The sequence below is a fragment of the Lacinutrix sp. MEBiC02595 genome, from assembly GCF_053601555.1.
Genome location: NZ_JBSHNU010000217.1, coordinates 288,357 through 451,372, shown reverse-complemented (window position 1 = coordinate 451,372; position 163,016 = coordinate 288,357). Strand labels below are relative to the sequence as shown.

Annotated in this window: 147 protein-coding genes (1 of these 147 only partly in view); 42 read left to right on the top strand and 105 right to left on the bottom strand. The window is 32.7% G+C overall.

Going from position 1 to position 163,016, the window contains the following annotated elements:
* Positions 1–374 precede the first annotated feature (374 nt).
* Positions 375–2,666, bottom strand: a complete 2,292-nt coding sequence (locus ACVCZW_RS09795; protein ID WP_452232311.1) for a DNA topoisomerase 3 — start codon at positions 2,664–2,666, stop codon at positions 375–377.
* A gap of 296 nt (positions 2,667–2,962) precedes the next feature.
* Here ACVCZW_RS09795 and ACVCZW_RS09790 point away from each other — a divergent pair, with 296 nt between their 5' ends.
* Complete coding sequence (locus ACVCZW_RS09790; protein WP_452232310.1) at positions 2,963–3,901, top strand: pyridoxal-phosphate dependent enzyme; 939 nt, start codon at positions 2,963–2,965, stop codon at positions 3,899–3,901.
* Between the two features lie 110 nt (positions 3,902–4,011).
* The gene (locus ACVCZW_RS09785; protein ID WP_452230027.1) at positions 4,012–4,473 is read left to right on the top strand and encodes a cold-shock protein; all 462 of its coding nucleotides are present in this window, start codon (positions 4,012–4,014) and stop codon (positions 4,471–4,473) included.
* Positions 4,474–4,612: 139 nt separating this feature from the next.
* Here the strand turns inward: ACVCZW_RS09785 and ACVCZW_RS09780 are convergent, their stop codons facing one another.
* The 6 genes from ACVCZW_RS09780 to ACVCZW_RS09755 form a co-directional block, all read right to left on the bottom strand.
* Positions 4,613–5,872 (bottom strand): mechanosensitive ion channel family protein, encoded by a 1,260-nt coding sequence (locus ACVCZW_RS09780; RefSeq protein WP_452230026.1) that lies wholly within the window; start codon positions 5,870–5,872, stop codon positions 4,613–4,615.
* 153 nt (positions 5,873–6,025) lie between these two features.
* Complete coding sequence (locus ACVCZW_RS09775) at positions 6,026–6,646, bottom strand: YqaA family protein (RefSeq protein WP_452230025.1); 621 nt, start codon at positions 6,644–6,646, stop codon at positions 6,026–6,028.
* A 1,184-nt stretch (positions 6,647–7,830) separates the two neighbouring features.
* Positions 7,831–8,892: a hypothetical protein gene (locus tag ACVCZW_RS09770; RefSeq protein ID WP_452232309.1), complete on the bottom strand. Its 1,062-nt coding sequence runs from the start codon at positions 8,890–8,892 to the stop codon at positions 7,831–7,833.
* Between the two features lie 4 nt (positions 8,893–8,896).
* On the bottom strand, positions 8,897–10,639 hold the full coding sequence (locus ACVCZW_RS09765) for a restriction system-associated AAA family ATPase (protein ID WP_452232308.1): 1,743 nt from the start codon (positions 10,637–10,639) through the stop codon (positions 8,897–8,899).
* Positions 10,636–12,108 (bottom strand): restriction endonuclease subunit S, encoded by a 1,473-nt coding sequence (locus tag ACVCZW_RS09760; protein ID WP_452232307.1) that lies wholly within the window; start codon positions 12,106–12,108, stop codon positions 10,636–10,638. Before ACVCZW_RS09760 ends, ACVCZW_RS09765 begins: the two co-directional genes overlap by 4 nt.
* Complete coding sequence (locus ACVCZW_RS09755; RefSeq protein WP_452232306.1) at positions 12,108–13,715, bottom strand: N-6 DNA methylase; 1,608 nt, start codon at positions 13,713–13,715, stop codon at positions 12,108–12,110. Before ACVCZW_RS09755 ends, ACVCZW_RS09760 begins: the two co-directional genes overlap by 1 nt.
* 1,123 nt (positions 13,716–14,838) lie before the next feature.
* Between ACVCZW_RS09755 and ACVCZW_RS09750 the strand changes: the two genes are divergently transcribed.
* Positions 14,839–16,746 (top strand): hypothetical protein, encoded by a 1,908-nt coding sequence (locus ACVCZW_RS09750; RefSeq protein WP_452232305.1) that lies wholly within the window; start codon positions 14,839–14,841, stop codon positions 16,744–16,746.
* A 79-nt stretch (positions 16,747–16,825) separates the two neighbouring features.
* Positions 16,826–19,762, top strand: a complete 2,937-nt coding sequence (locus ACVCZW_RS09745) for a hypothetical protein (RefSeq protein ID WP_452232304.1) — start codon at positions 16,826–16,828, stop codon at positions 19,760–19,762.
* Positions 19,763–20,416: 654 nt separating this feature from the next.
* Here ACVCZW_RS09745 and ACVCZW_RS09740 read toward each other — a convergent pair.
* From ACVCZW_RS09740 to ACVCZW_RS09725, 4 genes are all read right to left on the bottom strand, one after another.
* Complete coding sequence (locus ACVCZW_RS09740) at positions 20,417–22,981, bottom strand: DUF7619 domain-containing protein (RefSeq protein ID WP_452232303.1); 2,565 nt, start codon at positions 22,979–22,981, stop codon at positions 20,417–20,419.
* A 505-nt stretch (positions 22,982–23,486) separates the two neighbouring features.
* Positions 23,487–26,021 (bottom strand): DUF7619 domain-containing protein, encoded by a 2,535-nt coding sequence (locus tag ACVCZW_RS09735; protein ID WP_452232302.1) that lies wholly within the window; start codon positions 26,019–26,021, stop codon positions 23,487–23,489.
* 481 nt (positions 26,022–26,502) lie between these two features.
* The gene (locus ACVCZW_RS09730) at positions 26,503–27,495 is read right to left on the bottom strand and encodes a hypothetical protein (RefSeq protein ID WP_452232301.1); all 993 of its coding nucleotides are present in this window, start codon (positions 27,493–27,495) and stop codon (positions 26,503–26,505) included.
* A 152-nt stretch (positions 27,496–27,647) separates the two neighbouring features.
* Positions 27,648–27,875: a T9SS type A sorting domain-containing protein gene (locus ACVCZW_RS09725; protein ID WP_452232315.1), complete on the bottom strand. Its 228-nt coding sequence runs from the start codon at positions 27,873–27,875 to the stop codon at positions 27,648–27,650.
* A 134-nt stretch (positions 27,876–28,009) separates the two neighbouring features.
* Between ACVCZW_RS09725 and ACVCZW_RS09720 the strand changes: the two genes are divergently transcribed.
* The 3 genes from ACVCZW_RS09720 to ACVCZW_RS09710 are packed head-to-tail and all read left to right on the top strand — an operon-like array spanning position 28,010 to position 30,639.
* Positions 28,010–28,831, top strand: coding sequence for an SDR family oxidoreductase (locus tag ACVCZW_RS09720; RefSeq protein ID WP_452232300.1), 822 nt, complete (start codon positions 28,010–28,012; stop codon positions 28,829–28,831).
* 15 nt (positions 28,832–28,846) lie between these two features.
* Entirely contained in the window at positions 28,847–29,701 is an 855-nt protein-coding gene (locus ACVCZW_RS09715) for an SDR family NAD(P)-dependent oxidoreductase (protein ID WP_452232299.1), read from the top strand.
* A 26-nt stretch (positions 29,702–29,727) separates the two neighbouring features.
* Positions 29,728–30,639 carry a helix-turn-helix domain-containing protein gene (locus ACVCZW_RS09710; protein ID WP_452232298.1) on the top strand — a complete coding sequence of 304 codons (912 nt, stop codon included), beginning with the start codon at positions 29,728–29,730 and terminating at the stop codon, positions 30,637–30,639.
* Between the two features lie 221 nt (positions 30,640–30,860).
* Here the strand turns inward: ACVCZW_RS09710 and ACVCZW_RS09705 are convergent, their stop codons facing one another.
* From ACVCZW_RS09705 to ACVCZW_RS09655, 11 genes are all read right to left on the bottom strand, one after another.
* Positions 30,861–31,907, bottom strand: coding sequence for an ArsO family NAD(P)H-dependent flavin-containing monooxygenase (locus ACVCZW_RS09705; protein ID WP_452232297.1), 1,047 nt, complete (start codon positions 31,905–31,907; stop codon positions 30,861–30,863).
* A gap of 140 nt (positions 31,908–32,047) precedes the next feature.
* Positions 32,048–33,304, bottom strand: a complete 1,257-nt coding sequence (locus ACVCZW_RS09700; protein ID WP_452232296.1) for a MalY/PatB family protein — start codon at positions 33,302–33,304, stop codon at positions 32,048–32,050.
* A complete protein-coding gene (locus tag ACVCZW_RS09695; protein WP_452232295.1) occupies positions 33,295–34,194 on the bottom strand; it encodes a phosphatase PAP2 family protein in 900 nt (299 codons plus the stop codon). The genes ACVCZW_RS09700 and ACVCZW_RS09695 overlap by 10 nt, the downstream gene beginning before the upstream one ends.
* A 114-nt stretch (positions 34,195–34,308) precedes the next feature.
* Positions 34,309–35,100, bottom strand: coding sequence for an arsenite methyltransferase (gene arsM, locus ACVCZW_RS09690; RefSeq protein ID WP_452232294.1), 792 nt, complete (start codon positions 35,098–35,100; stop codon positions 34,309–34,311).
* Positions 35,101–35,177: 77 nt separating this feature from the next.
* Entirely contained in the window at positions 35,178–35,723 is a 546-nt protein-coding gene (gene sigZ, locus ACVCZW_RS09685; protein WP_452232293.1) for an RNA polymerase sigma factor SigZ, read from the bottom strand.
* Positions 35,724–35,936: 213 nt separating this feature from the next.
* Complete coding sequence (locus tag ACVCZW_RS09680; protein ID WP_203458898.1) at positions 35,937–36,536, bottom strand: DUF6642 family protein; 600 nt, start codon at positions 36,534–36,536, stop codon at positions 35,937–35,939.
* Between the two features lie 415 nt (positions 36,537–36,951).
* Positions 36,952–37,689, bottom strand: a complete 738-nt coding sequence (locus tag ACVCZW_RS09675; protein WP_203458896.1) for a LytR/AlgR family response regulator transcription factor — start codon at positions 37,687–37,689, stop codon at positions 36,952–36,954.
* Entirely contained in the window at positions 37,689–39,875 is a 2,187-nt protein-coding gene (locus ACVCZW_RS09670; RefSeq protein WP_452230001.1) for a tetratricopeptide repeat protein, read from the bottom strand. Before ACVCZW_RS09670 ends, ACVCZW_RS09675 begins: the two co-directional genes overlap by 1 nt.
* Positions 39,876–40,075: 200 nt before the next feature.
* Positions 40,076–40,948 (bottom strand): leucine-rich repeat domain-containing protein, encoded by an 873-nt coding sequence (locus ACVCZW_RS09665; protein ID WP_452232292.1) that lies wholly within the window; start codon positions 40,946–40,948, stop codon positions 40,076–40,078.
* A gap of 272 nt (positions 40,949–41,220) precedes the next feature.
* A complete protein-coding gene (locus ACVCZW_RS09660) occupies positions 41,221–41,625 on the bottom strand; it encodes a ferric reductase-like transmembrane domain-containing protein (protein WP_452232314.1) in 405 nt (134 codons plus the stop codon).
* Between the two features lie 292 nt (positions 41,626–41,917).
* Positions 41,918–42,358, bottom strand: a complete 441-nt coding sequence (locus ACVCZW_RS09655; RefSeq protein WP_452232291.1) for a hypothetical protein — start codon at positions 42,356–42,358, stop codon at positions 41,918–41,920.
* 410 nt (positions 42,359–42,768) lie between these two features.
* Between ACVCZW_RS09655 and ACVCZW_RS09650 the strand changes: the two genes are divergently transcribed.
* The gene (locus ACVCZW_RS09650; RefSeq protein ID WP_452232290.1) at positions 42,769–44,523 is read left to right on the top strand and encodes a T9SS type A sorting domain-containing protein; all 1,755 of its coding nucleotides are present in this window, start codon (positions 42,769–42,771) and stop codon (positions 44,521–44,523) included.
* Positions 44,524–44,742: 219 nt separating this feature from the next.
* Here ACVCZW_RS09650 and ACVCZW_RS09645 read toward each other — a convergent pair whose 3' ends face one another.
* The 5 genes from ACVCZW_RS09645 to ACVCZW_RS09625 all read right to left on the bottom strand — a co-directional run bounded on the left by ACVCZW_RS09645 (position 44,743) and on the right by ACVCZW_RS09625 (position 50,489).
* Entirely contained in the window at positions 44,743–45,186 is a 444-nt protein-coding gene (locus tag ACVCZW_RS09645) for a hypothetical protein (protein ID WP_452229996.1), read from the bottom strand.
* A 66-nt stretch (positions 45,187–45,252) separates the two neighbouring features.
* Positions 45,253–46,431 carry a winged helix-turn-helix domain-containing protein gene (locus ACVCZW_RS09640; protein ID WP_452232289.1) on the bottom strand — a complete coding sequence of 393 codons (1,179 nt, stop codon included), beginning with the start codon at positions 46,429–46,431 and terminating at the stop codon, positions 45,253–45,255.
* Positions 46,428–46,937: a Crp/Fnr family transcriptional regulator gene (locus ACVCZW_RS09635; protein WP_452232313.1), complete on the bottom strand. Its 510-nt coding sequence runs from the start codon at positions 46,935–46,937 to the stop codon at positions 46,428–46,430. The genes ACVCZW_RS09640 and ACVCZW_RS09635 overlap by 4 nt, the downstream gene beginning before the upstream one ends.
* Before the next feature lie 322 nt (positions 46,938–47,259).
* Positions 47,260–49,755 (bottom strand): ABC transporter permease, encoded by a 2,496-nt coding sequence (locus ACVCZW_RS09630; protein WP_452232312.1) that lies wholly within the window; start codon positions 49,753–49,755, stop codon positions 47,260–47,262.
* Between the two features lie 44 nt (positions 49,756–49,799).
* Positions 49,800–50,489 carry an ABC transporter ATP-binding protein gene (locus ACVCZW_RS09625; protein WP_452232288.1) on the bottom strand — a complete coding sequence of 230 codons (690 nt, stop codon included), beginning with the start codon at positions 50,487–50,489 and terminating at the stop codon, positions 49,800–49,802.
* 25 nt (positions 50,490–50,514) lie between these two features.
* On the opposite strand from ACVCZW_RS09625, the gene ACVCZW_RS09620 reads away from it, so the two are divergent.
* Entirely contained in the window at positions 50,515–51,255 is a 741-nt protein-coding gene (locus ACVCZW_RS09620) for an arylesterase (protein WP_452232287.1), read from the top strand.
* 119 nt (positions 51,256–51,374) lie between these two features.
* On the opposite strand, the gene ACVCZW_RS09615 is transcribed toward ACVCZW_RS09620, so the two are convergent.
* Both ACVCZW_RS09615 and ACVCZW_RS09610 read right to left on the bottom strand, forming a co-directional pair.
* Complete coding sequence (locus ACVCZW_RS09615) at positions 51,375–52,610, bottom strand: hypothetical protein (protein WP_452232286.1); 1,236 nt, start codon at positions 52,608–52,610, stop codon at positions 51,375–51,377.
* On the bottom strand, positions 52,603–53,910 hold the full coding sequence (locus ACVCZW_RS09610; protein ID WP_452232285.1) for a DUF4270 family protein: 1,308 nt from the start codon (positions 53,908–53,910) through the stop codon (positions 52,603–52,605). Before ACVCZW_RS09610 ends, ACVCZW_RS09615 begins: the two co-directional genes overlap by 8 nt.
* Before the next feature lie 238 nt (positions 53,911–54,148).
* Here ACVCZW_RS09610 and ACVCZW_RS09605 point away from each other — a divergent pair, with 238 nt between their 5' ends.
* The 15 genes from ACVCZW_RS09605 to ACVCZW_RS09535 all read left to right on the top strand — a co-directional run bounded on the left by ACVCZW_RS09605 (position 54,149) and on the right by ACVCZW_RS09535 (position 73,030).
* Complete coding sequence (locus ACVCZW_RS09605) at positions 54,149–55,054, top strand: hypothetical protein (protein WP_452229989.1); 906 nt, start codon at positions 54,149–54,151, stop codon at positions 55,052–55,054.
* Positions 55,051–56,070: a Kelch repeat-containing protein gene (locus ACVCZW_RS09600; protein WP_452232284.1), complete on the top strand. Its 1,020-nt coding sequence runs from the start codon at positions 55,051–55,053 to the stop codon at positions 56,068–56,070. The genes ACVCZW_RS09605 and ACVCZW_RS09600 overlap by 4 nt, the downstream gene beginning before the upstream one ends.
* Before the next feature lie 74 nt (positions 56,071–56,144).
* Positions 56,145–56,495 carry a DUF4907 domain-containing protein gene (locus ACVCZW_RS09595; RefSeq protein ID WP_452232283.1) on the top strand — a complete coding sequence of 117 codons (351 nt, stop codon included), beginning with the start codon at positions 56,145–56,147 and terminating at the stop codon, positions 56,493–56,495.
* A 108-nt stretch (positions 56,496–56,603) separates the two neighbouring features.
* On the top strand, positions 56,604–57,572 hold the full coding sequence (locus tag ACVCZW_RS09590; RefSeq protein ID WP_452229986.1) for a sensor histidine kinase: 969 nt from the start codon (positions 56,604–56,606) through the stop codon (positions 57,570–57,572).
* Entirely contained in the window at positions 57,553–58,281 is a 729-nt protein-coding gene (locus ACVCZW_RS09585; protein WP_452229985.1) for a LytR/AlgR family response regulator transcription factor, read from the top strand. The genes ACVCZW_RS09590 and ACVCZW_RS09585 overlap by 20 nt, the downstream gene beginning before the upstream one ends.
* A 233-nt stretch (positions 58,282–58,514) precedes the next feature.
* Complete coding sequence (locus ACVCZW_RS09580; protein ID WP_452232282.1) at positions 58,515–60,542, top strand: oxidoreductase; 2,028 nt, start codon at positions 58,515–58,517, stop codon at positions 60,540–60,542.
* Between the two features lie 465 nt (positions 60,543–61,007).
* A complete protein-coding gene (locus tag ACVCZW_RS09575; RefSeq protein ID WP_452232281.1) occupies positions 61,008–61,772 on the top strand; it encodes a hypothetical protein in 765 nt (254 codons plus the stop codon).
* 308 nt (positions 61,773–62,080) lie between these two features.
* Positions 62,081–62,494, top strand: coding sequence for an HYC_CC_PP family protein (locus ACVCZW_RS09570; protein WP_452232280.1), 414 nt, complete (start codon positions 62,081–62,083; stop codon positions 62,492–62,494).
* 116 nt (positions 62,495–62,610) lie between these two features.
* Positions 62,611–66,447, top strand: coding sequence for an efflux RND transporter permease subunit (locus ACVCZW_RS09565; protein ID WP_452232279.1), 3,837 nt, complete (start codon positions 62,611–62,613; stop codon positions 66,445–66,447).
* Positions 66,448–66,474: 27 nt separating this feature from the next.
* On the top strand, positions 66,475–66,828 hold the full coding sequence (locus ACVCZW_RS09560) for a four helix bundle protein (protein WP_452232278.1): 354 nt from the start codon (positions 66,475–66,477) through the stop codon (positions 66,826–66,828).
* Positions 66,828–68,105 carry a TolC family protein gene (locus ACVCZW_RS09555; protein ID WP_452232277.1) on the top strand — a complete coding sequence of 426 codons (1,278 nt, stop codon included), beginning with the start codon at positions 66,828–66,830 and terminating at the stop codon, positions 68,103–68,105. Before ACVCZW_RS09560 ends, ACVCZW_RS09555 begins: the two co-directional genes overlap by 1 nt.
* Positions 68,105–70,606 carry a heavy metal translocating P-type ATPase gene (locus ACVCZW_RS09550; protein WP_452232276.1) on the top strand — a complete coding sequence of 834 codons (2,502 nt, stop codon included), beginning with the start codon at positions 68,105–68,107 and terminating at the stop codon, positions 70,604–70,606. Before ACVCZW_RS09555 ends, ACVCZW_RS09550 begins: the two co-directional genes overlap by 1 nt.
* Before the next feature lie 86 nt (positions 70,607–70,692).
* Complete coding sequence (locus tag ACVCZW_RS09545; protein ID WP_452232275.1) at positions 70,693–72,405, top strand: efflux RND transporter periplasmic adaptor subunit; 1,713 nt, start codon at positions 70,693–70,695, stop codon at positions 72,403–72,405.
* Between the two features lie 26 nt (positions 72,406–72,431).
* The gene (locus ACVCZW_RS09540; protein WP_452229976.1) at positions 72,432–72,587 is read left to right on the top strand and encodes a hypothetical protein; all 156 of its coding nucleotides are present in this window, start codon (positions 72,432–72,434) and stop codon (positions 72,585–72,587) included.
* A gap of 26 nt (positions 72,588–72,613) precedes the next feature.
* The gene (locus ACVCZW_RS09535) at positions 72,614–73,030 is read left to right on the top strand and encodes a heavy-metal-associated domain-containing protein (protein WP_452229975.1); all 417 of its coding nucleotides are present in this window, start codon (positions 72,614–72,616) and stop codon (positions 73,028–73,030) included.
* 167 nt (positions 73,031–73,197) lie between these two features.
* Here ACVCZW_RS09535 and ACVCZW_RS09530 read toward each other — a convergent pair whose 3' ends face one another.
* The gene (locus ACVCZW_RS09530; RefSeq protein WP_452232274.1) at positions 73,198–74,700 is read right to left on the bottom strand and encodes a GMC family oxidoreductase; all 1,503 of its coding nucleotides are present in this window, start codon (positions 74,698–74,700) and stop codon (positions 73,198–73,200) included.
* Positions 74,701–75,402: 702 nt separating this feature from the next.
* Between ACVCZW_RS09530 and ACVCZW_RS09525 the strand changes: the two genes are divergently transcribed.
* Entirely contained in the window at positions 75,403–76,293 is an 891-nt protein-coding gene (locus tag ACVCZW_RS09525) for a DUF6268 family outer membrane beta-barrel protein (protein ID WP_452232273.1), read from the top strand.
* Positions 76,294–76,537: 244 nt separating this feature from the next.
* The gene (locus tag ACVCZW_RS09520; protein WP_452232272.1) at positions 76,538–77,401 is read left to right on the top strand and encodes an outer membrane beta-barrel protein; all 864 of its coding nucleotides are present in this window, start codon (positions 76,538–76,540) and stop codon (positions 77,399–77,401) included.
* A 46-nt stretch (positions 77,402–77,447) separates the two neighbouring features.
* On the opposite strand, the gene ACVCZW_RS09515 is transcribed toward ACVCZW_RS09520, so the two are convergent.
* The 7 genes from ACVCZW_RS09515 to ACVCZW_RS09485 form a co-directional block, all read right to left on the bottom strand.
* Positions 77,448–78,335, bottom strand: a complete 888-nt coding sequence (locus ACVCZW_RS09515) for a pirin family protein (protein ID WP_452232271.1) — start codon at positions 78,333–78,335, stop codon at positions 77,448–77,450.
* Between the two features lie 4 nt (positions 78,336–78,339).
* The gene (locus tag ACVCZW_RS09510; protein ID WP_452232270.1) at positions 78,340–78,657 is read right to left on the bottom strand and encodes a GNAT family N-acetyltransferase; all 318 of its coding nucleotides are present in this window, start codon (positions 78,655–78,657) and stop codon (positions 78,340–78,342) included.
* A gap of 51 nt (positions 78,658–78,708) precedes the next feature.
* Positions 78,709–79,581, bottom strand: coding sequence for a pirin family protein (locus ACVCZW_RS09505; protein WP_452232269.1), 873 nt, complete (start codon positions 79,579–79,581; stop codon positions 78,709–78,711).
* 104 nt (positions 79,582–79,685) lie between these two features.
* Positions 79,686–80,285 (bottom strand): Crp/Fnr family transcriptional regulator, encoded by a 600-nt coding sequence (locus ACVCZW_RS09500; RefSeq protein ID WP_452229968.1) that lies wholly within the window; start codon positions 80,283–80,285, stop codon positions 79,686–79,688.
* Positions 80,286–80,325: 40 nt separating this feature from the next.
* Complete coding sequence (locus ACVCZW_RS09495; protein ID WP_452232268.1) at positions 80,326–81,435, bottom strand: NAD(P)/FAD-dependent oxidoreductase; 1,110 nt, start codon at positions 81,433–81,435, stop codon at positions 80,326–80,328.
* Positions 81,422–83,389, bottom strand: a complete 1,968-nt coding sequence (locus ACVCZW_RS09490) for a LodA/GoxA family CTQ-dependent oxidase (protein ID WP_452232267.1) — start codon at positions 83,387–83,389, stop codon at positions 81,422–81,424. Before ACVCZW_RS09490 ends, ACVCZW_RS09495 begins: the two co-directional genes overlap by 14 nt.
* Positions 83,390–83,589: 200 nt before the next feature.
* Positions 83,590–84,156, bottom strand: coding sequence for a porin family protein (locus tag ACVCZW_RS09485; protein WP_452229965.1), 567 nt, complete (start codon positions 84,154–84,156; stop codon positions 83,590–83,592).
* 328 nt (positions 84,157–84,484) lie between these two features.
* On the opposite strand from ACVCZW_RS09485, the gene ACVCZW_RS09480 reads away from it, so the two are divergent.
* Entirely contained in the window at positions 84,485–85,072 is a 588-nt protein-coding gene (locus ACVCZW_RS09480) for a thiamine phosphate synthase (protein WP_452232266.1), read from the top strand.
* A 157-nt stretch (positions 85,073–85,229) separates the two neighbouring features.
* On the opposite strand, the gene ACVCZW_RS09475 is transcribed toward ACVCZW_RS09480, so the two are convergent.
* The 3 genes from ACVCZW_RS09475 to ACVCZW_RS09465 all read right to left on the bottom strand — a co-directional run bounded on the left by ACVCZW_RS09475 (position 85,230) and on the right by ACVCZW_RS09465 (position 87,270).
* The gene (locus ACVCZW_RS09475; protein WP_452229963.1) at positions 85,230–85,739 is read right to left on the bottom strand and encodes a redoxin domain-containing protein; all 510 of its coding nucleotides are present in this window, start codon (positions 85,737–85,739) and stop codon (positions 85,230–85,232) included.
* Positions 85,740–85,841: 102 nt separating this feature from the next.
* On the bottom strand, positions 85,842–86,144 hold the full coding sequence (locus tag ACVCZW_RS09470; RefSeq protein ID WP_452229962.1) for an HPF/RaiA family ribosome-associated protein: 303 nt from the start codon (positions 86,142–86,144) through the stop codon (positions 85,842–85,844).
* A 121-nt stretch (positions 86,145–86,265) separates the two neighbouring features.
* On the bottom strand, positions 86,266–87,270 hold the full coding sequence (locus ACVCZW_RS09465; protein WP_452232265.1) for an LLM class flavin-dependent oxidoreductase: 1,005 nt from the start codon (positions 87,268–87,270) through the stop codon (positions 86,266–86,268).
* Between the two features lie 245 nt (positions 87,271–87,515).
* Between ACVCZW_RS09465 and ACVCZW_RS09460 the strand changes: the two genes are divergently transcribed.
* The 5 genes from ACVCZW_RS09460 to ACVCZW_RS09440 all read left to right on the top strand — a co-directional run bounded on the left by ACVCZW_RS09460 (position 87,516) and on the right by ACVCZW_RS09440 (position 92,470).
* Complete coding sequence (locus ACVCZW_RS09460) at positions 87,516–88,160, top strand: thiamine phosphate synthase (RefSeq protein WP_452232264.1); 645 nt, start codon at positions 87,516–87,518, stop codon at positions 88,158–88,160.
* On the top strand, positions 88,161–88,613 hold the full coding sequence (locus ACVCZW_RS09455; RefSeq protein ID WP_452232263.1) for a TlpA family protein disulfide reductase: 453 nt from the start codon (positions 88,161–88,163) through the stop codon (positions 88,611–88,613).
* 310 nt (positions 88,614–88,923) lie between these two features.
* A complete protein-coding gene (locus ACVCZW_RS09450) occupies positions 88,924–90,681 on the top strand; it encodes a hypothetical protein (protein WP_452232262.1) in 1,758 nt (585 codons plus the stop codon).
* 197 nt (positions 90,682–90,878) lie between these two features.
* Positions 90,879–91,409: a hypothetical protein gene (locus tag ACVCZW_RS09445; protein ID WP_452232261.1), complete on the top strand. Its 531-nt coding sequence runs from the start codon at positions 90,879–90,881 to the stop codon at positions 91,407–91,409.
* A 158-nt stretch (positions 91,410–91,567) separates the two neighbouring features.
* Complete coding sequence (locus ACVCZW_RS09440; RefSeq protein ID WP_452229956.1) at positions 91,568–92,470, top strand: EamA family transporter; 903 nt, start codon at positions 91,568–91,570, stop codon at positions 92,468–92,470.
* A gap of 60 nt (positions 92,471–92,530) precedes the next feature.
* On the opposite strand, the gene ACVCZW_RS09435 is transcribed toward ACVCZW_RS09440, so the two are convergent.
* The 5 genes from ACVCZW_RS09435 to ACVCZW_RS09415 form a co-directional block, all read right to left on the bottom strand.
* Complete coding sequence (locus ACVCZW_RS09435) at positions 92,531–92,722, bottom strand: cold-shock protein (RefSeq protein ID WP_028282170.1); 192 nt, start codon at positions 92,720–92,722, stop codon at positions 92,531–92,533.
* Positions 92,723–92,928: 206 nt separating this feature from the next.
* Entirely contained in the window at positions 92,929–94,464 is a 1,536-nt protein-coding gene (locus ACVCZW_RS09430) for an SDR family NAD(P)-dependent oxidoreductase (RefSeq protein ID WP_452232260.1), read from the bottom strand.
* 119 nt (positions 94,465–94,583) lie between these two features.
* Positions 94,584–94,775, bottom strand: coding sequence for a cold-shock protein (locus tag ACVCZW_RS09425; protein ID WP_452229953.1), 192 nt, complete (start codon positions 94,773–94,775; stop codon positions 94,584–94,586).
* A gap of 623 nt (positions 94,776–95,398) precedes the next feature.
* Positions 95,399–95,752 carry a hypothetical protein gene (locus ACVCZW_RS09420; protein ID WP_452232259.1) on the bottom strand — a complete coding sequence of 118 codons (354 nt, stop codon included), beginning with the start codon at positions 95,750–95,752 and terminating at the stop codon, positions 95,399–95,401.
* Between the two features lie 6 nt (positions 95,753–95,758).
* On the bottom strand, positions 95,759–97,459 hold the full coding sequence (locus tag ACVCZW_RS09415) for a patatin-like phospholipase family protein (protein WP_452232258.1): 1,701 nt from the start codon (positions 97,457–97,459) through the stop codon (positions 95,759–95,761).
* Between the two features lie 348 nt (positions 97,460–97,807).
* Here ACVCZW_RS09415 and ACVCZW_RS09410 point away from each other — a divergent pair, with 348 nt between their 5' ends.
* Entirely contained in the window at positions 97,808–98,446 is a 639-nt protein-coding gene (locus ACVCZW_RS09410) for a hypothetical protein (RefSeq protein WP_452229950.1), read from the top strand.
* Positions 98,447–98,505: 59 nt separating this feature from the next.
* Here ACVCZW_RS09410 and ACVCZW_RS09405 read toward each other — a convergent pair whose 3' ends face one another.
* The 11 genes from ACVCZW_RS09405 to ACVCZW_RS09355 all read right to left on the bottom strand — a co-directional run bounded on the left by ACVCZW_RS09405 (position 98,506) and on the right by ACVCZW_RS09355 (position 108,512).
* On the bottom strand, positions 98,506–99,114 hold the full coding sequence (locus tag ACVCZW_RS09405; RefSeq protein ID WP_452232257.1) for a DUF6515 family protein: 609 nt from the start codon (positions 99,112–99,114) through the stop codon (positions 98,506–98,508).
* A 227-nt stretch (positions 99,115–99,341) separates the two neighbouring features.
* Positions 99,342–99,641: a hypothetical protein gene (locus ACVCZW_RS09400; RefSeq protein ID WP_203458870.1), complete on the bottom strand. Its 300-nt coding sequence runs from the start codon at positions 99,639–99,641 to the stop codon at positions 99,342–99,344.
* A gap of 129 nt (positions 99,642–99,770) precedes the next feature.
* Positions 99,771–100,499, bottom strand: coding sequence for a LytR/AlgR family response regulator transcription factor (locus tag ACVCZW_RS09395; protein WP_452229948.1), 729 nt, complete (start codon positions 100,497–100,499; stop codon positions 99,771–99,773).
* A gap of 4 nt (positions 100,500–100,503) precedes the next feature.
* Entirely contained in the window at positions 100,504–101,541 is a 1,038-nt protein-coding gene (locus ACVCZW_RS09390) for a sensor histidine kinase (RefSeq protein ID WP_452229947.1), read from the bottom strand.
* A gap of 6 nt (positions 101,542–101,547) precedes the next feature.
* The gene (locus ACVCZW_RS09385; protein ID WP_452229946.1) at positions 101,548–102,768 is read right to left on the bottom strand and encodes an ABC transporter permease; all 1,221 of its coding nucleotides are present in this window, start codon (positions 102,766–102,768) and stop codon (positions 101,548–101,550) included.
* 2 nt (positions 102,769–102,770) lie between these two features.
* Positions 102,771–103,514 carry an ABC transporter ATP-binding protein gene (locus tag ACVCZW_RS09380; protein ID WP_452229945.1) on the bottom strand — a complete coding sequence of 248 codons (744 nt, stop codon included), beginning with the start codon at positions 103,512–103,514 and terminating at the stop codon, positions 102,771–102,773.
* 4 nt (positions 103,515–103,518) lie between these two features.
* Positions 103,519–104,721, bottom strand: coding sequence for an efflux RND transporter periplasmic adaptor subunit (locus ACVCZW_RS09375; RefSeq protein WP_452229944.1), 1,203 nt, complete (start codon positions 104,719–104,721; stop codon positions 103,519–103,521).
* 11 nt (positions 104,722–104,732) lie between these two features.
* The gene (locus tag ACVCZW_RS09370; protein WP_452232256.1) at positions 104,733–106,064 is read right to left on the bottom strand and encodes a TolC family protein; all 1,332 of its coding nucleotides are present in this window, start codon (positions 106,062–106,064) and stop codon (positions 104,733–104,735) included.
* Positions 106,065–106,306: 242 nt separating this feature from the next.
* Positions 106,307–106,735 carry an OsmC family protein gene (locus tag ACVCZW_RS09365; RefSeq protein ID WP_452232255.1) on the bottom strand — a complete coding sequence of 143 codons (429 nt, stop codon included), beginning with the start codon at positions 106,733–106,735 and terminating at the stop codon, positions 106,307–106,309.
* A 29-nt stretch (positions 106,736–106,764) separates the two neighbouring features.
* Entirely contained in the window at positions 106,765–107,859 is a 1,095-nt protein-coding gene (locus ACVCZW_RS09360; protein WP_452232254.1) for an alkene reductase, read from the bottom strand.
* Between the two features lie 71 nt (positions 107,860–107,930).
* Positions 107,931–108,512 carry a Crp/Fnr family transcriptional regulator gene (locus tag ACVCZW_RS09355; protein ID WP_452229940.1) on the bottom strand — a complete coding sequence of 194 codons (582 nt, stop codon included), beginning with the start codon at positions 108,510–108,512 and terminating at the stop codon, positions 107,931–107,933.
* A 152-nt stretch (positions 108,513–108,664) separates the two neighbouring features.
* Here ACVCZW_RS09355 and ACVCZW_RS09350 point away from each other — a divergent pair, with 152 nt between their 5' ends.
* From ACVCZW_RS09350 to ACVCZW_RS09320, 7 genes are read left to right on the top strand one after another with little or no spacing between them, the layout of a single operon-like run.
* Positions 108,665–109,033: a DoxX family protein gene (locus ACVCZW_RS09350; protein ID WP_452229939.1), complete on the top strand. Its 369-nt coding sequence runs from the start codon at positions 108,665–108,667 to the stop codon at positions 109,031–109,033.
* Positions 109,033–109,617, top strand: coding sequence for a TetR/AcrR family transcriptional regulator (locus tag ACVCZW_RS09345; protein ID WP_452229938.1), 585 nt, complete (start codon positions 109,033–109,035; stop codon positions 109,615–109,617). Before ACVCZW_RS09350 ends, ACVCZW_RS09345 begins: the two co-directional genes overlap by 1 nt.
* Before the next feature lies 1 nt (position 109,618).
* Positions 109,619–110,284: a nucleoside-diphosphate sugar epimerase gene (locus ACVCZW_RS09340; RefSeq protein WP_452232253.1), complete on the top strand. Its 666-nt coding sequence runs from the start codon at positions 109,619–109,621 to the stop codon at positions 110,282–110,284.
* A gap of 17 nt (positions 110,285–110,301) precedes the next feature.
* On the top strand, positions 110,302–110,934 hold the full coding sequence (locus ACVCZW_RS09335) for an NAD(P)H-dependent oxidoreductase (RefSeq protein ID WP_452229936.1): 633 nt from the start codon (positions 110,302–110,304) through the stop codon (positions 110,932–110,934).
* Positions 110,935–110,944: 10 nt separating this feature from the next.
* The gene (locus ACVCZW_RS09330) at positions 110,945–111,943 is read left to right on the top strand and encodes an NADP-dependent oxidoreductase (protein WP_452230182.1); all 999 of its coding nucleotides are present in this window, start codon (positions 110,945–110,947) and stop codon (positions 111,941–111,943) included.
* 19 nt (positions 111,944–111,962) lie between these two features.
* A complete protein-coding gene (locus tag ACVCZW_RS09325) occupies positions 111,963–113,120 on the top strand; it encodes an iron-containing alcohol dehydrogenase (RefSeq protein WP_452232252.1) in 1,158 nt (385 codons plus the stop codon).
* Between the two features lie 8 nt (positions 113,121–113,128).
* On the top strand, positions 113,129–113,935 hold the full coding sequence (locus tag ACVCZW_RS09320) for a type 1 glutamine amidotransferase domain-containing protein (protein ID WP_452232251.1): 807 nt from the start codon (positions 113,129–113,131) through the stop codon (positions 113,933–113,935).
* Between the two features lie 156 nt (positions 113,936–114,091).
* Here ACVCZW_RS09320 and ACVCZW_RS09315 read toward each other — a convergent pair whose 3' ends face one another.
* From ACVCZW_RS09315 to ACVCZW_RS09250, 14 genes are all read right to left on the bottom strand, one after another.
* Positions 114,092–114,283 (bottom strand): cold-shock protein, encoded by a 192-nt coding sequence (locus tag ACVCZW_RS09315; RefSeq protein ID WP_028282170.1) that lies wholly within the window; start codon positions 114,281–114,283, stop codon positions 114,092–114,094.
* A gap of 122 nt (positions 114,284–114,405) precedes the next feature.
* Positions 114,406–115,668 (bottom strand): DUF2130 domain-containing protein, encoded by a 1,263-nt coding sequence (locus ACVCZW_RS09310; RefSeq protein WP_452232250.1) that lies wholly within the window; start codon positions 115,666–115,668, stop codon positions 114,406–114,408.
* A gap of 36 nt (positions 115,669–115,704) precedes the next feature.
* A complete protein-coding gene (locus tag ACVCZW_RS09305; protein WP_452232249.1) occupies positions 115,705–117,906 on the bottom strand; it encodes an AAA family ATPase in 2,202 nt (733 codons plus the stop codon).
* 70 nt (positions 117,907–117,976) lie between these two features.
* On the bottom strand, positions 117,977–118,114 hold the full coding sequence (locus ACVCZW_RS09300) for a hypothetical protein (protein ID WP_452232248.1): 138 nt from the start codon (positions 118,112–118,114) through the stop codon (positions 117,977–117,979).
* Positions 118,115–118,299: 185 nt separating this feature from the next.
* Positions 118,300–119,610, bottom strand: a complete 1,311-nt coding sequence (locus ACVCZW_RS09295; RefSeq protein WP_452232247.1) for a DEAD/DEAH box helicase — start codon at positions 119,608–119,610, stop codon at positions 118,300–118,302.
* A 3-nt stretch (positions 119,611–119,613) separates the two neighbouring features.
* Positions 119,614–120,954, bottom strand: a complete 1,341-nt coding sequence (locus tag ACVCZW_RS09290) for a DEAD/DEAH box helicase (RefSeq protein WP_452232246.1) — start codon at positions 120,952–120,954, stop codon at positions 119,614–119,616.
* Between the two features lie 119 nt (positions 120,955–121,073).
* Positions 121,074–121,559 (bottom strand): Mpo1 family 2-hydroxy fatty acid dioxygenase, encoded by a 486-nt coding sequence (locus ACVCZW_RS09285; RefSeq protein WP_452232245.1) that lies wholly within the window; start codon positions 121,557–121,559, stop codon positions 121,074–121,076.
* A 5-nt stretch (positions 121,560–121,564) separates the two neighbouring features.
* Positions 121,565–122,197: a TetR/AcrR family transcriptional regulator gene (locus ACVCZW_RS09280; protein ID WP_452232244.1), complete on the bottom strand. Its 633-nt coding sequence runs from the start codon at positions 122,195–122,197 to the stop codon at positions 121,565–121,567.
* Between the two features lie 146 nt (positions 122,198–122,343).
* A complete protein-coding gene (locus ACVCZW_RS09275) occupies positions 122,344–123,225 on the bottom strand; it encodes a carbohydrate kinase family protein (RefSeq protein WP_452232243.1) in 882 nt (293 codons plus the stop codon).
* Positions 123,226–124,722, bottom strand: coding sequence for a mannitol dehydrogenase family protein (locus ACVCZW_RS09270; protein WP_452232242.1), 1,497 nt, complete (start codon positions 124,720–124,722; stop codon positions 123,226–123,228).
* A 6-nt stretch (positions 124,723–124,728) separates the two neighbouring features.
* On the bottom strand, positions 124,729–125,697 hold the full coding sequence (locus tag ACVCZW_RS09265; protein ID WP_452232241.1) for an ABC transporter permease: 969 nt from the start codon (positions 125,695–125,697) through the stop codon (positions 124,729–124,731).
* A gap of 18 nt (positions 125,698–125,715) precedes the next feature.
* Entirely contained in the window at positions 125,716–127,239 is a 1,524-nt protein-coding gene (locus ACVCZW_RS09260) for a sugar ABC transporter ATP-binding protein (RefSeq protein ID WP_452232240.1), read from the bottom strand.
* Between the two features lie 18 nt (positions 127,240–127,257).
* Positions 127,258–128,322: a substrate-binding domain-containing protein gene (locus ACVCZW_RS09255; RefSeq protein ID WP_452229924.1), complete on the bottom strand. Its 1,065-nt coding sequence runs from the start codon at positions 128,320–128,322 to the stop codon at positions 127,258–127,260.
* Between the two features lie 37 nt (positions 128,323–128,359).
* Positions 128,360–129,226, bottom strand: coding sequence for a hypothetical protein (locus tag ACVCZW_RS09250; RefSeq protein ID WP_452229923.1), 867 nt, complete (start codon positions 129,224–129,226; stop codon positions 128,360–128,362).
* A gap of 263 nt (positions 129,227–129,489) precedes the next feature.
* On the opposite strand from ACVCZW_RS09250, the gene ACVCZW_RS09245 reads away from it, so the two are divergent.
* Entirely contained in the window at positions 129,490–130,227 is a 738-nt protein-coding gene (locus ACVCZW_RS09245) for an NUDIX hydrolase (protein ID WP_452232239.1), read from the top strand.
* Between the two features lie 90 nt (positions 130,228–130,317).
* Here ACVCZW_RS09245 and ACVCZW_RS09240 read toward each other — a convergent pair whose 3' ends face one another.
* The 23 genes from ACVCZW_RS09240 to nfsB (ACVCZW_RS09130) all read right to left on the bottom strand — a co-directional run bounded on the left by ACVCZW_RS09240 (position 130,318) and on the right by nfsB (ACVCZW_RS09130) (position 149,856).
* Positions 130,318–131,196 carry a nuclear transport factor 2 family protein gene (locus ACVCZW_RS09240; RefSeq protein WP_452232238.1) on the bottom strand — a complete coding sequence of 293 codons (879 nt, stop codon included), beginning with the start codon at positions 131,194–131,196 and terminating at the stop codon, positions 130,318–130,320.
* Positions 131,197–131,340: 144 nt separating this feature from the next.
* Positions 131,341–132,195 (bottom strand): SDR family oxidoreductase, encoded by an 855-nt coding sequence (locus tag ACVCZW_RS09235; RefSeq protein WP_452232237.1) that lies wholly within the window; start codon positions 132,193–132,195, stop codon positions 131,341–131,343.
* A gap of 94 nt (positions 132,196–132,289) precedes the next feature.
* The gene (locus tag ACVCZW_RS09230) at positions 132,290–132,958 is read right to left on the bottom strand and encodes an aspartate/glutamate racemase family protein (RefSeq protein ID WP_452232236.1); all 669 of its coding nucleotides are present in this window, start codon (positions 132,956–132,958) and stop codon (positions 132,290–132,292) included.
* 2 nt (positions 132,959–132,960) lie between these two features.
* Positions 132,961–133,908 carry an L-histidine N(alpha)-methyltransferase gene (locus ACVCZW_RS09225; protein WP_452232235.1) on the bottom strand — a complete coding sequence of 316 codons (948 nt, stop codon included), beginning with the start codon at positions 133,906–133,908 and terminating at the stop codon, positions 132,961–132,963.
* On the bottom strand, positions 133,909–135,057 hold the full coding sequence (gene egtB / locus ACVCZW_RS09220) for an ergothioneine biosynthesis protein EgtB (RefSeq protein WP_452232234.1): 1,149 nt from the start codon (positions 135,055–135,057) through the stop codon (positions 133,909–133,911).
* Between the two features lie 155 nt (positions 135,058–135,212).
* Positions 135,213–135,947: a flavodoxin family protein gene (locus tag ACVCZW_RS09215; RefSeq protein ID WP_452232233.1), complete on the bottom strand. Its 735-nt coding sequence runs from the start codon at positions 135,945–135,947 to the stop codon at positions 135,213–135,215.
* A 117-nt stretch (positions 135,948–136,064) separates the two neighbouring features.
* Complete coding sequence (locus tag ACVCZW_RS09210) at positions 136,065–136,514, bottom strand: ferric reductase-like transmembrane domain-containing protein (RefSeq protein ID WP_452232232.1); 450 nt, start codon at positions 136,512–136,514, stop codon at positions 136,065–136,067.
* A gap of 18 nt (positions 136,515–136,532) precedes the next feature.
* On the bottom strand, positions 136,533–136,673 hold the full coding sequence (locus ACVCZW_RS09205) for a hypothetical protein (protein ID WP_452232231.1): 141 nt from the start codon (positions 136,671–136,673) through the stop codon (positions 136,533–136,535).
* Between the two features lie 8 nt (positions 136,674–136,681).
* Positions 136,682–137,059, bottom strand: coding sequence for a nuclear transport factor 2 family protein (locus ACVCZW_RS09200; protein ID WP_452232230.1), 378 nt, complete (start codon positions 137,057–137,059; stop codon positions 136,682–136,684).
* Between the two features lie 8 nt (positions 137,060–137,067).
* Complete coding sequence (locus ACVCZW_RS09195; RefSeq protein ID WP_452232229.1) at positions 137,068–137,262, bottom strand: hypothetical protein; 195 nt, start codon at positions 137,260–137,262, stop codon at positions 137,068–137,070.
* Between the two features lie 91 nt (positions 137,263–137,353).
* The gene (locus ACVCZW_RS09190; protein ID WP_452232228.1) at positions 137,354–138,235 is read right to left on the bottom strand and encodes a helix-turn-helix domain-containing protein; all 882 of its coding nucleotides are present in this window, start codon (positions 138,233–138,235) and stop codon (positions 137,354–137,356) included.
* Positions 138,235–140,127 carry a monovalent cation:proton antiporter-2 (CPA2) family protein gene (locus ACVCZW_RS09185; RefSeq protein ID WP_452232227.1) on the bottom strand — a complete coding sequence of 631 codons (1,893 nt, stop codon included), beginning with the start codon at positions 140,125–140,127 and terminating at the stop codon, positions 138,235–138,237. Before ACVCZW_RS09185 ends, ACVCZW_RS09190 begins: the two co-directional genes overlap by 1 nt.
* A 3-nt stretch (positions 140,128–140,130) precedes the next feature.
* Entirely contained in the window at positions 140,131–140,727 is a 597-nt protein-coding gene (locus ACVCZW_RS09180) for an NAD(P)H-dependent oxidoreductase (RefSeq protein WP_452232226.1), read from the bottom strand.
* 97 nt (positions 140,728–140,824) lie between these two features.
* On the bottom strand, positions 140,825–141,445 hold the full coding sequence (locus ACVCZW_RS09175; protein WP_452229910.1) for a MarC family protein: 621 nt from the start codon (positions 141,443–141,445) through the stop codon (positions 140,825–140,827).
* 185 nt (positions 141,446–141,630) lie between these two features.
* A complete protein-coding gene (locus ACVCZW_RS09170; RefSeq protein ID WP_452232225.1) occupies positions 141,631–143,121 on the bottom strand; it encodes an aldehyde dehydrogenase family protein in 1,491 nt (496 codons plus the stop codon).
* 44 nt (positions 143,122–143,165) lie between these two features.
* On the bottom strand, positions 143,166–143,792 hold the full coding sequence (locus ACVCZW_RS09165) for a putative quinol monooxygenase (protein ID WP_452229908.1): 627 nt from the start codon (positions 143,790–143,792) through the stop codon (positions 143,166–143,168).
* Between the two features lie 29 nt (positions 143,793–143,821).
* Positions 143,822–144,763, bottom strand: coding sequence for an NADP-dependent oxidoreductase (locus tag ACVCZW_RS09160; RefSeq protein ID WP_452229907.1), 942 nt, complete (start codon positions 144,761–144,763; stop codon positions 143,822–143,824).
* Positions 144,764–144,802: 39 nt separating this feature from the next.
* Positions 144,803–145,321 carry a nuclear transport factor 2 family protein gene (locus ACVCZW_RS09155; protein WP_165749685.1) on the bottom strand — a complete coding sequence of 173 codons (519 nt, stop codon included), beginning with the start codon at positions 145,319–145,321 and terminating at the stop codon, positions 144,803–144,805.
* A 154-nt stretch (positions 145,322–145,475) separates the two neighbouring features.
* Positions 145,476–146,741: a carboxymuconolactone decarboxylase family protein gene (locus tag ACVCZW_RS09150; protein ID WP_452232224.1), complete on the bottom strand. Its 1,266-nt coding sequence runs from the start codon at positions 146,739–146,741 to the stop codon at positions 145,476–145,478.
* Between the two features lie 7 nt (positions 146,742–146,748).
* The gene (gene budA, locus ACVCZW_RS09145) at positions 146,749–147,603 is read right to left on the bottom strand and encodes an acetolactate decarboxylase (protein WP_452232223.1); all 855 of its coding nucleotides are present in this window, start codon (positions 147,601–147,603) and stop codon (positions 146,749–146,751) included.
* Positions 147,604–147,631: 28 nt separating this feature from the next.
* On the bottom strand, positions 147,632–148,534 hold the full coding sequence (locus tag ACVCZW_RS09140; protein WP_452232222.1) for a hypothetical protein: 903 nt from the start codon (positions 148,532–148,534) through the stop codon (positions 147,632–147,634).
* Between the two features lie 12 nt (positions 148,535–148,546).
* Positions 148,547–149,170 carry a putative quinol monooxygenase gene (locus ACVCZW_RS09135; protein WP_452229903.1) on the bottom strand — a complete coding sequence of 208 codons (624 nt, stop codon included), beginning with the start codon at positions 149,168–149,170 and terminating at the stop codon, positions 148,547–148,549.
* Between the two features lie 32 nt (positions 149,171–149,202).
* Entirely contained in the window at positions 149,203–149,856 is a 654-nt protein-coding gene (gene nfsB / locus ACVCZW_RS09130) for an oxygen-insensitive NAD(P)H nitroreductase (protein WP_452229902.1), read from the bottom strand.
* A 259-nt stretch (positions 149,857–150,115) separates the two neighbouring features.
* Here nfsB (ACVCZW_RS09130) and ACVCZW_RS09125 point away from each other — a divergent pair, with 259 nt between their 5' ends.
* Complete coding sequence (locus tag ACVCZW_RS09125; RefSeq protein WP_452229901.1) at positions 150,116–150,505, top strand: winged helix-turn-helix transcriptional regulator; 390 nt, start codon at positions 150,116–150,118, stop codon at positions 150,503–150,505.
* A 57-nt stretch (positions 150,506–150,562) separates the two neighbouring features.
* Here the strand turns inward: ACVCZW_RS09125 and ACVCZW_RS09120 are convergent, their stop codons facing one another.
* The 12 genes from ACVCZW_RS09120 to ACVCZW_RS09065 all read right to left on the bottom strand — a co-directional run.
* Positions 150,563–151,369 carry an SDR family NAD(P)-dependent oxidoreductase gene (locus ACVCZW_RS09120; protein WP_452232221.1) on the bottom strand — a complete coding sequence of 269 codons (807 nt, stop codon included), beginning with the start codon at positions 151,367–151,369 and terminating at the stop codon, positions 150,563–150,565.
* Positions 151,370–151,542: 173 nt separating this feature from the next.
* A complete protein-coding gene (locus ACVCZW_RS09115) occupies positions 151,543–152,496 on the bottom strand; it encodes a 2OG-Fe(II) oxygenase (protein ID WP_452232220.1) in 954 nt (317 codons plus the stop codon).
* 241 nt (positions 152,497–152,737) lie between these two features.
* Positions 152,738–153,142: a nuclear transport factor 2 family protein gene (locus ACVCZW_RS09110; protein ID WP_452232219.1), complete on the bottom strand. Its 405-nt coding sequence runs from the start codon at positions 153,140–153,142 to the stop codon at positions 152,738–152,740.
* Positions 153,143–153,154: 12 nt separating this feature from the next.
* Positions 153,155–154,000, bottom strand: a complete 846-nt coding sequence (locus ACVCZW_RS09105) for an enoyl-CoA hydratase/isomerase family protein (protein ID WP_452229897.1) — start codon at positions 153,998–154,000, stop codon at positions 153,155–153,157.
* A 124-nt stretch (positions 154,001–154,124) separates the two neighbouring features.
* Positions 154,125–154,988: an AraC family transcriptional regulator gene (locus tag ACVCZW_RS09100; RefSeq protein WP_452232218.1), complete on the bottom strand. Its 864-nt coding sequence runs from the start codon at positions 154,986–154,988 to the stop codon at positions 154,125–154,127.
* A 112-nt stretch (positions 154,989–155,100) separates the two neighbouring features.
* The gene (locus ACVCZW_RS09095; protein ID WP_452232217.1) at positions 155,101–156,207 is read right to left on the bottom strand and encodes an L-dopachrome tautomerase-related protein; all 1,107 of its coding nucleotides are present in this window, start codon (positions 156,205–156,207) and stop codon (positions 155,101–155,103) included.
* A 138-nt stretch (positions 156,208–156,345) separates the two neighbouring features.
* The gene (locus tag ACVCZW_RS09090; RefSeq protein ID WP_452229894.1) at positions 156,346–156,819 is read right to left on the bottom strand and encodes a cupin domain-containing protein; all 474 of its coding nucleotides are present in this window, start codon (positions 156,817–156,819) and stop codon (positions 156,346–156,348) included.
* A gap of 298 nt (positions 156,820–157,117) precedes the next feature.
* The gene (locus ACVCZW_RS09085) at positions 157,118–158,125 is read right to left on the bottom strand and encodes a zinc-binding alcohol dehydrogenase family protein (protein ID WP_452232216.1); all 1,008 of its coding nucleotides are present in this window, start codon (positions 158,123–158,125) and stop codon (positions 157,118–157,120) included.
* A gap of 20 nt (positions 158,126–158,145) precedes the next feature.
* Positions 158,146–158,811, bottom strand: a complete 666-nt coding sequence (nfsB, locus tag ACVCZW_RS09080) for an oxygen-insensitive NAD(P)H nitroreductase (RefSeq protein WP_452232215.1) — start codon at positions 158,809–158,811, stop codon at positions 158,146–158,148.
* 256 nt (positions 158,812–159,067) lie between these two features.
* Positions 159,068–159,697 (bottom strand): alpha-ketoglutarate-dependent dioxygenase AlkB family protein, encoded by a 630-nt coding sequence (locus tag ACVCZW_RS09075; protein ID WP_452232214.1) that lies wholly within the window; start codon positions 159,695–159,697, stop codon positions 159,068–159,070.
* A 9-nt stretch (positions 159,698–159,706) separates the two neighbouring features.
* Positions 159,707–161,212, bottom strand: a complete 1,506-nt coding sequence (locus tag ACVCZW_RS09070) for a BCCT family transporter (protein WP_452232213.1) — start codon at positions 161,210–161,212, stop codon at positions 159,707–159,709.
* Positions 161,213–161,553: 341 nt separating this feature from the next.
* Positions 161,554–163,016 carry the end of a metallophosphoesterase gene (locus ACVCZW_RS09065; RefSeq protein WP_452232212.1) on the bottom strand. The gene runs 2,227 nt beyond the window's last position, so the window shows 1,463 of its 3,690 coding nt (coding positions 2,228–3,690); the start codon falls outside the window, past its right edge; its stop codon occupies positions 161,554–161,556.

The window sequence follows — 163,016 nt, the reverse complement described above, 5'->3', positions numbered from 1 at the left end:
GGATATATTAACTGCTCAATATTTTAAAAACTAACTCTTTAGTTAGTTTTTCATTTCCCGATTTCCTGCGAAGGCAGGAATCTAATAAAAGAATATTGTTAATTGCGTAGAATAAAAGATGCTTTGACAGCAAAAACCATCCAGGTATTTTTTTTATAATCCTGCAAGGTTTTAAAAACCTTGCAGGATATATTAACTGCTCAATATTTTAAAAACTAACTCTTTAGTTAGTTTTTCATTTCCCGATTTCCTGCGAAGGCAGGAATCTTATAAAAAAACTTTGATTTTGTAGCATAGAAGATCCTTTGCCAGCAAAAACCATCCAGGTATTTTTTTTATAATCCTGCAAGGTTTTAAAAACCTGGTAGGATATATTAATTGCTTAATATTTCAAAAACCAATTCTTTCGTGAGCTTTTCATTTCCAGCTTTCTTTCTTAAATCATCAAAAGTAAATATAAAATCACAACCAGATTTGTAAGCAGAACATCCATAAGCCGTTTTTCCTTTTATGACGGTTCCTTGTTTACATTTCGGACAAGTCAATGTATCTGGAATGGTAGCTTTAGCAGCTTTTTTTGGTTCTAATACCAATTGGAAACTTTCATTAAAGCGCAGTAAACCTTCCACAGTTCCACTAGCTGTTTTAAATCCTTTTAAGTTTACTGTAGATCCTTTTTGAAATAATCGAATATATTGTTTTTCGGAAATGGTTTTACCTTCAAATTTAAACGGGATTACAAAGTCGCAAGTTTTCTTGAATTCGGAACAACCATAAGCCGATTTTCCTTTAATAATACTACCATTTTTGCATTTGGGACATTTCTCAGAAGTTAATCCTGATGCCTTTTTAACCGTTTTTTTCTTCGCTACAGTTCCAGCAGGTTTATTATTAACGGAAGATATATTGGCTATCTTCGTTTCACTTCGAACTTCGTATACCAAACGATCTACCATTTGTTTCATTTGTTTAATAAAACTTCCAGCACTAAAGGTTCCTTTTTCAATATCTTTTAACTGTTTTTCCCATTTCCCGGTAAGTTCGGCAGATTTCAGCATTTCATTTTGAATGGTATCAATCAGCTGAATTCCTGTAATTGTAGGAATCACTTGTTTTTTATTTCGCTTTATATATTTCCTTCTAAATAACGTTTCAATAATATTCGCACGTGTAGAAGGACGACCAATACCATTCTCTTTCATAATCTCACGTAACTCATCGTCATCTACTTGTTTTCCTGCGGTTTCCATAGCGCGTAGGAGGGAAGCTTCCGTATATTGGTTTGGTGGTTTGGTTTGTTTTTCTAAAAAAGAAGGCTCATGCGGCCCTTTTTCACCTTTCACAAAAGTAGGTAGCATTCCTGTTTCTTTAGAAGTAGCATTAGGTGTTTCAAAAACAATGCGCCACCCTTTTTCTAGAATTTCTTTTCCTGTAGTTTTAAACTTTACTTTTTCCGCTTTACCAACAACAATAGTATTAGATACTTTACAATCTGGATAAAACACAGCAATAAAACGACGGACAATAATATCATACACTTGTTGCTGATTGTATTGCAAGTTCATTTGCTGTCCGGTAGGAATAATAGCGTGGTGATCGGTAACTTTACTATCGTCAAAAACCTTTTTTGTTTTCTTTAATTTCTTAACATGAAGCGGTTCTGTTAACGCTGCATATTTTGTTAGATGTTTTAAGATACCTGGTACTTTAGGGTACACATCATTTGGTAAAAAGGTAGTATCTACTCTTGGATAAGTCACTACTTTTTGTTCGTATAATTTCTGAACAATCTTTAACGTTTCGTCTGCACTAAATCCGAATTTCGTATTACAATATACTTGTAAACCGGTTAAATCAAATAGTTTTGGTGCATATTCATTTCCAGCTTTTTTAGTCGTGGAAACAATTTCAAAATCATGTTCCTTAACAATAGATGCTAGTTTTTCTCCGTCTTCCATTTTAAGAAAACGTCCTTCTTCATAACTAAACAAAGTATCGCGATACATGGTTTGCAATTCCCAGTAGGGTTGTGGTTTAAAGTTTTCAATTTCTTTAAAGCGATTCACCAACATAGCAAGCGTAGGTGTTTGCACTCTCCCAACAGAAAGTACTTGCTTGTAACCACCATGTTTTACGGTGTACAAACGTGTTGCATTCATGCCTAAAAGCCAATCCCCAATCGCACGAGAAAATCCTGCGTAGTATAAATTATCGTAATCTTCGGATGGTTTTAAGTTGTTAAAACCCTCTTTTATCGCCTCGGTGGTTAAAGAGGAAATCCATAGTCTTTCAACTTTACCTTTATAACCTGCCTGATTTAAAACCCAACGTTGTATAAGTTCTCCTTCTTGTCCTGCATCCCCACAGTTTATTACAACATCTGCTTTATCAAATAAACTCTTTACAATTTTAAACTGCTTTTTTATACCAGCATCTTTAGAAACCTTCGTTTCAAAACGCTCTGGAAGCATGGGTAGATTGTTTAAATCCCAACTTTTCCAATACGGTTTGTAATCTTTTGGTTCTTTTAATGTACAAAGGTGTCCAAATGTATACGTTACTGCATAGCCATTGCCTTCATAGTAACCATCACGCTTCGTATTTGCTCCTAAAACAGAAGCAATTTCTCTAGCAACACTGGGTTTTTCGGCAATACAGACTTTCATTTAGATATTATTAATTTTTTATTAAAGGACACATATTGTATTCCTTTAAACCGTTTATTAAACTATTATAATCAGGTATGAATGGTTCCTTTTAATAATTTTTAGAAGTTGCAAAATACATAAATTTAAATAGTATTTAAAGTGAAAAGACGTATCCGTTTTATGGAGTTATAAACAATATATTAGAAGGGATAAAATAGAATATATGGGATATTAACACTTTAATAATTTCATGGAATAATTATTTGTGGTTATATTTCGTTGCTACTGAATTTTGCAGTACTAATATCCTTTTTATGCAACACAAAGAAGCTATACTAGCTAGCCACCAACGTATTTTACCATATATACATCAAACTCCTGTATTGACTTCGGAAGGAATTAATGCTATTTGTGGCGCCAATTTATTTTTTAAATGTGAGAACTTTCAGAAAATGGGCGCTTTTAAAATGCGCGGAGCAACCAACGCTATTCTGCAGTTAACCGAAGCACAAAGAAGTAGCGGAGTAGTAACCCATTCTTCCGGAAACTTTGCACAAGCATTATCTTTAGCAGCAAAAAACTTAGGTGTTCCTGCCTATATTGTGATACCAGAAAACGCGCCTCAAGTAAAAAAGGATGCGGTTTTAAGTTATCAAGGGAAAATTACAACATGTGCCTCTACTTTAGAAGCTAGGGAAAGCACTTCCGATAAAATAGCGAAAGAAACAGGAGCCACTTTTGTACATCCTTCCAATGATATGGATGTAATTCATGGTAATGCAACTGCTTGTTTAGAATTACTTCAAGCATATCCAGATTTAGAAATGGTACTTGCACCTGTTGGAGGTGGTGGGCTACTCGCAGGAACAGCGTTGGCAACCCATTATTTTAGTAAAAACTGTTTGGCAATTGGTGGAGAACCAACGGAAGCGAATGATGCTTTTAGATCGCTTAAAAGCGGAAAAATAGAAGTAAATATAACCACAAATACGATTGCAGATGGCTTAAGAACCCATTTGGGAGCCATAAATTTTCCTATTTTACAGAAACATGTACATAAAATTATTTGCGTCGAGGAGCAAGCTATTTTAGAAGCCATGCAGCTCATTTATCAACGACTTAAAATAGTAGTAGAACCGTCTAGTGCTGTGGCTTTGGCAGTCGTTTTAAAGAATAAGAATGTTTTCAGAAATAAAACGATAGGGATACTACTTTCTGGTGGAAATGTAGATTTACAAAAATTACCCTTTTAAAAAAAAATGCATATACATGTATAAAAGTAAGCCGTAATTTTTGCTTACAAGTAAGGAAATCAATATCTTTGGGACTTATTAATGAGTAAAAACATATTTTAGGTAAATTAATGGCAAAATCACAACAGACATTTAACAAAAGCGAGAAGGAAAAAAAACGTTTAAAGAAACGTGAGGATAAACGTAAGAAGATGGAAGCTCGTAAATCGGACAGAGAAGAAAATGGAACAGAAGGAATTCAGTTTGCATACGTAGATCACAACGGTAATTTAACAGATACGCCTCCAGATCCTGCTTTAAAAGTTAAAGTAAAAGCTGCCAATATTGAAGTAAGTATTCCTAAAACTTTAGAAGGAGATAAAGAAGCATTCGATCCAGTTAGATCTGGTAACGTTTCGTTTTTTGATACCTCAAAAGGTTTCGGATTTATTATTGATTCTGAAAACAACGAAAAATACTTTTGCCATGTAAGTGGTTTAATAGACCAAATTACAGAAGGTAATAGAGTTTCTTTTGAACTTGAAAAAGGACAACGTGGTATGAATGCAGTAAAAGTTAAAATACTTAAATAATCTATATTGCGACAATATTAAAAAAGCCTCTTATGCATTAAGAGGCTTTTTTAGTTTATATAACAATCGATGTATTTCTAATTGGAGTTGGCAAAGGAGCGGAGCAGAGCATATTTTCTCATGAACCGAAACGATTATTTTAGGCCTTTGTAATTCCGGTAGTAAATTCGAATATTTCTAAATCAAAATACGGAACAGCTGCTAAGCTGTGGTCAAAGATATCAGAAATGATATATTCATAATTTGCCCAGCGTTTATCACTACTAAAAGCATAAATTTCCAGCGGTAAACCTTGAGCTGTTGGTGCTAATTGCCTTGTCATAATAGTCATGTCTTTATTAATAGCAGAATGGTTTTCAATATAGGACTGTATATATTTTCTAAAAACACCAAGATTGGTAAGGTTACGACCATTTATTAATACCGATTTATCTATATTATGTTCTGTATTATAGGTGTCAATCACATTTTTTCTGTCTTTCAGATAATCGGAAATAAGTGCAATTTTTTTAAGCTTTTCAACGCCTTCATCCGTTAAATAGTGCACACTTGTTGCTTTTAAAAGAATAGATCTTTTAATTCGTCTACCACCAGAATCACTCATTCCTCGCCAGTTTTTGAACGAATCGGAAATAAGCGCATAGGTTGGAATGGTAGTAATGGTCATATCGAAATTCTGCACTTTTACGGTAGAAAGATTAATTTCTATAACATCACCATCTGCGCCATAGTTATCAAAGGAAATCCAATCACCAATACGAACCATATCATTAATGGATACTTGAATACTAGCTACAAAACCAAGAATAGTATCTTTAAAAACTAATATAATAATAGCAGAAGCGGCACCAATGGTGGTTACAAATTTCCAAAAAGAAATACCAGAAATAATGGCAAAAATGGAGAAAAGACCAACCATCCAGGCAAAAATCATAATTACTTGAATGTAGCTATCAATAGGTTTATCTTTAAAACGAGGAAGTGTTTTAAGATAATCTTTAATGGATTTTAAAACACTTCGCACAATCCAAAGTGTTAATATAATACCGAAGATTTGCAGCCCTTTTTCTATAATATTCTCTAGGAAAGGAAAATCGTCAAATACAACAGGAATGAACTCTAAAGCGATGATAAGCGGAATAATGTGCGCAATATTACGAGGTACTTTATTTTTAATAAGAATATTATCAAATTTTGATTTCGATTTTATTGCAAAAACATTAAAGGCATTAATCAGTATTTTTCTAATAAGAAAATCGATCACAAAAACCACAAGAAACAATGCGATTAATAAACCAAGCATATTAAGGTATTTGGCAGTGTTTTCCGATAAACCTAAATTAATGAGGTAATCGTATAATAGATGTTTGAATGATAAAAGATTTTTATAAGAATTCATATCCTGAAATTAGACTGCAAAAATACTTTATGTTTAACGACTATACGATAGATTAATTTTTTATTAACGTTTAAAATTAGAGTAGATAAAGTGCGAACTTTAAAAATCTATAGGAGATAGAATTCTAGGTTCCAAAAGGCGAGGAGTAGCTATTTACAGTAAATTAAAAACAACGATTCCATAGGCAAAAATACGTACGATTCTTAGCGAACCATAAAGGATTACTTTTTTAAAAGGAAATTTTATAATTCCGGCAGTCATACAAGAAACTGCGAATGGTACAGGTAATAATGCACCTATAATAATTAGAAATCCGCCCCATTTTTTAGAATTGGCAAGCTGTTTTTCCATTTTCACTTCTAAATACCTATGAAAAGTTGGGTTTTTAGTACACAGTTGCCCTAAGCCATACGCTAATAAACCACCAAAATAAGACAGAATGGATAAGATAGAAAGAAATAGCCATGGCGTTCCCATTTTTCCTGCCCAAGCAATAAACATTTCTGGAGGTATAATACCAAGTATCGTTTCGGAAATGAAAAAGAAACCTAATACGCCATAAACGGGTAATACTTGTGTGAGATGGACTAAGGAAGCATTAATATCTATAAAGTGATTGAGCGTAATAAGGATACCGATTAGCAGCATTAAAACGGGTATTGCTTTTTTTAGGACCTTTAGAATGAAACGATACAATCCGGAATATATGTTGTATTCATGTACTATTTGTAGACGCGTTTTATCCACTTTAGAAGGATTTCTTGTAGGTTTCATTAGGTTAAGGTTTAGGTATTATTGGGATTAACAAGATACAAATATTCTATATAAATCGGATTAAAAGCGTAATTAATCGATTAAAAAACCGTTTTTTTAACATTAAAAGTATGGTTTAAAAGGAATTTCTTACGGTTTATTAATGTTTTGCTAGTTTATTTGTAATTAAGGATTTGTCATAATGTGGTATGAAATAGTAAAGATTAAATACTGAATATAGATTAAATATCTATGTTTTTAATACCAATGAAATCTATAGAGTAGTTCTTAAAAAGTCCATTTTACATACTATTAAAAATATAGATTAAGTATCTATGTTTTTAATACGAATTGGAACTAGATAGTGGTTCTTATAAATTCTATTTTACATAATATTAATTATAGTACAAATTGCATTTCATATAATTGGTAAGCTATAATTAAATATTATGTAAAATATCCCAGAAAGTCTTGTTTTCATAAGAAACGTTTGTAGTCGGGTCTTTAAACATTCGTTACAAGTCTATTTAAGCTTTTCCATAACTTTCATATTCTGTACAATTGCTCAACATTTTTTAAATAAACGAATTACGAGGATGTTCTAAACTACTAAGTTGTCCTATAATTAGTCGTTATGTAAAATTGCCTCTGCCAATGCGCTCGATTGCTTTTTTAAAATAATTATGCTATCGCATTAATTTTTTAAAACACAATTTCCAACCGCATTGCCAGCGCCAAAAAAAAGCTAGTTTTTAGATGTTATCATAATTCTCGTAATTGGGTATTTATAGGTAATATTTTTTTCTACGCGATTCTCGTAAGCTTGCCATAAGAGCTTAAATTTTATGAAGGATAAAATTCTAAGCACTTATTCTATTCTTGTTACTATTTAAACTTTTTTGATTGTAACTATTAATATTATGTAAAATAGAAATTAAGCATTCGAACTTTTTAAGTTTTGATTAATTCTTTTTTTCTTGATAAAAAAAGAAACAAAAAAATCATGACTGCATAAACTTTTGGAAACAATTACGGCTCGTTACGCTATATTTTAGGAAACATTGTAACGTATTTAGATTACTCTGAAATCCCTTGCTTACTTAAAACTCTTAAGAAACAGTATTACTAGACCCCTAAAATATTACGCTCCTCTCTCCTATTGTTTTACCAAAATTTTCTGAGGTCGTTTTTAACACCGAATCATATTATCTGATTATATAGTCACCAGTAACTTCTTCATATGCTTCTATTAAAGAGGTAAATGATTTCATTTTATTTAAAAAAGGTGTCTTTAAAAATCCTAATTCCTTATTTGAGTCTAATTCTATTACCATATCAAATGCTTCAACATAATTGGCTGTCTTAATTTTTTTATTACGAAAAACCTGCTTTACATCATTTAACCAATTTTCCCTATTGTTAGCAATTTGTCCAAAATATCTTTTTTTAATTTTGAATATTTCGTCCCAAGATGTAATTTCCTCACTTTTATCACTAAAATCAACAGCTACATCATTCTTGTCTAGCTCATCTGATTTATTGATTTTTACGATGATTCTTTTAAATATTTTTGTTTCTACTTCTACTTTAATTCCAATCTCCTTATGTTTCTTATTTAATGGAAAGAAAACTTTTTTGTTCTTTTTTAGGATGTCTTTTTCTCCCTTATTATCGGAATTACAAATAGTACATAAAGGGATTAAATTATTAAAATTAACTACAGAAAACGGATAATGCTTTAATGGTAAATAATGATCAAATGGAGAATGGCCATCATCATAAATTGTTTTGATCTGTCCGAAACCACAACAAGGACAAAACTTGAACTTATTAAAAGTAATTAAATCATTATAATATTCTTTTTTTGAACCATATTTAGCTGATATATCCACCCATTTTAGGAAATTAGAATAAAGTTCTTTAAAAAAAGGTAATATCACTTTTAATAAATCTTTATTTAGAGTATTAATAGGTATTCTAGTAGTTGGGTTAGAGCATAAAGCTTCTATATTGTTATTTATTTGAAATGCATTTTGAAAAGCATCTTTTTCTGCAACACTCAAAGTTTTTGATATTTTATATATCTCATTCAATGATTCTTTAAACCATATTAAACGAGTATTGTCATATAAAATTTTTAATTCATCATTCAATTTAGTTCTACACCTTTGGTTATCAGCTTTACACCAAACTTCTATGACTAAATACTCAATCAACTTATGAGCGTCAAATATTGAATTCTTTATTGGTTTATATGCTTTTAACAAAATGTTACTTTTTCTTTAATTCGTTTAATTGTGCGAATAATAAAACTTTTTCCATAGAATCTCCTAAATGGATAGTCTTATTTTTATAGTCTATTACTTCCTCTTCAGTTAGGCTTTCTAAGCCATTAATTTCTTCTTCAATATCTTCTATTTCACCTCTAGATAAGTCTCCAATTGTGTTGTTTTTTTTGAAAATATTTTCCATTATAATATCAATTGAAGTTCCATAAGTTCTAAAATTGATATCTCTTGCATTTTTAGGTTGTTCCCCTTTTTCAAATACAATTACTTTATCGGGATAACAATCAGATATTATAAAAGGAGAATGAGAAGTAATTAAAATGTCTCGCATTAAATTATTACTACTACTAGCTTCTAAACACACTTTCAAAGTACTAATAAATTTAGACCTCCAATCTGGATTAAAGTGAGTTTCAGGTTCATCTAAAAGTAATAATGCACTTTTTCCTTTAAGCATTAAACAAATTCCTAAAGAATGTAGAAACTGTTGTTCTCCATCGGATAGGTTTTTAAGTAGTAAAGGTTTTTCTACACCTTCTTTTTTTATATAGAAATTTTCAAAATAAAAAACTTTATCTTTTGGAGCTGGTTTTGGAATTTTCCAATCTGTATAAACACCTTCCGATTGATAGACTTCGTTTTTTGTCTCAGTACTTACAACCAAGTAATTAAGTGTATATAAAACTTGAAATGTTTGGAATAAATCAGAAATATCTTTAAAGTTCTTTTTATTTCTAAAGGCTTCTTTTGTTGCTTTATTAATGTAAAAATCTAATGTTAAGCTCGTATTACCTTCATAAAAAGTAGTTGAACAACGTTTTAAAGCATCTATTTTTGATTGGTACTGATCTAATATTTTATATTCTTTATTATCTTTTTCAATATGGAGAGTATTTAATGTCATTCTAAAACTAACAATTTCTTGAATACCCAAATCACCTTCCCGTAATGGTTTTAAAACTTCATTGTTTTGAAATATATAATTGACTAGCAGAACAGCCTGACTCATTTCATAGTCAATATACACCAAGTTATTTTCAGGAGAATAATATTTTATATCAGGGAATGTATCATAATACTCATCATAATTAAGTAAACGAGATTTTAAAAACGGAATACTCAACACTTCATTTTCTCCAGATGAATATCCAATAATTAAATCAGGTAAATAGGGCTTTAATGTTTTAATATTGTATACGGGTTTTCCTTTGCTATCTATGGATAAAGAAGATATAATGATTTCATCTGTATGAATATTTTTTCCTTCAAAATGTAGTTTTTTGCCTTTTTCTTTGGTAATTTCCACTTTTACCATGTTTTCTAAAGCATAGTTACTTTTCTCTATACCTGTGATAGCTTTTCCTAAACCTTTCTGACCAGTCCTTAAAGTTTCTTCTACAAAGTCTGTTTTATCATTTGGTACGATATAGTATTCCAATTCAAAAGCATCTGGCGATGACTTAGTTTCATTAAACTGTTCTAAAAAGTTTTGAGGTTGTTTAGTATTAGCACAATTTTCTAAATGATAAAAAATATTAGCAAGAGCTTCCAAAACATTTGATTTACCACTTCCATTTAAACCAGCAAAGCAAAACGGATGAAATGATTCCCAACTTGCGTTTTCACTTTCATAAAAGGGTTCTCTAAAATTTAATTCAAAATTCTTTTGCACTTTATTCCTAAGACTATTAAAAGGAGAGTTTATTTTGAGACGTAATAATTTCATAAACTCTTTTTTAATTTTATATTTCCTCTTTCTAAATATTGTTCGATACTTCCATCTTCTATTAAGAGTAACAGTTTTTCTAAAGCAAGATTATAGTTTGCGAAATTTGAAAAGTTTTCTTTCTTTTTGTCTTTTTTTAACAGATTTAGTAGGTATTCTATTCGTTTTCCTTTTTTTAAATCATTTACTGTTAAATTTTGTAAAATATCTTCAAATATAATTTCTTCATCTACTTCTAAATCCAAATCAAAAGCATTTTGCAGAGTAGTTTGAAATAAGGTCTCTAATAAATCTAACGATTCTCTATATTTTTGTTTTTGAATTTGAACTTTTTCAAAAACACCTACAAATTTGTTTTGCAAACTTAATTTAGGAAATAAAATTTCAATCTTCTTAATTTTTGAAGCACTTAAGTTTTTCTGGCGCACTCCTGTCCTTTGCTTTAAATAATAATCTCTACTTAAATGTATAGAATAATAAATGAATTCTGTCCTGCATAAATTTTTGTCTAATTTTGAAAAAACTATATTCTGATTACAAGAAGCTTTTTCTATAGTGATTCCGAGTTTTAAAGATGCAGTATCTACCATTCCAACTAATAAACTTCCTTTTTCAATATACTTGGCGCTTGAATTTTTAATTGCTTCTTTGGTGATTTTTTCTTTACTAGATTTTAAAAAAATAGAATTTAATTCTCCTGAGGTAAACCATGGAATATTACCTTGAAAGTATTTTTTTTCTTTTCTCGTTGGAGTTCCTCCACTACCCCATTCTCCAAAAAATGATAATGGTTTTTTTCCTATTTTCTTAGTGTCAAGTACTGTGTCTCCAAATATTTCAAAAAAAACAGAACGAATATACTCATCAAGTAAATCAATAGTTTTCGTTCTAATATTAATGAGTTCTTGAATTTTAGTTAACTGAGCAACTATAATAGATTGCTCAGAAATTGAAGGTAAATTAATCTCTACATTTAAGTATTTATCAATTTTAAGGTTATATAAACCAGTAGTTTGATTTTGATACTTCTTAACTATATTTATTTGGTATAAATATTTAAATTGATATAATAAAAATTCTGGTATTACTATATCTTGTTTAGGCCTTAAGACCGATAAGAAATTACTACATAAATAAGTTTTATTCTTTTCTGCTTCAAAAATAACAACTCTTCCAACTGGTGTTTTAGGTCCTCCACCAGATTTTTCAATAATTAAATCTTTATTTTCTAATTGTTTACTTTCAATTTTATTAACATCTGCAACCCAAACTTCTCCATTCTCTATCTTTTTCTTTTTAAGAATTGCTCTTTGGGTTATGTTGGAGTAATCGAGTTGTCCTGTAGATAAGAAATTTGCAGTCCTAATTAAATTAACAACACCATCTCTTAAAGGATTTTCTGACTCTTCCTTTCCCCATTCTCCTGTAATAGGTTTATAAACTAAATCTTTAAGTTTTACTATACTCATTAGCCTAATTCTTTTATTCCAGAGTTAATAGCTTTCTCTAATAATTTTATTTCTTTTAAAATATCTGAGGATGGTTTAAATTTTTGTTTTTCATAAATAAACTCTTTATAAAGATTAAAATTGAGCTCATAACCATTTTCCTCTATTTCCTTATAAGGAATTTTAAAATAGTCTAATTTCCTGTTATCCTGAGGTTTACTATCTTTTTCTTCCCATTTTTTTAAAACAACAGGCAATGGTTTTTCCTTTAATTCTTTTCTATTATTATCCAAAGAATAACCATCTGATTCCATCCCATAAAACCAAATATCTATATTTTGAGGTTTAGTAAAACCATTTCTGAATTTTCTTTTCTCAAATATTAAAATAGAAGTTTTGACCGCTGTATATGGAAGAAAAATACCGCTTGGTAAAGAAATTACACCTTCTAAGTTACAATCTGTCATTAAAATTTGTCTGGTGGTTTTATGAGCTCCTCCAGAATTGAACAATACACCTTCAGGCACAATAACACAAGCTTTCCCTCCTTCTTCCAGCATATAAACCATACGCTCTAAAAATAATAGTTCTGACTGTACTGTACGTTTTATTCGTTTGCCATCTTTATTTGTCTTAGGAGGATAAACTCTATCTAAATTAATAGAAACAGTTTCACTATTAATTTTACCTGTAAATGGTGGATTTGCTAATATATATTTAAATTGTCCTTGAAGTTTTTTATTTTGAATTGATTTTTCACTTTCAACATCAAGTTTCAATTTAAGTTTATCTGCAACTAATTTTTCATAACCTAAAGAAAGTGTATCACAGTCTTCAATATTAGGATGTGTGATTCCATGCATCATAAGGTTCATCATACCTATTCGCACCATAGTTTGGTCAATATCAAAACCGTAAAAAGTAGTTGTTTTTAGCTTTTCAAGCTTACCCTTATTTTCTTTTTCATCAAAAAGTTTTCCGTCGGTTCCTATCGGTAACCCGTCAATAGGATCGATACTGATTTTTTTTGAGTATTTAGTTAGAATATGCTGATAAGCACCAACTAAAAAGCCTGCTGAACCACTTGCTAAATCACATATTTTACCATCAACATCTGGATCCAAAATGGATGCCATTAACTGTATTATATGTCTTGGTGTTCTAAACTGACCATTTTTACCAGCCTCACTTGTTTGCTTTAATAAATATTCATATAAATCACCTTGTATATCTTGAAAATGCTGATTGTTTTCCTCTATTTCATTATCTATTTCTAAATATATTTCATCAATATACTTAATTGCATCCTTTGCTAATGAAGCAGGTTTATCTGTAAGTGTAAATCTTGCTTGTTTCATAGCTGTTGCAAAAGGCTCGTCTTCTTCAGCTAAACTATTTTGTATATAATCAAACACTTTATTTAGTTTTGTAACAAGAGCTTGACCAGAAAGATGATGATATTTACTCCATTTGTATTCATCTAAAAGACCTTCTTTAAAAATCTCTAAACGTTTCATAAAAAGAAGATATGATATATTTTCAATAGCAGTAATTGGATTAGATAATCCTCCTGACCAGAGTCTATCCCAAAGTGCTTGAACTTTACTTTTTATAATTGGATTTTGCATTTTTATAAATAAATTTTTGACTTCGAAATTTACAATATTAAAACTGCTCCATGAAATTGTTAATTAGGAAATTTTGAATATTAATTCATTTAAATCCATTCCACACACATTCCACTACTCTCCTATCGTCGTTTCGTGAAAAGAGTGTTCCATTAACATCGTAGAGAAACATTTTAGAAGAAAAAAATAAGAAAAAGCAGTAATTTAACTTCGCTTTTGCCAAAGCAAAGTTACATAACGCAGCACATTATAGTACAAATGTTGTCATTGGTATTTTAAGTCAGTAGTACATTTGATAGCTATAATGCTATTATGTAAAATATCCCAGAGACATTGTATTTCATTACAATAATAATTACTTGGGTCATTAAACTAGAAACGGTGTGCTGCGCACCATTTTATTTATTTGTATCTATAATTAGTCGTTATGTCAAATTGCCGCATGCCAATGCGCTCGATTGCTTTTTAAAAATTTAAATGCCTTATATGGCATTTATTTTTAAACACAATTTCCAACCGCTTTGCCAGCGCCAAAAAAAAGCTAGCTTTTAGATGTTATCATAATTCTCGTAATTGGGTATTTATAGGTAATATTTTTTTCTACGCGATTCTCGTGGATTGCCATAAGAGCTTAAATTTTATGAAATCGACTTTTTAGGAGATTCACGAACACATTTGAAGTTTCTGCAAATAATTAAATATGTGAGTAAGAATAAAATTCTAAGCACTTATTCTATTCTCGTTACTATTTGAACTTTCTTGATTGTAACTATTAATATTATGTAAAATAGAAATTAAGCAATTGTACTTCTTAAGTTTTATTAATTCTTTTTTTCTTGATAAAAAAAGAAACAAAAATTCAAGACTTCATAAACTTTTGGAAACAATTACGGTTCGTTACGCTATATTTTAGGAAACATTGTAACTAGTTTACATTGCTTTGAAATCCCTTGTAAAATTGAAACTCTTAAGAAGCTGTATTACTAGACCCCTAAAATATCACGCTCCACTCTCCTATTGTTTTACCAAAATTTTCTGAGGTCGTTTTGCCAACGCTCCATCAAGGTTTCCTGAAATTAGTTTAGTATATTAGACTAGAGAATCAATAAGACCTATATAGTTTATGACAACCCCTCCAAAACTTAATTCAACTTTTTTTTGTATTGCACATAGAGAAGAAAATCTATTAACTGCTGTCGTTTCATCTCACATAAATGTTTCAGGCGAGTATTCTCTAGTATTCGGGTTTTCTGAAGTGACGAATGCAAAAGATGATAAAGGGTTAAATTTTAATGATGAAAATCAAATTTCTAGAATTAATGCTACTACATTAAATATTGACTTAAATAATACTTTAAAAAGAATTAATGGATGCGAATATTTAATACTCATTGGGTTAAGCGCAAACCAACAATCATATTTATCTTTTTTGGGAGATTATAATGTTATTGAAATTAACTCTTTAGAGGATATTAACATTTTTATACAACCAATTAGTGATAAAAAAACTATATCCTGTAGAGCAAAGCAAGTTTGTGAAGGATTACAATTAGCTTCAGCTCAAGGAAAAGCTCTTACCATTAATGAAAATGCAGAGATTATTGAGTTAGAAAAAAGAAACAGTGGTGGATTAATTGTAACTGAAAATGATAATTCAGTTTCAATTATTGTTGCAACAAACTATGCTATTTCAATTGATGTAGATATCGAATTTATAGAACCTTTTGAATTCCATGAAAAGAAATTTCTGGTACTAATTGAATCATGGAGAGAGCAAGTGAAAAATGGAATAGAAGAAAAATCCTTAATTGAATTACATACTCTCATTTATGATAAAATAAATCATATTAGTTTTATTAATCACGATTTTGTAACATTTTTCACAATTGGAGCACCATATTCATTAATCATCGAAAATATAATTCCTTGCACATATGTAGGTTTAAAACTCAAACCAGATTTTTTCATATTCAATAACATTTATTTTCAAGATAATTTTAATATTGAATCAGCAATTGTTTTTTCTCCAAGGTTTTTTTCAATTGAAGAAACAGATTTTGTTATAAATAAACTTAAAGAGAATTATTATCATGTTAGCGGATTAATTAAAGAAGAGGCTACTTCACATAACTTAGATTATTTTGTAAAGGAGTTGCCCTTTAATATTTTACATCTTTGTAGCCATGGTAATCAATCAGAAGGTTCACTCATAGAGGAAAGATTTGTCGATCAATTTGGTAACGAACATATATTTGAATACTTCTTAACATTAAGTATAGCACCAGATCCAGGCAAAAAATCTAAAAGTGGTGAGCCTCTTATTAAAGTTTCTAAAAAAATATTTCCAAGAAAACTAAATGGGTTTTCTTTTAGAACTAAAGAGTTCAAGGAACAAAATTATCCATCATCAATTTTCCCAAAAATGATTAAGGCTGTGCCAGTTAGGGCAAATGAAATTAGCTCAAAATGGGTTACTCTTGAAAACTCACATGAAATTGCTTGTTATAAATTTAGTCATTTAGGAATGTTTAGTCATTTAGCGGCTGGACATTCTCCATTAATTTTTAATAATACATGTTGGTCAGCTTATGATATCAAGAATCATTTTATAGGTGTAAGAGCTAGATCTTATATAGGGACACTATGGAATATTGATAATTCTATAGCCTATAAAACTGCAGAATCATTTTATAATTCGCTTTTTGATAAAACAATATTAGAAGTTCTACAAGAATCTCTTGTTCATTCAAAAAAAACTGAAGATCGAAATATTTATGTTTTTTATGGCCTTCACTTTACAAAACTAGAAAAAGGAACTTCTATAGAAAAAAGTAAAAAAAATATAACTATTCGCTTACTTAAATCTTTAAGTACTTGGAAAAGTAATTTTGATCAAACAAATGACCCAAATATTAAAGAAAATATTCAAGATTTAATGAAATGGAATAGAAATACAATTGTTAAAAACTATTTTAAAGAACTTATAACTATTATTGGAAAAGAAAAAATTAATGAGTTTTTTAGAAAATGATATTGGATTTAAAAATTAAAAATACGAAAAACGGATTTTCTGTATTAAAAAAAACTATAATTTAGGTATAATAAACTCAATGAACAAGGTAGAATTAATAAGACAGATTAGATTTGGTTTCGAACAATTGAAAAGCGATAATGGAACTTCAGATTTTGAACACATATGCAGATTCTTTGCAAGAAGTAGAATTGTTCAAAATGTAATTCCAGCAACAGGACCAGTTCAGTCTGGTGGAGATCAAGGTAGAGATTTCGAAACTTTTCATTCTTATTTATCAGAAAAAAATATTAATAGTTCATATTCTTTAGCTTATTCAAAATCTCCAATTGTATTTGCATGCTCTCTTGAAAAAAATCCCTTAAAGAAAAATGGTAAAGTTGACAAGGATGTACAAACAATAATGACCCCAAGTATTAATATTGAACGCATTTATTTCTTTAGCGGTATTGATATTCCAGTTGGACAACGACATAAAAAAGAGAAAGAGATTAAGGATAATCACAATGTTGATTTAGAAATAATTGACGCACAAGCTCTATCAGAGCATTTATCTGATGCAGACTTATTTTGGGTTGCTAATCAGTATTTAAAAATATCTAATGACTTTTTTCCAAGAATAACAGAAAAAAATTGGTATGAAAATATATATGAGGAATATACAGAAAGAAATGTAAACATAACTTTTGAAGAATTTTCAGATATAAAATCAGCCATTAGGCATATTTATAAAGATGATGTTTTAAAAGTTGATTTAAATTTTTGGCTAAATAAACTTGATCTTTTTATAACCGAGTCTTGTCCAAGAACTTTAAAAAGGAAGGCTATTTACGAGAAGTTCGTAACAAAATTGATGGGGCAAAATGATATTAATAATTTAGAAGATATTGTTAGAGATTATTTTAGTGATATAAATGATTACAATGACCCTGCTTCTTTGGAAGATGCTCAAGTTTTACTTTCTTTTATTAAAAGTTCTAAATTAATTATCGGAAATGAATTTAGTAATGACGAAATCGTTAAATATAGTAATGTATTAAATAATTTATTGGAAAGTGGGTTTATAAATACGACCAGTAAAAATAAAAAATGTTCTATAATTGAGATTCAAGCAAATATTATTTTACATGATTTCTTAAATGATTTTGATGTTGCAATTCAAAAATATATAAAAAAATTAGAAGATATTTTCCTATTCTTGGAAGAAGCTCCATTTTACCCTCTAGAAAGACTTTCTGATAGAATATTAAACTCAATAAAGCTTAGTTTGGAGCTGGATAAGGAAACTAGTCAGCTAGAAAAGTTCTCTGAAAAAATTGATGTTTTATTGGCTAATAGATATGGTGCATATAAAGCAGGTGAAAACATTAGAGATAGAGTTCAAGAATATCTTAATGCAAATAAAACTATTATTTCGATAACTCTTTTACATAAACTTAAAATAAAATGGTTTTCAAATGAAACTTTAAGAGGTTCAATCCTAACTTCTTTATTATTGTCTGACTGTTATTCAAAATTAGACATGGAATATGCAAGTAAGTATTATAGCATGATAGCAGCAAATATGTGTATAGTGTATAAAGAATCTGCAGATGTTTTTGATTTACTTCCTAATGCATTAAAAAGAACAGCAAATTCATGCTATCACACTGGTTCTTGGGTTAATTATTTAGATTTAATCGATATTACAATAAATTCATACCACTTAATAGAAAAAGATTTCGATATATATAAAGATGAAGAAACTTCAACACTAATATATTATCCTTCATTAATTAAACTTTTTTCAAATGAATTTAATCTCTCAATTGAAAATTATTTAGATTTCAAACTGAAGAAGTTGGGTTATATATATAATGAAATTATTGAGCTCTCAGAAAAAATTAAAATTGAAGGAAAAGATAATTTTAAAAAAAGTAACATAACCGCTATGCTATCTGAACAAATTATAGGTTTGCCTTTCAATGATTTAGGAGAATCTAGAAAAATTATATTTGAAGCATTCGGTATCAAATGGAATATTGAATTTCAAAATGATTATATAACAAACTCGATGGCAGAACAATTTGTTGCTATGCTACAAATATTTCTAGTCGAACTAATAGAAGAAGAATTATTTATTATAAAGTCTGATGTTACAGTAAGGTTTAGAAAATCTAAAAATAGTCAACCTTTATTCACTGAAAAACCATCCAATGAACAAATTATATGGGAAGCAGAAATTCCGTTTTATGAAGGAACAGATTTGAAAATAATTGATGAATTTCAATATTTTTATTCTGCATTAATAGGTGCGATTTTACGACAAGTAAGTTTATTGCCCAATAAAGGTTTTAAAAAGATTATAGAAGATAAATTTGGTGATGGTTTATATAACAAAGTTACTTTTGGAAATACATATAACTATCTCTATCGAGAATTTATAAATGAAAAAGATTTTAATGAATCTAAAAGATCTAATTTCAGTAATGATAATATAGCTATAGAATATAGTCTTCCAGAAAATCTAAAAGTTCCATGGAGAACTAGTCTATCTAAAACATATTCAGAGAAAGAGAACTTAACGTATATAAGAAAAAGACTAGCTTTTACTGCACCTTTAGAAATAACTTTAAAAAAATTAAAAAATAATAATGATTTTATGATACTCATTAATGAGTTTAGAGAAAATTGGTCAGATTGGCATATTTATTTAGCGATAGTGAACCTCGTAATAAATTATAAACTTCAAAAGATTGGTTTAACACCTGATAATCTAGATAATGCACAAGAATTCCAAAAAAAATATTTTGAATATTCAAAGAAAAAAGAAAGTGAATGGATGATTGAATTACCAATGAATATTTTCTCAAAAGATAACATTGAAAATTATATGTTAAGAACTGGTATTATTAGTGTTCTTCCTTCTTATGGTCTTCAAAATTTTTCATCCACACCTAATTTAAAGGCTATTAAAGATTTATTAATCAAACGCTTTAAATTTTTAGAAGACGGAAAAGAACTTACTATTTTTTAAGTTATTATTCCATTCCACACACATTCCACTACTCTCCTATCGTCGCTCCGTGAAAAGAGTGTTACATTAAAATTGTAGAGATACATTTTAGAATATTTTTTTTCAGAAACAATTGAAATACTTTCGCTTTTAACCAAAGCTCAAGTTGCATAACGCGGACCATTATAGTACAAATTACATGTTATAGAATTTGATAGCTATAATTCAATATTATGTAAAATATCCCACAAAGTCTTTGTTTTCATAAGTAGCATTTGTAGTCGGGTCTTTAAACATTCGTTACAAGTACAATTAAGCCTTTGTCATAACTTTCATATTCTGTATAATCCCATACATGTTTTTTTAAATACACGATTCTCAAGAAACTTCACGTTTACAGATTTGTAGCTATAATTAGTCGTTATGTAAAATTGCCTCTTGCCAAAAACGCTCGATTGCTTTTTAAAAATAATTATGCTACGCAGTAATTTTTCTAAACACAATTTTCCAACGCTTGCAGCCGCACAAAAGCTAATTTTTAGATTTCTTCATAATTTGTAAATCCAATGTAATTCTCGTTGTATTTTTTTCTAATAACATATAAATATTTAATAAAGCGAATTTTCATAAAGTTCTCTTAAAAAACATGAGGTGTTTAAGTCTTGAAATAACACTTTATCGCTTCATAAATTTCTGAACCTGTTTTTCGTTACCTGATTGAATTTCAATAAAATACATGCCACTCGACAAACCTTCAACATCTAATTCAAACTCTAAACTTGGAACACTTAGAGCCTTCGTTTTTAATGGTCTCCCATGTAGATCATAAATAACTATGGCATCAAAACCTGCTTTACTTTGTATGTTCAGATGATGAGATACAGGATTTGGAAAAATCTTAAAACCTTTAGCATTAAACGTTTCTACAGATAAGGCACTAACAATTTCAGTTGTTGCTGTATTGGTTATAATGGCAGGGTTAAAATCGAAATAGATATCGGCCGTGTTGTAAAAAACATCACCTAAAACCACATTGGCTTTTGGTTTTATTCTATAAGCAATATAGCCATGAGAGTTGGGTTCATCAGTCGTGCTATCTGCTAGATTGATATTATCGAATACAAAGGCTACGTTATTTCCGTCTGTAATTTCTACGCGACCGTTATGACTTAAGCTCTCTAATTGCATGGTATCCCAATCTAATTTGTTTTCTAATATATTTTCAACGCGCACATTGATAGCACTTGCGTTTCCTGTATTTTGAAATCTTATCAAGTAATGTAAGTATTTATCTGCCTGTTCTATGGTAATTTCTTCTCCTTCTAAAACCGTGATATCATTTGGATCGTAAGAACCAATAACCCTTTGGCTTAAGGTGAATGTATTATCTGCTTCGTTATCATCTCCAGTTATGGGGTTGATAGTGACTGTAGATTGCAACACATTACCAATAGTTGTTGTGGGAGGAGGAAATACATTCATTTGTATCTCTATGGTTCTAGATTCAAATGGGTTTAAATTGGCATAATCGAAGGTTAACGTATTACTGGTTTGCGAGCTAGTTGTTTCACTAGCTGTTAAAAACTGTATTTTGGCTTCATTATATTCAAACGTTAAGGTTCCACTAGCTTGCGTGCTACCAAAATTGCGATACACTATTTGGTAATTTGTATTAAAACCAGGTCTAGGGTTGCCTGAAGTTGGTAGAACTGCAATGCTTAAATCATTATAGGTACCAACCGGTTCGATGCAAAAATTGGCTGTATCCGTATTATTAGAGCCCACAAAGGTTGAATTGTGTTCCTCGGGTGTCATGGTAAAATAACTTGGTAACGTGTTAGGTACCGTGGTTGTAAAATCGCCAGCATTGGTAAATAGTTGATAGCTTCCATCGCTTTGGGTAAATGTTTCAAAACGATTAGGTCCATTATTTGTTTTTACTCTATAATTCTGAACTGGAACATCCATGGCATCACAGCCATTAGCATCTACATCCAATAGAATGGTGCCCGAAATTTCATTGCTTAAATCGACCACATTTTCATAGATGCGTACGTGACCAGAACCCGAGCCATTAGTAGCATTATATCTTGCACCAATAGCAACCTTAGAGCCATCTGCACTTAAACTCAAAGACCATCCTGATCCATCATAAGGAGCCTCTCCGTCCATATTTTCTCCTACTTGTAGCCAGGTATCCCCTGAATATTTATATACACGCACTTGACCAGAATTAATACCATTATCGTCATTGCGAGTAGCTCCTATAGCAACTATACTACCATTAGAACTTAAACTCACGGAATACCCTAAATAATCACCTTGGGCTTCTCCGGCTATTCCGGAGCCCATTTGTGTCCATACGCCACCTACATTTTGATATACATATACTTTACCAGTCGTATCATTTTGTCCAAACGCACCAATAGCAATAATACTACCATCTGCACTTAAGCTTACGGAGTATCCAAAAGCTGAAGCCACTCCTTCTCCATTGATATTGGTACCTATTTGTGTCCAAACACCATCTACATTTTCATAGATACTTACGAATCCAGGGTCATCACCATCGGAGTTATTTAAAGGAGAGCTAAAAGCTACTATATTTCCATCGGCACTTAGGATTACATCGCTTCCAATATAATTATCTGCTCCAACGAGGTCTGCCCCTATTTGTTCCCAGGAATTCCCTACTTGTTGATAGACACGTATTAAACTAAAAAGAGTTGCGGGATTACTATTATACTTTTGGGGGGATTGTATGGCTACGATGTTTCCAGCATCATTTAAACTTACAGTAGCATTTTTAGACAGAATACTATCTATAACATCATCCCCAAGAATATCTGACCCTATCTGCGACCAATCGCCTCCAGAAAATTCATATATACGTGCATAAATAGGGTAATTCCTGTTCTTAGCAAGAATAGCTAGTTTATTACCAGCCGCATTAAAACTGACGGAAATTCCAAAATCATCATTATATTCTTCACCTACTATATCTGTACCTTTTTGTGTCCACATGCCTCCTATATCCTCATAAACACGTACAAGACCTTTACTTTCACCAAAAGGCGAACCTATAGCTACCAAGCTGGCATCGGCATTTAAACTTACGGAATACCCTGAAGATTCATTTACTTCTTCTCCATCTATATCTAAGCCTGTCTGTATCCATTGGCTATGAGCTAGAGTTATAAAACTGAACGTGATGAGAATAAAAAGTAATGATTTTTTCATAGGTAGGTTTTAAGTAATGATTGCTAAACTACTACTTTTTTGGGAAATTAAATGCACTAAAATAAAAAATGCGTGTTTACTCGCACCTCTCCTATTTGATAAATAGGTACTCGTGAATCTTGAATAGATTTGGCTAACGCCTAATCTCATTCTTCGATTTATTCACAAGGTTAATATTGTTTTAGAGGAGCTCATGCATCTCGCAAACTCGATGTCATTAACATCGTAGAGAAAAATTATAGAAGAAAAAAATAAAGAAAAAGTAGAATGCCAATGCGCCAGCTGGCTCATTCACTAAAAAGGTCTACCAGACCTTTTCTTAACGCTCTGCCCTGCTTTTACCAAAGCAAAGTGCACATAACGCAGGCCATTATAGTACATTTTATAACAATTAGCGAATAGCACATTTGAGTGCTATTTTACATAGTTGCAGATATAATTCTTTAGACTTATATCGATAGCAATTATGTAAAAGCTAATTGTGACTTCGTTAGTACTTTATTAATTATTGAATTATGATTTTTTTTGTGACACTGCCTTTATCAGATAAAATATGTAATAAATAGACTCCTTTATGGAAATCGCTTATATTTATTTCATTGTTAGGGTTTTCATCTTTTAATAATAGTTTTCCAGTGATGGAATACAAAGCAATTTCTTCAATTTTTAATCCTTCTTTAGAAGATACATGAATTTTATCGCTTGTAGGATTTGGATATATATAAATAGAACCTTCAAAATTAGAATCTGCTATACTTAATGTTGTTGCAATTTCTGTATTAACTGTATTGGTAATAATTGGTAAGTTATAATCAAAGTATATATTAGCATTGCCTGAAATAATATCTCCTATTTGAATATCTGCTTTTGGCTTTATTTTAAAAGTTACAAATCCATGGCTATTAAGTTCATCATCTTGAGATGCTGGCAACTGGATATTTTCAAAATTAAAATCAACAGAATTGCCATGATGTATTTGCACATAATTTGTATGACTTGCTGATATTGGTCTGAAAGTATCCCAATCAAGATTATCGCTTATTACGTCTTGTATTCTAACATTAACAGCACTTGCTGTTCCTGTATTTTGAAAACGTATTCTATAGTGAAGATAATTATCTATTTCTTGTATTGTTATCTCATCGCCTTCTAAAACATATTTGTCATTAGGATCAAAAGAATTAACTGCTATTTGATTAAACGTAAACACATTGTTTCCTAAATCATCATCTAATACATTGCTATTTATGACTGATGTTAATGTTAAGATATCATCTGAATTAACAATTGGAGGCTGTTTTGTTTTTAAGATTACATCAATATAACGCGTTTCAAAAGGCTGTAATGCACTGTAATTATAGGTTAGCGTATTTGATGTTTCAGTATCTGGTGGAGTTTGAGTTCCTTGAATATATTCTTGTAAAGCATCATTGAATTGAATAGATACGTCTCCATCAATAATTGTGGTACCTAAATTTTCATAAGTAATTCTGTAAGCCGATTCAAATCCTGGTCGTGCATCTTCTAGAGGCATTACTGAAGTTGCAACATCATTTACTGTTACTATACTAGAAACACAAAAATTTACTGTTATTGTTTCAGCTATATTATTAAATTCAATTTCTTCGCTAATTGGTGAGACTGCAAAACGAGCATCATTTATAACAGGCTGTACAGTATATGTTCCATTTTGAACCAGCACTTTAGAGAGTCCATCTATATTAGTAAAACCTACTTGATTACCATCTACATTAAGAATTTCAATTTTCACATTATTAGCTAAAACAGATCCTGATGTACAACTGTTATTGTTTGAATCGAAAGAGACTAGGCTAAATATGGTATTGAAAGTTATATCGTATATTCTAATTTTTCCTTGCCCATCAAAACCATTGTCATCATTAAAAGGAGCTGCAGCGATAAAGGTATTGCCATCTGAAGATAACGAAACTCCAGCTCCATACTTTTCCCAAGCAGTTTCTCCAATAATATCAGAACCTAGTTGTGACCAATCTCCATCAAAATCATCATAATTATAGATTCTAACTCTACCATATTCACCGTTAAAAAATCCATCTCCTGTCCAATTATATAATGGATTACCAACAGCTAAACGATTACCATCAGCTGATAATGAAACTCTAGATGCTGGGAAGCTAAAATAATTTTCCGTTTCCCATTGGGAACCATTATAGTCATATATTATTGCCGAAGGCGCAGCTGCTCCAGGTACATTAATAGCAATGCGATTACCGTTTGCAGACATAGAAACAGAAGCTCCAGTACTTCCTCCTTGATTTGCTGGTCCGAAATCTAAACCTAATTGTATCCAGTCTGTCCCATTGTATTCATATACTCTAACATTTCCTTCAGCTAAGCCAGATCCTGGAGCTCCTACACCAATCCTATTACCATCTGCAGATATTGTTACTGAAGATCCAAATCTTTCATCTATGGTTATAGAAGTCGCTAGACCATTTATAACTGGTCCTAATTGCTGCCAATTTGTACCATTATATTCATAAATTACAACTTGTCCTGTGCCAGACCCATTATCACTATTTGTGGCATCACCAATAACTATTCTATTTCCGTTACTTGATAATGCTATTGCATTCGGTGAATAATATCCCTCATTACTTAATTTTATTATATCTCCACCTAACTGTTCCCAATCACTTCCATTATATTTAAAAATCTTAACATAATCGTTAATAAAATTTGCTGTTACTGCTAAAATAGTTCCATCAGACGATAACGACACAACACTCCCAAAATAATCACCTGTATTTCCACTAATTGTACTACCTAATTGTATCCACTGATCATTAACATTACTGTATACTTTAACTTGCCCAGCGTCTACTCCATTTACATCGTTTCTACTTGAACCAACTGCAATTACTGAACCATTATCTGAAATAGCCGAACTTCCTAATAATTCTATTGATGCTTCTCCATCAATATCACCTCCGATTTGGACTTGGGCATTTATAAATTGGAAAAATAAAATGGATAGTATAAAGTAAAATTTTTTCATAAAAAGTAGTATTTAAATATTCAACAATAATAATTATAATAAAATGATCCACCTAATATTTATTTTAACTAGTGCCACTCCACACACATTTACTCATGCATGCTTATTGCTAATGGAAATCGTGAATCTTCGATTTCACCTCTCTCCTATCATCGTTTATTCATAGTAACGCCTAATCTCATTCTTCGATTTATTCACAAGGGTAATATTGTTTTAGGGGAGTTATTGAATCTCGAATAGATTTGGCTAACGCCTAATCTCATTCTTCGATTTATTCACAAGGTTAATATTGTTTTAGAGGAGTTCTTGAATCTCGCAAACTCGATGTCATTAACATTGCGACTACAGAATAAACTTTAGTATTTTGGTTATTAAATACTCAGGATGTTCTTATTTAAAAAGTATGTAAAATAACAAAACCACTATGGGTTTTTAGCCTATAGTGGTTTTGTTATATTTTAGAATCTCTAATTACTATGTATTAATTTACAATAACTTGACTACCACAAGCAGTGTTAGCGGTATAACATTGAGTTCCTGAGCCTTTTTTACTGAAACTATAAGAGTAATCTCCGTCACATTCCTTATCTGTAGAACCGTTATCCCATAATTCTGTTCCCGAAAATGTTCTATCATCTCCTTTTTCAAATACATAAATAATTCTACCTGTTTCATTCCTAATAGTTACTTTTTCACCAGCCCTCTTTTTATGGAAAGCCATCGTTCTTTTATACTCAGGTGTTGCTTTAATAGAGTCGTTATACTTTTTTAAATCTGCGTCACCTCTATCTCTAGCAGCTATTATGTTTTTATCTCCCTTTAATTCAGCAGATGTTCTTGCATCTTGCTTCGCTTTCATAGCCACTAAGTAATCCGTAATGTTTTTACGTAAATCTTTTATCTTGATTCCGCTATTGCCACTAGAAATCCCGCCTGCCTTAGATTTTAATGCCTTCATTTTTTCTTTAAACGACATTTTCTTCTTTTTAGGTTCTTGTACCTTTTCTGCTTCTTTTGATGGTGTAGCTGTTCCTTTTTTTATGTATATTTTTTCAATTCCTTTAAAAGATGTATTATCATCAGAAATACCAGCAAGCAAGAGTACATAATCACCTATAGAAACAAATCCATCCTTTTTATATTTATGTTTTAATACAGATTCGAATGGGTATCCAGAAGCCAAATAGTAATTGTCTACAGCATTATACCTGTGCTGCACCACCCCTTTATTATTGCCTTCTTCTTCGATAACAACTTCTATTTTATACCCTTCTCCAGTAGCAAGATACTCTGTTTGGAAGGATACAGGAAAACGCTTATCGGTTGCTGTATACACTCCATCTCCACTTTCATCATAAACTGTCCAATATTCTTGATATTGATCTGTGGTAGATATATTAGTAAATAAACTGTTTTGTGCTTGTGTTATGGTTGCTACTAAAAGTAAAGCAAACGCTAAAATTGTTTTTTTCATAATTGGTTATTTATATTTTCCTTGTGCAAATATCTTATAGAGATAGTTTTAAAAACGTGGTGAGTTTCTGAAACACGATTTTCAATTTCTAAACAAAAAAATCCCGCAGGCATGACACTTACGAGATTTAAACAAACTATTTCCTTACTTTTTTAAGAATTTTTTGTGGAGACGCTTCCGTTTTCGGTTTCTATTGTAATTACATACAATCCACTTTTTAAGTTTGAAGTTGTAATGGTTTTTGAAGTTGTTTTTAAAACTTTTGTTCCTAATACAGAATAGATAGTAGCTCGTTTTAAATTGCTATTCCTTTTAATATTAGGAACTGTTGTTGTTGGTTTTGGGTATAACGATACTTCATGGAGTGTAAAATTTTCTATGAAGTTTATATCTGTTCGTTAGTTGCAAAATGGAAATCAGAAATTAGTATACAAGAATCGGAAATTGATATACCTCTACTCCTGCTCTGCTCTATAATTTTGCATCATTATTAATCTTTAAAAAAATTAAAGTGATGAATAAAACAATTTTTATAACAGGAGCAAGTAGCGGCATAGGAAAAGCAACAGCAATTCATTTTCAGGAAAAAGGATGGAATGTAGTTGCAACAATGCGTAATACAGATAGCGGAAAAGATTTAGCAGATTTGCAAAACGTTTTGGTAACGCGATTAGATGTTACAGACAGTAGTTCTATTAAATCCGCTGTAATGGCTGCAGTCAAAAAGTTTCAAACTATAGACGTTTTACTAAATAATGCAGGTTATGGTATGTTAGGGACTCTAGAAGCAACTCCTATTGCAACCATTCGTGAACAATACAATGTAAACGTTATAGGTCTTCTGGAAACGACGCAAACCGTTTTACCAATTATGCGCAAACAAAAAGCTGGAACTATTGTAAACATATCATCCATGGGTGGACGTATTGCATTACCTCTAGGTAGCGTGTATGGCGCTACAAAATATGCTGTAGAAGGTATTTCTGAAGCGTTACAGTATGAACTTGAGCCATTAGGTATTCATGTGAAAATTATTGAACCAGGTGTTATTACATCAAACTTTAGTAAATCTGTAGCTTTTAATGACGAAAACATTAGTGATTATAAAGTGGTTGTAGATAAAATAATGAAAACCTATAAAGGCGAAGAAACTAATGATACTTTTCCTGGAAGCGAACCAAACACAGTTGCTAAAGTAATAGACACTGCGATCCATGATACTACAAACCAACTTAGATTTCCTGCAGGTAATGATGCTGAACAAATGTTAGAAGCAAGAGCAAAACTATCGGATGGAGAGATGATAGCTATGTTGAAAGAAAACTTTGGAATTTAATTAAAGGAATCAAAAATGGAAAATATTATTATATCTGGTGCTACAAATGGCATAGGAAAAGCACTTATTGCCGCGTTAATAAAAAATGGCGACTATAAAATTGGAATTATAGGAAGGAATAAAGAGAAGTTAACTGCCTTAACCAAGTTACCGAACGCTACTGCTAATCAAATACACATTTATCAAGCGGACTTATCCTCTTTAGCACAAACTAAAAAGATAGCAAAAGAGATTATTGCTGATTTTGACCAAATAGATTATTTGATTAATAATGCAGGTGCTTATTATTATGATAAAGAAATCACCTCTGAAGGTTTTGAGAAAACCATAGCCACTAATTATTTATCTACTTACCTTCTTAACAAATACCTGAGTCCAATAGTAATACGTACGGCTTCAGAAAAAGGAGATGCGCAAATAATTAACACAGGTTCTAGTGGACACAAAAGAGCTATTAATTGGGACGATTTTAATTTTGATAAAAAAGAATTTGACGGCCCTTTTGTTTATGAACATTCCAAACACTTAATGATTTCTCATACGTTTGATTTAGCAAAACAATTACAGAATACAAATGTGAGAGTCAATACAATTCATCCAGGTTTTGTGACATCCGGATTAATAAAAGGAAAAAAAATGCCTTTCCCAATGAACGTGTTAACAAAAATTCTTCCGATATTTATGGGTATTACTCCTGAAAAAGCAAAAGATACTTATCTATGGTTACTATTTGATGAAGAAGCTAAAACGCTTAATTCGGAATACGTCAGTAATAAAAAAATAGGCAAAGTTTGGAAACCTATTATGGATGAGCAAGCACAAAAACGACTACGATTAGAAACCGAAAAAAGGATAGCAAATTATATTTAATAACAAGTAATTAGTACTAAAAACAAATGAAACCAGATTTTATAACTATTAACACTATTAGTGAAGTGAATGCTATTTTTCATGTAGACGCACCAAACCATCCTTTAGTATCTGTGATTCATTTAAACGATCCTAAAATTAGGAAGCGTTTTAATAACGAAAACTTTATAATCAATTTGTATTCTATTGCTGTAAAAGATATTGATTTGAAGGGATTTAGCTATGGCAGAAACAAGTTTGATTTTGAAAGTGGTACCATGCTGTTTATTGAGCCTGGTCAAGTTATTTCTCCAGGAGATGAAGAAATAGGTGACAATAATCAGGGTTGGATGTTATTTTTCCATCCTGATTTAATTGGCCACTCTTCGCTTTCATCTAAAATGAAGTCGTACGATTTCTTTTCATACAACCTTCATGAAGCTTTACATCTTTCTGAAAAAGAACGGAACGAAATAAAAATATTGGTTGATAAAATTGAAACAGAATATTTTCAAAATATAGATAGACACAGTCAAAATGTAATTGTTTCTGCTATAGAATTGATCTTAAGTTATGCGACGCGCTATTACGACCGTCAGTTTTTTACACGTTCTGTTTTTAATACAGATAAAGTGAGTGCGTTTGAAACACTACTAACCTCGTATTGCAATTCGGAACAGTTGAAAGCAGATGGAGTTCCTTCTGTTCAATATTTAGCCGAAGCTTTAAATATGTCACCAAAATATTTAACGGAATTACTAAAAAAGGAAACTGGAAGAAGTGCACAAAACCATATACATGAAGTTATAATATCAAAAGCTAAAACCACACTTTTAAATTCAAATAAGAGTGTTAGCGAAATAGCTTATGATTTAGGTTTTGAATATCCTCAGTATTTTAGCACGCTTTTTAAAAAGAAAACACAATTAAATCCAAGTGATTTCCGGTCTTTAAATTAGCCTATGCAATAAGATATTAAAATTAGATAACTTTGTAACTTGACAGGAAGTGCCTTTATAAACGGATTAATACAGTTGCTTACTTGTAGCTTATAATTAATGATATCTCCAGTTTCTATCATCTGCTCTTTAAGCTAACATTTTAGAAGAAGAAAACGAATATTTTATTAAAGAAGTGTTTTTTTACCTTTGTCTTAGTAAGTGAGGTAATCAATAAAAGACTAAATCTGTAAATAAGATGTAATTTCTTTAGCAGTTTGTCTTGCTGTTTTTCCTACTCCATAAATAGTTGCAGATGCATAACCGGTCCAACTACCATAGCCTACTAACCACAAATTAGGTATTTGCTTAGATCGCGTATACTGGGTTTCTATTTTATTATTATTTATGATATTGAGTTTTTTTAAATGGTTTAAATTAGCCCTAAAACCAGTACACCAAATTACAATATCAAACTCGCTTTTAGTGCCATCTTCCCATACAACACCATGCTCATAAAAGGATTTAAAAGGTCTCTTAGCGTTTAGCACACCTCGCTCTCTAGCCTCTTTAACAGTGTCTATCATTACGATTTCACTTAAAGAAGGTTTTTTTAGATTTGGTATGGTTTCTTTATTATCTAAAAATGTATTTGAGGCATCAATAAATAAGTAACGACCATCAATATGATCTGGTAGAAAACTAGGCTCTTTTAAAGTAACCCATTGCGTATTTGCAACTTTGGAAACTTCGGCTAAAATTTGTGCTCCTGAATTTCCTCCTCCTATAATTAATACCTTTTTGTTTCCATAAGTGCTTGCATTTCTATACTCAGAAGAATGCAATTGCACACCTTTAAAAACTTCTTGATTTGGGTATTTCGGAACAAAACGATGTTGCGCTGTTCCTGTAGCGCTAACAACAGTTTTACTGTAAAACAACCCTTTATTTGTTTCCACCTTAAAACCAAAATCTTCTTGTATTACAGAGAGTACCTTAGTTTGATGCTGTACCGGAAACTCATATCGTAATTCATATCGTTTTAAATAAGAAATGAATTCGTTTTTACTTGGATACTCCTCTACACCTTTTGGCATCATCCAACCAGAAAGTGAGCTATATTGTGTGGGTGAAAATAATTTTAAACCGTCCCAAGTTTGCAACCAAGATCCTCCAGCTTGCTCTTGATCGTCTAAAATAAGGTAGTCTAATTTATTTCTTCTTAAAAAATAAGCTACAGAAAGTCCAGCTTGACCACCGCCAATAATAAGTGTATCATATATTTTCATTTTGATAATATTTTTAATTAAATTAAGAAAAAACCATTAGTTTATCGCTATGCCTCTACACTTTTAATACTACTTTTTTTAATGTTTAAAATAGAGGCTCTTAAAAATAGAGAGCGGCTACTATTTGTTCATTAACGCTTCTAACAAGAACAACAATCGTTTGCATTATCATTTTCATTAAAAGAGCAATCTACACCAGCATCAATTGCTTTTTTTAACTGATGAAATGCTTGCTGAATCTTAGCTAATGGTGAAGCCACATTGATACGCATAAATTGTGTGTGCGAACTTTCAAACCAATCTCCAGGTGTTAAGGCTAATTTTGCTTGATGCACAACCAAATGTTTTAAAGCAGCATCCGAAAGATTCAATTTACTAAAATCTAACCAAACTTGATAGGTTCCTTCTGGTTTATAAAGGGTTACTTCTGGTAATTCATTTTTAACAAAATCTTCCATCCAATGCATGGTTTTTTCCAGATACACCAATAAATCATCTAACCACTCCTCGCCTTTTGTATATGCAGCAATTGTAGCATTAGCCGAAAGAATATTTCCGTGATCTAAATACAAAGAACCTATAATACTTTTAACTTGCTTATGTGTTTCTTCATTTGGTATATATAAGTATCCATTAGAAATGCTTTGCATCCCAAAGGTTTTTGCTGGAGAACCTAAAACAGCAATATGATTAGCACTATTAGTTAATGAAGCGATACTATTAAATTGTGCTTTAGAATACACAATATCCGAATGAATTTCATCACTAATAATAGTAACATTATATTGGTTTGCAAGATCTACTAATTTTTGTAATTCTTCCTTTGTCCAAACCCTACCAACAGGATTGTGTGGATTACAAAGTAAAATCGTTTTAATATTTAGGGTTTTGAGTTTACGCTCCAGATCTTCAAAATCCATTTGATATTGGCCATCCACAACTTTCAATTTATTGTGGATTACCTTTCTTCCTGCAGATTCAATAACCTTAAAAAACTGATGATAAACAGGTGTTTGTACTAGTATTCCATCTCCTTTTTCTGTTAATTCTCTAATTAAAACACCAATTCCTGTAAGCACACCAGAAACTTGTACAAAAGATTTAGGATTTAATTTTAATTGATGACGCTTTAAATTCCAATCTGAAATAGCTTTAAAAACTTCCTCTGTATTAAATTCATAGGCATACATATTTCTTGTTACCAATGTTTGCAAAGCTTCTTGAATAGGTTTTGCTATTTCAAAATCCATATCAGCAATCCATAAAGGCATGACGTCTGTTGCGCCAAACATTCCTTTTAAGTAATTAGGATTACTCTTAGCAAAATTATTTTGGTTATCGTGTATTATATCAAATGGATTCATTTTATGCTGTGTATTAGTTTTTGTTATTTCCATTCTTTTTTTGCTGCGACAAAATCTTTTTGAAATTTGTCTGTATGCCACATTAAGGCTAACATCTTATGCGCTATTTGCCTTGCTGCTTCTTCATCACTAGGAAAATGAACTCCCATAATTTCTCTGGATAAACCAATTTCGTAAGCTAAAGCGATATATTCATCTCTCTTTTCTGGCGCTAATTCACTTAAAGTATAAGCTTGAATATATGCCCATAATGTATGTCCGCTAGCAAACGAAGGTGTTGGTATTTCCTGTAAAGGTTTAATATTGGCATTAAGATGATAAGGTCTTGCTCTTATTACCTTAAATTTTATGGCAAACTCCAATAAACGAGTGTCTTGCATAACGCCTTTTAATAGTGCTGCAGTTTTAGGATACTCTTTTGCATTATACTTTTTTCCTGAAACCTCTCTAGCCATAAAAAATAAATCTTTTAAATTACTTTCATATCTATCATCCGTTTTCGTTACGTTTTTATGAGGCCAATACCCAATTTTGGCTAACTGTAAAACACGTTCCGTTTGTTCTGTTGTTCGTTTATTTTGTAAATCGAGTAAAAAATCTAATTCTGCTCTCGTTTGCTCGGAACTATTAGCTGGAAAATTTACGGAATTGCTAATAAAATCTACCTGACTAGAACTTAAATAATATGGTTGGTTTAAGGCATAAACTAATATAAAATTCAAATAATTACCGGATGGATATGCAATGGCATCCATAGATGTGAAGTCTTCATTTTTTTCTCCACTTAATTGGTTTAAATCTTTGTAATGATTATTTATAGATGCAATGTCATGTATTTCAGAGAAAGTTGAATGCTGACTGAATAAACTCGTAGTTATAGTAAGTAATAAAATTAATATGGTGTGCTTCTTAAATGTTTTCATGGTATTCATTATAATTAATATGATTTATAGATAGACGTCAACTTTAAAAAAAGACGCAAAAAAAAATGCCTCATTATGGAATGTGGCATTTTTCTATTAATTAATCGGATATAATTATTTTTCAGCATAAACACCAAGACTAACAATAGCGTTCTCGCTTGCCTTGAACTTTTCTAATTCTTCTGGGCAACAAACATAATGCAACAATACATCATCTGGTATATCAATAATACGTTCTTTAGTAATGGTAATATTTTTGAATCCAGCATCTTTTATGGCTTCTATATAATCTTCTTGTTGTAATGCTCCAGAAATACAGCCTGCATACATTTCCGCAGCTTCCATAATACCTTTTGGTAAAGTACCTCTCAATACAATATCGGACATGCTAAAATGTCCTCCGGGTTTTAATACGCGATATACTTCTTGATACGCTTTCGTCTTATTTGGTACCAAATTAAGTACACAGTTACTTACCGAAACATCAATAGAATTATCTTTTAAAGGAAGTGCTTCAATTTCGCCTAAAACAAAATCTACATTTGTATACTCTAATTTCTGTTTGTTCTCATTTGCTTTTTCAATCATGGCTTCGGTCATATCAACACCAATTACATGACCAGAATCTCCTACAATTCTTCTAGCAACAAAGGCATCATTTCCAGCACCAGAACCTAAATCTAGAACGGTATCTCCTTCTTTAATTTTAGCGTGTTCTGTTGGAATTCCGCATCCTAAAGCATAATCTGCATCTGCTTCATAACCAGCAACAGAGGCATAACTTTCACTCATTGACCAGTCTTGAATTGGCGAATCGCAAGCTGTTGGTCCGCAACCACAACCTGCTCCAGAATTAGCGACTCTTGTATACGCTTCTTTTACGTTTTCTTTAATTTCTTGTGACATATTATATCTATTTAAAGTGTTATAATTTAATTTTCACTCTATAGACGTCTGCTTAAAAAAAAGACGCAAAAAAATAGTTAATCACAAGATGGGTTGCATTTTTTTTCTTTGTAATCTATTACATCACCATATACATCTGTAGATATTTCACAACATTGGTCGTAAGAAGATTTTAATAACTCTCTACCACGTTGCACTCTGGATTTTGCTCCTGAATACGAGATGTTTAACCGTTCTGCTATTTCTTTTTGCGGAATATTTTCAATATCAGCCAAAATAATTGCTTGTTTATACTTTTCAGGAAGTGAATTAATAAACGGACTAATACAATGTGTGAGTTCAGAGGTAAGTGAATCATTCATATAATCTTCAGCCTCTATGTTGTCGGAAGACGTTTCAAATTTTAATTTTCTAAAATGAGAAATTATTTCGTTACGTGTTATTTGATAAATCCAAGACACCAATTTCTCTTTATTCTTTAAAGAGTCAAATTTTGTAAACGCCTTTAAAAAAACATCTTGTACAATATCTTTTGTAAGTTCAGGATCCTTAACTTTTCCGTTAACAAAATTTGTTAATCGTCCATTCATATCATTCCAAACGTGTATAATTTCAGTATTCATAGTTGTAAAAATAAATCTTTGATTTATTTATAGACGCAAATAATTAGAAAAGACGCAAAATGTTTTAAACAATTAATTGTATTTGCACACGATTCATCATAATGCCATGTAAGCTATAACTATATTTTATATACAATGGATTCTTGTTAAAAGCCCTAATATTTCTTGATAAACTCCATTTATGGGCATTAAGAAATACCATATTACAGCAATTTAATAATACATTCTAAAATCTAGTAAATTACAAATTTTGTGATGCCTTTGATGCAGCTCTTCCACAACATCTAGCATATTATCATCTTCTTTAAATAAGTTAAAGAATGCCATATCCAGATGTGAACTAGTTATTCCATTAGATGCATTTCCATATCCAGAAACTGCTTTTGCTCCAGTGATATCCAAAAAATATTGTGCCTCTTCTGCGTCTAAATCTAGAACTTTTGCATTGGAGAAATGTAAAATCTTTCCTTCTAATCGTCCTTCAAACATTTCTGCAATTTCTTGTAGACTATAGTAATAGTCATTTAAACAAATACTATTTGCTTCCCCGGTTATTACCATGTAAATTATTTCGTAGTCTTTAAAATGATGATCATCCAATACCAATGCATTTAAGCTCGATTCTAATCCTTCAATGGTGTCGCATGTATTATAAATACTGGCTACGCCATATTGCGTGGTTAGTTGTTCTAATTTTTTTTGTGCTTCGGTAACGGTATCTATCTCTATGTCTTCCACTGCTTCTAAACAGTAAATAAAATAATCGGCATCTATTAATTGCTCTTGGGGTAATTGCTGTGTTTTCTCTAACAAATCTCAGTATTTATGCGTAGTGTATCAAGTACAAAAATAATGGAAATCTTTTATTTTTTTCAATGATTTCATATAAAACACATAGAAATATGGCTAGAATGTTTGAGGGAGCGGATAATTTTAATCAACCCACTAATAATTAGGATGTTTCTTTAGTTATAGAAATGGATCCTATGTTTAAGGGAGCAACATCCTTTGATTAAGACATCTCTTACTGATGTGTATTTCATGAAAATTTACAAGGCAAACAACCTTCAGATAGAACGTTTTATTAAAGAGTAATTTTTTTATGGAAATCGGAATAAATATTATACTTCCCCTCTATAGATACTTATATAAAAAGTGTTTATACGATCGCCTATATTTGAGAAATAAGAGTAGTGAACCGCCTTTGTTGGTTACATTAATATTTAGGCTAACTATTATTCCAATTTAAAAATGTAGTTACAAAGTGTTCTTTTTTTCTAAAGGATACTGGTATTTTTTTACCATTTTTCAAATGAATAATTCCAGATTTCTCATACTTATCAATAAATTTTAAGTTGACTATAAACGATTGATGTGGACGAATAAAATTAGCTGTAATTAGTCGTTCTTCAAATTCCTTCAAGGTTTTGGAAACCAAATACTTTTTATTATCGCTACAATAAAACGTGGTATATCCTTTATCTGATTCACAGAACATTAATTCCTTTAAATCTACCACCTGAAAGCTATCATGAAGCGATAATACTAAGGTGTTATCTTCCTTATTCCAAGCTTCTTTTACGGTTTGTATTTGCTGTCTTTGTGTGGCAATAGGTAATTTTTCAACTTTTTGTAATGCCAGTTCCAGTTCTTCTACATCCACAGGTTTTAAAAGATAATCTACAGCTCCCATTTTTAAAGCTTGTAGTGCAAATTCTTCATAAGCGGTTATAAATATTACTTTAAATGCTAAGTTTTCTGTTTGTTCTAAAAAATCGAAAGCAGTACCATCTAGAAGATTAATATCTAAAAAAATTAAATCTGGTTTACAAGCATTTGCTACTATAACGGCATCTTTTACAGATTCGCACTCGCCAATTACTTCTACTTTGGCATCTATTAATTGCAATAAATTAAGCAGTCCTTTTCTAATATATGCTTTATCTTCTACTAGTAGTGTTTTCATTAAGCTACTGTTTTATACGGAATTATTAAAGTAACAATGGTTCCTTGTTCGTTATATTTTTTTCTATCTTCTATAGACACAGAACCTTGCATATTAAAATCTTTAGATAATACTTCTAACCGTTCCGAAGTTATTAGTGTAGATAATGATTTTTTATTTTTATTCTTCCCTTCTTTTTTAGATGCAACTCCTACCCCATTATCTATTATAGTACAAATTAGCTTTTTTTCTAAATAACTTAAACGAATATCTATTTTTCTGTTTTCTTTTTGATCTACAAAGGCGTGCTCTATAGCATTTTCTACAAAGGGTTGAATGAGCATTGGTGGTACTTCAAATAAAGGAATATCAATACTGTCTTCGACTAAAACAGTAGATTGATAGGCGTCATTTTCTAAATTCTGAAGGGCTAAATAATTTTGAATGGCTGTCAATTCTTGAGATAAGGAAACCGTTTTATCTCTAGAGTTTTCTAATATAATACGGAGTAGTTTTGAAAATTTCGAGAGATAATAAACAGATTTTTTTTCTTCTTTATTTAAAATCATGCCTTGCAAAACGGAAAGCGAGTTAAATATAAAGTGCGGCGTCATTTGAGAACGCAACAACTTTTGCTCGATAACTATATTTTGTGTTTTAGATTTTATATTTTTTAATTTTTGATAGAAAATAATGCCTCCCAAAAGTATGGAAACCAAAAGAAATCCAATAATTGCCCATAAATAATCTTGCTTAGATTTTTGTAAATCTTTACTAGTCGCTGTTACTACTTTTGTTAATTGTAATTCTCTAATACGAGAAGAATCTAATTGTTGCTTGTACTTATATTCATATTCTAATTGCGTAATCTTTTCAATATTTTCTTTATTAAAAAGGCTGTCCTGAAGTGCTTTAAACTTTTGATGGTTTATCAAAGCTTTTTTATAATCTCCTTGATGTTCGTAAATTTGAAAAAGTAATTCGGATGCTTTTTTTTGAGAAGGAAGCACCTTCAAATTATTAGCAATCTCTTCTCCTTTTAAAGTATAGGAAAGCGCTTTTTTATATTGCTTTTCCTCTAAATAGGTTGCTGCAATTCCTAAATAGTTTTCCGCTAAGCCTTGCTGGTCACCAATTTCTTTACTAATATTCATCGACTTTATATAATTCTCTCGTGCAATCGCTGGTTTTTTAAGCAGTAAGTGAACTTCAGCAATGTTCTTTAAACAGATAGAAGTTTGTTTTACAGCATTAATATCTTGACTTATCAGTAAAGATTCGTTAATAAATTGAAGCGCTTTAGTGTATTCCTTTTTGCTTTTATATATAAGACCTATGTTTGCTTTATTGGTTGCTATTAGGCTTTTACTTCCGTTATTGGACTGAAAATCTATAGACTGGTTGTGATACGCTAGAGCTTTATCATATTTACCCATAGATCTATAGACAGTACCAAGACTATTGAGTGCATTTGACATGCCAATGGTATCTCCTTCTTTTTCTAAATACGCAAAAGCTTGCTTATAATGTTCTATAGCAAGTGGAAAATTTCCTAAATATTTATAAACGATACCTAGGTTACTAAGCGCATATGGAATACCATATTCGTGGTTTATTTCTCTACTATAATTTAATCCTTTTTTATAATTAGAAATAGCTTCCGGATATTGTCCTGTTTCTGCATATATAGTTCCTATGTTTAATAAACTTGCAACCAGTTTTTTCTTAGCATGCATGGCTTCATATATTTGCAATGCTTTATTGTAATAGTTTAATGCCTCATCATACTGTGATTGCTGATAGTGTGAGACTCCTATTGCATTATATAAAGACGCCATTCCCTTTTCATCATTAAGACTGTCAAATAATTTAAGAGACTGCTTATAATAATCTAACCCGGCAGCATAGTTAGACTTTCTACTTTCAATAATGCCTTTTATATAAAAAATATTAGCTTTCCCTCTCGTAAAGTTTAAGCTATCATTTATGGCTTCGGCTTCGTCAATATATAAATTTGTTAATTTCATATCTCGTTGAAAATAGGTAAATGCCAAATCGTATAAAATATCTGCTCTTGTAGTATCGCGTTCTTTATGATTTTGTAATTCTACATGAAGACTATCCATATATTTATTTTGAGCAATAGCGGAAACTGGAAAAAACAAGGAGATTATTAAAAATACAATAAGGATGTTAATGATTTTCATAGGAAACAAGGACGTATTTTAAGCTAATTAACAATATAATCTTAATTGTTATTTATAAAAACCAGAATATAAGATATCTGATAGAAACAAAAAACTAAATAAAGAACAAAACCGCAAGCTCTTTAATTAAAACGCTTGCGGTTACTAAAATAAAGGAAACCAAAGTAGCTAATAAAATGATTAATAGCATAATAAGTAATTTACTTTGCAAACTTTTTAGTAAGTTTCCCTGTATCAAAATTAAGTTCTAAAATATAAACCCCGCTAGACATTGCATCAATTGCTATGGTGTTTTCTGTACCTTCTTTTACTTTAGCACCAGTAATACTGTAAATAGTATAGTTTTCTAATCTAGCTGCACCAGATGAGATTATCTTTAATGCATCCAAAGTAGTAACAACTTTTACCTCGTTAGCTAACTCAAAATCAGAGATACTTAATGCATCTTCTGTTACCGACATAAAACCAGTCCATAAAGCACCAGCATCGGTAACGTATGCTCCCATAGTGCCAGCTGGTATGTGTAAATGAATACCACTACGAAGACTATTAATAGTACTACTACCAAAAGTATCGTTAGTTCCTGTAATTATAGTAGGTGGTGTTGCGCTTTCAGAATAAACATCCGTTAAAGATAGATTCTCCGTAAAAACGGCAAACCCCATATAGGTAACACTAGCTGGTATAGTAATACTCGTCAAAGCAGCATAACGAAAAGCAGCATCACCTATACTAGTAACGTTATTACCAATTATAACATTATCTAGATTGTAATTTTGGACAAAAGCACCAACGCCAATTGTAAGAACACTGTCAGGAATAATAACACTAGTTAAATCATTATTTTGAAATGCAGTAGTGCCAATAGCAGTAACACTATAAGTTGTTGTGGCATTATCAACAGTTGCAGGAATAGCAACATCTGAACCACCATTAGCGAAATCATAACCTGTAACTTCAACAGTATTTGTACCAGAAACGGTATACTCTATAAAATTAGCATCTGTAAACGTTTGCGAATACCCTATTATAGTTATAAATAGGGCCATTAAAATAAGTAGTGATTTTTTCATAAGGAAATAGGTTTTAAAAGTTTATTTAAAGCCAAAGTAGTTTTATGAAACACAGTAAAAAATAGGAAATCTTTTTTTGTAAGGTTTTAAGCCATAAGCGTTAGGATGGATTTGATATACGTAATTTTGTTATGGAAATTATAGGAGTATCGTAGAACTCGTCTTGAATAAATAAGAGTAAAGGTGGATTTTTGTAGTATTGAATTTCATTCGAATCATTTAATGAATCATTCGAATGAAATAGCCTGATTTTATGAGGTGCAGTTTAACATCTAATTATTTTTTTTTTGACGAAATCCTATTAATTTATCTTTTACAATAGGAATTCTTAACAAGAATCCTATGCCCACAATTATTGCATAAATCAGCCAAGTTTTATCTAAAAGTGCCACGTGCAGTAAACTTAAAAAGATGGCAGCATAGGAGAAGCTCTGTAGTTTTTTCCAATTTCTTTTTAGTCGCTTCATGGATTTTCTATTGGAAGTAAAAAATAAAGGAATCATGATTAAAATTGCTATAAATCCCGTAACATAGTTTACTTGTGTAAACGTTTCCATAAATCCTTCTGCTACAATAAAAATAATGAAGTGTAAAAAACTCCATACAGGAGTTGCGATACCCATAGCTTGTCTTACAAAAAGATTGTTAATGCCAAAGAGAATAAAGAACGGGTACATGTTAGTACAGCCGTCATCCAACGTATAGCGAATTCTCCAGAAACATGATACAACATTTCTAAAGTGGTCATTTTATCTCCACCAGCACCTTCCAACTAAAGTGATTGGGATTCCATTGGTAAAATCAATGTTTATCATATTGAAAATTACAAATAGTGGTATTATAGCTAATATGGTAACAATCAGCCAGCCATAATTCTTTTTGATATACTTCATCTTAATATTATTTTCTATTACTAATTAATCCGTTTTCCGTTTAGATAGTAGGGAATATTCATTTCCGTTACACTTTTTAACCCTTCGCCTGCAAAAAGCACAACGATAAAGATTGATTATAGAAACGTTCTAATCTATCTTGAGATTCATCAGATTCAACTATAATGTAAGAATGAATAGTATCAATATAACGCACCATTTCTGTAGAATCTATAACTTCTTGTCTAAAATCAATCTGGTTTTCTACACGATAATCTGTAAAATACAAATCCATCATAGCACGCACTAAAGTTGTTTGTGACGTTAAACAAAGTGCTGTTCCTAGTGTAAAATATTCAAGTGAAGTAGTCGCTAGAGGCTTGTCATTTTTGTCCATAAATTCATCTGCGTAGATTTCCCATGTTTCTCCTGAAGACGTTGAAATAGTTACTTTATTTAGATATGGTCTTTCGTTGTTATGAACTGATTCGGAAATAGCGAATATTTCGAATTCTAAATTATCCATAGTACTTAACATATTAAATATGCCTTCATTTTTTTGTTCTTTTACTTCTAAATATTTAGGTTTTTAGGGATGTTAGTAACAGATGTCAATAAAAAATCACCATCAAGAGATACATCTGAATTAGATGTACCAGGTGTTGCTTTATAGGTTTAAAATTATTTTACAGGAATAATTCTTTACGTTCTGTCCCACTTTTACCAAAGCAAAGAGCCCTAACACAATCTATTATAGAGCAGAAATACTCTATAATCTGATGTTATATAAAATAGCGAGAAGTTATTACAAATATTCCAGATTGACTTTTTTTTAAAGCATCCGATTTTATTTAAATAACAAACAATTATGGAATAGAACGTATTTTTAAGACGTTAACCATCTGAAAAACAATACATTTACAAAAATTAATATTTAATCAATTTAATATGAAAAAAACGCTATTTTTTTTAACACTTATGGGAATACTTAGTATTCCTAAATCTTTTTCGCAATTATCGGCAGGAGATATTGCCTTTATTGGCATGAATGAAGACGTTTATTTGGGGACTCAAGATAATTCATTTTCATGGATTTCTTTAACGGATATTGCTCCAGGAGAAGTAATTTATTTTACGGATCAAGGCGTGAATATAAATTCGAATACTTGGTTTGACAACGATGAAGGACATTATTCTTGGACTGCTCCAACAGGAGGAACGGCATGTGGTACAGTAGTATATGTTTATGAAGATGGATCCTCTAATAATTTAATAGCTTCTTCTGGGGTATGCAGTTTAGTCGCAGGTTCAGGTTGGGATTTGTCTAATGGTGATCAAGTTCTTGCTTATCAGTCAGCTTCAGCAAAACCGGCATCCATATTGTCAGCAACTTTCATCGCAGGAATTCATAAGGAAGGAGATGGTTTTGCTGGGGAAATAAATAGTTGGACGGATCCTGTTTATGCTCAGTCAGATGCGCAATACTCTCATTTGCCTCCCGGATTAACAAATGGAGTAAATTGTATTTCTGTTTTTGACGCGGGAATAGAGTATGATAATGTAAAATATACAGCAACTTTAACGGGTACATCAATAACGTTATTAGAATTAATTAACGATGCATCTAATTGGACGATTGATACAACCAATTATATTGCACAAGACATTACTGTTAGTGCATATGCACCAGCAGTCACTTGTGTAACCCCTTGTACACAACCAACAGTGCCTGTAGTAATTTATCAACCTGAAACAATTTGTGAAGGAAATATGGCTTTAATTTCAATCTCTGGCGAATTAAATTACGCTACAGAATGGAAAGTTTATACGGGATCTTGTGGTGGTACACTTGTAGGTTCGACTTCTTCAGACAACTTAATAGTAAGCCCACCTAGTGGAACAACAACCTATTATGTAAGAGGTGAAGGTGGATGCGTGACTCCCGGTTTGTGTGGAACAGTTAACATTACCACTACACCAAGAGAAGATGCTTCTTTTAGTTATGATGCTTCTGCTTACTGTGTAGATACTGTAGACCCTACGCCTACAATTACTGGTGTACCTGGCGGTTATTTTTTTTCTACTGCTGGATTATCTATTAATTCTGCAACAGGTGTAATAGATGTTTCGGCTTCCACACCTAATACCTATACTGTGAATTATTATACTTTAGGTATATGTGATGGAGCAGGAACAGCAAGTGTTACAATTAATGGATTAGAGGATGCTTCGTTTAGTTACGCTGCTGCTACTTATTCTCAAACAGATGGCGATCCTACAGCAACAATTACAGGTCTAGCTGGTGGTTCATTTTCATCAACTGCTGGATTAAGTATTGATGCTGTAACCGGTACAATTGATGTCTCAGAGTCAACACCTAATATCTATATGATTACTTATACCACAGCAGGAAATTGTCCAAAATCTTCTAGTGTTTCTATTGAAATTACTGCAGCCTTAGGTATTGTTGATAATACATTAATAGGTGACGCTTTCTATTTTGTCAATCCTGTTTTTAATATTTTAACTGTTGAAAGTTCAATAGAGATAGCATACGTAAAAATCTATAGTTTACAAGGGGCTCTGGTTGCTTCTGCTAAAGATAGCAAAGTTGACGTTAGTTTTTTATCATCAGGTGTTTATATAGCCTTGATTAATACTTCAAATGGCTTGGTTGCTAGTAAGAAAATGATTAAATTATAATCTTGTAAAAATTAAATACCAATGCAAAGTAGAAAGAGCCTGTCTGAAAAGACAGGCTCTTTTTATTAAATGATTTTTTTTTTAACTGCAATCTATGCTCTATGCGATGTACTAAAAACCTCGCTACCTTCTTGGTATAGGGTGATATTTTATTTTTTAACGGCGTGATTTATTTAGTTCTAAATGGATTTACATACTTTTTTTACATGTTGAACTTCCCTAACTAATCCAACGTTCTGTTTTGTATAATTTAGAGGCTATAAATGCACCGATAATCATTTCAGTCCATGCAATAGGAAATATAACAGCTGCCGCACTCCACGCTCCCAAGCCTGTATTTACAGTGGCTATCCAGAAAACACCTATGGTTGCTAAAGCTGTAGTTGTACCAGAAATAATAATTGACTTTAAGTTATTCCCAAAAGCTACGGAACAAAGCCAAAATATAAATACTAAAACAGCAGTCAATAAAGTATCCCAAATTCCCCAAATCAAAGCATTACTTACTTCCATTGCACCAACTGGTATTCTGCCGGCAATAAATTTTTCTATTAATGGGAAGGCCACTAACATAGCTCTTCCTATTTCTGCTATATGTATCCAAATACTTGTTATTAAAGTGATAATAACAAATTGTTTTAAATTAAAAACTTTATTTTCCACGGTGATTTGATATTTAAATGTAATACAAAGAAGAGACAAATGGAAGAAAATATACGTTGATATTTGCTAAGAAATGGATTTCATTGTACTTAATAATGAGCTTGGTGTCGTTTTGTGAATTTTCACATCTGAGCAATTATTAAAGCTTTTAAACGCCTCTAACTCTTTAATAAAAGCAGCTTCAAAATCATCATTAAAAGAAAAGCTTTCTTCAAAAAATAAATGATTAATAAGAAGTGTTGCAGTCTTTTTATCAGCCTTACAATCCATTCTTGCCACTAATTTACCATCCCAAAGAATGGGTAATGAAAAATAGCCGTATTTCCGTTTCGCAGCTGGAGTATAACATTCAATCTTGTATTCAAAATTAAATAAGTGCTGCATGCGTTTACGCTGAATCAATAAATTATCAAAAGGAGATAGAATTTTTAACTGACTATGAATAGGGGTATTTAACAAATTCATAGCATTAGGTAATGCGTAATATATTTGTCCGTTTACACGTACTTGAACTAATTCATTGTTTGATTGCATCTCCTTTAATTCAGAAACGACAAGTGTTTTGGTATTTTTAAGTAAATAGGACATTTCACTTGCTTGGCCAATACCATTAGCTCTTAGATAGCTTGTAATTAAATACCGGATATGCTGTTGTTGCGTAGGGCATTTATCATCAATGTTATCGGGTAAAACGCGGTCCGTAAGGTTATATACCTTATGAAAATTCTTCCGACTAGAAATCATCAAATCCCCTTGCATAAACAAATTCTCTAATGCTTGTTTTGCAGGTTTACTTTCCCATTCTCTAACTTTAGCCGTATGTGCAAAATCCTTTGCCATTAAAGGCCCTTCGTTTTCTATGCGTTTTAGTATACTATCCATTAGTTTGACATCTTTCTGAAACCAATGGCTTTGTTCGTTTTTTAAAATAGCCTCTTTACGGGGAAGCGAATACTTATAATCGCGCATGGGTAAATATGCTGCCGCATGCGACCAATATTCAAATATCTGTTTAGATTCGATTAACGTATCAATATGAGAAAGTTGATATTCAGGATTTCTATTCCATAATGTATGATGATGGGCACGTTGAATAGCAGAAATGGTATCTATTTGTATATATCCAAGGTGTTCAATACTGACCAGCGTATTATTTATTGCAGTGCCGTTTAATGTGTCCGGCAAAACGCGTTGAGAAAGTAACACTAGCTTTTGTGCTTCTAGTGGGGAGAGTATTTGTTTCATGCTGAATCCCGTATTATTTTTCTAATACGACTTAAATGTTCCGCTGAAACACCAATAAAAGATGCAATTTGATGTTGTGGAACTCTCGAAATAATTTGTTTATTATTTTTTAGAAGGTCTAAATATCTTTCTTTGGGCGTTTTTAGGATAAACGATTGTCGTTGTTCTTCTACTTTCATAAAATTAATTTTGAACAATTGAAAACTCATTCTGTGAAATCCAATAATTTCTGAATTCAAAAATTCAATCGCTTCCATTGTCATTTCTATTGTTTTGATAGCACTTAGCGCTTTAATATTTATTTGAGAAGGCTTGTTTTGTAAATAATTTAAATAATCGTAGCTATGGTCATTTTCAAAATAAAAATTGGTAGTAAATTCTTTTCCATCTTTAATATAAAAACCCCTTGCACAACCTTCCAGAATTATCTTAACCACATTAGATTTATCTCCTTTTTTAAATAAGAAATCGTTTTTTAGATATTCAACCTTCTCAAAACCTGAGATAAATAGTTCCGCATCTTCACAAGCATTCCCAATGATTTAACAAGATGCTTTACGTAATCATTCATTGTAATATGTATTTTTTTTGATGAAAGCTAAGGTTTTATAAATTAAAAGTAGCAGATAAGTTTAAACAAAAATTAAGATTTATCTCTTTTTTGTTGATTTTAAAATTCCTGTATTATAAGACGAATTACCAATTTATTTATATCAAAATCTGGTTGCTCTAATAGCACAAGCTATCTAAATGCAATTATCCCAACGGATAATCACATTTAGATACTATGAGAAATTACTTTGGAGCGTATCCAAAACGGCACAGGATTTAATTTTCCCTACGTAATACTTCTAAAGGCGAACTTCGTAATACGGTTTGAATATTGCTTAATCCAATCCCTAAAACCAATAGTGTAATTCCGGGTAAAAAGACCAAAAACGGAATTACCGATGGTATAAAAGGTTCTTTAAAAACAAATACTGCCAAACATAAACTACTAAGTAACGCTAACAGCAAGCCAACCAAACTCCCAAGTAGCCCTAAAAAGAGATATTCGAAGGCAGAAATTTGTAAGATTTGTTTGTTTTTAGCACCTAATGTTCGCAACAAAACACTCTCTTTAATACGTTGGTATTTACTGGTTCGTACCGAGCCAATCAACACAATAATACCAGTGAAAATACTAAAAAATGCCATAAAATTAATTACCCAAGATACCTTGTCTAATATATTATCTACAACAGTAAATATTTGTCGTAAATCGATTATGGATACATTTGGGAATTTGGAAACTAAATCTTGCTGTAATGCAGCCGAACTTGCATCATCTGGCACATAAGTGGTAAGCACGTTAAACTGTGGTGCTTGCTCTAAAATACCTGAGGGAAATACGATGGAGAAATTGAGCTGTATTTGTGACCAATCTACTTTTCGAATGCTCCCAACAGTCGTTTCCATCAGAACGCCTTGTACGTTAAAAATTACTGGATCACCAACGTTTAGGTTCGCATCAGCCGCTAAATTATCGGAAATGGAAATCACAATAGGTGGATCTAGTTTTACGTTAGGAAGCCACTCGCCTGCTATTAATTCTTCCGAGGCTATCAGGGAATCCCGATACGTAGTTCTAAACTCATGATTTAAAATCCATCCTTTTATTTGTCTTGTGCTATCTTGACGTAAAGTATTCACCAATTGCCCTTTAATGCTTTGCATACGCATGGTAACCAAAGGAATATTACTAAGTACGTTTAAGTTTTTAGTTGTAATACTTTTTGCTAGGGCATCCCGCTGTTCTGGTTGCACATCTAAGATGATAATATTGGCATTTTGCTCCGTCTGCCCTACCTCCGTTTTCGCTAATAAAATGTCCTTAGTAAAATATAGGGTACTAATTAAAAAGGTCCCTAAACCAATGGCTACAACCAAAACGACGGTTTGGTTATTTGGTCGGAATAGATTTAGTAAACTTTGGCGCATCGTAAAACTCCAGTGTTTTGGAAAAAATCGTTTTATGGTTTTTATAAAACCTATAGCCACACCTGCCAACATGGTAAAGGTGAATACCGTAGCAATAATAAAAACCAATGCATACAGTGCATCTTTAATCAACCAAAAGGAAAACAGAAATAGAAATACCAACAAAAGGGCATACACCATAAATCTTACTTTTTGTGGTTCTTGAGATCCATTTTCATCCACACGTAATACTTCTAATGGGGAAACATACCAAGTACGAAGTAATGGCAAGAGCGCAAATAAAACGGACATAAATAGTCCTAAAAGAACTCCAATTAAAATGGGTTGTGCAGTGATTTTAATTTCCAACGCAAAAGGTAAAAAGTCTTTTAACAGATATGGAAATACAGCCTGTAGCCCGATACCTAGCAACGATCCAATAATACCACCAATAATTCCGATACCTGCAATTTGGATAAGGAAAATGAGAAAGCTTTGCAGTCTAGACGCTCCCATACATTTTAAAATTGCTATGGGTTTTAATTTCTCTTTGATATAAATATGTACGGAACTGGCAATACCAATACAACCGAGTAGTAATGCAATAAATGCCGCTAAATTCAAGAATTTACCCACATTATCATAACGTTTACCTAAACGTCGGGTGGTACTCGTATGCGTATCTAAATCGGCATTTTCTAAATCGAGTAATGGTCCTATTTTATCTTCTAAATGTTTTAAGTTTACCGTATCAGAAACTTTATAGAAATATTGGTATTCTTTTCTACTTCCAAACTGAAGCAATTCGGTAGCTTCAATAAAACGGAATGGAATAACTACTGGAGGTGCTACAGAGCTAGATATTGCGGAATTTCCTGGCATGGATATTAAAGCACCTGCAATAGGCAACGTTAGTTGTCCGATTTTAATAGAATCTCCTGGTTGTATGTTGAATTGCAACATTAAAGTTGCGTCCACTAATGCGCCACCAGATGCTTGATAACTACTTGCAGCACTGGATGGTTCTGTATTTATTTTTCCGTAAAAAGGAAAGCCTCCTTCCATGCCTTGTACCTTCACTAATTTGGTGCCACCATTCTTAGGAAAGGCAATCATAGAGACAAAGTTCACTTCCGAAGCATCCGGTTGTAAGGAATCGATGATGGCTTGTGCGCTTTCGGTTGGTATTTGTTTGGCATCGATAATATAATCGGCACCCATTAAGGTTTTGGATTGGCTTTGGATATTATCCTTTAAATTGGTGCTAAATAACTGGATAGAAACCACCGCTGCTATTCCCAAAATAATAGACGCCATAAATAACAATAAGCGTACTTTACTAGCCTTGGCATCACGCCATGCCATTTTAAACAACCAGCGTACTTGTAAGTTTTTAGTGTTCATATAGATTACAGTGCTGTAGTAGATTGGTTAGTGACTATTTTTCCACCTTTTAGTTTTAAAATCTGTTGTGTTCGGTTTGCTAATTCCAAATCATGTGTGATAATCACTAAAGTAGTTCCATTTTCTTTATTCAATTCGAAAAGTAATTGCACCACCTTTTCACCAGTTTCATCATCCAAATTCCCTGTAGGTTCATCTGCAAACAGAATGGATGGCGCATTTGCAAACGCCCTAGCTAATGCCACACGTTGCTGCTCGCCACCAGATAGTTGCGACGGATAATGATGTACTCTATCTGTAAGTCCTACTTTTTCCAATAAAGCCCTACTTTTTGTGGTAGCATTTTTAGCACCTTGTAATTCTAAAGGCACACTTACATTTTCAAGAGCTGTTAATGTGGGTAGTAATTGAAAATTCTGAAAAATAAAACCAACTTCCTTATTTCTCAACTGTGCGCGTTGGTCTTCATTTAACGCGCTCAAATCCTGTCCGCATAATTCCACAGTACCTGCATTTGGATAGTCAAGGCCAGCACAAAGGCCTAGTAAGGTTGTTTTTCCGCTTCCCGATGGACCCACAATGGAGAAGGTTTGTCCTTGCTCCACATCAAATGAAATATCGTGTAAAACCGTTAATTCTTTGTTACCACTGGTATATGTCTTTTCCAAACCAGTAATCTTTAATATCTTTGGCATATAAATTCAAATTAAATATAGACGAATGTCCAAGGGTCAAAATAATCAATTACAGGCATATTTACCAATTCTAAGAGAGTATAAACTCTTAAATTTTTGTTATTTTATTTTAGTGGTTTCCCTCTTTTCTTGTGGAGATACTAAAGCGGACAAAACAACAGCAGTGCAACCAACGGAAACACGGAAGGAAACCGTACTTACACCTGTAACAAAAAGCAAAACCATTTTGTGTTTTGGAGACAGTATCACTGCAGGTTATGGTCTTGACGATACTAATGATGCATATCCAGCAGTGTTGCAACAGACCATAGATTCTTTACAATTGGACTTTACGGTAATTAACTCTGGAGTTAGTGGCGAAACGAGTGCTGGTGGTAAAAGTCGTATTGATTGGGTGATTAAACAAGCGCCTAGTATATTCTTATTAGAATTGGGTGCCAATGATGGTTTACGTGGTGTCCCTTTAACAGAAACCCGAGCCAACTTACAAGCCATTATTGATGTGGTGAAGAATAAAAGTCCGGAAACCGTTATTGTTCTTGGCGGCATGGAATTACCTCCAAACATGGGACAGGCTTATACTACCGAATTTAGACAGTTGTTTGCCGATTTAGCAGAAAAAAATAGCATCGCTTTTATTCCTTTTATTTTGAAGGATGTTGGTGGTATTGCATCTCTGAATCAACAGGATGGAATTCATCCTAATGTTACTGGTCATAAAATAGTTGCAAATACGGTATGGGAAGTACTACAACCTTTGCTATAGTGATGCTATAGATCTGGAAATTACCAGTATTCAAATCCTAAAAAAACCTATTCAAAACAATCGTTTGAATAGGTTTTTTTTATAGATAGATATTCAGAATTCTCATTTCTGGATACGCATTATTCATACTTTGGTTTTTGAAACCATATATCAGATAAAGAAATATTGATGTTTAGTGTATTAATATATTCTTGTATCAGTAAGCTCTCTGTAGTTCCTTTTTTTGCAAGAGAATAGGAAATGTTTAGAAGAGATCTTCTGCCAATAGGTAGACCAATTCCAATAGAAGCTGCGTAGGCATCAATTTTGGTATCCTCCACTTTTAAATATCCCGAATTATAATTTAAGCCCATTCGATAGTCTACACGATCCCAGTATTTTTGACTATTAGGATTTTTAGTATATCCAGCACCAAAGCCAAAAGTATTTTGATCTGTGTACTCTCCAATAGCATCCGACTGATTGGTAGAAGACCAAAAGCTTTTGCTATAATCCGCAGTTAATAGAAAGTTTTTAAACCTAGTGCTATAACCAAAACCAAGTTTGAATGGTAAGTAAAAATCATCTATATTTTCTCCTTCGGTATCTTCTAATAAGGTATAAGCAGAGCCTATATATTTGCTGATTCTCACATCTTTAGTTCCTTTTAAAACGGTTGGAAAATCTAATTTCACCCCAAAATTATGCTTCTCTAAATATTTATATTGTAATCCTAATCCGAACTGCGCACCATGGTAATAATTTTCTTCGGTAATATCCAAATAGCTATCCGTGGTAATGGTCGTTTCCGTTTCCTCTATTTTTCCGAATAAATAGGAAACTTTAGCGCCAACGTTTAGGTTTTTGTTTATTGTTCTTGCGTAGTCTAGTCGTAATTCATTTAATCCTCCAGATCCTTCAATATTGGTTGTAAATGTTTCATTACTTCCTTCAATATTACTTTGTAGCCCTATTACAGAATATCCAACAGTAGTGGCTGGTTTTAATGTTAATCCCATACCATACTTGCCATCTATATTAAATCCTAAAGAAATATTAGTAAAAGTACTGGTTAAATTTTGCTCTTCAGATCCATCGGTAGAAAGATTAATTAATTCTGCAGAACCTCCAAAATCGAATACAAATTCATTTGGTGTTAGGGATGCAAACGAAGCCGAGTTAGAAAGATTAACACCATAACTAGCATCTAGGGCAACTCCTGTTTTACCAAGACCACTATTTCTACCAGTGTTCGCGTTGTTTTCTACTCCTAAACCAAAAAGGGAATATGGGGAACTTGTAAGGTTATTAGATTGTGAATATCCACACTGCCCAAGCATCATGGCCAAAATAATGATGTACTTCAATTTATTCATATACGGCATAGGTTATAATTAATTTTGTATTAAAGTTTGATTTCTGACTGTCGTTAAATATTATTTTATTTATAGTGGAAGTATAATCGTTAGGGATTAGAATAAGAGCATCTTCGGTTTCTGGACTTTCACTTAATTTTTTATCTAAAAATTCTGTAACCGGAACGGTGTATGCTATTTTATTAAACTCCGAACCATCCGTACTAAGCGTCGCAGTAACCACATCTACACTATTCGAAATTTGATCTGCTAAATCATTATTTTGATCTATAGTATATAGTAATAATTCTTCGCTTAATGGCAGAAAAGTAGAATACGAATCTGCATTAGGTTCTATATAAAGTGTTGCTTCGAGAATGGTCCCCGAACTACCAATATTATAAATATCTTTTATGGTAGGAAACTCTATTTTAGTTACATAACCGGTACCTGCTTGATTATAGCTGATATTGTTACTTTCGAGGGAAGAAAGATTATCTTCCTGATCGGTTAAAATTTCTAGAGGTAGTCCGCTAACATCACTTTCTATATGATTAAAATAGGTATCTATGGTCATATCATAAGTTAGTTCTTCACTTTCTAACTCTCCTGGAATACTGTAATAAAAACGCATATACGTTTCTGCGCTAGTTGTTGAAAAACCAATTATAGCAGCGTTTTCATTCGCGTCTGGACGGATTGTAAGACCTTTTAGTTGTTGATAAAAAGATTCATCATCTGTAATTGTATTGTCTCGAATACCATTAAATATGTTTGCCCCAAAATTGTATGGTAACGTTACAAGAAGCGAATCTTTATTAGGAGTTGGCGTGTATGTTTTACGTACCAAAGGAGTTGCTTCATAACCAAATTCTGAAGTGTTATAAAAATAAGAATCATCAGAACTTAATTTATCCGTTAGCTTATATACATTTAAGGAAGCAACTTGCGTCGTATCACTATACGAATAGGTATCATAGCCAAGAATTAATCCAACACTATCTAAAACAGCTTGATTATCTATAGCATAAATATAAGTGCTGAGCTGAAAATATGCAGAACTGTTTATAGTTCCCATATCATCATCTGTATATTGACCAATCAATAATCTATTATTAGTTGATGTTATTATGGAATCAAATTTCATGGTGGATAATGTCACCGAAAAAGTATCCATAGAAAAGACTCGAATGTTGGTATCTGTAAATTCTTCGCCGGCTAAAAGACTAGAGTCTTCGGTTTCTGAGGAGCAAGATATTATAGATGCTATAACCGTTATAAAGGTTATGAAAGGTATTACGTGTGCTTTTAATTTAAACATAGGTCTTTAAGTATTTGCACAAATCAACTACCCTTTGCACCTAATAAAAAGTATAATATACGTACAGCTACTATTCATCTACAAATACCATTATTTATACTATAAAAAGCCATAGCCATGTTTGTAGATTAAAAACCTGTGTTTGTCTACAAAAAAAGAGGATAGGTATATTTTATAATTAACCTAAGGAATGGAGGTAGTATGTTAGCAGTCGATGAGTAAAAAACCTTTATAATACATGAGTAAAAAAACGTTACATTATTTAAGCTTTAGTTTGATTTCCTTAGCTTCTTATGGACAAGAAGTTTTCACAATAACAGATGTGGAAGATTTGGTAGCTTTTAAATATGAGATATATCCTAGTTTGAATGATGTTCAAATAGAAGAAAAAACTATTGCTATTAATTTCTCATCGTTATTAGACAAACCAAAAATAAACTTTGGTCTAAGCTATACCAATAATAGTATAGATTTTAAAGACCATGATCTGTATAATGATTTTGGTGCATTTGAAGCGTTGCATAGCATGCAGGTGTATGCACAATATAAAAAAAACTTAGTAAAGAATTGGAGTTTAGACCTAACCATAGCTCCTTATTTATCTTCTACATTAAAGGAGAAAATTTCTAGTGATGATTTTGTTTTTAGTTACAAAGCTAACTTTATGAAAAGCTGGGATAACAAAGGACTTCCATCCTATTTAAAGATTGGAGCTGGTTATGGAACCTTATTTGGTAAACCTAATTTTTACCCACTGATTTCTTATGAGAAGCATGTCAATGAAAAATTTAAATATGAAATAGGTATTCCAATTACCGGAGCTTATTATAAATTAAATGACAAGAATAGTTTTGATTTTACGGCACAACCAGAATCTATATACGCGAATAATGCTTCGGGTTTTATTGTAAATAACAATGACGTTTTACACCATTCCAAATTAGAATTCAAAGCGGTGAAATTAGCTCTTGGATATAAATTGCATCTAGATGAAAATTGGACAACAAATTTTAACGTGGGCTATTTAACCAATAGTGAACTTACCATAGATAATAACGACAATAAAATATATGATTTTGATGCTAACGAATCCTTATCATTAAACGTAGGAATTAGTTTTAATTTAAATAAAAAAGTGAAATGAAAAAAATGATTAACAAAACAAGCTTGAAATTTGTGTATTTGGGTGCTATACTTGCGCTATTTAGTAGTTGTAGTAATGACGACGACGATGATGACAATGTTGGTAATTGGGTTAAAAAATCGACTTTTAACGAAGATGCTAGAAGTAGCGCCGCAGCGTTTACTATAGGAAACATGGGTTACATGGGAACCGGCTATGATGGGGACGATTATTATAAAGATTTTTGGAGCTATAACATGGATACGAATTCTTGGCAACAATTATCCGATTTCCCTGGTATCGAGCGAAGTTCTGCCACATCGCTAGTGATTAATAATGAAGGCTATATAGGAACAGGTTATAACGGAGATTCTAACGAAGAATTATCCGATTTCTACAAGTATAATGCGAATACTAATGTATGGTCACAAATTGCAGATTTTGGTGGTTCTCCACGTTATGGTGCAGTAGGATTTAGTTCAGATAGCTATGGATACGTAGGTACTGGTTATGATGGAAGTGATAAAAAAGATTTTTGGAAATACGATCCAATAGCAGATACTTGGCAAGAAAATTTTGGTTTTGGAGGAGATAAAAGAAGAGATGCGGTTACATTTACAATTGGGAATGATGCCTATTTAGCTACCGGAATTAGTAATGGTGTGTATGAAGAAGATTTTTGGGTTTTTAACTTAGATACAGAAACTTGGACAGAGTTAGAAGATCTAGACGATGATGACGATGACGACGATGATTATGATATCACTAGATCTAGTGCTGTAGCATTTACTATTGGTGGTAAAGGATATATTGCTTGCGGTGAATATGTAACTAGCATAAGTACAGTATATGAGTTTAATCCTTCAAACCAAGATTGGGAAGAAAAAACAGATTTTGAATTATTTTCAAGAAGAGATGCTATTTCTTTCTCTAATGGCGAACGTGCTTTTGTAGCACTTGGTAGAAATGGAACTTTATATCTAGATGATAATATGGAGTTTTTCCCGAATCAGGAACAAGATGATGATGATAATTAATAAATAACAAACGAAGAGTCAGGGTACGAATAGAATCCTATTTTACTTCTGACTCTTTTTTAAATTCAAATGTTATGAAAAATATTTACAAATACATTGCAATATTTTTAACCGTTTCCATGATTACCATGCTGTTTTTTTATTTTCCATCGGAAAACAACGAAACAAACATCGTGAAAGCGTCTCCGTATTCTTTAAAGGTGGTGGCAAAAGATAGCTTCTTTATTTATGAGGTGTATAACAATGATAATTTGTACATCCGACAAGAATATATTCCGGCAGCAAAAGGAAAACAGATTTTTAAAACTAAAGAAGATGCCGAAAAAATAGGAAAAATGGTTGTGACTAAACTTTCAAAAAACATGCTTCCCGGAATAACTATTGTCGAATTAACAAATAATAATATTAAATTCGATAAAATTTAATTCATCTGTAATAATAGAAACTTGAAAATAAAAATATCTTATAAAGAATTTATAGTACACCTACTCGTATGGTTATGCATTAGTATATTTCCGTTGTTCACTGCGTACATGGATTTAGGCAAAATTCCTTCCGGAATGTATTTTAGAGCAGCCATGCATCCCATGGTTTTCTATGCCAATTATTTAGTTTTTGTTCCTTATTTATTACTGAAACGGAAACTACTACTTTACATTTTAGTTGCTATAGTTTTTTTAGTGCTGTTTAATTATATCACAGAAAATTTGATTTTTGACCACTTGGTAAAAGTTAATGATTTTAGAGATATGCCGCGACCAGGAAATAAACGAAGAGGTCTATTTGGTATGCGACATGCGGTACCTATTGTATTCTCTTTGTCTATTTTTCTATTAGGTGGTATTTTTAGCTTAGTTATGGATTTCTACAAAAGAGATCGATTATCTAAAGAGCTAGAAAACAATCAAAAAGATATCAAATTACAGTTCTTAAGAAATCAATTAAACCCGCATTTTTTATTCAATTCTTTAAATAGTATTTACTCCTTAGTCCGAAGTAAATCCGATGACGCACCAGAAGCAGTAATTACTTTATCCGAATTAATGCGCTATATGCTTTACGAAGTGAAAGATGAACAAGTACCATTAGAAAAGGAAATAAATTATATCCAAAATTATATTGCGCTTCAAAGATTACGACTTAAAAATAGTGAAGCTGTTAAAGTTAACATAAACGGGAATACAAAAAACTTAAAAATCTTTCCTTTGTTGTTAATTCCTTTCATTGAAAATGCCTTTAAATACGGAACAGATTATGAAGGGAATACGCATATCAATATTAAAATTGTAGTCGACAATAATACATTGAACTTTACGGTAGAAAATATTGTAGGATTATATAAACGAGATAAAAAGAATTCCGGTGTTGGATTACCCAATATAGAAAATCAACTCCAGTATTTATATAAGAATAATCACGAATTAAAGATAGAACAAGATAAAACCCATTACAGAGCCTTTTTAACCTTAAATTTAAATAATAATGAAATGCATAATAATTGATGACGAGCCTTTGGCGATTGATATTATTGAATCATACTGTCAAGCGATAGGTGGTATTGAGGTGATTTGTACATTTACAAATGCTATTAAAGCTTTAGATTTTATAAACAATAATACTATTGATTTGGTTTTTTCAGATATTGAAATGCCTAATATTTCTGGAATAGAGCTGATAAAATCATTAGAAGGAAAAGTGCCGTACTTTATTTTTACAACAGCATATCCCGAATATGCTTTAGAAGGTTTTGATTTAAATGCAGTCGATTATCTAGTAAAACCGATTCCATTTCCTCGTTTTATAAAAGCAGTGAATAGAGTAAAAGAAATGATTCGACTAAATGATAGCAATACTTCCTTTAATTTTTCGTCTGCAGGTGGCGAAATTGCATCGCATGAAGACAACTTTATTTTTGTAAAATCAGAATACGAAAATTTAAAAATCGATATGCACGCAATAAAGCACATTCAAGGTTTAAAGGATTATTTAAAAATTCATTCCGAAGATGCCAAACCCATATTAACCCTAATGAGCTTTAGAGAAATCCAGTCCAAACTCCCGGAAAGTACCTTCATAAGAGTACATAGATCGTATATTGTTAATGTCAATAAAATAACATCTATACAAAAAAATAGAATTGTAATTAAAGACGAAAGAATTCCTATTGGCGAAAGCTATAAGTCTATGGTCTATAGTCGATTAAATATTTAATTAATAGTTTATTAAAAAAAGTAAATTAAAAGGAGAATACGCTTCGCTCCTAGTACTTTTACTCCTTTATGCTGAAATTTTCACCGTTTAAAATGATGCTTTTTGTACGTTTTAAAACGTATAAGTTGTTCGTATTCTAGTACTTCACTCCTATTTCATTATTACTTGGTTATTTTTTTATTAAAAACGTATCTTACCAAAAGATATTCGTTCCAAGTAAAAATTAAAAAGAAATGACCAAGTTTACACATATTTTTGAACCATTAGATTTAGGATTTACAACGCTTAAAAACCGAATTCTAATGGGTTCCATGCATACCGGTTTAGAAGAGAAGAAAAATGGCTTAGAAAAAATAGCAGCTTATTATGCCGAACGTGCAAAAGGAGGCGTAGGACTAATTGTTTCTGGTGGAATTGCCCCAAACGTACAAGGTTGGACAGGTCCTTTTTCTGCGCGAATGAGTACTAAAAAACATGCCAAACATCACAAAGTGATTACAGATGCCGTACATAAGGAAGGCGGAAAAATATGTATGCAAATTTTACATGCTGGACGTTATGGTTATCATCCATTTGTGGTTGCGCCTTCGGCTTTAAAATCACCGATATCTCCTTTTAAACCTTTTAAACTGAAAAAATCCGGTATCCAACGTACTATTCGGGATTTTGTAAACTCCGCTAAACTAGCAAAATTAGCCGGTTATGATGGGGTGGAAATTATGGGATCAGAAGGTTATTTAATTAACCAATTTATTGCCGAAAGAACCAACAAGCGTACCGATGATTATGGAGGAAGTTATGCCAATAGAATGCGCTTGCCAATAGCATTAGTAAAACAAACTCGGGAAGCTGTTGGTAAAGAATTTATTATAATCTATCGTTTGTCCATGCTAGATTTAGTCGAGAAAGGAAGTACTTGGGAAGAAGTCGTTACCTTAGGTAAAGAAATTGAAAAAGCCGGAGCTACCATTATAAATACAGGAATTGGTTGGCATGAAGCACGAATACCAACTATTGCTACATCGGTACCAAGAGCTGCATTTACTTGGGTAACCAAAAGAATGAAAGCAGAACTTTCTATTCCGTTAATTACTTCCAATAGAATAAATATGCCAGAAACCGCGGAAAAAATATTGGCAGAAGGACATGCCGATATGGTCTCGATGGCAAGACCGTTTTTAGCGGATCCAGAATGGGTAAATAAAGCGAAAGCGAATAAATCGGACGAAATAAATACGTGTATTGGTTGTAATCAAGCATGTTTAGATCACGTTTTTGAACAAAAAGTAGCAAGCTGTTTGGTGAATCCTAGAGCATGTCATGAAACGGAACTGAATTATCTTCCCACAGAAAAAAAGAAAAAAATAGCCGTGGTTGGTGCTGGTCCTGCTGGTTTGGCAGCTTCTACTATTGCTGCGCAACGCGGACATATAGTTACTCTTTTTGATGCCGATAAAGAGATTGGTGGTCAATTCAATCTAGCAAAGCAAATTCCAGGAAAAGAAGAGTTTTATGAAACCATTCGCTATTTTAAAAAACAATTAGAATTGCATCAAGTAACCGTGAAATTAAATACACGAGTAACTGCTCAAGATTTAAAAAATGGCAATTTTGATGAAGTTATATTAGCTACCGGAATTAAACCCAGAAACCCGAAAATTGTAGGAATCGATCATCCTAAAGTTTTAAATTATTTGGATGTTTTAAAGTGGAAAAAGCCAGTTGGAAAACGTGTTGCCGTAATTGGAGCTGGAGGTATTGGTTTTGATGTTTCCGAATTTTTAGCACACGAAGGGGAAAGTACTTCCTTAAATATTGATGCTTGGTTAAAAGAATGGGGAATTGATAAAACCATGGAGGCTCGTAGTGGAACGGAAGGCGTAAAAGCAGAAGTGCATCCTTCGCCTAGAGAAATTTTTATGTTCAAGCGTAGCAAAGGAAAATTTGGTGGTAATTTGGGTAAAACCACAGGTTGGATTCATCGTTCTACATTGAAAAAGAAAAAAGTGCAATTTATCAATGAAGTACAGTACACCAAAATTGATGATGAAGGTTTGCATTATGTTCAAAATAAAGAGCAAAAAGTACTGGCAGTAGATTCCATTATTATTTGTGCTGGCCAATTACCTTTTAAAGTATTATTGGAACCTTTAGAAGCATTAGGTGTAAAAGTACATGTGATTGGAGGTGCAGATGTTGCCGCAGAATTGGATGCAAAACGCGCCATAAACCAAGCTTGTAGATTAGCAGCTATAATTTAAGTAGCAATAAAGGAAATGGAACAAAACGAAGTTCAACTCTTAATAATTACTGTTTTTATTCTATAGCAGTCTGTGATTGCTTTACTATGTAGTATGGAATTATTTCATTTCCGAAACGTTTAATCCGTATCCATATACGTTTTCATATATAGTATGATTCTCTCTTATTACACCCATTATGTACAGATTTATTTATCGGTATTCCGTGACTTTAGCATTTTGACCGAAAAAAAACGACGGTATAACGATGTTTTCTATCTAGCCCTTTTTTTTAGATTTTTTTTTAAACGTATAGCAGTCAGTGGTTTATTTATTTTTTCTATATGTAGATTTGTTTTGGCATCTCAATTGCTTCTAGTTTTCGAAACAAATAGGAATAATATAAACCAAATACGAACTAAATACTTTTGTATCGTATAAAAGGAAAATTGTTCCAAATATATAAACCCCAAAAAAACTATAAGCTTGGAGAAACTTACACAAAAATTATTACTACTTATTGTCTTTACCCTTTTTACTTCGATTAATAATAATATTATAGCACAGGTAGGTATAGGAACATTAACGCCAGATGGTTCCTCTATGCTGGATGTAAAGTCCACAGATAAAGGAATGTTAACACCAAGAATGACTACCGCTCAAAAAGCAGCGATATCCAGTCCTGTGCAAGGGCTCTTGGTTTTTGATACCGATTTAAATGGGTTTTACTTCTTTGATGGAGCGAGTTGGGTAAGCCTTAGTGCCGCAAGTGGCAGTAGTGGTGATTATACCGGATGGGGAGATTATGTAGATGGAACATATACTTCTGCAAGTCCTTTAACACTAACAGCGTACTCTAAAGTGACTTTGCCTAATGATGCAAGTACTATAAGAGATGGTCAAAAACCTATGGATGTAACAGCATTTTATGATCCTACTACTTCTACTATAACAGGAAGAAATGGAGATGGTTTAAATGTACTAATAGAATTTAAAGTAAACCCTACAGCTAATAAAACAACAAAAATAACAGTAGCAATCGATATTGGAGGTGCTGTTGGAGAAATATATACAAGAGACTTTATTACGTCAAAAGGGGTTGGAGTAGAACATTATTATTTGAGTTCTTTTAATGCGTACACATTAGCTACTTGGGAGTTAAACGGTGGAACAGTTAAAATAGAATCCGATTATGCCGCAGAGATTTATGACATCCGATATATATTAACAAGAACCCATAAAGCAAGATAATTTCAAAACATCGTCTTATTTGAAAAAACGATGTACAATAAAAATAAGTTACCATAAGAATAGTTCCCTAAGAATAATATTTTCATTAAAAAATTTAGTTTGGATTGATTAATAGCAAAGTTTAAGTAAAATCAAACTATTTTAAAGCATCTCTTTTTGTATTGAAAAGGGGTGTTTTTTTTATTTTGAAAAGAACGGATAAGAATTTACCAGTAATAAAGTAAAGTCGGTTAATCCAAATGAAATAATTTTAAAATTCTGTTAAACAAAATTCAGGGTAGTTAAAATGTTGTAACTTTGTAATTCATATGAAGCAAATATTCCATAAAATAATGTCTTTTGCAATGGCTTTTGTAGTGTTATTCTCTACAATGTCATTCAGTGTAAGCATGCATTATTGTGGTGATACTTTAGTGGAAACTGCTATTTTTAATAAAGCAAAAGGTTGCGGAATGAAAATGGAGAAGCCCGCTACAGATGGTTGTTCCATCACTAAAAAAAAATGCTGTAATGACGAACAGTTACTTGTAGATGGTCAAGACCAACTACAAATTCAATTCGATACTATTTCTTTAGAACAGCAAGTATTTATAGCTTCATTTGTATATACATATAGCCACCTTTTTGAAGGTGTAGACAGCAATGTATCTGCGTATAAAGCATATGAACCACCACTCGTCAGCAAGGAAATCTTCAAGCTAGACGAGACTTATTTAATTTGATTTTTAAACAATAGACTGTATTATCCAATGATTTATTTCATTAGGATGATTTCTTGTATTTGGTGTTTTCCTATTTGGGATAGCATCCCTTTCTAACTGTTTAATAATCAAAATTCATGCTAAATAAAAGCATTAAATTCTTAATAGAGAATAAACTCGTAGCCGTTTTATTACTCGTCCTTTTTATAGGATGGGGAACTGTAAATGCACCTTTTAATTGGGAAACTGGCTTTTTGCCAAGTGATCCAGTAGCTGTAGATGCTATTCCCGATATTGGTGAAAACCAGCAAATCGTTTTTACAAAATGGGAAGGTCGTTCGCCACAAGATATCGAAGACCAAATTACCTATCCACTAACCACTTCCCTACTCGGTATTCCTGGTGTTAAAACCATTCGTAGTTCTTCTATGTTTGGTTTCTCTAGTATCTATATTATTTTTGAGGAAGACATCGAATTTTATTGGAGCCGAAGTCGGATTTTAGAAAAATTAAACTCCCTACCAAATAATGTATTACCAGATGGTATTAATCCTGCTTTGGGTCCAGATGCTACCGGTTTAGGTCAGGTATATTGGTACACCTTAGAAGGTCGCGATGAAAACGGAAAAGTAACTGGTGGCTGGGATTTACAAGAGTTACGTAGCATTCAAGATTACTACGTAAAATATGCATTATCTTCTGCAAGTGGTGTTTCCGAAGTAGCTTCTATTGGTGGTTATGTGCAAGAATATCAAATAGATGTGAACCCAGAGTTAATGCGTCAATATAATATTGGTTTAAACCAAGTGGTAAAGGCAGTTAAAAGTAGTAATCAAGATATTGGTGCGCAAACGTTAGAAATCAATCAAGCCGAATATTTAGTTCGTGGTTTAGGCTATGTAAAATCGGTTGCAGATATTGAAAATGCCGTAGTAACTTCCGAAGAGTATACAGCCATCAAGATTAAAGACATTGCTAAAGTATCTTTAGGTCCTGCTGCACGTCGTGGTTTATTAGATAAAGAAGGTGCCGAAGTGGTTGGTGGTGTTGTAGTTGCTAGATATGGCGCCAATCCAATGGAAGTAATTACCAATGTAAAAGCGAAAATTGATGAGCTAAAAGGTGGTTTGCCTACTAAAGTTTTAGCAGATGGAAGAACCTCACAACTAACAGTGGTTCCTTTTTATGATCGTTCCGAACTTATTGTAGAAACCTTAGACACACTTAGTGAAGCATTAACGCTAGAAATACTAATTACTATTTTGGTGATTATTATAATGGTGTTTAATTTAAGAGCATCCCTTTTAATTTCCGGATTATTACCAGTTGCGATTTTAATGGTTTTTGTAACGATGAAACTATTTCATGTCGATGCAAATATTGTAGCACTTTCAGGTATTGCCATAGCTATTGGAACTATGGTGGATGTTGGCGTCATACTTGCCGAAAATATGATTCGCCATCTGGATGAGCAAAAATTAAGATTTCGTGAAGATGGTACCGCGTATACTATTAACGAAATTGTTTATAACGCTACTGCGGAAGTATCTGGTGCAATTTTAACAGCCGTTTTAACTACCATAATAAGTTTTGTACCTGTTTTTACAATGATTGGTGCCGAAGGAAAACTATTTAGACCTTTAGCATTTACAAAAACTATGGCTTTATCGGCATCCTTGGTAATTGCTTTATTTATAATTCCGCCATTAGCCGCTTTTTTATTCCGAAAAACAGTACTTAAAAACACCTTTAGATATTTCTTAAATACCGCAATAATAGTTGCCGGAATTGCAGTAATCCTATCTGGTTATTGGTTAGGAACCATTTTAATTGCTTTCGGAATTACAGGTTTACTGATTGTTTTGGGTAAAATAGATGCTAAAAAAGGAAACTTGATTAACATCATTATTTCTTCAGCAGCCATTGTATTTCTACTTGCCGAATATTGGAGACCCTTAGGTTTTGATCGTAGTATTCTAATCAATTTAGTTTTTGTGGCTATTATTTGCTTCGGAATTTTAGGAATCTTCTCCGTTTTAAGAATCTATTACGGAAGCATTTTAAAATGGGCTTTGGCAAACAAAATGCTATTTCTAATTATTCCTGCTACCGTTCTTGTTTCTGGAGTTTGGATTATGAACAACACAGGAAAAGAGTTCATGCCTTCTTTAAATGAGGGATCATTTCTATTAATGCCTACTTCGCTACCGCATGCGGGTGTAGAAGAAAATAAACGGGTATTACAGCAATTAGATATGGCAGTTGCTACCATTCCAGAAATTGAAATGGTAGTAGGAAAAGCTGGTAGAACAGAATCTGCGTTAGATCCTGCGCCTTTATCAATGTACGAAAATATGATTCAGTATAAATCCGAATATATGCGTAATGCCGAAGGAAAAAGGCAACGTTATAAAGTGAATGCCGATGGCTTGTTTATATTGAAAAACGGACAATTGGCGACTGATGGTAGTGAAAGATTAAATAGAATGTCAGATCGAGTATCACGAGGTACGAGTGATGTATCGAGATCCTATACTTCTCGAAATAATTCGGATGAAAAATCAGAATCACTCGAAGTGACAACCACAGTTTCAAATTCCCAGCTAATTGAAGATAACGATGGTGAATTCTACCGTAACTGGCGACCAGAAATTAAGAATCCAGATGATATTTGGAAAGAAATAATAAAAGTCACCAAATTACCAGGTGTAACTTCTGCTCCAAAATTACAACCTATTGAAACTCGATTGGTAATGTTACAAACAGGAATGCGGGCTCCGATGGGAATAAAAGTAAAAGGACAAGATTTAAAACAAATCGAAGCTTTCGGGTTGGAATTGGAAAACCTTTTAAAACAAGCAGAAGGTGTTAAAGTCGAAGCCGTTTTTGCCGATAGAATTGTTGGTAAACCGTATTTGCTAATTGATATCGATAGAGAAAAAATTGCACGTTACGGAATTTCTATTGAAGATGTGCAAAGTGTACTGAAAGTGGCTATTGGAGGAATGGCACTAACCCAAACCGTGGAAGGGCGAGAGCGTTATGCCGTTCGTGTTCGATATCCAAGAGAATTACGTGGTAATCCAGAAGATATAAAAGACATATATATTCCTGTTGAAAAAGGAAGTCCGGTTCCGTTAAGCGAATTGGCAACGATTCGGTATGAAAAAGGTCCACAAGTTATTAAAAGTGAAGATACCTTTTTAGTCGGTTATGTGTTGTTTGATAAAATCGATGGTTTTGCAGAAGTGAATGTGGTAGAAAATGCACAAGCTTTATTTCAACAAAAAATAGATTCTGGAGAGTTAATTGTTCCTAAAGGAATCAGTTATAAATTCACAGGAACGTATGAAAATCAGTTACGTGCGGAAAAAACACTTGCTGTTGTTGTTCCGTTGGCATTAGCCATCATCCTTCTAATTCTTTATTTTCAATTTAAATCGGTAACCACTTCATTAATGGTATTTACCGGAATTGCGGTTGCATTTGCAGGTGGTTTTATTATGATTTGGTTATACGGACAAAATTGGTTCTTTAATTTCAGTCTCTTCGGTGAGAATATGAGAGACCTCTTCAATATGAAAACCATCAATTTAAGTGTCGCGGTTTGGGTCGGTTTTATAGCATTATTCGGAATTGCTACCGATGACGGCGTGGTGATGGCCACGTACCTCAAACAAACTTTTGATCGTGAAAAACCAACGGATAAAAGGAGTATTAGAGCTTCCGCTTTAGAAGCTGCCAAAAAACGTATTCGTCCATGTTTAATGACCACAGTAACGACTATTCTTGCATTGCTACCTGTATTAACTTCTACAGGAAAAGGAAGTGATATTATGATTCCGATGGCTATTCCAATATTTGGAGGAATGGTAATTGACGTTACCTCCTACTTTATCGTTCCCGTTTTATATAGCTGGAGAGAGGAAATGAAATTAAAAAGTGAAAAGAGAAAAGTGAAAAGTGAAAAGTGAAAAGTGAAAAACTAAAAGTTTAAAATCATGAGTAAAAGTATTTTAAAAGATAAAAGTTATGCCTTTGCTATTTTAATTGTGAAATTATCGCAATTACTAGTTACAGAAAAAAAGGAATATATTTTGAGTAAACAACTTTTAAGAAGTGGAACTGCAATTGGAGCATTAATTCGTGAAGCTGAATTTGCTCAAAGAAAAAAAGATTTCATAAATAAAATGAGCATTTCGCTTAAAGAAGCAAATGAGACGTTGTATTGGATCGATTTATTAAAAGACACAAATTATATGGATAAAGATCAATACCAAGTTCATAATGAATTAAACAAAAAACTGGTGGCTATGTTAGTAAGTTCTATAAAAACAGCAAAATCTAAATTATAATGGGAAATCTTTTAAAAAAAGTACTGATTTTAATATCCTCACCTTTCGACTTTCATTTAAAAAGGATAGCTATTTTTAGTTTTTCACTTTTCACTTTTCACTTTATGAATGGTCAAGAATTAGAAACTTATATTAATGAAGCTTTAGAAAATAGTCCAGAAATCAAGAAATATGAATTGCGCTATGGTATTGCTTCCGAAAAAGTAAAAGAAGTAAATAACATTCCTAATACGGAATTTAGTGTAGGTTATTTTGTGACCACACCAGAGACTCGTGTTGGTGCACAACGTGCTCGATTTTCGGTAAAACAAATGTTACCTTGGTTTGGAACCATAACCGCAAGGGAAAATTACGCATCCTCTATGGCAGATACAGAGTACGTGGAGGTCACCATTGCAAAGCGAAAATTGGTACTTGCTGTTTCCCAATTATATTATCAGCTTTATGAAATTAAAGCTAAAAAGGAAGTGATTTCTAGCACTATAGATTTGTTAAAAACCTACGAGCAACTTGCATTAACTTCTGTAGAAGTTGGTAAGGCATCTGTTGTAGACGTGCTTCGATTACAAATAAGACAAAATGAATTACAACAAGAAAATGAAGTCTTAACGCAACAATCAAAAGGTTTTCAGGCGGCTTTGAATAGTTTATTGAATCGTAAATATGATTTAGAAGTACCCGTTGTAGCAGCTTTAGAAATACCTAAAGAAGATTTTCAACTAGAATTGGAGACGATTTCCTTAAATCCGGAACTTTTAAAATATGACAAGTTATATGAATCGGTAGCGCAATCAGAACTGCTTAACCAGCGAGAAGCTATGCCAATGTTTGGCTTTGGGTTGGATTATATTCCTGTTTCCGAACGAACAGATATGAACCTAATAGATAACGGAAAAGATGTTGTAATGCCAATGGTTTCCATTTCTATTCCAATTTTTAATAAGAAATATAAATCGGTTTCTAAACAAAATGAACTCCGCAAACAGGAAATCCAATTTCAAAAAGTAGAGCGGCTAAATATATTGCAGGCTAACTTATCCAAAGCCATTTCTCAACGTAACCAGTCGCGAATTAAATTCGACATACAAGCTAAAAATTTAAAGCAAGCGAAAGATGCGGAAACTATTTTAGTAAAAAGCTATGAAACAGGAACGATTGATTTTAACGATGTTTTAGACATTCAAGAATTACAATTGAAGTTTGAGATGAATCAAAAAGAATCCATTAAAACATATTACGTACAATCCACAATTATTAATTATCTAACTCAAAAATAATGAAACATACCTATCACATACATGGAATGACTTGCAACGGTTGTCGCGGTCATGTTGAAGAAACCCTTTCTAAAGTAAAAGGTGTTTCTAAAGCTTCAGTAGATTTAGAAAAAGCAGAAGCTACCATAGAAATGGAAGCTCATATCCCTTTAGAACAATTTCAAGAAGCTCTAAAAAAGGATGGTGGACGATATAGCATTCACAAATTAGGAGAACATCACCAGCATACAGAAGTTAAAAAAGACGTGCAACCAAAAGGAAATGGCAGCGGGACGTTCTATTGCCCAATGCATTGTGAAGGTGATAAAACTTACGATAAGCCTGGTGATTGTCCGGTTTGTGGAATGGATTTAGTAGAAGAGCAAAATCTATCTATCCATACTGCAGAGCAATGGACTTGCCCAATGCATCCAGAAATTATAAAAGATGAGCCAGGCTCCTGCCCTATTTGCGGTATGGATTTAGTACCCATGAAACCAGATATTTCCGCAGAAGAGAAAACCTATAAAAAGCTCTTAAAAAAGTTCTGGATTGCAGTGGTATTCACAGTGCCTATATTTTTAATTGCCATGAGTGAAATGATTCCAAACAATCCATTATATACTATTATGGAACAGAAACAATGGAATTGGATTCAGTTTGCACTATCGATTCCTGTAGTGTTTTATGCCACTTGGATGTTTTTTGAACGTGCCTATCGAAGTATCAAAACATGGAATCTCAATATGTTTACACTTATCGGAATTGGTGCAGGTGTATCTTGGCTATTTTCGGTATTCGGAATGTTCTTCCCAGACATTTTTCCAAGTCAATTTAAAACAGCTTCTGGTGCCGTACATGTGTATTTTGAAGCGGCAACGGTAATTCTAACATTGGTGCTTTTAGGACAACTTTTAGAAGCGCGTGCGCATAGTAAAACCAATTCCGCAGTAAAAGAGTTACTAAAATTAGCACCCAATAAAGCAACCAAAATAGTAAATGGCGAAGCTATGGAAGTGCCTATCGATAAGATTGCTTTACACGATATTCTAAAAGTAAAACCTGGAGATAAGATTCCTGTAGATGGTGTTATTACAGAAGGAAACACCACTATTGACGAATCTATGATTTCTGGAGAACCCCTTCCTGTAGACCGATTCGAAGGCGATAAAGTAAGCGGTGGTACCATCAATGGAAATCAAACTTTTTTAATGAAAGCTGAAAAAATTGGTAGCGATACACTACTCTCTCAAATTATTCAAATGGTGAATGATGCTAGTAGAAGTCGCGCGCCAATTCAGAACTTAGCAGATAAAGTTTCTGGTTATTTTGTGCCTGTTGTGGTTCTTATTTCTTTAATCACTTTTGCAATCTGGACTATTTGGGGACCAGAACCTGTTTATGTATATGCCTTTGTCAATGCCATTGCCGTATTAATTATTGCTTGTCCGTGTGCACTAGGTTTAGCGACGCCAATGTCTATAATGGTTGGTGTTGGTAAAGGTGCTCAAAATGGTGTCTTGGTAAAAAATGCAGAAGCATTGGAAAGAATGGCCAAAGTAGATACTTTAATTATTGATAAAACGGGAACCATTACCGAAGGAAAACCAACCGTAGAAAAAGCAGCTGCATTTAATACCGTTTTAACGGATAAAGAAGTGCTGCAATACATTGTGTCTTTAAATATAAATAGTGAACATCCTTTAGCCGAAGCCACCGTAAAATATGGTAAAGAGCAAAATAGCGAAGTATTAAAATCAGAAGGCTTTAGTGCTGTTACAGGAAAAGGTGTGGAAGCTACGATAAACAATAAAAAAGTAGCCTTAGGAAATCCTAAAATGATGGATTATGTCCATGCTGAAATTACTTCAAAAATGGAGGGAGAAGTGAAAACCTATCAAAAACAAGGGAAGACCGTTTCCTATGTATCCATAGACAAAACAGTAGTTGGTTATGTGGTTATTGGAGACAAAATAAAAACAACTAGCGCAAAAGCGATTAAGGCACTTCAAGATAAAGGAATTGCAGTAATAATGCTTACAGGTGATAATCACGATACCGCACAAGCTGTTGCTTCGGAACTGCATCTTGCGGACTTTAAAGCAAGTATGTTACCAGAAAATAAACTACAAGAAGTAGAGAAGTTACAACAACAAGGAAAAGTTGTAGCTATGGCTGGTGACGGCATTAATGATGCTCCGGCATTGGCGAAAAGTGATGTTGGTATCGCGATGGGAACAGGAACAGATGTAGCCATTGAAAGTGCGATGATCACTTTAGTAAAAGGCGATTTACACGGTATTGTAAAAGCGCAACATTTAAGCGTTGCAGTAATGAAAAATATTAAACAGAATCTGTTTTTTGCATTGATTTATAACACGATCGGAATACCAATTGCAGCAGGTGTTTTATTTCCTGTTTTCGGAATCTTATTATCCCCAATGATCGCAGCTTTAGCCATGAGTTTTAGTTCGGTTTCGGTGATTGCAAATGCATTGCGATTAAGAAATATTAAAATATAGTATAATGAAAAATAATAAGATAATTAACCTGCAAGGTATTGCTGACAGAGGAAGCTTCCTGGTAGGTTTTAAAAACATAGAAACTTATGAAAAAGTATAGTATTTATATAGGTTTGATTATAGTTGGATTAATTTTAGGATGGTTCCTTTTTGGAGGTGCATCAAATACAGAAGAAATACACAAGCACGATACTGTAGCAGAAACAAACCAAATGTGGACCTGTTCCATGCATCCACAAATTATGAAAACGGAACCTGGCGATTGTCCTATTTGCGGGATGGATTTAATTCCTGTAGAAAATAATTCGGATGGTTTATTAGCGGATCAATTCCAACTTTCAGAAAATGCAATGGCATTGGCAAACATACAAACCTCTATGGTTGGTGCAAGTAATACCAATACGGATTCCGGTATCATTTTATCTGGAAAAATCACGGAGAATGAAAATGAAACAGCTACCATGCCGGCTCATTTTGATGGAAGAATAGAAAAACTATATGTGAATTCGTTAGGGGAACGTGTTAAAAAAGGACAGGCGATTGCTCAAATATATTCACCAGCACTTATTGCGGCACAACAAGAATTAATTACCACCTATAAGTTAAAAGCATCGCAACCACAATTGTATAATGCGGTTAAAAATAAATTTAAAAACTGGATGATTCACGGATCACAATTGGATGAAGTGGAACAGACAGGTCAAGTAAAAAGAAGTTTTACAATTTACTCACATGTATCTGGTGTGGTGACCGAAATTGCCATAAATGAAGGTTCGCATATTATGGATGGAAAACCCATTTTTAAAGTCTCCAACCTAAACACGGTTTGGGCAAATTTTGATGTGTATGAAAATCAAATCAGCCAATTTAAAAAAGGGCAAGCTGTTGTAATAACAACCAATGCGTATCCAGATAAAACATTCCAAGGGAAAGTAGATTTTATAGATCCTATTTTAGATATGAAAACTCGAACGGTAAAATTAAGAGTAGTCCTTAATAATAAAGAAGATCTATTTAAACCTGGAATGTTTGTGGAAGGAAAAATAAAAGGAATCGCTTCTTCCAGTAAAGAACACGAATTATCAATTCCAGCTTCTGCTGTTTTATGGACCGGAAAGCGTTCGGTAGTATATGTAAAAACTAATCCTACAGCACCTGTTTTTGAAATGCGTGAAATCACATTAGGGAATCGAATAGGTAGTAATTATATCGTTTTAGAAGGTTTGCAAAAGGAAGATGAAATTGTAACCAACGGGACTTTTACCGTAGACGCAGCGGCACAATTACAAGGTAAGAAATCGATGATGAATACATCCAATACAGCAGCATCTAAACCAGCTATGGAACTTATGAAAATGACATTCCCTACCCATTTTCAAAAAGAGTTTAAAGAAATACTTCCTATGTACCTAAAGATGAAAGATGCCTTTATTGAAAGTAATGGGAATACGGTTTCTGATTTTGCAGGTACTATGCATCAGAAAGCACAAAATTTCGATGTAACTGGTTTAGGGAAAATGGAATTAGGACATTTTAATAAAACGCTATCTATGCTAAAAGCGATTTCCGAAACTAAAGAAATAGAAAACCAACGGGAGCATTTTGTTATACTCAATGAAAATATAGTAGCAATAGTTATGAATATAGAGGATTTGAATACCACATTATATGTTCAAAAATGCCCAATGGCAAATAATAACAATGGTGCCATGTGGCTGAGTAATGAAAAAGATATCCGAAATCCGTATTACGGAGAGACAATGATGACCTGTGGAAGTGTCATTCAAGAAATCAAATAAATAATAACATTAAAAACGAATATAGGATGACTAGAATAAAGAAGTTAAATATTATAAGCGTTCTACTTGCTTTAACAGCAATAGCGATGCTTGGTATTGGTGTTATAATGAAAATTCCAGCTCCAGCTTTAACGGGTGTCGGATTTCTATTAATAGTATGGGCTTTACAAGTAATTAAATAAATAACAAATACATAAATTTTTAAACAATGAAGAAAATAGTTTTAAGTCTAGCTGTAATAGCTACAATGGGTTTAACAAGTTGTAAAAACGAAACCAAACAGGAAACAGAAACAGCAACTACCGAAGTATCCAAGGAAATGGCTATGGCCGATATTTCTTTTGGTGTACGCGGAAACTGTGGTATGTGTAAAAGTACGATCGAAAAAGCCGCAAATGCTGTTGCTGGTGTATCTAAAGCAACTTGGGATGTAGATAAAAAGAAAATGAATGTTTCTTTTGATGATACTAAAACTGATGCCATGGCTATTCATAATGCCGTTGCAGCTTCTGGTTATGATACCGATAAAGTTCTAGGAAGTGAAAAAGCCTATGAGAATTTACCGGATTGTTGTAAATATGATCATGAAATGAAAATGAATTCATCTGGAGCTCCGACAGAATAAAACCTTTCACATCCAAATCATAAAGCCAAAAAAGCCTATTAAAAACAAGTATTTTTAATAGGTTTTTTTTAATAATAGAAAGAATACCAATCCTATTTTCTCTTTAGTTAAGGCTTTAATAGAAGAAGTTTTATAAGAAACGTCTACTGTTTGCTTGGTATATAATTTTAATTCAAGATCATATCGGCAGCTTTCTCACCAATCATAATCACTGGAGCATTTGTGTTTCCAGAGGTAATTGCTGGCATTATAGATGCATCTGCTACTCGTAATCCTTTTATTCCATGTACTTTTAGTTCTGGATCAACAACTGCCAAACTATCGATTCCCATCTTACAAGTACCAACCATATGATGGTATGTGGCGCAAGATTTTCTAATATAATCAAGAACTTCTTCTTTGGTTTTATCTTTACCTGGATACACTTCTTCTTTTGTCCATGCTTTCATTGCTTCCGTGTAACCCATTTTCTGACATATTTTAACCGCTTCATACATGGCATCTACATCGGCTTGCTCTCCTAAATAATTTGGATCTAAATGTAATTCGTCATCAGGTTTGGATGACTTTAGTTTTATTTCTCCTCTACTTACAGGTCTAATGATACCTGCGCAAAATGTGAATGCATTTTCCGGACCTTCAAAACCAGGACTGTAATACGGTAATGCCATAAAAAGTGGTTGTAAATCTGGAACTAACATATCTGGCCGACTTTTCCAGAATAACTGCGCTTCTAAAAGGTTTGCTTGCGGTGGTGGTATTTGCTGTTTTGCTTCGAATATAACACTTGTCAATAGGTGATCATGTAAATTTTGTCCAACACCTGGAAGGTTTTTCACAATATCAATACCTAGTTTTTCTAAATCTTCAGCATTTCCTATACCAGAAAGCATTAATAACTGTGGAGAACCAATTGCCCCTGCAGATACAATAACTTCTTTTGTGCTATGTGCCGTAATTAGTTGGTCTACTTTTTTATAACGAACGCCAATACAAGTCTCACCATCAAAAATTAAATTTTGTGCTTGCGCATTGGTAACCACTGTTAAATTTTCGCGAGACAAAATAGGTACTAAGAAAGCTTTTGCTGTAGAACAACGTTCTCCTTCTGGAGTTACGGTTAAATCGTTTAAACCAGCACCCCAAATGTTAGCATTGAAATCGTCTGTTTTAGGAAAACCTAATTCTTCACATGCGGCAATAGCAACATGCGATATCGGGCTTGGTTTTTTTATAGGAGTGACATGCAGTGGTCCCTGATCCCCATGATATTTATTCGCTCCTTTTTCAAAATTTTCTGATTTTTTAAAATAAGGAAGCACGCTTTCATAATCCCAACCTTGGCATCCTTGATACGCCCAATTATCGTAATCGGTGTGGTGTCCTCTAATATAAATCATACCATTAATACTGCTACTACCACCAAGTGTTTTTCCTCTAGGCCAATAACGAGGCGTATTTCCAGCATTTTTTTGAGGTATGGTCATATATGCCCAATCTCTTTTGGTTTGCCAAGTAGCTGGCCAACCCGATGGAGAATGAATATTGGGATCATTATCTGGACTTCCTGCTTCTAATAATAAGACAGTATGATTCGGGTCTTCAGATAGTCGATTAGCCAATACACATCCCGCAGATCCTGCACCAACTATTATAAAATCATATTTCATATTTGCTTTAATTTAATTAATATTCGTTTCTTTTTCTTAGAAAATTTTCCCTGAATGCATACATGTAATACCACATGAATTTCTAGAATGACATGCCAATTACAAAGGGAGCTAAAAAGAGAGTTTTGTTTATTTCTATTGTAAAATTATCAATTATTTACAGCAAAAGTTTAAGTATAGTTCGTTTTAAATTAATTATAATGCGAATTATATAAATTTAACAGTATTTCATTGTTAAATTATAGTATTCTACGAAAATTATTAACTATAATTTATCAGAAATCTCATCCATTCTACAAAACCCTTCCAAAAGATAGCTCTTGTATACGAAATGGGAAAACATGGTTTTTACTTCGCTCCTGCGCGGTCTTTGTAGTATTGCTATGTTTTCGCAAATAGAAAGGTTGCATATATTTTGTAACCCCTTTTTACTAATATTTTGTTTTGTTTTGAAAATAATTTTAACATTTCTCGACATAATCAAGAACTAAATCCTACTTTTAACTAAATGAATCTAACCAAAACTTTTGTATATCTAGATTTTAGCAATTATTTTTGCACGGATGGGACTTTTCGCTTTGGTGATATTTTCCTTTAGAGCGGTAACCATTCGTCAAAATCAATTTAATATCAAGCAACATTAAAAAAATCCTATATATCATTTCGTTAAAAAAGCCTCCCTATAAATCGTATAGTAAAAAAATGAAAAAGGTAAAATGTCTGTGTTTTCTAATTGTTATAAGTATTACAAACTATAGTTTTTCGCAATTGGGCGATTTAGCTAAGATAGACTACACCATACTTCCTGCAGGAAATTCGAATGTAGAATATACCAGATCTAGAGCCTTATTTAACGTGCCTATAAAACTGAAAAACGAAAAAGAGTACTTGTTTTTAGGATTAGATTATAGTAATTTTAATTTAAGAATGGAAGGAGATGATCGTCCTTTTGATAAAGAGCAACTTAGCGATTTTCAGTCTTTGGATATTAATATAGGATACACCACAACATTAAAGAACGATTGGCGTTTAGGTGCAAGATTATCTCCTGGATTTAGTACCAATTTATCGGCTACAAGTCTATCTTTTGAAGATGTGATACTTTCCGGAGTGGTGGTATTTATAAAGAATAAAAAAGAAAGTGAAGACGTTAAGAAACCTTGGCGACTTATTATTGGCGCGTCCTATTCAGGAAATCGTGGTTTTCCGTATCCGCTACCTTTTATTAGTTATTACCGAAAATTTCATCCCAAATGGTCGTATAATGTTGGGATTCCTAAAACGAACCTACAATATCATATTTCTGCAAAACATCGCCTAAAAGCCTATGCAGATTTAGACGGATTTACAGCCAACTTACAACGTGGTGTGCTTGTAAATGATGCCGTGGTGGCCGAAAGCGTAAACATGTCTTTAATATTAAGCGGATTGCAATACGAGTTTCATTTCACAAAACACTTACAGTTTTATGCACGGACTTCCTATATTTTGAGTAATTCGGTGCATTTAAGAGATAAAAACAGAGACGATATTATAGATCTAGACAATTCGAATACGCTGTATTTACGAACTGGGATCCGGTTTAAGCTTTAATTGGTAATATTTTATCGGTTTGCTTGGATATGAAAATCTTATATCAAAACTCTGTTCTAATCCCATTAGTCTAATTGTATTAAGCAAATTCCATAGCAATTGGTAGTAAGACACATTCGCTTTCTAGTGGTGTCCCAAAGCACCTTGATCTGATCTACACCATCAACTATATATCAAAAAGACCATGAAAACGCTTTAAAAATCCCCTACTTTTTCATACCTTCATACTACTAAATAAAAAGTCATGAAACAGGTAATTATAGTATGTACGGCCTTATTTATAAGTAGCTTATCATTTGCACAATTTCAAGTTTCGGTGAGTTCTGGTTATGCCATAGGAAGTGCCGAGATGAAATTAGGAGAAAAAATCAATTCCTTAGAAACCGAAAACAGCTATGGTAGCTACGGGGAAGGTGCCAATTTTCAATTACGAGGAACTTATTTCTTCGGAGAATCTTTTGGTGCAGAAATAGGATTAGGTTATTTGCATGGTACCGATCAAACCGTATCTAAAGTGAATCTTCCAAATAGAGAAGTCGATGCCGTGGCTAGAGCGCGTGCTTTTGGCGCTTCTGCTTCTATGGTTTATCGATTTACCAATAATATTTACGGGCGTTTTGGTGCTTTAATAAAAGTTGGTGGTAAAACAGAAGCGGTGATCTATGATAAAACCGTGTTTTCACAAGATCAAGCAGATGCTTTTGGTGTGCCGTTAGGTTCGTATTCGGAAACTAATTATAAAGAAGATTTTCACGGACAATTTCCTTTAGGTTTTATTGCTGCGCTTGGTTATAAATACGATTTGAAGAACAACTTAAGCCTTTTTGTAGAAGCAGAATATTACGGGATTAGCTTAAAACGGAAAGATTCCGAGCTTTCCGAATTTAATACCGATATTGTTTTACCAGATGGCACCGTTGCGGTGGCTGGTTTTTATTCTTTAGATAATTTACCAGATGGTTATAATAAAGAAACTACCTATGTAGATAATCTGGATAATAGCAATACCGATGCGTCTAAAAAACTGTCTCAAAAAGTACCGTATTCTTCTTTCGGAATTAATTTTGGTATCACCTATACCTTTAATAAATCGGCTAAAAAGGAATAAGGCTTTTAGAACTTAACAGCGAATAGAAATCCTCTATTTTACTTCATTATCCGCCAAAACGTCTTGGTGGCGGTAATGGGATACGCACCGTTTCTTTAGGAACATTTGGAAATTTACCGGCTTCCCAATCTTTTTTCGCTTGTGCAATTAGTGCTTTGTTAGAAGCCACAAAATTCCATTCTATAAAGCGTTCTTCTGGTAAAGTATCGCCTCCAAAAATGTAAATTGTCGTGTTGGCTGCTATTTCAAAACTGCACAATGTACTGTCTTTTGCTACCAATAATTGTTTTGGTTGGTAGGTATGGCCGTCACTCGTGATACTTCCTTCTAAAATATATAATGCGCTTTCTCCAAATAAATGTTCGCCTATGTTTACGGTTTTCGCTTCCGCGGAATGGATTTCCAAAAAGTATAACGGACTGTACACAGGAACAGCAGATTTCTTGCCAAAAGCTGCTCCTGCTATTAACTTAAAATGCACCCCATTTACTTCCCAACTAGGGATTTCTTCGGCGGAAACATGGGTAAACGATGGTTTACATTGCTCTTCTTCTTTCGGTAAAGCGACCCAAATTTGTAAACCATGTAACATTTTATCCGAAGTTCTTAAACGCTCGGGAGTGCGCTCGGTATGCACAACGCCTTTTCCTGCAGTCATCCAATTTACGGCTCCAGCGGTGATTTCTACTTCGGTACCCAAACTATCGCGATGCATAATAGCACCTTCAAATAAAAAGGTTAAGGTAGATAAACCAATATGTGGATGCATGGCAATATCCATATTTTCTTTTTCATCCATGCAAACCGGTCCCATGTGATCGATAAATATAAAAGGACCAACCATACGCTTCTGTCGAAAAGGCAACAATCTCCCCACCAGAAAATTACCAATGTTGGCAGCGCGTTCTTCAATTATTAGTTTGGTATTGGACATGGTTTTATAGTTTATTATACTCTTTAAAACTAGGATCTACAAGCTTCTTCTTTTCGGGATGTTTTTGAATATAACTCAATATATAAGAACAATATGGCAGTACCATTTTGTTATGGTCTTCTGCATATTGCAAGGTTTTTTCTACCAAAGCGCCTGCAATACCGCGACCGTTTAAAGCCGGTTCTACTTCGGTATGCAATAATGCAACTTGGTTGTCTGTTTCTTTATAGGTTACAAAAGCAATGCTGTTATCGATTTCTATTTCGAAACGTTTCTTTTCTTCGTTTTTATACAGCGGTATGTTTGTAAAGTCTTCTCTCATTTTTTAAATATATAAAAAACAGCTCCAAAAAAGAACTGTTTTAAAGGTTTATTAATCTTCTAAATACCCGAATTTTCCAGTATTGAAATCTTGAAAAGCTTCCATTAATTCTGCTTCGGTATTCATTACAAATGGTCCGTGCGCAGCAATTGGCTCGTTAATCGGTTCACCACTTAATACCAATATTACAGCATCTTCAACTGCTTCGATACTAAAGGTTTCTCCATCGTTTTTAAACATTACAAAGTGATCTTGTGGTGCATCCACAATTTCATTCACTTTTGCTGCACCTTCTACCATTAAAATACTTGTAGTATAATGTTCTGGAAAAGACAATTGCGTCTTCCCTCCTTTTTTCAATTTCACATTAAACATATTAATTGGTGAAAAGGTAGATGCCGCACCTTTATTTCCTTGAAACTCTCCTGCAATTACTTCTACTTCTCCGGCAGCATCTGGTAAAGCTACTTTAGTTATTTCTGAATTAGAAATTGCTTGGTATTTTGGTGTGCTCATTTTGTCTTTAGCAGGAAGATTTACCCACAATTGTACCATTTGAAATTCCCCTCCTGTTTTGCTCCATTCGGTTTCATGAAATTCTTTATGTAAAACACCTGAAGCTGCAGTCATCCATTGTACATCGCCTTCCCCAATGATTCCACCTCCACCAGAACTATCATCATGTTGCACACGACCTTTATATGCAATAGTTACGGTTTCAAAACCTCTATGCGGATGTACGCCAACGCCTTTTGGTTTATCGGTTGCTGGGAAGTTGAATTTGGAATTATAATCCAACATAATAAATGGATCCATACGTTGCATGGTCGATGTTCCGGGAATAAAATTGTGTACTCTAAATCCGTCACCCACAAAATGTGGTGTTCCTGGTCTGGTTACTTTTTCTATATTTTTAGTTTTCATAATGTGTACTTTTATTTGATTACTGTAAAATTACAGGAAATCTAAAAGTTCTGCATTGACCTATGATAAGAAGTGCCTTTTTAGAAATTATAACTGTTTCTATATCACTTACGTGAAAAGTTTTCTGCTGCTAAAGCTTTACGCACACGACTTAAACTTTCTGGAGTAATCCCTAAATAGGAAGCAATCATCCATTGTGGCACACGAAGTAACATATCTGGATACATCCCGACAAATTCTAAATAGCGTATTCTTGCAGAAGCTCCTAATAACAAACTGATGCGTTTGTACAAATGCCGAATATGGTTTTGTAGTAAGTTTTCGTTTTGTTTTCTGAAATCCGGATTTATTTTCGCTACACGATTCACAAAATCTTCGTCTAACATTACGGTTAGCGTATCTTCAATGGCATCGATATAGTATGTAGAAGGTTCTTGAAAGAAGACGCTTCCGCGATCGCTAACAATCCAGTTTTCGGATGCGAATTGTAGAATGCTTTCTTTGCCTTCTTCATTTAAAGCATAAAAACGCAATACGCCTTGTTCTACAAAAAAGGAATGGGAACAGATTTCACCTTGCTGTAAAAGGAAATCGTTTTTAGAAACTTTCTTTGTTTTAATAAAAGGTGCTATTTGCGTGAATTCGCTTTCCGATAATCCGCATTTTTCTATAATATGTTTTTTAAAATTGGGTACCTTCATCATAGATATAAAGGTAAATAATTAGAATCTAAGAATTCCTATTTTACGTATTAATAGACATTGCTGTTCTTCTTTTTTTCCAGAAAGCACTTTCTTTCCAACGGTTTTCTAAAGCATATTGCGCTTCTAGTTTTTCCATATAGCCTTGAAAAGCATTTTCAAGCACATAAGTATAAGCTAGCAAGGCATCTTCTTTATTAGCAAAAACACTAGCAAGCGCATGTCCAGCATAATAACCAGATGCTAACGCAGAGGTAATTCCGTAAGAAGAAATAGGATCAAATGTATATGCGGCATCTCCTACTGCCATCCAACAATCCCCAAAGGTTTTAGCTAGTTTACTTGTTCCTGCAGGCATTATTTTTAAGTGCTCTAGATCCAGCACGGCAAAAGCTAATAACTTAGAAATATGCGCTGTATTCTTCAGTTCCGCTTCTATAAAAGCAATAGTGTTTTTCTTTTCTGGCAAGAAATCACGATCTGTAAAAAATAAAAGTATAATCTCGTTATCCTTTTGTGGCGCAACGTACCACCAACCATTTTCTGTAGCTTCTACTAGAATTTGATGTGGCATTGGAGCTTCCAAAGTTGCTTTACAAACCATTGCAAACTGGTTATCTAATTGCTGTTTTTTAATTCCTAATTGCTGACAAACGGATGCTTTTCTTCCTGTGGCATCCACAACGTATTTTGCAGAAAGGACTTGTGTTTCATTTTCATTTTGAATACTTACTTCAACTCCTATATTGGTTCGTTCTACTTTCCGAAACTTATAACCGGCCATAAAGGAACTTCCTTGGTTTATAACGTGCATTCGTAGTTGTTCTTCAAAGCGCAATCGATCCAATAAATAGCCATGGCCATAAATACCTGCGATAAATTCTTTTAATTCTAATGCCGAATTTCCCCAACAACTTTTATTACCATAATAAGGATGATGTTCCTTTGCTTCTACCAAATGTTGAATACCTAATTTTTTTAATAAGGGTTTTGCGTTTGGCGGAATTGCTTCTCCTAGCTTTCGTGTGGGGACTAAATTAGCCTCGACAATAACATGCGAAATCCCTCTTGCACCAAGTGTTAATGCTGTAGCAATTCCGGCAGGTCCTCCGCCTATAATAATAACATCGTATGTGTTTTTAACGTTCGCCACGATCTAATGTTCTTCTTTTTCTATTCGTTTTAGGTGCATCTTTACGTAATTCTGCAACTTTTTTCTGCGCGTGTTCTAAGTTTTCAGCCATAAGCGTTACGCCTACATCTGCTTTTAAATGCGGATCTACTACACTGTCTTTATCTCCTTCGGCATATACGACTTGCGCAAAGGTTGGATCCGGATCTTCCGCACTAAAATTTCGTCCCATTTCTACCCAAGAAACTTTGGGAAGAAAACCTTCGGTATTATTGGGGATCGGTTTATCCTGTTTGGTGATGATACCTAGTTCATGCCATTCATCAACCATATTGGTTAGTCGTTTTAAATGGTCAGCTTCAATATCTCGTAGCCAATCTTGGCGATAATCTAAATGTTTTAAACGTTGTGCAACGCCTACATTCCCTGCTTGCATACGCAAATAGCCATCTTCTGCTAACACCTGATTAGGTACTCGTGCAGCCCAGAAAGATGGTAATGGTAAATAGGTAGAAACAGTATATCCAGAAAGGCAACTTGCTTCATCGGTTTGCCATGGTACACCCATCCACCGGGTTAAAGATCCTGGACCGTTTGCAGAAAACGGACCGTTAGCAGCAGTGGCAACTTCTGGTGTTAAAATGGGACCATAATCTAAATGTATAGCTTTACCTTCCGGAAGCACATGTAAACGATATGGTTCTTTCCACATGTGAATAATTCGCATAGTCCATGTAAGTTCTATTCCGGGATGAAATGGTCCGCCTAAGCAATCCTCTAAAGGTGCTTGTTTTAATGCGTTTATTTGTTCGGAAAGCGATAGTTTTTCAAAAGGAACAAATGCTTTAGGAGTTCCTGATTTGAAATTACCCAGCATCCATTGTTGTAAACGCTGATATTGCGTTACGGTAATTGGTAAATCGTCTAATGCTATTTTTTCATAATCTCCAAAACCATCGCCATAAAATGGAGGTACTTTTGCTGGTGCCCAAGTTTTAGAATTCGGATCTCTAAACCATTCGAATACGCGATCTCTTGCAGATTTGGAGGTTTCACTCGGATTTGCTAATACCGCAACCAAATCGGGGTTTGAAAAATTGGAAGGTGAATTATGTCCGAACAGCATATTAAAACCTTGATTCACCCATTGTGTTTGACTCATACGTTCTAATATTGGGTAAATATCTCTGTAGAATTCTACACCATTTTGAGAAGGATTTGGATAGCCCATTTGCGTAATGAATAAATTTTGAACCACATCATTCATCGTTACCACACCATATAATCCTTGTCCGAAATTTGGTGGTGTCACCGCAATCATTGCTGGCGTAGCTTCATAGTCTACACCATTTATAGTAACGGTTGCTCGAATAACACCATCGCAAGTATCATCATGCCAACCATCATTATTTGCAAAAGTGGTAATAGGTAGATTATCATGGGATTGGGCATCGCCGTTTCCAGCGAAGAATAATAAACGACCAGCAGTATCGGTTTCTAAATGTCCTAACTTTACTGGTGTTCCGTAAAACGATCCATCATCAAAGTTGTGCTTGCCCTCTTTTATATTTTTACCACAAATAGATTTGGAACTAGGTTTTATTGCTAGTTTTTCTCGATCTGCTCCTTGTACATCGTTATTTCTTGGTTTTGCGGATTTAGAATAGGTACCCAAATCCATAGCATTCCTAAAATCATACCAAGCAGGTTTTACATTGGCAACTTCTGCTCGCCAAGTAATGGTAGCTTCATTTGCTGTAAGTTCTTGTATCGGTTTCCCATTAGCATCAAAAGCATAAATTCTAAAACGTGCTACTTCCTTTTTAATACGACCTAATGCATCTTTGAAACCTCCTTTTGGAACGGTAGATATTCCTGGTTGTTCTGCTGCTAAAAAGTGTTCCGGAGAGTTTCCTATTCTGGAAATTCCGATAGGTGGATAAATACTAACGTAACTTATTTCTGATGTTTTCATAATACAGGGTATGGATTCTATGTAAAGTTCTACAAATAAAACGAGGTCTACAATCCGTATTTATACCTGAATTTTGGAGTAAAATACTGTTATTGTGACTATTAAATAGAAAAAAAAATGATATATCCTATAAAAAAAGGTTCTACATGTTGCCATGAGAACCATTTTTGTTAGGTATAAAAGTGTAAAGCTATTCTGTTTTATAAGAAGAAATAGCCAATAGATACTTGTGCTACACCATTTCTGAATTTGCCAGTAGAACCATCGACATCATTGATATTAGATACTCCTAAGTTATAACGAGCGCCAAAATTTAAACCGTTTTCTAGTTTATACCCCAATCCGAAGTTCACTCCAAGATCTAATCCTTTAAAACTGCTTTTCACATCATCGCCATCATTTTTTGCAGAAAGTAAAAATCCTATTTGCGGACCAGCTTCGACACTAAAACCTTTGGTGATGTAGTATTTTCCCATTAAAGGGACATTCAAATAATTTAAATTCACTAGGTCGTCCTTGCCATTTCCAGTACTATATCCTTGCATAGAATACATGATTTCTGGTTGAAAGGAGAATTTTTCATTGATGTGCATTTCAGCCATAACTCCAAAATTAATTAGGCTTGTTACGCCGCTATCATCTCCATCATAATCGCCGTAAAGGTTCGCGTAATTAATGGCAAGTTTCGCACCGAATTCCATGTCTTGGGCATGTGCTTTTGTAAATCCGATAACGGAAATAACGGTAATAAGTAATAGTTTTTTCATGATTGAAAGTTTTTATTGTTCCTAACAAATGAAAAAAAAATAACTCCTTCTATTTTCCTTTTTATCATAGATTTAACGTTTTTAACCAACTTTAACAGCGTGTTAAAAAGTGCTGATTTCTAGTTGGTTAATTGCTTTGGCGCATTGATTTATCTACGCAAAATATATTTGTAGTTTCTTAAAATTCTTCCGATTTCATAAAATATAAATAAGAAGTATTTTGTCTTCCTTTTTACTTTCCGTTAGAAAAATATTAAAAGGATAAAGCAATACATATCACGAAAGGGAACTATCTTTGAAAAAATAAGATAGAAAAAAGAGTAAGACTATGATCGTTGTAATTGCACCAGAAAAGGATATACCTAATGAAATAGAAATTCTTAATCAATTATTTCAAGAAGGTTTAACCTGCTATCATTTTAGAAAACCGGATAAGGATTATCAAGCACATTGTGATTATTTAAATAAAATAGACCAACAATATCATAACCGAATTGTAGTACATTATCACCATAGGTTAATTAATGACTATAATTTAAAAGGAATTCATTTTCAAGAACAAGAAAGAATTGCGCATATCGATAATCCAGGACAATATTTTAAAGGGCTAAATATGTTTGGAAAAACGATAAGTTCTTCTTTTCATGAGCCACAAGACGTAGCAGATTGCTATTTTGAATTTGATTACCATTTGTTAAGTCCGGTGTTTGCTTCCATTTCCAGAAAAGATTATGCTGGTCGTGGTTTTGATGTGCATGCGATAGATAAAACCATTATAGGAATGGGAGGCGTTACTGCAGATAATTTAGACGCATTTAAAACATTAGGCTTTAAAGGTGTTGGTGTTTTAGGTGGTATTTGGAACAGTGATACACCCATTACTGTTTTCAAAAAAATGAAAGAACATTTTCAATAATTAGGAATAAAAATAAAGCAATTTTATAAGACAAAATTATCGCTTCGTAATAATTCGTATCCTATAAAATTGCTCTTTATATATTTAAATTTTAGTAATTTCCAGAAAGTTATTCTGTGAAAAACATTTCTAGAAAAACTACAAATAGCAATGGCTATTATGCTTCACCTCTAGCAGGATAGCCTTGTTTTAAAATATAATCGATTCCGTTTAAGACATCTTTAAATTGCGGACGTCCAAATGGCATAGATTGTATAGATTCCCAATATACAGTGCCGTCTTTATGGATTAAAAATAATCCAGGTTCACTAAAATGTTCTGGTTCTTTTTCACTAATACCCTTAGATATAAATAAGCCCCATTTTCTGGCTTCCTCTATAGAAAAACCGTAACCTAAAGGTATATTTGGAATATTCCATTCTTTATAGGTTTCTTCTGCAAGATTTTTGGTGTTGGTACTAATGGCGATTACGTTTACTCCTCTTTCTGTAAAATCGTTAATTTTGGCTTGTAATTCTTCTAATTGCATTTTACAAACCGGACAATGTTTCCCTCTAAAGAAAACAATTAATGTAAAGTTCTCTGGTTTTTGTTCCTGTAAACTCCATGTCGTATCATTTACTAATGAAATCTTTAATGCTGGTGCTTTTTCTTGCGGTTTTATCATTTTAAAATATTTTATTTTGTGAATAAATGTAATTATCCGGATTCATTTAAAGGTACTGTTAACACTATTTAATATAACTGATATATAGCTATTTATGTGTTTTTAAAAATTCGACATTTTTTCTTTTTTCTTTGCTAATTGTTTCCCTAAATCATTTATAGATTCTGAAATGGAACTCCTAAAATTATCGTGACTAGCTTCTGCAAATAATCTAGGGCCAAAAACACTTAAGCGAATATTGCAAATCTTACCCGTTTGATCTGAGGTCGTATTTTCTGTTTTAAAAAAAACATCCGCTCTTATAATCATGGAATACTTATTAAATAAGCTTTCTAATTTTTCGATTGCAAATGCCTCTATTTCTTTATTTGCTTCTACGTCGTGATATTCAAAATGTATAGTCATAGTCTTCTTCATTTTTAATTAATTAATTATCCTTCTATGGTAAAATTAATTATAATTAGTCACTAACATTGTCGTAAACGCTATCTATATGAACGCATATGCCAAATACTATCGGTGTCTTTTATTGTAACTCCTTCATAATTTCGGCAAACAATTCGTAAGATCGTATTCTATCTTTTATATCATAAATATTGGTAACTGCTATTAATTCGTCGGCATCTGTTTGCTCCATAAACTCTTTTACTTGGGCTTTAACAGTGGCTTTACTACCAATAAAAGAATACTTAAGCATTTGGTGTACTTGCGGATTTTGCATCACTTGTTTTAAGTCGTCTGTCATTGGTGTTGGTGGTTGCACCGCATCCCGTTTTCCAGTAAATATACCTACAATCATTCGGATTAAAGAGGTTGCTAGATTTTGAGCTTCTTCGTCGGTATCTGCAATGATAATATTCACTCCAACCATTACATATGGTTTTTGTAGTACTTCGGAAGGCTGAAACTCTTTGCGATAAATCTTCAAAGCTTCCCATAAATGCGTTGTAGCAAAGTGACTAGCGAAAGCATAAGGCAAACCTTTTTTAGCTGCTAAATGCGCACTATCTGTACTTGAGCCTAAAATGTAAACAGGAACATCTACGCCTTCAGCAACTGTAGCCCGTACTTTAGCAGTCGCATTTTCTACCGAAAAGTAGGTTTGTATTTTTTCTAATTCGTTTGGAAAAGAATGTGCCGCTTGCATAAAATCAGATCGTATGGCTTGCGCTGTTTCTCTATCTGTTCCTGGAGCTCTTCCTAATCCTAAATCAATTCGATTTGGGTATATGGATCCTAGAGTACCAAACTGTTCTGCAATGATTAACGGCGAATGATTAGGTAACATAACACCTCCAGAACCAACACGAATGGTACTTGTGCCTTGTGCAACATAGCCAATTAAAATAGAAGTCGCACTACTCGCAATATTCGCCGAATTATGATGTTCTGCTAGCCAATAGCGTTTGTAACCAAAGGTTTCAGCATGCTGTGCTAGTTCAAGGACATTAGTATAAGTTTCTTTTAGCGTATGACCTTTAGAAACTAAAGCAAGGTCTAATATAGAATAAGATGTTGTATTGGTTTTCATAAATGCTTATAATCAATTGTAGTATTAAGTTTAATATAGTCGTTTTATCTTAGACAAAATTACATCATTCCGTATGTTTTTAATCCTATTACAAGGAATACTAAAATATCGGTTTCTATACTTTTTATACTGAAAAATAAATGCTTCCATTTCCAAAGGCTATTCTGTACTTGGATTCTTATAATAGTCGTATTTTTGCAGCGCATTCCATTTTTTGAATGCAGTACACCATAAGAAACAAAGATATGATTATACCAAAATTACATTATATAGCAGCAGGAAATTCATCAAAAGAAATTTTAGAAAACATACAAAAAGCATGTACTTCTGGAGCCGAATTAGTGCAACTTGGTATGGAAAATGCTTCCGAAAAAAAGCTCTTAAAAGTTGCTAAAGAAGCGATTAAAATTACATCTGTTTTTCAAACGAGATTAGTAATAAGCGGTTATTATAAAGTGGCAAAAGAAATTAAAGCGGATGGTGTGTATTTAGAAAAAACAGACGTCTCGCCTACTGTAGTTAGAAAACATTTATACGCTTGGCAAAGTATTGGTGGTGCGGCAAATACTTTAGCAGATTGTGAAAAACTATTAGATGCATCTATCGATTATATTGTTTTAGGTCCTTTTAGAGAAACAACAACCAACGCTCATTTAGGTCCTGTTTTAGGAATAAAAGGATTTACTGCAATTACAGATAATTTAAAAACGCCTATTCCAATTATTGGTTTTGGAGGCATCACCACAGCAGATGTTGTAGATATATTAAAAACGGAAATTTCTGGAATTGCTGTTTCTGAAGCTATTACCCAAGATTTTGATGCAATAAAAACCTTTAACCAATTATTAAATGCATCTTCTACCCAAGAACAACGTCATACCTTTGAATAAATGAATGATTTAATACAATCGATAGTCGTAAAAGATTTGGATGGTATTCCAGTAGATTTAATGGAAATCTATAAAAATAAAGTGTTGCTACTTATTATCTATAATAACGATTGTTTGGGATGTACAGGTCGCGCTATACCTTTGGCTTACGACTTTCAACAGAAATATCCAACCATTCAAGTAGCAGGTATTCATGCCGATTTTGTAAATAGAGAAGGCACCAAAGCAAATATTAAAAGCATTTTTACTAGTGGTGAAAATCCGTTTCCAATTTATATCGATGCAGCTCATAAAGTGTACGACCAATTTGAATCGGAAGGCACACCACAATGGTTACTAATCACAGAAAAAGGAGAACTATTTCGTTCTATTTTTGGGTCGCAAGATAATGCGAAGAATAGATTGTATTATGCGCTGGAGAGTTTAGTGGAAAAGGGTAAGGAACAAGAATAGTTCTAAAATATACATGCGAATTACAAGTTTTTTCAGGAAGTATATTGGTTGTCATAGGATGGCAATTAAAAAGAGAAATTAATTTTTTTTTAGGTTTCCTTCCTCCATTATTCTACATAAAGGTACAAGCACGGAATACTGCCTCTTTGTGGTTTTTTGCATTTCCTTAAAACTGAAGAAATGCACTTAATTTATTTCCAAATTACACTTAAAAATGCATTTCCTTTTATTTTTAACCTGCTACATTATAGCTATTTAATATTGTTTACATTTGACTAAGTAAAACTTTTAAAAAAATAAATTAATCGCTTTGAAAAGTCTACGTCGTTTATTTATCATTTTATTACTTTGTGGTTATCCCTTGCTAATGCTTTCTCAAGAAGCGTTAACTAGTGATGCAGCGTACCAAAAATATGAGAAATTAAGTGCCACTATGGCCATCTCTTTTCCAGAAGATAATTTTAAAACCTACCGACGAACGTCCTTTTCTGTGCATCAATTGGAAACCTATCTATCGCAACAGTTTCAGCGTTTAGACTGCTTACCGTTTATTAAAGATAAACATGCATTTGTTATGGATGCATATTTACATTCTGGTAATTGGTTTCATGAAATAGGTTTATTTACGCAATCCATAGCATCGTACACTTCTTTTTTTGAATATTATGAAGCCCATAAAATGGAGTTTACTCCAGAGGAAGTTCGTAAGGATAAGAAAATGATTAGTTTTGCAAATAGTATAATGGCAGAGAATTATGCAAACTTAAACCAATTAGATAGTGCTTCTAAACAGCATATAAAGAATATTCGATTTACCAATACACTTCGTACTATTTCTAATCCTTCTGCAATTAATAACTATGGTTTGTTTTTTTATTGGAATACCAAAGAACTAGATTCTGCTTTAATCTATTTTAATAAAGCCTACGCTATTACACAAAAACAATTTCCAGAGCATTCGCTAAATGGAAGCATTAGAGATAATATTGCAGACATCTATATGGACCAACATAGATATGCGGAAGCAAAAGAGATGTATGCAGCAAACTTTGTATTGTACAAAACAAAACATATAGAAAAAATAGGATCTAGAGACATACCAAGACTTATAAGTGCTGGTGCACAGTTAGTACAAACCAATTTAGCATTAAATGATATAAAGGATGCAAAAATTATTTTTTCAGAATTGGATTCTATTGTAAATGATGCAAAAAAACAAAAGGAATTACTTCCAGATTCTAAACTGGAATATCTTCATGTAAAAGAAAACTTTTATAAGGCGACCAATAATCTGCCACTAGCGTTTACTACCCTTAAATATTCTACTGCTTTTTCCGACAGTTTAGCGACTGTAGCTTCTAAACAAGATAACCAATGGAAAGATGAATTAAATGCAGTTACTTTAGACAGAGTTGCATTAAATTTTGAAATAGAGCGCATAGAAAAAGAAAACAAGATTAAAGATCAAAGTGCAAAGTTGTGGATTATTTCACTGATTAGTGCGGTACTCATTATTTTGCTTATCGTACTTTATTTAGGAAGAAGACAACACCTTTTAAATTCTAAAAACAAACAACTTTTAGCAGAACATGAATTAGAAAATGCAGCATTGAAAGTGGAACAGCTACATTCGGAAATTAAATCGAAACAACGCGATTTATCCGATTTTGCACTAAGCTTAACCCAAAATCAAGAATGGGCAGAAATGTTGGCGGATAAAATTAAAATGCTGAAAAAAGCTACTTCGGAAGAGCATATTACAATCTTAGAAAAACTGGAAGAAGAAATTAAAAATAAAGTGCAGTTTGATAAGGATAGTATCGTTTTCTATGAACGTTTAGATAAGCTTAATGATGCTTTTTATACGCATTTATCAGAGTTATTTCCTAATTTAACTAAAAATGAAATACGTTTGTGTTCTCTTATTCGATTAAAAATGGACAGTAGAAATATTGCAACTCTTCAAAATATTGCGATTGCATCTTTAAATACTAGCCGCTACCGTCTTCGTAAAAAAATGAAACTTGCAGATGATGTGCATCTAGACGATTTCATCCAGCAATTATAGTCATTTCCTTCTTGAATTCTTACCATAAAATAGTATTGTCTATTAGTTGTCTATTGCTTGTTCATTATGTGTCTATCTAAAAATAAGCAGGTTATCTTGATTATGTTTTACATTAGCCGAAAGGTTTATTAATGAGTTCCTCTAAACTATTGTAATAGCAAAATCAGAATAGTTCAATCATTTTAAAACACAACATCATGAAAACAATGTTTATTACCTTCCTATTCCTAGGATTCGCACAAGTAACGTATTCCCAATCTGACATTGCCTACACAGAAACCACAGACCATACTTTAGAAAGCACACATGTAAAAAAGGATTTTAATTCGGTTTCTGAAAAGATAATAGGTACCTCCTATTTATCTGCAAAAACCAAAAAGCTACAACTACAAGTTTTTAATTACAACATAAAGAATGCGGCAGTGTATGCTGCAAATGTAAATACGACTTATAGTGTACATTTTACCGAAGGCAACAACCATGTAGATGCTATTTATGCTAAAGATGGAACACTTTTACAATCGGAAGGTATATTTAAAAATGTTCGTATTCCATATAATATTAGTGTAAAAGTTGCCAAAAAATATGCAGGTTGGATGGTTGCAAAAACCTACTGTTATAACAATTATAGACATAATAAAGATACCGAGGTATTATATAAAATGCAGCTTAGAAAAGGAAATAAAACCAAAGCAATTGAGATAAATCCTATGGATGATATCTTATAAATAATCCCTATAAAACGATGGTTTTTCCTCCCTTAATAGTTTCCTACTATTAAGGGTTTTTTATGGAAAGGATAATTAGGATTATAAAAAAGTAAAATGGTAAAAAAAATGGTTCACTATTCTAATCCTAAAATCTCTTAAAAAACTATATTCGCGGCATGTGGATGTATTTAGGCTTATTGGCCGCTCTTTTTTTAGGTTTACACAATCTGTGTAAAAAACATGCTGTTCAAGGTAATGCTGTATTTCCGGTGCTTTTAGGTACAGTTTCTAGTGGGTTTTTATTTGTAACAGTGTTTTATTTATTATCTGTTTTTTATCCAGAATACGCACAAGAAAACGGTTATCATTTTCAAAATATTTCTTGGCAAACGCATGGCTTTATTTTTATAAAATCGGGTATAATGGCTGCTTCCTGGGTTTTAGCATATCAGGCTTTAAAACATTTACCTTTAACCATTGTTACACCAATACGTTCTGCTGCTCCATTTTTCACTTTTATTGGTGCTATTTTAATTTATAAAGAGAGTCCTAATATCTACCAATGGCTTGGTTTTTTCACCATTATATTCTCGGTAATATTATATTCTAGAATTGGTAAAAAAGAAGGCATTCATTTTAAACGGAACAAATGGATTTTCGCCATTATTGCTGCTACCTTTTTAGGGGCTTGTAGTGGTTTGTATGATAAGTTTTTAATTCAAGATTTACGTTTAAATCCGCAAACGCTACAATTTTGGTTTTTCTTATATACCATGCTTATTTTACTCGTTATCTTAAGCATTACCTGGTTTCCGTATCCTGCAAAACGTAAAACGTTTACATTTCGTTGGTCTATTATTGCTGTAGGTGTTCTATTAGTAGCAGCAGATTACTTTTATTTTAAAGCATTACAAGATCCGGAAGCTTTAATTATGCTACTATCTGCTATTAAAAGAAGTCAGTTAATCATAGCTGTAGTTATTGGTGGTATTGTGTTCAAGGAGAAAAATAAGCGCAAGAAATTAGTGCCTTTGGTTGGTATCCTCATTGGTGTATTTTTGATTCTGTATTCTAATTAAAAAAGAAAAGCCCATCCAAATAAATGGATGGGCTTTTGTAAAACTTTAAGTATATATGTCTTAGATAACTTTTACGTTAACTGCATTTAGTCCTTTGTTTCCTTCTTGTAAATCAAATTCTACTTCGTCACCTTCGCGAATCTCATCGATTAATCCTGAAATGTGTACAAAATGATCTTTGTCTACTCCTTCTTCTGTGATAAATCCGAATCCTTTGGTGTCGTTGAAAAATTTTACTGTTCCTTTACTCATAATAATTGTAATATATTTAATTTTAATAATTACTAAATAGAATGCAAATATGGTGCCAAAAAATAATTGGTCCTTAAACTTAGCAAATACGTTTAGCCCTGATTGCAACGGCATCCTTTTTTCTTTTTCAGAAAAAAGATATAGTGAAAAGCAGGAAATGGCTTCAAAAACAAATTATTCTATACGTTCGAAACAACAAAATGATACTACCAATCAATAGGAAAGTAGTCTTTCAAGAATTTTCCAGACCAATGTTTTCCTGTATTAATTCCATCTATTAACGGATCCATAACACGTGCTGCTCCATCTACAATATCTAAAGGTGGTTGAAAATCATGTACGTCTACTTTCTTTTTAGATAATGCTGCAGGATCCTCATCGGTAACCCAACCGGTATCTACGGCATTCATATAAATACCAGATTTAGCAAAGGTAGAAGCCGAAGTATGCGTTAACATATTTAAAGCTGCTTTCGCCATATTGGTATGTGGATGTCTGTCTACTTTTTTAAATCTATGAAACTTTCCTTCCATCGCTGAAACATTGATAATGTGTTTCTTACCTGTGTTTTCCTTCATCATTACATTAGATAAACGATTACATAAAACAAAAGGAGCAACCGCATTTACTAGCTGTACTTCTACCATTTCTGTGGTTTCAATTTCACCCAATTTTAAACGCCAGCTGTTGGTTTTTCTTAAATCTACTTGTTGTAAATCTGCATCTAATTCGCCTTCCGGAAAAACTTCAGCGGTTTGTAAAGAGTTATCAAAACTGTACGGAATTTGAGACAATTCTGCAGAGTTTCGTAAACCAATTCCTGGTTCTGGTCCGTGCCAAGTTACTGGTAAGACATTATTTTTATTGGTTTTTGAAGGACCAACACTTAGGCTCGTCAATTCTTCTAAACAACTTTCATGATCTTTTAATAGCGTTTGCGCCAATTCTGGAAGTTTATTAATAGGAAGCTTTTCATTTTCCATTAAATGAAAGTAAAAACCAGAAGGTCTTCTTACCGTTTGTGCCGCATTATTAATTAAGATATCTAAGCGATTGTATTTTTGCTCTATATAATTACAGAAAATCTCTACACTTGGTATATGTCTTAAGTCGAGTCCGTGAATATGTAAACGATCGCTCCAATCTTTATAATCTTCTTCTTTAGAAAAACGGATGGCAGAATCTGCAGGAAAACGTGTGGTAGCAACAACAGTTGCACCAGAACGCAATAACATTAATGTAATATGGTAGCCTATTTTTAATCTAGATCCTGTAATTACCGCAACTTGATCTTTTAAATCTGTAGTTTGAAAGCGTTTTGCGTAGTTTAAATCCCCACAAGCGGTACACATGGTATCGTAAAAATGATGCAATTGTGTAAAAACGGTTTTACAAACGTAGCAATTTCTTGGAGATTCTAATTCTAAAGGTTTGTCTGGGATTGCAGCGGCTGCTAATAATTTAGGAGCGACAAACAAGGAAGCTTCTCTTGCAGAACGTATTCCTGTTGTTTTTCTAGCATGCTTATCTTTAGCAATCATTTTACGTTTTGCCGCTTTTTTAGCGTCTTTACGTCTGCGTTGAAACTCATCCCGATTTGGTCTAGACAATTCGCCAGCGACTTTATAGAGTGCAACGCGTTGTTCTTCGGGTAGTTCGAAAAGTAAATTGGTATTTTCTAATAGCGTCTCTAATGTTGTAATACAAGATGCTACGTCTACATTCGATTTATTTTCACTCATACCAATTCCTTCTAATTTTCATCAAAGATAATGACACTTTTGGAAACCTAAACTATGGTATACTAAAAAAGCCTATCCAAATAAATGGATAGGCCTTTGTAAAACTTAAAGTATATGTCTTAGATAACTTTTACGTTAACTGCGTTTAATCCTTTGTTTCCTTCTTGTAAGTCAAATTCTACTTGGTCACCTTCTCTAATCTCATCGATTAATCCAGAAATGTGTACGAAGTGGTCTTTATCAACTCCTTCTTCAGTGATGAATCCAAAACCTTTAGTGTCGTTGAAAAATTTTACTGTTCCTTTACTCATTGTAATGTAATTTAATTTATTATTATTTTAATACTTTGCAAATATGGTACCAATAATTTTAAGAAGCAACTAATTAATTAACTAATTTTCAATTTCTTGTGATTTAATGGTAAAGAATTTTAAATTTTCATTTTTTTTAACAGGCTGTTTTATAGGGTTTTATTTCGTGAACGAAAGAATCCATATTCTTTTAGTGCCTATAACTACTTTAATAATCTATTATTTACATTGGCTTTTAGCACCCCTATTATTTATACGCATACGATTACTGCTTTTTAGTATTCTAATTCCTAAATAACTTAAAAAAACGAAATACATACTATTTAAATCTATTTAGCTTTATTGGTTGCGCTTTTTTGGTTTTTTTTAGTAGTTTTTACGTTATTTCTTGGTTCGCTATGTTTTCCTGAATATACCAACGAAATAGTATTGCATGAAAAACGTATAGTTTTTTATAAAAACGATGCTAATGGCTTCTTCATGTATTTAAGTATACGTCATTAAAACATTTACCGATTTATTATTTTTACATCAAATACGTTCTGATGGTCTGTTTACTTCTCTTTATTGGTGTCCTTTTAAAGATTCCAGCTTCAACGCTACATATTTAGTAATCGCAACCTTTATGTTTCTTCTTTTACATGTAATATGTGTAATAGTCGATGTGCAATTGGAGCAAAAATTACTGCTACTGTACTTAAAAAAGCAATACCACTAAATAGCGCATAAAAGGAAGCAAATAGTTTAGCTTCATCTGTTGGCATAGCGTCTACTGGTCCCATTCCTGTTAAAATTAAGGAGGCATTATAAAAAGAATCCACCCACGAAATATGTGCATAATGATGATACCCAATGGTGCCAATACTTAAAGAGAATGCAATAAAAACAATGGAGAATAAAAAATATTTTAGTACTCTTAAAACAAAATTTTTAAAAGGTAAAATCTGATTATTTTTATGTTCAAAAGCATGTTTCATTAGTTGCTATTTTAGAGTTTCCATCCACCATAATGGTTGTTTATTAAATGCTTTCCAATCGGTTTGCAAAGCACTGTATAGTTGATCTATTTGGGTAAAATCTTTTATATTATTTTCTGGATCTACTTTTAGTTTTAAAATGTAATCCATAAGTTCATAGCACACGGTGAATTGTCCGCAAGCAACTAAAGTTTCCATTCGGTTTTTAGCAATGTCTGTTTTGTCCCACCATAACGTTGTAGGCGTTTCTGAAGCTGTTAAACACACACTTTCTAAGTTTTTACTTGGCGTAGGTTTTATATCCTTATTATACCCAGAACTATTACTATAAGGTGATTTTTTTCCATTTAATTTATAAACAGTTGCTGTAATACGTTTGTTTTTCAATTCACTTTTGGAGTAAAATAAATCGTAATTAATACGTCGCATTTGTTTTAAAAATACATCATTTATCATAGTCATTGCCGATGTTAATCTATCGGAAAGCATAACTTGTATTAAACTAATATCTAACTTTTTAAACGTTACAATATCCTCTAACAATGGCTCTGGGACATTTTCTTTAAATAGTGTTTTTATTCTAGATATTACCGAAGATTTAATAACGGCAGCTACTAAACCAAATACTGTTAATAGTAAACCAATACCAAAAATAGCACCTCCTAAAATATACAAACCTGTGTACGCTTGGTCACCAAAAAGGTTCATATTATTTAAAATCAAGATGAGTAAACCCACTAGAAATGTTATCCAATACAGCGATTTTATAGTAAAGTATTGTAATATTTTATTGATTACGCGTTTTACTGTAGAACTCTTCTCTATTTTGGTAGTATTTTGTTGCCAAGGTTTCATTTTATAGCTTCCTACATCGTTCACAATAATTAGGTCTAATCCTTTTTTTGTCCTTTCCATTCTTTCATTAATCAGCATCATACTACCAATACCTTGATTGTCTGCAATGCCTCCATCCATAATACCAACGCCATTTATAAAGTTATCTAGTCCTTTTAAATTTTTATAAGCAGGACTGTTATGATTGTCAAAATAGTCATCTGGAAATATTAAGGGCTCAAATCCTACAGGAAAGCAAGAAGAAGATGCAATAACATCACCTAACATTACTTCATCACGCAAAGCATTCATTTCTTTTTGATTGCTTTTGTATAACGGATTATTCCCAAAGTATCCTTTGTTTTGAAAACGATATGTTAATCCGAAAGAAAAATCGGTAGCATTAAAACATACTTGTTCTAGTTGTTTTATTTTATCGGCTTTAAAGTGTTGAAAAGAACCTTCAAAGATTGGCATTTCTTGATACGTCAAAGCAAATGCATTAATAAGGGATCTATTTTTATACGGATTCGCTTTCCAAACACTATCGTTTTCTAATTTACTAATTGCTGTTTTTAAGAGCACATCATTTTCTGGCGTAAATGTGTCATAGAAGTTTTTAAAAAAATCTTTAAAATTATAATTGGGATCTTGAACAGCCTTAGCAAAAGCAACTCCCGTTAGTGTACCTCCACTTACGGTACTTAATGCTTTTACAGATTGTAATAATGATTTGCCTTTATAGTTTACATGATCTAAATAAGATAGTATTCCTAAGGCAAAAAAAGTAGCTCGGTAACCACCACCACTAAAGCAAAGGCCTATATTTTGGAAGGGTATAAATTCGGGTTTTATTTTTGTTTCTTCTATCATAAAAATAGTAACGATTGATTGTTTTTAAAGATAGTTATTAATCCGTCTATAGTTATGAGTATAAGTACCTGATTTTAATTACTTGTAATGCTATATTAGCATAGTGTTTCTATGTTATTCCTATAAAATTAAAACATTTTTTGGAGTATTATAGATTGATTCTAAATTCTTTGTAGCCTTTTTATAAAACTAATTAATTATATTTGATTGTATTAAAAAAAGTTAAATATACATAAGGTGTAAATGGTTAAAAAGAAATTAGATAGCTTTAGCTTATGGAGTGAAAATGCTATTTTTAATATTTTGTTTTTCGTGTCTTTTCTTACATCCATAGTAATGAGTATCACTATGGAAAAAAAAGACTTAATATATATATGTCCAATAGTTATTCTAACCATATTCTTGAAATATATTAGTCTGACTAAAAAGAAAGCAGACCCTTTATTTATTTTGGCATTATTGGCTTTTTTGAGTATAAATATTTTAACTTTTTATTCTTTTAAGGATTACTTTATTAGTATAGCCCTTTTGACCGCTGGATATTTGCTATTATATACTTTGATACTTAAAAAGTATTTGAATAAAGGTAAATTAAAATCGATAGTGTCCTTGTCCGTTTTAATTGGTGTTATGTTAGTTGGCTATGTAATTTATTCGGTAGTTGATTTGTTGATAGGACATATTCCGGATCAAAAATTCATTTTTGTTATTTTAGTTGCTACTTGCTTATTTGTTTATTCCATTACATTTGCCGTGATATACATTAATGATAATTATGCAAATGGCACTATTTTATTGGCTTCTGGTGTGTGTACCATATTTAATTTGGCACTGGCGCCAATTAATGAGTATTTTTTCTACAATAAAACATTTACAGTCCTACTTCTTTTTTGTCATTTTCTGGCAATTTATCTTTTTATGATATTTATTTCTAAAACGAAAGTAATAGAAGCAAAAGATTTTCAAAATGATTTTTTTGAAGAATAAAAAAAGGAAGATAATTATAAAACTATCCTCCTTTTCTACTACTAATCAATCAAAAAACACTAATCCATTTCTATAATACCAACTATTTCATAAGCTCTGGTACCATCTACTTGTACTTTTTCGTATAGAATATTAGCATATTCATAATACGTTTCTCCATTTAAAATCACTTTTTCATAATCCTGTGGTAACTCATATACTAGAGTTCCTATTTCTGGATCTACCACTTCATATTCATTATTAACTTGGGTATAGAATATACCATTTGCGTTATAATAGTTATAGTTATTAAATTGTACTCTTTTGTAGTTGGGTGGTAATACTTTTATTCTAAAACCAATCTTAGGTGCAATTACAATATAGCTACCTCTAGATTGTGTGTAATATTTATTATTTGCATAATAATAGTTCTGACCTTTATAATTAATAGGAGATTTGTTTGGTATATTTCTAACAGAAACTACTTTCTTTTTAGGTGTTTTGTAGGTTACTTGCGTACTAGCTATTCTTTTACTTGTATTCGTATTACTTTTTGCAGTGGTAGTTTTTGTTGTCTTTTCCGTTTTATTGGTGGTTGTAGTAGTACGACGTATTTGTGCAGAAACCTGCGTGCTAACCGCAACCATAAATAAGGTTGGTAAAACCAGTGTTTTTATAAATGTTTTCATAATTCAATTTTTTAAAGGTTAAACTTTATTTATTACCTATTAAGACAATTTTTAATAGGAATAGTTTAAAGATATACACATAAAAGAACTATAAAAAAGCAAATAGACAGTTGCCTATATTCTATCTACAAACAGGATTTTTTTATCTATGTAGATTTTATTTATGGAAACAAAAAAAGGTATACTACGAAAGTATACCTTGCTTTTAAACTATTGAAATATTAAAATTATTTTAATAATCCTAATAAACCAGTTAATTCTGAAAGGTTTAAACTTGAACTACTATCTGTATCCAAAACATTAAAATTATCTGCAACAGAACCAATAGCTTCGGTAGAACTAATAGCTTCATCATTATTAGTGTCTAATAAGCTAAAAAGACTAGTGATTTGTTGTACTGTGGAGTTTGAACTTAATGACCCTAATAATGTTGCTGCTTGAGATACCGATGATGTGTTAACGTTTTTCACGCTATCACAGCTAAATAAACCTATTGCAATTGCTAATGTAAGTACTACTTTTTTCATAATTTGTATTTGATATTATTTTGAGCAAAAGTAATTATACCTTTAGATATTAAGTCAAAGAATATACGTGCGCTTTCCATTAATCTACTAAAGACAAGATTTTATAGACGAAACAGCAAATAGTAAGTTTTAAAGCGAGTTATTGTTAATAAAAGCTAAGAATTTTGGTTTGTATTGCTCTGAAACGGTAATGCGTTGATCGTTGATAAGGATTTGACTACGCTCCACAACTTCAATGTTTTTTAAGGATACAATAAACGAACGATGCACACGCATAAAATGGGTTTCTTGAAGTTCTTCTTCTAGAGACTTTAAACTCATTAAAGTTAGAATAGGTTTCGGATTATCTTTTATCCAAATTTTGATATAATCTTTCAGTCCTTCAAAATACAAGACATCTGCTAGTTTAATACGTAGTTGTTTGTATTCTGATTTTACAAAAAGAAATTCCTTTTCTTCAGAAACCATGTTTTGTTGCTTTCCTTTTACCAAGGAGAACCAACTATTAGCTTTATTGGCTGCTGCTAGAAACTCGGCATAATCAAAAGGTTTCAACAAATAGTCTAAAGCTTCTACTTTAAAGCCTTCCAAAGCATATTGATCAAAAGCCGTTGTAAAAATAACACGTGTTTCTTTCGGTAGCATTTTAGAAAATTCTAAGCCTGTTAAATCTGGCATTTGTATGTCTAAAAACAGTAAGTCTACAGGTTCTTTTTTAATAAATTCCAAAGCCTCAATAGCGCTACTGCATTTTTGTTTTAGTTCTAAAAAAGGTGTTTTCTCCACATAACTTTCTACCAAATTAAGCGCCATAGGCTCATCGTCTACAATAATACAGGTGATTTTTATAGTGCTCATACGTTTAACTAGTTTCTATTTTTAATGTTACTAAAAAACGGTCGTCTTTTAATATTGTTTTAAAGCTGAATTTATCTGGACATAGTAATTGTAATCGTTTTTCTAAATTTTGAAGTCCAATACCAGAGCCACTTTTATCGTCTGTTTTCTTCGGGAAATTATTGTTTTCCACAGAAAATAAAACGGTATTATCATCACAAGTCATGTTAATATCAATACTACTTGGTTTGGTGGCAGAAACACCGTGTTTAAAAGCATTTTCAATTAATGAAATAAATAATAAAGGTGCTATTTGAATGCCAGTTTCTTCAACAGGAAAGCTATAGCTAACGCTTGTTTTATCGGACACTCTTAACTTCATTAAATCAATATATTTTTTAAGAAAATCAATTTCTTTAGTAAGAGGAATGGATTCTACATTAGTTTCATATAACATATAGCGCATCAACTTACTCAAACTATGTATAGAAGATTTGGCTTGATCTGGCGAAATATCGACTAAAGAGTAAATATTGTTTAAAGAATTAAAAAAGAAATGCGGTTGCAACTGATAGTGCAAATGCTGTAACTCCGATTCCAATTTAAAATTCGCAGCCTCTTTACGTTCTGTTTCTGTTTTTGCCCATCGCATTGTAGACTTTAATGCCACCGAAAAGAATAAAGGCGCTAAGTAAGTTAGCAATTGTATATAAATAGCCATTTTAAATGGAGGCTTTACTCTATTTGTATTTGCCAAACGTTGCTTAGAAATTTCCTGAAAGAAGGTGTCTTCAATATATTCTTTTAAAAATAAGAAGAAGATAATCATTACCGCATTTAGAATAATAAACTGCAGTGTTTTTTTGGAAAATAACAAGCGGTCTACAAACACAAAAAAGTTGATATAAAATATGATGGACGAAAAGAATAATGGGATCCAGAAATGTGCTACAACCCTATTAATTTCTTGTTCTTCGCCGTAGGATAGCAAGTATGGCACACACAATAGTGTAAGCCATACAAGCAAATGTGATACTACGGTTATGGTTTTCTTTTTATACATAATTTATTATTCGTAACGCAAAGCGGTTATTGGGTCTAAAGCCGATGCTTTTCTTGCAGGATACCATCCAAAAAAGATACCTGTTACCGCACAAACGGCAAATGAAATTACTATAGAATATAAAGCCACGCTAGTAGGCCAATTTAAGAATTTTTCTATAAAAACCGTGGATCCTAGTCCTAATAATACACCTAATACACCACCTGTAATACTTATTAAAATGGCTTCTATTAAAAACTGCATTAAAATATCTGCTCCTTTTGCGCCTACAGCCATACGTAAACCAATCTCTTTTGTTCGTTCTTTTACAGAAACATACATAATATTCATAATACCAATACCTCCAATTAATAAAGAAATACTTGCTACTGCAACCAAAAGTATGGTAAGCATTTCACTGGTAGAACTAAAGGTAGAAATTAGCTCTTCCATAGAACGTACAGAAAAATCATCTTCTTCACTATCCAATAATTTATGTTCTGTACGCAATATAGCACTCAACTGTTCTACGGCATTTGGTGCATCATCTTCACTAATCGCCGATGCCACAATTTGATTTAAGTGATCGATTGCCAGAATACGTTTTTGTACTGTAGTATAAGGAGCAATCACAACATCATCTTGATCTTGACCAAACGTATTCTCCCCTTTTTCTTCTAATACTCCAATCACTTTAAACGGAATATTGTTAAAACGAATCATTTGTCCTACAGGCTCTTGTCCATCAGGAAATACATTATCTACCACCGTTTGTCCTATCACCGCTACTTTAGAAGCTGATTTAACTTCAGCATCTGTAAACATACTTCCACTCTGCAAACCAACCACCTTGATATCTAAATATTCAGGATTCACACCATAAATAGAAGAAGGCCAGTTGTTAGAGCCGTTAATAATTTGCCCATTACCATTAACTACAGGTGTGATGTAACTAATTAAATCGGATTGCGCTTTAATCGTCTCATAATTAGCGAGTGTTAATGTTTGTACATCTCCTCCACTACCTCTTGCTGGACCTCTACTGTCTGCACCTGGTTGTATGGTTATCATATTAGAACCCATACTCGAAATATTTTCGCGAATACTTTCTTTTGAACCTTCACCTATTGCTAACATTGCGATTACAGATGCTACACCAATGATGATGCCTAACATGGTTAACAATGTTCTTGTTTTATTAAGAATGATTGCTTTGAATGCGATTTTGAATAAATTTAATAGTCTCATAATTAATCGTCTAGTTTAGGTAATTTGGCTAATTCTTCTGTTGCAGAAAGTACTTTATGATTCTTATAATCCTGCAAAATGTTTCCATCTTTTAACACAATAGTTCTGTTACTAAACATAGCAATATCTGGCTCGTGTGTTACAAAAGCGATAGTAATACCTTGTTCGTTTAGGTCTTGAAAAATGGACATAATTTCGTAGGCAGTTCGTGTGTCCAGATTTCCAGTGGCTTCATCTGCTAATATCATTACTGGATTATTAACCAGTGATCTGGCAATAGCCACACGTTGTTGTTGTCCTCCCGAAAGTTGCGATGGTGTATGATGTAAACGTTCTCCTAAACCTACTTTTTTTAAGGCTTCAATAGCTCGTTTTCTTCGTTCTTCGGTAGAAACTTTACTGTTATATAGTAATGGTAATTCTACGTTTTCAATAGCCGATGTTCTTGCTAATAGATTATACGATTGAAAAATGAACCCAATTTTCTCGTTTCTTATGGTTGCTAATTCATTTCGAGATAAATCTTTTACCGATACACCATCAATTTCATAGCTTCCAGAGGTGGGTTGATCTAAACAGCCTAAAATATTTAACAAGGTGCTTTTCCCCGAACCACTAGAGCCCATGATGGTAACAAATTCGCCTTCGTTAATTGTAAATGAGATACCTCGTAAAGCGCGTACCGTTTCGGCTCCCATGGTAAATTCACGTTTTAAATCTTCTATTTTAATGATTGCTTTTTTCATAGTATTATCTTTTTCCGCCACCACCTCTTTGAGGCATAAATGGACTTTTACTTTGTTCCTCTGTAGCCGCTTCTGATTTAGAAACTCCTTTTAAGCTATACACTAGTTTATCACCTTCGGAAATGCCACTTAAAATTTGCACATTAACACCATCACTAGCACCAAGTGTTACCATCTTCGGTGTAATTGATCCATCAGTACCTAACACCCAAAGTGCAGTGGCTTCTCTAGATCTTTCGCTATTTTTTGTTTCTAAGCCATGTTGTTGATTATATGTTGCTAATACTTCTTTTTCAGGTTTAAAGTTGATGGCTTTGGCTTCTGCCGTTAATACATTACTTAATTCTAAAGTGTAAATAGAGATGGTTGCTGTTAATCCTGGTTTTAGTTTTAAGTCTGGATTATGTGCCTTAATCACAACGGTATATGTTACAACATTTGAAGTAACCGTTGGATCTAAACGCACTTGTGTTACTTCACCTTCAAAGGTTTCTCCTAGGTAGGCATCTACTGTAAATTCTACACGTTGTCCTTCTATAACTTGTCCAATATCTGCTTCATCCACATCTGCTTCTACTTGCATTTCTTTTAAATCTTGCGCAATTGTAAATAGCGTTGGTGTACTTAAACTTGCTGCTACCGTTTGTCCTTCATCGATCGCTCTAGACAATACCACACCATCAATTGGCGAATAAATATTGGCATAACCTAAATTGGTTCTGGCCTGTTGTAAATCGGAATAACGCTGTGTCACCGTTCCTTTTGCAGTTTCGTAGTTGAATGCAGCATCGTCAAAATCAGATTTACTAATCACTTGATTATCGAACAATGTTTTTTGTCTGTCGTAAATCGTTTTTGTATAATTTCGCTGACTAACCGCATTATCATAAACAGCTTGTGCTTGTGTTTTAGCTGCGTTTAGATTGGTTTTATCTAATTCTGCTATCAGCTGGCCTTCGGTAACAACGCTATTATAGTCCACATATATTTTCTCTACCACTCCAGATACTTGTGTCCCTACTTCTACTTGCGTAATAGGCTCCATCGTTCCGGTTGCTGTAACCATGGTAGTGACGTCTGCTTTTTTAGCTACTATAGTTTTTGCTTCTACTATTATGGCATCGTCGCCTTTTATAAAACTATAGGCTATGACTGCCAATAGTACTATTATCGCGCTTGTTATGATGATTTTCTTTTTAGTTTTCATAATTTTTTGAATTAAAGTTGGATATCGTTTCCTTGGTAAAATTGTAATAATTGGTGGTATAAAATGTTTAAGTATTTCGATTGTAAATAGTTTTGCTGTGCATTGGTAAATGTATTTTGACTAATCACTAAATCGGTAGTACTTAAAGCTCCCAGTTCATACTTTTTTTGTGCAAGTTTATACGATTGCTCTGCTGCTATTTTTGAAGCATCCGAAGCAACTACTTGCTCTTGCGCAGACACTGCATTTTGATATGCTGTTTCTACTTTTTTATAGATTTCTTTTTCTGTGCTTTGTTTTTGAATTTCGGCTTTTTCAATATTGATGTTCGCCGTTTTAACCGCTGCTTTGGTTTGGTTTCTATTGAATATTGGAACACTTAAAGACAGTCCGATTTTCTGATTGAAATTAATATCAAACTGATCGGAAAAACTATTATCATTAATACTTGTGAAACCAGATCCAATACTTCCAGATAAGGATAAGGTTGGTAAATAAGCACCTTTAGCAATATCTAATTCTTTCTTATTGACTTCAATATTTAAAATACTTGATTGTATTTCAGGAAGAAAACCAAGCGCATTCGTATAGACTTTCATTTTATCCAACTCCAGGTTTACTAAATCCATGTTTTCATCAATAGTTTGAATCTCTAAATCTTCTAAAGGAGATAATTCTAATAATTGTTTCAGCTGAATGATATATTGCTGGTAATCGTTTTTAGCAGCAATCACATTGTACTTGTTCGTCGCTGCTTGGCTTTGCGCTTCGGTATAATCCCCTAATGCAATGGTTCCCGCATCTAAACGTGCTTTTGCTCTTTCTACTTCTTTTTGTGAGGCAGTTACATTGTTTTCCGCAATAGCGATACTTTCTTTACTATATAGCGTTTGTAAATACACTTCTAAAATATTTAAAGCAATGTTATTTTTTTCTACTTCTTCTTGAAAAATACTTTGCGCTAAGAACAGTTTATTTTGTTTAATCTGATTGTTCAATTGGTTCCCTTGAAATAAAGTCATCGAACTATTAATCCCAACATTGGTGCTATTTATTTGATCGGTTACGTAACTACTTGTAATTGGATCGATGGTATTTCCGCTAGAAAAATTTTGAGAAGCACTACCAAATAAATTAGGCAGTCTAGACGATTTCGATTTGCTATAATCTATTTCGGCAATGTCCTTATTTAAGGCTGCATCTTTAACTGTGATGTTGTTTTCTAGTGCATAGGAGATGCAATCTTCTAAGGACCATACTTTCGGTGTTGTTGCTGTAGTGGTATCTTGTGCAAAAGTGAACTGCACAAAGAATAGACTTACAAGGATTAGATATAATTTCATTTTATTGAGTGTTTTGATTTAACACTTCAAAGGTGCAACTATATACTATCTTAATATAAAGGAATAGACGTTTGGGGGAATTGACTATACGAAAACCGAAATTCTATCGATACGATTTTTTCGATTTGCTCGGAAGGCTCTAAAAACAAAAACAGCATCTAAAATATTTAGATGCTGTTTTTTATAAAAGATATAGAATAAAGGATTCTTTAAATACCCTCAAGTCCTTACTTGTTGCACAATTACTTGCCGCTTTTTAAAGTAATCTTCAATTCGATTTCGGTGTTTAATAGTTTAGAAATCGGACAAACTTCTTTTGCTTTGTGTGCTATTTGCTGAAACTGTTCTGCGTCAATTTCTGGAACATCACCTACTAAATTTAAAGTGATTTTTGTAATGGTTCCATCTTCAAAAGTAACCGTAGCATCTACATCTAAAGTAGTTGCTGTAAAGTTATTTTCGTTTAGTAAGAAGCTTAATTGCATCGCAAAACAACCTGCATGCGCTGCTCCTATTAATTCTTCTGGGTTCGTTCCTTTTTCGCCATCTTCAAATCGGGTATGGAAAGAATAGGCTGTTTTATCTAGCACTTTACTTCCTGTGGTTAGATTTCCTTGTCCGTCTTTACCACTTCCTTGCCATACTGCATTTGCTTTTCTTGTAAACTTCATAATATTTGTTTTAAGTGAAACTAAATTATTTATTTGGAAGCATTCGGATAATCGGTGTATCCCTTTGCTCCCGTTGTATAAAAGGTGTCTGCATCCCATTCGGCTAGTTCCAAATCATTCTCAAAACGTGCTACTAAATCCGGATTCGAGATAAATGGTTTTCCGTAAGCTACTAAATCGGCATCACCAGCTTCCAGAACTTTATTTCCTTTCTCTTGATCAAATGCGGTATTAATCATTAAGGTTCCATTATATAAAGGTCGGAAATGTTTTGCAATTTCGGTCACCGCAAAAGGCACTTCCGAAACATCAGAAAAAGGTTCAGATAAATGTACATAAGCTAAATTATAATCGTTTAATTTTTTGATGATATATTCAAACGTAGGAATCGTGTCTTCGTCTAAAGTAATTCCGAACAGACCATTTAAAGAAGGATTAAAACGGACTCCTATTTTTTCCTGCGGAATCACTTCTTTCATAGCATCTAAAACTTCAAAAAAGAAACGGGTTCTGTTTTCATAGCTTCCTCCATAAGCATCTGTTCGTGTATTAGAACATCCGTTGAAGAATTGCTGAAACAAATACCCATTAGAAGAATGAATTTCGACACCATCAAATCCTGCTTTTATTGCATTTGCTGCTGCATGTTGAAAATCTTTAACCGTCCTTTTAATATCTTCTATAGTCATTTCCTTTGGCGTCACTGTATCTTTAAAGCCTTCTGGTGTAAATGATTTTGCATTCGGGTTTATAGCCGAAGCTGAAACTGGTAATGCACCATGATGAAAATCTGGATGCGACATTCTGCCAACATGCCATAACTGGATAAATATTTTACCACCTTTATCATGTACACGTTTGGTTACTTTTTGCCAACCAGCGACTTGTGCTTCCGAATAAATTCCTGGTGTATTAATATAGCCTACAGCTTGCTCCGAAACTTGTGAACCTTCTGTAATAATTAAACCTGCCGAAGCGCGTTGCTCGTAATACAAACCTTGTAATTCGTCTGTTGCTACTTTTGCTTCGTTATTAGCACGACTCCGTGTCATAGGAGCCATTACCACTCTGTTATTTAGGTTTAAATTTTTAGTATATGCGGTTAATAATGGTTGTTTGCTCATGTATATGGTTATAAATTGTTACTGCAACAAATTTCCATAATTATACGAACAATCTCATTGACCTATATCAATTAGGATAGATTTAACTTTTTTCTAACTCTACTTAAATTTTCAGGAGAAACTCCTAAATAATTGGCAATGTCATAATTTGGAACGCGATCTTCAATTTGCGGATACGAAGTACAAAATTCTAAATAGCGTTGTTGGGTATTCTTTTCTTGCGCAGACAATATGCGCTTACTTTGAGAAATAAATGCTTTGGTGATTAATATGCGAAAGTAACGTTCAAAAATTGGAGCTTGCTTATATAAATTTTGAAGACTATTATAATGAATAGATAGTAATTGTGCATCTTCAATAGCCTCAATATATAATTTGGCAGGCGCTTGATTGTAGAAAGCTTCAAAATCGCCTATCCACCAATTTTCTATAGCAAATTGAATAATATGTTTATGGCCTTTCTCATCTAAATAGTACGCTTTTAAACAACCTTTAATTACAAAATACTCGTGTTTTACTTGCGTTCCTGGCTTTAATAAAAACTGTCCTTTAGAAAGAGAGACTTCATTTAAAACAGATTGAAATGCCTGCATATCGGCTGCGGATGGCTGAATATTTGCATGTATATGTTTTGAAATGGACTTATAAATCATGTTACAAAGATGAGGAATTGATTATATTCTAAAATGATTCCTTCTCTTTTATTCTTTAAAAATAAACCAAAATAGCTTAGAAATATAAAACTTTGTTAAAAAAGAATGAACATTCATTTTTAAGTATATCTTTGTACTCTCAAAACAAGAAGATGAAAGTTATCTGGAAAATTTTAAGAATACTGTTAGCATTATTTATGATATATGCAGGTATGCAACATTTTATCAAACCTGCTTTTTTTAATGCATTTGTTCCTGATTTTTTAATCTATAAAAATCTTATCATTTATGCTTCCGGTGTATTAGAAGTTGCATTAGGAATTCTGTTACTTATACCAAAGTACACTAGTAAAGCGGCGACGGGAATTTTTGTTCTAATGATCCTCTTTCTTCCTATTCATATTTGGGATGTGTTTTCAGAAACACCTGCCATTGGAAGTCATCAGGCAGCTATGATACGATTACCAATACAGTTTGTTCTAATTGCTTTGGCATATAAACTTGAAAAAATTAAAGCATAATGGCGAAACTTCAAAAAAGTATTGATAAACGAAATGCATTGATTAAAGCGACGATTGAGTTGGTAAACAACAATGGTTTTCACGCAACACCAATGAGTAAAATAGCAAAAATGGCTAACGTTTCTCCAGCGACCATTTATTTATATTTTGAAAATAAACAAGACCTAGTAAATCAAACCTATGTCGAAGTGAAAGCAGCATATACAAAATATGCTTTTGAAACTTACGACGAAAGTATGTCAATTGAAGCAGGATTTGAACTTATATGGAAACGCATTGCGGAGTTTAAACTCAAAGAGTGTGAAAACGCCATGTTTTTAGCGCAATGTGATAATACACCAATGATTGATGAACCTAGCAGACAAGAAGGTATTAAACACCTGCAACCACTACTCGACCTTTGGGCGCGTGGTAAAAAAGAAGGTATTATTAAACCCTTATCCGATTTCCTACTATATGCCTATGCGATAAATCCGCTATCGTTTTTAATGATTACTCAAAAGCGCGGTGCTTTTCAACTAGATAAAACACATTTGGAAGAAGCATATCAATCTGCTTGGAGTAGTATAAAAGTTTGTAAATAAAATGAAAAAAACAGCAATAATATTAGGAGCTTCTGGTTTGACTGGCGGTATTTTACTTCAGAAATTAATGGAAGACGATAGCTATGAAAGCATCAAATTGTTTTCCCGTTCTAAAATAGAAGGGCTACCAAACAAAGTAACACAGTTTATAGGTAATCTATTAAAGTTGGAAGAGTTTAAACCAGATTTTACGGCAGATCAAGTGTTTTGTTGCATTGGTACAACAGCCAAAAAGACACCAGATAAAAATTTGTACAAACAGATAGATTATGGTATTCCGGTAACGGCAGCAAAACTGTCTAAAGAAAATAAGATACCCACTTTTTTAGTAATCTCGGCAATGGGAGCATCGGCAAAAAGTAGTGTCTTTTACAATAAAACGAAAGGCGAAATGGAACGCGATGTATTACAACAAAACGTAAAAAACACCTTTGTATTAAGACCATCGATAATTGGTGGAGAACGTAACGAGGCGCGCCCATTAGAAAAAATAGGATTAGCAGTATTTAAGGTGATTCAGCCTTTATTTATTGGAAAATTAAAAGAATATAAAATCATAGATCCAGAAGATATAGCGCAAGCTATGATTACGCTGGCAAATAGTACAAGTCATGCGGAAGTGATAATTACTTCCAACGATATTAAAAGAATAGCAAAAAACAACTAAAAAATAAAATTAAACATATGGAATTATTAGATAAATTAAAGTGGAGATACGCTGCAAAAGCAATGAATGGTGAAAAGGTTTCTGAAGATAAAGTAGAACGTATTTTAGAAGCTGCTCGTCTTGCTCCTACATCCAGTGGATTGCAACCTTTTGAGATTTTTGTAATTAAAAATCAAGCCATTAAAGAACAAATTAGACCAGTTGCTTGGAATCAATCTGTGATTACCGACTGCTCTCACCTACTCGTTTTTGCTGCTTGGGATACCTACACCGCAGATAGAATTAATCACATGTTTGATTTAACCAATACCATTCGCGGATTTGAAAATGAAGGATGGGAAAACTACCGCCAAATGTTATTAGGTATGTATCCGCAAAAAGATGCCGAAGAAAACTTTAACCACGCCGCAAAACAAGCATACATTGCTTTTACAGAAGCGTTAACTGCTGCAGCTTTTGAAGGTGTAGATGCAACACCATTAGAAGGTTTTGAACCAGATGCAGTAGACAAAATTTTAGGGCTACGTGAAAAAGGATTGCGTAGTGCGGTGATGTTACCTATTGGGTATAGAAAAGACGATGCAGATTGGTTAGTGAATTTAGAAAAGGTTAGAAAACCTATGGAAGAATTAGTCACTGTTATAGAATAAAAAAACAATTATCATGAAGACTATATTATTAAACAACAGACCCGAAGGGAAACCTACCGTTTCCAATTTTGAATTTGTTACCGAAGATAAACAGTTAACCATAAATACAGGGGAAGTCCTTTTGGAAGCTGCTTATGTTTCTGTAGACCCTTATTTAAGAGGAAGAATGAGTGATGCTAAATCGTACGTTCCTTCTTTTGAATTAAACAAACCGGTACATTCTGGAGTCATTGCTAAAGTGATCGCTTCTAAAAATGAAAACTTTAAAGAAGGCGATTATGTTTCTGGGATGCTAAATTGGCAAACACAACAAGTTTCTAATGGTGACGGACTTTTAAAAGTCGATGGAAATAAAGCACCATTAAGCACGTATTTAGGTGTTTTAGGAATGACTGGATTAACCGCATATTTAGGTTTAACTCAAATAGGGAAACCGGTTGCTGGTGAGACGATTGTAGTTTCCGGGGCTGCTGGAGCTGTTGGTAGTGTGGTTGGACAAATCGCAAAAATTCTTGGTCTTCACGTTATTGGAATTGCTGGTACCGACGAAAAAATCGACATGCTAAAAAACAAGTTTGGTTTTGACGCTGGTATCAATTATAATACAAGTACAGATATTAATGCAGACCTTAAAAGATTAGCGCCAAATGGTGTAGACATCTATTTTGATAATGTTGGCGGACCAATTTCGGATGCTGTATTTTTCAACATTAACCGATTTGCAAGAATTATTATTTGTGGTGCTATTTCGGTGTATAACGAAACCGAACTACCTACAAGTTTAAGTGTACAGCCATTCCTAGTGAAAAATAGTGCCTTAATGCAAGGTTTTATTGTTTCTAATTATGCGGATAAATTCCCAGAAGCAATGCAACATTTATCGGCTTGGTTAGCAGAAGGAAAATTAAAATATACCGAAACTATCGTAGATGGTTTTGATAATATACCAAATGCTTTTATCGATTTATTTGAAGGTAAAAACAAAGGTAAAATGATAGTTAAAATTTAAAAAAATAAAGAAAAAGAAGATGAACAATTTTGAACTTAAAAATCCGACTAAAATCATTTTTGGAAAGGATACGATACAAAAATTAGAAACAGAAATCCCTCAAGATGCTAAAGTATTATTACTTTATGGCGGAGGAAGTATTAAGAAAAATGGTATTTACGAACAAGTAAAAACCGCTTTAGCCAAAGTTGAGGTTATTGAATTTGGAGGTATTCCTGCAAATCCGGAGTATGCTACGCTAATGGAGGCTTTAAAAGTTATTAAAGACGAAAATATCACCTATTTACTAGCCGTTGGTGGTGGTTCTGTAATTGACGGAACGAAGTTTTTATCTGCAGCAGCAGTATATGAAGGAGAAACACCTTGGGATATTTTAACTAAAAATGTTAGAACCGAAGTTGGAATGCCTTTTGGAACGGTTTTAACCTTACCAGCAACAGGATCTGAAATGAATTCTGGAGCCGTAATTACAAGAGCAGAAACCAAAGAAAAGTTAGCCATGGGCGGACCAGGTTTATTCCCTGTGTTTTCGATATTAGATCCGCAAGTAATTAGTTCTATTCCGCAACGCCAATTGGCAAATGGATTAATGGATTCTTTTACGCATGTTTTAGAACAATACATGACCTACCCAATTGGCGCATTATTACAAGATCGTTTTGCAGAAAGTATTCTACAAACCATTATTGAAGTAGCACCTAAGGTTTTAAAAGACCCTACAGATTATCAAGCGGCTTCTAACTTTATGTGGAGTTGTACCATGGCTTTAAACGGATTAATCCAAAAAGGAGTTCCTGGAGATTGGGCAATACACATGATGGGTCATGAGTTAACCGCTTTATTTGGTATCGATCATGCACGAACTTTAGCGATTATTGCGCCAAGCCATTATAAATATAATTTTGAGGGTAAAAAAGAAAAATTAGCACAATATGGAGAACGTGTTTGGAATATTACTGAAGGAAGCATAGACGATAAAGCATACGCTGCAATAGAAAAAACCACTGCTTTTTTCCACTCCTTAGGAATCGATACGAAACTATCCGATTACACAAAAGACTACGAAGGAACTGCCGAAGAGATTGCCAAACGTTTTACAGCGCGTGGTTGGAAATTAGGAGAAAGACAAGCATTAATGCCAGAAGATGCGGAGAAAATTGTAAAAATGGCGTATTAATTTTAAGAATGAATTTACTAAAAACATTAGCCTTAACACTTACTATTATTACAGCTGCTAGTTGTAAAGAGGTGAAAAAGGAAAACCCTTCTGAAAAAGTTTCAGAAGCACAAACAACATTAAAAAAAGACAAAACAATGAAAGTATTATTTGTATTAACATCTCACGATAAATTAGGAGATACCGGAAAAAAAACAGGATTTTGGGTAGAAGAATTTGCTAGTCCGTATTACACATTATTAGATAAAGGAGTAGAAATTACTATCGCAACGCCAAAAGGAGGCGCTGCACCAATAGATCCAAGTAGTGATTCACCAGATGCTGCAACAGAAGCAACAGATCGTTTTAATGCGGATGACATTGCCAAAGAAAAAATTGCGAATACGAACAAATTAGCGGATATGAATGCAGACGATTTTGATGCTGTATTTTATCCTGGAGGACACGGACCGTTATGGGATTTAACCAACGATAAAAATTCTATTGCTTTAATTGAAAAATTCAATAATCAAAAGAAACCTATTGCATTTGTTTGTCATGCTCCAGCAGTATTGAGAGATGTTAAAAATGAAGATGGAACACGATTAGTAAAAGGTAAAAAAGTTACCGGCTTTTCAAATTCAGAAGAATCTGCTGTAGGCTTAACCGAAGTAGTACCATTATTATTAGAAGATATGCTAATAGAAAATGGTGCCCATTATTCTAATGGAGACGATTGGGCTGCATACGCTATTCAAGATGGTAATCTAATTACTGGACAAAATCCAGCTTCTTCAGAATTAGTAGCAGAAAAACTATTAGAAAGTTTAAAGTAAGCTATACTTTTTACAATAGTAAATAGTAGCTATAACGATTATAATAAAAAAACCGGGAACAATTAATTGTTCCCGGTTTTCTGTTTACAAAGGTTTGTAAACTAAAAAAGCCCATCTATTAAAGATGGACTTTTGTAAAAACTTGAAGTATATATCTTAGATAACTTTTACGTTAACTGCGTTTAATCCTTTGTTTCCTTCTTGTAAATCGAATTCAACTTCGTCACCTTCTCTAATCTCGTCGATTAATCCAGAAATGTGTACAAAATGATCTTTGTCTACTCCTTCTTCAGTTATAAAACCAAATCCTTTTGTGTCGTTGAAAAATTTTACTGTTCCTTTACTCATTGTAATGTAATTTATTTATTAATACTTTATAATAAGCAAACATAGTGCCATTAATTTAGATTTTGATTCTTTTTCTTGTTTTTATTTCATTTTAGTCGAAAAAAAAATTATTATCTTTAAATCTAGTCTAGATCGTCGTCATCATATCCTGGCAATTCTAAAGCTTTCACCGATTGTATCGCATTTCCTGCAATACCTTTTATAGAACCATACATATCAATCGTATTGGTAACTACTTTTTCAATTTGTTTTTCTCTTTGTTTCCAGATACGTTGCATGGAGCGTTTTTCACTTTCTAAATCCGATTTCATTTGTGTGAAACCTTCGACTATCGCTTCAATTTGCATTCTAAACGTGTTACTCGTTAGGTAATCGTAAAGCAGGTCCATTTTGTCTCCTTTATTTTCCTGTGTAATTATCGCGTTGTTTACTTGTAGAATTCCTTCTCTTAAAACGGCACAAAGTCCTTTAAACTCTTCGTAGTTACAAATCCAAATGCCATCTTTTAATCCCATTCGATCCATATCGGAAGGCATTACTTCGGTTACTAAAACCCCAATATTGGCACCTTTATCTCTAATATCTGCTTTAAACTTTTCAATCCAAGTTGGCTGAAAATCTTTGGTTCTTTTACTTTCATAATAGATGGTACCACAATTTTGTTCGGTTCTAGAATGCACAATCTGAAGACAATCGCCACCACGAGCGCCTTTCTTAATCTCTTGAATGGTATCTAACGGAAACTGCGCCGCCAGCCATTCTTCTATTGCCAATTCTTGTACTTCTCCTTGCAATTGCATCGAGCCTTGCTCCTGCTTACGTTTCATTTCTTCGGTAAGCTTTTTCTGATCTTCCAATTGCTTTTGCATTTCTTTAAAACGCAATTCGTTTTTATCTTCTTCCGATTTTTTGATTTTTTCCTTTTCGGAAATTAGAATTTCATTCAGTTTTTTCTGTGCTTCGGCTTCTGCAGCTTCTTTTAATTCGCCTTTTTCTCGTTTTAGCTTTTCAATTTCTGCTTTCGAACGATTGAGCTCTTTAACTTGTTCTGATTTTTCGTTTAGTTCTTTCTGAAGGGCATCAAACTGTTCGGATTGTTCTTCTTTTAGTTTGCGTTTTAGCTTGGCTTCTATTTCTTTTTTATCTGCTTTTAGCTGATTTTCTAAACGCTCTTGAAACAACTCATTTTCTTTCTTTTTCTTTTCCTGAAAATTTTGCTTCTCCAGTTTTAATTGCTCTTGCTGCAACTCATATTTTTTCTTTTCTGCAGCTATTTGCGACTGATACTTTTGTTTTATTTCCTCTTCTAATTGATGCGATAAAATATCTTGAACATCTATGGATGTGCCACAGTTTGGGCATTTTATTTGTGTTTCGTTTTTCATTTTATATTTCTGAATATTATTTTATTGAACAATTACTTACTCCTCTTGCATCATCATTTTGTAGTGTTCAATATGTTTTGTTTTTTCAAAGATAGACTTAAATACCCTTTTATAAATATCGATAGTTTCATCTTGATATTCAATGTATAAATCATCATTAATACTATGAGAACCATCGTTTATCCAACTTATAAGAGATTTACAAATATCTTGTTCTTCTTTTGTATCAAATTTATTTATAATTTTTTCATCACGATGTTTACCCAAAATTTTAAAGTAGTTTTCGATAATTCTACGCATATTATTCTGAACAGAAACTAAAGAGTTTTCATCTTTTAAATCTTTCCATAATAATTCATAAGATGAGTGTATTGGGTTTTCTTGTCCAAAAGGTTGAATCGAAGTTTTTTTATTTTTCTTTCTAAGTATCCAGTAATTTGTATTATTTAAGACTCTAGTTCTACCATCAATAAAAGAAACTTCTTTGTGAAAAAAAACATTATGAGTTAATAATATTACCTGAAGTATATTTCCCTTACTTTCTCTGACATCATTTAAAATACTTTTTATTAGAGTACTGACAACATACAAAATATTGCTATCTAAACTAGAAATTGGGTCGTCAATTACAAGTATTTTATCTTCTGAAGTTTTGCCTTCTTCTAAAGAACCTTTGGACATTTGCAAAAAATACAAAAAAGTAATAAATGTAACTTCTCCTTCACTTAATGTCGATTCGGCTAATGAACCATCATCTCTCTGTATTTCATAATGGTTTTCTTCTCTTTTTGATGGAACTATAATGAAACTTTGCAATCCATATTTTTTCAAAATATTGTTAATTTGAATTACAGTAGGTTCTGAACTAGTAATATTTACACTTAACTCGTTAATCTCTATAATAAGTGCTAGATATTTCTCTTTGGATTCTATAAATTGTTTTTGTATACCATTAATACTTTTGTCTAAAGAATCTAATTCTTTGATATAAATATTAATATCCTCTTTATTATTTTCTATAAGATATTTCCATATTGATTTTATTAATTCGTCTCGTTGATTGGCATAATCTAAAACAATTTTATTATGCTTTTCTATAGATTTATTAGCTTCAACGAGTAGTAGGTTTAAGTTATCTAATTGTTCCTTTATAGATTGCAAAACAACTTCTCTACTTGGCTCTGAAATTTTATTTTGTAAATATTCTTTATTTGCACTTAACTCACTAATTAAGGTTTTTAAATTCGCTGAAAATAAATTTATATTTAAAATTGTTTTTTCATTATCCTTTTCTTCTATCTCAATTTGATTTAATTGATGAACAATTGTACTTGCTTCCCGAAGATATTCTTGATTAAAATCATTAATATTTTTTAAGTTTTTAGTGAAATTTTCATCAAAAAATTCGTCTAATTGCTTTTTAAAATCTAAAGTAATTGTTTCTTCTTGACAGAAAGGACAAGTAGTTTCTGTATCGACCAAAAAGTTTTTTCCTTTTATAACCCAATCATTGATGTTCAACTTTTGTATTAGTTTAGAAATTTCAACATCTGCTTTCCCAATAATTTTTTTCTTCCAAATTACATCTTTCTCAATCTCTAAAATCCTATCAAAATGAATAGTTGTAAAAGGCTTTATCTGAGTAGGAACTTCTCCAAAAATAATCTTAGATTTTGTTTTCAGAATATCTATTTCTAAAAATGGATTGATGTTATTTTTGAATTCATTGATTATTCTATCATAAAAAACATCTTTACTTTTCATAGAACCAACAAATGCTTCTTTGAAATGAACTTTATGTTTCTGAAGTATGCTCTTCCAGATTTTTTCTTTAAAACTTAATACTTTATGAATTTTTTTTTCATTTTTAACCTCCAATGATAACTTTCGTTTTTCATAGAGTTCTTTTAAATTTTTAAGTTCTTCTTTCTTTATTTTGATTAAATCTAATTCTTTTTTTGTTGCTTTCCCTAATGTAAAAACACCATTAAGCTTACCTTTTCCAAAATACTCTTCTCTAAATTTTTTATTATAAACAAGAATTTCAAGTTTTGTATTATTTTCCCATGTTTTAGAGCATTCAGAAAAATTAATATTTGAAGAATCATATAAAAAATTGGAAATAGTTGTTTTACCAGTTCCATTTGAACCATAAATAAAGTTAATTTTTTTTAAATCATTTATTTCAACAGGTTCCGTATATGTAGCAATCTTATGTAACTTTATATTTTTAATCATATTACTTTCTTGAATCTATTAAATTACTAAAATAACTCATTTTAATTATTTCAACTTGAAAAAATAATACTTAATCATTAGGCTTATGTTTGTGTGGTTTTAATTTTGGATGTTTTGGTTTACTTTCAGGCGTAACTCTTCGTCTTTTATCTGGCGTACCATCTTCTTTCTTTGGTTTAGGCCCTGGTTTAATCGCTTCAATTTTCATTATATTCTATGTTTTAAATTGTTCATTTATAAATATATAGAAGATAAATAGCATTTATTTACGGTTTTCCTCAGTTAATGAAAAAACTTATATAATATCTATTTCATTTCAACCCAAAACCAAAAAAAAGACCAAGCTTCACAACTTGGTCTTTTCTATTATAAAACACAATTAAACTTAAAAATCTAAATCGTATACGTACGTACTTTACGTTTTTTAACTCGTGCGTTGTTTGTTTTGGCAATAATACCTTCGGCTTTCGCTTTTGGTATGGCTACAAAGGCACAATCTTGTTTTAATTCGATCACACCAATCTCGCTTTTATCTAAATCACATTGTTTAAAAAGCAAACCTGCAATATCGCCTTTCGAGATCTTATCTTTTCTTCCGCCAGAAATAAATAAAGTACTCCAAAAGGTTTCCATTTTAGTGGTTTTTCCATTTGGTGTAACTATTTCTTCGGTATCAATAAAATCTGGTGTTCTTTCTTTTTCCCATTGCAATACATAAGCGGTACCTTCGGCATTCATACGCGCTGTTCTACCATTTCTATGCGTAAATTCTTCGGCTTTTAATGGCAATTGGTAATGAATGATATAGTTTAACTCTGGAATATCCAATCCACGAGCAGCCAAATCTGTAGCAATGATTATTTGATGGGTTCCGTTTCTAAATTTTATTAAAGCACGTTCTCTATCAATTTGTTCCATACCACCTTGAAAACAGCCATGTGCGATATTATTTTCGTTTAAAAAATCACTCACATACTGAATGGTATTCTTAAAATTACAGAAAATAATTCCGGGTTTATTACCAATATCGTGTAATAAATCGACTAAGGTCTGCAGCTTGTTTTTATCTGGAGAAAGTACTTTTTTAATAACTAAGTTCGAAATTTTAGTATCTAAATAATCGATAACTAGTTCGTTTTTTAATCCGACAAAACGAGGAATTTCCATGTCTTGTGTTGCCGAAGTTAAAATACGTTTTTTAATATTTGGAAGACTAGAAATAATCTCTTTCATTTCCTTTTCAAAACCAACTTCTAGCGACTTATCAAATTCATCTAAAACCAAAGTATTAATATCTTCTACAGAAAAAGTTTCTTTACGTAAATGATCTGCCACTCGACCTGGAGTTCCCACAATAATTGCTGGTGTGTGTGCTAAATCTATTTTATCTTTGGTAAAAGGTCTTCCACCATACACGGCATTGGCTTTAAAACCAGTTCCCATGGTACGAATTACTTGCTCAATCTGAATGGCCAACTCGCGAGAAGGCACCAAAATTAAGAGCTGTACGTTGGCGTTGTTTTTATCTAATTCGGCAAGCGTTGGCAATAAAAAGGCAACGGTTTTACCAGTTCCTGTTGGTGATAATAAAACGGTATTTTCGGTACTTGTAATAGATAATAAGGCTTCTTCCTGCATGGGATTTAGCGCTTCGATTTTCAGCTTATCTAAAATATCTTGCTGTGCTTTTAAATAATTTCCCATTTTTTATTTTTTCTTTTTCTTCTTAACCACTTCTTGTTTCTCCACAATGGTTTTATTTTCAGCAATGTAATTCGACAAGATTTTATCTACCAATTCTTCTTTGGTTAAATGATGAAAAATGGTTTTTATTTTTCCTTTAAAATCTTCAGGAATATCTCTATTTACTTTCGTTTTAAATATTTTTCTAGCCCAAAGTAATCCGTTGTTTTCTTCAATACTTTGTGCATCTGCTTTTTCGTAGGCTTTGAAAGTGATTCCTAATTCGGTTTCAAATTCAGGAATATCTGCAACTTCATCTTCTTTTATCACGCTTAAAGATAAACCGGTTGCTCCTGCTCTAGCGGTACGTCCACTTCTGTGTACATACGCATCATAGGTATCTGGTAAATGATAGTTGACTACAAAGGCCAAATCTTTTACATCAATACCACGAGCAGCCAAATCTGTAGCGACTAGAATATTAATATGTCCTTCACGAAATTGTCCCATAATTCGATCCCGAATTCCTTGGGATAAGCTTCCGTGAATGGCTCCTGAAGAGAATTTATTTATTGCTAAATTTTTAGCTAGTTTATTTACTGCTGCTTTTGTTTTACAAAAAATGATTCCGCGTTTACCTTCATTCGCATTTAAAAAATGCATTAAGACATTTAGTTTTTCAATAGGTTCTACAACCACATATTGGTGATCGATTCCTTGATGCCCAATGGTTTGCATATCTGCCTCGATAGTAACCACGTTTTTAGATAAGCTATTTTGCACCAATTGCTTGATTGTTCCTGGCATGGTTGCCGTAAACAATAAGGTTCTTCTGGTTTTTGGCAATACCTTAATTATCGCCTCGATACCTTCTTTGTGTGCGCTTACCATTTCATCTGCTTCATCTAAAACGAAATAGGTAATGTCTTTGATATTAATGGCATTTCTTTCGATTAAATCGGCTAAACGTCCCGGAGTTGCCACTACAATATGCGTGGTTTCTTTTAGGGTTTCTATTTGCGGTTTTATAGGAATTCCTCCAAATACACCTGCTATAGCTACCTTTAAACTATCCGCATTAAAAGATTGTAAGTTGTTATAAATCTGTTGTCCTAATTCTCTTGTAGGCGCTAGAATTACGGCTTGAATATTGGTTTTAGTCGTGTCTATTAATTGCAGTAATGGCAATCCGAAAGCCGCAGTTTTACCTGTTCCTGTTTTTGCTATTGCAACGACATCATCTTTTTGGGATAGTATTACCGGAATTACTTTTTCTTGAATATCTGTTGGTACCGTTATGTTTAGCGCTTTTAAACTACTTTGCAAATCTGCGTGAATACCTAAACTAGAAAATGATTGTGACATAAATTTTATTTTGTGCAAAGATAGTAGAGTTTTGTTGGTTTTAACACTTTAAAACGGAAGTATTACGGCATAAAAAAACAGACGTTTCCATCTGTTTATAAATCTACCAATTTTGGTATTTAAAATTTAATCTTTAAAGCATCAAATAGATGACTCATGGTCCAAGCGGGACCAATCATTAAGAACTGTAAATCTTTTAGGAAAGATGGCTTTTTGCCTTCGTGATTATGCCCGATAAATTGTCCGATCCAAGCCACCACAAAAAGGATAAGCATAACTAACCAAAGTGGTGCTATGTTTGCTTGTGCAATTTGATGAATACCCAATAAAACTAAAGCAGAAAATAATAGCATTCCGATAAACAATACAATAGATAAACGCAAATAATACAGCAATCCAAAAAGGATTATAACCGTTCCTAAATGCGCATAAGGAACAATTGCATTTGGTAGCACATTGGTTAAAGCTTCTGGCATTGGAATACTAGCCAACAAACCGATGAGGCTAAAGAAAATAAGCGGCACACAAATGTAATGTATGGCGATATTTAGTTTTTTTTGATGACTTTCGGCGTATTCGGTTAATAGGGCGTCTATTTTTCTCATGGTCTCTATTTGGTTTCGTTAGGTAATTTTACAAATTGTCTTAATTGTTGGTACTCTTCTACACCTTTTTCGGTTAGATATGGTAAAAGTAAATGCCATAACATTTCTATCGACGGACAAGCATTTACCGTATAGGATTTGGAATTAATGGCTAGTTTTTGAGACTGCCAAAAAGTACTTGTCATCCATATCATATGAATGGTTTTGTTATAATCTATAGCCTCATTTTCTGGTTGCATTCTTCCTGTTTCGATATAATAATCGATTAGTTTTCTAGCGTCTTTAAAACGAATGCGATTAGAAGCTTCATATTGTTTTGCTATTTCTGGATAGGTTTTTATAATATGTACGATATCATGAAAGAAAAAGGAATAGCGTTGTTGTAGATCGTCGAATTTACGCATCATCTCTTCAAAATGAAATAAAGTGATGTAGGTGTTTTCCGGAAGGATATAATCTAAAGTTTCCGCATACATATCTTTATAAATAGTAGCCAAAAGCGTTTCCTTTACTTTATAATGATAGCTTAAATTGCCAGCACTAATGTTTAAAGCATCCGCAATTTGCTTCATGGAAACATTAGATATTCCGTAGGTATTAAATAAGGAAATGGCGGTTATCTTAATTTTGTTTTTCACAATAAATAAACGTGATTAGTAATTAAATACTAATATAGTAAATAAATTAGTAAACGCTTACTAATTATTACAAGTTACGATACAAAAAAAGCCTTATGTAAAACATAAAGCCTTTTAAGCGCTATTAATCAACAATAAAAAATGAATTAGGGATATATAAATTTATGGATGTCTTCTGTTTTAATTTCTGGATTTGCTCCTTCGCTACCGGCAACTAAAGCACCAATGGCACAGGCAAAATTAATTGCTTCCTGCGGATCATCGCCATTAATTAATTTACTAATTAATGTAGCTAAAAAAGAATCTCCAGCACCTACAGTATCTACGACCTGAATTTGGTATCCGCTATTGTAATAATAGGTATTGTTATAATACAAAATAGCACCATGACGTCCTTTGGTTACACAAATGGTTTTTGTGTTGGTATGCGCTGCTATAAATTTAATATTTTGTTCTAAAGAGTGTGTTCTGGAATTTAGCTTCTCGCCTATTTCAAAAATCTCATCATCATTAAACTTAATGAAATCTGCTTCCTGCATCAAATGGTTTAAAACTTCTGTCGTGTAATAAGGTTCTCTTAAATTAACATCGAAAATTTTATATTTTGCTAGTTTTAAGAGCGCATATAATGTATTTCTAGAGGTTTCATCCCTTGCAACTAAACTTCCAAAAATAAAAGCATCTGCATCTTCTGTTATGCTTTTATTATTTTCATTAAGTTGTATATTGTCCCAAGCACGAGGAAATTTAATATCATAGGAAGCGGATCCTTTTGTATTCAACATTACTTGAACTTTTCCCGTTTTTAATTTATCATCTACCTGAAGATTATCTGTATTTACGCCATGATCGATAATATAAGCTTCTATTTTTTTTCCTCTTTTATCATTTCCAATACTAGTAATAATAGCCACATTATTATCTAAGGATTGTAATCGTAAAGCGACATTTAAAGGTGCTCCTCCTATTTTTTTATGTGTCGGAAAAACATCCCATAATACTTCGCCAAAGCAAACTATATTTTTCATTTAAATTTCGTTTAAAACATTACTATTAATATCCTTTACCGACTTCTCAATTCCGTTCTGCACAATATTTTGGTATGCACTAGTATATGCTTTTACAAAAGTGGTATTGTCTTTAAGTTTGCCAAAAATGGATTCTATTTCTAAAAAAGCTTCTGGATGCTTTCTAGATGCAATTGCTTTTTCATTTAAAACGGTTTCCATGGCATCTTTAATAAGGAGTTGCGTTCCAAATTCATTAACACCAACACTATAAATCGCAAAAGCAGCGATGATAAATGCGGCATGATCTATGGCTCCTTTGCTTTCTAACTGACTATAAATAGTAGGCAAAACGAATATTGGAATTTTAGCAGAACTCTGCGAGCAAATTCTATCAATTTGATCTTTTATATAGGTATTTCCAAACCTTTGGATTAATGAAAACTTATAGTTTTTTAAGTTCACACCTTCTAAATCTCCTAAAGTTGGCGTTACTTCATTCCCCATATAAATTCTTAAAAAAGAACTAATATCGGCATTACTAGCAGCTTCATCTATGGTAGAATAGCCATATAAAGCACCAAGAATTCCTAAAACGGAATGTCCTGCATTTAGTAAGCTTAATTTCATTTTTTCATAGGGAACCACATCTTCTACAAATTGTGCGCCAACCGTTTCCCAAGCTGGTCTTCCTGCAATAAAATCGTCTTCAATAACCCATTGTTTAAAAGGCTCACAAACTACTGGCCAAGCATCATCTATACCCGAAGTTTCTTTTAGTATCTCCATATCTAATGGAGATGTCGCTGGTGTAATTCTATCTACCATGGCGTTTGGGAAAGAAACGTTTGCTTCAATCCATGCTACCAATTCTGGTTCGGCAACTTGCACATAACTTAAAAGCATCTTTTTAGCAAAATGACCATTACCTTGAATATTATCACAAGATTGAATAGTGCATCCTTTTAAGGTCCGTTCTTTTCTAAGTTTTAAAGCTTGCGTTAAATAGCCAAAAATAGTTTTTGGAGTTTGAGGATTCTCTAAATCCTGATGAATTAAAGGATTTTGAAAATTAAAAGCACCAGTAGCTTCATCATAATTATAACCACCTTCTGTAATGGTTAAAGAGATAATTTTAACCTCTGGATTCGCCATTTTCTCTATCACTTTTAATGGGTTTTCGGGCGCATATAAGTACTCCACAATAGAACCAATAACTCGTTTGGTTAGCGTACCATCTAATTCCTTAACTATTAAAGTATATAAACCATCTTGTTCTTTAAGTGTGTTATAAATTTTAGTATCGAAATCTAATAATGCAATACCGCAAATTCCCCAATCTGTAACTGTTGGATCATGCAATAATTCATCGGTATAAAAAGCTTCATGTGCTCTATGAAATCCGCCAATACCAACATGTACAATACCAGCTGTTATTTTAGATCTATCGTATTGTGGTGTAGGAACTCTTTCTGAAATAGTAGAAAGATTCGTATTGTTTAATTTATAATTTTTCATTGCAGTTTATTTATTTTCAAATCGCTGCAGTAATACAGCAAATATGATGATTGCTCCTTTTACTACTTGTTGCGGATAGGATGGTACGTTTAGAAGGTTTAGAATATTTCCTATTAATCCTAAAATTAGTACTCCCATTAAGGTGTTTATGGCTGTTCCTCTACCACCATTTAAACTAGCGCCACCAATTACTACAGCAGCAATAGCGTCTAATTCCCAAGCCATTCCCATATTTGGAGAACCTAAGTTTGTTCTAGATGCAACAATAATTGCCGCCGTTGCAGCTAAAGCGCCAGAAATAGCGTAGACTAAAAACTTGTATTTATTTACTTTAATTCCGGATAATCGAGAAGCTTCTTCATTACTACCAATAGCAATCACTAATCTACCAAACACGTTATAACGCAGCATAACCATTGCCATAATTACAATGATGAAGAACACGATTGCAATATTTGGAATTCCTAAAGTGGCGTTGTTTGCAAAATTAGACATGAACTCTCCGCCTGGCGTTTTAAAGGTAATTGGAGATCCTTTAGAATAAATAAAACCTAAACCTCTAGCAATAGTCATTAAAGCCAAAGTAGCAACAAAAGGCGCCATTTTTTGATAAGCGACGAGATAACCTGAAACGCTTCCTAAACCAAATCCGATAATAATGGTTAATATAATGGCTACCGGCAAGATTACTGTATTTACCAAAATAGCAAAAATTACAGCAAGTAGCGCAACCATCGAACCAACAGATAAATCAATACCTCCAGTTAGAATTACGATGAGCATACCAATACTAATAATCCCTATTCCTGAGACCTGTTTTAGTAGGTTAGAAAGATTTACAGAAGTGAAAAACACATCCGAAATTAATGCCGAAAAGATAAGCAGCAAAACAAAAATAAATATAGTATTATACTTTACTAAAAACTTAAGGATGCCACCAGGACTGCTTAGCTGTTGTTTTATTGTTGAAGTCATAACGTGAGTTTTTTATAATTAGTTTAGTTGTTTTAATGGTTCACCAATAGAGTAACGCAATATGTTTTCTTCGGAAAATTGCTCCTTTTGTAATTCGCCATAAAAGGTTCCTTGATGCATGACAAGAATGCGATCTGCGATTCCCATTATTTCTGGCATATCTGAAGATATCACGACAACACCAACACCTTTAGCTGCAACTTCATTAATCAAATTGTATATTTCAATTTTTGCGCCTACATCTACGCCTCGAGTTGGTTCATCAATAAAAATGACTTTACTATCAATACTTAACCATTTTGCTAAAGCTACTTTTTGTTGATTTCCACCACTTAGATTAGTAACTTTTATTTCTGAACTTGGGGCTTTAATACTTAGTTTTTCTATTAAGTCTAAAACATTTACATACTCTTTATCTACATTTAAAAAACCAAGTCTGCTTGAAATGGACTTAAAACTAGTAACACTAATATTTCTTCTAATGGATAGCGGTAAAAAGACACCTTCTTCTTTTCTATCTTCCGAAACAAATCCTATTTGATGTCCGACCGCACATACCGGTGTTTTTGTTTTAATTTCTTTTCCGTTTAAGATTAAAGTTCCCGATTTCTTTTTGTCTGCACCAAAAATAAGTTTAGCCGTTTCTGTTCTTCCACTTCCTCCTAAACCTGCAATACCTAATACTTCTCCTGGATGTACAGCAAAGGAAACATCATGAACTAGTGTATCTTTTGCAGTTAAATTTTTCACTTCAAATATTGGAACCTCTCCAATCTTAATATTTCTTTCTGGATATAGATCTTTTAACTCACGACCAATCATTAATCGAATAACGCCATCTTTATCGGTGTTATTAACAGCCATTGTTCCTGTATCTACACCATCTCGAAGCACGGTAATGGAATCGGCTATTTTAAAAATTTCATCTAAATGATGCGAGATATAAATAATAGAAACACCTTTTTCTTTTAACTTAAAAAGATTGTTGAATAGTTTTTTAATATCGTTAGGATCGAAAACCGTTGTTGGCTCATCTAAAACTAAAACTTTAGTATCTTCAGATAATGCTTTTGCAATTTCTACCACTTGTTTTTGAACAATACTTAAATCTCTTACTTTGGCTGAAGCATCAATTTTAAAACCCAAAGAATCTATTAATTCTTGTGCGTCTTGCATGATTCCTTTCCAATTCATCCAGAATTTACTAGCGCCTAATTTGTGGAGGTAAATATTTTCTGCAACAGACAAATCATTTACTAAAGATAATTCTTGATATACTACACTGATGCCTAAAACTTGTCCTTCATGTGTGTTCTTCGGATTTATTTCATCCCCATTTAAAACTACCTTGCCGGAATCTTTTTGATGCACACCACTTAATATTTTAATTAAAGTAGATTTTCCAGCACCATTTTCCCCTAGCAAAGCATGTATCTCTCCTGGTTTCACCTTTAAATTTACATCCTTAAGTACCGAAACAACACCAAAACTTTTTGATATTCCAGTCATTTCAAGACGATATTCACTTTCTGAATTTTTCATATCCTTTGATATTAGGGATTAAAACAATGCATTAGGATTGTAGTATTTTGCGGCATTTTCTTTAGTAATTAATAATGGCGCTGTAAACGAAGTTTTCTTAAAATCTCTTTTACCATTCATATATTGAATCGCATATTTCACAGCATTTTTACCAATTTGCACAGGACTATTCATCGCGGTACAACCGTAAAAATCGGTATCCATGATGTATTTAATAGCCTCTTTTTGTCCGTCTGCTCCAGCAACAATTAAGATGTCGTCTGTTTTTCCTGCTTGAGCAATCGCCTTGATAGCTCCTAATACACAAACATCTGATTCTGTAATAACTACGTTAATATCTGGATGTGCAACTAAAATATCTTCCATTGCTTTTAAGCCACCAGCATACGACCATTCGGTATATGCTTGCGTTTTTATATTTAAATCAATTTTACCTTGTGTTCTTAATTGCTCTTCTGTAATCCCTTGTAATAAACCTTGCTTTCTAGTTCTTCCAACAGGGTTTCCAGCATTACCACTTAATAGCGCAATATTCATGACTTTGTTTCCCATTTTTTTAACCAACCATTCTCCCGCTAATTCTCCATTTGCAAGATTGTTAGATTGAATAGTAGTTACATATTCTGCTGAAGGATCAATAGAACTATCAATAATAAAAACAGGAATTCCGGCAGCTTTAGCCAATTTAGTAACACCAACTAAAGCATCGGGATCTTTCGGGTTTAATAATAAAGCATCTACACCTTTAGTTATTAAATCTTCTACAGCTGCTATTTGTTTACTAATATCATCTTGTCCATCTGCAGCGTAAAAGACCATGCCATTTTTTTCTGCAGTAGATTGAATACTTTGCAATAATGCCTGATAGTATGGTGCATTTAAGGAAGGTGAGCAATAGCCTATCTTTTTACCAGTAAGATCTAAATCACTTTGAAAAATATCTCCAGTATCTTCCGCACTATTTATGGATGTTTTTGTAGCATCTGTTTGTTCGACACAACTAGATACACTAAAAAGCAATGCAATTGCTAGTATTGGCAAATACATCTTCTTTAAAACGACTTGTAAGTTTTGAATTTTCATAAGGATTGGTATTAATTAATTTAATGATGTCTTGTTTTTAAAATAAAGTAATATCTAGTTGCAAAACGGTTTTTTCTTTCTCTGGATTCCACATAACAGTCACATCTACAGGTAAGTTATAATTTTTTATTGAGATTTGCTTATTAAAGGTCGCTCCTACATTTATAATATTTCCTGCTTCTTCTGTATAAAAAGTTTTATCGGTTATAAAAGACCAAGCACCACCAGCAAAAAGGGATAAGCTAGAATTTTTATTTTTCCAAACCTTACTGCTCACTTCAAAATAGTGTGTCCAAGAATCGGTTAATGATCCATCTGCTTCTACTTCATAATCTCCAGAACCACCGCCAACAATAGTTGCTAAATACAATAGTGTATTATTTGTTATATTATATCCTAAATTAACATCTACAAAATTATAGCCTTGTGTTTTGTCATATCTCCAATAGTGTAATTTATCTCCTCTTTCCTCTACACCAGTATAATTGTTATGAGAAACGGCTTCGATAAAGAATTTATCAGAAACTCGATATTTCGTATAAATAGAGAACTCTTTATAAAGAGCACTTACATTTTCCCCGGTATTACTTACAATATCTGCTCCCGAAAAACTTGCACCTCCCCAAAAACCAAACGTAAACTTTTCATTTCTAGAATTGAATTCAATATTTGTCGCCATCATAACACCCTGATGCACTACAAATCCATGCCACGTATGCATGTTTTTTAAATGCGCACCGATACTAAATGGTTTATAATCGTCTTCCATTTCTTCCTCTTGTGCAGAAACTAAATTAAATGTCAACACCATTAAAAGACTTAGTAGTACTAAAACTGTTTGAGATTGTTTGCTGTTTTCGGCCTTTAAAGAATTCTGCAAAAATAATTTTGTTTGTCTTTTCATGGTTTTGGTTTTAAAAAGTTAACTATTTTACAAACGTCATATTTACGTTTGTTTTTCAAATGTATTATAAATAATTCAGAAAAACATAATTTTACTTATAAATAATATTCTATTTTATCATTTTTGTATGCTATATTGATATAATAATCAAGTATTTACTAATTATCTTACATCATGAACATAATGTATTATTGACGTTTAATTAAATTTTTATATATTAGTCCTTATTAAAACAGACACCTGTTTTTATAATAAATTATTTTATGGAATCTGAAAAAATATTAAATATATCTGTGGATTGTGTTGTATTTGGATTTGACATAAACACTAAATCTTTAAATGTTTTGTTGATAAAACGTTTCTTAGAATCGGAAAATAAAGAAGAGGTTTTAGTGGATGATTATGTCTTAACTGGATACCATGTATATAAAGAAGAAACTTTAGACGAAACCGCTACTAGAGTACTAAAAGAATTAACTGGTTTAACCAATCAATATAAAAAGCAATTTAAGGCCTTTGGTAATCCGGATCGATTAATGAACCCTAAAGACATCATTTGGATAAAAAATGAAGCCTTTCATTTACGAACAACAACTATCGCCTATTACTTTCTGTTGAAAACGGAAGATGTAGATGTCAATAACAGCAAAAAGCAAGCAAAATGGTTTCCTGTTAATGATTTACCAGAACTAGGATTTGATCATAAAAAAATCATTTTGGAAGCCTATGAAGATTTAAAAATAAAGTGTTTATCAGAACCAATCATTTTTAAATTACTTCCAGATAAGTTCACGATAAACGAAGTACAAGATGTATATCAATCTATTCTAGGAATAGAAATCGACAATAGAAACTTTAGAAGAAAATTAATTAATAAAAAATACATCATTGCACTAGACGAAAAACAAGTTGGCGTTTCTAAAAAACCAGCGCAACTGTACATGTTTAGTAAGGATATTTATGATAAAATATTTCAGAAGAACTATTTAATAAGTATCTAATTTAATAAAAGAGGATAATGTTGTGATAGCAAAAATGAAAAGAGGCTGCCTTTTAAAACAACCTCTTTTCTGCTATTAATCAAAAAACTACTATTTAGGAAAGTTAAATTTCCCGTTTGTATTTTTTCTATCTGCTTCTGGTGCAATGGTTTCCATTACATCCCAATGTTCTGCTATTTTACCAGCTTCTACTCTAAATAAATCATAAAAGGAAGTTGGTTGTCCTGCAAAAGTTCCTTCGCTAATTGTTAATACAAAATTACCTTGTCCTAATACTTTATGGGTATTTGTATACACCATAGTAACACCTTGTTTCGCCATAGCTTCTAGAGCTTGACCTAAACCAGATAAACCATCTGCAATATTTGGGTTGTGTTGTATGTAATTATCGGCATCGAAATATCCTGCTAGTTTTTCCATTTTACCGTTCACTAAAATATCACTTACAAAGTTTGCAACTATGGTTTTATTCGCTTCTGTTTTGTCTAAATCTGTAATGATTGTTGTACCATCTGTTTGTGTGTGACCACTTGGATTTACAGCTACTTTTTCGATTAAATTATCCCAATGCTCTACCACTTGACCGTTTTCGAATCTAAATACATCAAAACCTATTTTTGGTCCGAAAAAATCGTATTCTGTTTGTGTAAATCCGTAATCTCCATCTTCAAATGCACGTACTGTATTTACTTTAAAACCATCTTCTGGCGCAAGCGCTAACAAAGCTCCAAAACCATCTAAACCATCGGCTACAGCAAGGTTATGTTGCTTGTAATTTGTTGCATTAATATAACTTACACCTTGTGAATCACCAGTTTCAATACTTTTTAAAACGGCCAACGTTTTTTCTTTAATGGATAGTTCCATTTTAGTTTCTTTTATTATTTGTGATTCATTCTCTAATCCTTTTTCCGATTTGCAAGCTCCTAATGTTAAAACTAGTGATGCCGCTAAAAGTGTTTGTTTCATGTATTGTTATTTGTTTTTTTTTCGTTAAATTCTGAAGACAAAATTAGTATAGCAATACACTTTACCAAAGGTAAAAACGGCCGTAAATATGGTGAATATCGAACCATAATTAAGGCTGTGTCGTTTTTAGAGGTTAATTAACGGTTAATCTTGTTCCTTTTTAAAATGATTCATCATTTCCAATGCAGATTTATGCGATCTACCTGTAGCAGTTTCAAAATCGGAATCTACATCATTAGCTCCATTTTTAATACCTTCATAAATTCCAGCAATTATAGTTCCCATAAAATCACCTAAAGCAGCTGTTCTTTCTTTAGCATAATCTGCAACCGAAACCGATTTATACACTAAATTAGTGTCATATATTTGATTTATATAATCTGCTAATTGCCTTTGCGTAATGCCATTACCAACAAGGTTGTAAATCTGCTTATTGTGCTTGTCTTCGGTTAGCATTTTAGCGTAAGCGAAACCTAATTCCTCACGACTTGTGTACGTACATTTACCATCTGCGGCGCAATTGCTTATTGCACCATCTTTTACATAGGTATCTATATATTCTAAATCTGGTTCTATGTAAATTCCGTTTCGTCCAATCACCCAATTCAGTCCTGAGTTTTGAACATCTCTTTCTGTTTGTCTATTGGTTTGCACTATCGGACTAAAAGCATTTCCTTCTTCAGCTCCAACAATACTTGTGTATACTATTTTCTTTACACCATTTTGCTTTGCTGCTTCAATGACATTTCTATGCTGTATGATCCTTTTATCTGGTGCATCCATTCCGGAAACTAATAAAACCACATCAACACCTTTTAAAGCTAAATCAAACTGTTCTTTACTATTGTAATCTCCTTTTCTAATTTCAACACCTAAATACGCTGCTTTTTCAGGAGTACGAGCAATACCAATTACATTATCCTTACCAATTAAATGAATAAGACTTTTTACTATGGAAGCTCCTAATTTTCCGCTTGCTGACGTTACTGCTATTTTCATAATTTATAATTTTAATCTTTTGAGTACGCAAATATCCATCCTATTAGTGATAAATAGAAGATTAATGTTTTACTAAAAATGGTAAATATCGGCTTTAAGTAACTACTTTTTTAATAGCTTCTTCTATTTGTATAGCTGCCATATCTAGTACTTTTTTATTGCCGTTAGGCTTTACAATAGATAATTCTGTACAAGATAATATTACAGGATTCTTAGCTGCATATCCATTTATTAAGCTATGATATTTCTCTATTAATGCAACCGATTCTGTTTTGTTGTACACTTGCTTTCTAACATCATCTATAAATAGCATATCTTCTTCTGTTGGAAGTATTACTTCCATACCATTATCTGAAAATTGATCTTTTATATAGGAAGCTTGCATACTGAAGTAGGAACCAAACAGAACAACTTTACTCCAATGGTTCTCTTTCATTTTTTTAATACTTAAAGAAATAGGATGCAGTACGTTTGTAGTAATATCTAGTCGATCTATAGTTTCGTGAAGCGTAATATTTGGGATTAATACATGAGGTGCATCAAAAGTTTCTATTTGCTTTATATATGCATTTACAACCGCATCTAACTGCTTAGAAGTGTTTGGCAACAAAGCATTAATGCTATTGAAATCGGTGTTTAGTAATAAAAACGGACAAGTACTATAATCGCCTTTTTCTTTATTATATAAACGATTCAATTCGCTTATATAAAATAAGGTGGAGCGACTTCCAAGTCCTAATATAGCAATTTTTGGTTTATGCATTTTTAATGTCTTGTCAAGATATAATCGGCAAAATACCCTTTACTATCTAGTATTTTAGTGTCTAGAGAAAAGTCTGTATTAGCAATAATCTTTTCGATTAACGTATCGTTATATTTTCTTGATATTTCGGTGTGAATTTTTTCGCCAGCTTCAAAATTATAGGATTTTTCGATAGCCTTTATAGTAATCGTTTGTTTTTTTGTACTCACGATATAGCTTTTCGCAATACCTTCCGATTCATCATATTCCGGTTGGTGTTTAAAATTATCAAGGTTAAAATCCGCACCCAATTCTTCATTCATTCGATGTAATAAATTAAGATTGAATTTAGAGGTAATACCTTTACTATCGTTGTAAGCTGGCAAAACAATTTCTTTGGCTTTTATTAAATCAACACCTAACAATAGTTTATCTCCCGGTTTTAAATTGGCTCCCAAATTATAGATGAATTCTGCAGCTCTAGCATCTTTCATATTACCAATATTAGAACCTAAAAACAAAATAACTTTAGGTTTGTTACTGCTTTTTAACGAAGCCAATATTTCAAAATAATCCCCTTGTTGCGTTTTAACAGAGACGTTTGGTAATGTTTCTGAAAGGTCTTTTTTTAATAAACTTAATGCATTGGAAGAAATATCTATTGGAAGATAATCAAACGCAAAATTCTGTTTATCTAATGCGCTTAAAAGCTTTTTGGTTTTTAAACCATCGCCAGCACCAAGCTCAATTAACTCAAAATGTGCATTGGTATGGAGCTGTAAAGCACTTATTAAATCCTGTGTTTTATTTTGAAAAATATCTAATTCACTTCGTGTTAGATAATATTCTGGAAGATTCATTATTTCAACAAAAAGAGCATCGCCAATTTTGTTATAAAAATATTTGGAAGGAAGTGTTTTAGGGTTAGCATCTAATCCTTGTTTTACTTCTTTTTTAAATGTTTCAATCATCTATTTCACTAATCTAATTCCGGTGAATTGCCACCTTTCTGTTGGGTTAAAAAAATTACGATATGTTGGTCTGCTGTGGTTTTTAGAAGTGGCAACAGATGCACCACGAAGCACCATTTTGTTACTCATAAATTTTCCGTTGTACTCACCTACTGCACCATTTTCTTTTTCAAAATTCGGATATGGCAAATACGCACTGTTGGTCCATTCCCAACGTTTTCCCCAATCCAATTGTTGGGAAGCAATTTCCCATTCCAATTCGGTTGGTAAACGCATGCCTTTCCATTCGGCATACGCATTGGCTTCATAAAAATTGATATGACTTAAAATTGCATTTTTATCTACTTTTTGTAATCCTGCTAAGGTATAATTGTGCCACTCTCCTTCTATTTTATGCCAATACATTGGCGCATGGATCTGGTTTTTATTTACCCAAGACCAACCATCGTCTAACCAAAGATTAAAATCGGAATAGGCTCCAGATTCCATAAATTTTAAATAGTCTCCATTGGTAACTAAATGATTATTTATTTCGAAATCATCCAAATATACTTGATGCACTCCTAATTCATTATCATAACAAAAATCTTTGCCTTGATGACCTATTTTATACAACCCAGCTTTAATGGTAATGCTTTCGGAATTGGAATTGCTATCTTTTATAAGATTAGCATCTTCATGATACGCAGGAAAAATAGGATTATGACCAAGCATATATTTTACATCCGTAATTAATAATTCTTGATGTTGTTGCTCATGGTTTAAACCAAGTGTTACTAAATCTAGTATTTTTTTATCGGAAACATCCTTTAAGAAATCCTGCATTTTAGTATCTACATACGCTCTATATGCAAAGATTTCATCGGTACTGGGACGCGACATATTACCTCTATTGGTTTGCAATATTCTACTTCCTACATTGTTGTAATAACTATTAAATAGAAAGTTGAAATTAGGATCAAACGCTACATAATCTTGAACGTATTGTTTCAAAATAAAGGTTTCAAAAAACCAAGTAGTATGTGCTAAATGCCATTTTGCAGGACTAGCAAATGGTACCACTTGAATGGAATAATCTTCGATTTTTAAAGGACTGCAAAAATCAATAGTTACCTGTCTTGTTTGCTTATATATTTTACTAATATTCATATTTTAATTCATCTTTGCTCCTATTTATGCGCTACTCGCATATTATTTTTAATATTATAATTTGGTCTCCTTTTTACATATAAATTACAAAACGATACATTAAAATGTGGTAAATTAATTTTCATGTTGTTTTTATAAGTTATGCCTTTCCGGATTTATCTATATTCCGGATTTTCAAATTCCCAACGCTTACCAGAATCCCATTCTTCTCTAGAATTCCCATAATTAGAATACCCATTGTTTGCTTTTAACATAGATGCCAAATGAAGCAAATTATAGGTCATAAATGTTGTGTTTCTATTTGTAAAATCGCTGTTAAAACCAATAGGATTATCTAATTTCTTGTCTTGCCATTTTTTATCTCCATAGCTAGGTCCTGGTCCAACTTCTCCAATCCATCCCGAATCTGCTTGAGGCGGGATAGAATATCCTACATGCTGTAGGGAATATAAAATTCCCATAGCACAATGTTTTACACCATCCTCATTTCCTGTAACTATGCATCCTCCAGCCTTTCCGTAAAAAATATACTGTCCTTTTTCATTGGTTTTACCACTCATGGAATATAATCTCTCAATTAGTTTTTGAGCTTCAGAAGACTTTTCTCCCAACCAAATTGGAGTTCCAACAATAAGTATATCGGCATCCATAACTCTTTGAAACAGAGATGGCCATTCGTCTGTTTCCCATCCATGCTCCGTCATATCCGGATAAACACCACTCGCAACCTTATGATCTATAAAACGAATTTCGTCCACCTTAACCTTTTCCTTTAACATGATTTCTTTAGAAACATTCATCAAAGTTTCCGTATGACTAGTTTCGGGAGATTTTTTTAAAGTACAATTGATATATACCACGCTTAAATTACTAAAATTTGGATTTTTCATATTTTATGCTTTATACGATGTAAGATATTCAAAAAGAATAATACGGAATAACGCAAAAGAATAAAATATTGCCTTAAAAAAAATCACGCTTTATATCTTGACTTTATAGGTATTAGATTAGGATCGAAACTTTATAACTTTATTTTTCACAAAAGGAATTCTAAGAATAAAACCCAAACCAACAATAACTGCATAAATAATCCAAGTTTTATCTAAAATAGCAACATGAATTAAGGTTAATAAAATGGCAGCATAAGAATAGCTTTGTAGTTTTTTCCAATTCTTTTTAAGTCGTTTCATCGATTTTCTATTTGATGTAAACAGCAATGGAATCAATATTAAAATGGCTATAAAACCTGCAATATAATTGACTTGAGTAAAGGTTTCTAAAAAACCTTCGGCAGCAATAAAAATAATAAAATGAAGCAAACTCCAAACTGCTGTTGCTATTCCCATAGCTTGTCGTACAAAAAGATTTGAAATTCCGAAAAGGATAAAAAACGGTGTACAGGTTAATACGGCAGTCATCCAACGAATGGCAAATTCCCCAGAAACATGATATAACATTTCAACGGTTGTGCGTCCTTATCCGACAGCATTTTCGGCAAAGGAAAGCGATAAACCATTAGAGAAATCGATGTTTATCATTTTAAAGATAACTAGTAATGGTAAACTGGCTAGTATGGTAACGATTACCCAACCAAAATTCTTTTTAATTACGTTCATAATATGACTTAATACATGGTATTATTATTCATAGAAGTATCTGGTATTTGCTGAATGCTGTCCCAATGCTCTACAATTTTTCCGTTGGTATCAAATCTAAAAAAATCCATAGTAACGTACTCGTCATTATCTGGCCAAATTTGATGCGTATGTAAAGCGACTAAATCCCCTTCTGCAACACTTCTTATAAAATCCATAGACTTTACAGGAAATTCTTTTTGCATGCGATTAAAATAATCAATAAATGCTTGCGGACCATCTGCAACAATTGGATTATGTTGCTTATAATCTTCACCAACATAAAGCGCTACTGCTTTAGTAGGATTTCCTTCGTAGGCCATTTTATAGAAAGCAATAGCATTCTCTTTGTTTTTTTGAATATCCATAAGTTGCGTTATTTTGATTTTAATTCCACTAATTCTTTTTCTAGCGCTTCCGCTTTTTCCTTAAACTTTTGCATTGCTTTTTTTAGCTGACCAACTTTTTTTAATACTTCTTCGTCTTGCACAGCTTCAAAGGTTTCAACAGCATCTTTTACTTTATACTTTGCTTTTGCGCCACAAGTTGGGCAAGTTTTTATATCTGACATGATTTTATATTTTGAAACAAATTTCAGATAAACGAAAGCAAACCTAACGATGAATATAAGAGTAAAAATGGTAAATATCGAACCCTAAAGCTTAATCGTATTGTTTTTTGAATTGATTTGGGGTAAATCCAGTGTGCTTCTTAAAGTATTTTACAAAATTAGTAGGTTCTTCAAAACCTAAGGAATACGCCAACTCAGAACTTTTTATTTCAGAATTTACTAAAAGACGTTTGGCTTCTAATACTATAAATTCGTCAATAAATTGTTTAGCAGTTATGGCAACGGTTTCTTTACAAATAGTATTGAGATGCTTATAAGACATGTTCAGTTTTTCTGCATAAAAATCTGCATTCCTGCTTGTATTAAAATTTGTAGCTAACAACGATTTAAAGTTTAAAAATGCCTTTAGTTTATCCGAGCGTTTTAAATGAATTGTTTGATATTGCTTTAAGCGTTCTAGTTTTGAAAAGATAATGGTATGCAGTGCATTATACGTATTATCTTGATTATAATTCTCTTGAGCATTGGAATATTCTTCATCAAACAGTCTCATATATTTCTCCACATTAGAATCTATTGGCACCTGAATAATTGGCGAAAATAATTGCGCATTAAAGAGTCTGTCTATTTCATTTTTTGGTAGGGTATTAATCTGCTTTTTAAGATAAGGTTCTGTAAATAATAAGATGTAACCTTTTAATTCTGGCGTAAACTGAAAGGCATTAATTTGACCTTTAGAAATATGTATGATTGTATTTTTCTTTACCCGATGCCAAACAAAATCAACTAAATGTTTACTTTCACCAGCGGTGTACAACACAATCATATTAAAAGAAACCTGATGTGCTTTTTCGGGATGATGATCCTCTGCATCGTCTTTACGCGCATTTAAATCTTCAATTTTTATAATTTCTATACCACTATTGTCTGGTTTTTTAGAATCAAATTCTATATGCGGAATATCCTTTTGCATTAGTTTTTGTTGTTAGCGTTCTCCAAAGTTTTTCTAATGTGTTCACTATCCCAATGATTATCAAAGTCTACAAGTCCACGTTTAAAATCTTCGTTTAAGAATTTTTCTTGTTGTTCTAATTCTTTCTTGGCTTTAAAAATATAATTATCCTTATGTTCTGGTTCTGAGGCCAATCGTCTTAAACTATCTTCGTCGTACTTAATGAAATTCTGAATCTGTCTATTTAATGTATATTTTCTAAACCCCATTTTACTTAGCACATCTTTGGCTAAAGTTAAGGAAGTTTCTAAGGATTCTCTATAGATATTTTCATGTCCTAGGTTTAATAATTCATAAGCATCATATCTATTTTTAGTACGAATCATTAATTCTACATGCGGATACTTTTCTTTTACAATTTTACTAATTGCTTTAGAAACACTAATCTTATTGGTCGCACAAATAATGATTTTAGCTTCTGCAATTCCAGCAGATTCTAATAAATCTAATCGTGTTGCATCCCCATAATAGACTTCAAATCCCATTTTTCTAAGAAAATCTACACGATTAGAATCATGATCTAAAATAGTAGCTTCTACACCATGCGAACGCATAAAACGACCTATTGTACTTCCAAAATGACCAAAACCAACCAATATAATTTTTTGTGATTTTGCAATATGATCCATTGGTCGTTTTATAGATTCTTTAGTTCCTATTTTAGGAAGAATAAAGCGCTCATTAAAGATACCAATTATTGGAGTTAGCGACATAGATAGCGCGGTAATTACAAGCATCATATCCATTTGTTCTTGCGACAAAATATGAAGTCCGAAAGCAAAGGATAACAATACAAATGCAAATTCTCCAATTTGGGCTAAACTGAAAGTTAGTAGTAATTTTTGATCGATTTTTAATTTAAAGATATGACCTGTAATAAATAGAACAAGTGCTTTTAAAATAATAATTGCAATTAGGATTCCTCCAATGGTTAATGGACTATTAGCGATGACAATAAAGTTGATGGAAGCACCAACGGCCATAAAAAACAATCCTAAAAGTAAGTTTTTAAAAGGCTCCAGTGTACTTTCTAACTCATGCTTAAATTCACTATTAGAAAGTACTACACCACCTAAAAAGGCTCCTAAAGCAGGACTTATACCAACATATTCCATGATAAATGAAATTCCGAAAACTATTAAAAATGCCGCTGCAATTAACAGTTCACGAACGCCAGTTTTTGCGACTTTTCGTAGCATAGGAACAATTAAATAACGACCAGCAACAATGATTAAAATTACCGATAAAAGAATGGCTAAAGTTTGAAACCCCATAGGAAGGTTGTCTAGTAAATTGGCATGTTCACTGCTGTTTTCCGCGGAAGCGTTACCTTCTGTATTCGCTAAAAGCGGAATAAAACCTAACATGAAAATCACGATAATATCTTGGAATAGCAAGATAGAAAATGAAGCCGTTCCAAAATTAGTTTCCATCAATCCTTTCTCTTTGATGGTTTGCAAAGCAATTGCTGTAGAGGAAAGCGCCACAGCCATAGAAATAACTAGGGCTACTTTCCAATCAAAACCCAATGCCGCGAAAAGAATATAAGAGAGCAACATGGTTCCTCCTACTTGTATCCCTCCCATTCCTACTATGGTTTTTCGCATGTTCCAGAAATTTTTAGGTTCAATTTCTAGTCCGATTAAAAACAACATCATGACTACTCCAAATTCGGCAAAATGCAAAATATCATCTCCTTCATTTCCAATAAAACCTAAAACATAAGGACCAATTAATACACCTGCTAATAGATATCCAATTACAGAACTTAAACCCAATCGTTTTGCTATGGAAACACAAATAATGGCTCCGGCAAGAAAAACTATGGCTTCAAAAAGTATACTTCCAGTCATCTTTTATGCGTTATTTAGTTGTGGAATATCATTTATAAACGATTTGTTTTCAAAATCGTTAGTCGATAAATTAACTTGTAGTAAATCTATTAATTTTCCGTAGTTTATTTTATAATCTGTTAAAGCTTCATCGGTAAGTTTGTGGGTGCCCATAACTGCAAATGGCGGAAAATATTCCATGCCGCACAAAATTGCTGTTTGTTCAAAAGGTCGTAAAAATTGTTTCACGGTAAAACTGTTATAACCTTCGGAACAATATACCTCTTTAGAAGCTCCTGTAGTAATGGCATTTAAGCATATTTTACCTTGTAATGCATTACCCTCTGGACCATAAGCCCAATTAAACTCTAAGACCATATCAATCCATTGCTTCATTAAAGGCGGACAACTATACCAATAAAAAGGATGGTGCCAGATAATAATGTCGTGCTGATTAAGTAATTCTTTTTCTACAGTAACATCGATATTAAAATCCGGATATTCCTCGTATAAATCATGAATAGTTACATGCTCTTTGTCTTTAATATGATTAATTAAAGCTTGGTTAACTCTAGATTTTTCGAATTTAGGATGCGAAAACAAAATGAGTATTTTTTTCATAAGACTAAATTAATTCTAAATAAATAAGCGATTATAAAATTAATTTTAATCGCTTATAATATAAATGGAGGCACTTCGTGTTCTTAGTAATCTAAAACTAAGCCATTAAATTAAATGAAATTTTAATTCCTGTAATTATCATACCTGTTCCAATGATAGCGATAATTAGACCCATTATTTTTCCTATTACAGATATCACATTATGACCAACTATTTTAACTATTAAATCACTTAATCTAAAAGTGAAATAGGTTAATAGACTCATGGAACCAAATATAAGAATCACTAAAATAATATGAATCGTTTCTACATTAGACACAAAATTCATTGCGGTAACAATAGTTCCTGGTCCTGCTAAAATTGGTATCGCTAATGGAGAAACAGCAATATTTTCATCCACATGCACATTGTCCAATGTTTTTACATTAGACTGTTTAGATTGCAGCATATCGAACCCAATAAAAAAGATCAAAATACCACCAGTGATTTTAAATGCCGGAATACTGATATTAAATAATTCGAAAATATACTTCCCTAAAAGCACAAAGACCGCAACAATTACAAACGCAATAATATTTGATTTTCTATTAATATCATGCTTCGTTTTCTTATCTGCACCTTGTGTTAAAGAAACAAAAACAGTCATATTTGATATCGGGTTAGTGATAGCAAAAAAGGCTGTAAATACTGTAATTGAGAATGTAATTAAGTTATCCATTAATTATAAAATTTTATTTTGCAAAAAAATTGAATTAGTTCTGTATTACCTAAGCAATTTTGTCTTTTTTTTGAATACAATAGTACTTCAAAAACGGAAGTAATTTCTTTTCGCTTTATAATATAAGAAATGCTGAGATTAATTAATATTAAACTCAGCATTAAAAACAAACACCCTTTTATATTTTATTGAAAATCAGATGCTTTAAACGGATATTTTCTTGGTGTTTTTTGAATAGTAATCCAATGTGCTACGGTAAACGATTTTACACCCCATTGTCCGTTAAAACGACCTAAACCTGAGTTTTTAACGCCACCGAATGGTGCATAAGCACTATCATTAACCGGTTGGTCATTAATGTGTGTCATACCAGCTTCAATACCTTGTGCAAATGCCATTCCTTTCGCTTCGTCTTGTGTAAACACAGAACTAGACAAACCAAAATCTGTAGCATTAGCTAGACGCAATGCGTCTTCCATATCTTTAGCACGTGTAATAGAAACTGCAGGTCCAAAAATCTCGTTTTTAAACAACGGACAGTTTTCGTCTGTATCTACAAAAACGTGTGGAGGCATATGTAAACCATCTGCTTCACCACCTAAAGCCATTTTATAACCTTGTGCTTTAGCTTCGTCTATTAAATTTTTAACGGTGTCAAATTGTGCTTGATCTATGATTGGTCCTACAAACGTATCCGGATCATTCATATCTAAACGTTTTAAGGTTTTTACTTTGGCGATAAACTTCTCTGTGAATTCGTCATAGACTTTATCTTCTACAATAATTCTGTTTATAGCCATACAAATCTGACCTTGATTCATAAATTTACCCCAAGCAGCAGCTTCTACAGCTTGGTCAATATCAGCATCTTCCAATACTACAAACGGACTATTACCACCCAATTCTAATTCGATATTTTTAATAATATCCGCACTCAACGCATTTATTCCTACTTGACGACCAACCGGAGTTGAACCTGTAAACGAAATTAATTTTGAGATTGGATGTTTGGTAATTGCAGTACCAATAGTACTTCCGCCACCAGGCAACACACTCAATAATCCTTTTGGGAAACCTGCTTCTTCTAAAAATGAAGCAAAAATTAATCCTCCAGTAACTATTGATGTTGATGCTGGTTTTAAAACCACTGCGTTACCTACTGCTAACGCAGGACCTAAAGTACGCGCAGTTAATTGTCCTGGAAAATTCCAAGGAGAAATTAATCCGATAACCCCTAATGGTTTTCTAACTGCAATGGATTCTTTACCCTCTATATCTCTTGGTAAAATTTTACCTTCTACTAATAATGGTAAATGCACAGCACTTTCAAAAACACTAGCTACCAATTCAGCTTCAAAATAACCTTTTGCTAAGGTTGCTCCTACTTCTTTTCGTGCCCATTCTGCAAACTCTTGCTTACGGTTTCTAACAACCGTAGCTAGTTTTTGCATCATTCTGCTCTTTTCTGGAGGTAATACTGCAGCCCATTTTTTTTGTGCAATAGCTGCTGTTTCAAAAGCTTCATTTACATCATCTTCCGTAGCACTATTTAAAGAGAATAACTCTTCTTGATTCCAAGGATTTATATCTTTTATTACTGGTCCTTTTCCATCTTTCCATTCGCCACCAACAAATATTTTTTTCGTGTAATTTGGTAATTCGTCTTGTGTTTTCATTTTTAGTGTTTTTTTTGATTACTATCTTTAGTAATCAATAATTATTATATCTCGTTTACTTGATGTAAATATTCTGGAATAGGACGTTCTACTATTTCTGATAACACTTTACCAGTTTCCATAGAAAGTGCGTCTGTTGTAGAAAACTTCTGAGCAAATTCTTGCGTTTTCCATTCCTCAATAACCACTAACTGATTTGGATTTTCTAAAACCGTATATGCGTTAAAAGAAACGCACTCGTATTGAGCTCTCACATTCGGAATTTGCTTCTCGTATTGTGCGATCAGTTTTTTGTTTTCATCTGCTTTAATATCAAACAAAGCAATAACACGTAGTTCTGCTGAATTTGCAGTACTACTAAACTCTTCAACTCCTTTTTCTTCGGAAACTTCACCAATCAAAACATAAGCTTTAGGTGGATTTACAAGTGCTTCATTTGCTAATTCTGCTAGTTTTAGTTCGTAGGGTTGAGAACGATGAAATGCCACAGCCTCTTCTCCTATAAACAATTCATATCCAAAAAACATATTAGGATTTTGCTTGTCTTCAAACAAGCGAATACCCAAACATCCTGGTTCTTCAACACTTCCCTTTTTTACAGTCATTAAAGCCTCTTTAAATTGAGAACGGAATGCTGGTTTTACTTCAAACTGACCTATAACTTTTATCATCTTACTTGATTTTAAATTATTGATTAATTCTAAAGAGTAACAATCACTTTACCTACTGTTCTCCCTTTTTCAACTTCTCTATGCGCGTCTGCCATATCCTCAAAAGCAAAGGTTTTATAGATATTTGGTTTAAGAGTTGCGTTTTCTAACATTCCTTTTAAAGTGTTCATATCTTTAGCGCTAGAATGCACTAAAATATTAGAAACCGTTTTGTTTTCTTTCTCTGCTATAGCTTTAGCTTCCTCGGGCATATCCATACCAAAAGTGGTAATTACTGTTCCTCCATCTTTTAAAACCTTAGTGGAGTTCACTAATACTTGACCACCTTGAGTATCCAAAACAAAGTCTATATCAGACAACACCTCTTCAAAATTTTGGGTATGGTAATCAATAGCTTCATCTGCTCCAATAGACAGTATAAAATCTTTGTTCTTGGCTGATGCAGTAGCAATAACATACGCACCAAAACTCTTTGCAATTTGAATTGCAAAATGACCAACTCCACCAGAACCAGCTTGAATTAAAACTTTATCTCCTTTATTAATTTTTCCTTCTAAAATTTGTAATGCCGTTAAAGCAGCCAAAGTGGTCGCAGCAGCTTCTTCAAAAGAAACGTTGCTTGGCATAAGTGCTAAATGCGCTTCTGGAGCTGCAACAAATTCCGCGTATGCTTTACCTGCTCCTGGAAAGTTTACCATCCCAAAAACAGTATCACCTACTTTAAAATCGGTAACGGCTGTACCAGCCTCAGTTACTGTTCCTGCAATATCCCATCCTAAAATAACTGGACGATTTTTACCGTACATTGAATCCAACATTTTGTCAGCGTACTTTGGTTTTACATCTGCAGGGTTTAATGAAATTGCTTTAACAGCAACTAACACTTCGTTTTCTTTTATGCTTGGCTTTTCTACTTCTGCTAAATGAAGGTTTTCTGGTCCTCCTGCTTTTGTTAATACTATAGCTTTCATATGGTGTATTTTTTAAAAAATTATATTTGATGAATTTGATTAAAATAAAGGATTATCGTTCGCAGATTTATCTCCTTTATTGAAGGTGTTAAACGCATCCCAATGTTCAGAAATTTTACCGTCTGTAATTCTAAAAACATCCATTGTAGAGGTTCTATCACCTTCTTTATTTGTAATTACTTGTACAAAAACTAGGTCTTTTTCTGCAACAATAAGATTGAAGTTGAGTTTAAATTTAGGAGCATCTTTTAACCAAATAGGTAACATTTCTTTAAGCGCTTCTCTACCATCTGCAACATTAGGGTTGTGCTGAATGTAAACTGGACCAACATATTTATCTATGTTTTGATAATTCTGGTTTCCGAAGAGGTCTTGATAAAAATCTGTTACTACTTTTTTGTTTGCCTCTAAAGTCGCTTGCTCCTGATTTTGAACTTCTATTTTAGATTCCAAATTTGTAATGTTTTCATTTAATTTTTTTAATTCCGCAGAATTGTCTGTACAAGATGCAAATAAGATAGCACCAATTAATACTACTGTTAGTTGTACTTTTTTCATAATTTTAGCTTTAGTTAATTGTTAATTTTAATGATACTACAAATCTAAAAATGTCTTATAGTTTAGTAATGGTAAATAATGTGCCTTTAATGGTATATTGTGTCCGTAATTTATTTAATATCAATATTTTATGATTTAATTAACAAAGCACGCCTTACTTTTTATCGTAAACCATAGGAAGTGAAAAAGATTCAATTTTATTACTAAAAAGAATTGGCGCATATAGCGTATTACCTTCAATACTTATATCTGCTAACCCTTTTGGAAAAGTTCCTATTCTTTTTCGAGTATCCTTATTGATAAAAAACAAATCGCTAACCGTACCACCAGTAACTAAATATCCATCTTTAACTGCTGCTAAACCATCTAAAGCACCTAATTGATACCCACTTTTAATCATCGTAGCTGTTTTGTCTTTTAGGTTGACTTTATACAAACTACCATACTTATCTGGAGTTAACTCTAATGATAATTCTGCACCAAAATCAGCAATAATTAAATTATCATCTTGAATAAAAATTCCGTTTGGATGCTTAATTTCTGGTGTTTGAAACCAAACTACTAGTTTGTTATTTTCTAAAGTGAAAATTTTTCCGCCTGCAATATCAGAGATAAAAACCTGTCCTGTTTTAGAAACTACAACATCATTTAATGAAACCACATCTGTTGATGTAAAGCTATTTATCAGCTTACCTTTTTTTACATCAATTATATGAAGTTCCTTACCATCACCTACATACAATTTGTCTTGGTATAATGCTAAACCAGCAGGGTTGTTTAACCCTGTTACCCATTTATAATTATCTACTTTTCCTGTTTTTGTAATTCGGCTTATATATCCTTTTTCATTCTGATTTGCATTAGAAACATACAACCAATCTTCAGTTGGAGAAGCTACTATAGATTCTGGCATAGCAAAACCCTCTAATTCCCAATTTTTAATTAATTGATCCGTAGAATTTATTTTAGAAGAAGCAGTGTAATTAGTTTCATCTAAAACTTCTTTCAAAGCAAACATCCCATTGTTAGCAGCTGGAAAACCAGTATAGAGACTCAACAAAATCATTGTTTCAGAAATCTCATCTGGTGTTACACCAAGGTTAAGCGCAGCCTTCATATGCGACTTTAATTGCGATTTTGCATTGGCTTGTGTAGTAAGACTAGCTATTATTAGTAATTCTTTTGTCTTAAAATCTAAACCTGGTCTGTTGTAAATTTCTCCAAAACCATAACGAATAATATAATCTGCCATATCTGGAGACACGCTTTTAAAAGCGGCTTCCAAACCTTTTGAAGCGCCATCGCCATTTACCTCATTTACAATTTTTACGCCTGTTTTATAGTTATCTTCCTTTGTATTTTGCGCAATACTTGCAAAAGAGAAAGACAATGCTAAAACTAAAATTATGTACTTTTTCATTCTATTATTATTTACCATTTTGTTTTGCTGTAGCCTTTGGTGCTGCAACTTGTTTTAAATCTTTATTCCTGAATTTTTCTGTTTCTGGAAGTTGTAAATTAACTTGGTTTACTTCTTGAATTTCAATGGAAAGTTTATCAAATTTGATGTCCTCTAAATGTCCACCCAATTTTATATCGTCTGATAAAAAGTGAAAATGCATTCCTGGAATTACGATGTTTCCTAGATAATCTGGTGTAAATAAGCCAACCAAAGTCCCCTTAATGTTATCTCTAGTATACATTACACGTGTGTCTAAATATTCAAATAAAGACACATCTTCATTCTCTACTTTATGGGCAGAAGCCATCTTTAGATACTTAAATTCACCCTTAATTCTATATGCGTAAAAGCTATTTTTAGAGGTTGAATATTTTTGAAGCTCTCTGGTTAAGTCTTCATAAGACTCAATATTTTCAACAGTTACCGTTTGTTTGGGCTGAAAGTTTATCATCGTCATATTTGGCGATTCTAAATCGTTTGGCGCTTCTGCGATTCCGCCTTCGGCATCAATTGTATACACAACTCCGTCTACAGCAACCAATTCGCCAGCCAAATGATTTACGGTTCCAATACCAATGTTACCCTGTTGTACCATTTGTTGCGGCGTAATATTACCTTCGTAAATACTATTTAATAAGGCAACCGTTGGTGCATATTGGTGAATGGTATTTTCGGTATGAGGTGCCAAACCGTGTTCGTCCGTACCTTTAGAATGTGAATGTCCGTGTGCTTCTTCCGAAGTTGACATTGCTTCTTTTTTAGTCTCATTTCCGCAGCTAGCGAAAAGCGCTAAAGAAAATAATAGTATTAGTTTTTTCATAATGGTTGATTTTTTTTGTTTAACTGAATTAGTTTTCAGTAAACAACATATTTGCACTTCCTAATAAGTAGTTTCTCCATCCAAAATTAGGATAGGCTTTATCCATTTTCTGAATGAATTCTTCGCTATTTTTAGAAGCAGCAAGTAGTACTTTCATTTCTTCAAGATAATTAATTTTAAGGGTCACATCTCCCGAAGTTTCGGGTGCACTGTGTGAAGAAAAATAGGTGGTATACCCTTTTTCCTGAAAATCAGAAAGCTCGTTAATTACGGTATCTATAAATTCAGAATTAAAAATCATAGTATGGTTATCGTGCCCAACCATATGCAAGTGGACCGCCTTTATTTCTGGCATTTCTACATCAAAACCAAAACCAGTTGGCGTAATAATAAAAGGAATTCCTGAAATTTCTTGTGCTCCTGCTTCTAGTAAATCGGTTGGCACTATTGTAGTTTCGTCTAGATCTTCACCTGAGACTTCTGCTAATTTTGAGAGCGATTCATTACCAGAATTCGTCATATAATCTAAAGATTCTTGATTAGAATATATATGGTTAAATTTTAGTTTATCCGTATCAAAAAAGTGCTTTCCTATTAAATGATAAGAAACCATCACATCAATATTTGTGTAACCTAAACCAACAATATAATTTACAAGCTCCTTGTAATTATCTTTCATTGGTGGTGTTTCAATCAATACTCCTTTTCCGCTTTTTTCAATAAAAAAAGCGTGTGTATTAAAAAACCCTTTGGTTTCGTAAACGTGAACTTTAGTTTCACCATAATCAAAAATTTGCATCGTACCCTTATCTAATTGTACTGCTTTTGTGTTTTCATTAAAAGTTCTCATACTTGGTTCTTGAGCAGAAACTTCCTGAATTCCAAATGCAACTATAACTCCGTAAAATAGTGCTGTAATTATATTTTTCATTTTAAAAAATCTTTAAATTTCAGTTACAAAATTCATGTATTGTTCTAAGTCTCCAACAACAGCTTCATTCATTAATTTACCTGTTTTTTCTGCGTAAGGTTGGTGAAAGTGAATATCCCAAACATCAGATTCTTTTCTCCAATGCTCATAAACAGCCAAGGTATCTGCTTGGTCGTCTACTGTGTATAAGTCAAAAAGAATGTTTCCTTTTTCCTCTTTTCTGGTATGTGTAATGTGATCTTCAAACTGATTTAAAAGTTGTTCTCTAAACCCTGCTTTCAACTTAAAAATGAAAAAAATAATAAAGACGTCGTCTTCTGCGTTTGCAGATTTAGAATGGTCTGGTAACGGGTTTGTATCTCCTAAGAAATAAAAATCTGGCGCACTTGCCAGTGCTGTTTGTCCAACTTCCATTAACTTTTTTGTGTGTGGCTCGTTATCGTGAGATGTTATAGCTGCTTTGTCAGCCCAACGCTCATAAACAAAAAACACATTCGCATCTGCTTTAGATACAAATACTTTAATTTCTTTATTACCAGCTTCTTTTTGTGTGGCTGCCTGTGCTTCTTTTAAGGTTGCTGCAAAACTAGTTGCGTGTTCTGGTTTTGCTGTGAATTTTACGATTGTGCTTTTCATAATTATGTGTTTTTATAGTGTTCTTGTTTATTTTATAATTTGGTAATTATGGTTTCTTCTGAAAATCTCGATTTTGGAAGCTTCGCATTAAAATCGGTATCTTTTCTATATCCTAAAGACACAACAGCTAATGCTGTATACCCTTTTTCACGTAAGCCGAATTCTTCATCTAAAGCTTTAACATCTACACCTTCCATTGGGCAAGCGTCTATACCTAAAGCAGCAACTCCTAATAAAAGAGACCCCATATTTAAATAGACTTGTTTTTCCATCCAATGTGGTAAATCTTTAAGGTCGTATTTATGAATATCTGCAAACAACATACGTCCACCGTGCATTTGGTCTTTAAATTCTTGTGCAGCAAAACGACCGTCTTTATCTTCTTGCTCTAAAATGCTAGCCATATATGCTTCATCTGCATTTGTGCGAGCAGCAATAACAATTACGTGAGAGGCATCTAAAACCTTAGGCGTATTAAAATGAAAAAATCCTTGTGTTCCTTTTGCAATACGGGCTTTCCCTTCTGCAGTATCTGCAATTAAAAAATGCCAAGGTTGTAAGTTTACACTAGATGGACTTAAACGCAATACATCTTTTACTTGTTTAAAATCTGCATCTGATATCTTTTTAGTAGCATCAAATTCTTTTACGGAATAGCGGTTGTTTAAAATTTCAGTTAAATTCATTTTTTTATGTTTAGTTGGCAAAATATACTATCAAAATTATAGTGACAAAAGTATGTATAGTTTCATTGTTGTGCAATAACGGTCATAAAGTATAGTATAAAATAATTTTATAATACACTTTTAATCAATGTGTTAAACATAGACATTTTTACTATACAAAATATAGTTGCATACTAAATTAAAGTCCATTAAATTTGCAAAAGAATCTATTAAAAAGAGAGTACATATTCGTATGCTGCTTTCATAAATATATATCATTATGGACAGAAAAGAACTGTTTGAAAAAAAGCCAAAGATTAAAATCAATGATAAAATATCCTTCTGCCCAACCAGTGCAGCAATGGAATTGATTGGCGGAAAATGGAAAAGTGTGATCCTTACCCATTTAATTGGAGATAAAAGACGTTATAACGAATTACGAAAGGAAATTCCTGGCATTACAGAGCGCACACTAAGTTTGCAATTGAAGCAATTAGAAGCAGATGGTATTGTAAATAGAAAGGTTTATTCTAAAAAACCTCCTTTAAAAGTAGAATACACGCTTACCGAGTTTGGACAAAGCCTTACACCTATTTTAAATCTAATTACGGAATGGGGATTACATGCTGCGGAAACTAAAGGCGAGTTTATATTTGAAGAAACTAAATAATATAAACCAATAAGGCTACCAATTAGGTAGCCTTATTGGTTTATTATACAGATGAATTTACAATAAACTATCTGTTACTTGTAATACTTTTTCAATTTTAGCTTCATCATAAGCATCTGGATGTGCTGGTGAGAAATGTCCTTTTGACTCTCCTTTATCATTATCAAAATACTTCCCGGAATCGTTTTTATAAGTTTCAGAAGTTACTAAATCATATAAAATATCCACACCTTTTTCTGCAGGAGACCAATAATCTCCAAAAGCTTCTTTTGCCATTTTTGTATTTAATAACGAACCCGGATTTACAGCTATAACCGCAATTTTTGGTTCTTGTTTCGCTAAATTAAAACTCCACATAGTTAATGCCAGCTTACTTTGCGCATAACTATCATTTTCTGAAACTTGCTCTTTTCCTCTTAAAACAGCTTCTGAAATTGGTGCTTGTGCAGCAGAACTTAAATTAATAATTCTTGGGGAATCAGCATTTTCAATATTTGAAAGAATAGCATTTGTTAATAGATAAGGTGCTAAATAATTTACAACCATTCTAAAATCTAAACCGTCTTTAGTTAAAGTGCTTTCTGATTTAAAAATCCCTGCATTGTTTATTAAATTATCTATTTTCGGAATGTCGTTTTTAATCTGTTCTGCTAATTTTTTAACCGCTTTTAAATCTGAAAAATCAGCAACCAAACCTTTAATATTTTGGTTATTGGAAGTTTCTTTAATTTCTTTGACAACTGCGGCTACTTTGGCTTCACTCCTACCATGAACGTATACCGTATGCCCTTCTTTTGCTAGTTTTAAAGCGGTTAACTTTCCTATTCCGTCTGTGCTTCCTGTAATTAATATTGTTTTACTCATGTTGTTTTTAATTTAATGTCACCTTGAGCGCAGTCGAAAGGTTATTAGTAGTTCTCGACTGCGCTCGAACGGACAATTGATTATGTGCTTTGTTTCTTTTCCTTTATTTATGAATAAATTCTGACAATACCTTTTTTGCAATTTACTCCAAAGTCGCACTCCTATTTTTATTATTAAAACGGTGCAATGGTATCTTTAGGGCTATTTGGTATACTCCAACGCTCACGAGCGGTTACATTTTCTGTTGTAATAACTTTAGACGCTAAATTATCAACACTACCATAGCTACTTGTACCACCTCTCGGTATTTGCATACGGTCTCCGTATAGCCACACTACTAAGTTACTACGTTGTCCGCTAGTAATTGGGTGTGTAGCATGTGGTATTTTTCCTGTATGAATAATTGCTTTTCCAGGTTCAAATATAGTTTGAACAACTTTTCTTGTAGATGTATCGTGAAAATCCACTTGCGAACCTGTAAACTCTTCATCAGGTAAGTTAATATTGACATTCAAGGTAGCAGCCGAAGCATCTGTATGGGCATGCAAATCCTTGTCTTTATCTGGATTGTACTGAATAGAGAATCCAAATGTTTGGTTATCGTAGCCATACGTGCCAAGTAATAAACGAGCGATTGGACGCATATAACGATCCATTATTTCGTTGTAAAATGCCTGAAAATTAGGTGCTGCAAGGTATCCCTCTGAGCGTGGATCTAGCATAACTCCATGACGATTCAATTGAATACCATAAGGTGCACGTCTAGGAATTTCAGAATTTACAGTATCTTCTAAATACTTGCGAAATTCCGCTAAACGTTCTAAATCAAAAAACTGAGCAGAATACACTCCAGGAATAATTTCTTCCCATAAATCAGCTACAGCGTTTTCTTTTTCTGGATTTTCCCAAGCATCGTTTATCGCTTTTCTCAATTTCGGGTCAAGTAGCGTTTCATCAGGAATTAATAAACTGTCTTTGTTTTCAATTTCCCATTCGCTCCATGCATCTTCAAGTAACTCTCGGTTACTATTCCAAAATTGTGACACAGAAGGATCACGGTTTAGTGCAGCTTCGCGAGTTGGCAATGTAAGCGCACGAGCTTGTGTTACTATATTTTTATTTCTCATTGTTTCTATATGTTTTTTTTACCAAAACAACCACTATAGAGTATTTTGGTTTTTGTATATATTGTTGTTTGATATATATTAATTCATCGTCTTATATGTAATTAAAAAACAATTCGTTTAAATAAGAATATAGACCTAGAAGTAACTGTTTTTTATAGTAAATATGTTTGCTAAAGTCTATTTAAAGATTTTATTTTGAAACCTATTAAACACCTCTTTTTAAAGAGGTATTTATTATTTACTACGCATCAACAAATATTGATTTTACGTGTAATGTGTCCATATATTCTTTTATTTTAAGAATCTTTCCATCAGAAAATTGAAATAAAAAATGATACGGATTATTATAAACTTTATCGTTTGTTAGTACACCGTAAGAAATAAATTCGGCAGCTACCCTATCGCCTTCTGCAGTCCAACCCACTGGTGTTAATTCTAATCCTGTTGGAATAGCAGATTTTACCATTTTAATTAATTCTCCAATTCCGTTTTTATCCATGGTTCCTGAAACGGGTAGATCCCCTTTAATTCCCATAGATTGCCATGTTGCATCTGTATCTAAATAAGTTAAAGCGCTTGTAGCATCACCTGCAGAAAAACGTTCGAAAAAATCAAGTATAGTTTGTTTATTTTGTGCTGTATTCATAATTTCTAGTTTTTAGTTTACACCTTGTAATCCCATTAATAAAGTCTCGAAGTTTCTTTGGTTTTCCATATCATTTTGGAATCCCGTATCATCAGCTAACGTAAAACGTTTTATTGCTGGAGATTTACTTGTTGCTTGGTATAACCAATATGCTTCCTCTTTTAAAGCCTCTTCAATTGGTAAATCTATAGATGCATAAATAGTACGTTTTGCAGCTTCGATAGCATCAGAATTAAATTGTGACATTCTATTTACTAAATCTTCCACAAAAGCTCCAATTTTATCCGGATCTAATGCTCTATTTATAAGTCCGTAAGCTTCTGCTTGGTCTGCATCAAAATCTTTTGCAGATAAAATCACTTCTAATGCTCTACCTAAACCTATTTGACGTGCCATTCTAGATGATCCACCACCACAAGGTAAAATTCCCATACCAACTTCCATTTGCATAAATACTGCCTTACCACGTGCTGCAAAACGCATATCTGTTGCTAAAGCAAATTCATGACCACCTCCTCTAGCAAAACCTTCTATTTTACTAACGGTAATTTGTGGTAATTTACTAATGCGTTGTAATACTTTTTGTAAGTCTAATAACTCAATATCTTCTCTATCTACAGCTGTTGTAGACATATCTTTTAAGAAATTAGTATCTGCATGCGCAATGAAAATTTCTGAATGAGCAGATTGAAAAACGACTACTTTAATACTTCTGTCCTCTTCTAAAGATGCTGCTAATTCATCCAACTCTTTGATCATTGGAATATCCTGAATATTTACTGGTGGGTTATCAAAAGTTACCCAAGCTTGTCCTTCTTTTACTGCTACTTTAAATGTTTTAAATCCTGTTGTTTTCATGGTGTTATGTTTTAAATTATTAGTGTTGTGTTTTAATTACACTGCAAATTTACAGGAGTAACCAAGGTTTAATTTGGTATAAAACAAAGCACTATTAGTAAAAAACAAGGTTATTAGTAAAAACTTAGGCTAAAGCCGCTTTAAAAGCACCAATAGTAATGCCTTTATAGGCTAAAAAAGTTTTATTTAAATGGCTAGAATCTGTAAAACCGAGTTCGATTGCTATTTCTGAGAATTGTAAATCGGTATACTTAAGTCGTGTTTCTACTAACTTCAATTTATAATTGATGATGTACTTTTTTAGGCTAATGTCAGTATGTTTTTTGAAATACTCGCTTATATAATTATCTGCCATATTAAATTCTTCTGCAAGACTTCTAGTAGATAACAAATCTACATTATAAATATTTGTATGAATAAAATTTATGATTTGCTGAATTTTTGAAGACTCCACAACCTTGGCAGTCATATCCGTATTTAAAAACTGAATATTTCTAGCAATCAAATGAAGAATAACGGATAATGAATTTTGAATGATGAATAGATCATAGGATTGTTTTTTCAAATTTTCAGTAGAAACCATTTTAATTAAAGACACTAAATGTAGTTTGTCTGATTCTGTTTCAAACTTCATTTCACGTAGTTGGTGACTTTCGCTGTTTAAAATACCTTCAATTTTACGAAACCAATCGTTAACAGGAAGAGTATCGTTTTGCGTATTCGAATTCCTGAAAAAACTCTTTAAAAACTTGATAGCAACAGTAGATGTTGGTGTTTCCGGATTAACAATGTAAATATCATCTGGAACGAACACAAAAACGCTATTTGGAGTATAATTTACCATTTTCCCATTAATCTTTATAGTTCCTGTGCCTTCTTCAAAATAAACAATTTCAAAAAAACGAATGGTAGTATACTTACAAAAGTCAAAAAAGGTTTGCTTTTTATATTCTGCGATAACAATATTCTCGATGATAGTTCTTGGCATAATTCGTTTTTTCTAAAGTTAAACATTCTATGAATAAAAAAAGCCCCCTATAATTAGTGGCTTCTTCCTTGGGTTCATCAATAACCGGGTGAATTATTAAGAAACCTTTCAATTATCTATAAGAAACGCCTGTTGTAATGGGTTTAAATCTGAAAATGTAAAATGGTTTTGTAGACAAATCTTTACCATCATTAAACGCAGCACCTTTGTTTACTTGGGCAGCGGACACATACATATAACCGTCTACATGATTGTAGCTTACACCATCTGGCCAAACCATATTAGTATCTTTAACCATGGTTTTTACTCTTTTATCTTTTGCCAAAACTACAGCCACACTATTGGTTTCTAAAGCTGTTAAATAAATATTGCCTGCTGTATCAATACTCATTCCGCCATTGTTTGGTTTCTCGGAATAGGTTTCGATTTTACGATCTAATGCATCTTCTGTTAATACTTCATTTACTAAATCTAAGGTTCTAATTCTGTAGATTTTTGGTCCGTTTAATGGTCCATAATAAATGTATTCAAAATTTGCATCGGCAGTAATTCCGTCATTACCAACCAATAAATCTTTTCCATTAACTGCTAAATGTTTACCGTTAATTACGGTTGGTGTGTTTTCTGGTAAAGTAGATCTTGTACCCTCTAAAACACGACGCGTTTTACCGGTTTTCATATCTACAATAATAAAAGCTGCTTTGCTGCCATCTCCACCATTGCCAATACCTTCATCAGCTATAATAAAATAACCGTTTTTGGTATCTACCACCATATCGTTAGGCTGCGCGTGCTTTGGCACAGAAGATTTTGGTAAATAATAAATACGTTCTAATTGATTAGTTTTTGTGTTCCAACCCACTATTTTAGGTGTTACATTATCGCGTTGCGCCATATCTAACATCCAAACAATTCCGTTTTCATCGTTTCTAATACCTAAAACATTACTTAGATAATTATCGTCTGTAGTTCGTGGTGTATTCCACGCTTTATTAGGAAATGGTTTGCTTTCTTTGGTTTTTGCATCCATAATCATCACTCTATTTTCTGGTGAGAAAAAAGGATGATGACTGTAAACTAAATCGCCAGTATCCGTAAACGTAATATTACCAACTGCCTGCGCTGTAGTTGCAAAAACTTCCGTTTCACCTACTGTGTTTTGTGCTTTTATGGACATAACAGATGTGATTAAAATTAATAAGAAACTAATATTTTTCATCTTGAATATAATTATGACGTCAGTTCGAGTGAAATTCTTATTCAGAATTTTATATCGAGAACCATTAAAGTTAATAAACTTCTCGATACTAATTTCTCGTACCTCAAAATTCACTCGAAGTGACGTTATTTTAAAGTTTTAGTTGCTCTTCTTTAAATAATCTGGTAATTCTTTGGATAACCAATCTTGACGTACAGGCACGTGCACATCTAAATCTACAGTTTCTTCTAAAGCCCAAAACTCATGTGGTACATTTTCAGGAAAAACAATCACTTCTCCTGCTCCAACTTCTACAAATGTTTCTTTACCATCAATAATAGTCTTGATTTTAACCTTACCAGACATGATGTAGGTGATCTGCTCGTTTGGGTGTTTGTGCCAAGGAATATGCGCTCCTTTTTCTAAATTAAAAATGGTCATTTGACCTTTTTCACCATGGAACCATTTACGTTTGATTCCTTCACCGATAGTTTCTGATTCCATTTCATCAAAATTGAAATGTTGCACTTTTGATGTTGCTACAGAATCTATGGTGTTTACTTGTGCATTTGCAGTATTGCTTGCAAATAATGCGGTTACAGCTACTGCTGCTATAATTGATTTGAAATTCATTTTTCTATTTATATATTTCGTCAGTTTGATTGAAATTCTTTTTCGTTAGGCTTCTCGATACAAATTTCTTATATCTTCAATCAAAATATATTTTGATTTTCAATAACTCAAAATTCACTCGAATTGACGTATGTTTACATTAATTTTTAAGAATCTAGATTGTCAGTTCGAGTGAAATTCTTTTTAGAATTTTGTATCGAGAACCTACTGAACTATGAGTCTTCTCGATACTAATTTTTTCGTACCTCAAAATTCACTCGAAGTGACGTGTAATTAAAAATTTTAATTGGCTATTAAATTAAAATCCTTCTAAAACTATTTTCCCTTTTGCGTTTCCGGTTTCTAAAAAAGCGTGTGCTTTACGTAAGTTTTCAGCATTAATAGTTCCGAAGTTTTCGCCTAAAGTGGTTCTAATTGTTCCGTTGTCTATTAATTGAGAAACGTTGTTTAAAATGTTGTGTTGCTCAATCATATCTTCTGTTTGAAACATAGCACGCGTAAACATTAACTCAATATGTGTAGACACTGCTTTCCCTTTAAAAGGCATCACATTCATCACTTTCGGATCATCAATAAATCCGAATTTCCCTTGTGGTTTAATCAGCTTAACAATTTCATCCACATGTTGCTCCGTAGCATTTAAACTCACAACATATTCTGGAGCAGGAAGGCTATATTTTTCAAACTCTTCGCTCAATTTATTTCTGTGGTTGATAACTGTATCTGCACCTAATTCTTTTAACCAATCTGTAGTTTCTTCGCGAGAAGCGGTAGCAATAATGTTCAGTTTTGTAAGCTTTTTAACTAATTGTACCATTATAGAACCTACACCACCTGCAGCACCAATTATTAAAATAGATTTATTGGCATCGTCTTTAGAAACCTGTAATCTGTCAAATAACATTTCGTAAGCCGTCAATGATGTTAATGGCAATGCAGCAGCTTCAGCATACGATAAACTTGATGGCTTTTTACCAACAATACGTTCATCTACCACCTGAAATTGCGCATAACTTCCTTGACGTGTAAAATCGCCAGCATACCAAACTTCATCGCCAACCTTAAATAAAGTAACATCTTCTCCAACTTCCTTTACAATACCTGTTGCGTCCCAACCAATAATTTTCCAATCGTCACCCTGTACAGGCATATTTGCACGTACTTTGTAATCTGCAGGGTTTACCGAAATGGCTTTAATCTCTACTAAAATATCTCTTCCTGTTGCTTTCGGAGTCGCTATTTCTATGCCTTGTAGTGAATTTACATTGTCTATTGGTAAATTCTCTTTGTATCCTATTGCTTTCATCTGAATTAAAATTTTTGCAATTATATTACTGTGATAATTTCACTTTGTGGTAATCTAGATTTTGGTGTTTTATCCGTCGAATTAAAATCTGATGCTGCTCTATATCCTAAAGAAACAATTACTAAAGATGTGAATCCTTTTGCTCTTAATCCAAATTCTTCATCTAGCGCTTTTACATCAATACCTTCCATTGGCGTAGCATCAATACCTAAACTAGCTACACCTAATAAAAAGTTACCAATGTTAAGATATACCTGCTTTTCCATCCAATGTTGATAGTCTTTTAAATCATATTTATGAATGTCTCCAAAAGCGTTCATTCCTCCATACATTCCGTTTTTTATGTCTTCATTAGGGAATCTTCCGTCTTTATCCTGTACTTCTAAAAGGTGTTTAAAAAAAGTATCATCTGCTCCTTCGCTTGTTTTTGAACAAAACAATACTACTGCAGAAGCATTCGTTATTTTTGGTTCATTAAAATGAAAAAAGCCTTGTGTCCCTTTTGTCATGCGTGCTTTACCTTCTGTACTTTCAGCAATAATAAAGTGCCAAGGTTGCAGGTTAATACTTGAAGGACTCATTCGTAATAAGTTTTTAACTTGTGCCATATCTGCATCAGATATTTTCTTGGTTGTGTCGTATTCCTTAGTAGTATATCTCCAGTTTAATGTGTCTTGTAAATTCATTTTTATATGTTTTTTTAATTAACTATCATTTTTATAGTGACAAAAGTAAGTATAGTATTAAAACCTCACAATAACGGTCATAAATGATAGTACAAAAATAACTAGAAAATCAATCCAATTTAATGTATAAAAACAGGGAATACCGGTATAATTAAAGGTGATTCCTAAAGTTTTCATAAAAAAGATAATAAGCAATTTCCAAACTGCACAACGTACATTTAGTTTTAGTTAATCTTTTTTTAATACCATTTTAGTTTTATCCAACCCATCTAAAAGTTAGGTTTATTCGTGGTCTAATTTTTTTTGTTGTTTTCGGAATTTTATGCTTCCAATTATTTTGAGTAGCACCTTGCATTAGTAACAAACTACCGTGTTTTAAAGGAATGTCTAAGCGTTTTAAATCTTTACGCGTTGCGTGTTTAAGTTGAAAAGGTCTAGTTTCTCCAAAAGTAACGGAGCCGATAACCGTGTTTTTGCGTTGGTTTACATCATAATCCTGATGCCAATCTACGCTGTCTTTTCCATCTCTATAATAATTAAGTAAACAGCGCGTAAATTTGATGTCTACCTCCTGCTCTATGCGTTGTTTGATTTTTAATAGCTCCGCAGTCCAAGGACGTAGCTTTGTATTTTTTCCAACATAGGCCACTTCTAAATCCGTATCGCCATACCAAGCGGTAAGTCTGGGTAAGTCTATTTGTTTACCGTATATAGCCATTTGATCTTGCTCCCAATTGGTATTTTTTAAAAGGCTATTATACAATCTATCGCTTTCTTCTATTGAAAAGAAATTCTCAAATAAAGTAACAGCAGCACCAGGTAAATCAAATTCCGTTTTATGGACCTCGTTAGTCGAAAACAAATCTATTGGTTTGAATGATTCCATAATAAAATCCTATTCTAAATTATTTGTGTTTAGTCGGTTTTTTCTAAGATCTTTTACAAAAAAGCCAAACATAATGATGATGAAAAACGAAAACGGTAACGACGTTATAATTAACAAGCGTTGTACAGCCTCTAAAACATTGACATTTGTTTTAATATTTCCTAAAAGGATTAAAGCTATGGTCGCTAATAAGATAAAAACCGACCAGATTACACGATGCGTTCTATTTGGATTTTTAGAACCTTTATCCGTGAACATACTTAGCACGAATACCGCAGAATCGACAGAAGTTATCAAAAAACTGATTAATAAAAATATAGACGTTATGTTTAGAAATGTAGCAAACGGATATTGCTCGAAAAAAACAAAAATAGATGAAAACACATTCCCGAATTGGTTATCGTAAGTGCCCCAAGCTTCAATTAAATGAAATGCTGAAGAACCAAAAACCGAAAACCAAAAGAAAGTTCCTAAACTTGGAATAATTAAAACGCCTAATAATAATTGTCTTATCGTTCTTCCTTTAGAAATACGCGCAATAAATATACCTGTAAAAGGCGCCCAAGCTAACCAAAATGCCCAATAATAGAAGGTCCATCCTGTTAAAAACTCTAATCCAGGATTATAGTTTCCAATTGCCAAACTCATTGGTATAAAGTCGATAATGTATTGATACAAAGCAGTAAAAAAAGAAACGACAATGCCTTGCATATCGCTTGTAAAAAAAACGAATAACAAAATGAATAAAGTGACAATAATGTTTAATTTAGAAAATATTTTAATCCCTTTATTAACGCCTTGCCAAGCGGAATAACATGCTATTGTAGAAATAAAAACACACAAAATTATAGTTGTTATTAGTCCAAAATCTGCACTAAAAACGTGATTTAATCCACCATTAATTTGTGTAGTACCCAAACCTATAGCAGCAATTAATCCAAAAATAGTGGTGATAATAGTGATAATATCTACACTTGCTCTTATCGATTTGCTTTTAATACGATCTTCAATGGTGGCACTAATTCTGACTTTCTTTTTGTTGACGTGCAACGCATAGCCCACAATGACTGCAAATAGTCCATAAAATGCCCAAGCAGTAATTCCCCATTGGTAAAACGTGAATTCTAATGCTACAGTTTCATTGGATAATCCAGATGCAAAAGGTGAATTTTGTTGCATGAAAACCGGCTCTTGCACGGCTCTTAGCAAAATACCAGATCCCATTCCTGCGCTATATAACATCGCAATCCAAGACCATAATGAATATTCTGGTTTAGAAGATGCTTTCCCTAATTTTATGTTTCCGTATTTGGAAAACGCTACCAATAATAATGCAACTACACAACCAAAACCTAAGTACAAATAGAAGTATCCAAAATAATTCCGAACCCATAACGACGCACTTTCAATAGCATTATAACTTGCTTCGGTTGCAAAAAACACAACTAAAGTGCATAGAAAAATAATGCCTACAGAAATAGATAAAATGGAATGTTTTTGAATGTATTTGAGCATGTAGAGTAATTTGTTTCAAACAAAAATAAGGATTAGAATATAAATGATTTTCTATACGTTCTTTTTCTAAAGTATTCACGGAACATAACAAAGGCCATTCCGGTAAATAACATAGAACAGTTTATTTTTAAAAGATTTTTATAGTAGATTCCGATTTTACACCAACTCAAATTGCAGACGAATTGGGTTTTACAGACGTTGGCCATATGCCAAAAACTTTAAAAAGCTACGCAAGAACATCATCCGTGAATTTTAAAATAACGGGGAATATATGTTGTTAAAACGCAATTTTTGTGCTAGTTAGTTGTATTTAATCGGACAATTTATTATCATAAATATTTCTAAAATCCGAAGCCTAATTTAAAAGCAAAACGCATACCATCTTCACTATTAAAAGCAGATACATTTGCGGTAAACATTTCTACCATAGTAACAAAAACACCACCTCCAAAGGAAGTATTCCAACTGTCACTATTATAAGATCTAGTTGCAACCAAATCATTATCTACCCAAACACGTCCGTAATCGGCACCAGCATAAACACCAAGGCTTATTGGAAGTATGTTTGTTTTTAAGCTTAAAAAATTAAGACGCAAATCGGTACTTTGAACAAAAGCACTTTTACCTGTAAATCGCTCGTTTCTATAACCACGTAGACCTGTATTTGCGCCTAAAGTTGCAGCTTGGTAAAACTCGTAATTATCTCCCAAATTAAAATGACCACTAAAATTAGTAGCTAAAACTAATTTTCCACTTGGAATTAATTTATAATCAAAACCTAATTCCGGAATGATATACCCAAAGCCCTTATTAGAATCAATATTATTTTTAAAACCCACTTGCAAGCCAAATTGCATTCCTAATGTTGGGAACGCTTCATTATCTTTATTTTCAAAAGAGTACTTAGCATCTGCACCATAAAAAGTATCACTTACTTCGTTTCCATCTCCTATAAAAGTATTGATAAATCGTCCGTTAGTTCGTTCCACTTCATTGTTTTCAAATAAAACACCAGCTTTAAAGTAGCCTCCTAATTGTCCGCGCCATACTAAAGATGACATCGCAAAAAACGTTCTTATTTTCACTCGGTTATAATCTAAACTAACAAGATCTTCATCTGCTTCAAAATTTGGAGTAGAATTCCCATAATCAAAGAAGTTTATAGAATAATTAGGACTATTAAAATGAAGATCCAAACCAAAATTCAAGCCTTTAAATACATTTGCAAATTCTCCTTTATAATTCAATTCAAAACCATTGGTTGCAAAATAATAAGCCGCAGATAGCGTGTGTTGTGAAGTAAAAGGATTTCGTTCAAAACCATAAGTCGTGTACGTATTAGAAACACCTATTTTCAAACCATCATCTGGATTAGAGCCAACAGTTGGAATAATCTGGTTTATATTGTTTTTTAGCTTCTTGTAATCGTACACATTCGTTTCGTAATCGTCTGTAAACTTTTGATGTCCTTTATTGGTAATAATGGTGTTTTTTTTCGACTTATAATCGTAAAAAGTAATCCGTTTTCCTTCTTCAATATTATATACATCGTTATTCTGTCCGCCAATTAAACGCACACGCATTTGGTTTTTGGTATCCTGTCCAAAGACATGAAAAGTATCATCATCATCTAAACCATAAATCCATACTTCTTTAGTTTTCTTAATATCATAAATACATTCATGAAAAATATCTGCTTTTTCACCACCTTTAATTCTATATGCTGTAACCTTTGTTTTTCCGTTAGGTAAACGTTCTACATCAAACCAATCGTCTTTATTCGTTCCTTTTATTACAGCAAACC

Excerpts from the sequence above, each read along its gene's own strand:
- arsM (WP_452232294.1), bottom strand. The coding sequence starts at position 35,100 with ATGTCACAAGAAATTAAAGAAAACGTAAAAGAAGCGTATACAAGAGTC.
- ACVCZW_RS09380 (WP_452229945.1), bottom strand. The coding sequence starts at position 103,514 with ATGAAAAAAGCAATCATTAAAATAGAAGATTTAAAACGTGAATTTACC.
- ACVCZW_RS09260 (WP_452232240.1), bottom strand. The coding sequence starts at position 127,239 with ATGAAAAATTCAGAAAGTGAATATCGTCTTGAAATGACTGGAATATCA.
- ACVCZW_RS09190 (WP_452232228.1), bottom strand. The coding sequence starts at position 138,235 with ATGCAAAAGGATATTCCGCATATAGAATTTGATTCTAAAAAACCAGAC.
- ACVCZW_RS09340 (WP_452232253.1), top strand. The coding sequence starts at position 109,619 with ATGAAAAAAACAGCAATAATATTAGGAGCTTCTGGTTTGACTGGCGGT.
- ACVCZW_RS09515 (WP_452232271.1), bottom strand. The coding sequence starts at position 78,335 with ATGTCCAATACCAAACTAATAATTGAAGAACGCGCTGCCAACATTGGT.
- ACVCZW_RS09675 (WP_203458896.1), bottom strand. The coding sequence starts at position 37,689 with ATGAAAACACTACTAGTAGAAGATAAAGCATATATTAGAAAAGGACTG.
- ACVCZW_RS09290 (WP_452232246.1), bottom strand. The coding sequence starts at position 120,954 with ATGTCACAATCATTTTCTAGTTTAGGTATTCACGCAGATTTGCAAAGT.
- ACVCZW_RS09415 (WP_452232258.1), bottom strand. The coding sequence starts at position 97,459 with ATGATAGAAGAAACAAAAATAAAACCCGAATTTATACCCTTCCAAAAT.
- nfsB (WP_452229902.1), bottom strand. The coding sequence starts at position 149,856 with ATGAATTTAACTGAAATTTTAAACAACCGCTATTCCGTAAAAGAATTT.
- ACVCZW_RS09570 (WP_452232280.1), top strand. The coding sequence starts at position 62,081 with ATGAAGCAAATATTCCATAAAATAATGTCTTTTGCAATGGCTTTTGTA.
- ACVCZW_RS09235 (WP_452232237.1), bottom strand. The coding sequence starts at position 132,195 with ATGAAAATAGCAGTAACGTCAGCAAGCGGAAAATTAGGAGCTTCCATA.
- ACVCZW_RS09305 (WP_452232249.1), bottom strand. The coding sequence starts at position 117,906 with ATGATTAAAAATATAAAGTTACATAAGATTGCTACATATACGGAACCT.
- ACVCZW_RS09400 (WP_203458870.1), bottom strand. The coding sequence starts at position 99,641 with ATGAAAAAAGTAGTACTTACATTAGCAATTGCAATAGGTTTATTTAGC.
- ACVCZW_RS09135 (WP_452229903.1), bottom strand. The coding sequence starts at position 149,170 with ATGAAAAGCACAATCGTAAAATTCACAGCAAAACCAGAACACGCAACT.
- sigZ (WP_452232293.1), bottom strand. The coding sequence starts at position 35,723 with ATGAATACTGAAATTATACACGTTTGGAATGATATGAATGGACGATTA.
- ACVCZW_RS09505 (WP_452232269.1), bottom strand. The coding sequence starts at position 79,581 with ATGAAAACTAAAAATATAGAAAAAGTAACCAGACCAGGAACACCACAT.
- ACVCZW_RS09155 (WP_165749685.1), bottom strand. The coding sequence starts at position 145,321 with ATGAAAAAAGTACAACTAACAGTAGTATTAATTGGTGCTATCTTATTT.
- ACVCZW_RS09670 (WP_452230001.1), bottom strand. The coding sequence starts at position 39,875 with ATGAAAATCATTAACATCCTTATTGTATTTTTAATAATCTCCTTGTTT.
- ACVCZW_RS09710 (WP_452232298.1), top strand. The coding sequence starts at position 29,728 with ATGAAACCAGATTTTATAACTATTAACACTATTAGTGAAGTGAATGCT.
- ACVCZW_RS09285 (WP_452232245.1), bottom strand. The coding sequence starts at position 121,559 with ATGAGAAAAATAGACGCCCTATTAACCGAATACGCCGAAAGTCATCAA.
- ACVCZW_RS09140 (WP_452232222.1), bottom strand. The coding sequence starts at position 148,534 with ATGAAAAATATAATTACAGCACTATTTTACGGAGTTATAGTTGCATTT.
- budA (WP_452232223.1), bottom strand. The coding sequence starts at position 147,603 with ATGAAAAAACTAATACTATTATTTTCTTTAGCGCTTTTCGCTAGCTGC.
- ACVCZW_RS09530 (WP_452232274.1), bottom strand. The coding sequence starts at position 74,700 with ATGAAATATGATTTTATAATAGTTGGTGCAGGATCTGCGGGATGTGTA.
- ACVCZW_RS09580 (WP_452232282.1), top strand. The coding sequence starts at position 58,515 with ATGACCAAGTTTACACATATTTTTGAACCATTAGATTTAGGATTTACA.
- ACVCZW_RS09275 (WP_452232243.1), bottom strand. The coding sequence starts at position 123,225 with ATGAAAAATATAGTTTGCTTTGGCGAAGTATTATGGGATGTTTTTCCG.
- egtB (WP_452232234.1), bottom strand. The coding sequence starts at position 135,057 with ATGAATATTAGTAAAATATATAAGCAAACAAGACAGGTAACTATTGAT.
- ACVCZW_RS09660 (WP_452232314.1), bottom strand. The coding sequence starts at position 41,625 with ATGTACCCGTTCTTTATTCTCTTTGGCATTAACAATCTTTTTGTAAGA.
- ACVCZW_RS09315 (WP_028282170.1), bottom strand. The coding sequence starts at position 114,283 with ATGAGTAAAGGAACAGTAAAATTTTTCAACGACACAAAAGGATTTGGT.
- ACVCZW_RS09420 (WP_452232259.1), bottom strand. The coding sequence starts at position 95,752 with ATGAAACATGCTTTTGAACATAAAAATAATCAGATTTTACCTTTTAAA.
- ACVCZW_RS09115 (WP_452232220.1), bottom strand. The coding sequence starts at position 152,496 with ATGAGAAATAAAAATATAGTAACACAAGCTCGTGCGCTTACATTGCCA.
- ACVCZW_RS09790 (WP_452232310.1), top strand. The coding sequence starts at position 2,963 with ATGCAACACAAAGAAGCTATACTAGCTAGCCACCAACGTATTTTACCA.
- ACVCZW_RS09485 (WP_452229965.1), bottom strand. The coding sequence starts at position 84,156 with ATGAAAAAACTATTACTTATTACCGTTATTTCCGTTATCGGATTTACA.
- ACVCZW_RS09610 (WP_452232285.1), bottom strand. The coding sequence starts at position 53,910 with ATGTTTAAATTAAAAGCACACGTAATACCTTTCATAACCTTTATAACG.
- ACVCZW_RS09215 (WP_452232233.1), bottom strand. The coding sequence starts at position 135,947 with ATGAAAAATCCAAATTTTAGTAATTTAAGCGTGGTATATATCAATTGT.
- ACVCZW_RS09715 (WP_452232299.1), top strand. The coding sequence starts at position 28,847 with ATGGAAAATATTATTATATCTGGTGCTACAAATGGCATAGGAAAAGCA.
- ACVCZW_RS09090 (WP_452229894.1), bottom strand. The coding sequence starts at position 156,819 with ATGAATTTCAAATCAATTATAGCAGCAGTAGCTGTAACCGCATTATTT.
- ACVCZW_RS09265 (WP_452232241.1), bottom strand. The coding sequence starts at position 125,697 with ATGACTTCAACAATAAAACAACAGCTAAGCAGTCCTGGTGGCATCCTT.
- ACVCZW_RS09430 (WP_452232260.1), bottom strand. The coding sequence starts at position 94,464 with ATGAGTGAAAATAAATCGAATGTAGACGTAGCATCTTGTATTACAACA.
- ACVCZW_RS09535 (WP_452229975.1), top strand. The coding sequence starts at position 72,614 with ATGAAGAAAATAGTTTTAAGTCTAGCTGTAATAGCTACAATGGGTTTA.
- ACVCZW_RS09720 (WP_452232300.1), top strand. The coding sequence starts at position 28,010 with ATGAATAAAACAATTTTTATAACAGGAGCAAGTAGCGGCATAGGAAAA.
- ACVCZW_RS09765 (WP_452232308.1), bottom strand. The coding sequence starts at position 10,639 with ATGAAATTATTACGTCTCAAAATAAACTCTCCTTTTAATAGTCTTAGG.
- ACVCZW_RS09170 (WP_452232225.1), bottom strand. The coding sequence starts at position 143,121 with ATGAAAACACAAGACGAATTACCAAATTACACGAAAAAAATATTTGTT.
- ACVCZW_RS09100 (WP_452232218.1), bottom strand. The coding sequence starts at position 154,988 with ATGCCAAGAACTATCATCGAGAATATTGTTATCGCAGAATATAAAAAG.
- ACVCZW_RS09665 (WP_452232292.1), bottom strand. The coding sequence starts at position 40,948 with ATGAAAAAATCACTACTTATTTTAATGGCCCTATTTATAACTATAATA.
- ACVCZW_RS09225 (WP_452232235.1), bottom strand. The coding sequence starts at position 133,908 with ATGATTGAAACATTTAAAAAAGAAGTAAAACAAGGATTAGATGCTAAC.
- ACVCZW_RS09365 (WP_452232255.1), bottom strand. The coding sequence starts at position 106,735 with ATGAAGTTTACAAGAAAAGCAAATGCAGTATGGCAAGGAAGTGGTAAA.
- ACVCZW_RS09595 (WP_452232283.1), top strand. The coding sequence starts at position 56,145 with ATGAAAAATATTTACAAATACATTGCAATATTTTTAACCGTTTCCATG.
- ACVCZW_RS09405 (WP_452232257.1), bottom strand. The coding sequence starts at position 99,114 with ATGAAAACATTTATAAAAACACTGGTTTTACCAACCTTATTTATGGTT.
- ACVCZW_RS09345 (WP_452229938.1), top strand. The coding sequence starts at position 109,033 with ATGGCGAAACTTCAAAAAAGTATTGATAAACGAAATGCATTGATTAAA.
- ACVCZW_RS09255 (WP_452229924.1), bottom strand. The coding sequence starts at position 128,322 with ATGAAAATTCAAAACTTACAAGTCGTTTTAAAGAAGATGTATTTGCCA.
- ACVCZW_RS09550 (WP_452232276.1), top strand. The coding sequence starts at position 68,105 with ATGAAACATACCTATCACATACATGGAATGACTTGCAACGGTTGTCGC.
- ACVCZW_RS09410 (WP_452229950.1), top strand. The coding sequence starts at position 97,808 with ATGGAAAAAAAAGACTTAATATATATATGTCCAATAGTTATTCTAACC.
- ACVCZW_RS09205 (WP_452232231.1), bottom strand. The coding sequence starts at position 136,673 with ATGAACGTAATTAAAAAGAATTTTGGTTGGGTAATCGTTACCATACTA.
- ACVCZW_RS09590 (WP_452229986.1), top strand. The coding sequence starts at position 56,604 with ATGGATTTAGGCAAAATTCCTTCCGGAATGTATTTTAGAGCAGCCATG.
- ACVCZW_RS09320 (WP_452232251.1), top strand. The coding sequence starts at position 113,129 with ATGAATTTACTAAAAACATTAGCCTTAACACTTACTATTATTACAGCT.
- ACVCZW_RS09390 (WP_452229947.1), bottom strand. The coding sequence starts at position 101,541 with ATGTATAAAAAGAAAACCATAACCGTAGTATCACATTTGCTTGTATGG.
- ACVCZW_RS09475 (WP_452229963.1), bottom strand. The coding sequence starts at position 85,739 with ATGATAAAACCGCAAGAAAAAGCACCAGCATTAAAGATTTCATTAGTA.
- ACVCZW_RS09510 (WP_452232270.1), bottom strand. The coding sequence starts at position 78,657 with ATGAGAGAAGACTTTACAAACATACCGCTGTATAAAAACGAAGAAAAG.
- ACVCZW_RS09745 (WP_452232304.1), top strand. The coding sequence starts at position 16,826 with ATGAACAAGGTAGAATTAATAAGACAGATTAGATTTGGTTTCGAACAA.
- ACVCZW_RS09490 (WP_452232267.1), bottom strand. The coding sequence starts at position 83,389 with ATGAAAACATCAGAAATAAGTTACGTTAGTATTTATCCACCTATCGGA.
- ACVCZW_RS09600 (WP_452232284.1), top strand. The coding sequence starts at position 55,051 with ATGAAAAAAATGATTAACAAAACAAGCTTGAAATTTGTGTATTTGGGT.
- ACVCZW_RS09500 (WP_452229968.1), bottom strand. The coding sequence starts at position 80,285 with ATGATGAAGGTACCCAATTTTAAAAAACATATTATAGAAAAATGCGGA.
- ACVCZW_RS09565 (WP_452232279.1), top strand. The coding sequence starts at position 62,611 with ATGCTAAATAAAAGCATTAAATTCTTAATAGAGAATAAACTCGTAGCC.
- ACVCZW_RS09615 (WP_452232286.1), bottom strand. The coding sequence starts at position 52,610 with ATGAATAAATTGAAGTACATCATTATTTTGGCCATGATGCTTGGGCAG.
- ACVCZW_RS09325 (WP_452232252.1), top strand. The coding sequence starts at position 111,963 with ATGAACAATTTTGAACTTAAAAATCCGACTAAAATCATTTTTGGAAAG.
- ACVCZW_RS09445 (WP_452232261.1), top strand. The coding sequence starts at position 90,879 with ATGAAAACAATGTTTATTACCTTCCTATTCCTAGGATTCGCACAAGTA.
- ACVCZW_RS09175 (WP_452229910.1), bottom strand. The coding sequence starts at position 141,445 with ATGGATAACTTAATTACATTCTCAATTACAGTATTTACAGCCTTTTTT.
- ACVCZW_RS09440 (WP_452229956.1), top strand. The coding sequence starts at position 91,568 with ATGTGGATGTATTTAGGCTTATTGGCCGCTCTTTTTTTAGGTTTACAC.
- ACVCZW_RS09695 (WP_452232295.1), bottom strand. The coding sequence starts at position 34,194 with ATGAAAACATTTAAGAAGCACACCATATTAATTTTATTACTTACTATA.
- ACVCZW_RS09700 (WP_452232296.1), bottom strand. The coding sequence starts at position 33,304 with ATGGAAATAACAAAAACTAATACACAGCATAAAATGAATCCATTTGAT.
- ACVCZW_RS09730 (WP_452232301.1), bottom strand. The coding sequence starts at position 27,495 with ATGAAAAAAACAATTTTAGCGTTTGCTTTACTTTTAGTAGCAACCATA.
- ACVCZW_RS09785 (WP_452230027.1), top strand. The coding sequence starts at position 4,012 with ATGGCAAAATCACAACAGACATTTAACAAAAGCGAGAAGGAAAAAAAA.
- ACVCZW_RS09760 (WP_452232307.1), bottom strand. The coding sequence starts at position 12,108 with ATGAGTATAGTAAAACTTAAAGATTTAGTTTATAAACCTATTACAGGA.
- ACVCZW_RS09150 (WP_452232224.1), bottom strand. The coding sequence starts at position 146,741 with ATGAAAAAGTACATAATTTTAGTTTTAGCATTGTCTTTCTCTTTTGCA.
- ACVCZW_RS09540 (WP_452229976.1), top strand. The coding sequence starts at position 72,432 with ATGACTAGAATAAAGAAGTTAAATATTATAAGCGTTCTACTTGCTTTA.
- ACVCZW_RS09755 (WP_452232306.1), bottom strand. The coding sequence starts at position 13,715 with ATGCAAAATCCAATTATAAAAAGTAAAGTTCAAGCACTTTGGGATAGA.
- ACVCZW_RS09195 (WP_452232229.1), bottom strand. The coding sequence starts at position 137,262 with ATGTCAGATATAAAAACTTGCCCAACTTGTGGCGCAAAAGCAAAGTAT.
- ACVCZW_RS09120 (WP_452232221.1), bottom strand. The coding sequence starts at position 151,369 with ATGAGTAAAACAATATTAATTACAGGAAGCACAGACGGAATAGGAAAG.
- ACVCZW_RS09555 (WP_452232277.1), top strand. The coding sequence starts at position 66,828 with ATGGGAAATCTTTTAAAAAAAGTACTGATTTTAATATCCTCACCTTTC.
- ACVCZW_RS09545 (WP_452232275.1), top strand. The coding sequence starts at position 70,693 with ATGAAAAAGTATAGTATTTATATAGGTTTGATTATAGTTGGATTAATT.
- ACVCZW_RS09425 (WP_452229953.1), bottom strand. The coding sequence starts at position 94,775 with ATGAGTAAAGGAACAGTAAAATTTTTCAACGACACTAAAGGTTTTGGA.
- ACVCZW_RS09085 (WP_452232216.1), bottom strand. The coding sequence starts at position 158,125 with ATGAAAGCAATAGGATACAAAGAGAATTTACCAATAGACAATGTAAAT.
- ACVCZW_RS09460 (WP_452232264.1), top strand. The coding sequence starts at position 87,516 with ATGATTATACCAAAATTACATTATATAGCAGCAGGAAATTCATCAAAA.
- ACVCZW_RS09455 (WP_452232263.1), top strand. The coding sequence starts at position 88,161 with ATGAATGATTTAATACAATCGATAGTCGTAAAAGATTTGGATGGTATT.
- ACVCZW_RS09735 (WP_452232302.1), bottom strand. The coding sequence starts at position 26,021 with ATGAAAAAATTTTACTTTATACTATCCATTTTATTTTTCCAATTTATA.
- ACVCZW_RS09375 (WP_452229944.1), bottom strand. The coding sequence starts at position 104,721 with ATGAAAACTAAAAAGAAAATCATCATAACAAGCGCGATAATAGTACTA.
- ACVCZW_RS09520 (WP_452232272.1), top strand. The coding sequence starts at position 76,538 with ATGAAACAGGTAATTATAGTATGTACGGCCTTATTTATAAGTAGCTTA.
- ACVCZW_RS09070 (WP_452232213.1), bottom strand. The coding sequence starts at position 161,212 with ATGCTCAAATACATTCAAAAACATTCCATTTTATCTATTTCTGTAGGC.
- ACVCZW_RS09105 (WP_452229897.1), bottom strand. The coding sequence starts at position 154,000 with ATGAAAACAACAGGATTTAAAACATTTAAAGTAGCAGTAAAAGAAGGA.
- ACVCZW_RS09160 (WP_452229907.1), bottom strand. The coding sequence starts at position 144,763 with ATGAAAGCTATAGTATTAACAAAAGCAGGAGGACCAGAAAACCTTCAT.
- ACVCZW_RS09245 (WP_452232239.1), top strand. The coding sequence starts at position 129,490 with ATGGAATCTGAAAAAATATTAAATATATCTGTGGATTGTGTTGTATTT.
- ACVCZW_RS09435 (WP_028282170.1), bottom strand. The coding sequence starts at position 92,722 with ATGAGTAAAGGAACAGTAAAATTTTTCAACGACACCAAAGGATTCGGA.
- ACVCZW_RS09270 (WP_452232242.1), bottom strand. The coding sequence starts at position 124,722 with ATGAAAAATTATAAATTAAACAATACGAATCTTTCTACTATTTCAGAA.
- ACVCZW_RS09095 (WP_452232217.1), bottom strand. The coding sequence starts at position 156,207 with ATGAAAAATATTAGTTTCTTATTAATTTTAATCACATCTGTTATGTCC.
- ACVCZW_RS09385 (WP_452229946.1), bottom strand. The coding sequence starts at position 102,768 with ATGAGACTATTAAATTTATTCAAAATCGCATTCAAAGCAATCATTCTT.
- ACVCZW_RS09360 (WP_452232254.1), bottom strand. The coding sequence starts at position 107,859 with ATGAGCAAACAACCATTATTAACCGCATATACTAAAAATTTAAACCTA.
- ACVCZW_RS09355 (WP_452229940.1), bottom strand. The coding sequence starts at position 108,512 with ATGATTTATAAGTCCATTTCAAAACATATACATGCAAATATTCAGCCA.
- ACVCZW_RS09395 (WP_452229948.1), bottom strand. The coding sequence starts at position 100,499 with ATGAGCACTATAAAAATCACCTGTATTATTGTAGACGATGAGCCTATG.
- ACVCZW_RS09200 (WP_452232230.1), bottom strand. The coding sequence starts at position 137,059 with ATGGATATTCAAAAAAACAAAGAGAATGCTATTGCTTTCTATAAAATG.
- ACVCZW_RS09180 (WP_452232226.1), bottom strand. The coding sequence starts at position 140,727 with ATGAAAAAAATACTCATTTTGTTTTCGCATCCTAAATTCGAAAAATCT.
- ACVCZW_RS09110 (WP_452232219.1), bottom strand. The coding sequence starts at position 153,142 with ATGAATACAGCACAAAATAAACAAACTATACTTGATTTTTTCGAACGT.
- ACVCZW_RS09300 (WP_452232248.1), bottom strand. The coding sequence starts at position 118,114 with ATGAAAATTGAAGCGATTAAACCAGGGCCTAAACCAAAGAAAGAAGAT.
- ACVCZW_RS09705 (WP_452232297.1), bottom strand. The coding sequence starts at position 31,907 with ATGAAAATATATGATACACTTATTATTGGCGGTGGTCAAGCTGGACTT.
- ACVCZW_RS09370 (WP_452232256.1), bottom strand. The coding sequence starts at position 106,064 with ATGAAATTATATCTAATCCTTGTAAGTCTATTCTTTGTGCAGTTCACT.
- ACVCZW_RS09250 (WP_452229923.1), bottom strand. The coding sequence starts at position 129,226 with ATGAAAAGACAAACAAAATTATTTTTGCAGAATTCTTTAAAGGCCGAA.
- ACVCZW_RS09780 (WP_452230026.1), bottom strand. The coding sequence starts at position 5,872 with ATGAATTCTTATAAAAATCTTTTATCATTCAAACATCTATTATACGAT.
- ACVCZW_RS09465 (WP_452232265.1), bottom strand. The coding sequence starts at position 87,270 with ATGAAAACCAATACAACATCTTATTCTATATTAGACCTTGCTTTAGTT.
- ACVCZW_RS09525 (WP_452232273.1), top strand. The coding sequence starts at position 75,403 with ATGAAAAAGGTAAAATGTCTGTGTTTTCTAATTGTTATAAGTATTACA.
- ACVCZW_RS09560 (WP_452232278.1), top strand. The coding sequence starts at position 66,475 with ATGAGTAAAAGTATTTTAAAAGATAAAAGTTATGCCTTTGCTATTTTA.
- ACVCZW_RS09470 (WP_452229962.1), bottom strand. The coding sequence starts at position 86,144 with ATGACTATACATTTTGAATATCACGACGTAGAAGCAAATAAAGAAATA.
- ACVCZW_RS09650 (WP_452232290.1), top strand. The coding sequence starts at position 42,769 with ATGAAAAAAACGCTATTTTTTTTAACACTTATGGGAATACTTAGTATT.
- ACVCZW_RS09165 (WP_452229908.1), bottom strand. The coding sequence starts at position 143,792 with ATGATAAAAGTTATAGGTCAGTTTGAAGTAAAACCAGCATTCCGTTCT.
- ACVCZW_RS09795 (WP_452232311.1), bottom strand. The coding sequence starts at position 2,666 with ATGAAAGTCTGTATTGCCGAAAAACCCAGTGTTGCTAGAGAAATTGCT.
- ACVCZW_RS09655 (WP_452232291.1), bottom strand. The coding sequence starts at position 42,358 with ATGTTAAGTACTATGGATAATTTAGAATTCGAAATATTCGCTATTTCC.
- ACVCZW_RS09075 (WP_452232214.1), bottom strand. The coding sequence starts at position 159,697 with ATGGAATCATTCAAACCAATAGATTTGTTTTCGACTAACGAGGTCCAT.
- ACVCZW_RS09605 (WP_452229989.1), top strand. The coding sequence starts at position 54,149 with ATGAGTAAAAAAACGTTACATTATTTAAGCTTTAGTTTGATTTCCTTA.
- ACVCZW_RS09185 (WP_452232227.1), bottom strand. The coding sequence starts at position 140,127 with ATGACTGGAAGTATACTTTTTGAAGCCATAGTTTTTCTTGCCGGAGCC.
- ACVCZW_RS09625 (WP_452232288.1), bottom strand. The coding sequence starts at position 50,489 with ATGCCAAAGATATTAAAGATTACTGGTTTGGAAAAGACATATACCAGT.
- ACVCZW_RS09585 (WP_452229985.1), top strand. The coding sequence starts at position 57,553 with ATGAAATGCATAATAATTGATGACGAGCCTTTGGCGATTGATATTATT.
- ACVCZW_RS09740 (WP_452232303.1), bottom strand. The coding sequence starts at position 22,981 with ATGAAAAAATCATTACTTTTTATTCTCATCACGTTCAGTTTTATAACT.
- ACVCZW_RS09750 (WP_452232305.1), top strand. The coding sequence starts at position 14,839 with ATGACAACCCCTCCAAAACTTAATTCAACTTTTTTTTGTATTGCACAT.
- ACVCZW_RS09240 (WP_452232238.1), bottom strand. The coding sequence starts at position 131,196 with ATGAAACAAACACTTTTAGCGGCATCACTAGTTTTAACATTAGGAGCT.
- nfsB (WP_452232215.1), bottom strand. The coding sequence starts at position 158,811 with ATGAATTTACAAGACACATTAAACTGGAGATATACTACTAAGGAATAC.
- ACVCZW_RS09775 (WP_452230025.1), bottom strand. The coding sequence starts at position 6,646 with ATGAAACCTACAAGAAATCCTTCTAAAGTGGATAAAACGCGTCTACAA.
- ACVCZW_RS09640 (WP_452232289.1), bottom strand. The coding sequence starts at position 46,431 with ATGAAACAAATACTCTCCCCACTAGAAGCACAAAAGCTAGTGTTACTT.
- ACVCZW_RS09230 (WP_452232236.1), bottom strand. The coding sequence starts at position 132,958 with ATGCATAAACCAAAAATTGCTATATTAGGACTTGGAAGTCGCTCCACC.
- ACVCZW_RS09295 (WP_452232247.1), bottom strand. The coding sequence starts at position 119,610 with ATGGGAAATTATTTAAAAGCACAGCAAGATATTTTAGATAAGCTGAAA.
- ACVCZW_RS09310 (WP_452232250.1), bottom strand. The coding sequence starts at position 115,668 with ATGAAAAACGAAACACAAATAAAATGCCCAAACTGTGGCACATCCATA.
- ACVCZW_RS09620 (WP_452232287.1), top strand. The coding sequence starts at position 50,515 with ATGTCCAAGGGTCAAAATAATCAATTACAGGCATATTTACCAATTCTA.
- ACVCZW_RS09350 (WP_452229939.1), top strand. The coding sequence starts at position 108,665 with ATGAAAGTTATCTGGAAAATTTTAAGAATACTGTTAGCATTATTTATG.
- ACVCZW_RS09335 (WP_452229936.1), top strand. The coding sequence starts at position 110,302 with ATGGAATTATTAGATAAATTAAAGTGGAGATACGCTGCAAAAGCAATG.
- ACVCZW_RS09125 (WP_452229901.1), top strand. The coding sequence starts at position 150,116 with ATGGACAGAAAAGAACTGTTTGAAAAAAAGCCAAAGATTAAAATCAAT.
- ACVCZW_RS09210 (WP_452232232.1), bottom strand. The coding sequence starts at position 136,514 with ATGTTATATCATGTTTCTGGGGAATTTGCCATTCGTTGGATGACTGCC.
- ACVCZW_RS09630 (WP_452232312.1), bottom strand. The coding sequence starts at position 49,755 with ATGGCATGGCGTGATGCCAAGGCTAGTAAAGTACGCTTATTGTTATTT.
- ACVCZW_RS09480 (WP_452232266.1), top strand. The coding sequence starts at position 84,485 with ATGATCGTTGTAATTGCACCAGAAAAGGATATACCTAATGAAATAGAA.